The sequence below is a fragment of the Collinsella sp. i06-0019-1H4 genome (assembly GCF_042849575.1).
Classification (GTDB): Bacteria; Actinomycetota; Coriobacteriia; order Coriobacteriales; family Coriobacteriaceae; genus Collinsella.
Genome location: NZ_BAABYB010000001.1, coordinates 1 through 230,686 on the forward strand (window position 1 = coordinate 1; position 230,686 = coordinate 230,686).

Genomic DNA, 230,686 nt, shown 5'->3' on the forward strand with positions numbered 1-230,686 from the left:
GGCGCAGGCCGGCTTGGTCATCAAGCATGGCCAGAAATACCATCTGACCGAACTCGGCGCCGCTCGCGTGCGAGCTCAGAGCTAAAGAACGGGAGAGACAGTGGACGAGGAAGCAAGCATCATCCTGGGGGATGCCATCGCCTTTTGCCAGCGCGACGGCCAAGATGCACGCCTCATCAACATGCTGGGGCAATCGCGCGCCATAAGCCTGACCGAAGATACGCTCACGATCGAGGCCCCCTCGCGCTTTGCCATCGCGCAGCTCAAAAAGCATCAGCCGACTATTGAGGCTTATCTGGAAGAAATCGCCTTTGCACCGATTGCGCTCGACATCGTGGCACCGCAAGGCGCCGCGACGGAATCCACTGCCGCGACGGCGCCCGCCACGGCTCCCGCCGCTTCCCCGTCGGTGCCGGCCTCCGCAGACGACGTGCCGACAATCGAGCACCAGCACAGCGATGTTTCCCGTGAAACCATGGCACCGTTGCCGACCGCGGCGGCGACGTCAACGAGCGCACCCGTCACGCACATGCCCATCGCACACGACGCAGCGGCGGGCGCGGATTCGGGCATTGCAATCAAGAACACGCTCTCGGCCGACGATTTTCGTCGCATGATGAACCAGATGAAGGGCGGAGCGCCGACCAAATCCACGCAAGCTGCGACCCCCGCTTCACCCATGCCAGCACCAACCGTGCCGGCCGAGCAGAATACGGATGGAGCCCCGCTCGCCGCGAACTCAAAATTTACCTTTGAGAACTTTGTCTACGGCCCCGAGAACAGCCATGCCTATCGCTCGGCGCTCAAGTTTGCCGCCCTCGCGGACGAGCGCGGCACATGCACATCACTGTTCATCTACGGCAAATCGGGCCTGGGCAAGACGCACCTGCTGCTTGCCATCAAAAACGAGCTCGCCGAGAAGTCGCCCGAGATCAAGGTCAAGTATGCCAACTCCCAGGCATATCTGGACGACCTGATGACCGAGTTCGACCGCCAAAAGAAGAGCAACGCCCCCATCATGCAGGCGTACCACGGTGTGGACGTGCTCATCATCGATGACATCCAAAACATCATCGGCAAGCGCGCGAGCGTGGACTACTTTTTCCAGCTCATGGACGAGTTCATCCGCAACAACAAGAAAGTCGTCATCGCGGCAGACCGCGCCCCCAAGGACCTGAGCATGGACGAGCGTCTGACCAGCCGCTTCAACGCCGGCATGCTCTGCCTAGTCGCAGAGCCCAGCTACGAGATGAAATACAAGATCTTGCAGCGCTATTACGAGAACACCATCGTCGCCGCTCCCGAGGCAGGCGACGACTCGCTGCTGGCGGCCTATGGGGGCGACGGCGGGCACCTGACCGATGAGCACTTTAAGCACATGGCAGAGGTGTCGGGCACCAACATCCGCGAACTCGAGAGCTTTTGCGAGCGCTGCGCCGGCGAGGCGGGCGACCGCGAGCGCGAGGGCGGAGAGCTCACCTTTGACGATATCGACGCCATCGCCAGCCAGTACTTCGACACATCGGCCAAAAAGATCAACGTCCAGACGGTTCAGTCCGTCATCGAAGAGCAGTACGGCGTGACACACGAGGAGCTCATCGGCCCGCGTCGCAACGCCAATATCGCCAAAGCACGCCATATCGCCATCTATCTGGCCATCGAGATGTGCGAGATGACGACCACGGCGGTGGGCGCCGAATTTGGCAACCGCAACCACTCGACCGTCAGCACGAGCTACAAAAAGGTCCAGAAGATGATCCAGGAAGACCGCACCGTCACCGAAGACCTCAAGTCGCTGCGAGATAAAATTACACTGCGCTCGTAGGGAAATAGAGACACCTGTTGAAAACTTGTCGAAACGCCGGGCATAACATGTCTAAAACTCGCCACAAGGCGATGAAAAGTTTTCCGCAGGTTTTGAACGTGGAAAACACGGTCGGTTACGCACAGGGCGCTGTCGATTCTCTTTTTGGGGTTGACCAGCGCTTTTGGGAGTAATCAACAGTTTCGTCAGTGCTATTACTATTATTAAGATATTTATATCTATAGAAAGGTATTAAAAGATGAAGTTCACCGTCAGCCAAAGCTCGCTCACGCAAGCCATCGGCGTCGTTATGAAAGGCGTCGCTTCGGCATCTACCCTTCCCATCCTGTCGGGCGTGCTCGTTAAGGCGCAGGACGGCATCTTGGAATTCCAAACCTCTAACTACACCATCTCGATTCGTCATCGCATTGCCGCGCATGTCGAAGAAGAGGGCGAGATGGTGATTCCCTGCAAGATGCTCTCGAACATTACGAAGACCCTTCCCGACGCCCCGGTTACCTTTGAGCTCTCGGAGCGTCAGGTGCTGATCGGATGCGAGAAGAGCTCCTTCCGCCTCAACACGCTCGACGCCAACGATTTCCCCGAGTTCCCCGCCTATGCCATCGAAAGTGCGGTGGAGCTCCCGACCGATATCCTGTCCGAGATGGTCGGCCGCGTGTGGCGCGTCACTTCGACCGATAAGGCCCGCCCCATCCTGGGAGGCGTGCACATGAAGGTCGAGAACAACACCGTGCGCCTGGTGGCAACCGACTCCTTCCGTCTGGCTGTATGCGACACCCAGGTCGAGACCTCGACGCTCGAGGGGTCCTTTGAGCTCAACGTTCCGGCCGACGCCTTCAACGACGCCCTGAGCATCATGGCCAGCCAGGCGACCATCATGATCGGCGCCACCGACACCCAGGTTGTCTTTGAGGCCGGCAACACCACCTACGTGTCGCGCCGTATCGAGGGCGTGTACCCCAACTACAAGCGGCTCATCCCCGATTCGTGCGTAACGAGCGTCAAGATCGACGTGGCGGCTTTTAATGCCGCCCTCAAGCGCGTGGCGGTCATCGCGAGCGCGAACCCCGCCGTCAAGTTCGAGATCGATGTCGAGAACGGTCAGATGGGCCTGTCCTCCATCTCCAATGACCAGGATCTGGCGCAGGAGACGATCGATGTCGAGGCCGAGGGCGAGTCGGGCACCATCGCCTTTAACTACCACTACATCTTTGGCTGCCTCAATGCCCTGTCCAAGGAGAAGGAGATCACGCTTGAGCTCAAGAGCTACTCGCAGGCGGGTATCTTTAAGTCCTACGACAAGATCAACTACCTGTACCTGGTCATGCCGGTTCGCATCTAGCGCTGCGCCATGACCATGTTTGCCCGCAACCTTTCCGTCGCGCGCTACCGCAGTTTCGATAGCTACCGTCTTGACCTGGACGAGGGCGTGACGGTGCTTGCGGGGCCCAACGCGGCGGGAAAGACCAACCTTATAGAGGCGCTGCAGCTTTTGACGAGCGGCGTCTCGTTTAGGCATCCCACCGCTACCGAGCTCGTGCACGACGGCACGGGCTCGTGCAGGCTCGAGTTGAGACTCGAGGGCGATGGCCGCGTGCTCGATATGGGGCTGGGCGTTGAGGACGGCAAGCGCTCGTTTAGCCGTAACGGCAAGAGATGTTCGGCCCCCGGCGTGCGCGGGGTTTTGCCGAGCGTGCTGTTTTGCCCCGATCATCTGGATATGGTCAAACGCGGTGCCAGTGTGCGCCGCGCCGCCCTCGATGACTTTGGCGTGCAACTGAGCGCCCGTTACGCCGACCTGGCGAGCACCTACGGGCGTTGCGTGACGCAGCGCAACGCCCTGCTCAAGGAGTCCTGGTGCTGCCGCGAGATGCTCGGCGCATGGAATGACTCCATCGCCCGCGCCGGGTCAGCCCTGCTCGTACATCGTTTGGCCCTGCTCGACCGACTGGCAGGCCATGTGCGCGCCGCGTATGGGCAGGTGGCGTCCGGTGAGGACGCAGGCGTGTCCTATGTGTCCACGCTGGGGGATTTGCCTCAAACCGAGGGGCGCGAGGAACTTAAGGACTGGGCATACGAGCATATGCTCGCGGCCCTTGATGAGCGTGCCGATGAGGAGATGCGCCGCGGCGTGACGCTTGTGGGTCCGCATCGCGACGAGATTGAGTTTTCCGTCGCGGGCCGATTGGCCCGTTCATTTGCCAGCCAGGGCCAGCAGCGAACGCTGGTGCTTGCCTGGAAGGTGGCAGAAGTGGCCGTGGCGCGCGATATCCTGGGCACCGCGCCACTGCTGCTTTTGGACGACGTGATGAGCGAGCTCGATGCCGGGCGGCGAGGCGCTTTTCTGCAGCTGATCGGTGATGACATCCAGACGGTCATAACCACCACCAATCTGGGGTATTTTACCGATGACCTGCTTGATCGAGCCAAGGTGGTGAGCATGGGTGAGACGTGCTAATTACGAGCGCGAGGACGGAACGGTTGCCTTTGGCGGCTTTTTGGATGCCGAGCGTCAGCGCATCCTGGCGGCCGCAACACCTGAGCGCCGCGCGCAAATGGAGGCTGCAGAGGAATCTCGTGCGGTCTATCGCGCCTGGAATGCGGTGTGCTCGGGCACGCGCGAGGGACGCCACGTGACGGGCCTGCGCTACCTGCCCGAGTCCAATGAGCTGCTGGTGTATCTCGATTCGCCCTCGTGGACGCAGGAGATGACGCTGCTGCGCGAGATCATCCGGGCACGCATGGAGCGGGCCGGGGCGCATGTGGACGGCCTGGTGTTCAAAACGACCGCGCCCGGTCACACGCCGCCGGCTGCCAAGGAGCGCCTGCGCCCAGCCGTGACCGAGCGCCCGCCGGCTCCGCACGCCGATCTCAGCGAGGCCGAACGCGGCGAGATTGAGCGCCAAGTGGCGCCCATCGAAGATCAAAAACTGCGCGAGGCCCTCGAGAATGCCATGAGAGCTAGTGCCGAGTGGGCCAAGGGCGTGCAAAGCAAAAAAGAGCCTTAAATCGCATCTGGTGGCCTTGTAGAGCCAAATACCCTCGTTCCCGAGGGTATTTTTTTACGATAAACTAGTAAGGCTGTACACATTTTCTTAGCTGAAGGAGGACGTGTGGCAAACGAAAACGATTACGATGGCGGCGAGATTAAGATTCTCGAAGGTCTCGAGGCCGTTCGTAAGCGCCCGGGCATGTACATCGGCTCGACGAGCGCCAGCGGCCTGCATCACCTGGTGTGGGAGATCGTTGACAACTCCGTTGACGAGGCCATGGCCGGTTTCTGCACCGAGATTCAGGTGACGGTCCACGCCGACAACTCCATCACGGTCGTCGACAACGGGCGCGGCATCCCCGTCGACGAGCATCCTATCAAAAAGATCCCGACGCTCGAGGTCGTCATGACGATCCTGCACGCCGGCGGTAAGTTCGATAACTCGGCCTACAAGGTCTCGGGCGGACTGCACGGCGTGGGCATCTCCGTCGTCAACGCGCTGTCCAAGCGCGTGGTCGTGCAGGTGCGCCGTGATGGCAACGTCTACGAGATGGAGTTCTCGCGCGGCAAGACCGTCAAGAAGATGAAGGTCGTGGGCACCTCGGATTCGACGGGTACCACCGTCAACTTCTGGCCCGACGACGAGATCTTCGAGACCTGTGTCTACGATTTCGATACGCTGCACAACCGTCTGCAGGAGACGGCGTTCCTCAATAAGAATCTCAAGATTGTGCTGACCGACGAGCGCGAGGCGACTCCCCACGTGGAGGAGTTCTGCTACGAGGGCGGCATCATCGACTTCGTTAAGTTCCTCAACGACGGCAAAGACGTCCCCGAGGCCTTTAAGGAGCCCATCTATATCGAGGGTAAATCGGATCCGGATGCGCCCGTGACCAAGATGGGCGAGGTCGAGGTGTCCCTGCAGTGGAATGCCGGCTATGGCGAGAACGTCATGTCGTTTGCCAACGACATCTACACCCCCGAGGGCGGCATGCATCTCGAGGGCTTCCGCACCGCCCTCACCCGCGTGATTAACGATTACGCCCGCAAGCAGAACCTGCTCAAGGAGAAGGACGCCAACCTGAGCGGTGACGACGTGCGCGAGGGTCTTTCGGCCGTTATATCGGTCAAACTGCCCGATCCACAGTTTGAGGGCCAGACCAAGGCGAAGCTCGGCAGTTCCTACATGCGCGCGCTCACGCTCAAGATCGTGACCGATGGACTGACCGATTATCTGGAGGAGCACCCCAAGCCCGCCCGCGAGATCGTCAAGAAGGCCCAGCAGGCCTGCAAGGCCCGCAACGCCGCCCGCAAGGCGCGCGAGGCGACCCGTCGCAAAAGTCTGCTCGAGACGGCGTCGCTGCCCGGCAAGCTCGCCGACTGCTCGGTGCGCGATGCCGAGCTGACCGAGCTCTTTATCGTAGAGGGCGACTCGGCAGGCGGTTCGGCCAAGGACGGCCGTCGCCGAGACATCCAGGCGATTCTGCCCCTGCGCGGCAAGATTTTGAACGTCGAGCGCGTGGGTGACCACCGCGCGTTCTCGAGCGACACCATCCAGTCGCTCATCACCGCGATCGGCTGCGGCGTCACGACGAGCGCCGGCGACGGTGGCGACTTCGATATCAGCAAGGCGCGCTACCACAAAATCATCATCATGACCGATGCAGACGTTGACGGTGCGCATATCCGCATCCTGCTGCTGACGTTCTTCTACAAGTACATGCGCCCGCTGATCGATGCCGGCTATGTCTATGTTGCCTGCCCGCCCATCTTTGGCATTAAGGTACGCAACAAGATCCATTACGTGTATCCCAACGGCCGCCAGCCCGAAGACGAGATTCTGCGCGACACCATTCAGAGCCTGGGCCTGAACCCCGACGACAACGACGAGGACGGCAAGGCCAAGGACGGCAAGATCACCAAGAAGCGCAAGGGCTATACCGTTCAGCGCTACAAGGGCCTGGGCGAGATGGACCCCAAGCAGCTTGCCTCGACGACGATGGACCCCAAGACTCGTATCCTGCAGCGCGTGTCGATCGAGGACGCCGTGGTGGCGGACCGCGCCGTGCGCGAGCTCATGGGTTCCGAGGTCGGCTATCGCCGCGAGTACATTGAAAAGCATGCGCATGATGCTCGGTTCCTTGACGCTTAAGAGGAGGTAACGTGGCAGACGATATCAACAACAACGAGGGTGTGGACGAGGCCGGCGACGCCGGCATGCCCGATGATCTGAAGCGCCTGCTCGCCCGCGCTGAGCAGGGCGAGGACGGCGATCCGGATTCCTATAACCCCGACGCCGAGGATGAAGAGGACGAGGATGACGACGCCGAGCTCGAGGAGAGCTTCGGTGCGGTCGATCGCGGCGCCTCGGCCGGCGAGGATATCAACGGCGGCCAGCTCCAGATTTCGGAGTTCGGCCGCGAGATGAAGCAGTCGTTCATCGAGTACTCGATGTCGGTCATCACAGCGCGCGCCCTGCCGGACGTGCGCGACGGCCTAAAGCCGGTGCACCGCCGCATCCTGTACGCCATGAACGAGAGCGGCATCTACCCCAACCGCCCGCATAAGAAGTCGGCCTGGACGGTCGGCGAAGTTATCGGCAAGTACCATCCGCACGGCGACTTCGCGGTCTATGAGGCCATGGTTCGTCTGGCGCAGTGGTTCTCCATGCGCACGCCGCTCATCGACGGCCACGGTAACTTCGGCAACATTGACGGCGACGGCGCGGCGGCTATGCGTTATACCGAGAGCCGCCTGGCAAAGCCCGCCATGGAGCTGCTGCGCGACCTGCAAAAGGATACCGTCGACTGGCAGCCCAACTACGACGAGTCGCTCGCCGAGCCCGTGGCGCTGCCCGCGCGCTTCCCCAACCTGCTGGTCAACGGCAGCCAGGGCATCGCCGTCGGCATGGCCACCAATATCGCCCCGCATAACCTCACCGAGGCGATCGAGGCCACCTGCTACCTGATCGACAATCCCGACGCCACCGTCGACGAGCTTATGCAGATCATGCCTGGTCCGGACTTCCCCACCGGCGCCATCATCATGGGCAGCGCCGGCATTAGGCAGAGCTACGAGACCGGTCGCGGCTCCATTACCGTGCGTGCCAAGGCCCACGTGGAATCCACCAAGACCGGTCGCAGCCGCCTGGTCTTTACCGAGATTCCCTACATGGTCAACAAGGGCACCTTGCAGGAGAAGATCGCCCAGCTCGTAAACGACAAGCGCATCGAGGGCATCTCGGACATGCGCGACGAGTCCAACCAAAAGGGCATCCGTCTGGTCATCGAGCTCAAGAAGGGCGTCATTCCGCAGGTCGTGCTCAACAACCTGTATAAGTACACCTCGCTGCAGACGACCTTTGGCGCCAACAACCTGGCACTCGTCAACGGCGTTCCCAAATGCCTGAGCTTGCGCGAGATGCTGCAGCACTACATCGACCACCAGGTCGACGTCGTCACCCGCCGCACTCGCTTTGACCTTAAGAAGGCCCAGGCACGTGCCCATATCCTCGAGGGCTACTTGATGGCTCTCGACCATATCGACGAGGTCATCAGCATTATCCGTTCCTCGCAGACCGACTCCGAGGCAAGCGGCCGCCTGATCGAGCGCTTTGGCTTTACGCCCGAGCAGACCACGGCCATCCTCGAGATGAAGCTGCGCCGCCTGACTGGCCTGGAGCGCGACAAGATCCAGGAAGAACTGGACGGTCTGCGCCGCGCCATCGCCTACTACGAGGACCTGCTGGCGCATGAGGAGAAGATCCTGGGCGTCATCAAGGAGGAGATGCGCGAGATTTCGAAAAAGTTCGGCGACAAACGCCGCACCGAGATCAGCCATGTCGAAAAGGATCTGGATGTCGAGGACCTCATCGCCGACGAGGACATGGTCGTGACCATCACCCACACCGGCTACGTGAAGCGCATCCCGGTGGCTGCCTACCGCGCCCAGAAGCGCGGCGGCAAGGGCGTGTCGGGCGTCAACCTTAAAGAGGACGACGTCATCGACGAGATGTTTATCGCATCCACGCACGAGTATGTGCTGTTCTTCTCGAGCAAGGGCAAGGTCTACCGCCTGAAGGTGCACGAGCTGCCGGTGGGTACGCGCCAGGCGCGCGGCACGGCGATCGTCAACCTGCTGCCCTTTGAGGAAGGCGAGAAGATTGCGAGCGTCATCAGCTGCCGCGAGTTCCCCGCCGACGAGTACCTGATGTTTGCCACCAAGAGCGGCATGGTCAAGAAGACCGTGATGAGCTCCTACGACCGCAGCCGCCGTGATGGCCTGATTGCCATTAACCTGAGGGACGACGACGCGCTGCTCGCCGTGCGCCGTGTGCGCGAGGGCGACAAGATTATCCTGGCCACCACTGCGGGCAAGGCGATTATGTTCCCCGAGGACCAGGTTCGCGCCACGGGACGCGATACCAGCGGCGTTCGCGGTATTAGCATGAAGGACGGCGTGAGCGTTTTGGGTATGGAGGTTACCAACGGCAACGGCGACCTGTTTGTCATCACCGAGCGCGGCTACGGCAAGCGCACGCCGGTCGCGGACTATCCGGAGCAGAACCGCGGCGGTCAGGGCGTCTACACCATCCAGATGACCGAGCGTAAGGGAAACCTCGCGGCCATGAAGACGGTGGGTCCGCAGCACGAGCTGTTCATCGTGACGGAAGGCGCGACGGTCATTCGCGTCAAGACCGATGAGATTAGCCAGACCGGCCGAGCCACCCAGGGCGTCAAGATGATGACCGTCGACGACAACGACCGTGTGTGCGCTGTCGCCCGCATGACGGCAGCTAAGGAAAAGCCCGAAGGCGAAGGCGCCGAGGCCGAGGCAACGGTCGATGCCGAAAAGACCCCAGTCGATCTAGGCGACGGCAACGACATGCCAGAGGATCTCCTAGACGAGTAAGAGGCCCTAGCTGGTAGAAAATATCAGACCCCATATATCGGCGGTCGGCGCACTGCGCGCCGACCGCTTTTTTGACAATCCTGGACCCCGTGCCCGCCGAGTGGGCGAGATGGGTTAGGTTTGTCGCGAGTTCCGCACGCAAAGAAGGCCACTTAATGTGGCCTTCGTCTTGCGCAGGACTGCCCGAGCGACAAACCTAACCCATCTCGCCCACTCGGCGGGCACACTCCAAAGATTTTCAAAAAAGTTGTTGACGCGCGCGTAACGACTCGTCTAATATATCCCTTGCGCGATGGACCTGTAGCTCAGTTGGTTAGAGCGTCCGGCTGATAACCGGGAGGTCACAAGTTCGAATCTTGTCAGGTCCACCACTTTCTTTCGCAATAAACACCCCAGCGAGAGCCGAGTCGCCGCTGGGGTGTTTATTACTGTCTCCGTGGGGGTTTAGCTCAGCTGGGAGAGCGCGGGCTTTGCAAGCCTGAGGTCAGGGGTTCGATCCCCCTAACCTCCACCATGATGGACCTGTAGCTCAGTTGGTTAGAGCGTCCGGCTGATAACCGGGAGGTCACAAGTTCGAATCTTGTCAGGTCCACCATCAAAACTGTGAAGAGCCTCGAGGCATGGCCTCGGGGCTTTTTTCTTGTGTGTGATAAAACTCATTTTGGTTTTGTGTGCTGTACGAAAGATTGGGTAGTATAGCTATTCAATGCGGCGAAGGCGCCGCGTGTTAACCGCTACGTACCGGAGGTGTTCCATGGTTCGTGTCGACATAGAGACCATCGTCATGGCCGCCGGTCCCGTGCCATCGCTTATCGTACTTCGCGAGCGCTGCAGCAAATCGGACTCCCCTGCGCCGCTGCGCTCCCTTTCTATCCAAACTGGTTCGTTTGAGGCTGCGGCTATTAGCCGCGGTATCGACAGCGGTCGTGCCGAGCGCCCGATCGCCCATGACCTGCTGCTCGACACGCTTGATGCCCTGGATGCAAAACTCGAGCGCATCGAGATTGTCCGTGCCGAGCCTCCCGTGTTCTATGCGACGGTCGTTGTTTTGGCCGACAGCAACGAGCATAGGATCGATGCGCGTCCGAGCGATGCCATCGCCCTCGCCGTGCGCAGCAATGCTCCCATGTTTGTTGAGGACGACATCATGAACCGCCTGGGGACCGTCTCTCCGGTTGCCGAGGAAGTCGATGACGAGCAGGAATTTGAGAAGTTCGACGAGTTCGTCCATACGCTCTCGCCCGATGATTTTTAAATGACGAGTAGCCATGAGACGGAGTGTGCACTGATGGGTCGCGGCGTTTCAGCCGAAGCCGCCGCCATTGCCCGCGAGGCCCAGATGCGCTCGGAGGCATCCGAGGCCGCACGCATCGCCTATGTGACGCAGGCCCGCACGCTTCGCGAGCGCCGTGCCTCCTTTATCAAGATGGTTGCCGTCTCCGCACTTGTCGTGGCAATCTCATCGCGGCTTCGTGGTACAGTTGGTGCGCTTGGGTTTTCGATTTCGACGGGCTTGGTCATCTGGGGCGTGGTCGATGCCGTGATGCTGACCAACCAGATCAAGGTACTCGATAAGCGCGCGGCCGATATGATGCGCGCCCGCGACGCCGCCGCCAAGATCGCTGCCGAGGCACAAGAGATGTAACGACGCCGGACTCGATGGGAAGGTCTAAAAATGGCACAGGATATGCAGGACGCCGGAAACGTCTCCGCCGAGCTCGACGCCATGGTGTGCGACCTCATCGGGGCATTTTTAGACGACCTGGCCGCTGGTGAGAACCCCGGTGTTGTCGTTGCGATCGAAGACGCCGCGTCCAACCGCTATCTGGCGGCACTCGACGAGGACGGCGAGGAGGCATGCCTCGAGGCTGCCACCAACTTTATCTCCGAGCACAAGATGGGCCTTAAGGACGAGGGCCTGGGTCGCATCGCCCGTTACGCCATCGGCTACACCGGTTGTGTCGAAATTGATGGCGGCTACCATGACGCCCTGCTTGTGAGTTTCTTTGAGACGACGCTCGAGAGCGGCTTTTCGGCATATGTACTGTACGAAGGTGTGGGCGCCGGCGATGGTTTTATGTGGAGCGACCCTGAACCTGCAGGCGAGGAAACCCCTCTTATCTAAAATCGCTAAAATAAACGAGTTTTCGGTAAAAGGCTCAAAATTCCCGCCGAGCGTTGTGTTACTGGGCGGGTCGCATACGCGTGCCGGTTGTATATAGATAGAAGATAGGGGAACTACATGCGCGTAGACAATCTGAGGAACATCGCCATCATCGCTCACGTCGACCACGGCAAGACGACGATGGTCGACAAGCTCCTGCGTGCCACGGACGCCTTCCGTGCCAACCAGCAGGTCGAGGACCGCGTCCTGGATTCTAACGACCAGGAGCGCGAGCGCGGCATTACGATTCTCGCCAAGAACATCTCTATCGAGTACAAGGACGTTAAGATCAACGTCATCGACACCCCGGGCCACGCTGACTTTGGCGGCGAGGTCGAGCGCGTGCTGCGTATGGCCGACGGCGCCCTGCTGCTGGTCGATGCCTTTGAGGGCCCCATGCCCCAGACCCGCTTCGTGCTGCGTCACGCCATCGACACCGGCCTCAAGATCATGATCGTCATCAACAAGATCGACCGTCCGGGCGCCAACCCCGAGAAGGCCTACAACGACTGCCTGGACCTGATGGCCGACCTGGGCGCCACCGACGACCAGCTTGAGTTTGCCATGGAGCACGTGGTCTACGCCAGCGCCATGAATGGCTTTGCCCGCCTTGACCCCAACGACGGCAACATGGACATGTATCCGCTGCTCGATATGATCATCGATGACATGCCCACGCCCGAGGTTGACGAGAACGCCCCGCTGGCCATGCAGTGCGTGACCATCGACCACTCCAACTTCGTCGGCCGTATCGGCATCGGTCGCGTGTACTCCGGTACCATCCACCAGGGCGATCAGATCCTGGTCGTCAAGAACGACGGCTCCAGCGCCACCGCTACCGTCAAGCAGCTCTTTACCTTCGACTACCTGGGCCGCACCGAGTGCCAGGAAGTCGGCGCCGGTGACATCGCCGCTGTCGTGGGCATCGACCGCACCGACATCGGCGATGTCTACACCGATCCCGAGAACCCCGTCGAGCTCGAGCCCATCGAGATCGACCCGCCGACCCTGTCCATCGTCTTTGAGGCCTCGACCTCCCCGCTCGTCGGTCGTGACGGCGACATCGTGGGCGCCCGTCAGCTCAAGGAGCGCCTGTTCAACGAGGCCGAGAACAACGTGACCATGAAGATCGAGGAGCTCGAGGACAAGAGCGGCGTCGAGGTCTCGGGCCGCGGCATCCTGCACCTGTCCGTTCTGATGGAGTCCATGCGCCGCGAGGGCTTTGAGTTCCAGGTCGGTCGTCCCCGCGTTCTGTTTAAGAAGGATGAGAACGGCAACAAGATGGAGCCCGTCGAGCAGGCCGTCGTCGAGTGCCCGGACGAGTACTCGGGCAAGGTCGTTGAGGTCTTCGGCACCTCCGGCGGCATCATGACGAGCATGGATACCTCGGGCATCGTGACGCACCTTGAGTTTAAGATCCCGACCCGCGGCATCATGGGTCTTAAGAACCGCATCATGAACGTCACTCACGGCGAGGGCGTGTTCTACCACACCTTCCTGGAGTACGGCCCCTATGCCGGCGAGATCGGCAACCGCCAGAACGGCGCCATGATCTCCATGACCACCGAGAAGGCCGTTGCCTACGCTCTGGGCACGCTGCAGGAGCGCGGCCAGCTGTTTGTTGAGCCGGGTACCGAATGCTACGAGGGCATGATCGTGGGCGAGCGCAGCAAGGCCGGCGACATGGTCGTCAACATCGCCCGTACCAAGAACCTGGGCAACCAGCGTTCCTCGACCTCCGATATCTCCGTCCAGCTGGTGCCGCCCCGCACCTTCTCGCTGGAGGAGGCGCTGGAGTACATCGCCGACGACGAGCTGGTGGAGATCACTCCCAAGAACATCCGCCTGCGCAAGCGTCTGCTCAATGCCACCGACCGCAAGAAGGCCGCCGTCCGCGCCGGTCAGGTCAACAAATAAGCGCCGAGCTTTATAGCGACTAACAAGAAAGGGCGCCGACCATCGCGGTCGGTGCCCTTTTTTGTGTACAGGGATTGAGTTGGTCTGCACCCCCACAAAGGTGCCTGTCCCCTTTGTGGGGCTGACGGCTAGGCGGTGGGGAGTCCTGGCGTGTTGGAGGCTTGTTGCGGCTTGAGGCGGGCGTTGCGCCAGATGATCTGGATGACGTAGCCGAGCGTAAAGACGAAGGCTACGCCGCTGACAAAGCTGCCCATAAGGGGAAGTGCCGTGAGTACGCCCGCGGCGATACCGCCCACGACGGCCATGGCGTAGCGGTTCTGGTTGTGTCCGACCATGCGTGCGATCGCGGTGCCCGTAAATGCCGCCGAGACCAGAGCGATGCCGATCACGGCGCACATGAGAGCTCCGGCGAGCGACAGACCTGCAATCGAGATGGTGAGCAGCAGGACGGCGGGAACGGCGGCCACCGTGCCCAAAAGACCGCTCACCCACAGAGGGGTAGGTCGTTGACGAAGCATGCCGGCGGCGCTGGCGGTCGCGCGCGGAAGGACGAGCTCGAGGAGGATTGCGACAAAGCAGGTAGAAAGCGCCGCGGCGACGATGCCGCCGATGGTGTCGTTAATCGTTGAGGTGTCCTCGTTCTCGGTGCGGTCGATCTTGAGGGCTCCGACCTGAGCGCCCTCGGCCCGCTCGGGATCCTCGGAGATGTGGGCGTTCACCGTGCCGGTGATGCGGGCATTTTTGCCCAAGACGAGCTTATCGGCCCAGACCTCGATATCGCCATCGACGGTGCCGTCGATGGTTACCGTACTGCCCGCGAGCGCTGCCGACTTGGCGGAGCCACGCAGGGCAACCGTCTCGCCCATCGCGTAAAAACAGCTGGCGGTGCTACCGGTGTTGAGCACGACGTGCTGACCGGCTACCGTCACGCTGCCATCGATTGCGGTTTTGGAGATATCGATGGTGCGTGCCGCCAGACGAACGGCTCCGCCTACGGTGCAGTCGCGAATCGATAGGCTGTCGCCTGCCGCGATAATATCGCGGCCGATGGAGGCATCGTCCAGGTTAAGGCTTTGGCCAGCCCAGTACAGGTCGCCCTCGGCGCTAGACGGATTTGAGTCAGCTTCGGTTGCGAGTACGTTGCCCGCGGTGTCTGTGCCGGCGAACGACGTAGTGGGAAGCGCGGTCAGCGCAAGCGCAATCAGTACGAATAGGAGGGCGATGCGGCCCTGCGCTTTGTGGCGCTTGGTCGACGGTTCTAGGTTGCAAGGCATAGTGAATCCTTCGTTAGATACTCGGCATATATCTAACAGGATACCCAACGTGCGAGCGCTCTAAAAGAACCTCTCGGTTGCATTTCGAAGGGTCGTGCCTTGCTATCTACTTTTTGCGATGTAAAAAGTGCGCGATGTCTTCTTCGGTGGGGCTTTTGATGTCAAAGCGCAGCGAGAGCCAGCGCAGACCCATGGTCACGATAACGCATACGACCAGCGCGGCGACATTGCTGACCAAGCCACTCATGACGAGGCTTACATAGCTTGCCGATCCGGCGATGGCCGCGATGGCATAAAAGTTGGTGCGTTGGAAAATGCCCGGAACCACGCCCATAAAGCCGTCGCGCAGCATGCCGCCGCCCACCGCGGTGAAAAAGCCCATCATGATGCAAACGACGGGTGCAAATCCGTAGACCAGTGCCTTGTCTGCGCCGGTTGCCGCATAGATGCCGACCGAGATGATGTCGAGCAGGGGGATGAGTTTGTCGGGCTTATCGACGATTGCCGGGAAGATGTAAATGATGGCCGCCGTGGCGATGGAGAGCGGCAGCGCCATTGGCTGGTTGAGGATGTAGACGTTGCCGACCTGGAGTGTCATGTCGCGCAAAAGACCGCCGCCCAGACCGCAGACTACCGCGAGTGCGACCGCGCCCACCAGGTCGAGCTTGTGTTCGCGCGCAACCAGCACACCCGAGATCGATGCAGCGACAACGGCGAACATCTCGAGCCAAAATGGGATAGCGACCATGGCATCCGAGGCATGTGAGGTAACGGTTATGGCGGCGACGACGGGCAAGATGGGGTCCTTTGAGTTACGGGATTGGACAATGCCCGTACATAGTACATGTTCGGCGACGATCGCGACCCTATTGCTCGGCAAACGGTCGGGACTGGGTGCGGTCATAGGTTTCAAGTATGTACATCAGCCTCCAAAGATGTCGAACAATGCCGTTTTTGGAGGGTGATGTACATGTTTGGGGATCTGGGTTGATGCTGAACGCGATGGGGGCTTGGCTGAATAGGAGGGATGTCTAAATTTTGAGCAGAGCTCAAAATTTATCCGGTCGGCTTGCGCCGACCGCGCTGCGCTAAAAACGCGCCACTGGCGCGTTTTCTTTACGCTTTGCGCCCTGGCGGGTTCGAATCCCTCCTCCTCCGCCGTATTTGCTTGTTAGGGACTCAAAACAAAAAAGCCCCCATTCCTTGGAGCTTCCTCAATCTAAATGGCGGAGGAGGAGGGATTCGAACCCTCGTGACCTTATACAGGCCAAACGGTTTTCGAGACCGCCGCATTCAACCACTCTGCCACCCCTCCGCGTGGGGTAAAAACAAAGCAGGCACTAAGGCCTGCTTTGGAATTAACTGGCGGAGAGTCAGGGATTTGAACCCTGGAGACGCTTTTGACGCCTACACGATTTCCAATCGTGCTCCTTCGGCCACTCGGACAACTCTCCGTTAAATGCGAAAGTCAGTATACACGAGGAATCGCAAAGTGCAAACAGAAAAGTTGGCATTTTTTGAATCGCTTGGCTTCGTGACGGGATCGAGAAGGTCAAAAACGGGCTCTGACCAGCATGGCTGCATACAACAAATTGTTCAAAATAGGTATTTATAGACGACGTGGCAGCAATTTTAAAAATATTTGAACGGTGTTGTGAGCCACTGGTATGCATTTTGCGACCACAGCCTTGCAATGGCTGACCTGCAGTTTGATTTGGTTTGTCCCCGCAGCGCCGTATCTTGTCCACAGTTCCGTCAAGCATTTGGTCAGCATTTGGTTGGAAGACGCATGAAATGCCGTGTGAGTATGGGCATATGTGGAGGTCATGAGGTTGTAGCTGCATATTCTTGCGGCCTGGGAGGTTGAAAGATATTATTACAAAGTCTTTTCCTGCTTCAGGCGCACCTTCACGACCTGAAGCCACATTTGCCCAGAGGAGGTGACAATATGAAGGCTTATGAACTGCTGTTCTTTGTTGACCCGTCGCTCGACCCCGAGACTCGTCTCGCTGTTATGAAGCGTATCGATACCACGATCGCTGAGGGCGCTGGCAAGGTCGACTCCGTTGACGAGTGGGGCAAGCGCAAGCTCGCCTACGAGATCAACGACCTCACCGATGGTGACTACACCCTCATCAACTTCCACGCAGATCCTACCCAGATCGCCGAGCTTGATCGCGTCCTGCGCATCACCGACGCTGTGGTCCGCCACATGATCGTCCGTCGCGACGACCAGGAGTAAGACTGTCGTTTTGGACTGGGCTTGTTCCCCAAGAGGAAGTAGTGAGTTATGAGCATCAATCGAGTGAACATCACCGGTAACCTCACCCGCGATCCCGAGCTGCGCGCCACCGCCGGCGGAACCCAGGTTCTGTCCTTTGGCGTCGCCGTGAACGATCGTCGCCGCAACCCGCAGACTGGCGAGTGGGAGGACTATCCCAACTTTGTCGACTGCACTATGTTCGGCACGCGCGCCGAGGCCGTGAGCCGTTTCCTGGCAAAGGGAAACAAGGTCGCGATCGAGGGCAAGCTGCGCTACAGCTCTTGGGAGCGCGATGGCCAGCGCCGGAGCAAGCTTGAGGTCATCGTCGATGAGATCGAGTTTATGAGCTCCCGTGGTGGCCAGGGTGGCTACGATCAGGGCGGTTACGCCCCCGCAGCTCCCGCGCCCGCAGCACGTCCTGCCGCACCGGTGGCTACGCCGCCCGCGGTCGACGTCTACGATGAGGACATCCCGTTCTAAGGGTTGTTCACCTATTTTTGAGTGAGAGGCGGCTTCGGTTCGCCGAAGTTGCCAAATGAAAGGTATTTTGACATGGCTAATGATTTTTCTGCACGTCAGCCGCGTCGTAAGTACTGCCAGTTCTGCAAGGAGAACACTGAGTTCATCGACTATAAGGACACTCAACTTCTCCGTAAGTACATGACCGACCGTGGCAAGATCAAGCCCCGTCGCGTCACTGGCGCTTGCACGCAGCATCAGCATGACATCGCCAACGCCATCAAGCGCGCCCGCGAGATGGCTCTCCTGCCGTACACCGTCCCCGTGGTTTCCTCTCGTGGCAACCGCGACCGCGGCTAAGAAGGGAGACGCATCATGAAGGTTATTCTTCTCGATGAGATCAAGGGCAAGGGCGGCGAGGGTGACGTCGTAGAGGTCGCTCAGGGTTACGCTGAGAACTTCCTGTTCCCCAAGAAGCTCGCTGTTGCCGCCACCAAGGGCAACCTCAAGCAGCTTGACGAGCGGCGCAACAACATCGCCAAGCGCGAGGCCGTCCGCCTGGCTACCGCCAACGAGACCAAGGCTGCCTTCGAGGGCAAGACGGTCACCGTTGACGTCAAGGTCGGCGACGAGGGCATCCTCTTTGGCTCCGTTACCGCCGCTATGATCGCTGACGCCATCAAGGCTCAGCTCGGTATGGACATCGACCGCAAGCGCGTCGAGCTCGGTAAGCCCATCAAGGTTGCCGGTGCCCACACCGTTGCCATCTCGCTGTACCGCGAGATCAAGGCCGAGGTTGTCGTTCTCGTCGGCGTTACCGCCGAGGAGCTCGCTGCCGAAGCTGAGGTCGAGGAGGCCGCTGAGGTCGCCGAGGCCGAGACCGCCGAGGTCGAGACTGAGGCTGCTGCCGAGTAGCATTTGCTGCAACGCAACAATCTTGTTCTAAGAAGGGCGCTCTGGGAAACCGGGGCGCCCTTTTGTTTTTTGCGCCGGGTGAGTTCATAGCAGTCATTGAGATGCGGTCCCGTGTATAGGACCGTTCATCCGTTTGGTTCGGTGATGATTGCCAAGGCGCGGCTCGATTTATAGCCGTGGCTGATACTATGGATGCTCGCAAGCGATATGAATGAGGATGCTCATGGCATATGACGATAGGGAGACGGGACTGACGGTCGAGGACCGCGGTTCCAAGTTGGGTCTCCCCCAAAACCAAGATGCAGAGGCCAACGTACTGGCCGCTATGCTGCTATCGCCCGAGGTGGTCGAAGAGGCCCAGGTCGAGCTGCAGCCCGATGACTTCTACCGGCCCATTCATAAGACCATCTATACCGCGATGGTCGATATGTACAACAGTCGCATCCCCATCGACTCCATCTCGCTGATCGATTACCTGCGAAGCATCAACAAGCTCGATGCCGTGGGCGGCGAGGCGTACATTTTGGAGCTGATGGGACAGACCCTGTCGCTCGTCAACTGGCAGCACCATGCCGCCATCGTTCGTCGCGACTCGATGCTGCGTGAGCTGATTGGCGCCACCAACGAGATCAACGCGCTGGCCTACAACGCCCCCACCGACACCAAAGAGGTCGTGGAGCTGGCCGAGAGCAAGCTGCTCAAGGTCACGGCGCGTGAGGTTAAGTCGAGCTACAAGACGCTGACCGAGTTTATGGTCGAGGCCTATAACGAGGCCGAGGAAGTGTGCAAGGCTGGCGGTCAGGCTGCAGGCGTGCCCACGGGCTTCCCGTCGCTCGACCGTATGCTCATGGGTTTCCGCGAAGGTCAGCTCATCATCATCGGCGCCCGCCCCGCCGTGGGTAAGACGTCGTTCGCCCTGAACTTGGCGCTCAACGCCGCCGCCGCGGGCTATACCGTCGGCTTCTTCTCGCTGGAGATGTCGGGCAAGGAAATTGCCCAGCGTCTGATTTGCGCCTATGCCATGATCTCGATCAGCGATTTCCGTACGGGCCGCATTAGTCCCGAGCAGTGGGCCAACATCAATGAGGCCACGCAGACGCTGTCCAAGCTCGATATTCTGATTGACGATACGCCCGGCACCACGGTGACCGAGATTCGCGCCAAGAGCCGCCGCATGCTCCATAACAAGGAGAAGGCCATCATCATCCTGGACTATTTGCAGCTGGTGAGTCCTCCGCCGGGACGTCGTTCCGAGAGCCGTACCGTCGAGGTCTCCGAGATGTCGCGTGGTCTGAAGATTATGGCCAAGGAGCTCAAGATTCCGCTGATCGCGCTGTCGCAGCTGTCGCGTCAGGTTGAATCCCGTACCGGCAAGCGCCCGCAGCTGTCCGACCTGCGTGAATCGGGCTCCATCGAGCAGGACGCCGATATCGTCATGTTCTTGGACCGATCCGCCGACGAGGCCGAGGCCTCGCGCGACGACCGACCCGACGAGGGCGTTACGCGTATCGTCGTGGCCAAGAACCGTTCGGGCCCGATTGGCGACGTCGACCTGATGTTCCTGCCGGCATCCACCAAGTTCTATGAGCTTGATGGGGCGCATACCGAGGAGTAGGACAGGCGCCCGTTGCACGGGTATACTGGGAATGTTTTGTGCTTCTGCGCACTTGCGGTGTGCGGACAGTCCATGAATGTGAGGAGTAAACATGCCGTCAACCGTTTTGGTCGGTGCCCAGTGGGGCGATGAGGGCAAGGGTAAGATCTGCGACCTGGTCGCCGGCGACTTTGATGCCGTCGTGCGCTATTCGGGCGGCAACAACGCCGGCCACACCATCGTCGTCAACGGCAAGAAGTACGGCCTGCACCAGGTGCCCTCCGGCATCATGTATTCCGACCACGTGTCGGTGATCGGTAACGGCTGCGTCGTCAACCCCAAGGTCGTCCTTGAGGAGATCGACATGTTCGAGGCCGACGGCATCACCACCAAGAATCTCAAGATCAGCGGCAACGCGCATGTCATCATGCCGTACCACATCGATCTGGATGGCGCCTTTGAGCAGAAGCTCGGCAAGAAGAACATCGGTACCACCAAGCGCGGCATCGGTCCGTGCTACCAGGACAAGATGGCCCGTATTGGCCTGCGTATGCAGGACATGCTGGATGAGGCGCTGTTCCGCGATAAGCTGGAGACCGCTCTTGCCCGCGTGAACCCCGAGCTAGAGCTCATCTACAACCTGCCCACCTACACCGTGGACCAGATTTGCGACGAGTACCTGCCCATGGCCGAGCGCCTGCGCCCCTACATCACCGAGACGAGCCTGCTGCTCAACAACATGATCGACGAGGGCAAGGATTTGCTGTTTGAGGGCGCCCAGGCGACGCTGCTCGACATCGACCACGGCACCTATCCGTACGTGACGTCTTCCAACTGCACCGCCGGCGGCGCCATTACCGGTTCCGGCGTCGGCATGAAGAACGTCGACCGCGTGCTGGGCGTCATGAAGGCCTATATCACCCGCGTCGGTTCGGGCCCCATGCCCACCGAGCTTTCCTACGAGTCCGAGGCCGGCCACACGCTGACCGAGGAGGGCTACGAGTACGGCGTGACCACCGGCCGCCGTCGTCGCTGCGGCTGGTTTGACGGCCCTATCGCCAACTATGCCTCACGCGTCAACGGCCTCACCGACATCGCCGTGACCAAGCTCGACGTGCTTTCGGCCTTCGACACCATTAAGGTGTGCGTTGCCTATGACGTCGACGGCGAACGTTACACGAGCGTACCCGAGCACCAGGTGCGCTTTGAGCATGCCAAGCCCATCTACGAGGAGCTCCCTGGCTGGAAGTGCGACATCACCGGCTGCCGCAGCTTTGACGAGCTGCCGCAGGAGGCTCAGGACTACGTGGCATTTATCGAGGATCTGGCACACACCCGCGTGACGTTTATCGGCGTCGGCGCCGGTCGCGAGCAGATCATCAACCGATTCTGGAAGTAATCGGCGTTATTTGGTTATTGCGATATACCCCTTTGCAGTCCAGATGGGCGGCCGAGGGGTATATTTGCTTGTAATGGGCCCGCGCGGAGCGGGCCGGTAATCCATAGAGGAGGCACCCTTGAAGGCGGACACTCAAACCATCGACATCCTGTTGTTGGGCAGCGGCGGCCGCGAGCATGCTCTGGCAGCCAAGCTCGCAGCATCACCGCGCGCCGGCAAGCTCTACATCGCGCCGGGTAACGGCGGCACCGCGAGCTGCGGCGAGAATGTGGTTCTCGACGATTGCGATCCTGCGGCCGTGGCGGCGTTTGCCCAGAGCCATGGATGCGGACTCGTGGTGATTGGCCCCGAGGCTCCGCTCGTGGCGGGCGTTGCAGACGCCGTCCGCGCGGCGGGCATCCCGTGCTTTGGCCCGGGTGCCGAGGGCGCCCAGATGGAGGGCTCTAAGCTGTTCTCCAAGCAGCTCATGGAGCGCGCTGGTATCCCGACGGCAGCCTATGGCTCATTTATCGACGAGGCTTCGGCTCTTGCCTATGTGCGCGAGCAGGGTGCTCCGCTGGTCGTCAAGGCCGACGGCCTTGCCGCGGGCAAGGGCGTTATCGTGGCAACCGAGCTTTCGCAGGCCGAGGAGGCTGTGCGTGAGTGTTTTGGCGGAGCCTTTGGCGATGCCGGTAATACGGTGGTTATCGAGGAGATGCTGACCGGCCCCGAGTGCTCGCTGCTGGCCTTTACCGACGGCAAGACCGTTCGTCCCATGGCCACCTCGCAGGACCACAAGCGCGCGCTCGAGGGCGACAAGGGCCCCAACACGGGCGGCATGGGCGTCTACAGCCCGGTGCCTATCGTGACCGACGAGGAGCATGCCACCATGGTGAAGGTCATGGAACAGACCGTGGCAGAGCTTGCCGCCGAGGGCATCGACTACCGCGGCTGCCTGTACGGCGGCTTTATGCTTACCCCCGCCGGCCCCAAGGTGCTGGAGTTCAATGCCCGCTTTGGCGATCCCGAGACGCAGGTCGTGCTGCCGCGCCTTAAGAACGACCTGGTCGAGGTCATGCTTGCCTGCGCCAACTGCGAGCTCGATCAGGTTGAACTCGATTGGCGTGACGAGTGGGCCGTTGCCGTTGTTCTGACGAGCGCGGGCTATCCCGGCAGCTACGAGAAGGGCAAGCTCATTACCGGTATCGAGGACGCCGAGGCCATGGAGAACGTGACGGTGTACCACGCCGGCACCGCTGTGGTGGACGGCAAGCTCGTGACCAACGGCGGTCGTGTACTCGCCGTGACCGCACTGGGCGATACGTTCGAGAACGCTCGCGACCTTGCCTACGAGGCCTGCGAGAAGATCAACTTTGAGGGCAAGACCCTGCGTCACGACATTGGCCTGCGCGCACTGCGCGGCCGCGATGCCTGGGATGCCTAAAATCCGAGAGGAATGAGACGGATGGACGAGAAGAACGAAGAGCTCGTGGACGCGCAGATCGTCGAAGAGGACGGCCGCATGTATGGGCACGCCGAGGGCGAGCCTGGTGGCGAGGTCACTGACGAGCCGGCGCTGGTGCTGGGGGACGAAGACCCGCATGACGCCCTGCTGCACGAGAAGATTCTTTCGGAGGAGTGCGCCTGGAAGGGCAAGATCCTCGACGTCCACCGTCTTGAGGTTGAGCTGCCCAACGGTCACCGCAGCGCCCGCGATATCGTTCGCCATCCGGGTGCGGCGGCCGTTGTGGCACTGACCGAGAACGGCAAGATCGTGCTGGTACGTCAGTATCGCACTGCCATCGACCGCGTGACGGTCGAGATTCCCGCCGGCAAGCTCGATCCGGGTGAGGACCCGCTCGATTGCGCCAAGCGCGAGCTGCATGAGGAGACGGGCTTTAAGGCCGGCCGTATTCGCTTTTTGACGTCGATTGTCACGACCTGCGGTTTTTGCGACGAGATCATTCACATCTACCTGGCTACCAAGCTCGAGTTTGATGCACCCGACCCCGACGATGACGAGTTTGTCAACGTCGACCTGGTACCACTGCATGAGCTGATCGACGCCGTACTCGACGGCAAGATCGAAGACGCCAAGACCGTTGTGGGTGCCTTGGCTTGCGACAGCATTGCTCATCGTTTGGGTGGAGCGGAGCTCTAGGTTACGCGGTTTTACCAAACCGCGTAACGAGTCGACGCTGCAAACGCCCCTAAGCGGCAATCTGCCTTTCAATCGTCGCTCGCGTACCGAAGTACGCGTCGCTCCTCTTTCAAGGCACCTTGCTCGCTTAGGGACGTTTTCGCTGACGCTGCCAGAACATTGGCGTTATATCTGTCGTGGGTTTTTCTTTCGGTTCGCTTGGTCAACCGATTTTTCCGTTCTTCCTATTTCTAGAGGACCACATGCTGAAGCGTTTTCTGTCTTATTACAAGCCCCAGATGGGGCTTTTTGTTGCTGATACTGTTTGCGCCCTGGTACTTGCTGCCATTGACCTGGCGTTCCCCATTATCTTGCGTAATCTGACCGGAGGGTTGTTTACCCAGGGTCAGGCTGCCATTATGCGGGCACTCGGTATGATTGCGGTGGGGCTGGTGCTGATGTATGCCATCCGCTGCGCCTGCCGCTACTTTGTGAGCTATTGGGGCCACGTGATGGGCGCGCGCATGGAGTCCAAGATGCGTGAGGACCTGTTCGATCAGTACGAACGGTTTAGCTTTGCATACTTCGATCGCAACAGCTCGGGCGATATGATGAGCCGCGTGGTCAATGACCTGTTCGATATCTGCGAGGCGGCGCACCACGTGCCCGAATGGATCATTATTTGCGGCATCGAGATTATCGGCTCGTTTGTGATTCTGTTTACCATCGCGCCGGTGCTCGCACTCGCCATGGCTGTGGTGACGGTGGTGTTCGCGGTCATTATGTTTTGGCAGAATATGCGTATGCGCGAGGTCTTTAGCGATAACCGCAAAAAGATTAGCGGCATCAACGCGCAACTGCAGGATTCGCTGGCGGGCATGCGTGTGGTCAAGAGCTTTGCCAATGAGCAGACCGAGCGCTCTAAGTTTCGTGCCTCGAACAATCGCTACCTTTCGTCCAAGGAGAACATGTATCACGCCATGGGCGTCTATACCGCGACGTATGGCCTGCTCTCGGGCGTGCTCTATGTGATCGTGGTGCTCCTCGGCGGTTGGCTCGTTGCCCAGGGTCAGCTGCAGGCGGTCGATATGGCAACCTTCGCGCTCTACATTTCGCTGTTCTGCACGCCGCTCGAGACGCTCGTCAATTCGGCTGAGACGTATCAGAAAGCCATCGCCGGCTTTAAGCGCATGGATGAGGTGCTCTCGACTGTCCCCGATATTCAGGATAAGCCGGGTGCTGCGGATCTGCAGGTGACGGCTGGTGCTGTGGAGTACCGCGACGTGTGCTTTAGCTACGAGGATGTTGAATTGGGCGAGCGCGGCGCCGACGGACGCCCTGTTATCGACCACATGGACCTGTCCATCAAGCCCGGTCAGACCATCGCTTTGGTTGGTCCCTCGGGCGGCGGCAAATCGACGACTTGTTCGCTGTTGCCGCGCTTTTACGACGTTGCCGCCGGCTCCATTAGCATCGACGGCCAGGATGTGCGCGACGTGACGCAGCATAGTCTGCGCCGTGCCATCGGCTTGGTGCAGCAAGATGTGTACCTGTTTGATGGAACGATCGGCGAGAACATCGCCTACGGCAAGCCGGGCGCCACGGCAGAAGAGATCGCCGAAGCGGCCCGCCGCGCCAATATCGATACCTTTATCGAATCGCTTCCGCAGGGCTACGACACCGTGGTGGGCGAGCGCGGCAGCCGTCTTTCGGGTGGTCAAAAGCAGCGCGTCGCCATCGCGCGCGTGTTTCTCAAGAATCCCAAGATCCTTATTTTGGATGAGGCGACGAGTGCCCTGGATAACGAGAGCGAGGAAGCGGTGCAGGAGTCGCTCGAAGAGCTGGCACGCGGCCGTACCACGATCATCATCGCCCACCGTCTCTCGACTATTAAGCATGCTGACGAGATTGCGACCGTTGAGCATGGTCGCGTTGTGGAACGTGGCACGCACGAAGAGCTTCTCGCCCGTGGCGGCACCTATGCCCGTTACTATCGAATGCAGTTCGAAGGTGCGCGTGCGCACGAGCTCGACTGATTGATATGACAGGAAGATCATGGCTGATAAGAACCCTTTGACTCCGGAAGAAGTGACGGAGTTATTCTCCGAAATCGATGCATCCGGCGTCTTGGATCCTACGCTCGCCAAAAAGCGCACCGAGCGCATGCGCGAGAAAGAGGCCGCCGTCAAGCGCGGCGACAAGGCGACGCTGGCGCGGCTGCGCAGCGAGGATCGCGCGAGCCAGGCAAAACATATCGACCCGCTGTCCGAGGACGACCCTTCGGGCTCGCAGGTGAGCCATACCATTACGAAGACCGCCATGGCCGTGGTTATCGGCATTTTGGTGCTGATTGTTGGCATGCAGATTGGCTACGGCGTGATGCGACGTCTGAATACCGCGAACCTTTCCGAAAGTGTTTCGGTGGATACCGTTTCGACCGCGCTCAAGGGTGGACTTGAATGGGGCAATGGCTTTACGCAGTTCCCGCTCGATTTTACCGTCGACGAGGCAGATGAGCGCACGGGCACGGTTGAGGTGACGGTGCTGGACACGTCTTCTGCCAATGAGCTCGAGCTGCTGTCCAACGGTCAGATTCAGGCGGCGGCGCTCGCAACCAACGCCCTGCTCAACGACAAGATCGACCGTGTGGTGTATAACGTTCACGCCTATATCGACGAGGACAGCAGGATCCAGCATGATTCCTTCTTTGGCATGTTTCCTGCTCAGGGGCACCAAAGCGCCATCCTGACGTTCGTTTGGACCAAGAGCTCGTCCAACGCCACGAGTATCGACTGGAAGATGCGCATCGTAAGCATGGACGACACCATTGCCGAGCGCATTCAAAAACAGGTCAACTCGGTTTCATCGCTGATCGAGGACCCGGTGGTGAGCCAGACCAAGATCACGGAGGAGCAGGCCGAGCGCGATCTTGAGCATCGTCTGCACGGTCGAGAGATCTTCCGCGGCGGAAAGCCCGATCGCACGCCGTCCGAGCTGCTGGAGCAGGACAAGCAAAAGTAGTCCGCAGCCACATAGAACGATGCCATCCCGCGTGAGCCGCAAGCCCACGCGGGATGATTTTTCTGGGACGGGGATTAAAAAATCATTCTGTCATGTATGCAGTTGGCGACAAAGCCCTGCTCTCAGAATAATTTTTTAATCCCCGTCCCAGAAAAATCATTATGCACAGGAAGTCATAATTATCATTTTGTAAACAATTCTATGTAATTAATGCCATGGGCGATGCTTGCGGTTAGAATACCGCGAGGCCTAACTACACACCTTTAAGCCGGTCCTGTGAGACCGGGAAGGAGAACTATGGCGAACAACCATATTGCGGGCGCTGCCGCCCGCACCGTCGCGCCCAGCGAGCTGTGCCAGCGTATGCTGGCTAAAACCAGCAAGGGCACCTGCGGTCCCTGCATCCTGTATCTTGAGGATGGGACCATTTTTTATGGCCGTGCATGCGGTGCCGAGGGTACCGCAACCGGCGAGGTCTGCTTTAACACGTCGCTCGAGGGCTACTTTGAGGTCATGACCGACCCGAGCTATGCCGGCCAAATCGTAACCATGACCTATCCGCAGATCGGCAACTACGGCATTGACGAGACCGATGTCCAGTCGGCCTTCCCCGGCGATACCGCTCGCCCCGCGAGCGCTCCCGCCATGCGCGGCATGGTCGTCCACGACATGTGCGCCACGCCTTCTAACTGGCGCTCGACCGTCAGCGTGCCGGAGTACCTGCGTGCACACGGCATCGTCGCTATCGAGGGCGTCGACACCCGCGCTCTCGTGCGCCACCTGCGCGACAACGGTTCCAAGATGGGCATAATCTCGACGGAGATCTTCGACGTCGACGAGCTTGCCGAGCGCCTGTCCGCCGCGCCTACGCTGGTCGGCGAGAACCTGGTCAAGACCGTGAGCTGCCCTGAGCCCCATGCCTTTGCTGCGAACGACCTGCCCACTACGCATGACTTTGCGCTTGCCCCTGCCGCTCCTGCCCGCCACAAAGTGGTCGCCTACGACTGCGGTGTCAAGCGCGGCATCCTGGAGGGCCTGGTCCGTGCTGGCTGCAACCTCACCGTCGTGCCGTGGGATACACCCGCGCGTCAGGTGCTCGACATGAATCCCGATGGCGTCTTTTTGTCCAATGGCCCCGGCGACCCCGATGCCGTGGTGGAGACCTACGAGCAGGTGCAGCAGCTGATCGGCAAGGTGCCGGTCTTTGGCATCTGCCTCGGTCACCAGATGATCAGCCTGGCGTGCGGCGCCCAGATGGAAAAACTCAAATTCGGTCATCGTGGTGGCAACCAGCCGGTTATGAATTTGGTCAGCCGCCGTGTGGAGATCACCGCGCAAAACCACGGCTTTGGCCTGTTGTTCCCCAGCTTGGGCAAGCTTGTCCCCAAGCTTTCGGGCGGCGAGACCGAGCACGCGGCCGATGGCGATCTGCGCGTCTGGGTACGCCGCGGTATCGCGCCGGTCGTGATGAACGAGCGCTTCGGCCGCATTCGCCTGACGCATGTGAATCTCAATGACGGCACCGCCGAGGGTATTCAGCTGCTCGATGCGCCGTGCTTCTCGGTCCAGTACCATCCCGAGGCCTCGCCCGGCCCCACCGATGCCCACTATCTCTTTACCGCCTTTACGCGACTCATGGACGGCGAGGAGAACTATCTGGACATCGATACCGCCAAGGACCGCCTTGCCGGCTGGAATTTCGCCGATAGTGGTTCCGCCGTTCTACCGAACGGCGGACCTGTCGACGCTGCGGCTGCATCTGGCACATCATCTTGCCGTTCTGCTTCGGACGCGCGGGCATAAGCCCAGCGCGCCCTCGCATCACGGCAACCTGATGCACCAGCTGCACCCTCGCTGACTTTTCCAAAACATTGAGTCAGCCTCTCTAGGAGGTTTTAAACATGCCTAAACGTACCGACATCAAGCGTATCCTCGTCATTGGCTCGGGCCCCATTGTCATTGGCCAGGCCTGCGAGTTCGATTACTCCGGCGCCCAGGCCTGCAAGGTGCTCAAGGAGGATGGCTTTGAGGTCATCCTGGTCAACTCCAACCCGGCGACCATCATGACCGACCCGGGCTTGGCCGACCGTACCTATGTCGAGCCCATCACCGCCGAATTTATCGAGCGCGTGATCAAGAAGGAGCGCCCGGATGCGCTGCTGCCCACGCTGGGCGGCCAGACCGGTCTGAATGCCGCCGTCGAGCTGGCAAAGGACGGCACACTCGACAAGTACGGCGTCGAGATGATCGGCTGTGACCTTGCCGCCATCGAGCGCGGTGAGGATCGCAAGCTCTTTAACGAGGCCATGGCCGAGATCGGCCTGGAGGTCGCGCGCTCGGGCTATGCCTACAGCGTGGCTGACGCCGAGGCCATCGCCGAGCGTGTGGGCTATCCCTGTGTGCTGCGTCCGAGCTTTACCTTGGGCGGCGCCGGTGGCGGCATCGCACATACTCACGAGGAGCTCGTCTCCATCGTGAGCCAGGGCCTTGAACTCTCGCCTGCCCACGAGGTACTGGTCGAGGAGTCTATCGAGGGCTGGAAAGAGTATGAGATGGAGGTCATGCGTGATCACGCCGGCAACGGCATCATCGTGTGCTCCATCGAGAATCTCGACCCCATGGGCGTACATACCGGTGACTCCATCACCGTGGCGCCGGCGCAGACCCTCTCCGACCTTGAGTATCAGCGCATGCGTGTCGCCTCGCTCGCTATCTTGGAGAAGATCGGCGTCGAGACCGGTGGCTCTAACGTGCAGTTTGCCGTGAACCCCCAGACCGGCCGCCTGATTGTCATCGAGATGAACCCGCGCGTGAGCCGTTCGTCCGCGCTGGCCTCCAAGGCCACGGGCTTCCCCATCGCCAAGGCCGCCGCTCGCCTGGCCGTGGGCTATACGCTCGACGAGATCGTCAACGACATCACCAAGGCCACGCCCGCCTGCTTTGAGCCCACGATCGACTACTGCGTGGTCAAGGTGCCGCGCTTTGCCTTTGAGAAATTCAAGGGCACCGACCCCACGCTCACCACGCGCATGAAGGCCGTGGGCGAGATCATGGCGATCGGCCGCACCTTTGAGGAAGCCTTTGGCAAGGCCATGCGCTCGCTGGAGGACGGGCACCAGGGTATTTGCGCCGGTGGCAAGGAGGGCGCCGATAAGCTGAGCGACGATGAACTCGCCCAGGCCGTGGGCACCCCGACTGAGCACCGCATCTTCTTTGTGGTCGAGGCCCTGCGCCGCGGCTGGGATGTTGCGCGCATCCACGCCATCTGCGGTATCGATCCGTGGTATCTCAACCGCATCAACGATATGGTGCAGGTCCAGGAGAGCGTTCGCGGCCTGCGCGTGGAGGACATTGACGCCGACGCGATGCGCCTGCTCAAGCAGTATGGCACGAGCGATGCCGAGATTGCCGCGCTGACCGGCTCGGATGAGCGTTTTGTTCGCGCTTACCGTAAGGGTCTGGGCGTGGTTCCCAGCATGAAGACGGTCGACACCTGCGCCGCCGAGTTCTCGAGTGCCACGGAATACCACTATAAGACCTACGAGAACATTTACCGCACGAGCCCGATCGCCAAGAAGTGCGTTGCCCCCGACGAGACCACGCCGGCAAGCAAGCCCAAGGCGATGATTCTGGGTGCCGGTCCCAACCGTATCGGCCAGGGTATTGAGTTCGACTACTGCTGCGTGCATGCGAGCTATGCGCTGGCGGCCCGCGGCTTTGAGACCATCATGGTCAACTGCAACCCAGAGACCGTCTCGACCGACTACGACACGTCCGACCGCCTGTACTTTGAGCCGCTCACCTACGAGGACGTCATGGACGTTATCGACGTTGAGCGTCCCGACGGCGTCGTAGTGACGCTCGGCGGCCAGACCCCGCTTAAGCTGGCACGCATGCTCGAGGAGAGCGGCGTGAACATCATGGGTACCAAGACCGACGCCATCGATTTTGCCGAGGACCGCGAGCGTTTTGCCGCCCTGCTCGACAAGCTGGGCATTATGTACCCGCCGGCGGGCCAGGCCACCTCGTTTGAGGAGGCCGAAGCCGTTGCCGCGCACATTGGCTACCCGCTGCTGGTGCGTCCGAGCTATGTGCTGGGCGGTCGCGGCATGATGATCGCCTACGATGCCGAGCATCTGCGCGATTACATGGCCGAGGCTGCGCGCATTAGCCCCGACTACCCGGTGTATCTGGACCGCTTCCTGGAGGGCGCGATCGAGTCCGATGTCGACGCCCTGTGCGATGGCGAAGAGGTCTACATCGGCGGCATTCTGGAGCATATCGAGGAGGCCGGTATTCACTCCGGTGACTCTGCGACCTGCATTCCGCCGTTCAGCTTTAGCGAGAGCCTGCAGGCGAAGCTCCGCGAGACCACGCGTCGCATCGCAATGGCGCTGGGAGTTCGCGGCTTGGTCAACGTGCAGTATGCCATCAAGGGCGAGACCGTCTACGTGATCGAGGCCAACCCGCGCGCCAGCCGTACCGTGCCGTTCATCTCCAAAGCCACTGGCGTGCCGCTGGCCAAGTGCGCGGCGCGTATCATGGCGGGCGATTCTATCGCCAGTCTTGGCCTGCCGAGCGACGAGCGTCAGCTGGATTGGTTCTGCATGAAGGAAGCCGTTATGCCCTGGGGCCGTTTCCCGGGAGCCGACGTTATTCTGGGGCCCGAGATGAAGTCGACGGGCGAGGTCATGGGTATCGCCAAGAGCTATCCTGAGGCATACGCCAAGACGCAGCTGGCGATTGACTACAAGCTGCCCGACCCGAGTTGCGGCAAGGTGTTCATCAGCGTGTGCGACCGTGATAAGCGCCATATCCTTTCGGTCGCCCGCATCCTGCGCTACTTGGGCTTTGACATCTGCTCTACCGAGGGTACGGCGCGCGTGCTGCGCGGAGGCAACGTGACGTGTGAGGTCGTGGAAAAGATCAGCGGCCCGCACGACGGCGAGCGTCCCAACATCGGTGACCTCATCGCCGATGGCAAGATCGCGGTGATCATCAACACACCGTACGGCCCGGGCTCGCGTGGCGACGGTTATCTGTTGCGCACCGAGGCCGTGCGCCGCGGCGTGACTTGCGTGACCGCGATGTCTGCCGCCAACACGTACGTGAGTGCCATCGAGGCGGTGCGTGAGGACCAGCAGGGTCACGGCAGCGCCAACGACATGGGCATGGACGTCATCGCCCTGCAGGACCTGCCGCAGCACACGGTGTAGTTGACCTGGCCGGCCGGGGCGGCAGCCGGACACTTTCTCTCGGAAACTGGGCTTCGCGAAGTTTTCCGAGAGAAAGGACCGCCTCCCGCCCCGGCCTGCGGTGACTTGGCTGCACCGTGTGCTGCCGAAGGGGCTTTGTGCGATGACTAGGGCTGAATAAAAAGTGAGTGTGGGCTCCGCCGTTCGTTCGAACGGCGGAGCCCACGTTAATATTTCAGCCAACGTACGTCATGGCAATCCCCGGTAGGTCGCAGGGCGCTTCGCGGGCGGGCCAGGCTTTATCTGAACGACTTTGCGAAGCAACCGGAGTGAAGATAAAGCCTGGCCCGCCCGCGAAGCGCCACAAAGACCGCAGGGACGGGAGCAGCTATACTACTCTCAGTAGTTAAGGGTCGCGGATCCGCCGCGTCGCCGCTCTCAACAGGAGGTCTTTGTTTATGGCAGATCAAAAGCCGGTTGTCGGGATCATCATGGGCTCTAAGTCCGATCTGGGCGTTATGGAAGGCTGCACCGCCGAGCTCGAGGCGCTTGGTGTGCCCTATGAGCTCGTCATTGCGAGCGCACACCGCACGCCGGCGAAGGTCCACGAGTGGGCCTCGACTGCTGCCGATCGCGGTATCAAAGTAATTATCGCTGCCGCCGGCAAGGCCGCTCACCTGGGTGGTGTCGTGGCTGCCTTTACGCCGCTGCCGGTTATCGGCGTGCCTATGAAGACAAGTGACCTGGGCGGTATGGACTCGCTGCTGTCGATGGTGCAGATGCCTTCGGGCGTGCCCGTGGCCTGCGTTGCCATCAACGGCGCCAAGAACGCCGCCATCTATGCTACGCAGATTCTGGGTGCTTGCGACCCCGAGTACCGCAAGGTTATCGAGAAAATGAAACAGGAGATGGCCGACGCCTAAGCGGCTTGCCATTCCGCTGCAATCATAGGGAGAGTCATGTCCGACTATCAGGGAAAACGTTTCTCGGCTTCTCAGATCCCCGATCCATCCAAGGCGGGATCGGCCCGCTCCATGCAGCAGGGTCGGGCATCCTCTCCTCAACAGGCTCGTGCGCCGCGCCCCGTAACGCCGACGTCCCATCGCCGTCAGGATACGCCGGCTGCGTATCGCCCCTCGTCATATGGCACGGCAAAGAAGCGGACCCGGACGACGAGGCAACTGAGCGGCGCTCCGTCCAGCTACACCGAGCCGCCGCGCAAGAAACGCCGCTCCATCATCCCCATTCTGCTCATCATCATCGGCATCGGCCTGATTGTTGCCGCCGCTGCCATCTTTATCAATGCTCAGATTGGCTATAAGCAGGCAAGCGATTCGTACCAGAAAATCGAGAAGCAATATGTAAGCGATAAGGACGCCAGCGGCGTGCCGATTATCGACTTCGATGCACTTGCCCAGACAAATCCCGAGGTTGTGGGTTGGATTTACGCGCCGGGAACCAACATCAACTATCCCGTGGTGCAGACCAATAACAACTCCAAATACCTCAACACGCTGTTCGACGGTACGGCCAATGCGTCCGGGGCCATTTTCCTGGATAGCGATGACACCGCGCCGGGAATGGTTGACCAGCAGACCACGATCTACGGCCACCACATGAATGACGGGTCGATGTTCAACGTGATTTCGGACACCACCGACCAAGCGACATTCGATAGCATCGAGTACGTATATTACATCACGCGCGATGCAACGTATAAGCTGCGACCGCTGGCGACCAAGGTCGTCGAGGATACGTATGCCAAGGCGCGCACGCCTAATTTTGAGGGTGACGACGGGCTCAAGAACTACCTGTCCGAGATGCTCGACGGCGCTTCGGCAGTGGCGAGTGATGCAGGCGATCGCGCTGCTTCGGCAACCAAGGTCGTGACGCTCGTGACCTGTCGCTCACTGTCATTTAGCAATACGCGCGCCGTCATGGTGCTCACGCCGGTCGAGGAATAGATTGTTAAGAGTAGCTAAAAGAGCCCCGTCCCAAATGAGCTGCTCGATGACGGTAAAAGGAGGAAATGATGCTCGAGAATGGCAAAACGATGCCTTCGATTGATGCTTGGCTGCGCGAGGCCAAAGCCGATTCGTCGGCGCCTGCGTGCGGTATGTATCTGACGCATAACGGTGTGGTGCGTGCGACGCCCAAGGCCGAGGTGCGCGGAGTTGAGACCGGTGGCGTGGCGCCGGGCCACAAGGTGGGCGGCATGGTCTTTGACTACGACGCCGAAAAGGTGCGGTCTGCCATCGAAGCCACGCGCGCGATGCCCGGCATCGGCTATGTGCGCGTGTGGCTGGCGAGCGGCGAGCTTTCCGTGGGCGACGATATCATGCTCGTGCTCATTGGCGGAGACATTCGTCCGCACGTGGTCGATGCCCTGCAGTCGCTTGTCGGCACCATCAAGAATGAATGCGTGAACGAGGTAGAGCGCGAGGCATAGGGCTTTGCGATCGATTCGAGCCCATCTGTAGCAAGAGCCCGCTGGCAGTTAGATTGAACTGCCAGCGGGCTTACTTGTCCGTTGGAACCGACTTGCAGCAGCGCCAGCGCTATACGCGTGTGGCGTCCTTGGGGCTCATGGTCATGCTCTGGAAGCGATTTTCCATGTATTCATTATCGAAATACTTGCCGTAGAACTGCGCGACGGGAATATCCGGCTCCGTGCCGTTGACGCGCTGGTACCAGTAGTCGAGCGACTGCAGCGTCATGACGCCGTCGACCAGCATAATGACGGTAAAGATGACGGTAGCCGAGTAGCGGCTCTTCCACGGAATCATGTTGATGAGCTTGAGCAGCCTCGGCAGCAGCAGCTTGATCCAGATGAGGCCACCCAGGCCCCACAGACAGGCGAAGCCCGTGCAGGTGCGTCCGCCCGTGAGGACCACGAGCGGGTCGGGCATACCGAACAGCGTTATGTGCGAGTAGCTCCACGAGACCACGCCAAACGCGGTCTGCATAAACCAGCCCACGAACACCTCAAAGCTGGCGCCGAGCAGGGCGCTCACCAGGAAAATGATGATGGGGTTCTTTTTATAGAAGCGGTTGAGCACCATGGTCATGAGCACGGCACCAAAGCCGTAGATGGGGCTGAAGGGGCCAAACAGCATACCGGCGCGGTCCTGGTAGACACCCGGATCATTGACGGTCATATGCCAGATATCCTCCAGGACCAGGCCGAGCACGCAGCAGACAAAGAATACCCAGAACAGGTTGAAGTAGTTGAGCTTGATGTAGCCCTCGCCGGTTTCATCGCGCCCGAGCATGCCCTCGGCGGCGGCGTCGCGGTCGAGCATCTCCTGCAGGCGGCGCTGCAGCTCGCGCTCCTGGCGCAGTGTGGGGTCGACGGTGGCCGAAAGCGCGACGAGGATGCCGAGCTGGATGGCAGGGCGCAGCAAGAAGGGCCCGATGCCCTGGAGCATCACGTCAACCAAAAGCTCGACGACGGTAAACGCGATTAGGATATAGGACAGACGGGCGGCATTGCGGCGCTGGTTCTTGATGAGGTCCAGGCCAAAGATGATCAAGATGACGGCACTGGCAGCCGAGAGCATGATGCCGGCGACAATTAGTCCGACCGCGACGAGCGTGTTGTCGCCGAGCTTGGCGGCGGCGTTGCCGTTGATGAGTGCGGTGATGACCTGCCACATAAAGGCGCCGACCGACGGGAGCGTGCCCACGCCGGACAGGATGCACAGGACGGCGTATACCTTAATGATGAGGGGGATCTTCTTGACCTCCGTGGCGCTGGGGACGCTGGGGTCGAGTTCGTTTCGATCCATACATAACCTTTCTCGTTTTGCTGTAGGCACAAGGATACGCCGCCGACCTGCCAAAAGACAGGACGAACGTCCCAATTGCAACAATGTAAGTCCTAACGGCGGGCGAAGCGTGGCGTAGTGAGGGTCGGCGTGGCACTGCCACCCACGTCGTGAAGCCAAATAAATGTTTGGCAACAAAACTGATTATTAGCTCGGTGGGCTTTTAAAAAGCGCTGCTCATGCGCTGGGGAGCGCGTCGCGCCGTGCGTATAATAAGGCGGGTAACGCCAAAATACGAGGCTCTGAGGGGATGCCATGTCTCAAGAAACCATCCGCGCGGCCGAGCGCGCCGCGGGACAGGTGAAGACCATGTCGACGTATGATCCGGACTCCGACCAGCTGCATGAGGAATGTGGCATTTTCGGCGTATGGGCGCCCGATCGCGATGTGGCTCGACTGACGTACTTTGGCCTGCGTGCGCTGCAGCACCGTGGCCAGGAATCGGCGGGAATCGCCGTGGGTGACGGCGGCACGGTTATGGTCCGCAAGGATCTGGGGCTGCTCGACCGTGTGTTCTCCAACGCCGACCTGTCGACGCTCTCCGGCCAGCTGGCCGTGGGCCACGTGCGCTATGGCACCGCCGGCGCCAAGAGCTGGGAAGCCTCGCAGCCGCATCTTTCCACCATCAACAGCGTCATTATCGCGCTTGCTCACAACGGTACCCTCGTCAACACCGACGAGCTGCGCCGCCAGCTGATCGAGCTGGGCGTGCCGTTCCTCTCCAATTCGGATTCCGAGGTCGCGACCAAGCTTATCGGCTACTTTACCCAGCGCACGGGTCATCTGCGCGAGGGCATTCGCAAGACCATGGAGCTCGTGCGCGGCGGCTACGCCATGACGCTCATCAACGAGCAGGCGCTCTACGCATTCCGCGATCCGCACGGCATTCGCCCGCTCGTGCTGGGCAAGCTGGTGGACGAAGGTCTGGACCAGGCCGATGCCGCTTCTGTTTCGCAGCTGCCCTCGCAAGACGGTGCCTCGACGGTCGACTCCGCCGTCCATGTCACGCGCGCCGGCGGCTGGGTCGTTGCCTCCGAGACGTGCGCGCTCGACATCGTGGGCGCCGAGTACGTCCGTGACGTCCGTCCCGGCGAGATTTTGCGCATCAGCGCCGAGGGTCTGGTATCCGAGCAGGGCGTGCCTGCAGCCGAAGAGCCCGCAAACTGCATCTTTGAGCAGGTCTACTTTGCCCGCCCCGACTCCATCATGAACGGCAAGAGCGTCTATGCCTGCCGTTACGACATGGGTCGTCAGCTGGCACACGAAGAGCCCGTCGAGGCCGACCTGGTCATCGGCGTGCCCGACTCCGGCCTGCCGCCTGCGGAGGGCTATTCGCACGAGAGCGGCATTCCCTTTGGCGAGGGCCTTATCAAGAACCGTTACGTGGGCCGTACGTTTATCGAGCCTACGCAGGAGTTGCGCGCCATGGGCGTGCGCATGAAGCTTAACCCGCTGCGCGACAACATCGAGGGCAAGCGCCTGGTCGTCATCGACGACTCCATCGTGCGCGGCACCACCATGGTGCAGCTCGTCAAGATGCTGCGCAACGCTGGCGCCAAGGAGATTCATATCCGCATCAACTCGCCCGAGGTCATCTGGCCATGCTTCTACGGTATCGATACCGACGTGCAGTCGCAGCTTATCAGCGCCAACAAGACGGTCGACGAGATTTGCGAGTATATCGGCGCCGATTCGCTGGCCTTCCTTTCGGTCGAGGGCCTGCTTAAGGTCATGCCCAAAGGCGGTTACTGCGATGCGTGCTTTACCGGCCGCTACCCCGTGGCGATTCCCGAGAGCTTTGGCCGCGACAAGTTCATGGAGGGCTTTAAGCCCCGCAACCTGGACAAGCCGCTGCATGTTGATGACGACGCCGTGGTCGAGAAATACGACGACCGCAGTTGGGAAGAGGAGCACGGCGAGGCCTAAAACCTGCCATGTAGGGACAGGTTTATTTTGGTAGGTTTTACCTGCTGTTTTGTTGATATGGCGGCGCGTGCTGTTATGGCGCGCGCCGAAATGAACGCAACTATGAGCACCGTTTGGCGCACGCGCGGCGCCACGGTAGTGGGAGAGGAAGGCTCAGATGAGCGACAGCAAGCATGTGACGTATGAGGATGCCGGCGTCGATACCGCTGAGGGCGGCCGCGCCGTCGACGCTATTAAGCAAATGGTTAAGGACACCAACCGTCCCGAGGTCATCGGCGGCATCGGTGGCTTCGGTGGCTTATTCTCGGCCGCCGCGCTTAAGGATATGGAAGACCCGATTCTGATTAGCGGTACCGACGGCGTGGGCACCAAGCTCGTGCTCGCCCAGATCATGGACCGTCACGAGACGGTGGGCCAGGACCTGGTCGCCATGTGCGTCAACGACATTTTGGCTTCGGGCGCCGAGCCGCTGTTCTTCCTGGACTACGTTGCCATCGGCCACATCGAGGCCGAGCACATGGCAAAGATCATCAAGGGCGTGGCCGACGGCTGCAAGCTCGCGGGCTGCGCGCTCGTGGGCGGCGAGATGGCCGAGCACCCGGGCGTCATGGCTCCGGCCGACTACGACCTTGCCGGCTTTACCGTGGGCGTCGTCGACCGTCCCAAGATGCTCGACCCCGCAAACGTCCGCCCGGGCGATGTGATCCTGGGCCTGCCTTCCACCGGCGTGCACTCCAACGGCTACTCGCTCGTGCGCAAGGTCATCGGCGTCGACGGCATTAAGCCGGGTACGCCCGAGGCCGCCGCTAAGGCCGAGGAGCTGAGCCGTCCGCTCGAGGAGCTCGGTGGCGCTTCGCTGGCTGACGCCCTGCTGGCCCCCACGCGCATCTACGTCAAGCCGGTTCTTGAGCTGCTCCGCGGCGGCGCTCCAGTGCACGCCATCGCCCACATTACTGGCGGCGGTATTACCGAGAACCTCAACCGCGCGCTTGCCGACGACGTTGACGCCGTGGCCACCCGTAACGGTGCCGAGATGGGCTGGGATGTTCCGCCCGTCATCACCTACGTGTCGCGCCAGGCCGAGCTCGCGCCCAACGAGGCATGCAGGACCTTCAACATGGGCGTCGGCCTGTGCCTGATCGTCGCTCCCGAGGACGAGGCCGCGGTGACCGAGGCCCTGGTCGCGCTGGGCGAGAAGCCGTTCCGCGTGGGCGAGTGCGTCGAGGGTTCCGGTAAGGTCGTGTACTCCGATGAGCGCTAACGAGCAGATGGCTGCCGCCAAGGGCCTGGACTTTGTGTCCTATACCCGTCCGACCGGCACCGATACGGCCGAGCCGCTCAAAATCGGCGTGCTCATCAGCGGTTCGGGTACCAACCTGCAGGCGTTGATCGACCTGATCGCCGCCGGCAAGCTCAACGCTTCGATTGAGCTTGTGGTGTCGAGCCGTCCTTCGGCTAAGGGTTTGCAGCGCGCTGAGCGCGCGGGCATCCAGACGCTCACGCTGTCCAAGGATGTCTACGCCGACCCTATTGCCGCCGACGAGATCATCGCGCACGAGCTGCTCGAACGCGGCTGCGAGTATGTGGTCATGGCCGGCTACATGCGCATGGTGCACACGCCGCTGCTGGCGGCGTTTCCCAACCGCGTGGTCAACTTGCATCCGGCGCTGCTGCCGAGCTTTACCGGCGCGCATGCGATCGACGATGCCTTTGCGCGCGGCGTCAAGGTAACTGGCGTGACCGTGCATTTTGCCAACGAGATCTACGACAACGGCCCCATCATCGCCCAGCGCGCGCTGGCTGTCGAGGAAGATTGGGATGTCGATACGCTCGAGGAGCATATCCACGCGATTGAGCACGTGCTGTATCCCGAGGTAGTTCAGATGCTCGCCGACGGCCGCGTCCACGTGCTGGAGAGCGGCAAGGTGGCAATTGACGCGCCTCGCGGCTAGCGGCGCACAGTACAATTTAGCTGAGTGGTCAGGGTGGTCATTGGCGCCAAGGCGTGCGTGGCCACCTTTTGTTTTGGGTAGTCATCGGGGACGTTCTTGAATGACTGGTCGTTTAAGAACGTCGCAGGTGACTAGGTGAGAGAGGTGAGCGCATGGCGGATAACGAAGCGCTGTTTACGCCCGAGCTGGTGTTTTTTGATTGGGAGTGCGCGACGCCGGATGAGGTGTTTGCTCGGCTCGAGGACGAGCTTGCACCTCGCGGTTACATTGCGCCCGATTGGCTCGATGCCGTCCGCACGCGCGAGGATGCCTATCCCACGGGTCTTGCCATGCCGGCGGCCAACATCGCCATCCCGCACACCGATCCCGGATTTGTGGCTAAGCCCTATATCGCGGTGGTAAAGCCCGCGGCGCCCGTGGTGTTCAGTGCAATGGCGGGCATGGGTGCCCCCGTGCCGGCGCAGATCATCATCAATCTGGGCATCGCCGAGCCGAGCGGCCAGGTCGAGGCCCTGCAATCGCTTATGAATATCTTTATGGATGCCGCCGCCGCAGCCGATGTGCTCGGCCAGACCACATGCCAGGGCATGGTCGACGCCATCCGTCGCCACTTTTAGGGCCGGCACTTGGGGACTGTCCCCAACTGCCGGCAGAGACGATATGAGCAGGACATAAAAACATTGGGAGCCCCCGGCATGAAAGACCGCGGATTAGGCCGACAATGGTGAGTGTCTAATCCAGCCGTGGCGGCCACGCCGCATTCATGGAAGGGGCTCCCATGCTCGATACTACCACCTTCGTCGGCCTCGACGTCCACGCCCGCTCGATAAAGGCCGTCTCCCTCGACGTCATGACCGGGGAGGTGCGCTGCGCGACCTTCGGCTACGACGCCGCGGCCGTCGCGGAGTGGGTCCGGTCCGTGGACCCCAAGGCCAGGTGCGTGTACGAGTCCGGGGTCACGGGGTTCGACCTCCAGAAGAGGCTCTCCGGCCTGGGTGTCGACTGCGTGGTCGGCGCCGTCTCGAAGATGATCAAGCCCAGCGCGGACAGGCGCAGGAAGAACGACCGCAACGACGCCGAGTTCCTCGCCCGCATGCTGTCGGTCGGCAGCGTGGTCGAGGTGTGGGTCCCCGACGACGAGTGCGAGGCCGCCCGCGACCTGACCAGGGCGCTCGAGGACGCGAGGGACGACCTCTCGCGCTCGAAGCAGCGGCTCTCCAAGTTCCTGCTCAGGCACGGGCTCGTCTTCGACGAGAGGACGCCCACCGGCCGCAGGAAGGGGAACTGGACCCGGGCGCACTGGTCCTGGATCGAGTCGATTAGGTTCGCGGAGGGGGCCGACAACGACGTGCTCGCCTACTACGTCGACGCGGTCAGGCGGGCGGCGGAGGAGAAGTCGAGGCTCGAGGGGCTCGTCGAGGCCGAGGCCCGCAAGCCCAGGTGGAGGAGGAGGGTCGACTCCCTGCGCTGCCTCAAGGGCGTCGACACCGCGTCTGCCGCCGACCTCGTGTTCGAGGCCGGCGAGTTCTCGAGGTTCAGGAACGCCCGCTCGTTCGCGGCGTGGGTCGGCCTGACGCCCTCCGAGCACTCCAGCGGGGAGAGCGACCGAAGGGGCGCGATCACCAAGGCCGGCAACAAGCACCTGAGGAAGACGCTGGTCGAGGCCGCGTGGCACTACCTGACGTGCTCGGGGCGGCCGAAGGACCTCGCCAAGGGCCAGGCCCCGGACCGGGGCGCCCGGAGGCATGCCGCCAAGGGCGTGCGGAGGCTGGTCGAGAGGCGCGGGGCCCTGCTCGCGCGCGGGGTCCACAACAACAAAGCGAACGTCGCCACGGCGCGCGAGCTCGCCTGCTGGGTGTGGGCGGTCGGCCTCATGGCCGAGGAGGCGTAGGGGGCGGCCCCCCGCACATAAGCCAGTCACCCCGGAAGCGGTTCGATCCGAAGCCGTTGAGGCGAACCTCAGGTCCCTTTTCTGCGAGCGCCCAGGGCGCCACACGCGTGCACAGACTGTCGGTTCGACGTAGAAGCCTCAGCCGTAGCAACGGATTGCCCAGCGAGAGATCGCCACGGGCGGATATTAAACTGCAAAGACGAGCGTCGGTAAGACACGCCGAGGTCGCCGCGGACGGGTTGATATAGGGAGAGGGCCTGACCCCATATCGTTGGGGCCAGGCCCGATTTTGCCTCTTGACAATGTCCTGCTCATATTAAAAGGAATGTCCCTAACTGCCGACAGCCAGAAGAGCCCCCTTTGCACCAAAATGGTGCAGATTGACCTGTCCCCCATGCACCAGGTGTGTCGCGGGGTCCGCGTTGTGACACAATGGCGTTTGTTCGATTCGTGATGCGAAAGGCCAACTATGGCAAACAAGAAAAAGAACTCCGAGGCCGCGCCGACGCCCGAGCAGCAGGCTCGCGCTGCCTCCAGCTCTCGTAAGAAGCAGCGCAAGACGTACGTGTCTAAGACCGTCAAGATCGTCCTGGTGGTTATCGGCGTGCTGGCAATGCTGCTTTCCGTCTCGGCCATGGCATGCTCCGGTCTCATGTCGCAGGCAGAGGATACCTCGAGCTACAAGCTTACCGGCGGTGTCGCCGCCACCATCAACGGCACCAACCTCACCGAGGACACCGTGACCAAGCAGATCATGAGCATGCGCACGTCCTACGGTTACACCAAGGACAAGGACTGGGCGCAGTATCTGGTCGACAACGACCTGACGCCCAAAAAGTACCGCAAGCAGCTCATCGATTCCTACACGCAGCAGATTCTGCTCCAGCAGGCGCAGAAGGAAAACGGCGTGACGGTGTCGGACGAGGAGGTCGAGAAGGCATGGAAGGACGCGTGCAAGAGCGCGGGCGGTGCCAAGGCCTTTAAGAAGACCCTTAAGACCTACGGCTATACCGAGGACACCTACAAGGACTCGCTCAAGGAGAACCTGGCACAGCAAAAGCTTAAGGACGCCGTGGCGCCCACCAGTAAGCCCAAGGACAGTGAGATCGTCGATTACATCAACGAGAACCTGTCTAACTACAACGATGCCCGCCGCTCGTCGAACATCCTGATCAAGGTTGATTCCGACGCATCTGACGAGGACAAGGCCGCCGCCAAGGCCAAGGCGCAGGAGTGCCTGGACAAAATCAACTCCGGCGAACTGAGCTTTGAGGACGCCGTGAAGCAGTATTCCGATGACACCGGCTCCAAGGAGAAGAAGGGCGATGTGGGCTGGGACAAGCTCACCACCTTCGTCGACAGCTACCAGGCGGCGCTCGAGGGACTAAACAAGGGCGATGTGAGCGACGTCGTCGAGTCGACCTATGGTTATCACATCATCAAGTGCACCGACTACTTCCATGTCGATAATCAGGTCGATGACATTAAGCAGGTGCCCAAGGACATCAAGAAGTACATCTCCAACGTGGTGAAGACGCAGGCGGCCAGCACTGCATACAGCGAGTGGCTGGAGCAGTACAAGAAGGACGCCGACATTACCGTCAACCCCATGCCCAAGGACGTACCCTATAACGTGAGTCTAAAGGGCGTCACCAAGAGTTCGACCGACGATTCGTCGACGACTAAGTAATCATGGGGCGGCGCTCGTGCGAGTGCCGACCGCACTATTGAGGAGGATTTGCAGATGACCAACGAAGAACTGCAGAAGGAAATGATTGCGGCCATGAAGGCCAAGGACAAGGTTCGCCTGTCTATCATTCGCCAGGTCAAGGCCGAGGTGAAGAATATCGAGGTTAACGAGCGCCGCGACGTGACCGAGGAAGACGTCAACAGCATGATCAAGCGTCTGATTAAGCAGACGAGCGAGACGCTGGAGATGTCCATTAAGGCCGGTACCGACCAGGAGCGTACCGACAACCTGACCGAGCAGGTCAAGATCCTGGAGAGCCTGCTGCCCGCGCAGGTTTCGGGCGAGGAGCTCGAGGCTCTGATCGAGCAGGTCATCGCTGAGCTGGGCGCCACGTCCAAGAAGCAGATGGGCCAGGTCATGGGAGCACTCGGCATGGCCACCGGTGGCAATTTCGATAAGCCTGCCGCGGCAAAGATCGTCGGCGCCAAACTTGCGTAATTTGTTACGCGGTTTTACCAAACCGCGTAACGGCTCGACGCTGCAAACCCGTACACGCGGCAATCTGACGTTCAATTTCAAGGGCGCGACCATAAGGTCTGTGCCCTTTCATTTCACGTCACCTTGCTCGCGTGTACGGGTTTTCGCTGACTTATGCTCAACAAGGGCGGTTGTATTATTTTAGCGCTCATTGGGGACAGACTTAAATGAGTGCCCAATGAGCGGGTACTCATTTAAGTCTGTCCCCAATGAGTGGGTGGAAGGTTGCGGGTTCTTTACGGGAATGTAGCGTGGGCTGCGGAAACGTGGTTCTTTCCGTACAATAGTTCAACTCGTGTAAACGCAGGGAAGGGACATTCATGGCAGACATGATCGAGATCAAGCATCTCAACAAGTACTTTGGCGACCTGCATGTGCTCAAAGATATCAATCTCACCGTCAAGCGCGGCGAGAAGCTCGTAATGATCGGGCCTTCCGGTTCGGGTAAGTCGACGCTCATCCGTTGCGTCGATTATCTGGAGGAGCCCACATCGGGCGAGGTCGTCATCGACGGTACGCCGCTCACCAAAAAGAATCACCTGGAGATGGCTCGCAAGTATAGTTCCATGGTGTTCCAGCAGTTCAACCTGTATCCCAACATGACGGTGCTGGGCAACCTGACGCTCGCGCCCATCAAGCTGCAAAAGAAGAGCAAGGAGGAGGCGACCGAGATCGCCATCGCCGCGCTCAAGCGCGTCGGCATGGCGCATAAGGCCGGCGAGTATCCGCAGAATCTCTCGGGCGGTCAGCAGCAGCGCATCGCCATCGCCCGTGCCCTGTGCACCAAGCAGCCCATCATCCTGTTTGACGAGCCGACCTCGGCGCTCGACCCCGAGATGGTCCAGGAGGTTCTGGACGTTATGATTGAGCTCGCGCAGGAGGACATCACCATGATCTGCGTGACGCACGAGATGGGCTTTGCGCGCCAGGTGGCCGACCGCGTCATCTTTATGGAGGACGGCCGCATCCTGGAGGAGGGCACGCCCGAGCACTTCTTCGATAACCCCGAGAACCCGCGCTGCCGTGAGTTCCTGTCCAAGATTCTGCACTAGGCGCGGTGATGGACATGACGGATATGACGAGGGCGGCCGTGTCGCGCCGTCACTTTTTGCAGCTGGCTGGCGCCAGCATGCTTGCGCTGACGGGGACCGCGCTTACCGGTTGCGGCAACTCCACCAGCGGCGAGGGCTCCGACAAGGGCTCTAAGCTTGTGGCCATCAAGTCGCGTGGCCATCTGAATGCCGGCGTTAAGAAGGACGTTCCCGGCTATGGCTATTACGACACCGCCAAGGGTCGCTTTGAGGGCATGGAAGTCGATTTGTGCTACCAGATCGCCGCTGCCGTCTTTGGCGTGAGCTATAAGGAGGCCCGCGCCCAGGAGCTTGTCGAGTTTACCGACGTAACGCCCAAGACACGCGGTCCGCTGATCGATAACGGCCAACTCGACGTGGTCGCTGCGACCTACACCATCACCGACGAGCGCAAGAAGAGCTGGGATTTCTCGACGCCGTACCGCACCGACTACGTGGGACTCATGGTCAAGAAGCGTTCGGGCTTTACCTCGATTGAGGACCTGGACGGCAAGATCATCGGCGTGAGCCAGGGTGCTACCACGCAGGGTCTGATCGAGCAGATGATCAAGGACAACGGCTTTAGCTGCAAGCCCGAGTTTAGGGCCTTTAGCGGCTACCCCATCATCAAGAGTTCGCTCGACGCCGGCAATATCGACGTCTTTGCCATGGACCGCTCTACGCTGGCCGGTTACATGAACGAGACCGTTGAGCTGTTGCAGCCCGAGGTCAAGTTTGGCGAGCAAGGCTACGGCGTGGCGACCAAGAAGGGCTGCGACCTTTCGGCCGTGGTCGATCAGGTGATTTGCGATCGCCTGGCCGATGGCTGGCTCGACCAAGAGGTCAAGACCTGGGGTCTTGTATAGGCGCATCGTCCAAGGAAGGAATCAAATGCTCGAAGGATTATTTGACGCCGACCGTTGGTCGACGACATTTCAAAACATGGGGCCCTTCTGGGAGGGCTTTGGCGTGACGCTGCAAGTGGTCGTTGCCGGTCTGCTGCTGTCGCTGGTGCTGGGCACGCTGCTGGGCGTGTTCTCTACCACTCGCTCGCGCGTGCTGCGCGCCATAAGCCGCGTGTACGTGGAGTTTTACCAGAACACCCCGTTGCCCGTGCAGGTGCTCTTTATGTACATGGCCGGTCCGCAGTTTTTGCAGGCCATAACCGGTGCCGACCAGCCGGTGCGCATCGCGCCGTTCGTGCTGGGCTTCTTGGGTGTGGGCCTGTATCACGCGGCCTACATTTCGGAGGTCATCCGCACTGGTATCGAGGCGGTTCCGCGCGGTCAGATGGAGGCGGCCCAGAGCCAGGGCTTTACCCGTGCGCAGGCGTACTGGTACATCGTGCTGCCCCAGACGTTCAAGATCATTCTGCCGCCGCTGTGTAACCAGGCGCTCAACCTGGTCAAGAACACGTCGGTGCTGGCGCTCGTGGCCGGCGGCGACCTTATGTACCGTTCCGACAACTTTGTGAGTCTGTACGGTTACCTGCAGGGATACATCGTCTGCTGCCTTATGTACTTCATCATCTGCTTTCCGCTCGCCATGCTGGTGCAGTGGCTCGAGCGTCGCTCCAAGGAGCGTCCGCGCGGTGTGAGCTTGGCCGAGCTGGGGCTCGACAACGTAGAGGAGGCCTAGCGCATGGAAATCTTCAACGCGACCAACCTGCTCTACATTTGGGGCGGCTTTGTTAAGACCATCGAGATCTCGGCGCTGTCGATCTTTTTCTCGCTCATCTTTGGCACGGTGCTGGCGCTTGTTAAAAGCTATGCGCCCCGCCCGTTCCGTATTTTGGTGAGCGCCTATATCGAGCTGTTCCGTTGCACGCCGAACCTGCTGTGGATTCTGTTTATCTACTTTACGGTGCAGGGTTTGGACATTGTGATCTCGACCATCGCCTTTACGCTGTTTACCAGCGCTGTTATGGCCGAGATTGTGCGCGGCGGCCTCAACTCGATTCCGCGCGGCCAGTTTGAGGCAGCGCAGAGCCAGGGCTTCGGCTTCTTTGCCACCATGCGCTACATCATTCTGCCGCAGACGTTTAAGACGATCATTCCGGCGCTGTTTAGCCAGTGCACGACCGTCATTAAGGACAGCTCGTATCTTTCGGGCATTAACGTGGCCGAGCTCATGTACACGGCAAACGTCGTGATGGCCCACGCGATCGACCTGTCGCAGGTGCTTATGCTCTACGGCCTGGTGTTTGCGATGTACTTTGTGCTCAACTTTGGTATTTCGCTGCTGGTTCGCGCATACCAACGCCGCATCGTAGCCGCATAGCCTGGCTTTTCCTGGCACCCAACCTTGGCCTTCAAACCGTCGCTCGCGTACCAAAGTACGCGTCGCTCCTCTTTCAGGCCAATCTTGGGCACCAGGAAAACCCAGGTACGGTATCGTGGGAATAAGAGATAAACAGTCCTTTTCCCATTTGTTAGAAAGGAATCGCGATGAGCGATCTGGAGAACAAGAAGAGTCCTGTGGTCATTACCATCGCGCGCGATTTTGGTGCCGAGGGTCACGAGATCGGACGCATACTTGCCGACGAGTTGGGGATTCCGCTGTATGACAACGAGCTGCTGGTGCGTGCGTCGCTGCGCGCGGGCGAGTCGCTCGACAAGATGGCTGCCTACGACGAGCGCCTGGCCGTGGAGAATATGGCGTTTCTGCCCGACCGCTACGATGCACGTTCGTACTCGGACAAGTTGTTCCAAAAGATGAGCCAGGTGATTTTGGATCTGGGCGAGACCGAGAGCTGCATTATCGAAGGCCGTCTGTCCGATTACCTGCTGCGTAACAATCCCAACCACATTGCCGTGTTGGTGACCGCACCCTTTGAGGACCGCGTCGAGATCGTGCGCAAGAAGCGCGGCCTTAACAAAAAGAAGGGCGCCAAGCTGGTCAAGCAGCAGCAGAAGGCGCGCGAGGCGTTCTATAAGCGCTACAGCGCCGGAAAGTGGAAGATGACGAGTGGCAAGGACATCGTCGTCAACCGCGCCAAGCTGGGCCGCGAGGGCTGCAAAGATGTCATCGCCGCTGCCTACCGCTACAAGGTAGCGCAGCTCGAAGGCTAGCCGATCAATAACCACCACAAAGGGGACAGGCACCTTTGTGATGGTTTTTGTTTTAGGCCGAGGGGAAGGCTTTGGTGAGACCGGCGCGCGTTTGCGTGTCGGTCTTTTGGTAGATAGAGCTCAGGTGGCGCTGCACCATGCGCATCGAGATACCGAGTTCCTCGGCAACCTGCTTGAGCGGGCGTTCATCCTGGGTCACGGCTATGAGCACGTCGACTTCGCGCGGGGTGAGAGCGTGGTTGGCGATGAAGGCCTGGCGTTGCTCCTCGATGGTGGGGGCGGCGAGTGCTTCTTCTGCCAGCTGCTCGCGCTCGCGCTCCTGCTCGGTTTGGGGCAGGCGGAACAGGCCCGCGGCTACAAACGCCACACTCGCCGCCACAAGCAGCATGAGCGCGCCGATCATGATGAGGGCGACATTGCCCGAGGTCACAAGTGCCAGCGAGATGCCCGACGTAGTGAACGCACACACGTTGTTGGCTGCGCGGCCCATGCCAGCCCACAGTGCGGGCGTATGCATGCGCGGCGCCAGCTGCGTAAACGTGGCGGTAAAGAACGTGACAAAAAAGCCCGAACTCAGATAAAAGACGACAAGGCCCAGGTTGGGATCGGCGCCGGCCTCCACGGCCAGGATGGAAATGGTCGAGAGCGCGGCGATGCCGAGCATGACAAGTCCCATGTAGCGACGCTCGGCAAGATCAAAGACGATACCGGCGACGAGACCGCTCGCCGCCAAAAAGAGGCGCGGCCAGGTCTGTACGGCGATGGTGCCGTGGGCGTTGGAGAGCGTGACCACGTTGTCGAGGGTCGAGAACAGGCAGGCGAGAATCATGACGAGCGCGATACTCCAGCACGCCTGCTTGGCGAGGGCGTGCGAGGGCTCGGCAAAGGGATTGATGGTGGGGCTGGAGTTCTCGGCGGCCTTTTGGGGAACGACGCTGAGGACGGAGATGGCGATAGTCGCTGTGCCAAGGACGATGAGCTCTGCGATGCCGCCGCAATCGAGCAGGTTGATGGCGAACTGCATCAGGATGCCCGCAGCATAGGCCGCTCCTGCGCCGGTGGCGAGCTTGGGGTCATCCTGGAATGTCAACGAAAAGGCGTGGTGGGTGGCGGCGCCCAGCAGGCCGAGCCCGAGGAATGCGAGGCATCCCAGAATCTCGAGCGCAAGCGGGCTCGTGGGGGACTGAATCTGAGTCAACCCCAAGATGGCGATGGGGACGGCGGCACTGACAACTGCCTGAGGCTGGCCTTTGTGCTGCGCGTGCTCAAGCAACGGAGCGTACCCGATAAAGCCGAGCACGCTCGCGCCCAGAATAAAGCCCTGTGCGAGCACAACGCGCTCGGCGCCGGCGAGTAGCCCGATATTGATATCGAAGCGAAACTCGGCGGCAAGGAAGGCGAAGGTGAAGAGCGCGAGCGCCAGAAGCGCGTTGATTTTAGACCTGCTCAGGTTCAAGGACGGTCCTTTGGGTGGACGAATAATCGTGTCCTCGATTGTAGCGTTCCCGGGACGAGTGTGGCGATGGCGAAATCATATTGAATTAAACCGCAGGTAGAGGCCTAGGTTCACATCTACGAACCTAGGCATACGGAGTCATTTGGCACATCTTGGTGGTACAGAACCACCGCAAAGGGGACAGGCACCTTTGTGGCGGTATGCCCCTACGACCAAGGAGGCCGTTATGAACGGAAGTCACTTCGATAAGCAAACTCAGCGTGAGCGCACCTGCTCGCTGGTTCACGGTACTTGGCGTTGTGTGGGTGCCAAAATCGCTTGCGCCGGCGCGTGTGCGCTTATGGTCGGTCAGTTGCTGCTGCCGAGCGTGGCGCTGGCGACGGAATGCGCCGATCCCGCCGCTGGGACGGATGAGGTTGCCGCGGCTCCGGTGACGCCGACGGTTGCGGAGGATACGGCTGCAACGACCGCACCAGCTGCTTCGACCGCGCCTGCAACCGATGCCGCTCCGGCGGCGCAAGCCACCGTTGAGCCTCAGCAGACAATCCCAGCCGATGCCGCCAATGAGTCTAGCGGTGCTGCGCTCGCTGGGCAAAACGCTTCTGGCGACGACAACGCCGCCATGCCGGCGAGCAACGCCATCATGCCCTGCGGTGTGACCGATGTTGTTGGCGGCAGCGACGTTAGGGTCAATACGACCGTGGTTCCCCGCTACACGGACTGCGCGCTTCCGAGCAATGTCACACTCGAAAAGGGCCAGTCGTATACCTATGATTTTCCCGATGTTGAGGGTGGCATTCCAGAAGCGCTTGCGAGCGAAGTCGTCGAGGTTAAGTACTACAGGGCCGATGCCGCTTCGGGCACTCTGGTCGAAGTTCAGGATGCGTCCATGTCCGACGTGACGGCTCACTTTGAGCCTGTTGGCGATCACATGAGGCTGACGCTGACCTTTACGGGTGGCGCGGCAGGCGGTTCGTATCGACTCACGCGCAATGAGGCTCTCTATATTGGCGCGGCACTGGAGTATACCGGAACTGACTATGAAGGCAGCTCGACTATCCTCAACGAAACCAGGTACGATTATTACCTCCGCTACGCCATCAATCGCAAGATTACGCTTGTTGCGTCAGAAAACGAAGCCCTCCATAACCTGGACGTCAACGATGTGAAAACCGACTATGCGCCCGGCGAGGCGCCGCGTGCGACCGCGACGATTCCTGCCGCCGATGCCGACAAGTACGAGATCGCCTATGAGTGCTGGGAAGAGATGGAGCTCGATATGGAATCCGGGGAGTCGGTACCCGTTGCCTTCTGGTATTCCGATCCCGCAAAGTACACGCCGGGCATGAAGAAGATTGACCACTTCGAAGAGGGCAAGTTCTACATGTACTCCGTTGAGCTGAGGCTCAAGGGCGACAATACCGTGGCCGATGACTGCAATATGAACGTCAACGGTCATTGGGTGCACCACATTAAGACCGTCAACGGCGTCTTCGCGCCAAACGCTGACAATATGCTGTGCGAGCAGCCGATCGACGAATGGCGTGCCATCGACGTTATAGAGATCAACGGCGCCACGACCACCTTCAAGGCGGGCGATAAGCCGGTCTTTACGGCGAATGTTCCGACGGGCTCCAACTCCCTTCCTCAGTGTGAGTACTGGACGGGTAGCGACGGCAGCGAAGTGAACTCTCAGAAGTTCTGGGATCAGAACATCACGAACCACATCGACGCCTTTAAGCCTGGCGTGACCTATCGCTACGGTATCTACCTCAAGCCCGCGCGCGGATTCTACTTTACGCCCAACACCAAGCTGGTGATCAACGGCCAGGAGTGCGGCTACCAGATGGGCGAAGCGAGTGTAGTTGATCCCGAGAGCGGCTGTATCTTCACTCTGTGGCTCAACACCGATCTGACGTTTACGCCCGAGGCCACGCCGGCTCCGGTCGACCCCGAAAAGCCCGCGCCGCAGCCTGAGGTCAAGCCTGAGCCCAAGCCCGAGGTGAAGCCCGAGACCAAGCCCGCGGCTAAACCGGTCACGACAACCACCACGGCCAAGACGGTTGAGAAAACCACGCAGGCCAAGAAGGGCGATGCTGTCCTGGCTACCACGGGGGATACCACCGCGATGACGGTCGCCGCCCTAGGCGTCGCCGGCGCAACCGTAGCCGCCGCCGGCCTCGCCGCGACCAAGCGCCGCAAGCATTAGAGCTGGGTGACGGCTCTCGTTCTCGGCCTCAGCAAAATCTCAATCTGTAACACCAAGCCAGTCAAAACGGCTCTAGATGTTACAGATTGAGATGAACCGAATGGCCGCCAATCTAATGTCTCGATCTGTAACACCAGGCGGGGAATTTGACCTCTAACTGTTACAAATCGAGACAAACTGGCCGGCCGAGTCCAGAACCACCGCAAAGGTGCCTGTCCCCTTTGCGGTGGTTTGCGCAGGTAGAACGGTAGGTTCGTATATATGAACCTACCGTTCGCTTTGTTTTTGAACAACGATTACGCTGGATGACTTTTGGTTTGCAGGAAAGGAACGACCATGAGGTGGACTACTGCTCGAGCGCTTTGCCGACGGCTGACGGTTGCCACGGTGACCCTCGCGATGGTGACGGGTTCGTTTCCCGCGGGCGCGTTTGCTGAGGCCCTCAACACCGACGGCACTTTTGTGCAGACGGATAACGGCCAAGCAGCCGACGCCGCTCCCGCCGATTCGGCTGACGCCCAAACGTCAGACTCTGCTTCCGCCGACCCCGCGCCCGATGCCGGCGCTGCCGACCCCACGGTGCTCGATAACGGTGACACCCCTACGCCCCCGGCCTCCGAGATTGCATCGGCGGCGGGCCTAACGGGCGCCGGGCAGACCGAGAGCACACCTGCGGGTACGCTTGCCACCGATCTTGTCGAGGGCAAGGAGCTCGCCGAACAGCAGAAGCAGGAGGAGACCGCCGAAGCCGAAGCAACCTGGAATGAGGATCTTGGGCTCTGGATGACCTCGAAGGGCGCCACGGGCGTAAAGGACGAATACGACGATGGCTACGTGGCCGGCGAGCAGACCCCCGCGCAGTACTACTTCTCGATTGATAGCCTCACCAACGAAATTTCTATCGAGTATGGCGACGCGGGCATTACCACGTTGGAGGTGCCCTCGACCATCGACGACAAAAATGTCGTAAGCCTTACGGGTATGGGAAGCGCTGCGCTCACATCGATCACCTTCGCCCCTAATTCGCATGTCCGCTCGGTTGGAGGCTTGGGCGGCAGCAGCATCAAAGAGATCGCACTGCCCGATTCGGTCGAGGAGCTCAAGAGCTATGCATTCTACAAAAGCAAGACGCTCCAAACGGTAACCTGGCCCAACAACGCGGCCTTTACCACGATTCCCGAGCAGGCCTTTAAGGAATGTGAACAACTTGACGACAAGGTGGTGGCAACGCTGCCGACTTCGGTCAAAACTATCGACTATCTTGCATTCGCCTATTGCGGCGTGCCACAGTTCTATGTCTCGGACACAACAGTGCTCACCTTTACGCAGATCAATGTGCCGGGCACGGTGGAGCGGATTGAGCGCAATGCCTTTGACGGGTGCTCGCATGTGTCGTCGGTGACGATCGGCGACGGCGTTAAATATATCGGGGCGCTCGCGTTCGCCTCTCTTGATCCTGCGATTGCCGGCAAAGAGATTGTGCTACCCAAAAGCGTGGAAATGATAGAGTGGGGAGCTTTTGAGAACACGAGATACGGAAACGAGACGAACCATAATGCCGTTGCCCTGCGCGTGATGAACCCCGATCTTCAGTTTGGTGAGGCGGGCTATCCGGGCGACTATAATGAGCGCGTGACAATCGATGGCGTAACGTATGCGATTCCCTTTAGTGAAGGCCAGACCATCTATGCCTATGCGACCGATTCGGCTGGCAACCCCTCGATGGTCAAAAAGCTTGCCGATGCCGTGGCCGATCGCATGGACTCGGCCGACCCAACGCGTCCCGCCTATACCTTTGTGTGGATGGGCGAGGCCGCCCAGATCGCGGGCAAACTTCCCCAGAGCGCGACGGCTACACTCGTGCAGGCGGGGCAGTCCACGCCGCTGGTGGTTGGCGATGACGGCAGCTTTACAGCGGACGCTCTCTCCAAGACAGCAGCCACCCTGCGCATTTCGCTCAGCGGTTACTATGACATGGTGCTGGCGCGCCCGGGCGACCAGATGACGGGCACATGGAATATCGGAGAGATAAAGGCGGAGGACTTTACCAAGATTCCGGCCTCGCGCGCGATTGAGCTCAACGTGGCCTATCTCGAACCGGTCGCAGGCCAGGATAAGACCGAACGCATTGAGCTCGATAGTCTCAATAACATCGATCTGACGGTGAAGAGCGGCGGCAAGACGCTTAAGCCTGCCAAGGGTGACAAGGAAAACGACTTCCGTATCCAGGGCACAGCACTCGTGGTGTCGCAGGCCATTGCCGACGCGGACCAGGATCTGGAGATAACGCTCGAGCCCAAAGACAGCCTCAAGCTGGGTGGGGCGACGGCGACGGTGAAGCCTTCGGCCGGCAAGGTCGATATCGACTTGAAGCCTTGGGGCACGGCGACGGTCACGACCAAGGGCGACTACCAGGGAGCCAACCGCGTGCTGGTGTTCCGTACGTCCGACGGCAAGCTGGTCGCCGACGGCGTCACCTATTTGATGGGTTACGAAGACGATGGCACCACGCCTATCATGAAGGCCGAGACGCCGCGCCTTAAGGCCGGTTCGTACACTATCGTCGCCTTTAACAAGACGAGCTACGACATCCAGGCGACGAGCTATTCCACGTTTAGCCGCCTAGGGCTGACTGTGGGTAAGCATATCGCGCAAAAACAGGTGAAGATTGAGGACGGCAAGCAGCTCGACGTGACGCTCGACGTCCCCACGTTTGACGTGGAGACGTATCGTGCCGAGCGCGGGCTGACGGCGGGCTCGGTTATCGCTGATTCGTCCGCGGTCGTTGGCGCGGAGACCGAGCTGCGCATTCATTACGAGCTCAAGGACAGCCAGGCTGCCAAGATTGAGATTCCTCTGGCCAAGGATGCCGTCGAGGATGTGTCCGCAGGCGCTCGCGAAGCCGGCGCCAGCTCCGATGCCATGTGGGCTGCCACAACTTGGGAGGGCGACAACCTCGTTCTCGATATGAAGAAGAGTGCGGGCGCCGATGTGTTTGTGCGCTTTAAGCCTAAGGCCGCGGGCATCTATGCCGTCTCGCCGCTTATTACGCTGGGCGAGGTGACATTGCCGCTGGGAAGCACCACGCTTGAGGTTAGCGGATCGCGCATCGAGGTCGACAACACCGACGTTCACAGCCTGCTGGGCAATGTGGCCTACGTTTATGCAGCGCCGGGCAAGAGCGTGCAGCTCACCGTGGGGACGGGCTCGTCGGCTGCAAAGTACACCGGCAAGACCAATAAACTCGGCCGTGCCAAGATTGAATACGAACTGCCGCAGGATACGCTTGCCGCCGAGCGTGTGACGCTCGAAGCGCGCGTGGGCTCGACCGATGTCGCCGCCGCTGCCGCAGAGGTGACGGCTCGCAATTATGTGCGCTATGTTCCGGGTGCTTCGGTCTGGAACTTTGATGTGACGTATCGTGGCGGTACGCAAAACCTGGTCAAGGACGGCAAGGACACCGGCAAGGGCCTGTGGACCTTCCATCATCTGCCACAAAAGAAGAATGCCTACTGGACCTTTGACATCACGCTCGAGGTGGGAAACGAAGAGGCCGCCGACACGCTCGACCTGTACGTGGACTGCGTGGGTGGCAAGACGGTGACGATTCCTCTGACTCAAAAGTCGCGCGAGGGCACCCGCGTGCGCTATGCGGCGGAGTATGTGGACGAGGGTTACCTTAAGCTGCTTAATGAGTTTAACAAGGCGAATGACTCGACCTATGTGAACTGCGGCAACTTTGAGCAAATCTTTATGCCGCAGACCTACCGCATCTCCAATGCCCAGCTTATGACCATGCTGAGTTTTGACGCCAAAGCTTCGGCCAAAAAGCATTCCGCCGCGGCCGAGGAGCGCCAGCAGGAGTTCTCGAATGCCGTGCAGCAGTGGCACGAGTATATGATGGATAACTCGTTTAATGATGTCGACGAGGCCTTTAACGACGCGATTGACCAGATGGTCGCCGATGCGTTTGCCGAAGAGGACAAGGACGGTAAAGAGGATGAAGCCCAAGGTGGAGCTGCGCGTAAGGCTCGTCGCGCCCCTGCCGCCAGCGACGGCGAGGGTGATGGTGCTGGCAACGACGAGGCCGCGCAGTTTGCGGCTGAGCTCAAGGCCGCGGTCGGCGGGTCGTCGGCGCTGCTGACCCAGCAGGGCGACAGCTATGGCGTCAATGTGGACAAGATGATCTTTGAGGATGCTTACGGCACCAGCGAGGATTGGTATCAGGAACTCGCGGCGGCCCAGGGCGCGAACGCTGCGGATGCGGCCGCCATCAAGGAGCTCGTCGACCATGCATCGCGAGCGGAGTTTATTGCCCAGCAGGCCGAGGATCTGGTGGGCCAGTCGATGGGTATCGGCCAGCTCAACCAATACGGAAGCTGGAATGACGCAACCGCTGCGGCGCTCAACAAGTGTGCGGGCATTAAGGCCAGCGAGTACAACGGCCAGTCGACGAGCGGGTTTAACGATTTGGGCCAGGTGCTCGGCAGCTCGCTGAGCTACAAGGCGGCTGACGACGATACCGTCAAGGGCTTTAAGGTCGCCGCGCCCGATGGCGAGCAGACGGCCTATATCGAGTCGGAGTTTATCGAGAACTCCAATAACAACAAGAACCAGGCGCTTCTGTTTAACTCGATCGCCATGCAGTGCGACATTCTGGACAACCTGTACGACAACTGGAATGTGGTCCATAGCCTCAACAACTCCAAGGTGCGCGGATGGCTCATGGCCTGGAAGCTCAACGGCGACGTGAGCGCCCATATGAAGCTCATCCGCACGATCCGTTCGCTCAAGAGCTATAAGATCGAGTGCGAGATGTTCGGACAGGTCTTTAAGACCGACGCGTGGAAGGCGGCCGGTCAGGCGTTTCCCGCGGCGACCCAGGGCATCGGCATCTTTACCGGCATTTACGGCGTGAACGATGCCAGCAAGAACTGGGAGAACGTGAACGTCCGCATGCAGAAGGTGAAGGGCGAGCGCGAGGGCTATGAGCTTCAGCATACGCGCTTGCTTGCCAAGCCCGAGAAGACCGAGGACGACTGGAAGTGCATTTACGCGCTGCGTGACGCCATGGAGAAGGCGCGTGCGTTTGAGGATCTGCTGTATCGCCAGCTCTGCCACGATAGCACCGATGTGGCAGTGGGCTCCATTATGACAATCGCCGGCGTGCTGACGGCCGGTTCGGCGGGTACCGTGGTGGGCGCTGCCTATGATGCGGCTTCGACCAGCGTAGGTTCGGAGCGCGCGATTAAGCTGACCAATGCCGAATGCGCCTACGATGTTGCCTGCGAGCAGGTGGAGCGCGCGTGCCAGAATCGCATTACGGTCAACTGGGGCGAGCTGACCGATGCCGAGGTCTACAAAGCCAACAAGGACGGCTTGATCTCGGACGAGAAGATGCAGTCGATCTTCGAGGCGCGTTACCGCAATGTGGCTGCCAAGGCTGCACCCGACCCTGCGGGCGTGGTGTACGAGGGCCTGCTGTCCAATACGGTTGAAGGCGCGACGGTTGAGCTGTGGAGCGCCGACAATGCGGCCGGTACCAATGCGGTGCGTTGGGATGCCGAGGAGTATGAGCAGGACAATCCGCTTGCAACGGGTGCGGACGGCGCGTACAACTGGAATACGCCGACCGGCTGGTATCAGGTGCGCGTGACCAAGGACGGGTATGAGGAGGCGCGTTCGGCTTGGCTGCGCGTGCCGCCGATTCAGACTGAGGTGAACATTGGCTTGGTGTCGACGGCGGCGCCCGAGGTGGCCTCGGCCCATGCCTATACCGATTGCATCGAGGTTGAGTTTGCGCAGTATATGGATGCGAGCGACGATGCCCTGGTCGCATTGCGCGCGCAGGGCTTGGGCGACGTGACGTATACGTGGCTCGACAAACAGGACGATCCCAATGGCAAGCCGCTATCGCGCGTGCTGCGTATTCGCTATGCCGATGCGCGTGAGGCGGGCTCGACGGTGGCGTTTGAGCTCGACGGTGCTCGCAACTACGCCGGCACGGCCATGGCGCGCTGGGCAAGTGGCGAGCTTGTCGTGGGCGTTCGTGCCGACAAGCTCAAACTCAACGTGGAGCAGGCCGTGACCATGCTTGATGGCAGTGACTTTGAGCTGGTGGCGCACGTGACCGATAAGGCGGGCAAGCCGTTTGCGGGCGCCAAGGTTAGTGTTGGGCTGGAGTCCTCGGCTATCTGCTCTGTCGATGCCACCCAGGCCGTGACGGGCGAGGACGGTGCGGCGACGTTTGTGCTGCATGGTGCTCTGCCCGGTTTGACGACGTTGACGGCGGCGGTGGGCGGCACGGCGCTGTCCAAGCAGGTCGACGTTCGCGTGTCTGCCGAGGCAGTGCGACCGGCGCGACCGGTGGCGACGATTGGTGCGACGACGTTTGGTGCATGGTCGCCCAAGGAGAACTACATTACGGTGCCCAAGGGCACGAAGCTGGAGCTTTCTGCCGAGGATGGCACGACGATTTGGTACACCACCAACGACACCTGTCCCTGCCGTGACGAAGACCGCGTAAAGTACACCGAGCCCATTGCGCTCGATAGCAACATGTATGTGCGCATTGCGGCGCAGCGCCCTGGCATGTCGTACAGTGAGTATTCCGAGCGTCTGAACATTACGATTACGGTGACCGATGAGGCGGTGCCTGAGCCGACGCCCGATCCCGGTCTGAAGCCAGAGCCCGAGCCGACGCCTGGCGACGGCGAGCAGGGCGGCGGTGCGGATGGCTCTGGCGGCACCGGGGTACCTGCGGGCGGTTCGACTTCGACGACGACCACGGTGACGACGAACAAGTCCAAGGGTAAGGGCGAGAACGGCAAGAAGTCCGGCGGCACGGAGCTCGCCAGCACGGGTGACTCCACCGCGATGACGGTCGCCGCCTTGGGCATCGCCGGCGCAACCGTTGCCGCGGCCGGCATCGCCGCGACCAAGCGTCGCAAGCGTTAGGTTTTGGCGACAACGCCCATTCTCGGCTTTTGCAAGATCTCAATCTGTAACACCAAGCTGCCCAAAACGGCTCTAGATGTTACAGATTGAGATGAACTGCTCGGCCGCCAACCTAACGTCTCGATCTGTAACACGTAGCGAGGAATTTGGTCTCTAACTGTTACAGATTGAGACAAACAGGCGGATGTTCGCACAATATCTTGATCTGTAACAACTACAAGGCTCAACAGGGTCTAACTGTTACAGATTGAGACAAACGCTGGAATTGGTTTGCCGACCAGGCCCCCAACCACCACAAAGGTGCCTGTCCCCATCGTGGTGGTCGGGCGGCTGGCATAGAAAAAAGTCCCCGCCGGGCGTGTGCTCGACGGGGACTTTGCCGTTTGGTGGCTAGCGCTGTAGGTGATTACTCGCCCAGCAGGCTCTTGGTGATCGAAGCGGCGGCCTTCTTGCCGGCGCCCATCGCCAGAATGACCGTAGCGGCACCGGTGACGATGTCGCCGCCGGCCCAGATGCGGGGATCGGTGGTCTGGCCGGTCTCCTCGTCGGCAACGATGTAGCCCCACTTGTTGAGCTCCATCTTGCCGCCGATCTTCTTTGCGAAGGGGTTGGCGTTGGTGCCGATAGCCGAGATCGCGACGTCGCAGGGGATCTCCTCGATGGCGCCCTCGATGGGCACCGGACGACGGCGGCCGGACTCGTCGGGCTCGCCGAGCTCCATCTTCTGGACCTTGACGGCGCACACGGAGCCGTCCTCGCCAGCGACAAACTCGAGCGGGGAGACGAGCGGCAGAACCTCGACGCCCTCGGCCTTGGCATGGTGCAGCTCGGCGCGACGGCAGGGCATCTCGTCCTCGGTACGACGGTAGGCGATGATGGCGTGCTCGGCGCCCAGGCGCTTGGCGGTACGGACGGCGTCCATAGCCACGTTGCCGCCACCAAAGACGACGACGTTCTTGCCATGCTTGGTGGGGGTGTCGTACTCGGGGAACTTGTTGGCCTTCATCAGGTTCACGCGGGTGAGGTACTCGTTAGCGAAGAAGACGTTGGGCAGGTTCTCGCCGGGGACGTTGAGGAACTTGGGCAGGCCAGCGCCGGTCGCCACGTAGATGGCGTCGAAGCCCTGCTCGAACAGCTCCTCGGCCGTGGCCATGTTGCCCACGACGGAGTTGTACTCAAACTTGACGCCCATGTCCTCCAGGCCGTCGATCTCGCGCTTGACGACTGCCTTGGGCAGACGGAACTCGGGGATGCCGTAGACCAGCACGCCGCCGCCGGTGAAGAATGCCTCAAAGACGGTGACGTCAAAACCGTTACGGGCGAGCTCGCCGGCGCAGGTGATGCCGGACGGGCCGGAGCCGACGACGGCAACCTTCTTGCCGTTCTTGGGGGCCATCTTGGGCGTGGAGGCGAGCTCGGGGCGGTCACCCAGGAAGCGCTCGAGCTGGCCGATGGCCACGGGCTCGGACTTCTTGCCACGGATGCACTTGCCCTCGCACTGGTTCTCCTGCGGGCAGACGCGGCCGCAGATGGCGGGAAGCATGGAGTCCTCGCGGATGGTATCGAGAGCGCCGCCGAAGTCCTTCTCGCGGATCTGCTCGATAAAGCGGGGGATGTTGATGTTGACGGGGCAGCCCTCAACACAGAACGGCTTCTTGCAGTTGAGGCAGCGCTCGGCCTCGGCCAGCGCCATCTCCTCGGTGAAGCCCTTGTCGACGGGGCGGAAGTCGCAAGCGCGCTCGGCAGCCGGCTCCTCGTTATCGGGGGTGCGGGGCGACTTCATATCGGCAACGAAACGACCGTTAACTAGTGGCATGCGCAGCTCTTTTCCTCATAGGCCTTGAGGGACTCGCCCTCTTCGGAACGGTAAGCGGCCTGGCGGGCACGAAGGTCATCCCAGTCGACCAGGGTGGCATCGAAGTCGGGGCCGTCGACGCAAGCGAACTTGGTCACGCCGCCCACCTCGACGCGGCAGCAGCCGCACATACCGGTGCCGTCAACCATGATGGGGTTGAGCGACGCGGTGATGGGGGTGTCGTACTTCTGGGCGGTGAGGGTCGAGAACTTCATCATCGGAACGGGGCCGACGCAGAAGACCTGGCTCACGGCCTTGTCCTGCAGCAGGCGCTCCAGCGGAGCGGTGACAACGCCCTGCTCGCCGTAGGAACCGTCGTCAGTGGTGATGTGGATGTGGTCCTCGTCGAGGAGCTCACGGAACTGGTCCTCCATGAGCAGGAGGTCCTTGGTGCGGGCGCCCATGATGGCGTGGACCTCGTGGCCGGTCTCGACCAGGTGCTTGGCGACCGGGAAGGCAATTGCCAGGCCGACGCCGCCGCCAATGACGGCACAGGGGCCCTCAGCCATCTCGGTGGGAACGCCCAGCGGGCCCACGACGTCGCGCAGCGACTCGCCGGCCTCGTAGGTGGAAAGCATTTCGGTGGTCTTGCCGATCACCATGAAGATGAACTCGACCCAGCCCTCGTCACCGTTCCAGCCGGCTAGGGTAAACGGGACGCGCTCGCCCGTCTCGTTGGCGCGAACCATGAGGAACTGTCCAGCGTGCGCATGCTTGGCGATTGCGGGCGCCTCGATGCGGAACTTGAACACCTTCTCCGAGAACTGCGTCTTCTCCAGGATCTTATACATAGAACCCCTCTCTTGTTAGGGCTGCCGAACCGTGCCTCCACGGAAATGGGCGGTAGCCCGAATAAAACCGTACGTGCACAGGCGTTGTGCAGACATACGGTGCAAATTATACCCTCATGGACATGTCACTTACGTGTGTCTTCGGCGGTTGGGAGCAGGGTTTATCCACTTTGGCCTACCAAATAGGGGCAGGTTTATTTTGGTCAGTTTTATCGGGTAAAACGGCAAAGGGGGCCGGCCTCGCGCTTCGTTGAGGCCGGCCCCTTTGGGGTGTTATGCATGTATGGTGGCAGCGCGTTTATTGCGATGTGTCGACTGCGGCGTTTCCGCAGGTAAAACCTGTCAAAATAAACCTATCCCTAAATGATAGGTTTTAGTGCTTGCCGTTGGCGGAGGCGGCGCCGTTGACATGGTCGCGGGCATAGACCACGCCGTGCACGATCGCCAGGCCGGCGGCGTCGGCCGCGCGGGCGCAGGTGTCCTGGAAGTCCTCGGCCTCGCGGGCGCGTAGCTGCTTAAGCACGTAGTCAGCGACGGCCATCTTGCCGGGAGGGTTGCCGATGCCGGTGCGGATGCGGCTGAAGTCGCGGCTGCCCATCTTGTCGATGATGGAACGCAGGCCGTTGTGGCCAGCATGGCCGCCGCCCACCTTAACGCGCACGTCGCCGGCGGGAATGTCGAGCTCGTCGTGGATTACGAGCAGCTCCTCGGCCTTGATCTTGTACTCGCGGCAGAGCTTGGAGATGGGACCGCCCGAGGTATTCATGTACGACTGTGGCTTGACCAGCACAATCTGGCGCTTGCCGCCCTCTTCCTCGGGGTCGTTGATGTTGATGAGCGCGACCTCGGCACCGGCCTGGTTTTTCCAGTACGTGACGCCGGCCTGACGGGCCAGCTCGTCGATTGCCTTAAAGCCGGCGTTGTGGCGGGTCTCGGCATACTCATCGCCAGGGTTGCCAAGTCCGGCAACCATGCGAATCTTGAGCGGCTGTGCAGCTGCCATGTGCTTCCTTTCGTCGATTTGTCGCCTGCTATGGTGAGCGACCCCGTTGCTGCTGTCAAATGGAGGGTGAATGAGGCTGCATGAGGGCGTTGGACAGTCGTCAGAAGCCGGGGTGGACAGTTAGTTCAGATTTGTATAAACCAAGAGGTCTTCGACTGCCAAAATTGGGACCGCGGAACTGCCACGGCGCTTTGGAGAGCACATTTTGCGCTATTTCAGATCTTTCGAGTCTTCAAATGAGGTGATTGGCGCCGGAATGGCGGCAAACTACCTCGATATTAGCCGTCTGTTTATACAAATCTGAACTAACTGTCCAGCCATGCTAGGTAACACTGGGTAAAAGTCTTTTAGACCGGCGCGAGGCCGATTCCGGCCCGCAGGGCGTTGAGCCAGGCGGCCTGACGCTTTCGATAGCCCTTGATGCGATATCGGAATCGGACTCCCGCGAGTCGATGCATCGTTTGTGCGAAGGCTTCGAGTGCAACAAGGTCCTTCATTTGGTCACGATTGATAACCAGGACGTGGATACCCATGGCTTTAAGGCCATTGTTACGATTGCCATCGTGGATGCGGGCGTTTTGAAGCTCATGTCCAATTCCGTTGTATTCGTTGTCGACTCCAGCGGCCGGGCAATATAAGTCGCAGATGGCGTAGGGGATGCCCGAGGACATGTTGACCGCAAGGGTGTCGAAATCGACACGATAGTTGAGCAGTAAGCCTCCCATGGGCAAGCTGCAGCACCCGAATCCGCCAAAGCGCATGGGTGCGCCCAGGACGGCGAACATCAATGATTCCGCTGGGGATGCGGATCCGGCCCGGGCGAGTTTGACAGCCGTACGAAATGAGGCGTAGGAACTGCTTTTGGCAAATCGTGCGACTGCCTCGAGCTCTTCGATGGTTGTGGCGGGTTCGCATTTGTAGTGTGCCTGTTCGTAGCGGGTTTCGGCTTGCTTTTCGGGTGTCGGTTGGTCGCCCTGGCAATCGAGGCCGTCCATCGCTTCGAAGCCGTTGGCCTTGGGCCATGTGTCGTCGTAGGCGATGGGGTAAGTTGCCTCGGGCGGAAGTGAGTAGGTTCCGAGCAGCTCCATGAGAAGCATCAAGGTTTTGGCAACTGATTCATTTTTGGAACAAAGCATGGCCGTCATGGCGGGGGACGTTACGTAGATGTCGGCTTCGATGTGCATGATCGCACCTTGGGGAAGAGGGGCGGTGATGGTGTGCTGGAGGAGCCGTCCGTCGGGCCGTCTGTTGTTGCCGCCCGCAACAAAGAGATCTAGACACTCGGAGTCATCTTCGCTCCAGGCGTCAAGTATTGCAAGGGCCGCAAAGTCTATGGCGTCCTTGTTGGGAACGCAACCTTCGAGGGATTGTGTCTGTTGCTCGTCATCGATGACGTCCCAGGGAAGGGCGGAGTACGCCCGTCGAGCGCGGCGAATTGCGCGGAGGGCGGAAAGATGTGAAATCACGGTCGTCATAGCTATAAGGTACTAATCCGTTGGCGAAGTGATACTGCCGTATCGGTCTTTTCGCTCAAAGGGGTGTCGCGCGCCGCGGGCGGTAGCGTGATCATGTGGAATGCCTTGAAAAAGTGGAGAATGGAGCGATGGGCTGGCCTTGGAGGCATCAGCTGAGGTGGGTGTTGGACAGTTATTTCAGATTTGTATAAGGCGACCGGGGCGTATTGCCGTTGTTGAAGGAATCGGTGGGCAAAATGGGGCCAACGGCATGGTGAAGAGATCCATAGGCGGAGGGATCGAACGGAATTATGCCGGCAAGAGCGCTTTCGACGTATTAAATGGCCCAAACGAATGCCTAAATTAATACAAATCTGAACTAACTGTCCATGGCGGGTTGTCGAGGGGTAGAAAAAGGGTCGGAAGCGAGCCTCCGACCCTTTAAAAACACCAAAGATGATGCGATGCACGCTGGATTACAGCGCGAAGTCGCCGCCGACGAGCGTGGAGACGGGCTCCTCGTGGTAAACGGCGGAGATGGCCTGAGCGAACTCCTCGGCGACCGAGATGGTCTTGATCTTGCCGCCGACCTCGACGGGGATGGCGTCGGTGACGACGCACTCGACGATCGGGGCGTCGTTCAGGCGCTCGATGGCCGGACCGGAGAAGATACCGTGGGTGGCGCAGACGTAGATGTCGCCGGCGCCCATGGCCTTGAGCTCCTTGACGTTGGCGCACAGGGTGCCAGCGGTGTCGATCATGTCGTCGTTGATGATGCAGGTCTTGCCCTTGATGTCACCGATGATGCCCATGACCTCGGCGGCGTTGTGGCGCGGACGGCCCTTGTGGGCGATGGCCAAGTCGCAGCCGAGCATGTCGGACAGCTTCTTGGCGGCCTTGGCACGACCCACGTCGGGGGAGACGACAACCAGGTTGTCGGTGTCGAAGTGCATGTCGTTGTAGTACTGGCCAAACAGCGGCAGTGCGGACAGGTGGTTAACCGGGATATCGAAGAAGCCCTGGATCTGACCCTGGTGCAGGTCGAGGGTGATGATGCGGTCGACGCCGGCGCGCTCGAGCAGGTTGGCGACGAGGCGGGCGGTGATGGGCTCGCGCGGGCCGGCCTTGCGGTCCTGGCGGGCATAGCCGTAGTGGGTGATAACGGCGGTGATGGAGCGGGCGGATGCGCGCTTGGCAGCGTCGGTGGCGATGAGCAGCTCCATGAGCATGTCGTTGACGTTGCCGCCGGCCACGGACTGAATCAGGAAGACGTCGGCGCCGCGGACGGTCTCGTCGTAGCGGGCGTAAATCTCACCATTGGCGAACTGCTTTAGCGTAAGGCCCGAAAGCTCGACCCCAAGGTACTCAGCGATCTTCTGAGCGAGGGGACGGTTGGAGGAACCGGAATACACGCGGATGGACTTGCGCATATTCTCCGACTTCTCGGGATCATTAATCGGCATTACCCTTCTCCTTTATACATCGAATGCCATATAGATGCCTTTTTGCATTGTAACCGTGCGGCGGGGTTATTCGGGTCTTGATAACGTCTTTACCGTCAACGGACACGAACCGACCACTCATCCGGTCGCGCAGGTCACGATAGAAAAAGGAGCCGTCCCCATGGAACAGCTCCTTAGATGCTTGGTAAAACGTTATACCTCGTCGTCCTCGTGCAGGCGGCGGCGGTAATCGGCGGCCCAGCCCTCAATATTTACCTGACGGGCGCGGCCCAGTCCGAGCGCGTCTGCCGGGACCGGCTCGGTGATGACGGAGCCGGCAGCCACGAGCGCGCCGTCGCCGATCTGGGCGGGCGCGACCATCATGGTGTCGGAACCGATGAAGGCATCCTTGCCGATGACGGTCTTGTGCTTGTGCACGCCGTCGTAGTTGCAGGTGATGGAGCCCGCGCCCACGTTGACGCCGGAGCCCATGGTGGTGTCGCCGATGTAGGACAGGTGCGGAACCTTGGAGCCCTCGCCGATCGTGGACTTCTTGATCTCCACGTGCGTGCCGGCCTTGGAACCGTCGAGCATGTGGGTGCCCGGGCGCAGGTAGGCGCGCGGGCCGCAGTCGACGCCGTTCTCGATGACGGCCTCGATGGCGATGGTCTCATCGATGGTGCAGCCGCTGCCGACGGTGGTGTCGGTGAGGCGGCTGTTGGGGCCGAGCTGGCACTCCTCGCCCACGGTGACGTGGCCGATCAGGTGCGTCTGCGGCCACACGACGGTGTCGCGGCCGATGACGGCGTCGGGGCCGATCCAGGCCTGCGTGGGGTCGATGAAGGTAACGCCCTCGGCCATCCAGTGCTCGTTGATGCGGTCGCGCGCGATGGCGGTGAGCTGCGCGAGCTGGATGCGGCTGTTGACGCCCAGGCCGTCGCGGTAGTCGTCACAGTGGAAGATGGAGACCGCCTGGCCGTGACCCTTGAGGATTTCGAGCATGTCGGGCAGGTAGTACTCGGACTGTGCGTTGTCGTTGCCGATCTCGTTGATGTGGGCGGCAAGCTGCGCGCCGTCGAAGGCGTAGCAGCCGGCGTTGCACTCCAGCAGCGTGGCGGCCTGCTCGGGCGTGCAGTCCTTCTGCTCGATGATGCGCTCGATCTGACCATCGGCGCCCAGCTTGATGCGGCCGTAGCCAAAGGGATCGGGCGGGGTCATGGTCATGACGGTGCAGGCGAGCTCGCCGGTGGCGACGGTCTGCGCGAACTTGGCGACGGTGTCGGCGGTGATGAGCGGCAGGTCGCCGTTGAGCACGACGACGGGGCCTTGCGTGATGCCGCAGGCCTCGAGCGCGACCTTGACGGCGTGGCCGGTGCCCAGGCGCTCGGTCTGCTCGATGCACTCGACCTTGGTGGCGCTGTTGGCGTAGGCGCCATCGATGAGGGCGCGCATCTCGTCGGCATGGCTGCCGATGACGACCACGACGCGGCTGCAGCCGGCCTTGATGGTAGCGTCGACGATCCACTGAACCATGGGCTTGCCCAGGATCTTGTGCGAAACCTTGCAGTGGTTCGACTTCATGCGGGTGCCCTCGCCGGCGGCGAGGATAATTGCGGTTGCGTCCATGTGATCTCCTGTTACGTTATAGAGACGTGTGTTTGGAAACGATACACGGCGCAATATGATACCGCAGGCATATGATGAGCGCGTAACGATTGATGCGCGGCAGCTGAGGCTTGGGCCGCTGGTGTGGTGTTTGCGCTGCTTGCGGGCGGTGCCGGCAGTGCTTCGGCGTCGGTGATTTGGCGGGAGGGCGGGGATGCCTATGGACAACATACGAGAGGGTTCGGGCGCCGAGCCCGTGGGGGCATTTTCGATGTCGCATCCGGCAGTTCCGGCGCTCTACATGGTGCTGACGTTGGGGCTCACCATGTTCTCGATGCAACCGGTGTTGATCGCGCTGTCGCTTGCGGGTGGGTTGGCGTACGGGTTTGCGACGCGCGGTGCTGCGCGCACGTTGGGGGCGCTTCGCTGGCAGCTGCCAGTGATTTTGATCATCGCGGTGCTCAATCCGCTGTTTAGCGCCTCGGGCTCGACGGAGCTGTTTCGTATTGGCATGCGCGCGGTGTATCTGGAGAGCATGGTTTACGGCCTGTGCATGGGCGGGCTGTTTGTGGCGAGCGTGCTGTGGTTTGAGGCGGCGGCGTCGATGCTCGAATACGACAAGGTGCTCGCACTGTTGGGCAACGCCGCGCCGGTGCTCGCGCTCATGATCTCGATGTGTATGCGGCTTATCCCGCAGTTTTTGCGCCGCGGCCGTACGGTGCTGGCGGTGCAGGACGCGATCGATGTGCCGGGGCGTGCGCCCGCCGATCCCGTGCGATCGCGCCTGCGGGCGTCGAGCGTGCTGATGGGCTGGGGCATGGAAGATTCGCTTGAGCGCGCGGATGCCATGCGCTCGCGCGGGTGGGGTGCTGCGTCGCGCCGTACGACGTACGCGCGGTATCGACTGGGACGCAGCGACGTTGCCGCGCTGGTCGAGCTCGCGCTGTTTGGTGCCGCCGCGGTGGCAGTGGCATGGACCGCGACAACGCAGTATTCGTTTTACCCGCAGCTTTCGGTGCCCGCGCCGTGGCTGGGCTATGTTGTATACGCGGCCTGGATGGCGCTGCCCTGTGTGCTGCACGCGATTGACGAGAAGAGGTTTGGCTGATGACCCGGTTGGACGGAAGCATGATGGCGGGCATGGTGTGCGGCTCGGATACGCCGGCGATTGAAGCGCGGGGTCTGCGCTTTGCCTACCCCGGGGCCGAGGCGCCGGTGCTCGACGGGCTCGACTGGTCTGTTCCCCAAGGGGCGTTTGCGCTGCTGGTAGGTGGTACGGGGTCGGGTAAGTCAACGTTGCTCTCGCTGCTCAAACCCGAGATTTCGCCGACGGGCGAATGCGCTGGCGAGCTGCGCGTGCTGGGCGAGAGCGTTGCCGACATGGATGTTCGGGCGTCCGCGGAGCGCGTGGGCTATGTGTTTCAGGACCCCGAGAACCAGATCGTGTGCGAAGCCGTGTGGCACGAGATGGCGTTTGGTCTGGAAAACTTAGGCATGTCGCGCGACGAGATGCGCCGTCGCGTGGCCGAGACCAGCTATTTCTTTGGGTTGGAGGATTGGCTCCACCGCGATACCGATACGCTTTCGGGTGGACGCAAACAGCTGCTGTCGCTGGCGGCTGTGCTGGCGTTGCGCCCACGCGTGCTGCTGCTCGACGAGCCCACGTCCCAACTGGATCCCGTTGCCGAGAAGAGTTTTCTGCATGCGCTGTTCCGCGTGAATCGCGAGCTGGGCTGCACGGTTGTCGTGGCAACGCATCAGCCACGTCCGATGCTCGAATACGCGACGTGCGCGTATCGGATTGAAGACGGACGCGTGTGCGAGGTGGCCGATATTGCCTCCCTGGGGCATCGTGAAGAGCTGTTTTCTGGCGAGGCGTCAGGGTGGGGTGCCTCGCGGCGTGCAAAAAACGGAGTTTTCAGCAGCGCCAGTGGCCAGCTGGGCTCTTTGGACCCGCGCGCGGGCGCTCCGGGTGCAGAAAAATGGCTGAAATCGGACAAATCGGGTGAATTTGAGGCGCAAATACTGCCGCAGGGTGACTCGGGGGCGCCATCGCGCGCCGGTGGATGCCGAATTCTCCCAAAAATGCACGCTGGGTCGGCTACCACCCTGGCAGGGAGCTGGTTTCGCTACGATCGGGCGTCCGGCTGGGTGCTGCGCGGACTCGATGCGTCGTTTTCGGCAGGCGCGGTGCATGCGGTTGTGGGCGGCAACGGTTGCGGCAAGTCGACAATGCTTTCGGTGCTGGCCAAGACGGTCAAGTTGCAGCGTGGGCATATGGAGCGCGGGGCTGCCTCGACGGCACTGCTGCCTCAGAATCCCAAGGCGTTGCTGGTTGCCGAGACAGTGCGCGATGAGCTGATGGAATGGGCTTCGACCTGCGGGTATGACGAGGGCGCGGCCCAGGAGCGCGCGGCGCAGCTGGGATTGGACGGCCTGGATGGGCGCCACCCGTACGATCTTTCGGGCGGGCAGCGTCAACTGCTTGCGTTGGCAAAACTGCTTCTGATTGGCCCCGAGCTGCTGTTGCTCGATGAGCCCACCAAGGGTTTGGACCTGACCAGCCGCCGCATCATTGCCCGCGCTCTGCGTGACCATGCAGAGGCTGGCGGCACCGTCATCATGGCCACGCACGACCTGGATTTTGCCGAGCAGGTTGCCGATGACATTGCCATGATATTCGACGGTGAGATTGCCTGCATGGAGCCGCCGACCGACTTTTTTGCCGACAACGTGTTCTACAGGGCGTGATGGGATGACGGATTATCGCGTCTCGCGCCTACTAGCAAAACTGGAGATCCCACTGCTGCTGGCGGTGCCGGCGGTAATGGCCGCGGCGTTGCTGGCGGGCGTTGAGCAGGCGGCGCTTGCCATGCTTGTCGTGGTGGCGCTGGTGCTTGCGTTGTTCTTTGCGGGCTACGAGGCGTCGCGACCGGGCCTGCGCCAGATTATGCCAACGCTGGTTTTGGCGGCGTTGGCCGCGGCGGGGCGCATCTTGTTTGGCCCCATTCCCGACTTTAAACCTGTGAGTGCCATCGCCATTATCGCCGGGGCGACGCTCGGTCGTCGTAACGGCTTTATGGTCGGTGCGCTGGCGGCGCTGACCAGCAACTTCTTTTTTGGACAGGGCATGTGGACGCCATGGCAGATGTATGCCTGGGGCCTGGTTGGCTATGTTGGCGGCGCGCTGGCGCATGCGGGCGCGTTCGACCGTGCGGATGGAACCGCGCGCATGCCGGCGCTGATGGCGTACGGCTTTGCATCGGGCCTGCTCTACGGCGTGGTAATCAACGCCTACGACATCATCGGTTTTGTGCAGCCGCTCACGTGGGCGGGCGCCGTGGCGCGTCTTGCCACGGCAGTGCCGTTCGATATCACACACGGCCTCGCGACCTGCGTGTTCTTAGCCGCCCTGTACAGGCCCTGGTGTCGACGGATCAACCGCGTCGTCGTGAAGTACGGACTGTAGGGCTGGCTGCGTTCCCTTACGAACTTGCGGTGGAATAGTTCTCGTTTGGCTGTTTGGGGCCGAAGCAGGAACTATTTCACCGCAACTTATAGGGGGACGAGGTCAGATGATCCCTTTTCCTCCGTCCCCAGGGGGTCAGTTGGGGCTAGAACTCTAGGGTGAGGGTGACGGGACAGTGGTCGCTGCCGAAGATGTCGCCACGGATACCGGTGTCGCGAACGTCGGCGGCGATTGAATCACTTACCAGGAAGTAATCGATGCGCCAGCCGGCGTTGTTCTTACGGGCATTAAAGCGGTAGCTCCACCAGCTGTAGACGCCCTCGACGTCGGGGTTTGCCGCGCGCCAGGTATCGGTGAAGCCGGCGTCGAGCAGCTCGGTAAACTTGCCGCGCTCCTCGTCCGAAAAGCCGGCGTTGCCGCGGTTGGACTTGGGGTTCTTAAGGTCGATCTCCTCGTGCGCCACGTTAAAGTCGCCGCAGGTTACGACGGGCTTGCCGGTCTCGCGCTCGAGCGCGTTCAAAAAGCCGCGGTAGGCATCGTCCCAGGCCATACGCACATCGATGCGCGCGAGCTCATTTTGGGCGTTGGGCGTGTAGACATCCACGAACCAAAACTTGTCGAACTCGAGCGCACAGACGCGGCCCTCGGTTGCGGCTTGGGCGACGAGCTCGGCCGCCTCGCCCTCGCCGGCGTAGGGCAGCAGTGCGTCGGCGCGTAGCACGCGCAGCGGTTCCTGGCGGCTAAAGACTGCGGTGCCCGAATAGCCTTTACGCTCGGCGTAGCTCCAGGTTTGGTGATAGCCGGGCAGGTCAATATCGACCTGGCCCTCCTGCAGCTTGGTCTCCTGCAGCGCCAAGATATCGACATCGAGTTCTTGCGCGATTTGGATAAAGCTCGGGTCCTTTTTGAGCACGGCGCGCAGGCCGTTGACGTTCCACGAGGCGAAAGTGTAAGTCTGAGGCATGGTGTCCTTTCGACGGGGTTGGCAGGCTTAAGATTAGCGCAACAGGGGCGGTGGTGGGCTCCGCGCGTGTCGATCCAAAGGCTGCGCGCCGGGCAAGCGCCCGCCGCCATCCGACCAACAAGGACGGAGGACTCATATGACGCAGGCGATAACGGATCCCAAGCAGGCCTCCGCCGCGCTGGCGGAGCTGTTCGGCACCCACAAGCGCGTGGTCTTCTTTGGCGGCGCGGGCGTTTCCACGGCGAGTGGCATCCCCGATTTCCGCAGCGTGGACGGCCTATACCACCAGCAGTTTGCCTATCCGCCCGAGACCATGCTCTCGCATAGCTTTTACGAGGCGCACCCGGCCGAGTTTTTCGACTTCTACCGCACCAAGATGATCGCGCTTGGCGCTAAGCCCAACCGCTGCCACACCAAGCTGGCCGAGCTGGAGCGCGCCGGCAAGCTAAATGCCGTGGTGACGCAAAATATCGACGGCCTGCATCAGATGGCAGGCTCGCAGCGCGTGTTCGAGCTGCACGGATCGGTCCATCGCAACATTTGCCAGTCGTGCGGCGCGGTCTATAGCGCCGAGTGGATTTGCTCGCGCGAGCACGAGGACGCCGCGGGTGTGCCCGTGTGTCCTGCGTGCGGCGGGCGTATTAAGCCCGATGTGGTGCTCTACGAGGAGCCGCTCGATGAGCGTGTGCTGACCGGCGCCGTCGCCGCCATTGCCGCGGCCGATGCCCTCATTGTGGGCGGGACCTCGCTCGTGGTGTATCCGGCGGCGGGCCTTACGCGCTACTTTACCGGCGATACGCTGGCCATTTGCAATCTTGCTCCCACCGATCAGGATGCAAATGCCGACCTGCTGATTTCTTGCGACATCGCGGCCGCGTTTGCGTTCTAGCCCGTGTGCGCGGATACAATAGAAAGACTGATTGCAAAGCAACCCCGCCGCCTGCGCCCGAGCGCGGCGGCGCGGGCATTTTAGGAGGATGTTCATGGCGAACGATAGCAAGACATGGCGGTGCGGAAAGTACGAGCTCAGCTTTGACCGCCCGCGCATCATGGGCGTCCTCAACGTGACGCCCGATTCGTTTAGCGACGGCGGGGAGCACTTCGACCCGGATGCCGCTATCGAGTACGGCCTGGCGATGCTCGACGCTGGCGCCGACATCATCGACGTGGGCGGCGAGTCCACGCGCCCCGGATTTACCCCGGTCAACCCCGACGAGGAGGCTCGCCGCGTGCTGCCCGTGGTGCGCGCGCTGGCCAAAGAGGGCGCCATCGTCTCGATCGACACGCGCCACGTGGCGGTTGCCAAGGCGGCCGTGCGCTGCGGCGCCTCGATCGTCAACGACGTGACGGGCTTCACCGACCCCAAGATGGTCGAGTTTGTCGCGACGAGCACCTGCGGCGTCATCGTGATGCATGCCGGTGAGGTCGCGGCGCCTACGCGCGCGCATGCAACGGTGCAGCTCGATACCTCGGCCGCGGCGTTTGTTGCCGAAAAGGCGCGCGAGGCGGCCGCCGAGGCTGCGCGCGAGGCCGAGAAGCCTGCCCGCCGTCGCCGTGGCAAGTTGCTGGGCGAGCCCAAGACGGAGGCAAAGCTCCCGGGTGGCGTGGTGCAGCCCTCGCTGCCGTTCGGCGATCCGGAGCCTGCACCCGAGCCTACGGACGAGCAGAAGCAGGAGGCACCGGCCGCCGAGCAGGCTATCCCTGTCGCCGAGGCCGTCGCGACCCCTGAGCCCGCGCCGGAGCCCAATGACCACCTGGCAGCCATGATGCGCCGCAGTGCCCGCCGCGAGGAAGCCTACGTGCCCACCTCGCAGCTCCGCCGCTTTACCCTGCCTGATTCGGCGCCCATCATGCGCCGTGTCATGGGCTTTCTGTCCGACCAGGCCCGCACGCTCATCCATGCCGGCGTGTCGCGCGACCGCATCTGCATCGATCCCGGCCCGGGCTTTGGCAAGACGGCCAACGAGGATATCGTCATCCAGCGTGAGACCGCCAAGATGGCGTCGCTGGGCTATCCGCTCATGTGCGCCGTGTCGCGCAAGCGTTTTGTGGGCGCCGTCTCGGGCGTGACCGAGGCCGCCGCGCGCGATGCCGCCACGTTTGGCGTATGCCTGGGCGCTATCCAGGCCGGTGCCAACATCGTGCGCGTGCACGACGTCACTGGCTTTGCGCACTTCCTGAACGGCTACTGGGCTGTCGCCAAGCCGCAGCCGCGCCGTGCGTTTGTGGCCGTGGGCTCCAACCTGGGGCATCGTTGCGACAACATCCGCGCCGCACGCGACATGATCGCCGAGATTCCGCTCACCTGCGTGTCCAACTGCTCGCGCATCTACGAGAGCGAGCCGGCCTACGAGACGCGCCAAGATGCGTTTGCCAACGCCGTCATCGAGATCAAGACCGAGCTGGCGCCGCTGGTGCTGCTCGACGAGCTTATGAAGATCGAGGCTGAGCTGGGGCGCGACCGCTCCAAGAAGGCCAAGGTCAACGGTCCGCGCACCATCGACCTGGACCTGCTGTGGATGGACGGCGAGATCCATGGCGGCAAAAAGCTGCGCCTGCCGCATCCACTCATTGGCGAGCGCGACTTTGTACTGGTGCCGCTCGAGGATCTGATGCACGACCCGGCGCGGTTCTTCCGCTACAACGGTGTCGAGGTCAAGGAGCCCGAGGACCGCGTGGGCCATATCGTGGGCGAATTGGGGCGTATGTAGATGATTGAGATGAATGTTGTAGCCGCCGGCACCGAGCTTGACGCCGCGCGCGACGCGGGTCGCGAGGGTGTGTCCGCGGGCTGGTGCGCTTGGAGCGCGGGCGAGGCGTCGTTGACGTTTTCGCTGGTCGTGCGCCCGGACGTGAATATGCATGCCTTCCACGGCCTGCCGTTTGTGGCGGCGATGGGCATGATGGACGCGCTCGCGGGCACGGCGTCGACGCCGGGCCTGGGCCTTGCCGGCAAGGTGGGCATCCAGTGGCCGAGTGACATCGTGTGCGGTGCGCCTGTGTTTGAGACGTCGTTCGCGCGCGTCACCGTCAACGGCGGCGCCGGTGCTGCGGGCATGTTCGGTGCCGTGACGGTGGATATTGAGCGTTCGGCATTGAGCGAGCTCGGTGTGGATGCGGCCGACGAAGCGCTGGTCGAGGAGTTGTCTGCCGCCGTGCTGACCCGTGTGGACGCCTGGGCGGCTGTTGCCAATACGCCGCAGGGCGCCGCAGGTCCGCTGGCCCCCGTGTTGGGCGAGTACTTCGACATGGTGCCGCTGCTGGGTCGCCAAGTTGCGGCGGTGTCGCCCAGCGGCTTGCCGCTTGCTGTTGGTGTATTTGCGGGCCTGGACATCTGGGGTCGTGCGACCATCAAGACCGATGCCGGCGAGCAGGAGTTTCCGCCCGAGGCCGTACGCATTCGCGGGCTGTAGCGCGAGGCGTCCGCGTCCATAGATAACAATGACAACGAAGCCCTCCTCGGCCTGCACCGGGGAGGGCTTTTGCGTGACTGTGGAGCGGCATCTCGGTCCTATTCCTCAAAATTGAAAAAATTTCGTTTTTGAGGAATAGGAAACATGCACGATATCGCTGTGCTGGGCGTATTCGAGGAGTCTCTATTCCTCAAAATTGAAAATTTTTCAGTTTTGAGGAATAGGCTTGGCGAACGTTTGCGGGGGCTGGGGCATTGGACGTGCTCGACTTATGCCCCTGTCTTACCCCAGCTCCTGCATGCGGCGGTAGATTTCGCAGATGCCCTTGATGGTGAGCTGCCCGTCGACCACGTCGAAGGCATCGGTCGAATCGGCGACGATGCCGGCGAGACCGCCCGTGGCGATAACGGTGGCATCCTCGCGGCCCAGCTCGCGCTTCATGCGCGCGACCAGGCCCTCGGCCATGGCGGCAGCGCCCACCACGGCGCCGACCTTGATGCACTCCTCGGTATCGCGGCCGATGGCGTGCTCGGGCGCCTCGAGCGGCACGCTAGCGAGCTTGGCGGCACGTGCGGCAAGCGCGTCCATGGAGATGCGGATACCCGGCGCGATCGCTCCGCCAATGTAATAACCGTCCTCATCGATGACGTCGATATTGGTCGCGGTGCCAAAGTCCACCACGATCGCCGGCGCGCCGTAGAAAGTTTCGGCCGCAACGGCGTTGGCGACGCGATCGGCGCCTACGGCCTGGGGACGCGCCGCGCGCAGCTTGGTCACCGCGGCCGTCTGCGGCCCAATAACGATGGCGTCTGCGGTAATGCGGTCGGCCACGGCGTGCCATTCGCGCGAGAGCTGCGGCACCACGCCGGCAAAGGCGATCGCGTCGACCGCGTCGAGCGAAAGGCCGTACATCTTAAAGAAACCCATCAGGCGCACATGGATCTCGTCGGCGGTATAGGAGCGGTCGGTGGGCATGCGCCACGACTGCACCAGCTCGTTTCCGTCAAACAGACCCATGGCCGTCTGCGTGTTTCCCATATCGATAGCGAGCAGCATGTCTACTCCAGGTGTCGGCGTAAAAGGACGCGCACCATTGTATACGCGCCGCCGACGGCGCTAGGCTGCGATTTGTTCACGGTGATATGGGCTGAGGGGTTTAAATATGAAGGAATTATGCTCTACGAGATTTTCCTTGCCGTTTACCGAACTCCCACGTAATATTCTTTCTTGCGCACATGAGGCGCCCAGACATTGCGGGGTGGAGCAGTCTGGTAGCTCGCCGGGCTCATAACCCGGAGGTCGTAGGTTCAAATCCTGCCCCCGCGACCAAGAACTTGCAGCTCGGAAGCAAAATTGCTTCCGAGCTTTTTCTTTATCGGTTTACCTTGCGGGTGAATTGCGGGTGAATCCTGAGTCAATTTATTATGTGAAGCAGATAAACCATTGATAATCGCGGACCGGTCGGCTTGACTTATCGACCGATAAACTCCAATTGGGAGGAGTCCCGGCGGTCCTTAGCTAAAATAGTGACGTCTGAATAACAACAAGGGAGTCGCTATATGAAGACCGTCTACGATGCCCTTGACCCTATCGTCAACGGGTCGGCAACGACCAAGGAGAAGGACGACAAGTACGAGGCGGCCTGCGTTTACTATCTCAAGAACGACCCCTTCTACGCGCTGTTCCTTTCCCGTGTCGGGACGATAACCCAGGCACCCGAATGGGATAACAGTTTGTTTTAAGGGAAAGGAAGCCGTATGGCGAAAAAGGGATATATCTTCTGGGACAGCGAGACGGCGAATCCCCAGCAGAGGATATGCCAGGTCGCTTATATCCTCACGGATCTTGAGGGAAACTGCCTGGGCGACCCGGTTTGCCGGGTGATCAATCCTGAGAGCGAGATTGGTTGGTGGAGTAGGTCTCATCTGGAAATCGATTGGGACTCACTGGACGACATGCCGACCTTTGTCCGCTTCTGGGAGGATGCCGGTCTGGCGGATTTGCTGCGAGACTACATCCTGGTCGCGCATAACGCCAACGGCGCCGACATCCACCACATCAAGAAGAGTCTGGCTGCCTACGACATCGAAATGCCCGAGATCGAAGTAATCGATACGATGCTGGTGGCGAAGCAGAAGGGTCTGCCCGGAGCGCTTGTCGACCTCTGCGAGCATTACGGCGTGCATCTTGATAGCCACCACGATGCCATGAGCGACGCCGAGGCGTGCCTTGGGGTTTTCCGTGGGCTGGCCGGCGAGTTCGGTGCGCTCGAGCCCGCCGTTTGGGCTCCGAATGCCTCCTCCCATCATGGCCGCAAGCGTGTTTTCACGGGCTTGGGGCTGGTGAACGGGTCGCAGGAAACCATCGAAGAGATTTTGGCGAAAGCCGAGGAGGCGGGCCACAGGGGCGATCCGGGCGAAATCACTGATCCGGTCGGACTCAAGGTGAAGGTATCCGGCGTTACTCCGGGCTACAATCGCGATGAGATCCTTGCCGCACTTAAGGAATGCGGGATGAAAGCGACCGATGGCAAGCCCGCGCAGAGCACGAAGTACCTCGCAATAGGCGACAACGTGGGACGAAGCAAGCTCGACGCAGTTTTCAGCGGCAACTCGCAGGCAAAAATCGTCACGACGGGCGAGTTGCTTGAGGTCATGAACCGATTTGGCAAGGCGGAATAGAAGGGAAGGCTCGATATGGCCGTCAATTTGAAAACCGTAAAAGACACGGTGAATCTTGCAGCGGGGGTTTTAGCCGCCGCCGCCGGGGTTGTCGATGGGGCAAAGCAGCTCGGTTTCGATGTCGATGGAGCCGTGAAAAGCGCTGCCGACGGGGCAACCAACGGCGCGCGTGCTGTTGCCGACGGCATCGGCAAGGGATTTGGTGCGGCGGCGGAAGGCGTCGGCGCGGCAGCCGGCGCGTTGGGGGATGCCACGAAGGCGTTCCAGGACTCAAGGGCCGCCGCGGAGGCTCGCAAGAAGATCGATGCCGCCAGGCAATCAATATTTGAAGGCGCGTCGACGGTGATGCCCCTGCACGAGTTCATCTGCCAGCAGGTCAAAGCCTCCGAAGCTGCGTTCAACGGCTACGATATGCCCGGCTGCTATCTCATCGCGACATACCGCAGGCATGACCACGATAAGAACTTCAGCGACTATCTCGGAATATACGTGGGGTCAAGTGAGCGTATGGCGGACGATATCGCGTCCATACCTACGCGATTGGGCGATCCGGATGTCTACGCTGACTACAAGTACCGACAAAACATTTTGCTATTCGTGTATCCGTGCGAGCTGAAGGACGTCGACGAACGTCGTGGGCTCCTGCTGCGTTCGTTTGACGGCGAGAGGCTCTACAACGGCACTGGATTATCGGTCGAGAGGGCGGCGGATGAAGACCTATAACCTGGACACCATCCATAAGGTCCCCCTGCGCGAGGTGTGGCCGCATGAGGCCCACGACTTCACCAAGTGGCTGGCCGAGGAGCAGAACCTCGCAACCCTCGGGACGGCGGTCGGAATCGAGCTCGAGCTCATAGAGACGGAGTCCTCGGTCGGATCGTTCAACGTGGACATCTACGCGCAGGAGTCCGGTACGGGCCGCAAGGTGATCATCGAGAACCAGCTCGAGGACACCAACCACGACCATCTCGGCAAGGTGATCACGTACGCCGCCGGCAAGGGCGCCGAGGTCGTCATCTGGGTCGTGGCGCGCGCCCGCGACGAGCACCGCCAGGCCATCGAGTGGCTCAACCAGCACACCGACAGCGACTTCGGGTTCTTCCTGGTCGAGGTCGAGCTCTGGAAGATCGGGGACTCCCTGCCCGCCCCGCGCTTCGGCGTGGTCGAGCAGCCGAACGAGTGGACCAAGACCGTGAAGCTCTCCGAGGGGCTCAGCGAGACCGAAAAGGTCAAGCTGGCGTACTGGACGGCCTACCGCGATGTGGCGGGCGGCCATCCGGAGTTCCTCAAGGAGTTCAGCCCGCAGAAGCCCAGCAAGGACCATTGGTCGACGCTTCGCCTGGGGGTCTCGGCATACCATCTCGCCCTGCTCATCGATACGCAAAGGGGCCGCACGGGCATCGAGCTGTACGTGGACGACGACAAGGAGATCGGGCACCGCGCCATCGCCAACAGCGGGGTCTTCGAGGAGCACCTCGGGCTGACGGCGGCACCCTTCGATGCGAAAAAGGCATCGGGGCTGCGCTTCTACAAGGCGGGCCACCCCATCAAGGGCCACCAGGACGCATGGCCGGGGTACATCGAGGAGCAGCTCGGATGGGCCCTCGAGATGAAAAAAATAATCGCGGAGATCGAGCTCTAAAAAACGCCCCGGCAGTAAATTGCCGGGGCGTTTCTTATTGACGTGATTTAGCACTGGCCGTTTCGGTCCGAATGCGCCGCTCGGTTTCTTCGAGGTCCCTGACGATCCTCCCCAGCGCCATGCAGTAATGCGCGAAGACCGGGTCCTCCTTACCGAATCGGTCCTCGCAGCAGAAAAGCATCGACTCATGAAGGCAAGTGAGCTCGTAAATGATGTCTTCGAGTTCCATGCGACTCCTTTCAAAAAGTAAATAGGGCATTAAATGGTATCGATGTTGGACGCGGGCTGCCGGCGTCCGCCGTGAATCGGCCACGGCTCCGCGGCCGGGTGGCACCTCCGCTACGCCGCGTCAAGGGGGCCCATGAGACCCCGCACAAACCTCCGCTCCGCTCCGGTTGGTGGAGGTCGTCATGGACCTCCCTTGACCCGTCTTCACTCCGGTGCGGCTTTGCAGGGAGCAAAGCCGACGACGACGCGCGGCGTCGCCATTCGGCTTTGCCCGCAGGGGCGAGATGTTGAGGGTCACGTGCCCGGAACGGAGGAAGACATGCAGCAGCTGATGACCGTGGAAATCGCCAAGACGGTGCCGGGGCTCTATGGGCAGGACGGGGCGGAGGACCCCACGGTCTACGCCCACTACTTCTCGTGCGTGAACGGATGGGACTGGTGGCTGCTCGAGTTCGACGGCACGGACGAGGCGTTCGGCCTCGTCGAGGGCTACGACGACGAGCTCGGCTACTTCAGCATCAAGGAGATGGCCGAGCTGAACCGCCAGATGGGGTTCGCCGCCGTCGAGCGCGACGAGCACTTCTCCCCGAAGCCGCTCAGCGCCGTCAGGAGGAGGTAGCCGCATGGTCACGGTCGTTTTCGACTCCATGGGCGAGGCGGTCCGCCTCGCCCTCGTGGCCGATGAGTACGTGGGCGGCGGCCTGGCCGTCCTCCTCCTCGACGCCACGGACCAGCGCTCCGAGGGCTACATGGCCGAGTGGGGCGTGCTCACGGCGAGCGTGCCGGCGGCGGCCGAGTGGTGCCGCGGGCGGGGCAACATCGCCATCGACGCCGACGTGCCCGCGGCGCTCCTCGAGGCGCTCGAGGCCGCCGGCTTGCTTCGCATGGCCGTCCGCTCGGTGGCGTCCGGGATGGCCCGCTACCCGCTGGCCACGGTCGCCGGGCACGCCCTCGACGGCATGGGCGGCCTGAGCGAGACCCTCGAGGAGGCCCTCGGCTCGACGGTCGTCGTCGAGTACGAGTCGGGAGGCGACGGCGGGGCGTTCGAGGTGGGGACCGCGCCGGCGGGCTCGGCCGAGCTCGAGCGCCTCATCGCCGCCGCGAGGTCCGAGGCCGACGCGTTGGCAGCCGCCGGCGGATGGGCGGCCGTCCGGGTCGGTTTCGGGGATGCCGGGACCATCGACTGCGAGACGGGCCGAACGGTCTACGTCGCGGGGTGAAATGGGAGGAGGGCGCGGGCGCGGTCCGGATGGGCCGCGCTTTTCCTTTCCCGGGGATGCGGAGCTCCCACCGTCCAAGTGCCTTGGACGGTGGGAGCTGGATACGACGATATACTGCGCGTGCAACGGGGACACGCGCCTCCTTTTCGGTTGACTCCACCAGTTCGTACAGAGACTTTTCGATTTCCCGCTTTGATTTGGAGGTCTGTAATTCCATATTTCTGGAATACGGCACGAGGCTGAGCTTCGAAATCGCGTCTTGCGTCGGTAGATTGTTCCGCGTCCGCGACCAGTTTTTCAAGGGTGCTAAGCTGGGACTGTATTGAGAGTTCGTTTAGGTGGTTCACATTGTCCATAGCGGTGACCACCAATGTTGAATAGCTGTCTTGAAAGACTGTGTATTTATACTTGATTTAAGGCGGAGTGGAATGTGAGCGCGCAAGGAGATGCGGAATCGATGAGAGCCTCAAAAAAAATTACCGCAGTGTTATCATCCTTCATCCTCTCTATTCTTCCATTTCTGATTCTATGGGCGGCTTGGTCAGTCCTCCCTGATACAATTCCCGCTCATTGGAGTGGGGGCGTGGCTGATCGATGGGGTAATAAGCTTGAATTGCTGGTTGTTCCGCTGTTTTCTCTGATTGGCTCTATTGCAATTTCTGTGTACCTTATTGTTTCCACGCGGCGAAGAGAGTTCGCGGATTTCTCTGTTCGAATGCGACGGGACTTTGTTGCGTGCTATATTTCTAGCCTTCTTTTATCGACAACCTGCTCAGTGATAATTGCCGTTTGGGTTCAGTTGATTCTTACGCAAAACACTGCGGTTGATGGGGGGCTTGGACTATCGATCCTGTATTCCCTTCCCGGGCTATATGTGATCTTGTGCGCCTTGCCGCCTTTTTATGCGAGCGGCGGGAGCAAAAAGGCAGAGCGCCTGATAACAGTTCTTATTGGCGGCGCGGAGATTGTTCTTTGTGGAATAGTGCTTGAAGGTTCGGCTGCCTCTTATGCGATGATTGGACTGATGATTCTGTTCTGTGCGTTTGAGATTGTGTCACAGGTAAGGGATAGCCGGTCCTTATGAGCAGGATAAGGGCGCACTACGGGCGCCCGGGATTTTGCGGCGCAACTCGGCGTGCCGAGTTCGTTTCCGCTGGTAGCGTGGAAAGATAAACCGAAAGACCGCCACGGCCCGCCGTCATACGCGCCTCGCGCGCCGTATGACGGCGGGCCGTTTTCGCAGGCAGGGCCGTATGACGCATCAGAACCCGTCGGGCGCGGCGGATACCTTGCGCTTCCTGCCGCCGGACGGCGACCCCTTGGGCTTTTTCGGCTTCTCCGGGATGCGCCACACCGGTGCCGGGGAGGTGTTCCGGACCTCCCCCTCGAGCGCCCGCGCGAGCAGCGCGCCCTCGGCCTCCGGCGACGTCATGCCGAGCAGCGGTCCCAGGAACGTCTCGGTGATGTCGCGGCTGGCGAGTGCCATCGGGCCCTCCGCGTCGATCACGAGCGCGCCGTTCTCGCGCGCGCTCCAGGCCATGAGCTCTGACGGGGTGATCAGCGGCCGGCGCGCCACGGAGAACGACTTGCCGGACGAGGAGCTCTGCGTCCCCTTGGTGGAGCTCTGCCCGGTCGTCTTGACGCTGTAGTCGCCGAGACGCTTGCTGATCTCCTCCGCCTCGCCGACGGACTCCACCGAGAGGACGACCTGGGTGCCGAGCAGCGCCAGCAGCGCGTCCGACTCCGCCCTGGAGTAACCGCATCGCGCCTCGAGCAGATGGGTGTTCTGGAGCACGAAGACGACGTGCAGCCCGATGCTGCGGACCTCCGCGAGGTCGCCGAGGAGGCGGGGGATCTTGGGGATCCCGGACCCCTCGTCGATGGCGAGCAGGGTCTCCGCTGGCAGCCTGCCGCCGGACAGGCGCGCGATCTCGCGCAGTGCCGACAGCGCCTGGGAGAAGATGCACGAGACGAGCGCGCCGCGGTCGCCGCGGTCCGTCGCGCTGGCGATGTAGAGGATGGTGGGCTTGCGCCCGACCGATGCGAGGTCGACCTCGCCGTCCCAGAGCATGCGGCTGACGTCGTCGTCGCAGAAGGACATGAGGTAGTTGCGCGCGGTGGAGACGAGGGCCTCGCCCCCGCCGCCGTTCGACGAGGCGACGAGGAGGAACTGGCGCGCCGGGTTTCCCGCCGGCAGGTCCGCGGCGAGCTCCTCCAGCGACTTTACCGCGCTCTTCCCGTCGCGGGGCTCCAGGAGCGCGAGCACGGTCGATAGGTTCCGGGCGCTGTCAGGGATCCGCCCGTCCGTTATCGCGAGCAGGCAGAGGCCGGTTAGCAGGTTGCGGCTGGCGTCCGTGAAGAACCTCTGGCCGGAGGAGAAGGCGTCGGGCACGATGGCCGCCGACAGCTCGCGGAGCTCGGCCACGGCACCTGCGACGCCTTCGGTCCCGAGTGCCGCGATGGCGCGGTCGAGGGGGTTGAACCTCGCCGACTTGACGGGCTCGTCGAGCCGGATGGCGACGACCTCCATCCCGGCCCTCCTGGCGAGCGGCTCGGTCCATGCGCGAATCTCGGACTTCGGGTCGTGGACGATGACGGACGTCGGGATCCCGTGGGCGTTGCGGTCGATCGCCGCGACGATCGAGGGTGCCGTCGCGCGTCTGCTTTTGCCAGCGCCACTGCCCGCCCTTATGAGGCAGTGGACGGCGGGGACCATCGCGATCCCGCCGCCGATGCAGCCGGCCGCCACGAGCCCCTCCGCGGCGGCCTTCCCGTCCCAGGGAGGGCAGCGCCTCGCGACCCTGGAGGGCCTCGACTCGAGCCAGGCGTCCCCGTGCGTGCGCGTGGGCGCGCGGTCGCCGGCGAACGTCCCGTCGTGGAGCCTCGCCCATGAACGGCCCCACGAGACGAGGCCGAGGATGAGGACGGAGGCCGCGACGAGGGCGAGCGCCGCGAGCAGCTCGCCCGCCTGGCCCGACGCCGCCGTGTCGGCGGCCGCCTCGAGGGGGCCGCGGAAGACGTAGGCGGGCTCGGGTCCCGGGTCGGCCGTGGGCAGCCGCAGCAGGACGGAGAGGCCTGAGATGAGGGATAGAGTCCACCACCTGGCGTAGTCCCAGGCGCTGGCGGTCGCGGCACAGGCTATGACGGCGGCGACGCCGTGGGCCGCGAGCGTGCCGGCGAGTTCCTTTTTCATGTCGCGGTTGAAGGATTTTGGTTTCATCTCGTGATCGTCCTCTCTATCCTGTTTGCTATCTTCAGCGCGGGGACGCTCGACGGCCCGGTGCCGCCGGAGGCGAGGACCCTCAGGGTCGCGGCGATGAGTCTCAGTGCCCTCTCGCCGGCCTCGTCTCCCATGTCGCATCCTCTGTCGTCCCGTGTGGCTTCCCTGGCGACCAGGGTCGCCATCGCGGCGGCGCGCCCTAGGGCGGTGCCTGCCGACGGGGCGCGCCTGAATGCCCGGTCCGCCGTGGGACACCCCCTGAGGTCTGCCGGCTCGAGGGTCCGGCCGCGTGCGGCCTTTCGCGCGATCCTTTCGAGGTGCGTCTTCGGGATGCAGGCCCGGGCCTCGGTGGCGAGTCCGGCTTCCCGCCGCCTCTCCGTCGCGGGGCCGGTTTGGGGCGCGGCACGTCGTGTCGGCACCTCCTCGCGAGCCGGCGTTCTGTCTGGGACTATGACCCGCAGCGCCGCGTTCTCGCACCGGAGGCCGAGGTCGGCGGCCGCCTTGTGGACGTAGGTGTCCCGCGCCTCACCGGTCAGGCACTTGAGGTCGGCGCACCTTTCGACCGCCTTCCTGTGGCGCTCCAGTGCGCCGGCGAGTGCGGGGGAGTCGGACGCCGCCCGGCCGAGGGCCTCCCTCAACGCGGCGGAGGCCTCCGGGTGGAAACGCCTGAGGTGGGCGGCCTCGATCCTTCCGTCCGGCGGCAGCTCGATATCGAAACGGTTCCGGTCGATGCGGGCGACGGCGTCCAGCGCGGTCTCCCTCGCGAGGTCGCGCTCGATGTAGGCCTCCCGCAGCAGCGGCGCCATGGCCTTTGAGGAGATTTCGAGCCGCGCCGTCTCCATCTTCCCCCTGGGCAGCAGGAAGTCCCAGTCGCCCTCGCGGTCGACCGTGAGGATGTGGACGTGGTGGCTCGTGCCGTTGATGTGCATCGCCGCGTAGAACTCCACGCGGCTCTCGGGCACGCCGGTCATCTCGGAGAAGAGCCTCGGCCACTCGGAGCGCACCAGGGCCTGCCAGGCGTCCAGGCGGTCGAGGCCGGCTCCGGGGGCGATGTCGTTCGGGACCGTGACGACGGTGGTGAGCACCGCGCCGCCGTTTTGGGCGATGGCGCGCCTGACCTTCGTCACGGGGACCGGGCCGTCCGCGCCCCAGAGGCCGCCGGTCGAGCCGGTCCTGTTCGCGGCGTAGGCGGCCAGGCCGTCCACGCCGAGCCTCCTGCCGTCCGCCTCGCTGACCTCGATGACGACGCCGCGGCGGGTGCCGGCGTATGCCGCCAGACCCGCGGCGGCCGCCCTTGCTGACGCCCCCGCGCGGACGACGGAGTGGTTGACGATGACGGGCGGGCTAGCCATCGGCGCGCTCGCGCGCGTGGAGCTTCACCTCGTCGATGCGGCCGAGGCCGGCACGGCTGAGCTCGCCGGCCTGCGCGAGGTAGTTCTTCCAGATGTCCGCGACGGGGACGTCGTCGAGCGAGGCGTAGGAGGCCTTGAGGACGTCGGCCGACATGAGGCCCGCCATGATGGCGGCGGTCATGGGGCGCGAGAGGACCGCGGCGATGCGGTCCTCGGTGGCGTCGAGCTTGCGCTCGATGTCGAGTGCGGCGACGTCCATCCGCGCGTCGACGACGCCGCGGATGAAGCTTGCGACCTCGTTGCCGTAGAGGTCGAGCTCCTCCGCGGCGAGTGCCGAGCGCAGGAGCGAGCGGATCTCGTCGCTGACGCTGGAGTTGTCGAGCTCCGCCCGCGTCTTGAGGGCGGTGTAGAGCTTGTGGTCGATTTTTACGCTGACATTTCTCGTTGTCATTTTTCCTTCTCCGTTAAAGAAAAGGCCGCCGCCTGTGTAGGCGGCGGCGCGTGGCGGATTAGTCGTCAATGTTTTCGATAGTCTGGTAGGTGAAGGTGTTGTTTGGGATAATTTTGAGGAAGCGGGCCGGGATTGCGGCGAAGATCCCGAGTTCCTGCCCCATGTCTTCAAGGCGACGCATATAACGATCGCAGAAGGTGTCATGCGCCTCACCGTAGCCGTCGACGATATAGGAACGTGCCGCGACCTTGATGAGTTCATCGTCGGGGATGCCGTAGAGCTCGTCAATGTCAGCGAGATACTCGATGGGGTCAAGCGGGCGTTCGGTCTGGCTAAAGACGATATAGGCCTGCGGAAGCCCATCGATTTTGTTCTTGAAGCGCAGAACCCAAGCGCTCTTTGCGGTCGCGATAGAGTCGAGGTTGAGGAAACGGGGGTCGTCGGCGGCACGGTAGGTGTAACGGCGGTCAGCGATATCGAAAACAAGAGGAAGGCCGTAGCCCTTCTGGACGATCTTGTTGCTGCTCTTGATGGTGCTCATGTGATACTCCTTGGGGTTGAGCGGGGCGCATTTGCGCCCCGCAGATTGCTATTCGGTGGCGGCGAAATGGTGGTACGCAGGCCAGTACGTCAGGTCGACGCGGCCGCCCGCGGCGCCGTTGCGGTTCTTTTTGATGTCGACATGGAGATCGCGGCTGCCGTTCTCGGCATCCTCGCGGTCGGTCATGATCGAGAGGATGATGTCCGCGTCGAACTCGAGCTTGGCGGTGCCACGGAAGCTGCCGTCTTTGCCGGTGATGGCGACGGCGATGACGGGGGTGCGCTCGTGATGCGCCATCTGTGCGAGGCCGAAGGACACGCGGTCGAGGATATCCGTCGTCGAGAATGCCGGTGTGGACACGGTAACGAGCTGGGCGTAGTCGACAATCACCGCCGGCGGGATGCCATCGCGGATGGCGATGGCGTGCACTGCCTCGGTGAGGCACTCGATGCTGTGGCCGCGCACGTCGTCCATCGTGAGATCGTCAACGATGATGAGGTTGTCTGAGATGGCGCGGACGGCCGCGACAGTGTCATCGACGACCTCACGCTTGCTCTCGTCGGCGAAGTCGGCCTCGGTGAGCGGTGTGCCACCGGGGATGAGACATGACGCGGCAGGAAGGATGCGACGGACGCAGGCCGCGCGGGCGATCTCGTAGCTGGCGATCACCACGTGACGGTGACGCGCCATGGAGAGGCCCATGTTCAAGATCAGGTCCGTCTTGCCGCCGCCGGCGACGCCGGTGAGGAGCACGAGCTCCTCACCGAGTCCGTTGAGCTCGGCGCTGAGCGGAGCGGGCTCGAAGGTAACGCGGCCGTCGGTACCAATGAAGACGGCATCGAGGCAGTCGAGCAGGGGACGGATGCCGCCGCGGAAGGCCGGGGGCACGGCGGGGGGATGGTTGGGGCTAGGCATCGTGGCTCTCCTTGTCGTTAATCGAGTTGACGTAAGCGATGAAGCTGGGCGCGTACACGCGGATATGGCGCATGGCCTTGATGCACGCGCCGGAGGCGTGCATCAACTTGTAAGCCGTAGGGCGGCTGACGCCCAGCTCCGCCATGACGCGATCGGTCGACCAATAAAGCGGGCCGTCACGATGGGCGACTTGATTGACCATGGCAGCTCCCTTCTATTCGTGGGTATAAGTGCTGTGCTCGAGCTGACTGTAGTTTCCCGTGATTGCTTCAGCGAAAAGAGGGGGTAACTCCGCGGACAACGTGATTGGATTATCTTTATGCAGCTAGATGGGACGACTGGACAATTTAAGGGTGACTTTGATGTCCGCGTCGAAGGCAGTCTTGCTGACGGATGCCTTGTGTTCGGCTTCCGTTCGACCGATTTGGATGCGCCGATATGGGCGAAGGGGGCGAGGCCGCTTAAAGATGCGGACGATTGGGATAAGTCGACAGGGATGTCTCAGCATAAGATTGCCGAAAGGGGAAGGCTTACTGTCGACGATGCGGATTGTTTCGTCGCCCTCGCGGACCTAGTCGACAACAAGCATAAAGAGAGGTATCCCGAGAGTGCCGATTGGCCGCCATATCTCTTGGCGGGGCCCGACGACGGCATGCGGATGATTCGCCATAAAGACGGGCAGTACTGTTTGCGCGCCGACGGAAGCCTGCTACGGCTCGCGAAGCGCGTGGGGCCGCTCTTTGGGCTATATGGCGATCAAGTCGGTTATGTCGATGGAGATGTGGTCAGGGAGCCCATCGCGGAATGGGTTGCCGCTGCCGGCTTTGCTCTGTTCGCGAGCAGGCTTGTCGCGTTCCTCAAGGATGGGCGCGATGCGGTTCCTCTTCTTGACGATCTTCATTTCTCCGAAGCGATTGCATCCAAAGCCGACGGAAGCCAGTTTTCGATGTGGACGTGTTCTCATTTAATCGATGACGGGCTCACCCCTGCATATGCTGAACTCCTGGAACGCGCCTCGCAGGAATCCTTCTGGCTCGAGTCTGGCCATATCGCTACCACAGACATGGGGGCGCAAGTTGCCGTTCACGGGAGTGCCGTCATCGACCAAACCGATGGCGTTTCGCGTCTGATCGGGCTTAATGGGGCGGGCTCGTATATTACCTGCGAGTTGAAAACAGGGGACGGCATCACCAGGCTTAAAACCCAGATGGCAGCTGACTTTATTGACCCGAGGTTCGAAGCTGCGCCGTTCACGGATATCACGCCGCGTTTCATGATGGAAGACGAAAGGCTGGCCGAGATCGCAACGGCGCTGCTTCGCGGGAGTCTCGATAGCACTATCGGCTGTCATGGCACTCATGCCGTGATGACGAGGTTGGTCGACAGGTGTGCTGCCGTGACCTATAACTCTACTCTGGAAAGGTTGTGGGCGGGGTTTGCCTCCCACCTTTCCCATGGAACAATCCGCATCTGTCCTTATTGCGGGCGTGCCTTCATTCCGGAGCCTAGCAATATGAAGTACTGCAAGCTCGATCCCGTGAAGGAGTGCAAGGTACGCAAAGACGAGGACGACAAGAACAGGAAGCGGAAGGCTCGCTCTCTGGTGGCTGAGGCGGTTAAGACCAACTGCAACGTTGGCGATATCGTTCGGGCGCGCGATTTAATTTACAAACAGCCCCTCGAGGGTATGTTTGAAATATCGGAGATCGATCGTGCGCTTGCATATCTCGCAGAAAGCAAGCGGAGTAATAACCTAAAAGCGATCAAGGGCGACGGATATCTCGTATGCTAATGCATGCTTACCCGTTCAGCAGGCGGCCGATGGTGTTACCGGCCTCGCGGGAACGCTCCTCGAAGGCATGGGCGTAGATGTTGAGCGTGGTCGAGGCAGACTTGTGGCCAAGCTGGGTCTGAACGGTCTTGACGTCCAGGCCCTCGGCAACGAGAAGGCTAGCGACGGTGTGCCGAAGCTCATGGACCGTTAGGCCCTGATAACCCTTCCCCGCGTGAAGGTTCTCCCACCATAGGTTTTGGTGACGACGTCCTTCGTATATTCGCCCCATCCGTTGTCGACGCAGAAGTTGCGGAAGAACTTGTCAAAACCGTCGGGGTCAATCCTCTGCCCGTATTTTCCGTTAACGACCGGCATGAGGCTGTCCAGAGCCAAAGGCTCCATGGAATGCTTCAGGCGAAGGCCGTTGATATGCTCCAGGTTGAGGCGTTGGCTGTTTTTCCAGACAGCAAGAATTCGTGCCAGGGTATCGTCCATGCAGACGCGTCGGCCCGCTGAGCTCATTTTGGGATTACGAAGGACTTTGTCCTTTGCGTACTGGTTATAAAACGTAATGGTATTGCTGGCGAAATCAATATCACCCCAGCTTAGCCCCAGCATCTCTCCGCGACGGCAGCCCGTTCCGAGGATGATGAGGATCCCGACGTATTTTGCGTCCCCCTCTGTCTCAATTTTGCGTAGGATGGCCTTTCTGAACCGTCGGGCCTCAGAGAGGGTGAGGCTATTTCTTTTGTTCTCCTGAGGCGGTTTTGGAAAATCGACCATATCGGCGGGATTGCTGGGGATTTCCCCATCTCGGTATGCCTGTTTAAGCACCTGTCTTAGTTTGACATGGACCTTGTAGAGGCCGTTTTCTGAAAGGGGCCTTTCGTCTCCGCACCCTTCCGTCCATACTGCACGCCTTGCACGTTCTGCCGAATATGCATTGCGGATCCTCGAAGGAGTTAGGGATGTGAGTGCTACGCCACGGAATAGCCTTTCGATCTTTTTGATTTCCAAGGCCTCCCGGTCGTAGGCGAGGGGTGAGTTCAACTTATGTTGGGCGTGGAACTTGCTCGAATAGCTTGCGACTGTATTTTTCGACCCAGCTGCCTGCCCGCTTTCGTATTCGACCCGGTAACGGGCAAGTTCCTTTTTGGCATCCGATTTAAGCCCGTGTATGGTTCGCTTGGGTGCACGCTTATATTTTCCACTGGCATCCTTTTCCGGAAGGTTAAAGGTGATGAGCCAGGTGTTGGGTTTGCGACCCTTTTCGATGGCCATAGGGCGTCTCCTGCTGACGGGGTTGATACGATACTCCCTGCCCGTGCCTTTAAAGGCACGGGCAGGGAGTATCGTATCCCGAATTGTGAAAGAAATTCACCCACAAGTGAAATTCTGCGGGTGAATTGCGGGTGAAACTTTTTGTAAATCAAAATAAAGCACAAGCAAAAATAACTAGCTACCTGCTATTTTCTTTTCTATAATTAGAATTCATTTACTATGATTAACAATAATTACTCCGGGCTCATAACCCGGAGGTCGTAGGTTCAAATCCTGCCCCCGCGACCAAGAACTTGCAGCTCGTCGGTCAAGCCGGCGAGCTTTTTTGTTATCCCGGGATCGTTTCTTCGGTTCAATTCTCCGCCTCTCAATCAAAGATCTCGATCTGTAACACCAAGACCCGATTTGGGCGGCTAGGTGTTACAGATCGAGATATACCGGCGGTTTGGGCCGCGTTTGTCTAAATCTGTAACACGAGGGACGGATTTTGCCGGGCAGCTGTTACAGATTGAGATTTTCTAGCAGGCGGGTTTGGTTTGTCTTGATCTGTAACACCTGGGGTCGTTTTTGGCCGATGGATGTTACAGATCGAGACATTTTGTTGGGACGGTTCCCGTTGTCCCGATCTGTAACAGGTAGGGGCCAAAAGTGGGCCTAGATGTTACAGATTGAGATGTTTGGTCGGACCGAATTTGTTCGTCTCGATTTGTAACATCTAGGGTCGTTTTTGGTCTGTAAGTGTTACAGATCGAGATTTTCCGACGGACCGCTCCCGTTTGTCTTGATCTGTAACAGTAAGACCCGGTTTTTGCCGAGTAACTGTTACAGATTGAGACGAACCGACGGGCCGTCCCGCCCCATCCACCTGCCGTCACCTGATATTCGCCGATTTTCGTTGTGCCGCCGTGCTCTCATGCCATATCCTCTAGACAACTACGCGGCATCATCGCCGCCGCGCCTACAAGAGAGGAATATCCATGACCGCACCTGCATCCAAGCTGCTCCAGCCCATTACGGTTGGCCCCCTTGAGCTCAAAAACCGCATTATGTTCCCGCCGCTGACCACCGGCTACGAGGAGCGCGACGGTTCCATTGGCGAGCGCAGCCTGGCCTTTTACGAGCGCCTGGCCCGTGGCGGCGTGAGCTACATCGTCATCGGTGACGTCGCTCCCGTCATGACCGCAAGCCCCACGCCCAAGCTGGCGACCGACGCCCAGATCCCCACGTTTAAGGCGCTGGCCGATACCGTCCACAAGCACGGTGCCAAGGTCGCGCTGCAGCTGTTCCACCCCGAGTACGACGTGCCCGGTGTTGGCCGCATGGTCATGGGCTCCATGGTCGCTGCCAAGGCCGCGCAGGAGGCCAAGGCCGCCGGCGACGAGGAGACCTTTGCCGCCAAAATGGCCGAGTCCAACGAGATCCGCAAGCAGGCATACGCCAAGCTGCACCACGACATGCAGCACTTTGTGAACGAGGCCAGCGTAGAGCAGCTCACCCAGATCAAGGAAGCCATCGCTGCCTCGGCCGCCCGCGCGCAGCAGGCCGGCATCGACGCCATCGAGGTCCACGGCGACCGCCTGGTGGGTTCGCTGTGCTCGGCCATCCTCAACCAGCGTACCGACGAGTACGGTGGCTCGTTCGAGAACCGCGTCCGCTACGCGCTCGAGGTCGTCGCTGCCATTAAGGAGGCCGCGCCGCAACTGATGGTGGAGTACAAGCTCCCCGTGATCATGGAGAACCCCGACGGCACGCCGCGCGGCAAGGGCGGCCTGCAGCCCGACGAGGCCTGCGAATTCGCCAAGCTGCTCGAGGGCGCGGGCATCGACATGATTCAGGTCGCGCAGGCCAACCACACCGGCAACATGGGCGACACCATTCCGCCCATGGGCGCCATGCCCTACAACTGGACGCTGCCGGTGGCCGAGCGCGTCAAGGCCCTGGTCTCCGTGCCGGTGGCAACCGTGGGCCGTGTTGTCTCGGTCGAGGCCGGCGAGAAGATTCTGGAAGACGGCGCGGCCGACATCATCGCCTACGGCCGCTCGCTCATGTGCGACCCCGACATTGCGCTGAAGGCTGCCACGGGTGAGCCCATTCGCGAGTGCCTCAACTGCAACAAGGGCTGCGTCGACGCGATTCAAAACCGCAAGTACATCTCGTGCGTGCTCAATGCCGAGAACGGCGACGAGGCGACCATCGCCATTAAGCCGGGCGAGGGCGACAAGAAGATCGCCGTGGTGGGCGGCGGTATCGCCGGTCTGGAGGCCGCGCGCGTGGCGGCCAAGCGCGGCTACGATGTGACCGTCTACGAGGCGAGCGATCATCTGGGCGGCCAGATTGTGCTGGCGGCTGCGCCTCCGCGCAAGGACGAGATCATGCGCTCGGTCGAGTACTACGAGAAGATTCTGCCCGGCCTGGGCGTGAAGGTTGAGCTCAACCATGCCGCTACCGCTGAGGACCTCAACGCCGCCGATGCCGCGATTGTGGCCGTGGGCGCGCACGACGTGGTCATCCCCGTTCCGGGTGCCGATTCGGACAAGGTCGTCTCGAGCTGGGACGTGCTGGCCGGCAAGGTGGAGCTTACGGGCCGCGTCGCCGTCATTGGCGGTGGCCTGGTGGGCACCGAGACTGCCGAGTACCTGCTGCAGCACGGCTGCGAGGTGGCGATCGTGGAGATGCTCGACAAGATTGCCGCGGGCGAGTCCGAGACCATTCTGCCGCTGATCATGAGCGACTTTGCCGAGCACAACGTGGAGCAGCACGTGAAGACCCGCCTGACCGCCATTACCGACGAGGGCGTGGAGGCCATTCGCACCACCGAGGACGGCGCCGAGGAGCCGGTGAAGATTGCCTGCGATTACGTGGTGATGGCCGTGGGTTCCAAGGCCAACGCGTTTGACCTGGACGGCGTGACGGTGCCCGTGACCTGCGTGGGCGACTGCTCGGGCGAGCGCACCGCCGACATTGCCAGCGCCATCCGCACGGCATATCACGCGGCCAACGAGCTGTAGTCGAGAAAGCTATCGCGTATTGAGTGGGCGGGGAGTGCCGTATCGGTGCTCCCCGCCTTTTTGTCGATAAGAGGTACTCCTGACCAGCGGATTCAGAAAATCCGAATCTCACTCACCCGAAAATCCGAATCCTTAGAACAGGAAAATCCGAATTATATGAACATGAAAATCCGAATCGCAACCACCCGAAAATCCGAATTTGCTACAGTGGAATAGAAGAATCAGAAAGCAGGAACTGGAAATCTGCGGGGGTGGCTCATGGCAGGCGAGAGGCTACATCGGGACGGATACATCCCACGTATCGTGGATGCGCAAATCGAGCGCTACCTTCGTGTCTTTGGCGCGGTCGAGATTGCGGGCACCAAGTGGTGCGGCAAGACGTGGGCCGCGCTCGAGCACGGGGCGTCCGCCTCGTATGTCGACGAGAATCTCGACCTCGCGCGTGCCGACCCGGCGATGATGTTGCTGGGAGACCGTCCGCATATTATCGATGAGTGGCAGCGCGTTCCCCAGATTTGGGACTACGTTAGACACGAGGTCGACCGCACCCGGGGTACGCGCGGCGCCTATATCCTCACGGGTTCCGCCACGCCTGCGTTTGGCTCAAAGGCGGAGGCGCCCGCGCATAGTGGAGCCGGCCGCATCGGCCGCGTCCGCATGCACCCCATGACGCTTGCCGAGACAGGTGAGTCCAACGGCAAGGTGAGCCTGGCGGGCTTGTTTGAGCATCGTTTTGAGCCCTGCCGGTGCAATGGCGATACGCCGGGGCTTGTCGAAGCCGCTTGCCGTGGCGGCTGGCCCGAGGCGATCGATATGGTTTCGGCTGACGCCCAGCTCATCGCCCGCGAATATCTCAACACCACGTTTTCGAGCAGCTTCCCGGCGGTCGGTCTCGACCCCGATATTGCTCGTCGAGTCTCCGCATCGATCGCGCGCAATCTGGGACAGGCAGCCACGTATAAAACGATTCTCATGGATATGTTCGCTGCCGAGGAGGAACCCGCAGCGTTTGCCGATGAGACCAAGGTGCGCAGGTACCTAGATGCCCTCAAAGGCATGTTCATTCTCGAGGAGGTCCCCGGTTGGGTTCCCGCCGCGCGCGACAAACGGCGCTTTACCGTCAAGCCCAAGCGCTATCTGGCAGATCCGAGCCTTGCTTGCGCCTTGCTAGGTATGTCCTCGCGGGCGCTGCTTGCCGACTGGCAGACATTTGGTCTGGTGTTTGAGAATTTGGTCATACGCGACCTTTTGGTCTACGCACGTTCGCTCGACCTGCTGGATAGCACGCCCGTGCGCTATTATCGCGACGATTCGGGCCTTGAGTGCGATGCTATCGTGCAGCTAGCCGACGGACGGTGGGCCGCCTTTGAGATTAAGGTGAGTGAAGATAAAGCGAACGCCGGCGTCGAGAGCCTCAAGCGCGTTCGCAAGAAGGTCTGTGGAAATCCTCGTTCACGCACACGCGAACCGGAGTTTATGGCCGTGATTGTGGGGGTGGGTGAGTACGCCCGCGAGGTCGAGGACGGTATCTACGTGATACCCGTTCGCGCGTTGGGGTGTTAAGGGGCGGCACGCCGTGTGTCCGCTGCCCGGTGCCACAGATTGGTGCAAGTGGTCATGTTTGTTTGCGCCATGTTGGTGCGAAGTGACCTGACCCCTTGCGCCAAGGGTTTGACTTTTAAGACATCGTTAAGGTTTGCGTTGTGGAGCAAGCCGCAGGTCAATGCTATTCTTTTACCTTATCGTATGGTGTTGTATTCTGCCTGAATTCTCTACCTGCGAACAACAGATAAACGCGACCAAGCAGAAAAGGATGGCACGCCCGCAAGCAGGGCAAACGTAAGCGATGAGTGGCATGGACCGACATAGCGAGCTCCAGCAGCACAAGACAGCGGCCGAGTACCGCCAAGCTGTCGACGAGCACGTGCGGACCCTCAAGGATTTCTGGAAGGATTTCCTGGTGAGCGGCCTGTTTGTGCTGGCTGCCATCGTTGCTATCTTTGCGTGCCTGGCCTGGTTTGCCGCGAACAATCGAGTGAGCGCCACGGGGAGCACGATCGGGGCGAAGGCCGCGCGCTATAGCCTTACCGCCACCGGCGAAGGCGAGCCCGACGCCCACACGGGATATTACGAGCGCACGGACGCCGAAAAGCAAAACATCACGAGGCTCGATACGACGGACGCCATGACGGTGACGCTCGGCTCCAACCTCAACAACGAGTCCGCCGGCTCTCTGTATCCGGGTGCCCGAGGCAAGATTACGTTTACGGTGAAGCCGCTGGTGGATGACCTGAACGGGGTCACGATCAACTTGTCACGCGTGCTTAAAGTCACGGGCAATGTCGTTGTTGAGGACGGAAAAACGCTGACGTCTGATGCGCAAACGCTCCTTGGCTTGGTTAAGGGCCATTTACTGTTCTTTACGAAATGCGACAACGGGTATTACTCGGATCGTGTAATAAACAACCAAATCACGATTCCAAAGAGCAAATTTTGCGAAGACGGCAAAACGACCAACCCCACAAAGAAGTCCGTCCCCGTCACCCTGTACTGGGTATGGCCGGAGTACTTCCAGAACTTTGTCCTTACCGGCAACACGAATTACTACAAGAATCTGTTTGCGGCGGCGGGCGACGCAAAGTCTGACTACGGCGCTCTGCAGGCAGATATGAACGCGCATAAAACGAACTACTTCTATGGCGCGGTAAACGGCACGAGTGCTGCCAACGCCCCCGCGGTTTCGTCTAGCATGTCCTTCGGCGACACCGCCATCTGCTCGGCGCTGTACAACAATGCTGACGAGCAGATCGGCAATAAGGTCGAATACATCCAACTTAGAATTAGCGCTCAGGAGGGCGTGAGCTCATGAGCACCATGCAAACGCGCCTCGGCGATGCCCGCAATTGGATAGAAAACCACCGTGCACAGGCCCTTGCGGTCTTGGTGCTCTTGGCGGCAATCGTTCTTATCATCGGCTTGTCGCTCTCGTGGTTTGTGGGCAGCAAAAGTCTGTCCACGGTGGGCAAGATCCAAACGCCCGCGCAGCTCAAGATCATGGGCCCCAACCAGACAAGCATTGAGCCCATCGAGATTTCGTATGACGAGTCACGGGGCGGTGAGAAGAAAGACGACGGCACCGTGACCGTTCGTCGCGCGTTTTGTGTGCAGAGCGACAATGGCGATCCCGCTGCCGGCGGTCAAGCGTTTGAGCTGCAGATTGCCAACACAACGAATATCACGGGGCTGACAATCAACGTGTATCACGTGACGGTCAATAATCCGAACGATAAAAACGGCACCGTGGTCGGCCTCGACGGGCTCAACCGCACCTACTCATGGAGCAAGAAGAGCAGCACCCCGATTGAGTTTGCTTTTATCAACTCCGCGGACGGGACAAGTGCGTTGGCTAAAGAGCTTGAGGCAAACGACCCGACGTACGGCTCGTACGCGAAAGTCCAGAAAAACGCCCGTCCGCTGTATCGGTACCACAAGTTCGCAGGGAGTGGGCTCGATGGCTGGAATGGCAAAACAGCCAACGCCGCCACGAACTTCATCATCGAATGTACGTGGAATCCAGGCGTTGTGACCAACACGGACGGTACTAAGGTCTCCAACGTCAAAGAGACCGACATGGTTTATCTAATCGCTCGCGTCACGAGCGGCAACTAATAAGTAGGAGGGGAGGGGCACCAGATGCGAAAAGACAAGAACGAGCAAAATGAAATCGCGAGGCCTGTTGGCAAACACTTTGCACAGGTTGATGATTCTAAGGCAGAGCCTTGCTGCGCGGAGTCGGCGGCCCCTGCTTTCAAAGTGCGTAAACGCCTATGGGCAGTTGCGGTGCTGCTGTGTGCCGTCGCGATTGCAACGGGAACCTACCTTACCTACACGGCCTTTTTGGCGGGTGACTTTCTTAAGTCGGTCGCTGTCTCGGGCACGTCACAGGCGCTGTTTGCCTCGGACATGCTTACGGGCTACACGAATGAGACGCTGAATGACGGGGATATTGCCGTCCGAAGCGTCATTGCCGACACGAGTGGGGAAAACTGCTCTTTTACCTTTCGCATTTACAACCATCTGCTGGGCGACAAGAACAAGGTCAACGACAAGGACGTTAACACGACGCTGAGCGTGACGGCGACGGGTACGACGGGCACTTGGAGTGTTGACGGTAAGCCCGCGCTGACGGAGGGCAGCAGCGTTGCCCTATCTTTCCCTGCCAACAAGGCGACCATGTATACCTATAAGGTTGCGTTTTCCAAGGCGGACCTCAACAAAGCATCCTTCACCGTTAAGGCCCAGGTCGGCTCCAATAGCCCCGGCACCAACCTTAAATGGCTCGCCGCCAAGATTGCGCCTTCCGAGCGTGCAGAGGTAACGGCTTCGGGCGTTTCTGGCGAGTGGGTCGACGAGAACTCGGATACCGGCGCTTTTGACGCCTACAACTATCGTGTGACGGTTACGGGCGTTACGACTAAGGTAAAGCTCACGTGGGGAAGCGGGGTCGAGCTCGATCCGTTCTTTAAGCAGAACCACGAGAACGTTGACGTGCAGAAAACCGTCAACGGCGGCTCGGTCGAATATGATGCATCTCCCGGCTCGGAAATTATTACCTTTTACCGAGCGGGCACCGGTAAGCCGACCGGCTGGGATGCCGACGACATCAAAGTTACGTGTTCGGCCGCACAGAACTAGCCGAAGCGATCCGCAAGCATAGATTTTGAGACCCCACGCGGGGCATGAGATAGAACGAGGTAGGATCAGATGAGAACGGCAAAGCGCATAACAACCGCATGCCTGACTGCGATCATGATTTTCCAGGCGCTCGCGCCTTCCACAGAGGTGTTCGCGCAAGAGCTCGACGCCGTTATGGAGGCGTCCGTCTCCGCCGCGCGCGCCGCGGGCAATACTGCCCGCTCCGTACAGGATGCCGTGGCCACCTCGCTGCAAGATGCTGACCAGGCTGCATCTGATGATGCCGCGACGACTCCGGGCGCCGATGCGGGCGCCACCGAGGGCGGCGACGGTTCTACCAACGCTGGCGAATCGCAGGACTCCACGACCGATGGAACCACTAACGGCGATACCCCAACGGAGGGCGACGCATCCCAAGACGATGCGGCTGCCGATGAGGGCGCCGCCGACGAAGATCAGGCGGATGACGCGGACACAGATGCGGCTGCGCAGGCTAGCACCGACCCCGCCATCAAGACTGCTGGTGAGCTTGATGGCGCGCTGGTCGACGGCAAGGTCACCGTGAACGACGCTGGCGAGGTCACGGCCATCACCTTCGGATCCAACGCCGACCTTATCGCCATCTCCAACACCGACCCCGCCATCTACCAGAACGCGAGCATCTCCAAGACCGGCTTGAGCGGCGTCGACTTCGACGTGTGCAGCGCGCAGGCCGTGGGCGACCTGGGCAATCTCGCGTTCCAGGGGTTCGGCAGCGATGCCCACCCCTTCAAGGGTACGCTCGACCTGGGCGGCAGGTTCCTTACCGCCAACAAGACGCTCTTCAACAACATCGAGCTCAACGATAACAACGGCACCGTAAAGCTCACCTGGAAGGGCACCGATGCTCAGCCCATCGTGGCCGCAAAGGTCACGGGCGCGGGCAAGACGCTCAGCGCTGCCATTACCGTAGACAAGCCCGAGAGCGGCGATACGAGCGTCGTCAAGCTCACTTCGCCGCTCGTGGGTGAGGTTACGGGCGAGCTCACGCTTGACGCCACGTATTCGACAAGCGCGAATAGCCCCCTGGCGATTGGCATGCAATCGTCCACGGGCAATCTGGGCCTACTCGCGAACACCCTTACTGCAGGCGCATCTCTTACGATTGCGGGGCTGAATGGCCTGCCGAAGAGCTTCAACGGCACCCCCACCATCGATGCTACGGGCGCTGGTGCCAATGCCGGCGGCCTTATTGGCGAGGCAGGCGAGGGGGCTGCCGTCACCCTTGCTTCGAATGTCGATGTTTCGGCACTGAGCGTCGCGGGTAATAATGCGGCGGGCGGCCTTATCGGTAAGGCGACCAGGCTTACGCTTGCCGTAGATACGGACAACAGCGGAAAAGATGCCTCGGGCAAGGATATCAGTATCAAGCCAGCGCACTCGGTTGGGTCGTCATCAGCCGGTACGTATGCCGGCGGCCTTATCGGTGACGCCTCGTTTGCCAGCGATTTCACTATCGAGAATGGCACCTTCGATTTTGGCGAGGGCGTGGCGCTCAGTGTGGCCAACACGACCGCCGCCCCCTCTGTCGGTGGCCTGTTCGGCGTGCTCGACATCTCGAACGGCGATGTGACCGTAAACGGCGGATTGTATAAAAGCACGCTGCAAAACGGCGCGGACAACAGCAACAACAACGGCGTGCGCGGGAACTACGGCGGCTTGGTGGGCAAGCTGTGGGGCCAGAAATACGGCGACGCACTGCACGCGTTCACGGTGAAGGGTGGCGCTGAGGTGTCGTTTGGCGTGGGCTCTAACGGCAAGCTCGCGTATGCGGGCGGCCTGGTAGGCTACCTTGGTGAAGGCGGCGGGAGCGACAATGTGTCCGCCGTGGTCATCAGTGGCGCAGCGGTGACGTGTGCAACCTCGGGCTACGCCAGCAACAACGGCAAATACGGCGGCGCCGTGGGCGTCGTGGACACCAAAAACGTGCTGGAAGTGCGCGGCCTAACGGTCAAAACCGCCAGCGGCGCTACCATCGGCGGCACAAACGGCGGCTTTGCCGGAGTCGTTGGGTCGTCGTGGCTCGGCATCGTCAAGTTCAGCGGTATCACCGACCTGTCGGATGCCGCCTTCGTGGAAAATGATCACACCGCGCAGCTGATTTATGAGAACTTCAATTCACTGATTTTTGCTGCCGGTAGCGGAAGCGACAGAGGTGCCACCGTAGGCGGTACCACGGAATGGCAATACAAGCGTCCCTCTAAGCCGGTCAAGATCGATGACATCTACAGCTACGGCCAGGTTATTCGCCTGGGTGATAGTTTTATTACGCTGAACCCGACGACACACGAGCTGACTCTACCGGCACCGTTGGAACTGACTAACGGCGTCTATGCTCTAGCCTCGCTTGAGGATTTCGCCAAACTTGCAATCACCTGGCAAACCAACGGCTGCTACTCCATGGTCGAGGGCGTTTCTGAAAACAACCCGAACATCTTGCAGTCCGCGACCATTACGGTGAACGGCACTATTAATCTCAAGGGCACGGGCCTGACGGGTTTCACGCAGGATCGTGCAGACGGCTCGCAAGTTTTCTTGGGAACGTTGAATGGCAACGGCACAAATGGCAACAGCACAATCAACCTTGCCGTCGGCGAGTCGTACGGCATGCGCGGCGGGGCCGTGCTCGACGGCAATGACACGACCAATGGCAACGGCAAAATCTACCGCCACGGCCGCTTGGGCTTGTTCGCGGCCGTCAACGGTGCAACCATTTCCAACGTCACAATCGCTGGCTCCATGAAGTTCGATAACGGTTCGGCTATCGATGCCGGGTCGCTTGCGGGTGCCATCGTCGGCAACCTGTCATTGTCTGGCGTAACGTGCAAAACGAATATCGCGTGCGATGATACGTTTGCAAATGACGTGAACATTGGTGGTATTGCGGGAAGCGTGTTGGCGGCTTCTACGGTTGCGTTTAAGGATAACAGCAGGGCTCAAGCGACCATCGCTGCAACTAAAACGCTTAACGGCAATAGTCGCATTGGCGGCGCCATTGGTTATGTGGGCGATTATGGCTCGTCATTCAATGTTGCGGGCCTCGAAGTCGCCGGATCAATCGAAACCGGCAATTGCACCAGCGGCAAGATTGCCCAGGTCGGCGGTCTTATCGGCTGCATCGCACAGAGCACCTATGGGGCTGATGGGGCAATAGCCAACTCGGCCAAAAAGGACGTTAACATTACGGGCCTTTCGTTCAACTCGTTCAAGATGGGAGTCGGAAAGAACGGCGATAAGCTCAATGGCGTGGGCGGTCTCTTGGGTTATAGCTGGGGCAACGCGGTCGTAACTATCGGAGATGACAACATTAACAAGAGTGAAAACTCCTATGCTTTGAAAACGACCAACGCTTCTATAATCGCGACTGTGGATGATTCCAAGGAGCTTGGCGGCCTTGTATACGCAGCCAGCGGTCACTGGATTATCAACAACTACGCCATCGATCTCTCGGGCACAAAGATTAATGCAGGCGCCGCTCAGACGCTCGGCGTTCTAGTTTGCCGCGGCTGCAAGGTGGATGATAAGACGACATATGGCGTCGAGAGCTACCTAGGCCTGTACTTGGAGGACAGGGCTTATTGGGATACCGCCTATAGGGTGCCCACCGGCGAGGGGGCCATCGTTGCGTCGGGCGTAACGTCCTTCGATGAATGGGTTGGCAGCGGTGTAAAACCAAACAACGGCAGCAAGCTCATGGACGCCGACTGGAACACGGTCGTTTCGCTACACACACAGAAAAACAAGCTGGACATGGACGGCGATTCCACAAAAGACAACAGCTACCATAATCGCTCGTCTTTCGGTCGAAGCCAGAATACGAACGGCAATACCCGCTACTTCTACAACCTCGACATAGCCTCTAAGAATTGTGAAGGCGGCTTTAGTGGCAGTCAAATCGATACAGCGGACAAGCTGCTCTTATGGTCTGCTTTCTGCTATGCTCCCGCCGGTATTCGTTCGACAATCGTTCCCGATGGTACGACAGGGCTCGATGATTCCATAACCATAACGGGCACAATCGATTTGGCCGGCTACAGCTACTATCCCACTCAACCGATCGGAGAGGTGACGGTTAATAATGCGGCCATCACCTTCTACTACTCCAAGATCAAGGCCGAGCAGAATGGCAACAAGCTAAACTCCGATGCCACCCAGCACGAGAACATGCACTGCGGTCTTTTTCAAACGGTGGCAGACGGCGATCTCACAGTAAGCAACGTCACTTTGGGTGGTACCGTTGGGCCCGTTATCAATGACGGAAAGAGCTCTACTGACGCTATTGGCGCGGGCGGAAGCTCATCGGGCGCGCTCGTGTGCCGCTACGTGTATGGGTCCAGCGACGGCAATGGCACCAAGATTAGAAAGATCTCAATTGATGATCTTACACTCAACAATCTGATTGTCGACGGCGCCAACAGCGCCACGGACGCTAACGCCTATATGCCTCTGCTCATCAACGAGATGCAGAAGTACGTGAGCCTGAACGCGAAGAATATCAAGACTACTGGGTACACGAGTGGCACCAAGGCGGCTACGTCGCTGTTCGGAAAGCTTGGTGTAGGCAGTGAGGCCGATCAGGTGACGGCGAAGTTTGAGCAAATCAGCTTGCCCAGCCAAGAGAACAATACGATCTTCACCCATGCGAGCCTGCTGGAGAGTTTTGGCTACGGAAGCACGGGCACGGGCTCTGCGGACTACACCTTTACTAGGGCTGATGCCGATGCGGGCAAGGTGACCTACGGATCCGAGATTGATGGGAGTACGGAGTACCCGGGCAAGCAGCTTTGGTATTACGACGAAGCGACGTATGGTGCCGTGAGCGGCTATGTGACGGTTGATGGTAAGAAGGACGGTGACGTCAGGCCTTGGTTCGGTGACTACCTTCCTTATGTTTACAAGGGAAAAGCCGCCGAGGATGGCGTCCAGTATCACGAAATTAAAGTCAACCAGCGCATTCCAAAGCTGGTAATGGGATGTGGTACCTACGGCGATCCTTATTCCGTCACAAACGCGGCGGAGATGAATGCCATTGCCAACTACATTAATAACATGACGGCGCTTGACGGCTGGGAGGTCACCATTGTCGCCGACCAGGGTAGGCTCTGCACTCGCCGCAGCAGCGATCACTCGACCGACAATGAGGTTACGTACGTCTACAAGCAGGCGAACGGCACCGATAATAAATGGGAGAAGAAGACCGGAGACGCGTCGACCAATTCCCCGCAGACGCTGAGCGACGAAACCATGCACCGCTATATGCAGAGCGCGTATTACAGCATCGAGCCTACTGAGGGCAATACGATTACTCTCGACGGCGCATCGTTTGGCGGTTTTGGAAATAGGGCCAACCCGTTTAGGGGCGTCATCGTTGGCAACTTTGGCAGTGATAATAAAAACGCAACCATCAAGATAGAGAATAACGAGGGTTCGCTTCGCGGCCTTATTCCCTATAGTTACGGCAGCGTGGTGCGCGATCTGAATATTCGCTATGTGAACGCGTCGGCGACTATTACTTATTCTGCCAAGGATGCCGACGGCGTTCCGACGGCGTTTTTCGGTGGCGTTGTCGGCTGCATCCTTGGTGGCGATAACATTATCGATGGCGTGGTCGTTAATGGGACGACGGCCGAAAACCCTACAACGGGATTTACCGTCACGGGCGGTGGCGACAAGCCGCATCTTGTTCCCATTGGTGGCTACGTCGGTGCCATTGCGGGTGGCGGCGTGATTTTCCGCAATATGGACAAAAGCGGAAAATCTTCCTGGCGTGCTGGAACTGGTGACAAATCTCGTGGTCTGGGAAAGGGCAACTTTGATCTCTACAACAATCCCTACGTCGGTCGCGTGATTGATGGCTATGCCTTTAGCGAGGGCTGTAAGGTTGAAAACGGTAACGCTAACTACCAGATTAACGAGCTCACAAAAAAAGGAACCCCCTGTGTCACCACCACGGGCACCGACAACAAGTACCTCGGCACTAACGCCGAGGCTCCTGTGACCATGGTGAAAAACGCCCAGGGCCTTTTGGTGCTCTCGGCCATCATCAGCTCGGGTGCGGGTGCTGGCGCGGCACATACCAACTACTCCAATAATGGCGTGTTCCGCGGTTCCAAGGCTTACTGGGGCAGCGATTCGCAAGACCCGGCGATATGCGGCTACCTGTTTGGCAACAAGGAATATGGCAAGGTACGGAATGCTAACTACGCAAATGTGGGCAAGCCTGAGAGTGCTGCCGGCGATTTCGAAATCGCCAAAAACGACGACCAGAAGGCCCCCGGCAAGCAGGGGTGGCACGGCCCGCTCGACCATGATGACGATGTAAATTCGCCCTACCTGGTGGCGTCCTACGCTGCCGACTACCAAACGGGCTATGTGTGCGCGTCGAAATCGATCGGCATGAGCTTGGAGTTCAAGCAGGGTGACACCTACGATATGACCGACTACGGCACGGGGTACGTGGGCCTAAACGGCCGCTACTATTCCAATGCCTGCAATTCGAACCAGCCGGGCACCGACCGCGACCGTATTACGCCGCACGTAGCCACGATCGACGGTAACGGCGCCACCATCACGGTGGGTACCGAAGGCACCGCCTACGGCGTCGTCGAATACGCCGACGACGACTATAAGGTCTCGGGCGTGGGTGGTCTATTCAGCACCGTGATGTTCACCTCCACCAATGTGGGGCAGAGCGTCACCGCGAACGACGGCGCGCAGGTCAAAGACCTCACCTTTAGCAACTGCAACGTAGCGCTCACCTATATCGACACCAACGGCGAAGCCAAACCAGGAGAGGCGCCGAACGACCTTACCGGTGCCGGCCTTTTGGCGGGTGCAACGGCCAACTACGACGACGGCACGTGCGGCATCTACCGCAACGTGCAGATGAAGAACTGCACCGTGTCGGGCGCAAAGAGCGTAGGAGGGCTTCTTGGCAGCTCGGGCCGCGCCAGACGAACTACGAGCGAAGACAGAACCTATATGGTCGAGTTCGGGGACGGGTGGGGCCCCGCGTATCTCTATGACTGCTCATACACTGGCCTTAACGTCACGGGCGAGAAGAATGTCGGTGGCTATGTGGGTACGGTCGCCTCGGCGTGCGGTGTGTGGACAACCGCAGGCACAGGGGTGAGCGAAAGGACCGTTGGCAAAAACTCGACCATAACTGCCACAGGGACAGTGCCCTACGTGGGCGGCGTGCTCGGCTATGTCGAAAGAAGCGATATCTCGGTCAACACCAACATCGGCACCACCACAGCGGCCCAGTCGTCGTGCACGGCGGTCATCTCTGGGGTAAACGTGCTAGCCACCGGGTCGAACTCCGATGACCATATGGGCGCCGGCGGCGTGGTCGGACGCGCCCGTGGCGGCGTTATTTCTATGAGCAACGTGCGCATTGATGGCGGAAACGGCACCGAGAACGCCGTCATCGGCGATAAGGCCGGAACGAACAATAGCATCTACAATGCGGGCGGCCTGATTGGTGAGGTTACGAGTAGCGGTAGCCCCAACAAGTACTGGTTCGACGACTGCAGTGTCAAGAATGTCAGCATCGCCGGCACCGGCAAATGCTCGGGCGGGCTTATCGGCTACTTCTTCAGCAATGTGAATATAGCCTGCAACAACATCGCGATCGAGAACGCTACGATTAAGGGTAACTGGAGCGGCGGTCTGCTGGGCGCGAATAACGCGAGTAACAGCGGATCCGTCGTCATCGACGTTACCAACACAAAGGTATCCAACACCACGTTTAGCGAAAGGTCCAACGGCGGCATTATGGGCGACGGGCGCGGCCGGTTCCATCTGTTAAACGTGCTCATGGACAGTAATAGCTACAATGCGGGCAAAACCCAGGGCGTACTCTTGGGCGAGGTTGACACGGGGGATGGTAAGTACAGCCTTTCCGCAGCGGGCGTGGAAGTAAAGCCCGGTAGTGGCAAGACCACGAGCGACCTGCCGCCGATGGTTTACACGACCAATACGAATACGGCTGCTGTTAACGAGAAAACTTATATTGCCTTCGGCGACTACAACGGCACGGCTGCCGCGCCCAACGAGAACAAAACGCTTTACGGCGCAGGCGATACTGCTACCACGGCAACGAGTCCGTACGTGACCACGAGGCCCGTGAGCGCGCTGGCGGTGCGTGCCTCCGACGGCGATACCACCGACCGCTACCTGTTTGGCGACGGCGCCGCCATTGACACCGCGACGACCATCCAAAGCCAAGCGGGTGCCCGCGTTCCCGGCCGCTACACCTACACCAACATCGCCGGCATCAATGATGCCGGCGCATACCAAAACACGAGCACCTATAGCGCGGACAGCTCGCGTAGCACCTATAACGCTAACAACATTACTTCGGGCAAGAAGGCCAAAACTGACTTCCCCGTGCTCGTGATTCCGGGCAACGATACCACGACGGTGGAGAGCTACCTGAACATCGTGACCAATGGCGGCTTCTCCGATGCCCGCCGCCTCAACGGCAGCACCGCGCATGTGACCGCCACCGCCGAGGTCTTCTCGCTCGCCGATAACGGCACCTTCGTCAAGGACGTAGCCGCCTCGCGAGCGCCCACGCTCAAGGTGCTCAACAATGGCACGAGCTCTATGGCATTCCGCGCGAGCACCGACTGGGACAATGAGCAGGGGCGCTTCACGCTGCTTACGGTCACCTTTAGCGAGGCCGGCCAGAGCTACCGTGTACAGGTACCCATCATCGTCAAGCGCATGCTCGAGATCGACTTTACCGCCACCTACTCCGAAGGTGCGAACTTCAAGGCTGCCGACTATGCGACAAAATACGACAAGCACGTACTTGTGAGCAGCGGCGACACCATGACCGGCTACCTTACCTGGACCTATGGCAGCGCTCGGGGCAAGCCGGTCGATTACGGCTGGAACACGCTGCTCGAAGCCGGCGGCTCTATGGGTCCGCTCAACAAGAGCATTACCTTCGGTGCCACGCTGCCCGAGGGTACACAGCTCACACTCGTGGACACGGCCAACAACAGCCGCGAATATCACTACACGGTGGGCACGGGTGGCGCGACGTCAGTCAAGCTCACCGAGTTTGTGGACGCTGGCAACAAGGCTTACTACACCGAACCGTGGCTGAGCGAAATCGTGGGCGTGAAGGCCGATGAGGCCAAGGAGGACAAGGACGGCGCTTGGGTCAAGCTCGCCGATGACGAGGTCAAGGACAAGAGCCAGGCCGAACTCGCGAAGATGGCTGGCGCCAAGGTCGATGGCGCGTACTACCGCGCGCGCACTTCTTCCGACGCGACGGGCACGTTCTATACCCTCTCCGTTGATAAGGAAGAGCCCAAGAGCGAAAACTTCTACTTGGTGGTGCGCACGCCGGCGGGGTCCGCGGGCGTCAACGGCTACACCGCCACCACGGTGGACACGAGCCTCAACGAGCACATCAACTACCTGCTGCGAGGCAAGAAAGCAGCCGACGGCAAGGCTGCCGAGGATGGGCACCAGAATACGCCCTCGACCTACAGCGTGGCATCAAACTACACGCACAGCCTCGTTGACAACAAGCGTAACCTCGTCGACAACAGGGACAGCATCAACCGGATGGAGCTCAAGGAAGCCACCTATTCGCTTTCCATGAACGTGAGCGACACCGTGACGTTTGACTCGAGCCAGCAATACACGAGCTCTGACGCGCTGTATTATCAGCTCGATTCGTCGCTTGTCACCTATCACGATGGCGTCATCGCGGGCTCGGTAGGATACCCCACGGGCACGCAGGGCACGTATGAGTTCTACGTTAAGGTGGGTGATAACTACTACACCTGGGGCGGGTCGGGTTGGAATCTGGCCGGCACGAAGGAGACCCCAGTGGTGTCGGGTCTTAGTTGGACTGCGAACGGTGGCGACATGTCACTGGTGCTTACCGATGCTGAGGGTAATCCCATCGATATGTCGGGCCTGCGCGAGATCGCCAAGAACCATGTCAACGCCTTCACCGTTACCATGAGGGCCGCGCTCACCATGACGGAGCCTGCCTGCCAGGCGGGTATCGTGGCCTCGCAGAACAGCGGCACCGACCGCTACACCAAACCCAACTACCGCGCGTACCTTTCCACGCATGCCGACACGCTCAGCACCAGTAGCAACTCGGCATACAACGATGGCGGCGCCGGCTACTACCGTATGGATGTGGGCTCATCGACCATCGCGCTCGAGGCGTCTAAGAAATCCCAGTTGGGCATCAACATCGATGACCTCAAGTCCGCTGACGGCGAGATCGCTCTGGTGGGTACCTACGACCTGAGCAAGCTCACGGTCGCCGAGGCTAAGATCGACGCCGCAAGCACGGTGACCTACACGCTGAGCCTGGAGCAGCGGCAAGATAATGGCGGCTATGCTCCGGTCGGCGATATCTCGAACTACATTACGGTGCTCGGCAGCGATTACCTAGGCACGGGTGCGGCATCCGCCGACGGCAACAGCTATGTGTTCACCGACACCAAGACCAACGGCGCGTTCCTCACGCGCGACGGCAACAGCCTTGCCTTTAAGCATGCCTTCCGCGTTAAAGTGAATACGAATGTTGAGGGTGAGAACCAAACTTACGCAAACTACCGCTTGGTGCTTACGGCCAATATTATGACCGGCAACGTTGTCGACGACACACCGGTCAACGTTAGCAACCTTGATGGCTATTCGCACTCCGACTACGTGACGTACACGCTAGCGCGCATCAACACCGAGGGCATTCGGCACGAGACGAAAACCAACTAGCTACGCGAGGGGCGGCAACCACCCGGTTGCCGCCCTTTTTCTTGTTCGCTTGGCCTACTGCTGCCCCAGCTCTCCACCAACTTTCCAGCTTTCCACTTAACTTACCGCTCAAGGTGGAAAGCTGGAAAGTTAAGTGGAAAGCTGGTAAGTTAGGTGGAAAGTTGGAAAGTTGGGAGGTTCGGCATGAATGAGGAGTGGTTGGCGCAGGTTATCCATCATCTGCGGGCAATAGGAAACGACACCCAGCAGTACGAAGTAAAAGAAGCCAAGGGCGCGCTCCCCAAAAGCATCGTCGAGACGCTTTCGGCATTTTCCAACGCGCAGGGCGGCTTTATCATCCTCGGCATTTCCGAAAAGAACGGGTTTATGCCCGTCGAGGGTTTTGATGCCCGCAAGATGCAAGACGCCCTCTCTTCTGCATGTGAAAAGCTGACGCCCGTTGTGAGGCCGGATATCCAAGTGCTCCCCTTCGAGGGTAAGCTGGTGCTTTGCGCGCGCATCAAAGAAATGCATCCACGCGATAAACCCTGCTATATTGCGGCACGCGGAATGTACGATTCGTCCTTTATCCGTACGGGCGACGGCGACCGGCGCATGACTCCCTACGAAATCGATCGCTTTATGGAGGAGCATGTTCAGCCTACATACGACGACGAGCCGGTCGAAGGTGCCACGCTCGATGACCTTGACGCCGATCTTTTGCAAGGGTTTATAAAACGCCAGCGCGAGCTACACCCTAGGCTTTTGGGCACCAGAAGCGACGATGAGATTCTCCTTGACCTGCATGTGACCAAAAGGGTGGACGACGCAATCGTGCCGACGCTTGCTGCAATTGTCGCGCTGGGACGGTTTCCGCAAAAGTTCTTCCCACGTCTCAATGTGACCTTTACGGCGTACCCCGGGACCACAAAAACGCAGCGAGTAAGTGATAACAAGCGTTTTGTGGATTCTCAGACCATTTTGGGTCCGATCCCTTTCATGATTGAGGACGTGCTTGCCGCCGTTGCGAGAAACACTCGAAACGCCGCGGTTATCGAGGGTGCGTTCCGGAAAGATGTGCCCGATTATCCGCCCGTGGCGCTGCGCGAAGCGGTAGCGAACGCGCTCATGCACCGCGACTACTCTTCCGCCGCGCGCGGCTCACAAGTGCAGGTCAACCTGTATATCGACCGCGTCGAGATTCTCAATCCTGGCGGGCTGTACGGCGATGTAACGATCGATTCGCTGGGAGTTTCTGGAGTTTCGTCATCCAGAAACCAGTTTCTTTCAAATATCCTCGAGACCACGCCGTTCCCAGGTGGTGGCTACGTGGTCGAAAATCGCGGCACTGGTTATCAGGAGATAGGTGAGCAGCTCGAGCGGGCAAACATGCTGCCGCCCGAACCAAAGAACTCGACGGTTTCTTTTTCGCTGACGTTCGATAAGCGAAAGATAATGCGGGCGGAACAGGTGACGTCTGTGGGGCATGTGGACGAGGCAATCTTGGATTACCTGGCAACACATTCTTCGGCCTCGACCAAGGAGCTCACCGACGCTTCGGGTTTGAGCAGGAGCGCCGTTTCCAACCACATAAAAGGCTTGATTGGTGCGGGCAAGATTGAGGCGATGGAGCCTCCGCGCAGCCCGCGACAACGGTATCGACTCGCGAAGTAGGGCTGTCCGTCGCCCATGCTTCGGTCTCCCAACTTCTTTCCAGCTTTCCACTTAACTTACCACTTAAGGTGGAAAGCTGGAAAGTTAAGTGGAAAGTTGGGAAGCAAGTGGAAAGCTGACATGTTAGGTGCGGACTGACGAGGGGTTAATAATTGCACAAACCATACCAGCTAAACAAAAAGATACCAATCTGGTTGGTAAAACACCGTCAATGAGCCGCGAGCCAACTAGCTGCGTAAATAAAACCTAAAGAACTGTTGCAAATGAATGGCAAATACCCAGATGCCGCCGTTGCGATTTTCAATTAACTGTTACGCGGGAACAGCAAAATGCTACTATCTAACAAGCACGTAAGAAAGCAAATTAACGGTTAAGGCTAAGAAGTGGCAGGTATGTCGGAAGCAACTAGGACTCGCACGCATGCGCCCGAGGTTAGGCAGCGCGCCGTCGAGATCCTCCGAGAGGGGGTCGGTCACCGCGCCCTCGCCGCAAAGCTTGGCATTCCCCAGGCCACGGCTCGTCAGTGGGCCCGCGCATATGCCGTGGGCGGTGCCGACGCCGTGCTCAACGCGGGCGCTCGTCATCACACCTATTCGTACGACGTAAAGCTCGCCGTGGTTAAGGACCGTTTGGAAAACGGCCTGACGGTTCGCGAGGCTATGATCAAGCACAAGATTCCCAGCGAGTCTTCAGTCAAGGCTTGGTGCCGCCAGTATCGCGAGAGCGGTGAGTCCGCGCTGGTCGATAAGCCGCGCGGTCGCAAGCCGCGCGTTAAAAAGGCGGAATAGCGAACGGGATGGTGCGCCCACAGGGGCGCATTTTTCTTGCCGCCCCTCTGCTCCAATGCGGACAGACTCCTTGCCCCGTACGCCTAAAACTCCCCAGTTGACCGAAAACCCGCCGCCGCTACTCCTCAATTGAGCTATAACGTTAAACAATTGCAGCGTTTTTGCATGGGGGAGTGATGGTATGACGCTACTGTATTTCCTTACCCTGTTTCCGCTGGTACCGGCGCTGGGCATGCTGCTCGCGCACGGTGACCGCGCCCGCGATGCGGTGGGGCTCATAGGTTCCGGCATCATTATGGCGGTGACAGTTGTAGTCGCCGTCATGTTTTTTGGCGCGGGCCCGCAGAGCTTTGAGGTTGCCTCCGACACCTCGCATGTGCTCTCGATCATCAGCTCCGCCATCGATGTCATTCTGTGCGCCGTCATCCTGTACAACGCGTACAAATATAGGAACGTGCTCACCACGGTGCTCGGCATAGTCCAGCTGGTGGGCTCGCTCGCCTTTGCAGCCATGACGCTGCCCGCGGCCGAAGCCGTCACGGCGACGCCGCTCTACCTGGATTACATGAGCGTGATCATGGTCCTCGCCGTCGGCATTGTCGGCAGCCTAATCTGCGTGTATGCCCTGGGCTACATGAAGGACTTCCAGGCCCACGACGAGCACGAGGCCGCGCTGCGCGGGCAGACCGCGCCCGACCGACGCCCTCAGTTCCTGGCGCTTATGTTCCTGTTCCTCTCGGCTATGTTCGTCATCGTGACGAGCGACAACCTTGAGTGGCTGTTCTGCGGCTGGGAAATCACCACCGTGTGCTCGTTCCTTATGATTGGCTATACGCGCACGCCCGAGGCCATCAAGAACGCCTTCACCCAGATCATCCTCAACATGCTGGGCGGCATCGCGTTTTTGGCCGGCCTCATGTACCTGCACGTTAACGGCATGCCGCTGACCATCTCGGGCATGATCGAGCTTTCCGGCGCCGGAACCGCGCAATCCGCGCTGCTGGTGATGCCGGTCATCCTGTTGTCGCTCGCCGCACTCACCAAGGCCGCACAGATGCCGTTCCACACTTGGCTGCTCGGTGCCATGGTTGCCCCCACCCCCACGAGCGCCCTGCTGCACTCGTCCACCATGGTCAAAGCTGGCGTGTTCCTGATGGTCAAGCTGAGCCCGCTCTATGCCATCTATCCTGTGACCGGCTTTATGGTCACGAGTGTGGGTGCCATCACGTTTTTGCTCGCTGCCCTCATGGCCATCTCGCAGAGCAACGCCAAACGCGTGCTCGCGTACTCCACCATTTCCAACTTGGGACTCATCAGTGCCTGCTTGGGTGTCGGCGCGCCCGAGGCCGTGTGGGCGGCCATCTTCCTGATCCTGTTCCACACGGTGGCCAAGTCGCTGCTGTTCCTGTGCGTGGGCACGGCCGAGCATCATATCGGCAGCCGCAATATCGAGGACATGGACGGTATGTTCAGCCGCATGCCGCACCTGACGCGTCTGATGATGCTGGGCATCATGGGCATGTTTGTGGCGCCGTTTGGCATGCTCGTGTCCAAGTGGGGCGCCCTGGTGGCGTTTGCCCAGACCGGCAACGTGCTCATGATCATGGTGTTGGCCTTTGGCTCGGCTGCGACGTTTTACTTCTGGGGCAAGTGGCTTGCCAAGCTTTCGGGCGTCGACCCCACGGCTCAAAACGTTGAGGTCAATGTCCATAAGACAGAATGGATGGCGCTCAACACCATCGCCGCGCTGCTGATTCTGTGCTGCGTGGCGTTCCCGGTTATCTCGAGCGGTCTGGTGTCGCCTTACTTGGCCATGGTGTTTGGCCGCGTGCCGTACGTTATCGGCAAGGACGCCATGTATCTGATGGTGGTTATCGTGGCGTTTATCGCCGTGGTGCTGCTGACTTCATTCCGCGTGAGCAACAAACCGCACGTAAACGTATATCTTTCGGGTGTGGGAACCGACAAATATCGCCATTTCCGCGGCTCGATGGGCCACGAGGTAAAGGCCGAAAAGCGCAATTGGTACTCGGAGGACGCCCTTGGCGAGAAGCGTATTGGCCCCGCGGGTAGCGTCGTGTGCTGCAGCATTATCTTGTTTGCGCTGCTGTGCTGCGCGTGGATTGGGCCCGAGCGGCTTGCCATGAGTGCGCCCTCGGTGCTGCGCGGTAAGTATTTTGAAGGTTCGGGTGTCGTGGGCATCTTTATTGGCACCGTGGCGTTTGCCCTGCTGGCGCCGCTTGTGGGCGGCCTGATCGACGGCGTTGACCGTAAGCTTTCGGCTCGCATGCAGGGCCGTGTGGGCCCGCGCCTGCTGCAACCGTTCTACGACGTTGCCAAGCTGCTGCGCAAGGCCCCTGCCAGCGTAAACACCATGGACGATACCTATATGGCGTGCGCGCTCATCTTTACCGTCGTGGGCGGCGGCATCTTTGTGTCGGGCTCCAACACGCTGCTGTGCGCTTTTATGGTTACGCTCGCCGCGATCTTTGTGGTGCTGGCGTCCGCCTCGACGCAAAGCCCGTTTGCCCAGGTCGGTGCCGACCGCGAGTTGCTGCAGGTCATGAGCTACGAGCCCGCCGTTCTGCTGATGAGCGTGGGCCTGTACCTTGCCACCGATAGCTTTGATTCCATCGCCGTGACCGGACAGTCGGCGCCCATCATCGTGTACAGCGCGCCCATTTTCTTGGCGCTGCTTGCGGTGCTCACCATCAAGCTACGCAAGTCGCCGTTCGACCTTTCGTACTCGCATCACGCGCATCAGGAGATTGTCCAGGGCGTCGCCACCGAGATGAGCGGCGGCACGCTGGCCAAGATGACCCTTATGCACTGGTGCGAGACCGTGCTGTTTTTGATGTGGGTGGGCATGTTCTTTGTCTGGGACAACCCGGTGAGCTGGGTCGTGGCCCTGGTCGTGATGGCCGCGACGTATTTTGTCGAGGTACTGATCGACAACACCTTTGCCCGCAGCACCTGGCGCAGCTGCTTTAAGCTCGGATGGGGCGTGGCGCTGGTGTTTGGCCTGCTCAATCTTATGCCCATCCTCGTCGACGTGTTTATTTAGGAGGCGGCATCCATGGATCATAAAATGTCGCGCTCGCCGTGGGTTATTCATTACGACGGCTCGAGCTGCAACGGATGCGATATCGAGGTGCTGGCCTCGCTCACGCCGCAGTTCGATGCGGAGCGCTTTGGCGTGGTCAACACCGGCAACCCCAAGCATGCGGACATCTTTTTGGTGACGGGGTCGGTCAATGCCCAGAACCTGCCCGTCGTGCGCCAGATCTACAACCAGATGCTCGAGCCCAAGTGCGTGGTGGCCTGCGGTATCTGTGCGTGTTCGGGCGGCGTGTTCCGCGATGCCTATAACGTGATCGGCGGCGTGGACCGCGCGATTCCCGTGGACGTGTACGCGCCCGGGTGCGCCATTCGCCCCGAGACCGTGATCGATGCCATCGTGGAGGCGTGCGGCATCCTGGACCAGAAGGAGGCCGTGATGCGCGCCGGCGGCGATCCGCTTACCGTGGGCGGCGCCGCGACCTGGGACGGTGGCGTTGAGCTGGGCGAGGACGGGTTTGTGGCTGCGGGGGCCGGGACTGATGGTGCCGGTGACGCGCCTGCCGGGAAGCCTGCTGCGCCCGCCGCTGGCGACGCACCTGCTGAGACGCCCGCCGCTGCAAAGGAGGCCGAGTAATGCAAAAGGCTATCTATACCACCGTCGGGATCGACAAGCTCCTGTCGCATGTCCAGGCGCTCAAGGGCGTCGGCGCGCGCTTTGTGCAAATGCATGCCGAGCGCAACGTCGACGACGGCTCGTATCGCTTGGTCTATACGTTTATCAACGTCCGTGCTGCTCAGGAGCATATTGCGCAGGACGGCAGCTATGCGATCGAGAACCTGGTGGTCGAGGGCATCGACCAGTACCAGGAGATTCCGTCCATCAGCTCGTATTACCCCGCGGTGTTCCCGTTTGAAAATGAGGCCCACGACCTGTTTGGTCTTGCCATCACCGACATGCAGATCGACTTTAAGGGCTTTTTCTACCAGGTCTCGACTGCCGAACCCATGAGCGTCATCACGCCCGAGGTGAAGGCTGCGCGCGAGAAGGCCATGAAAGTCCGCGCGGCCGCCGAGGCCAAGGCGCGCAAGGCCGCGGCCGAGAAGGCCGCCGCGGCTGCGGCTGCTGCGGGGGAGGGTGCCGCGGGTGCCGGCGATGCTGCGGGCACTGCCGCTGCTCAGCCCGCTGCTGCTGCCGGCTCCGATGCCCAGCATGACGATGCCGCTGCGAAGGCCGCGCTCAAGGCCGCCGAGATGGAGGCAAAGCTCGCCGCCATGGATCCCGAGAAAGCGGCCAAGGTCCGTGCGGCGCTTGCCGCCAAGGCCGCCCGCGACAAGCAGAAAAAGGAGGCGTAAGGTCCATGGCTCATCGCTCCGTAATTCCGTTTGGCCCGCAGCACCCGGTGCTGCCCGAGCCGCTTCATCTGGACCTGGTGATCGAGGACGACCGCGTCATCGAGGCAATTCCGCAGATCGGCTTTGTGCACCGCGGACTCGAGAAGCTCACCGAAAAGCGCGACATGCACCAGTTTGGCTACATCGCCGAGCGCATCTGCGGCATTTGCGCCGTGGGCCACAGCTACGGCTATGCCAGCGCCTGCGAGCGCATGCTCGACATCGAGGTGCCCGGCCGCGTGCAGTATATCCGCACTATTTTGCACGAGCTTTCGCGCATCCACTCGCACCTGCTGTGGCTGGGCCTGCTCGCCGATGCCTTTGGCTTCGAGGCGCTGTTCTATCGGTCGTGGACCCTGCGCGAGCAGATTCTCAAGATCTTCGAGAGCACGTGCGGTGGCCGCGTGATCCTTTCGATTAACGAGATCGGCGGCCTAAAGCACGACATTGAGGACTCCGAGCTGGCTGGCATTGTCCAGACGCTCGATGCCATGCGTCCCGACTACGAGGCCCTGGTGCATACGTTTTTGGACGACGTCAGCTGTGGCGAGCGCCTGCATGGCGTGGGCGTGATCAGCAAGAAGGACGCGCTGGATCTGTCGATGGTCGGCCCGTTTGGGCGCGCCTCGGGCGTGGACTACGACGTGCGCATGTTTAGCGACGGTGCCTATGCGGACCTGGCTGCGTTTGAGCCGGTTGTCGCCACCGATGGCGATTGCTATGCCCGCTGCCAGGTGCGCTGTGCCGAGGTCACGCAGGCCATGGACATCATTAAGGAGCTTGTGGGCAAGATTCCGCACGACGGGATCGGCGGGCGCACCAAGCTTACGCCGGCCGACGGCGCACGCGGCGAGGTTGTGATTGAGCAGCCGCGCGGCGAGGCGTATTACTATGTGCGCGGTAACGGCACCAAGAACCTGGACCGCTTCCGCGTGCGCACGCCGACGTCGCAGAACCTGGCGGGTCTGACACATGCGCTGCAGGGCGTGCTCCTTGCCAACGTGCCCATGATTATCCTGACCATCGACCCCTGCATTAGCTGCACGGAAAGGTAGGCGCGGCATGAGTTTGCTGACATTTGCCAAGACGGCCTTGGGCTCTATGGTCAAGCAGCCGGTAACGGTGTGCTATCCGCAGGAGAAGCTCGCGGCACCCGAGCGCTTGCGCGGGCATATCGTCAACGACATGGACGCGTGCATCTGCTGCGGCATGTGTGCGCGTCGCTGTCCGGCGGGCGCGCTCGCAGTCGATCGCAAGGGTGGAACGTGGTCGATCGACCCGTATGCCTGCGTGGTGTGCGGTGAGTGCATCGAGAGCTGCCCCAAGCACTGCCTGACTATGGACACCGCCCGCACCCCAGTCGCAGCGGACAAGACTCCCACAGTAGAAACCAAGCCTGAGTAGCGCAGGGGTAGAACTGGAATAGGGGCCGGCGGGGCAAAAATGCCCCGCCGGCCCCGCGCGTGAGCGCGCGGTTGTGCCGCTGCGAACAAAACTATGTCGGTTTACTACGAAGAATTCGACATTCCCGACCATGACTGCATTTTTCTAAATACTGCAAGCGTTCTACCTGCGGTTTTGCAAACGCGCAATTTACCGTGGTCGAAGGCGGGCGATTCGTCGTAGTAAACCGACATAGTTTTGAAATGGCATTAAATCGGTAGCAGCCATTTTGCTATGCCGGGGCGGTCGGCCGTTGGGAAATTACCCTCGCAGGTAGGCGATGGCGATCTGTGTGCGGTTGCGCAGGCCCATTTTGGCAAGGATTGAGCTGATGTGGTTGCGTACGGTGCCTTCGCCCATATAGGCGGTGGCAGCAATCTCCTTGTTGTCGAGGCCGCGGGCGATGAGCTAGGCGACTTCGAACTCGCGGTCAGTCAGGCTGACAAAGGCCGCGGGCCGGCGGGTTGCGCCGGCCTCGACGTCCACCCCATCAAAGTCGACATCCTCGATTGCCTTGCCCTCGAGTACGCGTTTGCCGTCCATGACTTGCGTCAATGCCGGAGGAATGGCGGCGACATCGGTCTTGATCAGGTAGCCGCGGGCGCCCAGTTTGAGCGCCGACACAATGTACTCGTCATCCGAGAATGTCGTCAGAAACACCACGCTCGCCGAAGGGTCGCGCTCAAGGATCTCGCGTGCCGCCGAAAGTCCGTCACGCCCCGGCATCTGAATGTCGAGCAGTGCGATATCGGGCGCGTGTTCGGCATAGAGCGAAACCGCATCGTTGCCGTTGGCACCGGTGCCCACCACTTCGATCTGCGGCTGGGCGCCCAGGATAATCTTGAGCGAATCGACCACCAAGCGGTCGTCGTCGACAACGATGAGCCTCATCGGCTCTCATCTCCTTGCTGTTTGGGAACGGTGGCAAACACGCGCCAGCCGCCGGCGCTGGCACGCGGGCCGGCGGTGAAGGTGCCGCCAAGCGCCTCGATGCGCTCGCGCATGGAGGCGAGCCCCATGCCCTCCGCGGCGCCGCGGCTGCTTGCTTGGACCCCGCCCGTGCCATCGTCGGTAACGATGAGCTGGTAAAACGACGGATGCTCCATGCATCGTACAGTGACAGCATGGGCGCAAGCGTGGCGCATGGTGTTGGAGAGCGCCTCGCGTAGGACCGCCGCAAAGCAGTTGGCGACGTTTGCGGGTGCATGCTCGGCCATAACTTCAAGCTCAATCTGCGGACCGCCGTCCGAGCGCGCGCCTTCGACAATGCGTTCGAGCTGCACGGAAAGGTCGACGGCGTTGTCGTTGAGCGCATGGACGCTGGTGCGCACAAGCTGGAGCGCCTCGTCAACCGTGCGTTTGACGTCGGCGAAATCGGCGGCAACCCTGGGCTCGTCGGCGTGCACGACGCGCAGGGCCTCGGTCTGCAGCGAGGCGCGCGTGAGCTGGTGGCCGACGTTATCGTGGATCTCGCGCGCGATACGGGCGCGTTCGGCGAGTGTCGCGAGCTCGACTTCGTAGTCCTGGCGATCGGCAAGGTCGCGGTTGCGCGCTTCGAGCGCGAGAGCTCGTTCCTGCAGCTCCTCGCGGATGCGGCGCATGCGCTGCTGCTCGCGCTCCAACTGGGCGGTACGTAGCGATAACAAGGTGGCGGCAACTGAAAGGATGGCGGTCAGTAGAAGCGTTCGGGCGGTGAGCGCGTCGGCGCGTAGGTCCGCGACGAGTGCGAAGACAAAGGCGACGCCAATGCCCAACGCGACCCAAACGTGTTCACGGCGCACGCGCCGCGCAATGTCATAGAGGGCGAGAGGCGCAAACGGCACAAACGGCGGCGCAAAGACGGCCGCGATGATGTAAGCGTAACTCGCGGCCTTGCTTACACGGCGTGTGCGTTCCCCCTTTGCGACCTCGGCCAGCGAGGTGGCGATAACGCCAAGGCAAAACGCCGCGACCAGGCGAGCGTCCACAGCAAGGCCCGTGGCGGCCGCAATGCAGCACGCCAGAACGATCGATTTGTCGAAAAGCCTGTTCATACGGGTATTGTACGCGAAGCCGCGCGTGGTGGAGGGGCCGCCTGCGCAACCGTGACATTCCTCCCGCGCGGCAAAGCGGGGGCGTCGGCGGGCTGCACGGTCAAGCCCCGCACTCGTGACAAAGCTCACTGGCGCGCGCCGGCGACTCCTGCGATGATGCAATCGTACCGGGCCACAATCAACAGGAGGGCCGCCTCATGACAGACATCGTCCACGTCGAAAACCTCGTCAAGCGCTACGACGATCTTATCGCGCTCGACCACTTTAACCTGAGCATCGCCCCTGGCGAGATCTTTGGCCTGCTGGGCCCCAACGGCTCGGGCAAGACCACATCCATCAACTGCATTCTGCAGCTGCTCGCCTACGACAAAGGCACCATCGAGCTGTTCGGCGAACCCATGACGCCCGCCCGCTACGACCTCAAGCGCCGCATCGGCGTGGTGCCGCAGCAGGTGGCGGTGTTCGACGAGCTCACGGTGCGCGAGAACATCGACTATTTCTGCAGCCTCTACGTTAACGATCGCAAGCGTCGCCGTGCGCTGGTGGACGAGGCGATTGACTTTGTCGGGCTGGGTGACTTTACCAAGTTCCGCCCCGGCAAGCTCTCGGGTGGACTGGCGCGCCGCCTCAACATCGCCTGCGGCATCGCGCACAAGCCCGAGCTCATCTTCTTTGATGAGCCCACGGTGACAGTCGACCCACAGAGCCGCAACGCCATCTTGGAGGGCATCTGCCGCCTGCGCGACGAGGGCGCCACGGTGGTGTATACCAGCCATTACATGGAGGAAGTCGAGCAGATTTGCAGCCGCATCATGATCATGGACGGCGGGCGCGTGCTGGCGCAGGGCACCAACGACGAGCTCAAGCGCATGATTCAGATGGGCGAGCGCGTGACCGTCGAGGTCGGCGCTGTCGAGCCCGCTACGGTCGAGCGACTGCGCGCCCTCGAGCACGTGCTTTCGGTCGAGCTGTCCGGCGGCGAGCTCGTCTGCACCTGCGAAGCGAGTCCGCACAATCTGGTCGACATCCTTGACACGCTGCGCGCTGCTGACGTGGCACTCGGCCGCGTGTGGAGCGAGCCGCCGACCCTCAACGACGTGTTCCTCGAGATCACCGGCCGCGAGCTGCGCGACTAGGGGGCAGCCATGTTCAACACCATCATCACCACGGTCAAGACCCTGCTGCGCCGGCCGAGCACGTGGGTCTGGGGCGCTCTCTTTCCCATCGCGCTTTCCACGATGTTCATGTTTATGTTTGCGAATCTGAGCTCCGACGGCACGGTCGACCCGGTGCCGGTGGCCGTCGTAGCGGATGAGGCCTGGGACGCCTCGACCTTTAAGGACGTGGCGACGTCGCTCGACGAGGAAAGCGACGACCAACTGCTCGAGATCCACGAGTACGAAGACTTGGCCGCCGCCCGCAAGGCGCTTAAGGCCGGCGAGGTCGCGGGCATCTACACGGTCGATGCCGCGGGCACGCCCAAACTCACGCTGCTATCGAGCTACGACAGCTCGCGTGCCTCATCGGTGCTCACCGACCGCAGCATCCTGGAGACGGTGGCAAGCTCGTATACGCAAAATGCCGAGCTCATGTCCCAGATTGCCCAGGACAACCCGGCGGCACTCGCCGACCCGGAGGCGGTTGCGCGCGCCCTATCGCTCGAGGGCGGCACCCGCCGCGTAAGCCTGACGCGCACCACGCCCGACGGCACAGTCATCTACTACTACGCGCTTTTTGGTCTGGTCGCGATGATGTCTGCCGAGTTTGCCGCCTTGAGCGTCGTCGATCTGCAGCCCAATCTGTCCGGCCTTGGCGCACGTCGCTGCGTGGGCGGTCTTTCCAAGACAGCGTCGCTGGCTGGCATCTTTGTCGGCTCGTGGCTGGTCTCCTTTGCTTCGATGGCGATTGCGATTGGCTACGTGCGCCTGGTCGTGGGCATCGACTTTGGCGGGCGCGAGGGACTGTGTTTGGTGGGCGGCGCCGCTTCCGCGCTTGCCGCCACGGGCTTGGGACTCTTTGTGGGCACGCTTCCCGTTAAAGGCGGCAAGGCGTCCAAGTCGGGCATCCTCACGGGCTTTGCCACCACGTGCGCCCTGTTCGCCGGCCTCTACGGCGAGCCGGCGATGGCGCTTGCCGACGACGTCGCCCGCGCCTGCCCGGCTGAGTGCTGGCTCAATCCCGTCAAGCTCATCTGCGACATGTTCAACCGCCTGTATTTCTTTGAGGACCTGGGCCCCTTTGCCGTTCGCGCCGGCGCACTGGTCCTTATGGCGCTGCTGTTCGTTGCCGCCGCCACGCTGATCTTTGGAAGGAGCCGCTATGAGCACCTTTAAGACCGCGCTTCGCATGGCGCTCGCGCACCCGCTCTATCTGCTCATCTACACGGTGTTCATTTCGCTCATGGGCGTATTCATTGCGGCCTCGGTGAGCTGGAACTCGTCGCAGCTCACCGCGTACAAGCCCTACGATGCCAACGTGATCGTGGTCGACCGCGACGACAGCGACCCTTCGCGTGCGCTTACCAAGCATCTGGGTTCGCGCTTTGAGCTGGTCACGGGCATCGGCGACGGCACCTACGACCTCGCGGATGCGCTTTCCAAGGGCAACAGCGCCAAGGGTAGCGCCGACTGCGTGTTCTTTATCCCGGAGGGGTTTGAGGGCGATCTCGTTGCAGCCGCTCGCGCGGGGGAGTCCCTGCCCAAGCTCGATGTGACCTACGGTGCCGGCACCATGGCGGCGGCGCTTTCGTCTGCCGAGGCCTCGCGCTGGATCTCGCTCGCGGGCGCTGCGGCCGCACTTGAGCCCGCCGCCTCCAACGGTGACGTCGCCAAGGCTGCCGATCATGCGGCCGCGAAGCGTGCCAAGGTCGAGATCGAGCAGGTCAAGGTTGACTCGACCGCCGCCGCCACGCTCGAGTCGTACTTCAACTTTGGCGCGTACGCGATTATCTCGTCGGTCATCGTGTCGGTGGGGCTGGTGTTCTCGGGCATGAACGAGCCCGAGCGCGTGCGTCGTATGGATGCCGGCCCAATCTCCGAGCGCCGGCGTTCGCTTGCCGTGTTTGCGGCCGCCGCCGTGCTCACCGTCTGCATCTGGTTTGTGTCGAGCATGATGGGCGTCGTGGGCTTTGCCGGCGCGGTCGCCGAGGTCGGCGTGGGCCGTGTGTGCCTGGCGCTGGCGGCGACGTTTGCCCTTGCGTGCACGCCTCTGGCCGTTGGCTTTGCCCTTTCGAGCCTGGGTGCGCGCGAGGAGCTGCTCAACGGCGTGGGCAACCTGCTCGGCATGCTCATGACGTTTTTGGGCGGCGCCTGGATGCCGCTGTCGCTCATGGGCTCGGCCGTGCAGACCGTTGCGCATTTTGTGCCGACGTTTTGGGTGAACGACGCGATCAGCAAGGCGCTCGCCGCGGACCTGACGTCCGCCGTGCTGGGCGACATCGCCTGCGACCTGGGCGTAACGGCACTCTTTGCCGTGGCCATTGCCGCCGCAGGCCTGGCCCTCGCACGCGCTAAATCCCGCGCCTAGCCACCTAGTCATTTAAGAGCGTCCCCAATGACCAGTCTGAAATAAATCCCAAGCCTCGCTCCAAAATAGTTCGCCAAGGTTTACTATTACGCTCATAAAGTAGTATGAGGCTAACAATGGGGGATACCATGGCAACGCAGAAAGCCTACGTCCAGGTTAAGGATCTCAAAAAGCACTATGGCGACGGTGATGCATGCCTGACGGTGCTCGACGGCATCGACACGTCCATCAACCGCGGAGAGATCTGCGTCATGCTGGGACCTTCGGGTTCGGGCAAGTCGACGTTTCTTAACCTAATCGGCGGCCTGGAGGATGCCGACGCCGGCTCTATTCTGGTGGACGGCTGCGACCTCACGGTGCTCAAGCCTACCGACCTGGGCGAGTATCGCCGCCGTGAGCTGGGCTTTGTCTTCCAGTTTTACAACCTGGTGTCCGATCTCACCATCAAGGAAAACATCGAGGTCACGGCACACCTGTCCAAAAAGCCGCTCAATGTCGACGACCTGCTGCGTTCACTGGGCCTCTACGAGCACCGCAACAAGTTCCCGCGCCAGGTCTCGGGCGGCCAACAGCAGCGCTGTGCCATCGGCCGCGCGCTCGTCAAAAACCCGGGCCTGCTGCTGTGCGACGAGCCCACGGGCGCGCTCGACTACAAGACGTCCAAGGAAATCTTGCAGCTCATGGAGGATGTCAACCGCACCTACGGCTGCACCATCATCATTGTCACCCACAATGCCGCCATCGCGCGCATGGCCAATCGCGTGCTGCGCCTGCGCGACGGGCGCATCGTCGAGGATGAGCTCAACGAGTCGCCCGTCGCGGCCGCCGAGCTCGATTGGTAGGCGGCGCCATGACACCTCTCACAAAACGTCTCCCGCGCGAGCTGCGCCGCAATATCGGCAAGTACCTGGGCATCTTTTTGCTTATGTGCGGAAGCATCGCCCTTACCTCGGGCTTTTTGCTCGCAGCGTATTCCATCGGTTGCCTTATCGACGACATGCGCGATGCGTACACGATTGAGGACGGCCGCGTGACCACCTCTTTCGAGGCCACCAAAGACCAGCTCAAGGCAGCCGAGGGTGCAGCCGGCGACGTCGGCGGCGTCACGCTCTACAAGAATTTCTCCATCGACGCCATCATCAAAAAGACCGCCGGCGACGATGGCACCAAGCGCACGCTGCGCACCTACGCACACCGCACCAAGGTCGATATCGCGTCCTACTGTGAGGGCAAGGAGCCCAAGACGGACGATGAGGTGGCCATCGACCGTGTCTTCGCCACCAATAACAACCTGTCCGTGGGCGATAAAGTCGAGCTCGAGGGTCGCACCTACACCATCTGCGGCATCATAACTCAGCCCGATAGCCAGGCGCTGTTCCTCAACAACTCCGACTTTACGGTGAACACCATCACCTATGGCGTGGCCGAGGTCACCGACGCTGGCTTTGCCGCGCTCGAGGACGTCGGCGGCGCGCCCGCCTACACCTACTCCTTTACCTTTACCGATCGCGACCTCTCCACTGCGGACCGCATCGATGCGGAGCAGGATATGGTCGAGGCGCTGACCGATGCCGATGCGCGCGTGGACGATCTGATCGACGCCGATTCGAATCAGGGCATTGGCTATGCGCGCGACGACGTAGACGGCGACTCTATGATGTGGATGACGCTGCTCGACATCATCATCGTGATCATGGCGTTCGTCTTTGTGGTCCTTACCGACGCCACCATCGAGGAGGAGAGCGCCATCATCGGCACGCTGCTCGCCAGCGGCTATCGCCGCCGCGAGATCGTGCTGCACTACCTTGCACTTCCCGCCATCTTGGGCGTGGTCGCGGCGCTTTTGGGCACTGCGCTCGGCGTTGTGTTCTTTACCGAGCCCATGCGCAGCCTCTATTACGGTTCGTACAGCCTGCCGCCCTTCCAGGTGTACTGGAGCTGGGAGATCTTTGTGAAGTGCGCCGTGGTTCCCGCCGCCGCGCTCATCCTCATCACGCTGGTGGGCTTGCTTCGCAAAATGGGCAAGACGCCGTTGCAATTCCTTCGTCACGAGGCGAGCGGCAAATCGGGCACCAAGCGCGGCCTGCAGCTGCCGGAGCGCATGGGCTTTGTCTCGCGCTTCCGCCTGCGCATCTTCCTGCGCAACCTGGGCAACTTCGCCACGCTCTTCGTGGGCATTGCGTTTGCCTCGCTGCTGCTGCTCTTTGGCCTGGCGATTCTGCCCACGATGACGCACTACGCGGACAACCTCGAGACGAGCTTGGTCGCCGAGCACCAGTACACGCTCAAGGCGCCGCTGGAGCTCGAGGGCACCGCCGAGGAGCGCGAGCAGTGGTCGGCACTCGAACGCTTGCAGTCGGTTGACGGCGCGCTGCTAACCGCTGCCCAGGATGCCGATGACGAGCTTGACGACGCGGCCGATGCGGCGCAGACGGCAGCCGATGCCGCGACCGCATCTCCGTCTGCCGAGAGCCTGACTGCGGCGCAGGATGCGCTTGCCAAGGTCCAGGACAAGAAGGATGCGCTTTATGCGCGCCTCGATGATCTTGCCGATGCCCTCGGCTGCAACCGTGATGAGGCTATCGACCTGATCGACAAAGCCTCCAAGATTGACACTGACAACGACGATATTCACCCGGTCAATACGACCGACAACGGCGCGGGCGCAATCGCACAGGCTGAGAAATACACCGTTTACCAGCTGCAATACGACCGCGGCGATGGAAATGGCGAGGAGACGATTTCCGTCTACGGCATTTCAACCGATTCGCGCTATTGGAAAGACCTCAACGTCGGCGATGGGCGCATCGTCTTTGGCGGCGGTCTGCTCGATAAGTTTGGCTGGAGCGAGGGTCAGAAGGTCACGCTCGGCGACAAGTACGAGGGCGAGCATTATTCCCTTGAGTACGCGGGCAAGGACTGTGCCTGGGGCTCCAAGTCGGACATGAATATCTATATGAGTATCGACGACTTTAACGAGCTGTTCGACAACGACGCCGCCTACTTTAACGGCTATGTGAGCGACGAGAAGCTCGATCTCGATGCGCGTTACTTTGCCGGCGACACCACGCCCGACGACATGCGCGCCGTGGGCGACCAGTTTATCGGCATGATGAGCAAAATGATCGGAATGATGGTTGGGCTCGCGGTGTTTATCTTTCTGCTGTTTATGTACCTGCTGACCAAGGCTGTGATCGACCACAGCGCCCGGTCGATCAGCTACATGAAGGTCTTTGGCTATCGCGATAGCGAGATCTCGCATCTGTACATCCGCTCGATCACGCTGTGCGTGGTGGCGTCGCTTGTGCTGAGCCTGCCGGTCATTATTGGCTCGCTTACGGCCATCTTCCGCTCGATGCTGCTCGCCTACAACGGCAATATCGAGATCTACGTGCCCGCTTGGTCCATGACGGCGTGCGTGGGCATTGGCTTTGCGACCTACCTGGTCGTGGCGCTGCTACACACGCGTTCTATCAAGCGCGTCAGCCTGGCCGAAGCCCTCAAAGTCCAAGAGTAGTCATCGGGGACGTTCTTAAACGACTAGTCATCGGGGACGGTCTTTGCCGATTCGCCGGCTCGCTGGCCGGGCCGGCAAGGACTGTCCCTGGCGGCACTCATTTAAGTCTGTCCCCAATGAGTGGTTTCAGTCATTTGAACTGCGTCCCGAATCTTGGCCTTCTTTATTAGAAGCGAACACTAGGACGCTTTCAATAGCCGTTTCCGAAACTCCACCGGGGTGAGGCCGCCGAGCGCCACCTGGCGACGCCTCGTGTTCCAATGCACGACATAGGCGTCGAGGTCCCTCTTGAAGGACTCGAAGTCGGCCCACTCGACGCCCCTGAAGAACTCGTCCTTGAGATGCCCGAACACCTGCTCCGTCGCCCCGTTGTCTAGGCAGTTGCCCTTTCTCGACATGCTCTGCCTGGCGCCGTGCCTCCTGAGCTCGCCGGTCCACCTAGGGTGCTGGTACTGCCATCCCATGTCGCTGTGGACGATCGGCGAGGCCCCGGCCGGCATCCTCGCGAACAGGCGCCTGAGCACCTCCTCCTGCTGGGCCATGTCCGGGCTCGTCGACACCGACCAGGAGACGATCTCCTTCGTGCAGAAGTCGTAGACCGGGGCGAAGTACGCCTTGCCCCAGGGCTGCCTGAATTCCGTGACGTCGGTCCCGAGCTTCTCCCACGGGGCGCCCGCGCGAAAGTCACGCGCTATCAGGTTGTCGAATCTCTCGCCGACCGGACCGCGGTAGGAGTTGTAGCGATGGTAGTCGGTCTCCCGGCGGATGCCGCAGCGGATGCCGAGCTCCCGCATCATCTTGAGGACCGTCTTGTCCGCTATCCTCGCGCCCAGCTCGGCCCTCAGGCACATCGCTATCTGGCGGTGGCCGCACCCGTTCGCCGTCCTCGAGAAGATCTCGCGCACGGCCTCCCGGAGCTCTGGCCGGGTCGCTCTCGGCGGGTGCGCTACGGCATAGTGGTAGCTCGACGGCGCGAGCCGCGCGGCCGCGAGCAGGTCGCATAGGCGGTGGTGCCCTGAAAGGGAGGCTACGACCTGGGCTTTCTCCCAGTTTGAGAGCTCTTCTCCGCTTTCAGGGCTATCGATTTTTTTAGATACGCCACCTGGGCCTCGAGTTTGCGCACGCGCTCCTCGAGCTCCCGCTCGCGCGTCCGCCCCCCGGGGCCCTCCGGCCTGCCGCGGCGTCCCGGCTCGAGCGCCTCCGGCCCGCCGTCGCGGTACAGCCTGCACCAGCGGTCGAGCGATGTGGCGGCGGCGATGCCGAAGCGGGCCATCGCCTCCGACCGCGGCATCCCCTCGTCCACGACGGCCCTCGCGACGGCGAGCTTGGTCTCCATGTCGTAGGTCCTGCGGCTCTCGCCCATCCCGATCAGCCCCTTCCTCCCGGTTGCCCGGTACGCGTAGAGCCATTTTCTCACCGCCGGGGCGGGAACGTCGAGCTTCTTGGCCGCGAGTTCGAAGCCGAGGCCGGCCTCGAACAGGTCGGCGGCGCGTGCCCTCATCTCGCGACCGTATCTTGCCTTCTTCCTGCGGGGCATTTCCGATGCCTCCCTTTTCTCGAACCTTAATTTCAAAGTCCAAGAAATGGGATGCAGTTCAATTTAAGTCTGTCCCCAATGACTACCCAATGACTGGGCGCCGTGCTTGACATTAACCCTGCTTCAACGGGTACCATCCTCTTATGTCTGTAACGCCATATAGACCGAGGGGATAGATCTATGACCGCAACCGCACCCGCAGCACCGGCAAAGGTGTACTTTACCAACCTGCGCACGCATGCTCGCGAGAGCCAGCTCGACAAGCTCAAGCGCCTCATCCGTCACGCCGGTATCGAGCAGATCGACTTTGAGAACAAGTTCGTCGCCATCAAGATTCATTTTGGCGAGCTGGGCAATCTGAGCTTTTTGCGCCCCAACTACGCTCGCGCCGTCGCGGATGTCGTGAAGGAGCTGGGAGGCAAGCCCTTCCTCACCGACTGCAATACGCTCTATGTGGGTAGCCGCAAAAACGCGCTCGAGCACATCGATACCGCCTACCAGAACGGTTTTACCCCGTATGCCACGGGCTGCCAGATCATCATCGCCGACGGCCTCAAGGGCACCGACGAGGCACTCGTCCCGGTCGAGGGCGGCGAGTACGTGCGCGAGGCCAAGATCGGTCAGGCTCTCATGGACGCCGATATCGTGATCAGCCTCACCCACTTTAAGGGCCATGAGCAGGCCGGCTTTGGCGGCGCCATGAAGAACCTGGGCATGGGAGGCGGCAGCCGTGCCGGCAAGATGGAGCAGCATGCCGCCGGCAAGCCGAACGTCGCGACCGAGCACTGTGTTGGCTGCCGTGCCTGCGAAAAGGTCTGTGCGCACAACGCTATCTCGTTTGACGACACCCGCGAGCGCGAGCTTGCCAACGGTAACACCCGCACGGTCCACGTGGCCGCCATCGACCACGATCGCTGCGTGGGTTGCGGCCGCTGCATCGGCGTGTGCAACCAGGACGCCATCAAGCCCGGCTATGACGCCGCGGCCGACGTGCTCAACTGTAAGATCGCCGAGTACACCAAGGCCGTCGTCGACGGCCGCCCGAGCTTCCACATTTCGCTCGCCATGGACATTAGCCCCAACTGCGACTGCCATCCCGAAAACGACACGCCCATCGTCAACGATATCGGCATGTTCGCGAGCTTCGACCCGGTCGCCATCGACCAGGCCTGCGCCGACGCCGTCATGGCATCCGAGCTGCTGCCCAACACCGAGCTCACCGATAGCGCGGCCAAGATGGAGCACAACCACGAGCATCTGGAGGGCGATCAGGCCAAGGACCCCTTCTGCATCACGCATCCCGACACCGACTGGCGCACCTGCATCGCGCACGCCGAGAAGATCGGCCTGGGCACGAGCAAGTACGAGCTCATCGAGGTCAAATAGCGCCTATCTATTGGACAAAACAAGCGCCTTTGTAGCGTTAGTTGAGCAAAAGCCGCCCGTGAGCACAGCGCTCGCGGGCGGCTTTCCGGAAGTATGCGGCAAATTTCGAGACCGCCGAACACACGACATTTTTTGGCAACAAAACCCCTGATAAATTGTTGGTAAAACTGTGGTCTGGTCGGCAGTTCCAGATTTTGCCGCATACTTCCGAAAATAGGGGGTCAGATAAAGCCTCAGACGTTGCTATTCGCCTAAAAATACTCGTCGAGGAAGTTGTTGACTGTGTTCCAGTAGAGCTCGGGGTCAACTTGCGCACTCTTGGCGTGGGTGGCGCCATGGATGGTGAGCTTTTGCTTGACCTTGCTGGCGCACGCGTCGTAGTTTTGGTCGAGCATGCTGTACGGCACAAAGGTGTCCTGGTCGCCGTGGATAAACAGCATGGGAACCGTCGCGTGTTTGAGTTGCTCCACACTGCTCGCCTTATGAAAGTCGTAGCCCGCGCGCACGTTGCACACCAAGTTTGCTACATCGAGCAAGGGAAAGCTGGGCAGGCCGAACACGTCCTTGAGTTGCAGGGAAAACTCGTCCCAAACACTCGTATAACCACAGTCCTCGATAATGCATTTTACGTTTGCGGGTAGAGATTCCCCCGCGACGTTCATGGCAGTTGCTGCACCCATCGACTCGCCAAAGACCAGGATGCGCGCCTCGGGGTCGGCCGCAACGATCCGCCCAATCCATGCAACGATATCGAGCCGCTCGGGCCAGCCCATGCCGATATAGTCGCCGCCGGAGCGCTCGTGGGCGCGGGCGGCAGGCGCGAGCACGTTCATGCCGCGGTCGTGGAATCGCTTGACGTATCGGGCCATGCCGATGGGCTCGTTGGTATATCCATGCAGGCAGACGGCGTAATCGTGGGTGTTCTCCGAGGCGGCAAAAAACCAAGCGGCGAGCTCGGTTCCGTCATCTGCGGTGAGGCTGCTGCTCTTGCGGTTTTCTTTAAACCATGCCCGCGCCTCGGTGTCCTCGGCATCCGGCTGCTCGCCTTCTTTGTCGTTCTTGCTATTCTGCATCATCTTCATGGTGTACGGCGCTTGGGGATTCAGCGCGAAGTCAAACAGAAAGTTGCCGGCAAATCCGAGCAGCACAACGACAACCACCAGTGCAACGATGCCGGCCATCTTGAGCTTTCGATGGGAACGTGCGTTTTGAGCCATGCGGTATTCTCCTATAAGATGTTAATACGTCAACATTTAATGCAAGCGCATTATGGACGTTCGCCGTTGATGCGTCAACAGGCAAAGAATGGGTAAACAAAGGGTCACGTATGGTGCAAATTTCGCACGTACCTAGACGCTTTGATATAGTGTTGAGAACTCTTTACGTTGGAGGATGTAACCGGCATGTCCGATTCGAGCGACAGTTCTAAGCCGCGACCCAAGACCGCGGCCGTTCCACACTACACGGTGGGCGAGGAGATCATGAACTCCGTCACCCATGGTGTCGGCTGCCTGCTGGGTATCGCGGGCCTGGTACTCCTGATCGTATTTGCTGCCCTGCGCGGCGGAGGCCCGGCCCACATGGCCGCGGCGATTGTCTATGGTGTCAGCATTATCCTCGAATACCTTGCCTCCACGCTCTACCATGCGATTCAGCCCGCTCGCGCCAAGCGCGTGTTTCGCATTATCGACCACAGCTGCATCTACCTGCTCATAGCCGGCAGCTATACGCCGTTTTGTCTCATCACGCTCGCAAACGACGGCGGTCCTATGCTGTTCTTTGCCGTATGGGCCATCGCCATTATCGGCATCGCCCTCGAGTGCTTTATGCGCGAGCGTCAACCGCACTGGGTAAGTGGCCTGGTCTACCTGCTGATGGGCTGGCTCGTTGTCTTTAAGCTGCCCGAACTTGTGGCACTGCTCAACCCCGTGGCGCTTGCCCTGCTCGCCGTCGGCGGCGTGTGCTACACCGCGGGCGTGCCGTTCTATATCGCCAAAAACGTGCGCTATCTGCACAGCGTGTTTCACCTGTGGGTGCTCGCCGGCAGCATCTTCCAGTTCATGGCGGTGATCCTCTTCGTAATCTAGCGACCACGCCAGCGCCCGTGCCCCCGCTCGGTCGCCAGCGCAATTGCCCTATCCGCCATCAACGTTTTACCCTAACGTCCCGAATCTTGGAGGTTCGAGAAACTCCCGATGGACATAACCATCTCCCTTATCACCACCCTCGTTTTGACCCTCATCAACGGCTACTTCTCCATGTCCGAGATGGCGCTCACCACGGCTAAGCGCGCCGTGTTGGAGCACGATGCCGAGGAAGGCGACAAGCGCGCCGAGCGCGCCATTAAGCTGGCCGCCGACTCCGACCAGCTGCTCGCCACCATCCAGGTCGCCATCACGCTCGTGGGCTTCGCCTCGTCCGCCGTCGCCTCGACGAGCCTGTCCGACCCGCTTGCCACGTGGCTCATGAGCTTTGGCATCGCGCCGCTCTCTGCCATCGCGCGCGGCCTGGCACCGGTCATCATCACCGTCGCCGTCGCCTTCGTGTCCATCGTGGTTGGCGAGCTTGTGCCCAAGCGCATCGGCCTGGCTAATGCCGAAGGCGTATCCAAGCAGGTCGTGGGACCGCTCTCCGTGTTCCAAAAGATCGCCCGCCCGCTCGTGTGGCTGACCGGTGCCTGCTCCGACGGCCTGGCCCGCATCCTGCGCATCAAGAGCGCCGACGACCGCCAAAACGTCTCGGAGGAAGAGATCAAATACATGGTCTCGGAGCAGGACGATCTGCTCGACGAGGAAAAGCGCATGATCCACGAGATCTTCGACCTGGGAGACACCGTTGCCCGCGAGGTCATGGTGCCGCGCGTGGACACCACCATGTGCGAGGACGACGAAACGGTCGCCGACGTGCTGTCCGCCATGCGCCAGACCGGCTTTAGCCGCATCCCCGTCTATCACGAGGATCCCGACAACGTCGCCGGCATCGCGCACATCAAGGACCTGATCCAGCCTTCGCTCGACGGCAAGGGCGACCAGCCCATCGCCGACTTTTTGCGCGACGCCACCTTTGTGCCCGACACCAAGGACATCCTGCCGCTGCTGTCCGAGATGCAGACCTCGCACGACCAGATCGTAGTGGTCGTGGACGAGTACGGTGGCACGGCCGGCATCATCACCATCGAGGACATCGTCGAGGAGATCGTGGGTGAGATCGAGGACGAGTTCGACCCCGACAACAAGTACCTCACGCGCCTTTCGCGCCGCGAGTGGCTCGTCGATGGGCGTTTTTCGTGCGATGACGCGATTGAGCTTGGTTGGCCGCTCGAGGAAAGCGATGATTATGAGACCATCGCCGGCTGGATTTTGGAGCTTTGCGACTCGGTGCCCGACATCGGAGAGGTGTTTGAGGTTGCGGGGTACAAGTTTAAGGTGCAGTCGATGCGTGGCCAGCGCATCTCGCTCATTCGCGTGATCGCTCCGGCCGAAACCGATAAGAAGGATTCCGAGCCCTCGGCAGACGAGCCGACGGCGTCTGGTGCGGGCTCTGCGGACCCGCACGACGGCGACGAGTAGGGTAAGGAAGAGTAGGGGAGAGTTATGGCAGGCCTGTTCAACATCCTTAAGGTCACCGTCAGCGAGGACAAGATCTGCGCGCACGTGCTGGTGAACCCCGGCATGCCGCTCATGACCTCGGAGGACATCGAGGCCACGGCGCGCGTGTATTACCTGGTGCCCGCGATTGCCAAGCACCTGTGCCTGGGCGATTCCGGTCGCGAATTCCAGGACTGCATGGGCCAGACCGAGCTTTGCCATCTGCTGGAGCACGTGACGGTCGAGCTCATGAACGAGACCGGTCTCGCTGGCAGCATTTCGTGCGGCCGCACTCGCGTGAGTGAGCACGATGAGCGTGTCTTTGAGGTCGAGCTTTCGTGTCCCGACGACGCGCTGGCCATCGGCGCGCTGTCTTCGGCGACCTTTATGATGGATTGGGCCTATCTGCATGCCGACCAGCCCGCTCCCGATGTGGACGGTACGGTCGCGGGCCTGCGTAACCTGGTACTGGGCATGCGTGCCGAGGCCGAGGGCAAGGACCCGCACGAGGCCGTCGCCGCCGCGAACGCCGAAGGCGAGGCCGGGGACACGACCGAGGGCGAGGCGCCTGCCGAGGTTGCCGCCGAGTCTGTCAACGATGCCCCTGCCGAGGAGGCCGTCGAGGTCGAGCCCGCGGAGCCCCAGGGCGTCCCGAGCTTTGACGACGAGCCGCAGGAGGTAATCGATACCGAGGGCGCGACCGCTGAGAGCCATGAGGCCCCCGCTGCCGTCTACGGTGGTGCGGCGACGGCTCCGGTGGCCCCCGCGCGCGAGGGAGCGCTGCCGCTCGTTGACGGCGCCGGCGAGGACCCGGGCGCTACAGTGGCCATGCCTGCCATGCCGCAGGAGTAGGCTCACCCGCTTATCACCATCATGTACCTGCGCCTTTACCGTACGCAGATGAGCAAGACGGCAAGCGCTGTGCTGCGGGTATAATGGACAGCATTCAAACGGTGGGCGCCGAGGTGCCCGCAGGAGAGGAATGAACATGGGTAAGACTTTCAACTTTATCTCGGGTGCGCTCTTCGGTGCCGCCGCCGGCGCCATCATCGGCGTTGCCCTGGCTCCGCGCTCGGGCGCCGAGACCCGCGCCATGGCTGCCGATATCGCCAACGACGCCTGGGATAACATGCGCGACACCTACGAGCACGGTGCCGAGGAGGCCCGCGCTGCGGTCAACGATTTTGGCCCGATGGTCGACGCCAAGACCGATGACCTGCGTGCCAAGGTTGACCTTGCCCGCGAGCGCATGGACCAGCTGCGCGAGCAGCTCAACGACGCCATATCGGGCGGTAACGTGACGCCCGCCGCCGATGTCGTGGTCGAGAACGCCGTCGAGGCCGACGCCGAGGCCGCGGAGCCTTCGACCGAGGCATAATGCGCGCCGGGGATTTTGTCGGCGCCAAGATCTATCGCAAGCCTACCGAGGATAAGCGCACCAAAAAAGACGGCACGCCGCGCAGCCCTAAAAAGCTCGGCAAGATTCACTTTCCGGTCTTTACCCCGGGCGGTACGCGCGTGGTGGGCTTTATGGTGCGCCAGTCCGATATCGCGGGCATGATCGAGCGCCCCGACCGATTTGTGGCGCTCGATGCCATTGGCGTCTACGAGGGCGCCATCGCGGTTGACGACGTCAAGGGCACCTACGATGCCGCTGCGGCCAAGCGCCTCGACATCAACCTGGACGATTGCATTATCTGGGTTGGCATGGACGTGCGCACGGAGTCGGGCGATGTCGTGGGCTATTGCTCGGATGTGGAGTTCAAGCCGCGTTCGGGCATCGTGCAGACGTTCTACGTGACCGCCGGCACTGCCTCGAGTGTGCTGGTGGGCGACACGCAGATGCCGCCGACGATGCTGCGCGGCTATGCGGACGGCGCGATGATCGTTTCGGACGAGGTCAAGTCGCTCGGGTATTCGGGCGGCGCCGCCGCAAAGGCTGCCGAGGCAAGCGTCGTGGTGGGCGATAAGGTCAAGAAGGGCGCTAAGGTGCTCGATGACAAGGGTTCGGTCGCCGTGGACAAGGGCAGTCGCGCGCTGGGCAAGCAGCTCGGCAAGACGCGCGGTATGTTCAAGGCCTTTAAGGACGAATATCAAAAGGCGAGCGGGGGCTCGTCAAAAGCTAGCAAATAGCGACGTACCAATTGATGGGAGGCAAGCCGGAGACCTGTTGCTCCGGCTTGCTGCGTTTATGGGGGAGGGCACATGCGCCAAAACGGATCTAACTTAAACGGGCGCTCGGGTGCGCGTCCGACGGCGCGCCGCGACCTGGGGCAGCTGCCCAGCGGTCAGCGCAAGCGTCACCGTAAGCCCGGCGCGATGTATCTCAACCATAGCCGCGGCTTTAGCGACCGCAGCGCTCGCATCGGAAACAGCCGCACGCCCCGTCGTCCGTCTCGCCTGCCCTATGCGCTCATCGCCGTGGGCTGCGCACTCGTGCTGTTCATCGCTGCCGTCGTGGGCTACGTCAACCGCAGCGTGGATGTCGTCCTCAACGGCCAGGAGACTGCGGTGCGCGTCGGCTCTACGCTGCAAAATCTCATCGACGACCAGGAGCTGACCGATACCTACGACGCCGGGGACTTGCTGGCCGTTGACGACAGCGTGCTTACTCGCCATGGCGGCGAAAAGCTGTCGGTTAAGGTGGACGGCAAGCGCATAAAACAGGGCAAGTGGAAAAGCCGCGAGCTTACGGGCGGCGAGAAGGTGACGGTCAAAGACGGCCGCGACACGTATGAGAAGCATGAGGTCCAGGCGACGGTTATCGAGCCCAAGCTCAAGGTCGAGGGCACGGGTGCTATCGAGTACGTCAAGACGTGGGGCATCCAAGGTCGCTCCGAGGTGTGGGTCGGCGAGCAGTCGGGTAAGACGCAGGACCGCGGCGAGGTCGTGCCCGCCACCGATTGCGTGGTCGAGTGCGCGAGCGTGGCGCCCAAGGGCAACGAAAAGTACGTGGCGCTGACGTTTGATGAGGGCCCGAGCGGAGCGACCAAGCAGATCTTGCAGGTGCTCAAGGAAGAGGGCGTCACCGCGACGTTCTTCCTGTCGGGCGATGCGGCCGAGGCCTCGCCCGCCACGGCCAAGGCGATTGTCGATGCCGGCTGCGAGGTCGGCTCCAACAGTTACAGCGACGAATCGCTCAAGGGCAAGGATCGCGATGCGGTGCGCGAACAGGTTTCGAAGGGCACCGAGGCGATCAAGTCCGCGACCGGAACGTCGACGATGCTTTTGCGTGCTCCCTACGCAGCCTTTGACGAGCAAAACTGGATTGATGCGATGGACCTTGTGTCTGCCGTGGTCTCGTGGAATATCGATTCGGGCGACTGGCTGCTCAACGGTGCCGACGAGCAGGTCTCGACGGTGCTCGATTCGGTGACGCCGGGCAACATTGTGTTGCTGACCGATAACGATGAATGCGCCGAGCAGACGCTCGAGGCGCTGCCGCAGATTATCGACGGGCTTATTGCCGACGGCTACAAAATCGTGACATTGAGCGATCTGGTCAAGACGGATACATCGCTGAGCAAAAAGCTCACCTCGCTGACGAAGGCCGCCATGCCCAAAAACGCCGTGTTCCCCCAGCTCGCCGAAGATGACGACACCACAGACTAGTCATGTAAGAACGTCCCCAATGACTATGTCACGGTTGCGTCAGCGTTTGGTATGCCTGCGATGTTTGGAGCATAAATTTGGCGCCACGGCGCGATGCTGATGCTATAGTTACTGCGGATAACAAGGGTCAAGAGAAAGGTTGCAGGTGAAATCCAAACCTCGACCATACAGTCGATGACCCCATGCAGGTGCTTCTTGCGCATGTACGGGGTGTGAGCGCCGAGCGGCGTGCCGCCCGCGCATGCGTATACATATCTAATAGTCCACGGACGGCGTGCCGGCATGGCCGCAGTTCGAAGGGATAATGATGGGGAGCACCAGTGAATTATCTGAGTGAGATGCTCAAACTGCCGGTCTTGGACGTCGATGGCGAAAAGCTCGGCGTTGTGAATGATTTTGGCATTGCTACCGGCGAAGTTTTTCCGCACGTGACGTCGCTCGCGTTCCGCGGACCCGGCAAGACGCCGTTTATGATCAGCTGGCGCAAATGGGTCGACCGTATCGACGAGACGGGCGTACACCTTAAGTCGCCGGCCACCGAAATCCGTTTTTCGTACCTGCAGCCGACCGAACTCTTGCTCGCGCGCGACGTGCTCAACAAGCAGATTGTCGACACGCAGGGCATGAAGGTCGTGCGCGTAAACGACATCAAGTTTTCCATGTCGGGCGAAAATCAGCTGCGTCTGCTGGGTGCCGAAGTTGGCGCCCGTGGTCTGCTGCGCGCGATCAGCCCCGCCCTCGAGCATGTCGTCGAGAGCTTTATGAAGCACCTGGGCAAACCGCTCGGCGAGGACATCATCGCCTGGTCCTACATGGACCTGCTCGACCGTTCGACTAAGAACATCCAGCTTTCGGTGTCGCACAAGACGCTCGGCGAGCTGCACCCTGCTGACATCGCCGACATTATCGAGCAGCTCGACCCGCGCCTGCGTGCGCAGGTGTTCGCGCAGCTCGACACCGCCCAGGCCGCCGAGGCCATCTCGGAGTTCGATGACGACGAACTTATGACCGAGATGCTCGAGGGCCTGTCCGACACCGATGCATCGTCGATGCTGGCCATGATGGATCCGGACGACGCCGCTGACCTGATCGACGAACTCGATTACGAGAAGGCCGAGAAGCTTCTGCGCCTGATGGGCGTTCAGGAGGAGAAGGCGATTCGTAACCTGTTGGGCTATGAGGACAACACTGCCGGTCGCATCATGACCTCGGAGTTTGTCTCCCTGCCCGCCACGGCGACGGTCGGTGACGCCATCGAGGCGATCCGCAAGCTCGACGAGGACTTCGAGAGCGTCTACTACGTCTATACCGAGGACCCGAGCGGTATGCTCACCGGCGTGCTCTCGCTGCGCACGCTCATCGTGGCCGACCGCGACGCCACGCTGGGCCAGCTGGCCTATCGCGACCTGGTTTATGTGTCGCCCGACGATGACCAGGAAGACGTAACGGACGAGATGACCAAGTACGACCTGGTCGCCATCCCCGTTTGCGACGAGAACCGTCACATCTTGGGTATCGTGACCTTTGACGACGCCATGGACGTTATCGCCGAGGAACACCAGGAGGACCTGCAGATCGCAGGTGTCGGCTCGGGCGACAGCGCGTCCGACGACTCGACGAATGTGCTCAGCTGGTTTGTGCATCGCCAGTACTGGGTTGTCGTGTGGGGCATTGCCTCGTGCATCATGGCAACAGCGCTGGGGACGGCGCTGGGCTCCGCGCATCTGGTGGTGTTCCCCATGTGCGCCATGCCGCTCGTGCTGCTGGCTGCCTCGCGTATGGTGTCGTTCGTCAAGAACTACTTCCTGGAGTACGACGGCCATGACGATGAGCCCAAGCCGTATCTGGGATTTTTCTTCCAGAGTACGGGCATGGGCTTGATTCTGTCGCTCGTGACCTACCTGTGCGCCCAGCTGGTGCGCACCGCCGCATTCCCCGACGCGCCCATGTTTGAGGAGCAGCTCTTTACCGGCTGCTTTAACATCGCGGCCATCGTCTGTCTGGTCGGCAACATGAGCGCCGTGATTTACCTGATGGTGCTGTTCTGGCGTGACGAGCACGACCTCAATACGTCGGGTACCGCCATGAACGTTATTGCCGTCATGATCTCGTGCGTAGCGTACTGTGCCGCTGCGGTGCTGCTCACCATGTCGGTCATGGGTTAGGTGGTCGCGTGCAAAATACCAAGCAAAAGTCGGGCACCAAGCAAAAGTTGACCATCGCGGCCATCTTTGGCGCTATGGGTCCCGGTCTGCTGGCGGCGCTTTCGGGCAATGACGCCGGCGGCATTGCAACGTATTCCAGCGCGGGCGCCAGCTATGGCTACAAGATGCTGTGGATGCTTCCCGTCATGACCGTACTGCTCATCGTGACGCAGGAGACCGCGGCGCGCTGCGGCTGCGTCACGGGCAAGGGCCTGGCATCGCTCATTCGCGAGCGCTTTGGCGTGCGCAAGAGTGTACTTGCTATGGCGGCGCTGTTGATCGCCAACACGGCTGTGACCATTTCGGAGTTTGCGGGTATCGCCAGTGGCCTTGCTCTCTTTGGCGTGCCGGCGAGCATCTCGGTGCCGTTGGTGGCGCTGCTGGTGTGGATGCTTACCATGTCGGGTAGTTTCCAGCGCATCGAGAAGATTCTGCTGTTGGTAAGCTGCGTCTTCGTGACCTATATTGTCGCCGCGTTTATGGCTGGCCCCAACTGGGGTGAGGTCGCGGTCGACCTGGTCGTGCCTAACATTCAAAATGACCCCAGCTACGTGTCGCTCGTGGTCGCAACGATCGGTACCACCATCGCGCCGTGGATGATTTTCTTGGCGCAGAATAACGTGGTCGATAAGAATGCGGGCGAGGACGACATCGTGCTGCAGCGTATTGATACCGTGAGCGGCTCGATCGCTGCTGATATCATTGCGGGCTTTATTATCATCACGACCGGTACGGTGCTGTTCCCGGCGGGTATTCAGATTAGCGATGCTGCCGATGCTGCCCGCGCGCTGGAGCCTATTGCGGGTCAGTGGTCCACGGTGCTGTTTGCCTCGGGCCTGGTCGCGGCGAGCTTCTTGGCTGCTTGCGTGCTACCGGGCGTTACGTCGAGCGCTATCTGCGAGGCATTTGGCTGGGAGCGCGGTGCCGACCGCAGCTGGGACGAGGCCCCGGTCTATCGCGGCATCATTACGGCCATCATCGGTATCTCTGCCGTGCTGGTGCTTATGCCCGGCGTCGATCTGTTCCAGATTATGATGACCTCGCAGGTCATCAATGGCGTGCTTTTGCCTGTGGTCCTGGTGTTCCAGGTGCTTATTGCCGCCGATCGACACATTATGGGCGCCAACCGCAACGGCCGCGTGTGGAATGTGCTCACCTGGGCGACTATCGGTGTGATTACGGTGCTGACGGTCGTCATGTTTGTTCTGCAGGCGATGGGCTACAGCGCATAGCGTCTCTTTTGGGTTTCGAGCGGGCCGTGGCCATGGGCTGCGGCCTGTTTTTTGCCTGATGTAGGGGGTTGGTTATATATGTGTGGGCAAAAAATGCCAAATATGAGTACTGTTGCTAATCCAGTGGCAATTAAGACAAAGAAGATAATGAACATAACTAAAGTATCTGCTCATTAATATCGATACAGCCAGGCTTTAAACCGATCATTCTGTTCGGTCCAAAGGGGTATGGCGACCGAAAGAACGCCATTTTGGGCAATTTTGCCTGTTACTAAAATGGTATCAGTACTCATATTTGGAATTTTTTGCCCGCGGCCCCTTGGGGCCGGCTCGAAAAGAGCAATCTGGGGGCGTTTGCTGCGGGTGCGGGGCTTGCAGACGACACTCGGGGTGGCGAGGAACTCAGAATTCGGCCGCGGGAGGGCATTCATCGGCCGCGTCAGGAGTGTCCCTAAGTGTCGGCACATAAGGAACGTCCCTAACTGCCGGAGGGGGCGTCGGTTGTGGCCGACGGCCCCCTCCGGGTGCAAGCTGATTTGACAGTGTGTTACTTGTCGGTGCCTAGCTTGTGCGGTTTGTAGGCGAGGGCGTTGACGAGCGCATCGGTGGCGGATTTGACAGCCGCCGGCTGCGGATCGTTAACGTGATCCTCGGGATGCACGGGCAGGTCCTTCTTGACGGCATCGTGGATGAGCTTAAGGTACTCGGTCACACCCGCGTTCGAGAGGTGCGTGCCATCGCCATCGAACAGATCATTGCGGTTGGCACTATATCCGTACCAGTCGATAACGCGTACATTCTTGTAGCGCGTGGCGGCGTTGGCGATGGCCTGGTTCGTGGACCCGACCCACGGCTGCGGGCTACGCGTGTTTACAAACACGACAATACGCTGCTCGCCGGCATCGGCCATGATGGCGTCAATCTGGGCATCGGTCACTAGGCCGTTGGTACCCAGGGCAAAGACCACGATCTTGCCGGCAAGGTTCTGCTGGATATAGCCCTCAAATGTCGCGCGGCCCGCATCAAACTGACGGCCCTTTTCGGCATCGATGTGACTGTGGGGGAACACGCCGTCAAAGGAATCGACGGCGCGCAGCGACACGGAGTCGCCGATCATCAGCAGGTCGTATGATCCGTCGGGGAAGCCGTCGTTGTCCTTGTCGGTGTCATCGGCCGCCTGCTGGTCCTGGGGTTTTGCATTTTTGGCTTCCTTGTTTAGGATTTCGGCGCCCTCGCCGCTCAGCGCGGATGTGTCGGGCACAAAGACCAGGCCACCCAGCGCCACGACAAACACGACGCCGCAAACGGCGCACACGGGAATATGCGCGCGCACCCAGCTTGCGGGCGTGGTGGTGCCTTCGCGGAGCTCGGAAACGGTGCGGCCGAAGGCGCCCTTCCTAAACGGCGTTTCGATAAAGCGATAGGAGCACTCGGCTACGGCGACCACCACAAGTACCTGCAAGATGTACTGCCACCAGGGCGTATCGCTGATGTTGGCGACCGGGTTCATAAGCAGCAGCAGCGGATAGTGCCACAGGTAGATACTGTACGAGCGCTTGCCAACCCACACGAGCGGATCGGCGGACAGCGCGCGGGCAACCATTCCCTGGGGCTGCACGCAGGCCGCGATGACCATGAGCGTGAGGATGGAGCATAGCAGTGTGCCGCCGCGATACTGGAACGCGGTGTAGCCGTTGGTGAGCGCGACCATGGCGGCAAGGCCAACCAGACCCACGACGCCCTACACATCGATGGATGCGGGCGAGGACCAAAAGCGCACGAGGGCACTCGGCTGTGCCGGGGCGGTATCGGCTGATTCGTCGACCTTCTCGCCAGGCTTGCCCTCGGCGTTCTTGCCGTGCTTGGCGGCGCCAGCCAGGCGATTGAGGCCCAAACGATGAGCGAGACGCGCCGGCGCCAGGTCGCGATCGGGGATAAAGGCCATCCAGGCACCCAGCAGCAGCGAGAACACGCGGGTGTCGGTGCCGTAGTACACGCGGCTGGGGTCGGCGGCAGGGTTGTAAAGCACCATCATGGCGAGGGCAGATACCGCGGCAAGGCCCAGAACCACGCGGCGCGTGTTGGGCTTGCTCACATGCATGGATACCATGGCAAACAGCAGTGGCGGCCAAATCAGGTAGAACTGTTCCTCGATGGCAAGCGACCAAAAATGCGTGAGCGGCGAGGGATCGCCCAGGGCATTGAAGTACGAGACGTTTTGGACAATCTGCCACCAGTTGTTGAAGAACAGCAGCGACGGCAGGATGTCGGGGCGCATCTTGGTGAGCATCACGTGGTTAAAGATGGTGCACAGCGCGCAGGTCACGAACACTACCGTTACCACGGCGGGGACCAGGCGACGGATGCGGCGAATCCAGAAGCTCTTAAGGTCGATGCGGCCGGTCTTAGCGACTTCGTTGAGCAGCAGGCGCGTGATCAGATAGCCCGAAAGCACAAAGAAGATCGTGACGCCGAGCAGGCCGCCCTGAGCCCATGTGAGGTTGAGGTGATAGAGCACCACTGCGACGACGGCAAGCGTGCGCAGGCCGTCGAGGGCGGGGATATAGCGAGATTTGGGGCGCGTGGGTGCTTGTTCTTTTGCGGCGCCGTTGGTGCGGGCGCCCTTGTTGGCGGGCACGCGATGAGAGCCTGCGGCACGGCTCGGCTCGGTGGCTTGTCGGCTAGCGCGCGAACGTTCGTGCGGCGCTCGTTGATCGCTCGCGTGGCGTGAGCTGCGCGAGCTCGATCGCGGGAATTGTTCCATAAAACATCATCCAATGACGAGAATAATCAGCACGTTTTCATTGTAACCGCCTGCTCCTGTGAATGCTTGCTGCCGGCGCAAGCTCAAGTGCGCGTCCACATCAAAGTGAACTAAAGTTATAGAGGCGCGAGAGCGCACGATTGACGGCCAACAGCGGGCGCAGAGCCCGCGGACGAGGAGGTTTCCATGGCAGATTGCGGCATCGTTGCGGTGTTCGGTAGCATGAACATGGACCTTTCGGTGGCGTGCGAGCGCATGCCGCGTGCGGGCGAGACCGTCGGCGGCAGCGGATTTATCAGCAATGCCGGCGGCAAGGGCGCCAATCAGGCCGTAGCTGCCGCGCGTATGGGCGCGTGCACGCACATGATCGGCGCGGTCGGCTGCGACGCATTTGGCACGTCGCTCGTGGCGGGGCTCCAAGATGCTGGCGTGGACTGTGACTTTGTAGCGCATCGCGATGACGTAGAGACGGGAACGGCGACCATCATTCGCTGCGAGGGCGACAACCGCATCGTGCTGTCACCGGGCGCCAACCATGCGCTTGCGGGCGAGGACGTTGCCCGCACGCTAAGGCGTTTGGTGGCCGATGAACTCGACGGCGATGCCAGCAAGATTGCCCCGGCTGCCGGAAGCGTCTTTATCGCCCAGGGCGAATGTGACCTTGCGGCGACGGCCGAGGCGCTTGTTTGCGCTCACGAGCTGGGGTTCTATACGGTCTTTAATCCGGCACCTGCCTGCGAGTTGCCTGCGGAGGCCTGGCCTGCGGTCGACCTGGTCTGCCCCAACGAGACTGAGTGCCAGGTGCTGACGGGCATCTTGCCCACGGATGATGCGAGCTGCGTCGCGGCGCTCGATGCCCTGCTCGCCAAGGGTGCCGGAGCTGCGGTCATCACGTTGGGCGGCGCCGGGTCGGTTACGCTTGGCGATGACGGCGAGCCGCTGCGCATGCCGGCGCTGTCGAGTGCGGTGGTCGATACGACGGCCGCGGGCGATACGTTTATCGGTGCGCTTGCTGCAGCTCGTCTGGAGGGCCTGCCGCTCTTTGAGTGCATGGCGGCGGGCGCACGCGCCTCGGCGGTGACGGTGTCGCGCTTGGGCGCGCAGCAGTCGATTCCCACGCGCGCCGAAGTTGATCGCGTGTTTGGTTTAGACGATTTGGTACAAGACGGAGAAGCGGAGTAGAACAATGGCAATCAAGAAGCTGATCCTTGATCTGGATATGGGTGTGGACGATGCGATGGCACTTGCCTATGCCATCGCGAGCCCCGAGGTGGAGCTCGTGGGCATTACCACGTGTTTTGGCAACGTGCGCGTCGACCAGTCGGCGCATAACTGCCTGGCGGTGCTCGACCTGTTGGGTCGTCCCGAGGTGCCGGTGTACCTGGGTGCCGACCGTCCTCTGCAGGCGACTGAGCCTTATACGCCGCCGGCGTCCACCGCGCTCATTCACGGCAAGAACGGCATCGGCGGCGCGAGCGTGCCCGCGTCACCCTACGAGCCGGTGGGGGCGACGTCTGCCGATGGCAACGCTGCGGTCGATTATCTGATCGATGCCGCGCGCACCTATGGTCCCGATCTGGTCTACGTAGCGACCGGCCCGCTCTCCAACCTGGCGCTTGCCCTGGAGCGCGATGCGGCGGCGGTGATGTCTATCGGCCGCGTGGTGGTAATGGGCGGCGCCCTGACCGTGCCCGGTAACGTGAGTGCGGGTGCCGAGGCCAACATGGCAAGCGATCCCGAGGCGGCCGATGCCGTGCTGCGTTCGGGCCGCAAGCTCACCATGGTGGGCCTGGACGTGACGCACCGCGTGGTGCTTACGCGCCGCGACATTGCCGGCTGGACGGGCTCGGGCACCATGGCGGGCTGCGCATTTGCGAGCATGGTCGAACACTACATTGGCTCGTACGAGATGAACGCACCCTACCTGGGTGGTTGTGCGCTGCACGATCCGCTGGCCGTTGCCGTGGCGATCGACCCCACGCTCGTGGGTGCGCTCGGCTGTAACCTGCGCGTCGACCTGCTCGGCGAGTATCGCGGCCGCACCATTTGCGATGAGCACCGCCTGTCCGATCCGGACAAGAGCGCGCTGGTGGCGCTGACTGTTGACGCTCCGCGCTTCCTGTCCGAGTTCAAGACGCGCATGGCCCGCATCCTAGGCTAGGCTCGGGATCGAAGCACGCCCATCTGCTCGATGTGGCCGCTGGCGGGCCGACATCTACCGTTCGCCAGCCCGATGGTCCCCGGGGCGGGGAGAGCGCTATAATGCATTCTGCATCTTGGATTGTTACTCCTGTGTGGAGGCATGCCCAAGAGCAATACAACACGGATTGTTACGTAAGGCATGACCGCAATAGCACTGCTATTGGCTATCATGCCTTTTTCTGTGAGTGTTCTTGAAAGGAGGTTCACCATGCTTGCAATTAAAAAGCTTAACAACAACGCGGTTCTTTGCCGTGACGGACAGGGGCGAGATGTCATCGCCATGGGCAGGGGCGTCGGTTTCGGCGGAGATTTTCCTCGAGAGCTCCCTCTTTCTAAAATCGAGCATACGTTTTACGACATTGATCCTAAAGGACAAGATGTCATGAGGGATCTTCCCTCGGATATCGTGATGTTTGCGGCGAAAGTTATGGACATCGTTGCCAACGAACTGCCCTACGACCTCTCGACCAATGCGACGCTGTTCATGGCTGATCACCTGTCGTTTGCCGTTGCGCGAGCCCAAAAGGGGGTCCGCATCGCGATGCCTCTTGCCTATGAAGTGCGGGAGACGTATCCGAAGGAATACAAGGCTGCCCAGTTTATCGTCATGCGACTCGAGAAGGAGCTCGGAGAGCGGCTTCCCAAGGATGAGATTGCCAGTATTGCGATGAATCTCGTGAACGCACGGGTTGTTGAAGCCGTCAAAGCCACGGCCGAGCCCGCAAAGCAGTTCGACGATATGCTCGAGGACGTTATCGAGATTCTCGAAAGCGATTTCCGCATTATTGTCGACCGCGATTCCTTTGATTTCACCCGCTTCGCCACGCATCTGCGGTACCTGTTCAAGCGCATTCAAGCCGGCGAGTCGCTGAACAGCGCCAACATGCAGATGTACAAGAACTTTCGTGAGGAGTTTCCGCAGTTGGCAGAGTGCGTGAAGCATATCGGTTCCTATTGTCGTGAAACGTGGGACGCCACGCTCTCCGAGGAGGAGGAACTCTATCTGATGATCCATCTCAACCGGATCATCTCCAAAAAAGGATTGTAACCCGTAGCCATTCGGGGCATGACCTTTGCCGATTCGAACAGTAAGCCAAGATTGTGCAAAGGAGCCAATGATGGCAAATTACAAAAAGGTGGCAGAGCAGATTCTCTCCACTGTGGGCGGGGCGGAAAACGTGGCTTCGGTTACGCATTGCATGACGCGCCTGCGCTTCAACCTCAAGGATGAAAGCCTCTCGAATGATGAGAAGCTTGAGGACATCTCGTCTATCATCAGCGTCGTGCACGCCGGAGGGCAGGTGCAGCTGGTGGTCGGGCCCACGGTCGACAAGGTCTACGACGAGGTTTGTAAGCAGGGCGGATTCGAGGTCACGGTATCGATTGACGAGGAACTCGATGGCCCTCAGCTTAGCTGGAAGGAGCGCTTGGCGCCCAAGCACCTCTTCAATCAGCTGCTCGATGCCGTGAGCGGCGCTATCACCCCGATCCTTCCGATCTTTTGTGTCGCCGGTATCTTCAAGATGCTCGTTATTCTGTTTGGGCCCGAAGGCGCCGGTTTTATGTCCGAAACGAGCGACCTGTATCGGATCCTTTCCCTGGTGGGCGATGCGGCGTATTACTACTTCCCGGTGTTTGCCGCCTATAGCTCGGCTAAGAAGTTCAAAACGAGTCCTGTGCTGGCACTGCTCATCGCTGTTGTGATGATTTATCCCGACATGCTCGTTATTGTTGAGGACGGAAAGCCTTTCAGCGTCTTCGGCATCCCCATGCAGCTCGTCAACTACACCCAGGCTGTTCTTCCGGTCATCTTGATCACCTGGGCCCAGTCCTATGTTGAGCGCTTCTTTAAGAAGATCTCGCCTGATATGTTGCGCATTCTGATCGTACCCGTGGGTACGGTGCTCGTGATGTTGCCGGTCGCGCTGTGCCTCTGCGGCCCTGCCGTCCAATTTGTCATGGGCCTTGTGGCCGATTTCATCATTTGGCTCGCCTCTGTTGCCGGTCCCGCTGCGACCGCGGTTATCGGCGCATTCTGGAATCTGATCATCGCCACCGGCATGCACGTGCCGATCTATACCGCCATATTGCCCGCCGCGCTCCAGAACGGTTACGACGCCATCTTATACCCCGGCACCGCGGTTGTAGCCTACACCACGCTTGCCATCGCGCTCGCCTATGGCCTGCGCACTAAGGACAAGGAGAGTCGAGCCACGGGCTGGAACTTGTTCATCACCTATGCCTTCGGTCGCGTGAGTGAGCCCATCATCTACGGCATCCTGTTTCGCGACAAGAAGGCTCTTGCCTGGAACATGATTGGTGGTGCTGTCGGTGGTCTGCTGGTAAGCCTTCTTCATGCCAACGTCTATATCTTCACTGGCGTTGGTTTCCCATGGATGAACGTGCTCATGTTTGCTCAGGATATCATCCCTGGCACCATCGGGTGTCTTGCTGGCGGTGCCGTGACGTTTGCGTTGGCGATGATTTTTGGATTTGAAGGACAGGAGAAGATGCCGTTGAAGTCCAAGAGCGGCGATTCTGAGGCCGTTGAATCCGTCGAGGCATAAGAGGCTACTACACAAATATGCTCCCCAGCCGTTGCGCGGTCCGACCCCTTGGCCGCGCAACGGTACTGTGCTGTTGCGCGGCACTTGCCGAGTCCGTTGCGTTCGACAGTGTGGGCCGGGAATTTGATAGAAAGGACGACACCATAATGTTTAGAGAAGATTTTTTATGGGGCGGGGCTCTGGCTGCAAACCAGTGCGAGGGAGGATGGAACGAAGGCGGTCGCGGTTTAGCCAATTCCGACATGCTGCCGTTTGGCGATCAACGCATGGACGTCATGCGGGGAGACCTTGATCCGCGTGCGTTGGCACCCGACAGCTTCTATCCCGCTCGCAAGGGCATTGATTTTTACCATAGGTACAAGCAGGATATTGAACTGTTTGCCCAGATGGGTTTTAAATGCCTGCGCTTATCAATCGCCTGGAGCCGCATTTTTCCCAAAGGAGACGAAGCCGAGCCCAATGAAGAAGGCCTTGCCTTTTACGAGGATGTTTTTAGGACGTGTCGCGCGCATGACATTGAGCCTTTGGTGACGCTCAACCACTATGATGTCCCCATGCATCTCGTCGATGCGTATGGCGGATGGCGCGATCGCAGGTTGGTCGACCTGTTCGAGCGATATTCGCGTACCGTGTTCGAGCGCTATCGGGGATTGGTCAATTATTGGCTGACCTTTAACGAGATCAACATCATGACGCAGGCGTGCTTTATGGCGGCGGGGATCATCTTCGAGCAAGGGGAGAATCGCTATGCAACGGTTCACACGGCCGTGCACCATGTATTGGTTGCGAGCGCCCGTGCGGTCGGGGCGTGTCATGAACTGTGCCCTGGGGCGAAGATCGGTTGCATGCTCAACGCAGGTGTCTTCTATCCGGCTACATGTGATCCGGACGATGTGCTGGCTGCGCAGGCTGAGAATCGCAGCCATTACATGTTTACCGACGTCCAGGTGCGCGGTGCGTACCCGAGCTATGTTCTCAAGGAATACGCCCGCCATGGTTTTGAGGTGCCCTATCGGGATGATGACCGCGAAGTACTGGCTGCAAACCTGGTCGATTTCGTCTCGTTTTCGTATTACTCGACGCGCGTCGCAAAAGCGCATGCGGAAGGTCAGTTCGATTCGAACCTTCTTCGCTCGGCGCCTAATCCGTATCTAAAACAGGAGCCTTGGGGGAGGTTTATCGACCCCAAAGGGCTGCGCGTCACCATGAATGAAATCTGGGATCGCTATCAAAAGCCGCTGTTCATCGTCGAAAACGGTTTGGGTGCTCCTGATGTGCCGGAAGATTCGGGTGAAATAGAAGACGACTATCGAGTTGAATACCTGCGGGCCCACATCGAGGCGATGAGGGAGACCGTCGAGCTCGACGGGGTGGAACTCATGGGATATACCTGTTGGGGCCCGATCGATTTGGTTTCGGTCGCCACAGGACAGATGCGTAAGCGCTACGGGTTTATCTATGTCGATCGAGACGATAGCGGTGCGGGCTCGTTTGAGAGACGTAAAAAGAAAAGCTTCGAATGGTACCGACGCGTAATAGCAAGCAATGGCGAAGACCTTGCGTAATAACGTTAAGATGGACAAATACGCCCGTTGGGGGAATAGTCGCGCCGCTTCGCTTGACAACAGGCTAAACTAGCTATTAAACATTTACTATTCTGTTTAGATTGAATTTGCGGTCGTTTAGTTGTCGAGTCACGGGGCGGTCAGGCCACGATGCTCGACCGCGACCGTTACTAGGGGGAACAATGGCCAAAGCAAGTGTCCGCGAGATCAGCCGCATCACCGGTTTTTCGCCCGCAACCGTGTCCAACGCGCTCAACCGCAAGCGCAGCGTGAGCGAGGAAACCGCCAAGGTCATCCTGGAGTGCGCGCAATCGCTCGGTTATCAGCAGTCGACGCAGCTCGAGAGCATTCAGTTTGTGCTCGCGCGCAAGACAGGCGCCATCCTGGACGAGAGCACCTTTCATCCCGCAGTCATCGAGGGCGTGGAGCGCCAGGCGCGTCGCCACGGCATGAGCACGAGCTTTGTCTCGCTCGACTTTAGCGACCTGGACGCCGTGCGCCCGCAGGTCGAGGGCCTGATCGCCGACCCGTCCGCCGCCATCGTGCTGATGGGTACCGAACTGGGCGAGGAAGACTACGCCCTGTTCGCTAACGCCGCCGCCCACCTGATTGTGCTCGATGGCTGGAGCGACCGCCAGTACTTCGATGCCGTGGTCATTGCCAATACCGATTCGGTGCTGCGTGCCGTGGACTACCTTATCGAGAAAGGTCACAAGCAAATCGGCTATCTGGCGGGCGACCTTCGTATCCGCAACTTTAAGGACCGCGAGCGCGGCTATCGCCAAGCGCTTGAGGATGCGGACCTCGAGGCAAACCCGGCATGGCGCGTCACGCTGGGCACCACGCTCGAGGGCGCTTATCGCGACATGGGCGCGTGGCTCGACAATACCTCGCACGACGACCTGCCGACGGCTTTCTTTGCCGAGAACGACGTGCTCGCCGTGGGTGCCATGCGCGCGTTCAACGAGCACGGCATTCGCGTGCCCGAGGATGTCTCGATCATCGGCTTTGACGACCTATCTCTGGGCGCCTTCTCCAACCCGCCGCTCACCACGGTGCATGTTCCCAAGCACGAGGTGGGTGAGATCGCGGTGCGCCGCCTGGTGGGCAACATCCGCAACCCCAAGAGCTACACCTGCAAGACCGCCGTGTCGACCTATTTTGTCGAGCGCCAGAGCGTGCGCGAAATCTAGGCGAAGGCGGCATCGTCTGCGGCGTGCCAAAGCACACTAGGGCAGTAAACATAGCGTCATTCAGAAGAGGATCCTTCGGGGTCCTCTTTTTGTTTCCCTTGTATGTTCAGTTCGTTTACATACCGTTTAGGCTGATTTCTCTACCGCCTACGGGTATTTCGCGCTAAACTTCTAAACAGAAGAGTAAAACATTTAGTAAACAGAACAAAACGAAACATGCGTCTGTTTACTGAACATGTGACTAGGGGAGGACGTACATGGATAAGATCAAGCTTGGCTTTGTGCCCACGCGCCGCAGTATCTTTAGCGCGCCGGACGCGATCAAGTATCGCGGCCTTACGGCTGATCGCCTGCGCGAGATCGGCGTCGAGATCGTGGATATCGACGACATCAACGACGAGGGCCTGCTGTTCGACGACAGCCATATCGCGCCTATCGTCGAGAAGTTCCGCGCCGAGGGCGTCGACGGCATCATGCTCTGCCACGCCAACTTTGGTACCGAGTATGTCTGCGCCCGCCTTGCCCGCGAGCTCGGCTTGCCCGTGCTGCTGTGGGGCCCGCGCGACGAGCGCCCCGAGCCCGACGGCACCCGTCTGCGCGACAGCCAGTGCGGTCTGTTCGCGACCGGCAAGGTCCTGCGCCGCTTTCAGGTTCCCTTCACCTACATGACCAACTGCCGCCTGACCGATCCCGAGTTCGAGCGTGGCGTTTGGGACTTCTTGGCCGTGTGCAACGTGGTCAAGACCTTCAAGCACACCCGCATCCTGCAGATGGCCACCCGCCCGTTCGACTTCTGGTCGACCATGTGCAACGAGGGCGAGCTGCTCGAGAAGTTCAACATCCAGCTTTCGCCCATCCCCATGACCGAGCTTGTCCAGGCCGTGCGCGACGCCCAGGCAGACGAGCAAGCCATGGCAGCTATGCTCGCCCACATTGCCGACAGCTTTGAGATCTGCATCCCCGAGGACAAGGTCCCCGCGGTCGCCGGTCTTGCCATCGCCATGAAGCGCCTGGTAAAGAAGTACGGCTGCAACGCCGGCGCCATTCAGTGCTGGAACGCTCTGCAGGACGAGTTGGGCATTATGCCCTGCGCCGCCAATGCCATCCTCAACGAGATGGGTATCCCCATCGTATGCGAGACCGACATCCATGGTGCCATCACCGCGCTGATGGTCGAGGCCGCCGACCTGGGCCGTCACCGCGGCATGTTCGCCGACTGGACCGTGCGCCATCCCGATAACGAGAACGGCGAGCTGTTGCAGCACTGCGGCCCCTGGCCCTGCAGCTGCGCGGCCGTCAAGCCCAAGCTCACCTACCCGCTGGCCTTCGATCACCCCGGCGCGCTGACGGCCGAGGCCAAGCACGGCGACCTCACCCTTGCCCGCTTTGACGGCGACAACGGCGAGTACTCGCTGCTGCTGGGCAACGCCCGCGGCATCGACGGCCCGGCCGGCATGGGCACCTACCTGTGGGTCGAGGTCGAAAACCTCAAGCGCCTCGAGGCCAAGATCGTTGAGGGTCCCTACATCCACCACTGCGTCGCCATTCACGCCAACGTGGTGCCGGTGCTCTACGAGGCGTGCAAGTACATCGGCATTGTCCCCGACCTGTACGACCCCATCGAAGAAGACGTCAAAGCTTACCTGCGAGGAGAGTAGAAATGGCAACTATCGAAGAGCTTGAATCCCTGCGTTGGGACCTTCGCCGCGATTGCGTCGATATCATCATGGCCGGCGCCGGCGGCCACATCGGCGGCGACATGTCGGTGATCGACGCCCTCATGACGCTCTACGCCAACCACCTCAACATTTCGCCCGAGACCGTCGACGATCCCAACCGCGATCGCTTCGTGCTCTCCAAGGGCCATGCCATGGAGGCCTACTACGCGGTACTCTGCCACGAGGGCTATCTGGACCTCGACGACGTCAAGGCCCGTTTCTCCAAGTTCGGCAGCCCCTACATCGGCCACCCCAACAACAAGCTCAAGGGCATCGAGATGAACTCCGGTTCGCTGGGCCATGGTCTGCCCGTGGCCGTCGGCATGGCGCTTGCCGGCAAGATGGACGGCCGCGACTACCGCGTCTACACCATCATGGGCGACGGCGAGCTTGCCGAGGGCTCGGTTTGGGAGGGCGCCATGAGCGGCGGCAACTACCAGCTCGATAACCTGTGCGCGCTCGTGGACCGCAACCGCCTGCAGATCAGCGGCAGCACCGAGGACGTCATGAAGCAGGACTCGCAGGAGGAGCGCTGGGCCGCCTTCGGTTGGAACGTGCTCTCCATTCCGGGCAACGACATTCAGGCCATCGACGCCGCGCTGACGCTGGCCGCCGAGACCAAGGGTAAGCCCACGGTCATCATCCTCAACACGGTGAAGGGCTATGGCTCGCCCGTTATGGAGGACAAGGCCGCCTGGCATCATCACCTGCCCAACGATGAGGAATATGCCCAGATCATCGCCGATTTCGCGGCCCATAAGGAGGCTATCAATGGCTAACAAGATCGCCAACCGCAAGGCTATCTGCGACGCGCTGCTCGAGGCCGCCGCAACCGATAAAGACATCGTCGTCCTGTGCTCCGACTCCCGCGGCTCCGCATCGCTCACGCCGTTCTTCGATCAGTATCCCCAGCAGTCTATTGAGGTCGGCATCGCCGAGCAGGACCTGGTGAGTATCGCCGCCGGTATGGCCTCGTGCGGCAAGAAGGCCTGGGCCGCCTCGCCGGCGTCCTTTGTGACCACGCGCTCGTATGAGCAGTGCAAGGTCGACGTTTCGTACTCCAACACCAACGTCAAGCTCATCGGCATCTCGGGTGGCGTGTCCTACGGCGCTCTTGGCATGAGCCATCACTCCGTGCAGGATATCGCCGCCATGAGCGCGATTCCCAACATGCGCGTGTATCTGCCGAGCGATCGCTTCCAGACCGCCGAGCTCGTGCGTGCCCTGGTCGCCGACAACAAGCCGGCCTACATCCGCGTGGGCCGCAACCCGGTGGAGGACGTGTACACTGAGGACGAGTGCCCGTTCCAGATGGATCGCGCCACCTGGGTGCGCCGCGGCACCGATGTGACGATCGTCGCTACCGGTGAGATGGTCCGCCACGCCGTGGACGCCGCCGATCTGCTGGCCGAGCAGGGCATCTCGGCGACGGTGCTCGATATGTACTGCGTCAAACCGCTCGATGCCGAGGCCGTGATCGAGGCCGCCGGTGCCACGCGCGCCGTCGTGACCGTCGAGGAGCACAGTCCCTTCGGCGGCCTGGGTTCCATGGTCGCGCAGGTCGTGGGTGAGCACTGCCCGCGTCCGGTCAAGTGCCTCTCCCTGCCCGATGCGCCGGTCATCACCGGCACGAGCCCCGAGGTCTTCGCGCACTACGGCCTGACGGGCGAGGGAATCGCCAAGACGGTCGCCGAGGTCCTTCCCGCAGAGTAATTGGTGCATCGGGGACAGGTTTGCGCCAATCCTTTTTGGTTGAATTTTGAGCAGGCCGGCTGCGCTCTCATGAGCCGGTCGGCCGCTCGCTCCTTGTCCGTCGGGTTGTAGTTTTTGAATCGACGGGGGAGACAGGAGAGTACATGAGCAAATACATCATCGGAATCGATCAATCCACGCAGGGCACCAAGGCGCTGCTGGTGGACGAGGGCGGCCATTTGATTCATCGTGCCGATCGCCCGCATCGCCAGATTGTCAACGAGGCTGGCTGGGTGAGCCACAACCCGGCCGAGATTGCCGCCAACGTGCTGGCCGCGGCGCGCGCCGTGGTGGAGGAGACCGGGGTCGATCCGGCCGACGTCGCCGGCATCGGCATCTCCAACCAGCGCGAGACCACCGTTGCCTGGAGGCGCACGACGGGCGAGCCGCTGTGCGACGCCGTGGTGTGGCAGTGCGCCCGCGCCCGTGAGCTGTGCGACGAGCTGGCCGCGCGCGAGGGTGTGGCCGAGCTGGTGCGCGACACGACGGGTCTGGTACTCTCGCCCTACTATCCGGCGGGCAAGATGGCTTGGATTCTCGCGAACGTTCCCACGGCTGCCGAGGCCGCGGCGGCAGGCGAACTGTGCCTGGGCACCATCGATGCCTGGGTGGTCTGGACGCTCACGGGCGGCGCGGAGTTTCGCTGCGACTGGTCCAATGCCAGCCGCACGCAGCTCTTCGACCTACGCCGTGGCTGCTGGAGCGAGCCGGTGTGCGAGGCCTTTGGCGTCGATGCAGCCTGCCTGCCGCAGGTGACCGATTCCGATGGCCTGTTCGGCATGACGGACCTGGGCGGCTTTTTGCCGGCGCCCGTGCCCATTCACGGCGTACTCGGCGACAGCCATGCCGCCTTGTTTGCCCAGGGCTGCCATAGCCGCGGCATGGCCAAGGCGACCTATGGCACCGGCAGCTCGGTCATGATGAACGTCGGCGACGAGTTCGTTGCCAGCTCGCACGGGCTTTCGAGCTCGCTTGCGTGGCGTATGGACGGTGTGACCGAGTATGTTCTCGAGGGCAACGTGAGCTACGCCGGCGCCGTCAAGACGTGGCTGCGCGACGATCTTGAGCTCATCAACAATCCCGAGGAAGTCACCGACCTGTGCTACGCCGCCAATCCGGCGAGCCGCGTCTACTTTGTGCCGGCGTTCACTGGCCTGGGCGCGCCGCACTGGGTGAGCGATGCCGAGGGGTGCGTCTTTGGCATGACGCGCACCACGGGCCGCGCGGAGTTCGTGAAGGCTGCCGATGAGTCGATCGCCTATCAGATCTTCGACGTGATCAATGCGATGGTCGAGGATTCAGGCGCGGCGCTGGCCGAGCTTCGTGTTGACGGCGGTCCCACGCGCGACGCGTACCTGATGCAGTTTGAGAGCGACCTGGTCGGCTCGCCCATCCGCATTGCGAGCAACGACGAGATGAGCGGTCTGGGCGCGGGCTGGGCCTGCGGCATTGCGCTGGGCATGTACACGCGCGACGTCGTCGACGTCTACGGCGCCCGCGGCATCGTGGAGCCCGCCATGTCCGCCGACGAGCGCGCCAAAAAGATCGCCGGCTGGCGCCATGCTGTCGACGCCACAATTGCATACACTGCCTAGGCGGCTGCGCGGCGCCCAAGGATTTTTCTGGGACAGGGATAAAAAACTCATTGATCCCCGTCCTAGGCAGCTCATTTGGGGCGGGGCTTTTTTGACTGGTATGATTGGTGCGACCATTCGAACCAGCTAAAAGAGCCCCGTCCCAATTTAACTACCGAGAGGAACTGCCATGGAGCGTATCGCGAGTTTTTCCGTTGACCATCTGCTGCTCGAGCCCGGCGTGTATGTGAGCCGCATCGACCGCGATCCGGCGACCGGCGCCGCCGTCACCACCTTTGACCTGCGCCTGACCACGCCCAATAAGGAGCCGGTCATGAACACGGCCGAGTGCCACACCATCGAGCACCTGGGTGCCACGTTCCTTCGCAATCATGCCGAGTGGTCGAGCCGCATTGTCTACTTTGGTCCCATGGGCTGCCGCACGGGCTTTTACCTCGTCGTGTTTGGCGAGGTGACGAGCGAGGAGATCCTGCCGCTCGTGCGTGAGCTGTTCGAGTTTGTCGCCGGCTTTGAGGGCGATGTCCCCGGTGCCGCTCCCGAGGAGTGCGGTAACTATCTGGACCAGAACCTCCCCATGGCAAACTGGCTCGCGCGTCGCTATCTCGACCGCGACCTGGCCGATATCGATGAGAAGCACCTGCATTATCAGCAGGCGTAAGGGCTTTATCGCCCAAAGCGCGCGCATTGGGCGCCTTCGCTTATGCGGGGGCGCCTTTTTGTTGAGTGGTCGGGACGAGCGTTCAAAATCGCTCATGTTTGTTCTAGAATGTTCATATAGTCACATTTACGAACAGGAGCGAACATGCACATCTATTCTGTCAACGATCCCGAGTTCAAATCCTATGGCAACGTTTGGGATGACGTTCCGTCCGAGCTCACGTTGCTCGTGCTCGAGGCGCTCTCTGCCACGCCCATCCCCGAAGGCAGCAAGTACGTAGCAAGCGCGCCGGAGCTCGAGAGCGTCAAGGGTGCCGATAAACTGGGCTTTCTCATGTTTGGCGGCCGCTCCTTCCAGCTCGGCTGGTGCAACGGGCACAACACACGCCTCAACTGCCTGGAGTATCACCGCGCCAGCGAGTTTAACCTGGGCGCCCGCGACTTTATCCTGCTCGTGGCGCATCGCTGGGAGATTGAGGGCGGCAAGCTCGACACCGCGTGCGTCAAGGCGTTCCGCGTGCCGGCGGGTACGGTCGTCGAAGTCTTCAACACCACGCTCCACTACACGCCCTGCATGGTCGACGACGGCGGCTTCCAGGTGATGGTGGCGCTGCCGGCGGGCACCAATGGCCCGCGCCCCGAGGCCGCAGCCGACATGCCCGCTGCCGGCGACAGCTACTGCTACTGGAAGGCCGACAAATGGGTTCTCTGCCACGCCGATAGCCCCAAGGCTGCCGAGGGCGGCTACGTGGGCCTCGTCGGCAAGAACCTCGACATCGCCGTGGACTAGAATCTTCCGTCTCGATCTGTAGCATCTAGCGGGCTAAATCGCCTCTTCCTGTTACAGATTGAGATAAACCGGGCCCAATCCACCTCAAAGGTGCCTGTCCCCTTTGTGGTGGTTGCCTAGAGCTGGCCGCGTAGATAGTCAGCCATATATGGAACAGCGAAGCGCACGTAACCGCGGCGCGCCTGTTCGATTACGCCGGCGTCGATGAGGCGCCGGCGATACTTTTGCGCGTAGTCGGGCGTGACTGACATGCGCTCGGCCACATCGGAAATGCGCGACGTGCCGTCTTCGTCGTCGGTCATTGCGGCGAGAAACGCAACATCTTGGTCCGAGAGCGCGGCGAGCGTCGTTTCGCACACATCGTTTTCGAAATCGGCCTTTGACGCTTCGATTGCTCCGTCAACTTGCTTTGGCGTTACGTGTTCTCCCGCCTGGCAACGATTGGCGATGTTGTAGCCGATGAGCTGCAGCATGTAGGGCGAGCCCTGAGTTGCGCGAGCGGCGTCCAGCCGAAGACCGCTTGGGATATCAAGGCCGAGTTCTTCGAAAGCTCGCTGATAGCAGGCATCCACATCTCCGACTGAAAGCGGTTCGAGCGTGACCTTGCGTGCGCGGTTGAGAAATGTCAGTACGCGGTCGTTGAGTGTCGCGGAGACTGCTCCCGGGAGCCCTGCCATAACAAGCGCGACGTTGAGTCCCTCGCCGACGAGCTCTTGATAGGCGGTGACGAGTTGCCTGATTTCGGCTGAATTGGCCTGGAGCTCATCGATGAGGATGAGGATGCCATGTCCTTGCTCGGTCAGTTTGCGCGCCAGCTGCGTGAGCTTGAACTGGAAGCTTTTGGTTTCCTGCACATCGCGCGTGAACTCAAGGCCGGCTGAGAAGCCGAAGACGCTCAGGCTGCCACTCGTGAGTTTAGGAAGATGGCGTTTGTTAGCATAGGGCTCGCCTGCCTCTTGGATTTTTTCAACAATACGCTCGAGCATGTCCTCGGAGGCTACGGTGGGTGTGGCAACAACGAAGCCGAGCTTGCGGGCGCGATCGGCAAGTTCCCACAGGAGAACCGTTTTGCCGCTGCCTCGCTGGCCAAGCATGAGCATGGCACGGTCTCGATTGCCCGGCTCCTGCTCAAGGCCGGAGATGAATGTCGAAATCACGCTCCCACGCCCCACCAGATAGGACGGGCGATTTCCAAATGAGGGGGAGAAGATGGTTTCTGTCATAAGTCTCCTTTCCTTTTTTTCCTATTTTTTCCTTTTTTTCCTATTCGGTCAAATGACCTGCTGCCGGGGGCGGCTGCGTAGGCCTCACCGGCAAGAACTTCGACATCACCGTGGACTAGGGTCCTTGTCTCAAACCACCACAAAGGTGCCTGTCCCCTTTGTGGTGCGCCTTTGGTTGCCTTCGCCTTGGGGGGGGGTCAAGGGATGAACGGTAGAAAAACAGGGGCGAACGGTAACTTCTATAAAATCACTTTAATAACCCAGCAAAACCTCTATACTGGCAACTGCACCGCGTTACTCCTCGGGAGGCGCCACGAGCACATGTCATAGCAACCGCCGACTCGAGAGCCGGTGTGGCGAGATGTCCAAGTGGAGCCCAGGGGAGTTTTTTCATGCTGATAACCAAGGCAATAAACAACAACGTTGTCCTTGCGGAGGACGATGCCGGGCGCGAGCTCGTGTTGTTTGGCAAGGGCCTTGGCTTTCGCGGCGCCCCTTCCTATATTGAGGACGAAAGCTCCAGCCAACGGAGCTTCCGCGATATCAGCCCTGAGATGTACGATGCTGTCGCATCGCTTTCGGACGATGTCATCATTATCGCGTCGGGTATCGTGGATATCGCACGCAACGAGCTCAACTGCACGCTCAATCCCAATCTAGTCTTTACGCTCGCCGACCACCTTCAGTTTGCCATCGACCGCGCCCGCAAGGGAGCTTCGATCAAGAACCCGCTCTACGAGGAAGTCCGCCTCGTCTATCCGCGCGAGGCCGAGGTCGGTCGCCGCGGCGTCAAGCTCGTTATGGCTGTGGCCGAGGACGTTGATTTTCCTGAGACCGAGGCCGCTTCGATTGCGCTGCATATCGTCAACGCCGAGATGGTCGATGACGAGAACGCGGGCGCAAAGGGCAACATGGACTTGGTCGTAAAGAGTACCGAGGTCATCGATGCGGTCACCGGGATTATCGAGCGTACGCTTGGCGAGACCATCGACCGCTACTCATATAGCTATGCGCGCTTTGTGACCCATATGCGCTTTCTTATCAGCCGCCTTATCAAGGGTGAGGACGAGGAGACGCGCAATAGCGATCTTTTCAAACGAGCGACCAGCGAGTTTTCAGACGCGTACGCCTGTGCACGCGCAATCGACGAATACATGAGGGCAACCTGCGGCTGGCACTGCACGGACGAAGAGCTGCTCTATCTGATGATGCATATCAACCGGCTCTGCCCGGGACATTGATACGGCGGCCGGGCACCCGTCTAACTGCCCAACTGGCCGGCTTTGCGTCGGCAGACATCGCGGCATCGCCGCGCAACCTGCTGTTAAGCTCCAAGGCGCCGGGGCTGCAGATATCTTTGTAACGAGTGAAACAAGGAGGTTTCACATGGCACGCGATTACGAGGCTCTCGCCCGTACCATCGTTGAACTCGTCGGTGGCGAGGACAACGTCAAGTCCGTCACCCACTGCATTACCCGTTTGCGCTTTACCCTCAACGACGAGAAGAAGGCCCAGACCGAGAAGCTCAACCAGACCGAGGGCGTTATCTCCGTTCTAGTGGCCGCCGGTCAGTACCAGATTGTTATCGGCAATCACGTTACCGACGTGTATGACGCCCTGCCCAAGGTTTCCAACATCCAGCTTGGCGGCGAGGTCGAGGACGAGGCCGGTGGCAGCATCGTCAACCGCGCCATCCAGCTCATCAGCGGCATCTTTATGCCGATGCTTCCCGCCATGTCCGCCGCCGGCCTTCTCAAGGCCTTTGTGATCATGGCCAACTCTTTTGGTTGGCTCGCGGCCGAGTCCACCACCTACCAGCTGCTTTACGCCATCGGCGACGGCGTGTTCTACTTCATGCCGGTCTTCCTTGCCCGCACTGCGGCCAAGAAGTTCAAGTGCAACGACTGGACGGCCATGGCCATCGCCGTTGCGCTGTGCTACCCCACGCTCTCCACGCTCTTTAGCGCCGGCGACCCGGTTGACCTCTTTGGCATCCCGGTAACGCTCATCAGCTACACGAGCTCGGTTATCCCCATCATCTTTGCCGTGTACGCGCAGTCCTGGATCGAGAAGGGCCTCAATAAGGTCGTCCCCGATATCCTCAAGGGCTTGATCGTTCCCGTCGTGACCCTCGTCGTGGCCACTGCGCTCACCCTCTACATCATCGGCCCCGTCACCGACTTCATCGGTGGTCTCATCGCTAACGGCCTGGTTTCCCTGCTTGAGGTTGCCCCGCTGCCCGCAGGCTTCCTCATCGGTCTGCTTTGGCCCTGCCTCATCATCTTTGGTATGCACTGGGCCTTTATCCCCATCATCCAGATGAACATCGGTATGCTCGGCTATGACGTCATCCTGCCCATTACCGTCGGCACCAACTTTGCCATGGGTTTCGCGGTCCTTGCCATCTTCCTCAAGACCAAGAACACCGAGCTCAAGGAGCTCGCCGGCGCTGCCGCCATCTCTGCGCTCCTCGCCGGCATCACCGAGCCCGCCATCTACGGCGCCGTCCTCAAGTACAAGCGCCCGTTTGTGATCGCAATCGTCTCTTGCGGCATCTGCGGTGCCATTGCTGCCACTTTTGGCCTGCACCAGCCCGCGCTCATGACCACCTCGCTCATCACCATCCCGGCCATCATCGGCTCGGTGGGTATGGAGGACGTCATCGCGCTCGCCGTCGCCTCCGTCCTCACCTTTGTGGGCACGCTGACCTTCGGCTTCAACGACGACATGATCCTCGAGAACAACTAGTTCTGGGAAACCGGCGTCTTTGGACGCCAGCACACGGGGCGCGGCGCCAGATGCGCCCCGTGTGCCCTTATGGGAGGGCGCTGACCCCTACACGAATCCGGCGTCCTCCCATAAGGGCACACAACAGAAACGAGGTAGCCATGAAGCAATCCGAGCTCGTTGACCTTTTGGGGCGTATGACCCTGCGCGAGAAGATCGGGCAGTTGGTGCAGCTTGACGGTGGGTGCTTTGGCACCGATGCCGTAGCGGTTGGTCCGCGTGCCAAGCTGGGCGTGACGCAAGAAGATGTTGACGTATGCGGCAGCGTGCTCAACGTGTTGGGCGCCGAGGAAGTGCATCGTATCCAAGATGCATATCTTGAGCGCAGCCGTCTTAAGATCCCGCTCGTCTTTATGGCCGATGTGATCTATGGCTATCAAACCTGCTATCCAATCCCCCTGGGCCTGGGAGCCACGTGGGACCCAGAGCTTATCCGCGAGGATTACAACCTTATTGCCGAAGAGGCCGTGGCCGATGGCTGCATGGTGACCTTTAGCCCGCCGGTGGACGTGGTGCGCGATGCCCGTTGGGGTCGCTGCCTGGAGATGCCGGGCGAGGATCCGTACCTAAGCAGCCGCTTCGCTCGCGCGATGGTCGAGGGCTTTAAGGGTGACGGTACGCCGCAGAAGAGCTTGGCCAGCTGCGTCAAACACTTTGCGGGCTATGGTGCGCCCGAGGCGGGTCGCGAGTACAACACAGTGGATATGAGCGAGTGGCGCCTGCGCAACGAGTACCTGCCTCCGTACCGTGCGGCGGTCGAGGCTGGTTGCGATTTGGTGATGACGAGCTTCAACACCATCGATGGCATCCCCGCCACGGCAAACCGCTGGCTCATGCACGACGTGTTGCGCGACGAGTGGGGCTTTGACGGTCCCATCATCACCGATTACGCGGCGATCGACGAGCTCAGGGCACACGGTGTGGCGGCAAACCGTCGCGAGGCGGCCAAGCTCGCCATGAATGCCACCGTGGACATCGACATGAAGACGCCCTGCTACGCACATGAGCTTGAGGCCCTCATCGAAACGGGTGAGGTTTCGCTCGAGCAGATCGATACCGCCTGCATGCGCGTGCTCGAGCTCAAGAACAGACTCGGCCTGTTTGAGGACCCGTATCGTACGTGCTCGCCCGAGCGCCGTACGGAGGTCACGTGCACGCCGGAGCGTCTTGAGAGCGCGCGTAAAACGTGCGACGAGGCCCTCGTGCTCCTTAAAAACGAAGGCGGGCTGCTACCGCTTACGACCGGGGGCAACGCTCCGCGCGTGGCGCTCATCGGTCCCTATGCCAACAGCCGAGACATCATCGGCATGTGGGCGATTCATGCCGATAAAACTCATTCCGTAACGCTTGCCGAGGCATTTGCCGAGGTATTGGGCGACGACGGCTTTGCGTGGGCCCAAGGCTGTCCCACGCTCGACGACTACAGCGAGCTTGGGGAGTTTGGCAAGATTCCCGCGTTCGGTGCGCCGACGGGTGAGGGCGCGGATCTAGAGACGATGGCTGCCGAGTCGCTTGAGCTGGCCGCATCGAGCGACGTGGTGGTCATGGCGCTCGGAGAACACATGCTGCAGAGCGGTGAGGGCGGAGCGCGTACGGACATTACCATACCGGCTCCGCAGAAGCGCCTGCTCAAGCGCGTGCGCGCGCTCGGCAAGCCTGTGGTGCTCGTGCTCTTTAACGGGCGTCCTCTTTCCCTCACTGACGTGATCGATGATTGCGATGCAATCGTAGAGGCGTGGTTCCCCGGTACGGCTGGTGGGCGTTCGGTAGCCGACGTGCTCTTTGGAACGGTCAATCCGAGCGGCAGGCTCACGGTGAGCTTCCCACATAACGTGGGCCAGGAGCCGCTCTACTATGCGCAGTTCTCCACCGGACGTCCCGCTAAGACATCAACGCATAGCGGTCGCTTTGTGAGCCGCTATATGGACTGCCCTAACGATGCGATGTTCCCCTTTGGCTACGGCCTCTCGTATCATACGGCGCGCTACGATAACCTGCGCCTGAGTGCGGACGAGCTTACGGCGGACGGTGTCATCGAGGTCTCAATCGACGTGACCAATGAGGGCGATATTACTGGTACTGAGGTCGTGCAGCTCTATATCCACGACAAGGTGGCAACGCGCGTGCGCCCCATGCTCGAACTGCGTGACTTTGCGCGTGTTGAGCTTGCGCCGCGTGAGCGCCGCACGGTGACGTTTATCCTGCGCGAGGAGGCTCTGCGTTTTTGGACGCCCGAGCGCGGCTGGGCAAGCGAGCCCGGCGCGTTTGAGGTCATGGCGGGGCCTAACAGCCGCGACCTGTTGGTGGGGGAGTTCGAGCTCGTCTAGTTGCATTTGCTTAACGAATGGTGCATGCGGTGCGCGGCAGGCGTTCGGTCTTGTCGCCGGCGCCCGTCCGGTACCGCGCCCGATATCGATAGGAGGGGTCTGACATGGCTCATATCGCAACCAATCCGTATCTGCCGGGATGGGAGTATATCCCCGATGGCGAACCGCATGTCTTTGGTGACCGAGTCTACGTGTATGGAAGCCATGACGCACCCGAGGGCACCGCATACTGCCCGGGTGACTACGTGTGCTGGTCAGCCCCGGTGGACGATCTGGGCTCCTGGACGTTTGAGGGGACCATCTGGCGCAAAGAGGATGACCCGGCCAATGTCGATCGAACCGGGTACGGCGCGCCCGATGTGTGCCAGGGTGCCGACGGGCGGTTCTATCTGTATTACTTCACGCTAAGCATGACGAGCGGTTGCATCATGTCGGTCGCCGTGTGCGATGAGCCAGCGGGACGCTACCGCTATCTGGGCCCTATTGCCAAGCCCGACGGCTCGCCGTTTGCGGGCGAGGAGGGCTGGGGCATGCCCTTTGACCCGGCAGTCCTTCCCTGCGGGGACGGGGGCTGCTGGCTCTACTATGGGTTTGGCGCCAAGAAGCCGAGCTCGCGCATGCCCGCATGTTCCATGGAGGGCGGCTACGTGGTACGGCTCGGCGCCGATATGCGCACGATGGCCGCGGCACCCAAGCATCTGGCTCCGGCAGTGACGCAGGCGGCGGACACGGGTTTTGAAGGGCATGCCTTCTTTGAGGCCTCGAGCATCCGCGTGCTCGACGGGCGCTACTACTTTGTCTACTCGAGCGAAAACGGACATGAGCTCTGCTGGGCCACGATGCCAACGCCGGAAGGTCCGGTAACCTACGGCGGCGTGCTCGTTTCCAACGGCGATGTGGGCCTGCCCGGGCACGAGGCCGAGGATGCCGCTGTGATGGACCTGGGCAACAACCATGGCGGCATGGCGCGCATTGCCGGGCGCGACTACATCTTCTATCACCGTCATACGCACGGTGCGCAGCACGCGCGCCAGGGGTGCGCTGAGCCCATCGAGATTGCTTCCGATGGACATATCGAACAAGTAGAGATAACGAGCTGTGGGCTCAATGGCGGAGCGCTTCCTTGCGGGCGCGCGTACCCGGCGAGTATTTGCTGCTACTTGGTGGGGCCGGCCGGCGCGGTTCACTATTCCGGCAATCTGGAAATCGCCGATAACCATCCGGTGATTACCCAGGAAGTCGATGCGGGCTGTGTGACTTCGGCACGTACCTATGTGGCCAACCTCTGCGATGGAGCGGGCGTGGGCTACAAATACCTGGCGTTTTCCGGTGCGGAGCGCACGGTGGAGCTCGAGGTGCGCGGGGATCTTGCCGGTGTGGTGAGTGTGCGCTTGGACGCGCCGGATGGCGCTGAGCTGACGCGCGTCGAGCTCGTGCCAGGCGAGGGCTGGTGCACGGTGGTCGCATCCCTGACGAAGACCGTTGCCGGTGACCATGCACTCTACCTGGCTATCGAGGGCGTCGGTTCGGTCGATCTCGCCTCGTTTGCCGTCCTTTAACCCATCTCCCATCGGAGGGGCGGCTCGCATGGACGACAGGTAGGCCCTGGTCGCGCGTCCGGTGCTCTCAACACGGCTCGGCCCTCAGGGGGTTGAAACAAAACGGAAGAATGGAGTTGCCATGGCGGAGATTCCGCAGTTGTACACCTGTGCTGGCGGCGGGAAACGCCTGATGGTGGACGGCCGGCCCTATACGCTGTTTGCGGGCGAGTGCCATAACTCCGCCTCGGGTGGGCGCCGCGCTTTTGCGGATGCTCTCGATCGCGCGCGGGCGCTCGGTATGAATACCGTGCTCGCCCCGGTTACCTGGGAGCTTTTGGAGCCCGCAGAGGGCGAGTTTGACTTTGGCCAAGTGGACATGATGCTCGAGCTTGCCCGCGAGCGCGGGCTGCGCCTGGGCGTGCTGTGGTTTGGCGCGTACAAAAATGCGCAGTGCTACTATGCGCCCGCGTGGGTCAAACGCGATATCGAGCGTTTTCGCCGTGCGCAGATGGTGCCCGGGCAGAACAAGGTTCGCTATGCCGAGTTCCATAACTTTGAGATCACGGCGCTTTCGCTCTATTGCGAGGAGACGCGCGCGGCGGATGCCGGCGCCTACGCGGCTTTGATGGCGCACCTGCGCGAGGTGGATGCGCAAGATCATACGGTGATACTCGTGCAGGTAGAAAATGAGTGCGGCCAGATGGTCGCGGCACGTGAGCACTCGCCTTGGGCGGATGCTGCCTTTGCGGAGAGCGTGCCTACGGAGCTGATCGAGGCGCTTGCGGTCGATCCTACCTCCCTGGCGTCTGAGCTTGCGGAAGCCCTTGAAGCGGGCGCCGGCTCTGGTTCGTGGGAACAGGTTTTTGGCGAGCATGCCGAGGAGATGTTTACCACCTACCACATGGCTCGCTACGTGGAGGCGGTCGCCGCAGCGGGCCGCGCCGAGCATCCGCTGTCCACGGCCTGCAATTGCTGGCTCGACAAGGGTCACAAGCCTGGGCGCTTTCCCACGGGCGGTCCCAACCTGCGCGTGATGGGCGTGTGGAAGCATGCCGCCCCGAGCATCGACATGCTGGGCCCCGATATCTACATCCCGGCGTTTTGCAAGGTCTGCGACGGATATGCGCGCGAGGACAACCCGCTCTTTATCCCCGAGACCGCGACGCACGCCTACGCCGCCGCGCGCCAGGTCTGGGCGGTGGCCCATCACCATGCCCTGTGCTTCGCTCCTTTTGGTTACGAGGAGATGGGCGAGCCCTTTGGCGATTCGGCGGGTATTCTCTTTGGCATGGATACGAGCGACCCCGCTTTGCTCACGCCTCAGGACCGGGAGGAATATGCGGAGGTCACGCGTGGGCTGGCTCAGTTATTTGAACTTGCCGAGGACGATGCCGCGTACGCGACGCTCGATGCCGTGACGAGTGAGGTGGCAGCCGAGGGCCTGCTCGATATGGGTTCCATAGCAATTAAGGTGAGCTTTGATGAGGGTGCCCTGCCCGGTGCGTGTGCGGCCCTTCGCGCCGCCGACGGCGCCGTGTACCTGCTTGCGCTTCGTTGCGGCTTGGCGCTCGAGTCGCACGCGGCGGGTGAGCCGCATGTGGATGTGGCGTCGCTCGAGACGGGGACCGTTGAGAACGGCGCGTGGGTGCGCGACTGCCGTCTCAACGGCGACGAGGTCGCCATTATGCGCTATAGCTCTCCCGTGCTTCTTCGTTTGGAGGCCATCACGTACGCTTAGCCGCAGTCATTGCCGCTCGGCCCCTCACTTCCTTTCCTCCCCGGGGACGGGTTCCTGTGGAGGAAAAACCTCGAGAGGCGAACCTGTTGCCAGGGGACGAAGCGAGGTGTCAGGAAGTGTCAGTCGCTGCGGGCGGATGAGGCCGTTGGGGCGAAAAGAAGTTTCGAGCTGTGCCGTTGCCGTTGAGCGACGCGCTGTTTGTAGAGATACTGAACCTATGACAATTATCGTGTGAAAGGATCGATGTATGGCTTTCCGTAAAGACTTCCTGTGGGGCGGCGCGACGGCTGCCAACCAGTGCGAGGGTGCCTACGACGTGGACGGACGTGGCCTGGCCAACGTGGACGTGGCCCCGCACGGCCCCGAGCGCTATGCGGTGGTCTCCGGCCAGCGCAAAATGCTCGACTTCGAGGACGGCTATTACTACCCCGCGCAGACCGGCATCGATTTCTATCACCACTACAAGGAGGACATCGCCCTCTTTGCCGAGATGGGCTTTAAGACCTTCCGCATGAGCCTGGCCTGGACCCGCATCTTCCCCAACGGTGACGAGACCGAGCCCAACGAGGCCGGCTTGGCCTTCTACGAGGACGTGTTCCGCGAGTGTCAGGTGCACGGCATTGAGCCGCTCGTGACCATCACGCACTTCGACTGCCCGATTCACCTCATCAAGGAGTACGGCGGCTGGCGCAACCGCAAGCTCATCGACTTCTACAAGAACCTCGCGACCACGATCTTCACCCGCTACAAGGGTCTGGTGAAGTACTGGCTTACCTTCAACGAGATCAATATGATCTTGCACCTGCCGTTTATGGGTGCCGGTCTGGTCTTTGAGGAGGGCGAGAACAAGGAGGCCGTCGAGTACCTTGCCGCCCACAACGAGCTCGTCGCCAGTGCTTGGGCAACCAAGATCGCTCACGAGATCGACCCTGAGGTCAAGATCGGTTGCATGCTTGCCGCAGGTAGCTACTACCCCTACAGCTGCCGTCCGGGCGATGTGCGCCAGGCGCAGCTCGACAACCAGGACAACTACTTCTTTGTCGACGTCCAGAGCCGCGGCTACTATCCGGCTTATGCCGTCAAGAAGCTCGAGCGCCTGGGCATCGATGTAGGCATGACTGACGAGGATCGCGAGGTCCTGGCTGCCAACACTGTCGACTTCATCAGCTTTAGCTACTACAGCACCCGCTGCTCTGCCGGTGCCGACAACCCCGATGTCGAGAGAACCCAGGGCAACGCCTTCGCCGGCGCCAAGAACCCCTACCTGCAGCAGAGCCAGTGGGGCTGGGCCATCGATCCGCTGGGCTTCCGTATCACCCTCAACGACCTGTACGACCGTTATCAGAAGCCGCTGTTTGTGGTCGAGAACGGTCTGGGCGCCAAGGATGTCGTCGAGGAGGACGGCTCCATCAACGACGACTACCGTATCGACTACCTGCGCCAGCATATCGCCGCGATGCGCGATGCGGTGACTGAGGACGGCGTCGACCTGCTGGGCTACACCACCTGGGGCCCGATCGACTTGGTATCTGCCGGTACGGGCGAGATGTCCAAGCGCTACGGCTTTATCTACGTCGACCGCGATGATGCGGGCAACGGCACCCTCAAGCGCTCCAAGAAGAAGAGCTTTGACTGGTACAAGCACGTCATCGAGACGAACGGCGAAGATCTGGCCTAGGGATTCCCAACAGTAATAGCTTCCTAACCAAAGCGCCCGACGAGCAGCTATGCCCGCCGGGCGCTTTGGTTAGGTAGTCATTGGGGACATTCTTAAACGACTGATCGCTGGGGACACTCCTTGGGGATTGTCCCAAGGCGGGAGGCGGGGGCGAGCTCGTTCGCGGCTTTCTATAGCGTGGCGATGAAGCGCTCGACCATCTGCAGGGCTGCTCCAAAGGCAACGCCGTGGAAGGGGTGGAGCGAGGTCATGACGGGCTGCTGTCCCGCGCTTGCAAAGGGGTCGAGGTCGCGCACGAGCGCATCGAGCCTGCCGATATAGGGTTGCAGGTAATACGACGTGATGCCGCCGATGACCACGGGGCAGTCGAGCACCATACGGATGGCATGGATGCCGCGTGCCAGGTGCCCGAGGTAGCTGTCGAGAGCCTCGAGCGCGCGCCTATCGCGTTCGGCCGCGCGGTTAAAGAAGTCCTCGAGGGTGCAACCCTGTTCTTCTGCGAGCGCTGCTGTCGAGCAGTATGCCTCGAGGCAGCCATGCTGCCCGCATGTGCAGGCGCGGCCGCCCGTCTCAACGCAGATATGGCCAAACTCTCCGCTCAGGTTGCGCACGCCATGCAACGGCGTGCCGTTGATGAGGATGGATCCGCCCACGCCGCGCTCGAGGGAGAGGTAGGCCATGGTGCGGGCGGATCCGACAAACCCGCAACCGTCCGCGTGGTAGCCCTCGCCCCCGGCAGGGCAGAACTGCGCAAAGGCACCGCAATCGGCGTCGTTGAAGACGCCCACGGCCCCCGGGATGCCCGCGGTGATGTCGCGCGCAAGGACTGTGCTGTCGGTGAGACGCAGGACTTTGGTGTTGATGAGCCTGCCGGTCGCGGGCTCGATGGCGCTCGGCAGGCCGATACCCGTGCCTACGATCTCGATGCCGCGTCTCTCCGCTTTGGCAAAAAGCTCATCCACGAGCTTGCGCAGGGCCGTGTTGAGCGCGGCGGCGCTTGAGGACGCGGCGAGCTCCGTATCGATGACGAGTCCCGTGTATCGCTCTCCGTAGAGGTTGCAGACGACGGCGCGCATCTCGGATCCGGTGACCGAGATGCCGATGGCTCCCGTGCCGTCATGTGGGATCCGAAACGTTGCCGCGCGCCGGCCTCCGGTGCTGCCGCGCTCCTCGCCTGGGGCCAGAAGGCCGCGATCATCGAGTGCGTTGAATGCCTGGTAGACGGTGGGCAGGCTCACGCCCACGGCGGCTGCAACCTCTTGTTTGGTCATGGGGTGGGTCGCATTGAACAGCTGAGTGAAAACGGCTGAAGCGCATGAGGGCGCAACGGCGCCGCATTGCTCTGGTGCTGCCATGGTTCTCCTTTGCGCGAACGCGGTCGCAGCTTCGTTCATCTAGTGCAAGCGACCGTTTACCGATATTTTTCCAATGTCTTAATTCTATCAACAACTTTTATAAAAACATTTATAAAATAGCCTTACAGAAGTTAGGGCCGCAAAGAAGACAGTTGGGGCGCGCCGGGGCGGATGGGCCCCTGCGGTTTTGCAGAGCCACATGGCGCCGGATTCGCACGGCCGGCAGTAAGGAGCATGCGATGTATTACATCGGAATCGATTTGGGAACCTCGGCGGTCAAGCTCTTGCTCGTGGACGAGGAAGGCTCGATCACGAGCACCGTTTCCAAAAGCTATGCGGTCGAGTACCCGCGTCCGGGTTGGAGCCAGCAGAATCCTGCCGACTGGTGGGAGGCCGTAACGGCGGGCGCTCGCGAACTCATGGCCGGCGTCGACACCGCGCAGGTCCGCGCCATCGGTACGGGTGGGCAGATGCACGGGCTCGTGGCGCTCGATGTGGCAGGCGAGGTCATCCGCCCCTGCATCCTTTGGAACGATGGGCGCACCGACGAAGAGGTCTGCTTTCTCAACGAGACGATCGGCCGCGAGCGCTTGAGCGAGCTCGCGGGCAATATCGCCTTCGCGGGTTTCACGGCGCCCAAGCTTTTGTGGATGCGCAAGCACGAGCCCGATAACTTTGCGCGCATAGCCCACATCATGCTCCCCAAGGACTATCTGACCTTTCGTTTGACGGGGGAGTTCGCAACCGACTATTCGGATGCCTCGGGCACGCTTCTGCTCGACGTGGAGCATCGCTGCTGGAGTGCTGAGATGCTCGAGATCTGCGGTGTTTCCGAGGCGCAGATGCCGCGGCTCATGGACGGCGCGGAGGCCGTGGGCACGCTTAGCGCCGCAGCGGCTCAGGAGCTGGGCCTGCCGGCGGGCACCGTGGTCGCTGCGGGTGCGGGCGACAACGCTGCCGCGGCGGTGGGGTGCGGTGCCGTCGCCGCCGGGAGCTGCAATATCAGCCTGGGCACCTCGGGCACTATCTTTATCCCGAGCGACGGCTTTAGGGTAGACGCCCACAACGCGCTCCATTCCTTCGATTACGTCGAGGGGCGCTATCACCTTATGGGCTGCATCCTCTCGGCCGCGAGCTGCTCGGGCTGGTTCGTGGGTGACGTGCTCAAGGCCGAGGGCTTTGATGCCGAGGAGGCGGCCTCCGACCCTGCCGTGGCAACCGTCGACCTCCCATACTTCTTGCCGTATCTGATGGGCGAGCGCTCGCCCCATAACGACACCGCCGCCCGCGGGGCATTTGTCGGCATGCGCGCCGATACCTCGCGTGCCCAAATGGTGCGCGCCGTGCGCGAGGGCGTTGCCTTTGCCATCCGCGACTGCGTCGAGGTGGCGCGCAGCGAGGATATCCGCATCGAGCGGAGCACGCTTTGCGGTGGCGGCTCCAAGAGCGCCCTCATGCGCCAGACCCTTGCAAACGTTTTAAATATCGAGCTCGACCTCCCCGAGACCGAGCAGGGGCCGGGTTACGGTGCGGCCATGCTCGCTATGGTCGCCGCGGGTGATGCTCCGAGTGTCGAGGCCTGCGTCGGGCGCATCGTCCGCACGCGCGGCAGTGTTGTCCCCGACCCCCAGGCGGTGGCCGCCTACGAGGAGCGCTACCAGATCTGGCGCCAGATGTATCCCGCGCTCAAGCCCATCTATCGGCAGATGGCGCGCTAAATGCGCCTTGTATAGCTAAGCCGGCATCCCGGTCGCGGGGTGCCGGCTTAGCACGGGGCCGTCTTGCACGACAAGGCCGACCCATGCGTTTGCAGGCCATGTGATCTAAGGAGGAACTTTGAAGATCTATTCGGTTTTGGACCCGGAGTTTGCGGCATACGGTCGTGTCTGGGCCGACGCGCCCGCCGCGTACACGGATGCCGTCGCGACGGCACTCGATGCTTCGACGCCTCTGCCCGAGGCAACGGACTACGTGGCGAGTGAGCCCGCGCTCGAGGAGCTCGACATTGCGGACGGGCTCAAGATGCTGCTGTTTGGCGGCCGCACGGCTCAGCTTGGGTGGTGCAATGGGCACAACACGCGCCTCAACTGCTTGGAGTACCACCGCGCGAGTGAGTTCAACCTGGGTACGCGCGACTTTATCCTGCTCCTCGCCAAGCTCGACGAGGTTGAGGGAGGCGTGCTCGACACCGCGTGCGTCAAGGCCTTTCGCGCGCCGGCGGGGGTGCTTGTGGAGGTATTTGCCACAACGCTTCACTATGCGCCCTGCATGGTAGATGCGGAGGGCTTTCGCGTGCTGGTGGCCCTGCCCGCGGGTACCAACGGGCCGTTGCCCCAGCTGCCTCCGAAGGCCGCGACGGCAGGTGACGCCCCCTATCTTTGGGCGGCCGACAAGTGGCTGCTCGCACACGCCGATTCCGTCGAGGCCGCCCAGGGCGCCCGCGTGGGCCTTGCGGGCGAGAACATCGACATCGCGCCCTACCTGTAGGTGCTGACGCTGCGCGTCGCTTCCGCTGTCGTACCGCCTTTATGTACTCAAAAGGATAACCAGGGCACAACGCCGGTGCCCGCAATAAGAGAGGATCAAACCATGCTGCAATCGTCCAACCTGCCTACCGTCAAGCTCGGCATCGTCGCCGTCTCGCGCGACTGCTTCCCCGTCCAGCTCGCAGAGCGTCGCCGCGCCGCTATCGTCGCCGCCTGTGCCGAGCGCGGCCTTGTGGTCGTCGAGGTCAAGCGCGCCGTCGAGTCCGAGGCCGATATGCTCGCGGCTCTGGAGGAGGCTCGCGCCGCGGGTGTCAACGCGCTTACGGTCTTTCTGGGCAACTTTGGCCCCGAGACGCCCGAGACGCAGCTCGCCCAGCGCTTTGACGGCCCCGTGATGTACGTTGCCGCCGCCGAGGGTGACGGAGATATGGTCAACGGTCGTGGCGACGCCTTCTGCGGCATGCTCAACTGCAGCTACAACCTGGGGATGCGCCATCTCAAGGCACATATCCCGAGCTATCCGGTGGGCACGGCTGTCGATATCGCCCAGATGATGCTCGACTTTATCCCCGTGGCACGTGCGTATATGGGCGTGCGCGACCTCAAGATCATCACCTTTGGCCCGCGCCCGCAGGATTTCTTTGCCTGCAACGCTCCCATCAAGGGGCTCTACGAGCTGGGCGTCGAAGTCGAGGAGAACTCCGAGCTCGATCTGCTCGTAAGCTATAGGGCCCATAAGGGCGACCCGCGCATCGCCGACGTGTGCGCCGACATGGCGGCCGAGATGGGGGAGGGCAAGTACTATCCCGACCTGCTCGAGCGCATGGCGCAGTTTGAGCTCACGCTTCTTGACTGGGCGCGCGATCACAAGGGCAGCCGCAAGTACGTGGCGTTTGCCGACAAGTGCTGGCCGGCGTTTCCCGAGACCTTTGGCTTTGAGCCCTGCTACGTCAACAGCCGCCTGGTGAGCCGCGGTATCCCCGTAGCCTGCGAGGTAGATATCTACGGCGCGCTTTCCGAATACATCGGCATGTGCGTGAGTGATGACACGGTGACGCTGCTCGATATCAACAACTCCGTGCCGCGCTACATTTACGACGATGACATCGCGGGCAAGTACGACTTTCGCCTGACCGACACCTTTATGGGCTTCCACTGCGGCAACACCCCCAGCTGCAAGATGTGCGCCAGCCGCGCGGTCAAGTATCAGCTCATCCAGAACCGCCTGCTCGAGGACGGCGGCGAGCCCGACTTCACCCGCGGTACGCTCGAGGGCGACATCGCTGCGAGCGACGTGACGTTCTTCCGCCTTCAGTGCGATAGCGAGGGATGCCTGCGCAGTTATATCGCCCAGGGCGAGATCCTCGACGTGCCCACGCGCTCCTTCGGCGGCATCGGCATCTTCGCGATTCCCGAGATGGGCCGCTTCTACCGCCACGTGCTCATCGAGAAGCGCTACCCGCACCATGGCGCGGTAACCTTTGGCCACAACGGCCGTGCCCTCTTTGATGTCTTCCGTTATCTGGGGATCGAAGACATCGCCTACAACCAACCGGCCGGGTTGCCGTATCCGACTGAGAATCCCTTTGCGTAATTTGTTGATGCTGCGGGTCGATGCGCTGTGCGGGTCGGCCCGCGCCGCTTCATGTCTGCTGACTCAAAGGGGCGACGCTTCGTTGCGTTTGGCAAGGGAATGCGCCCATCGCCCGTTGTCGGAGTTGGCACTTAGGGACGTTCCTTTTCCGCCGGCGCTTGGGGACACTCTTAGTAGTCATCGGGGACGTTCTTAAACGACTAGTCACAGGGGACGCTCTTTGTTGAATATTGGCGCTGTCCTTGCTATGCCACGGTCAGGGCGACCTGGGCGTAGCGGGTACAGGGGCGCTCGGCGTGCGTCTGCACGGTGAGGGTGAGCACAAAGCGGTCGCCGGGTCGTGCGTCGGCGGGCACGATGAAAGCGGTGTCCTCCGTGCATTCTTGCCACAGCGACAGATCCTGGACGCCTGCATAGCTCGACGGGTCTACGGCGACATCCCAATGTACATCGAAGCCCTTGTCGTCGGGGTCGACGATGGTCGCTGTAAGGTCGACGCGCTCGCCGGCTGCGACGCTGCGGTCGGCCGTGACCTCGACAACATGTGCCGGATGCGAGCAGGCTGCCGGCGCATGGGCGCACCATTGCGCGCGGGCGGCAAAGTCTTCCTGATAGGCGCGCAGGTAGGGATTGAGATTGTCGTCTTCGGGCGTGCCGAGGGCGGCAAAACCGGCGGGCGCGCTCGCATCGGGGTGTCCATCAAGAAACATGCGGCCGAGCAGCGTATCGAAGCCGCGGTCGTCGATACCGCGCAGACCAAACGGCAGCAGCGGAATATAGGTCATGCTGTCGCCTTCGGCCATAAAATCGCCGCGCTCAAACTGCACCGCGGGCATGCCTTCCAGGCCCCAATCCAGACGGGCATGCTTGCCAAACTGAAAGCGCTCAGGCTCGTTTTCGTAGACCTTGCCATCGCCATAGAGCATGTAGCGCGCCATGAGGGGGCCGTTGTCCTGCGTGAGATTCTGCTCGGGCCAAGGAGCCTTAAACAGCGGCAGCGCATCGGGCTGAGCCGTCTTGGCGTCGAAATAGTTTCCATACATATAGGGCGTACGCCAAAAGATGAGCTCGGGAAAGAGCTCGCACCCATGGTCGAGCCACGAGTTGTCCTGTCCCACGCCATCGGCAACGCCCATCACGCGCACCTTCTGATAGACCCGCTGCTGTACGGCGGGCCACTCGGGTGTGTCGTGATAACGCTCGGCAATACTCATGAGGGCACGAACGATAGTATTCATACCACCCCAGCTGAGCAGCCACAGCGTGCGGGGGTCGTCGTCCATGATGGCATCGGCGATGACGCGCGAACCGGGCGTCTCCTCAGTCACATCACCCTCAAAAGCAGCATTTCCCACAAACGTACGCTCAATCATCTGTGCGGGCGTGGGGAAGGACGGCTCGCCGGCGGCAACGGCATTGGCCTGCAGTGCGGCCAATGCCTGGGCGTATTCGTTGCTCCAAAGACTTTCGATCCAATGCTCGGGAAACGGCCGATACTCACGAAGCTCCCCGGCCAGCGGATCGGGCTCATGAGGCACAGCATCCCACTCATAAGAGCGACGCCCTTTGGTCCGCCAATGCGGATTCACCTCGCCCAGCGTATGGACGCCATCCCCAAGAAAGTGATACTGCGAAGCCGTATACACCACAGCCTGAACATCAAGCAAGTTAAGATACAGAGCCAAATGAACAAGAGAGTTCATATCATCGACTTCCATATCGGTAGTAACAATCACCCGAGTCAAATTCTGAGACATAGGAACAGCTCCAACCAAAATAATTCAGCCAGTTACGCGCAAGGCAAGACGGGGCCCACACCCCTCATCGCCACCGACCCGGCGTGCTGCCGGAAGCGCCCGGCCAGGGCCAACGACAATGGCAACGCAGCGGGGACCGGGGCTTAGTTTTGCAAACATTCCGCAGGGGGCATGGGCCGGCGCAGCGCGAAGCGCAAAGCGCCGACCCATGCATGCCCGAGGACGTTTGCAAAACTAAGCCCCGGTCCCCGCGCTGGGACGGATTACCGTTTGACCCTGGCCGACCACTCCCAGCAGCCCACCGGCTCGCCGTCGATGAGTACGTTGCCCCCGTCGAAGTCTTGATAACACAGGTCGTTGAATTGGTGAATCCACACGCCATGGTTGAACGTCTTCTTGGCCGAGCCGTCGGCCTCGCGATACACGCCGGTCAGGTCCTCGACATGGCTAAAGTAGGTGAGATGCACGTTGGCGCCGGCATCGCGCAGGCGCGCGAACAGCGGCAGCACGGTCTGTTGCGGCGGCACGAGCTCGTCGCCCTTGGAGTGCGTAAACCACAGCGGCGTCTTGGCGAGCGCGGCTACGTCTTCGTCCGTGGCGTTGTACCACGGGGCGCAGCAGGGAAGGCCGGCGGCGAAGAAATCGGGGTAGTCGGCGCACAGGCGCAGGGTCATAAAGCCGCCGTTGGAAAGGCCGGCGACCACGATGCGGTCGGTGTCGATGCGGTCGGCATGCTCGGCGACAAACTCATCGATAAGTGCCTTGAGCACGGGGGAGTAGATGCTCTGGTTGGAGTGACCAAGCTGCTCGACGCCGTTGTCCATCCAAAACGTGGGCGACTGCGGCACGAGCACCCAGGCAAAGCCGCCAAAGTAGCGCTGGATCTGCGCCTGGCTAATGGCCGTCACGCGGTTGCCGATATAGGCACGCGTGGCGCCTTCGCCCTGCGTGGCGCCCTTTCCCTCGCCGGCGCCGTGCAGATACACCACGAGCGGTGCCTTTTGGGGTACGACCGTTGCCTCGGGCACAAAGGGGTTGAAGCATGCCGAGTCCTCGGCCTTAAAGCTGGGCTCAAAGAAGCCGTATTCGAGCGCGATGCCGTCGACGGCGGTCTTTTGCGTGGCGTTGCTCCAGCCTTTGAGCGCGGGGCAGATATCGCCACGGCAGGTGTCGAAGACCAGGCCGCAGGTGGGATCGTCGCCGTCGTTGCCGGGAAGAGCTGTGAGCTGCGTGATGCGCAGCTGGTCATCGAGCATGCGCGAGCCCATGACGCCGCCTTCGATGGTCTTGGTCAGGCGCTGCTCGGCGACCTCGAGCGCCACATGGGTGCCCACGGCGAGCTTACGTCCGTTCTCGTCGCACGGATATGCGGCGAGAATGTCGATGTAACCCACGGAGGGCGCGGCATGGTCGGCGCCGCGCTCCTTGCGCATCAGAACCTCGCCCGAGCGCTCGTGACGCTCTACATATATATGGAAGGTGTTCGCGTCGATGTCGTTGGCGCGCACGGTGCAGGGCAGGTCGAGTACGACCTTGCTGATCCAGGGGCCAAAGTCGCCCAAGGTGGTGACGGTTGCGTAGGTACACAATTTGAGCTCCATGAGCTGCCTCCCTTGCGCCGCGAATGCCTGGCATCTGCGGCAATACAAACTAAACATGTTTAGTGTAATCTAGAATTGAAGAATAACCAGATGAACTCGGTAAACGGCAAAATTGAACACGTCGTGAGCTACTAAACATATGTTTACTAGCTTCTAGCAGGGATTCTGTTGATGAGTTAACAGATCAGTGAGGTGTTCATCAAAATAAAATCCCACGTAAATGGCTATATATCAATAGAGGGTCAAAGAGACCATTTCCCGCCATTCAAATACGTTCACCCCCGATTTTCTACCGTTCACCGGACTGTAGACGGCAAAATTGCCATAAATTCGGCGCTCCGTGTAAACTAAAGCCCGTAAACGTTCAGTAAACACCTTGTTTACAAAAGCGTATCCAAGGGCCCGGCAACCGTAAGGGGTTATAGTCGCCGGGCCAAAGGCGTGCCTAAGCCCAAGGGGGCTGGCACACGAAGATATGTGGAGGGGTCCCATGGCAGTAGATAACAAGCAGATTGCCACCGATGTCCTCGAGCTCGTGGGCGGTGCGGAGAATGTCACCGTCGCCACCAACTGCATGACGCGCCTGCGTCTGATGCTCAAGGATAACAACAAGGCCGACGTGGAGAAGATTAAGAAGGTCAAGGGCGTTCTGGGTTGCCAGTTCGTCGGCAGCCAGCTCCAGGTCATCATCGGCCAGAACGTGCCCAAGGTGCTCGCCGAGTTCGTCGCCATCTCCGGCGTCAAGCAGGGCGAGGTCGTCGAGGAGAACCTCGACAAGGAGCCGTTCAACATCAAGCAGCTCCCCAACATCATCCTCGACTATCTGTCCGGCTCCATGACCCAGCTCATCCCGCTGCTCATGGCCGGCGGTCTGTTCCGTACCATCGCGGCCGTCCTCGGCCCCACCATGCTCGGTGTGCTCTCGGCCGACGACCCGACCTATACGTTCCTCTACACCACGCTGTACGAGGCAACCTTTACGTTTATCCCCATCTACCTGGGCTATGCTGCGGCTAAGAAGCTCGGCGCCTCTCCGGTTCTGGGCATGCTCCTCGGCGGCGCTCTCATGGCCCCGTCCGTCGTGAGTGTCGCGACTCAGGAGGGTGGCGGAATCATCTCCGTCTACGGCATCCAGATCGCCGCTGCCAACTACCAGCAGTCCGTCCTGCCGATCATTCTCTCGGTGCCCGTCCTGTACTTTGTTGAGAAGTTCTTTAAGAAGGTCATGCCCGACGTGCTTTCCACGGTCTTCACGCCGTTCTGCACCATGATCGTTACCATCCCCATCGCCTTCATCGTCCTCGCCCCCATCGGCAACGAGATCGGTACGCTGATCGCTAACGCGCTCTTCGGCCTTGCTGACCTTGGCGGCATCGGTATCCTGATCGTCATGGCCGTCCTCGGCGCCTTCTGGCAGCTCTTCGTGGTCTGCGGCATGCACATGCCCGTCATCCTGCTCGCTCAGGTTCAGATCATCGCTGCCGGCTACGATCCCTTCGTCTTCGTTTCCACCAACTGCGCTATGGCCGCTGTCTGGGGCTGCGCCTTCGGTGCCTTCCTCAAGATGAAGAACCCCGACGAGAAGTCTCTCGCCATCGGTTACGTCATCTCCGCCATCGCCGGCGGCGTCACCGAGCCCGCACTCTTCGGTATCCTCATGCGCTTCCGTCGCACCATGTTCGGCATGTTCATCGGCGGTGCTATCGGCGCTGTGTTCTCCGGCCTCATGGGCGTCACCTATTACCTCGCAGGCGGTGCCTCCAACTTCCTGGTCTTCACCAACTACCTGCAGGGTGGCCAGATGAACACCGTCTGGGCTATCGTCGGTATGGCAATCTCCTTTGTCATCGCCGCTGCCGTCGTCTTTGTCTCCGGATTCTCCAAGGAGGAGCTCGCCGAGATGGAGGCCTAAGGCCAAACCATTCGGTCACATATGACCTTACCTACACGACAGGGCCCCGTCAGGCGTAAGCCCGGCGGGGCCCTTCTTGCAAGGTAGACTGATGGGGCGGGTGAGCTTCGCCCGCGAGGGTTTGCCAAGCGGCGGAGGCTTTCGCGCGGGGTTACCGCGAAAGCCCCCGGCGGTTCGCAATTCTTTTATCAAGCGAAAGGACATGCAGATGAGCTTGGGAAAACTGACCGTCAACGGTCGCCAGGATGGTTTTTTGTGTGAGGGCAAACCGTTCTTCTGGTTTGCCGATACGTGCTGGAGTGCATTTACGAGCATTGCCGAGGACGACTGGGACTACTACCTGACCCGCCGTGCCGAGCAGGGCATGAACGTGCTGCAGATCAACACGCTGCCGCAGTGGGATCGCTGCTGCCCCGACCTGGGCATTTGGCCCTATGCCAGCGAGGACGGCGTGCACTTTGACTGGTCCCACCCCAACCAGGCGTACTGGGATCGCGCCGCCGCCATGTGCCGTGCTGCCGTCGAGCACGGCATTCGTCCGGCGCTCGTGCTTATGTGGTGCAACTACGTGCCCGGTACCTGGGGTGCCAAGATCGTCGAGCGTTGCGGCGCCGAGGTTATGCCGTGTGAGGAGGTCCGCGCCCACGTTGCCCGCGTCGTCGAGAACCTGGGCGAGTTCGACCCCGTCTACGTGGTGACGGGCGATACCGACTTTGCCGGCGACGAGGCGATCGCCTATTATGAGGACGCCCTCGACGAGGTCGTCAAGCGCGCGCCCGAGGCACTGCGCACCATGCATATCAACCGCGCCAATCGCACCATTCCAGCGCAGTATCTGGACCGTCTGGACTTTTACATGTTCCAGCCCGGCCACAACTACGAGGGCCAGCCCGAGGCATGGCGCTTGCCGCAGGACTTTATCGCCAACTATCCCAAAAAGCCGATGGTCAATTCCGAGCCCTGCTACGAGCAGATGGGTGCGTCGCGCAACGTGTACTGGCGTTTTACCGCGCAGGATTGCCGCGCGAGCGTATGGTCGAGCATTCTGGCTGGTGCTTCGGCGGGCATCACCTACGGTGCGCACGGCGTTTGGAACTGGCAGACCTCTCAGAGCCGTGGCAGCGTCCTAGGCGAGGGCTTTGACATGCCGTTCCGCTGGCAGGAGTGCCTGCAGTTTGCGGGCGTGTGGGACTTTGGCCTGATCGAGCACGTGCTGCGCGGCCTGGGTGCCACGGCTGGCGACGACGCACTTGCCGTGGTTCCGGCGCAGGAGCTGCTCGACGACGCGCGCGAGGCCATCCGCGTGGCCCGCGTGGGCGAGCGCGTGGTGGTCTATCTGCCGAGGACCACGGCCGTCAAGCTCAAGCTCGAGGGCGGCGTCACCGCCTGGAATGCTGTGGCGTTTGACCTGGAGACCAAGCGCGTTGCCAACCTGCCGGTTGCGTCCGTCGACGGGGACGGCGAGATCCGCGTGGCCCAACACCCCTTTGAGCACGACGCGCTCCTGGTGGTCTCACCTGCAAAGTAGCGCGCAGCCCCAACATAACCAATGGCAAAAAGGCCCGAGCGCTGTCTCGGGCCTTTTTTATATCGACATAGTCGTTACGGTCGGTGATGGCAATCACGTACTGCCGCTCTTAACGGTAGCCCTCCCAGAGGGGAAGGGGAAAGAGGATGTCCTCAAACTTGGACCACTCGGCGGGATAGTCGATCTCGTCGGGTCGCGCCACCCAACGGCCTTCCAATCCATACATCGCCGCCAGCGCGCACGAGATGGCTTCGGTGGCGTCGATTCCCTCGGGAACGCTCCAGTTAACATTGGGCTCGGGCTCGATAACACCGCGCGAGCTGTCGTTGAAATACTCGTGCAGGGGGCTCTCCGTGCTCATGGCCTCGGTATTGAGCATCTGGAAGAGCATGACGAGCTCGGGCTGGTTGTTGTTCTCCGCCACGAGCAGACGGCAGTATTCGGGAATCTTGGGGCTCTGGCCCTCAGATGCCCTGCCAGGATGAAAGAGGGAGAGATAGTCGTCTAAGGTTGAGCTGCGATCGTAATAGCGACGGATTACCTCGACCAAAAGCCCGTGCTTGCTGCCCACGTAGTGCAGCACGCCCGCCTGGGTGATACCCACCTCATCGGCTACCGCCTGGAGTGACATGCCGTTAAAGCCGCGCGCGTTGATAAGCCGCACGGCCGCCGAGACAATCTGGTCAAGGCGTTCCTGCGCCGCAGCGCTGCGTTTCTTTGCCGCGGGTGTGGGAGTTTTCTGAGTGTCCATATAAATCGCGCTGCCTTATTTAGGGCGGCTCGAGTATTGCCGCCAAATGCCTTTTGTATACCCCCATAGCTTACCTCAGCCGTTCAGCGGCTCAAAACAACCGTTTACCGCTCTTATAGCTTACTAAGTACTTAGTAAGCGTACTATACAGGTCGTGGAAGTTACTTACTAGTTAGTAAGTAACAACCCAACAGACGCTCGCGAGCGGCCGTACCCCATTCCACGGCCGCCGCATCCAGCGGGTTTGACCCCTTGACCCTTGGTGCACGGGCGCCCTCGCGCATTCCATCAGAGAGAGGATCTATCCCATGGCAAATCAAACCGCCGCGGCGATTGACGAAAACGCCATCGCCCCCGACACCGGAAAGCCCATGACCAAAACCGAGACATGGCGCTTTATGATCGGTTTTATTATCTTTGGCGTTATGTGGATGATGTCGGGCACGATCGGCTCCAACGTCTTGTTCCCCGAGCGTTTTAACGGCCTTAATATTGGTCAGCCCGAGGCAATTCTCGCGGCGATGAACTCGGTCGGTTCAATCTTCGCCCTGTTCTCAAATCTCGTTTTCGGCGCGCTTTCCGACCATTGCCACAGCCGCTTTGGCAAGCGCACACCGTTTATCGTTCTCGGCGGTTTTATCTGCGGCTGTGCTTTCTGGAGCACTTCGGTCGCGACCACACTTCCCATGATCGTCGCCTCCTGGTGCGTGCTGCAGATTGGCCTCAACTGCATGCTTGCCCCTGCTGTTGCCGTGCTTTCCGACCGCATTCCGCTTAACAAGCGCGGCACGCTCTCCGCATTCTATGGCGGCGGTGCAACGGCTGGCCAGTCGATTGGCACCATCATCGGTACGCAGTTCCTCTCCAACCCAGTTCCTGGCTTTATCATCGGCACGGTCTCTTGGCTGCTGACCGGCATCCTCGCCGTCATCATTTGGCCGCGCGAGAAGTCTGCCGCTCTTGACGAGGGCGAGCAGTCTGAGAAGCTCAATCTCAAGTCGCTGCTGCTCATGTTCGTTCCGCCCACCAAGAACTGCCGCGACTTTTATCTGGCGCTCTTTGGCCGCCTGCTCCTCATCTTCGGTTACTTCTGCATCAACGGATATCAGCTCTACATCCTCGAGAAGTACATCGGTCTTCCCGTGGCAGAAGCCGGCGCCGTCCTCTCCTCCATGTCCGTTGTGATCATGGTCGTGTCGCTTGTCGCCTCGCTTACCTCGGGCGCTATCTCCGACAAGATCGGCCGCCGCAAGCCCATCATCCTCGTCGCAACGATCATGATGTGCATCGGCATCGCTCTGCCCTGGCTGCTTAAGTCCGTTATCGGCATGTACGGATTCGCGCTGCTGGCCGGACTTGGTTATGGTATTTACTCTTCCGTCGACCAGGCGCTCAATGTCGATGTTCTGCCCGATAAGGAGAACGCCGGCAAGGACCTGGGCATCCTCAACATCGCCAACACCATCGGCCAGATCCTTGGCCCCATCGTGACCTCGGCAATCGTTGTCGCCACCGGCTCCTATTTCATGGCGTTCCCGATCTCCATCGTGCTCATCGCCGTGGGCTATGTGTTCATCATGCTCATCAAGAACGCCAAGTAATCCGTCGCTCTCTTTCCTTCCGTCGGGCAGCGTTCGCGTTGCCCGGCGGACTCCGACTATTCAATCGCTTAACTTGGAGGCTTATTATGACCACCGTCGAGCAGTACAAGGTGTTTAAGCTCGAGCTCACGGGCACCGCGGCCGGCAATCCCTATGTCGAGGTCGAGCTGTCGGCACGGTTCGCCCGCGCAGATGGCCAGGACAGCTTTGAGGTCCATGGCTTCTACAAGGGCAATGGCTGCTACCGAATTAACTTTATGCCCGAGAGCGCCGGCGTCTGGAACTACGCGGTGAGTTCCAACGACCCCGAGCTCGATGGTACCGCCGGCTCTTTTGAGGCCGTGCCTGCCACGGGCGACAACCATGGTCGTGTGCTGCTGGCAAAAGACGTGCTTGCCCACGACGCTCCGTTCATTACCGACGAGGATTCCAACTTTGCCTACGAGGATGGAACGCGCTACCTGCCCTTTGGCACCACTTGCTATGCCTGGACCAACCAGGATACGGCCTTGCAGGAGCAGACGCTCGAGACGCTCGCCACCTCTCCGTTCAACAAGATCCGCATGTGTGTCTTTCCCAAGTTCTACGACTATAACGTTGAGGACCCGGCGATGTATGCCTACGAGGGCGAGAAGGGCGATTTCGACCATTACCGCTTCTATGAGCCGTTTTGGGAGAACCTTGAGCACCGCATCGAGCAGCTCGACGAGCTGGGCATCCAGGCGGACCTCATCGTTTTGCATCCGTACGACAAGCCCGAGGACTGGGGCTTCTCTCGTATGACGCGCGAGGAGGATGTTTTCTACCTGACGTATGTCGCCCGCCGCTTCTCGGCATACAAGAACATCTGGTGGAGCCTTGCCAACGAGTGGGATCTTATGCCGTGGAAGCCGGCCGAGGACTGGGATCGCTATGCCCGCATCATCATGGCGAACGACCCGTATGGTCATCTGCGCAGCATCCACAATTGCCGTGAGATCTTTGACCACAGCCATCCGTGGATTACGCATGTGAGCTACCAGAGGTGCGACCTTAAGAACACGGCCGAGGACGTTACCACGCTGCGCGCGCAGTATAACAAGCCGGTTTTGATCGACGAGGTCGGCTATGAGGGCAACATCAACTGGGGTTGGGGCAACCTGACCGCTCAGGAGCTCGTGCGTCGTTTCTGGGAGGGCAGTTTACGTGGCGGTTATGTGACCCACGGTGAGACCTACGTCGACCGCGGACCCAAGCTGTGGTGGGCGCACGGCGGCAAGCTCTACGGCGACTCGCCCGAGCGCATTGGCTTTTGCCGTCGCTACATGGAGGCGCTGCCGGCCGATTTTGACTGGGTGCCCGATGAAGTCGGCATCCTTGACGGTACGTTTACCTGGGATGTCACCTGCATGTCCAACGACCATGGCCGCGGGACTGCCGATGTCCTTATGTACTTTGGATTCAACCGTCCGGCGTATCGTGAGTTTGAGGGCGAGTCGGGCGCTCGATACAAGGTGAGTGTCGTGGACACATGGGGCATGACGGAGGAGGAGCTTCCCGGAACTTTTGAGGGCAAGTTCCGCATCGATCTCCCAAGTAAGCAGTATATGATGCTTCGCCTGACCAAATTAGAGGCATAAAACAGAGATAATCGGCTCCGGGCGTGACTTGCTGCACGACCATCGCAGGGGGGTAACCCCTGTGATGGTCGCGGCGATGCGCGTCCGGGGCTACGCTTGTAAGGAGTGAGCATGCAGGAGTTTTTTGGAATCGATGTGGGCGGTACGGCCGTTAAATGGGCTGTGCTGGGCGAGGATTTTTCCATCCGCGAGCGCGGAAGCCTGCCGACGGGCTTTACCACGGCTGATGAGACGGTCGCGGCGCTGATCTCGCTCGTCGAGCCGTATCGCGAGCGCGTGAGCGCCGTGGGCGTGAGTGCGCCCGGCGGCATCTACGAGGGAGATGTCACAGGAACGATCCATCGCGGTGGTGCGCTCACGTTTATGGATGGCTGTCCGCTCGGAAAGCTTATGCGCGAGGCTCTGGGGGTGCCGATTGCCGTCAATAACGACGGTAAGTGCTGTGCGCTCGGTGAGTATGCGGCTGGCGCTCTGCGCGGGGCGCGTTTTGGCGTGGTGCTCGCTATCGGCACGGGCATCGGCGGCGGTATCGTCATCGACGGCAAGGTCCTGCGCGGCGCGCACTGCTTTGCAGGCGAGTTTAGCTTCTTGCGCAACGATGTCACGACTGCTGCGAGCATGGAAAACTCCTTTGCGGGTTCGGGCGGTTGGCGTGCGCTCCGCGATGCCGCTGTTGCCGAGAAGGGCCTGCCTGCGGATTCTCCGGTGGACGGCCGCCGCGTCTTTGAGTGGATCGCGGATGGCGACATGTCGGCGCAGCGCGCGCTCGACCGCTACGCTCGCGCCTTTGACGGACAACTCATCAACCTGCAGGCCGTGCTCGACCCCGAGGTCTTTGTGATCGCAGGCGGCATCTCGTGCCATCCCGAGCTCGTCGATGCCCTGCGTGCGCAGATGCCGCTGGCCCTTGCGAGTTACGAAGGGACCCTTGCCGGCATTCCTGTGCCGCAGATAAAGGCGGCCGAGCTCGGCAACGACGCCAACCTTTACGGTGCTGTCCAGGAGGCTATGCGACTGGTGTAGCGCATTGGACATAATCGTTGGGGACGTTCTTGTTTGACTAGTCGTTTAAGAACGTCCCCAATGACTACCCACAGAATGAGAGTGGATAATCTCCCGTTTTTGGCCTGCATACAGGCTAAAAGTGGGAGATTATCCACTCTCGTCATTTGATTGGCACTTGCGGCACTTGTACTCATTGGGGACGTACTTAAATGAGTGGCAGTTGGGGGATACTCCTTGCCGAGTTGGAGCTTGCGCGCGCCCCTTCTGGGTCATGCGGCTCAAAATCGCGGCGTCATGCGGACGGCTGGGGTCGAATTTACAGTATTTCGAGCTCGGCTTCGATATTGAGATTGGTTCTTTATTAAAATGGTGTTCCGGACAACAAAGCGGGTGGGGGTTACCATGAGGGACCTGGGAGACACAACCGCATATTTGCGCTGGGCATGCGGGAGATTCTGTGCCTAGCGCTGTTCTTCTTCACGTTTTTGGCGTGCGAGTATCTCTTTGATGCGCGCATGGTCGAGTTCGTGCCATCGAGTGAGGTCGTCATCTACGAGAGTATCGTTGTCGGCGCGAGCGTGATTGGCTTTTTCGTGCGCCCATTTCTGTACTATCGCTGTCCCCAGACGATCGATGCGACGAGCGATATTACGGGCGTGCTGTTGGTATCGGCGTTGCTGCTGATGATTATGGCAGTGCGGTTTGAGGTAGTAATTGCCGGCGGCCTGGTGGCGTGCTGCGCCCTGGGCTATTGCGGATCGACCGCCCATGCCAATCTTGCGCGGCGTTTTGCGCAGACGCCCTGCCTGGCGCGCGCCGTGGCGGTTTCCTATGCTGTGGGCATTTTGGTGCAGGTGCTCAACCATATGGTGATGCCTGCGGGCATTCCCCAGCAGTCTGTTCTCATTGCCTGTGCGATTGCGCTGGTGGGGCTGCTTCACGGTGTCCGCCGCGCTAAATTGCGTGATGAGCCTGCGCCCGAGTTCGAGGTCGAGATTGCCGAGCTATCGGTCGATGCGTCGGAGCGTGGCGCCAGGTGGCACGATGACCCCGAGGCAAAGGCGGCCTTTCAGGGTGCCGTGGTGCGTCTGACGGTGGCGACCGCTTGCCTCACCGGCGTGTTCGCGGCCCTCAATGCCGGCCTTACGACCTCGCATGCCGCTGGCGCTATCGACCTGGGCGACTGGCCGCGCTTGCTGCTGGTTGTGAGCGCCCTTGCCGCCGGCGTCCTGTATGACCTGCGTGGGCGTTCGTATATGAATATCATCATGACGTGCGCCGCCATGCTGTCCACGCTCTCGTTCTTTGTGCTTATCACCGATGGCAACGGTGGCAACACGCTTGCCGCCACGATTATCTTTTACCTTGGCACGGGCTTTTTCGTGGTGTTCTTCACCACGAAGTTCGCCGCGATTTCGATGTATGCCCGCTGGGCGTATCTGTGGCCGTGCATGGGCCGTGTTATCAACAACGTTTGCTCGATGCTCGTGACGGCTCCGGCGGTGGCGATTATCTCGAGTCAAAACGTGCTGGCGGCAGTGAGCGTCGTGTTCGTGCTGTTTGTCGGCATCGCGATTTCGCTGTTGGGACAGTTTGGACAAGACGGCGAGGGCGAGGCGACGCACGGCGGGCTGGCGCTTGCCACCGACGATCTTGGCGTGAGCTGTGAGCCCGGCCAGGCCGACACGATGCCCCTGGAGGCGCCGGAGCTTTCGTTTGACGATCGGCTCGATGGCTTCGTTGCCGCCTTTGGGCTCACCAAGCGCGAGCGCGATGTTCTGGAGGCGCTGGTCGTTTCGGACGACAGCGTGCAGGACGTGGCGGCGGCACTCTTCCTTTCGCGCTCCACACTCTATCGCCACATCGCTTCGATCAACAAAAAGACCGGTGCCTCCTCGCGCGTAGCCCTCATCAACTTCTTCTGGTCCTGGACACCCCAAGACTAGCTAACCACCACAAAGGTGACAGGCACCATTGTGGTGGTTTTTTACCTGCAAAAATATGAATATGAGACATTTGTCACCTGCCGTTTTGGTGCTCAAAGGCATATGAATGTGATGCTGAGCAGAGCAGAACGGAGGGGGTGCACCTATGGCGTCTCGGGATTGCGCGTCTAATAAAATTGCGGGCGCGCTTATCGCCGTGGTGGTCTTTGCCGCGGCGGTGACACTCTTGCGAGTTTACGTTGCCGGCGACCATGGCGCTCAGGGAAAGACTGCCGCGCAAGTGTCGCTCAACGATTGCGCCGCCGTTCCGGTGGCGGTCAAGCTTATCGAGGACGGGGAGGCGCGGACGGTCTATGAGACCGACGATGCCGAACTGGTCGCATCGACTTTTGCTGCGCTCGATGGCTGCACCGTGGGGGATGCGGTGGATGAGCGGACGAGCGATGCCGGCCGAACGCTCGTCTTTGTCTATACGGATGGCTCGGAGCAATCGGTGGAACTTGAGGGCAAAAACATCGTGCTCGATAAGACGGCGTACCGACTTAACGGTGCCGATGAGTTATGGCGGCAGCTTGCCGCGATCAAAAACAGCTAACGAAATTAGGGGTGTACGGGATGAGTGAGTTGAGATTCTGCCCAGCGTGTGGGGCGCAGCTGCCTCGGGTCGCCGGCGTGCCGGTACGATTTTGCCCGGGATGCGGCGTCCGACTTGAGGGCGTTGTGGGCTACTCGGGCGCCGTGGGGCCTACAGATGGGGCGACTGCCGATGACGATGCGGACGAAGGCGCCGACTCGAGCGTGGACGCGCCGGCCGATGCGCTGGTAGAGGCTGTCGGCGTCGCGTCGTCGTCTCGTGACGCGGCCACGACGGATGCGCCTCACATCGGTGACCTTGAGCTTCATACCGCATGCGATACCTCTGGCGGCCAGGCACTCGCGCAGGTGGTGCTGCCGCGGGGCTGGCATATCGAAGAGGCGCATCTTGAGCGCAGCGGCAGTTTCGACTGCCCGATTTCGGTTGGCGTGACGGCGGCGGGTCCGATGGGTGAGCGGATTATGTACCGCTCCGAGCTCTGCTACGTGGATGCGGGCGCCGTTGCCAAGCGTATCCCCACGCAAACCGAACGCAAGGTGTTTGTGCACGTGGAGGCAGCTTGCGACGAGCTGGCTCAGGCCTGTGCGGCACGGCTGGGTGCGCGGGCAGAGGTTGTTGCCGAGCAACCGTACCCATCAAGCGCGGAGGTCGATATCGAGCGCGAGCGTGCCCGCGTAAAGCGCGAGGCGGCAAACGACTTTGCGATCCAGGGCTTTTCGATGGAGCCGAGTGATGTGGTCTATGAGTGCCGCATGCGTCGATATCGGCTCACGGGCGCTCCGGTGCCCACCGAGCTCGCGGTGGCGGCCAAAGTCGAGGGCTATATGTTTTCAATCGGCGGTGTCGCGGGTTCTATGGGCAAAGGTGTTGCCGCTGGGGCCGAGGCGCTGCTGGGCGCGGGCCTTTCGAGTGGACTGATCGGCGGTGTTTTGGGCAAGCGCCTGCGCGAGCGCCAGGCGGCGGCAGCGGCGGGACAGGGCGTCGCGCAAGAACAGCCCACGGGTCGAGGCGGTTGCCCGGACGGAGCGTCGTTCGAGCTGGGCGCGGCCGACCTGCTGCAGTGGCGTATCAGGGACAGCTTCTGTTTGGCTGCGCCAGAAGGTCGCCTGGACGAGGCGGCCTCCACGGCGCTTGCATCAATGGCGTCGACTCTGCGGCTCAATCCGGCGATTGCACGCGAAGCGTCAGCTCAAAAGCAACAGATGGTGCTTGAGCAGCGCCAACGCACGCAGATGAACATTGCCCAGCAGCAACAGCAGTTTGCGGCCTGGCAACAGATGCATGCCTCGCAACAGGCGGCGTTCGACAGCTACCAGCAGGCGTGGTTCGATCGCAGCGACCGTCAGCACGCCGCGAATATGGCTGCCAGCGCCGCCAATTTTTCCAGCGCGGGCGTGGGGACGGGCGCCGCCTCGTATTCCGATGCCATTCGCGGGGTCAACCATTACACCAGACCCGACGGCACCGATGTCGAGGTCTCGGTGATGGCCGACCAGGCCTGGGTCAACGGTTCGGGCGACGTGATCGGTACACGCGATGGTTTTGAACCCGGTTTTGGCTGGACGGAACTGCCTCGTCAATAGCGTGGGGTGGCTTATGTGTGAATCGATGCCGGGTGTGTTTCTCGGCATTGTGCTAAAGAACGGGAAAGGAACAATGATGAGGGAGACGGTACTTTCGCGCACGGCATTTGTCGCGGCGGCGGGAACGGCGCTGCTGACGCTTGTGGGGTGCGGCGGACAGCGGACGCAGGATGCGACGGGTTTTAACGACGACCGCCCGGTAAAGGACAGGATGGACGCGGGTGCGACGTCGGGCGATTCCGGCGACGCGGACAGCGGCTCGGCGGATGCGTTCGATACGTGGTCGGATGATTGCTGGGATGCGCACCGCAACATCAGCATCGCGGCGCTCCTCGAGCTTAAGGGCTGGCAGTTGCAGGAGTTTGCCTCGCAGCAGGGCTATACCTGGCAAGACGCGCTCGAGATGTACGAGGACGAGGCGGGACACGTGCTCAGCGTCTGCAATATCAGCAAGGACGGCGCGACCGAATGGCTCGGCGAGGACGAAATCGGAAAGCTCGACAAGGGCGGCACCGGAAGCACCGTGATGTTCACGCTGCAACTTTCGGGCTATTCGAGCTGCGAGGATGTTATCGCGGGCTTTTCCGTGCCGGTCGAGGACCGGGCGCAGATTACTTCGGGCTCATGGATCGCGTGCGTATACGGTTCCAACATGGCGCGGCACGTTGCCATGGCGAGTCCGATGGAAAACGGTGACTACCGCTTGGATCTCATTACCGAGGAGGCTATCAAGACCGGTAGGTTTACCCAGGGCGGCGGTGCTCCGACGATAGACGAATTTTGGCAGGAAAAGACTGGACGCGCGCTCGGCTAGGTGCGACGTGGCCAATACCATAGCGAGGAACGAACACGATGAATGAAGTGACGATGAACCGTGCGGCCTTTGTGGCAGGCGCGGGTGCGTTGGCTTGTGCGCTGGCTGGCTGCTCGGGCGGATTGGGCGGCGCGGGCGGTGCCAAGAAGGTGACCACGGCGGACGCCGCCTGTGTAGACGACAATGCCAACGTGACGGTCTATGCTGCGATCAACTTGGATGGCGCCGACCTGGTGCGCCTGCTCAAGCATCAAAACTATGAGTGGCAAGGCGAGAGCGTGGGCTACGGTGCCGCCGATGATGCGGGACTTTTCGCTTTTACCTTTTCTAAGATTTCGGATGACGTGGACGAACTTGCGAACAGTGCGATACCGCTTCCGGAGTCCGAGTACGAGGAACTTGAGCCGGGCGGCGGAGACGATAGCGTGGCGATTTTGCTCTCGGTGGGCGGCTATACGACGGGCGATCGTGCGCTCACCGGCGCAATCGGCGATGCGGCGATAGTGCAGGAGAAGTGCACAATCGACGATTCCGTGTATTGGCTGGTCAAGGCGCTCGACGGCAGCCGTTACGTGATTTCGGCCTACGACACCGAAGATGATGGCGACAGCGCGCATGACATCTATATCTATAGTGAGTCTTTTATTCACACCGGTTATCTGAGCGGCGGCGACCAAATCGATATTGACGAACTCTGGAGCCGCCTGACCAATGCCTCGTAGCGCACCAAAACCACCATAAAGGGGACAGTGAGGCGGGACTTTTTGACCGCCTGATGGGTCGAGCGTCACAACTCGTGCGTTACAGCAACTCGCCGTGGCGGGCGATGTAGCGGCGCTTGGCCAGTTGGGTGAGCGCGATGTAGGCGGCGACAATGCCGATGAGCAGCGCGAAGAAGATTGGCGGCAGCGGCATGAGACCCAGCGCATCGGCGATGGGGCTTGCCGGCAGCCAGGTGACGAGCACCAGGCCCAGCACGGTGAGGAGGCACAGCGCGGGCGCGGCGTGGTCGCGCGGGCGTGGCAGGCGCGGGGAGCGCAGCATGTGGACCACGAGCGTCTGCGACCACATGGACTCGACAAACCAACCGCTCTGGAAGAGCGCCGTAAAGGCCGCCATGCCTGCGACGTCGCCTATAGCGGCAAGCTCTGCCCAGCTTGCGCCCACGGCGGCGGGGCACACCACAAAGAAGAGCGCGGCGAAAGTCACGATATCAAACAGTGAGCTCACGGGACCCAACTCGAGCATAAAGCCCTTAATGGACGCGGCATCCCAGGCGCGCGGACGGGCAGTCCAGGCGTCATCGACGGTGTCCCACGGCAGCGCGATGCACACGATCTCGTAGACCAGCGACAGCAGCACCAACTGCAGAGCGCTCATGGGCAAGAATGGCAAGAACAGGCTCGCGACGGTCACGGATAGCACGTTGCCAAAGTTGGAGCTCACCGTGGTCTTGAGGTACTTGAGCAGGTTGCCGTAGGTGCGGCGGCCTTCGATGATGCCGCGCTCGAGCACGCCTAGGTCCTTCTGAAGCAAGATGATATCGGCAGATTCCTTGGCGATGTCGACGGCCGAATCGACCGAGATGCCGCAGTCGCTCGCACGCATGGCGGCGGCGTCGTTGATGCCGTCGCCCATAAAGCCCACAGTGTGGTCGAGCAGCTCGCGCATGACGCGCACCAGGCGCGCCTTCTGCAGTGGCGAGAGCTTGGCGAAGAGGGGGGTGTGCTCGGCGCGCTCGGCAAGCTCGGCATCGTCGAGCGCATCGATCTCGGAGCCCAGCAAGACGTTGCTCGCGTCGATACCGATCTGCTCGCAGATGGTGGCGGCGACACGGTCGTTATCGCCGGTCAGGACCTTAACGGCGACGCCCTTGGCCTCGAGGGTGGCGACGGCGCCCGTGGCACTTGCTTTGGGCGGATCGAGGAAGGCCAAAAAGCCCATCAGCACCATGTCGCACTCGTCGGCGATGCCAAATTCGCCCACGCAGCGCGGATTGGTCTTCTGCGCCACGGCAATCACGCGCAGGCCCTCGGCGTTGAGCCCGGCGACCTGCTTGCGAATCTGGGCGAGCTTATCTTCGGTGAACGGCTGGGCGGCGCCGTCGACCTCGACAAAGGAGCAGATCTCGAGCATTTCCTCGGCAGCTCCCTTGGTGACCATCTGGGTTTTGCCCTGGGCGTCGGCGACAACTACGCTCAGGCGACGGCGCGAGAAATCGAAGGGCACTTCGTCGACCTTGATATAGCGGTCGCGCAGGCTCTGGCCCAGCATGGAATCGGGCGCCACGCTCGAGGGCGTCACGTCGGCACGGTCGATGACGGCCAGGTCGATAAGGTTTTTGAGGCCGGTCTGGAAGAAGCTGTTCAAAAACGCATGGCGCAGCACGCGCGCATCCTCGTTGCCGTCGGTGTTGAGGTAGCGCTCGAGCACGATGCGGTCTTCGGTGAGGGTGCCGGTCTTGTCGCAGCACAGGACATCCATCGCGCCGAGGTTTTGGATCGCCGGCAGTTCCTTGACGATAACCTGGCGACGGGCGAGGTCCTTGGCGCCCTGCGACAGGCTTGTGGTCACGATGACGGGAAGCATCTGCGGCGTGATGCCCACGGCCACGCTCGCGGCGAACAACAGCGCGTCGATAACGTTGCCCTTGGTGGCGGCGTTGATGGCAAAGACGGCCGGCGTCATAACGAGCATGAGACGTACGAGCAACATGGAGACGCTCGAGACGCCGCGGTCAAACGCGCTCTTCTCGCCGCGTCCGTTGAGCATCTTGGCGATGCCGCCCAGGTAGGTGTCCGAGCCGGTGGCAACGACAAGTGCCAGGGCGGTGCCGTTTTGCACAGAGGTGCCGGTAAAGACGATGTTCTTGCAGGCAGACAGCGGCAACGCGGAGCCATCGGCGCCCTCGACGACCGTGGCGGCAGAGGTCTTCTCGACGGCCTCGCTCTCGCCGGTGAGTGCGGACTCGATCACAAACAGGTCGCGCGCGGTGATGATGCGGGCATCTGCCGGCACCATGTCGCCGGCAGAGAGACGGATCACATCGCCGGGGACGAGCTCGTCGAAGGGGATTTCGAGGCGCTCGTCGTCGCGCAGGGCGCAGCAGGTGTTAGAGACCAGGTCCTTGAGGGCCTCGGCCGCATTGCCGCTGCGGGCTTCCTGGATAAACTTCATGCCGCCCGATACCAGCAACATGATGCCGATGACGATGACCGTGGAGGGGTCGCGCTGCGGCTCGGGCACGGCGAGCACGTCGATGTAGAGCGAGACCAGCGCGAGCGCGGCGAGGATGCCGGCGAAGGGGTCAACGAATGCGTCGGCGATGCGGCGCACAAGCGTCTTGGTCGGCGCCTCGATGGTGTTGGGGCCGACGGCGTTCAGGCGCTCGGCGGCATGCTCGGCAGTGAGTCCGTCGGCCGTGGCGTCGAGCAGCACGAGGGCGTCCTCGGCGCTATGGGTGGCGGCGAATATGATGTTCTTGGACATGCCGGCGCGAGCGGCGGGGCGCGCCGTGCGGCGGCGCTTGGAGATGGCTTCGAGTACCGTGGCGGTTTTGAGCATCAGCATAGGGTCCTCCTTGTTGAAGGGAGTTAGCGTACGTGTCGTATTTGCTTCAAAAAACCTAGATGTCGCTCACGTCATGCTTTCAAACCACCACAAAGGGACAGGCACCTTTGTGGTGGTTTTGACGATCGGTTAGTGGCGCTTATGCGTGCGCGGAATCCTCGCGGCGTGCCGAGGGCGACATGCAGGTTTTTCGACTATGGCTGCCTTCCATGGCACACCCCCTTAAGGCCGGGCGCGGCGCGCTTTGGGTATCTCGTACCCGTTTTAATCCGCCCGTATTTTTGATGAGGGGGTTTGCCGTGTCAACCCCTTTGTTTGGAAAACCATTGCCCCTGACAAAGCCTTTACAGAATGCTGAGGCCCCAAAGCGCGCCCGCAACGCGCCTTGCCTGCGCTAAACTGGAAGACACGTACGCGATTACGAGAGGAGCCCGCATGGAGGCTTACAAGCAAGAGTTCATCAAGTTTATGGTCGAGTCCGATGTTCTTAAGTTCGGCAGCTTTACGCTCAAGAGCGGCCGTCAGTCCCCGTTCTTTATGAACGCCGGCGCTTACGTGACGGGCTATCAGCTCAAGAAGCTGGGCGAGTATTACGCCCAGGCCATTCACGATAACTTTGGCGACGACTTCGACGTGCTGTTTGGACCGGCCTACAAGGGCATTCCGCTGGCCGTCGTGACCGCCATTGCCTACCACGAGCTGTACGGCAAGGAGGTCAAGTACTGCTGTGACCGCAAGGAGGCCAAGGACCACGGTGCCGACAAGGGCAACCTTTTGGGCTATGAGCCCCAGGACGGCGACCGCGTGATTATGGTCGAGGATGTCACCACCTCCGGCAAGTCCATCGACGAGACCTACCCCAAGGTCAAGGCTGCTGCCGATGTCGAGATCAAGGGCCTTATCGTTTCCCTCAACCGCATGGAGGTCGGCAAGGGTGGCGTGACCACCGCGCAGAAGGAGATCGAGGCCAAGTACGGTTTCCCCGTCGCGAGCATCGTCTCCATGGCCGAGGTCGTCGAGACCCTCTACAACCACGAGATCGACGGCAAGGTCGTCATCGATGACGAGCTCAAGGCCGCTATCGACGCCTACTACGAGCAGTACGGAGTTAAGTAGGTTACGGCGTTTTACCAAACGCCGTAACCGGCCGACGCTGCGCGGGCCGCATTTGGACAATCTGACGTTCAACTTCAAGGGCGCGACCAGAAGGTCAGCGCCCTTTCGTTTCACGTCACCTTGTCTCAAATGCGGCCCGCTCGCTGTCGTTGCCAAGACATCGGCACTCCCGTTGCTGGCGATGCGGCATCTGGGGACACTCCTGATGTAGTCATTGGGGACGTTCTTAAATGACTACTTAGGATGAGCGTCCAAAATCCGCGCTCGTTCGATTGGCGCATGTCTACGCAGCGTAGGTTGTCGAGCCTGGCCTTCAAATGGATACTGACTGTCGAACCGGTTCACTCCATTTCTTCAATTTGATTGGACAGCCCATGAACCAGACACGGCAAACCAATGCCTCCCATACTTTTTTGGCAGCGCATGCCATCAAGCAGCTGCGCGAAGAGCGCGGCCTCACCCAGCGCGCCCTGGCGGAAAGCCTTGGCGTGACCGATAAAGCCGTCAGCAAGTGGGAATCCGGCCGCGGCCTTCCCGACATTTCCCTCGTTGAGCCTTTGGCCCAGAGACTCGGCATAAGCGTGGCTGAGCTTTTGGCTGGTGACATTCGGGCCAACGCCAACCGTGCAGGCAATATGCTCAAAGGCGTCTTTTACGTTTGCCCTATCTGCGGAAACGTTGTGCACGCGCTCGGAGAAGGCAGCTTTAGCTGCTGTGGCTCCACGATGTTTCCCCAGGAGGCCGAAGAGCCGGACGCGGACCACGCCTTTTCCATCGAGCGCATCGAGGACGATTGGTACGTCACGCTCGATCATCCCATGACCAAGGATCACTACATTAGCTTTGTGGCATATGCGACTATGGACGGCATCTGCTTTAAGAAGCTCTATCCAGAGCAATCGGTGCAGCCGCGCTTCCATATTACCGGGCGCGGCAGGATATATCTTTACTGCAACCAACACGGACTCTTTACGTCGCTGACGCCTCGCAAATAACGGCTGTCTATCCGCCCTCCTCATGCGTTCCCGGGGGACCCAAAATGAGCGTGGATAATCTCCCGGTTTTGGCCTGTGTGCGGGCTCAAAGTGGGAGATTATCCACGCTCGTTATCTGAGTGTCCAAAAATCCACGCTCGTCGCTACTTGAGTCCGGGCAGGCGGGTGTAGGGGAACGAGCGCTCTAAGAACTCGGAGCAGCGGGCGTAATCTTTGGCAAAGTAGCTGCTATAGAGCGAATCGAGTACGTATTGCACGGCGATATGGCTGGCGAACTGCGTGATGCGGTGCGTCATGCTCTCGTGGTCGCTTACCGTGAGATAGGCGGCAAAGCCGGGGTGAATGCGGGCGCAGTACGGCGTGCCGATGACGATGACCGGGACATGTCGACTGCTAAGGATCGGCAAGATCTCCTTGAGGTTGGGGGCAAGGCCGCTGTAGGAGATGATGATTGCCACATGGTCGGGACCCGAGGCGAGTGCCGTGCGCACCTGCGCCTCGACGCTGTCGTGGCACGTCGCGCTTTTGCCGGCGGAAAGCAGGCGATCGCGGAACATTCCCGCTGGATACAGGTTATGCGAGCCCGTGTAGATGTCCACGGTGCCGGCGCGCATGATGAGCTTGGCGGCGTGGTCGAGCTGTGCAGGGTCGAGCAGCTCCTGCGTTTCGGCCAAGGTGGTCTGGTAGAGCCCCTCCATGCGCTCCATCACCTGCGCAGGGGTGGAGGTGGCATCGAAGGGAAAGTTGATGTCCACGTCGCGCCGGTTGCCCGCCTCGGTCGCCTGGCGGATGAGCTCGACCTTGAGGTCTTTGAAGCCCTCGAGGCCGAGCTTTTTGCAAAAGCGGTGAACGCTCGCGACCGAAACGTTGGCGCGCGCGGCAAATTCCTTAATGGAAAGCCCGCGCACATCCTCGCCCATGGCGAGGGCCGTTCGCCCAAGTTGTTGCTCGGTGGGGGTGAGGCTTTTGCCCTGCGTGATCTTCCGCCTGATATCCATATGGCTCCTATGCGTTTGCGTCGCGATAAACCAATCATAGCGATAAATAAAACGTTCGGCTTGGCTGGGAGTTTTGGTCCGCCGGTCTATGAACGACGGACCGCTCGACGCTGTGCGGGCTCAACATAGGGGCGCTGTCCTTGTTGGGCCGTTTGCGCCCGGGGCGTTACCCGAGCACGCGTACGGGCCCCAAGAGACCGCTGGGCTCGGAGGGCTCGGTCATGCCGAACACGTCGGGGACGGCGTGGTCGAGGGTGTTGATGATGTCAATCGTGAGCGCGTGCTCACCGGCTAAAAGTGCGGCGGCCTCAAAGCGGTAAGGCGGACAGATGCGGGTGCCGAGGGATTTGCCGTCGAGGGTGACGGTTGCGGTCTCAAAGACCTCCCCAAGGTCGATGACAGCGCGGCTGGCCGCTTCGCCCAGGACAAAGGAAGCCTGGTAGCGGAATGTGCCGGCCTTGCCGGGGAACTCGGCCGAGGAAAGGTCGTGCAGGTCTGCAAGCTCAACAGACTCGCCAAAGGCATCGGTGCCAGGGGCAGAGAAGGCAACCGCCCAGGGCCCGTCGACGCATGTGGCTTCGTCTTCGGCGGTTGCCACAGCAACGGAACCTGTAGCCCCAAGGACCACGATGCAGCTCTCGTAGGGAGCCAGCTCGAGCGTGCCGTCAAAGGCGGCGGGCTCGGTGCCGTTGAGCAGATCGAGGCGCGCGCCTGCAACGGGTGTGCCGTCGGCAAGCGCAATCTGAGTGGAGATACCCTGCTTGGGATGCTCGTTGACGAGCATCAGATAGGTCTCGCCCGCCCGCTCGTAGCGCAGTGCGCGCAGCCAGGGCTGGGGCTCGGCGCAAACCACGGTCTGCATGCCGGTGTTGGCAAGTGTGTCTGCGAGCTCGGTGGTCGCCAGGAGCTTGATGCCGGCGACCGCGGCTGCATCCAGGGAGGCAAAGCCCTCGCGACCTGCAGTGTCACCGTCGTAGCGCTTGTTCGGCAACTCATCCAGCGCGTACACGGCAACACCTGCGGCTGCGGCACGCGCGGCAAAGTCGAGCACGGCTTCGCCGACAAACTCGGCTCCGGGCATCACCAGGCAGCGGTATGCCTGGCCGTTCACGCTAAAGCCGCTACCGTCTGCGGCAATTTCAACGGCATAGCGCCCTGCGTCCTCAAATGCCTCTGCCGGCACGATGTCAAAGTCGACCTGCGCGCGCATAAGCTCGGAGCCGGCTTGCTGCATAAAGTTCGCCTCGCCTGCCCACTCGGCGTCCGCATGGTAGAGAAGCGCCACCGGGGTCGTTGCGCGCCCGCCGCTCAGCAGGCTCGCCGTACGGTTCATGTAGCTCATAAGCTGCCCAAAGTGTGCAAACTGGGGGTTTTGGCCATGCGCATAGAAATGCGGCGGGCAGTCCCAGTCGGGGAAGGCGGCCATGCTAAAGGCATGCGGCACAAACCAATTGACGCCGCGCACCAAAAAATGATCGGCGATCCACTTCATCTCGCGTAGGCCTTCGTGCCATCCAAATGCGCCAAAGACCTCGGCCATGCAGCGCCCCTGCTTTTTGGGGTCGAGGTGTGCTGCCGAGGAGCCCAGCTTGGGCAGCACGTAGTTATAGAACTCGAGGTCCCACACGCCGCGTCCGTAGCTGTGAAGGCCGCGGTCCATGCCGGGTACCAGCTGGTTGATCACGATGTCGACGCCCGCCATGTCCTGACCGCCCACGGCGCGGAAGTAGTGCCCGGCGCCCACGCCCAGGCGCGCGTGGCAGTCCTTGTCCTCGATAACGTGGCCGATGTACTGCACGCCGCGCGCGCGGCACCAGTCTCCGAGCTGGTCGCAGAAGCACTCCTTATAGAGGGTGCTCGCGATGTCCATATAGACGTGGCGTACGTGCGCGCCGGCCGGCTCGCGGTCCCACAGGTGCGGGAGCTCGGCCAGGTAGCGCTCGCCCAGTGCCGCGCGCAGGCGACGCTCAAGCTCGGCCGACCAGGGTAGGGGCGCGGTGGCCTTGCCGATGAGCGTGTCCGAGATGCCATCGGGGCCCGTGGTGCCCTTCTCGTTGGCAAATCCGGGCTCATCGGAGAAAAAGCCCAAGATGGTCTTGCCAAACTCATCGCCCAGATGCTCAAAATGCGGCTCGTAGACAGCATCGATGAGCTGCGCCACCGAGGCGCGGTCGACCATATTGATGTAGTCCTCGTTGTAGGAGGTCTTGCCGCTCGTGAACATCACGCATGCCTGCGTGAGGCCCGCAGGTGCATCGAAGACCAGGCGGCTGGGGTTGCCGTCTGCATCGTCGATTACTCGGTAAGCGACGTCGACGGGGCTGCCGTCCTGCATAAATGTCACGCCGTAGAAGCGCTCCGTTTTGTCGAGCATGTTGGCGAGCGCGATGCTCGCGGCGGACGTGGGGCCCACGATGTCGAACGTGCGGTGCGTGAGCACGATCTTGCGGAGCTCGGGCACGGCCTCCTTGACGGCGCCGTTGGCAAAGCCCGTGGGGAAGTGCGCGTCGTCCAAGATCCAGAGCTTAAGGCCCAGCTGCTTGCACTCGTCAATGACAAAGCGCAAGTCGCGCCACCAGCCTTCGCCGCAAAAATCGGGGTGTGGGCGGCTTTCGAGACAGACCTCGTGGATGTCGGCGCCGGCGATCTTTTCCAGATACTCGGCAATGGTCTTATGGCTCTCGCCCTTCATCCACAAAAACGGAAGCACGTGGTTGTCGTATGTGCCCTCGAGCACCTGCTGATAGTACGCGGTCATGGATCCTCCTTGGCTCGATCGATCTGCTGCATAGCACAGATTATGGACGCGTCGGCGCGTTCTGCTAATATCTGAATCACGACGAACTATGACCAAATCAACGATTGGCAAGCCATGGAGATCGACGAGCTCGAGCGTGGGCTCAGCGAACTGAGCACCAGTGAGATCGCTTATAAAGACGGCATGGCATTTGATTGGTCGATTATGACCGAGCATGTCGAAATCGACGGATGCCCAGTGCGCAAGATTGGGCAGCCAGGGTTTGCCTATGCCCAGCCCGGCATGCCGCGTGGCCTGACGATAAGGAAAAACTCGCGCTTTAATGCAGTTCCCGAGCACGTGCATGATTACGTGGAGCTGAGCTATGTGTATCGCGGACGCTGCCCGCAGACGGTGGCGGGGGAGAGGCTCGAGCTGGGCCGCAACGAGGTGCTTTTGCTCGACGCCCTCTGCCCGCATGCCGTGGCGGCGCTTGGTGAGGACGACATCATGCTAAGCATGACCGTTTCACGCTCTTTTTTGCGCCGGAGTCTCGAGTCGAGCCTCTCGCGCGAGAGCGCGGTCTCGCGGTTTTTGTTCAACGCGCTCAACAGCGAGACGGACCATCGGGGCCATGTCCGTTTTCATTGCGGCGAGAGCCGTCGGATTCGGCGCTACATGCAGGAGATGCTCTGCGAGCTGTACGACCCGAGCCCCAACGGTCCCGAGATCGTCTTGCGTCTGTTTCAGCTGTTTTTGGCCGAGCTCATGGATTGCTACGAGCGCGAGCTGGTGCGCGGCGCGGCGGACGGCGCGGCGGGGCCCACTGCCCTGGTGACGGGAATGCTCGGCTATATCGATCGCGAATTCGCCGCGTGCTCCCTCGAGGGGATGGCGGCGGAGTTTGGCTTGAGCCCTAATTATGCGACGGCGCTCCTCAAGCGGCATGTGAGCAAGACCTTTAGGCAGCTTGTGCAGGAGCGACGCCTGGTACGTGCGGCCGAGCTTCTGTGCGGCGGCGCCACGGCCGGGGCGGCTGCGCATGCGGTGGGCTATGAAAACATGAGCTTCTTCTACCGTAAGTTTCACGACAAGTATGGCTGCACCCCCGCGGCATACCGCCGGTAAGCGCGGAGCGGATCGTCTTCGCTCCTTCGGTGTCAAAAAGTTTCAGCTGCAGCGCTGTTGCAGCGCGCGTCTGCGAAAAGAAGTGTCGGGTTTGGCACCCCTGCCCCTGCCTGTCGCGTGCGTGGGCGATACTCGGCTTATCGACCCGCAATGCAAAGGAGATGCTCATGGCAAACATCAAGTTCCCCGAGGGTTTCTATTGGGGCGGCGCCACGGCCGCCAATCAGTTTGAGGGCGCTTGGAACGTGGACGGCCGCGGTCCTTCCGTCGACGACCATTTCTTGGGCGGCAGCTACAAGGAGCCGCGCCAGATTACGATCGACATCGACCCCAACCGCTTCTACCCCAATCATGACGGCATCGATTTCTACCATCACTACGAGGAGGATATCGCGCTGTTCGCCGAGATGGGCTTTACCATGTTCCGCATGTCCATCTCTTGGAGCCGCATCTTCCCCAACGGCGACGACGCCGAGCCCAACGAGGCCGGCCTCGCCTTCTACGACCGCGTCTTCGACTGCCTGCGCGCTCACAATATCGAGCCGCTCGTGACCCTGTCGCACTACGAGATGCCCTATCACCTGGTCGAGAAATACAACGGCTGGGCGAGCCGCGAGCTCATCGGCTTCTTTGAGAAGTACTGCCAGACCGTCTTCGACCGCTATCAGGACAAGGTCAAGTTCTGGCTCACCTTCAACGAGATCAACTGCGGCACTCAGGACATGGGCAACCTCTTTGAGACCAGCATGATTCAGGGCTTTGAGGGCCCGGCTTCGGCGGTCCATGCTACGCCGCAGGCTCGTATGCAGGCGCTGCATCACCAGTTTGTCGCCAGCGGCCGCGTCGTGCGCTATGCCCACGAGCATTACCCGCAGTTTAAGATGGGCAACATGGACTGCTTCATCCTTTCCTATGCCGCCACGTGCGATCCGGCCGACGTGTTCGCCACGCAGCAGGAGATGAATACCATGAACTGGTACTGCTCCGACGTGCAGGTGCGCGGCAAGTATCCGTTCTATGCCAAGCGCTTCTGGGCCGAGAACGATGTCGAGCTTGTGATGGAGGACGGTGACCTGCAGGATATCGCCGACGGCAAGGTCGATTTCTACACCTTTAGCTACTACATGTCCGGCACCGTGGGCACCCACAAGGATCACGAGATGACCGAGGGCAACATGACCTTTGGCGGCAAGAATCCCTATCTGGAGTCCACCGACTGGGGCTGGCAGATCGATCCGCTGGGTCTGCGCATCGCCCTCAACGAGATTTACGCCCGCTACGAGATTCCGCTGATGGTGGTCGAGAATGGCATGGGCGCCTACGATGAGGTCGAGGAGGACGGCTCCATCCACGACCCGTATCGTATCGCCTACTTGCAGAGCCACGTCAAGGCCATGGGCGAGGCCATTGCCGACGGCGTCGACCTGATCGCCTACACCTGGTGGGGCCCCATCGACCTGGTTTCCGCCGGCACCGGCGAGATGCGCAAGCGCTACGGCTTTATCCACGTCGATAAGTACGACGACGGCACCGGTACCTACGAGCGACGCCGCAAGGACAGCTTCTACGCCTACCAGAAGATCATCAAGTCCAACGGTGCCGAGGGCCTAGAGTAATTAGGTTCCGGCGTTCTACCGAACGCCGGACCTGCCGATGCTGCGCCGGCCCAAGCACCCCATCTCGCCGCTCAAACCGTCGCTCGCGTACAGAAGTACGCGTCGCTCCTCTTTCGCGGCGACCTGGGGCACTTGGAGCCGGCTCGCTGACGTGGGCTCAACCTGAGGGTTTATCACTGCTGTCGCGTCCTGTTTCCATGTAAGAAGTTTTTTCTCGAAGGGAGTTGCCATGTCCGCCGCCAAGGTCATCTTTCTTGATGTTGATGGCACCATCACCAATTACAGCAACGAGGTGCCCCAAAGCGCCATGGCTGCTATCCGTGCCGCGCGCGCAAACGGACACCACGTGTACATGTGCACCGGCCGCAGCAAGGCCGAAAACCCGCCCGAGATCACCAACATCGGCTTCGATGGCATGATCGGCGGCAACGGCAGCTATGTGGAGAGCGACGGCGAGGTGGTGATGCACCAGCTCATCACGGCTGACCAGTGCCGCCATATCGTCGACTGGCTGCACGGTCGTGGCCTCGAGTTTTATCTCGAGAGCAACAACGGCCTGTTTGCAAGTGAGAACTTCCGCGAGGCCGCGCGTCCGGTGCTTAGGACCTATGCCGGTCGCAAGGGCGTGGAGGGCGCCGACGAGCTCGAGACCGACGACGTCATGCACGGGATGGTCTACGGCGCGCCGCTCTACCGCGATGACCTCAATAAGGTGAGCTTTATCCTGTCGAGCTATCAGGACCATCTGGATAGCATCGAGGAGTTCCCGATCTTGAGTGTCACACCTGGGGCGGTGCGGGCGAGACGGCGCTCTTTGGTGACATGGGTGTGCGCGGCATCACCAAGGCGCACGCCGTCAACACGCTGCTCGAGCACCTGGGCGCCGACCGTGCCGATACCGTGGCCTTCGGTGACGCCAAGATCGATATCCCGATGTTCGAAGCGTGCGCGACGAGCGTGGCCATGGGATCGGGCGGCGACGAGTGCAAGGCGGCGGCCGATTACGTGACCACCGACGTCGATGATGACGGCATCTGGAACGCTTTTGTACATCTGGGGCTTATCGAGGATTAATCGACAATATGAGTGCCACCGGGGAAAGCGTTGGGATGGGCTCGCGATTCGAGTCCCCACCTTAGCATTTGAACCATTTGGCACTATAATCACCATAGGCATGCGCACAACGTTGCGCTTAATCAAGAGGAGAAAACGTATGGGTCTGTTTGACATGTTCAAGAAGAAGGCTGAGCCCGCGGCTGCCGCTGCTCCGTCCTCCATCTCTGCTTCTGCCGGCGCCGACGTGCTGTGCTCGCCCGTCAAGGGCAAGGTCATCAAGATGGCCGACGTGCCCGATCCCGTCTTTGGCGGCGAGGTCCTGGGCAAGGGCTGCGCCGTGTGGCCCGAGGACGATCTGGTCTACGCTCCCTGCGACGGCAAGGTGACCGTCACCATGGGTCACGCCGTGGGCCTGCAGTCCGATAGCGGCATCGAGGTTCTGGTGCACGTTGGCGTCGATACCGTCAACATGAACGGCGACGGCTTCGAGGGCTTCGTCAAGGCCGACGACGTCGTGAAGGCCGGCCAGCCCATGCTCAAGATCGACCGTGCCAAGATCGCTGCCGCCGGTTACAAGGACTGCGTCGTCGTGGCCGTGTCCAACACCGCCGAGTTTGCCGATGTCGAACTCGCCGTCGAGGCCGACTCCGCTGTCGCCGCCGGCGATGTCATCGTCAAGGTCGTCCGCAAGTAAGCTGCGGCAACATAAGGATGTGCCAGGGTGGTCGGGTTATCCGACCACCCTTTTTTAATGGCCCGAGCAGGCGCATTTTATTGCAGGGGGCTTGCTTTATGGGCCGTTCGTTCGCCAAATTGAGCCGCTTGCGCTTTTGTGGACTTATGGTCTTGATTTGTTTTCGCCTGTAATCGTTCAACTGTCTATGCGATTAGGGCATTTTTTGTATTGGATGAAAACACTTGCCATGCAAATTCTACCGTTCGCATTTGTTGCTCAATAATTTACCAGTTCCTCCCTGTAGTCTAAGTATGAAATTGCCGCACGCATAGGGGGAGGAATTGATGAATGGCATCTCGAGAAGAAGCTTTCTAGCCGGAATTGCAACATTAGGCCTTGCTGGATGTTCGAGCGAACGCGATAAGATAAGCGGCTCTACGCTAAAACCGAAAAAGGGCACGCTTGAGATTGAAAGTAGTCCACAGAGGTCCGATATCGTAGTAACCATGGACCCTATTTACAACTATCAGGTTGGCCAAAATGGTTGTGACTTTATTACAAAAATCAAAAACACTAGCGACCAAGTTGCTGTCGGCTGGGAAGTTGATGGCATCGCAAAGAAGGCCGACGGTGCGCTATGTGGCACCGTGGCTACTAGAATAGGTAACTGCTGCACTCTTCTTCCGGGGCAAGAAATATGGTATGTCGGTGGAATCAGTAACATAGATGAATTGCCAGCGTCACTTGAGCTCACGATCAGGGTTAATTCCTTTGAGAAAATCACCGAAAAAGACACCTACGAGTTCACGGTGTTAAATGAGCGATTGGAACAGATCGCTACTAATATGTACAGTTTTGATGTCGAAATACAAAATGATTCACCGTATGACTTTGGTCCGGGCACGACACTCATGGGTGTATTGAAGGATGATATGGGAAACGCTGTAAACGGATTTACGGGTGGCTCTGATGTCATTGAAGCGGGCTGTCACACGATAATCTCGGCCAATAGCGGTCTCGATTTGACTGGATCCCCCTATGCGTCGTACGAGTACGGCATTTTGAAGAGCGGTTTTGAATCCTACTAAGCAGATAAAAAACAACAGCGTTTATCAGCTTGCAGCAGCCAACTATGGTTCTTACCCGTAGTTCCATCACAACGGAAAGAATCTCACATGTTTCATGATCGGCGTGAACAGGCGCGTATCGAATATCGCAACATCTGAGCGCTTGGACATTATCCTAGTCAATTGGGATATCATCGCTATTTTGATTTTGTTCCAAACTTGGGGGTCAAGGAATCGCTGGTTCGAATCCAGTCGTTCCGACCAGAAGCTCGCTTTTGCGACGCAGGGGTTTGGGTCGAGCCGCTAATATGGACTCACTGTCACAACGTACGCTGCGCAGGGAACGCAGCGCCGCTTGTTTGGAGGAATGTCATGAAAAAGAAGCTGCTGCTTGTGCCCCTTATGGCTGTAGTGGTTGCATGTGTGTTTGCCCTTTCCGGTTGCGGTAGTCCCACGGTTGAGCAACTTATTAGCGAAGATCTGACTACTCAGCTTGATGAGATTAAAAATAACGACGAATCATTTCTGGACGGCCTGAATAAGGTTGCAGGAAAAGAGTTTAAAAGGGTCGACATCAAAACCGAGGAATATGCCAAGAGCTATCTCGAGGGTTTCGACTATAAAATCGGCAGTATTGTGGTCGATAAGGATAAGGGTACCGCTGCTGCCGAAGTGACTATTACTTGCAAGTCGATGAGTCAAATCCAAGAGAATTTTGCTACCAAATATCAAGAGAAGGTTGCTGCTCTTGATGGATCGCCTTCCGAAGATGAGTTGTACAAGCTTGCCGGCCAGGTGATGGTCGATGTGACCAAGGCTGCCAAGCCCAAGGACACCAAGGTCACCTTTAAGTACTCTGTCAACGATGACAACGAATGGTCAGGGGACGACTCTAATATCTCCGAGATGATGAGCGCTCTGCAAGGGTAGCGCCTTATATGTAGATTATTGCGCGACAAGCAGACCGTTATGCAATAAAGGGAGGGTCGTTGGAACGACCCTCCCTTTATGCTAACTAAAGCCAAGTGTGTCTGCGATATCGGCAAAAGTTATTCTGATGGCAGATGGGACGTTCCTATTCTGCCGGCAGCTGGGGGACATTCCTTGGGTGTGGTTGGTGCATCGAGTGCTTGGGAAAATACGACCCAGTTTTTGGCCGAATAGCGGGTCGCGGTTTCCGGATGGGGCGGGTTGCGGACCATGTGCGTTCGCGCCTTTGTCGAAAACCGCCTTCCAACGCGCTCATCAATGAGGATTGATTGCGAAGCTTGGACATTTATTGGCTTATCTGCCTGCTAATTCATCTCTGTGATAGACTAAATTGCATAAAATTAGTCTATCCACTAGTCTATGGAGAGCGATTTGATTCGACAGCCGTCAGAAATGCCATCTCTTATTCGTGCCCTGCTTGCTGACGTGGAGACCGAGGTGGTTGAGTACAAGGAGGCCAAACAGAGCTTCGACTTTGAGAAACTCGGCAGGTACTTCTCCGCGCTTAGCAACGAAGCGAATCTCCGAAACGCGGAGTGCGGCTGGCTTCTGTTCGGCGTGACCGACAAAAGAGAAATATGTGGCACGGCCTACCGTAAGGAGAAGCGCAGGCCGAGTATCGGTTTGAGAAGCCTCAAGCATAAAATCACTGAGGGTCTCAACAATGGGCTCACATTCGAGGAAATCTACGAGTTTGACCTTGATGGAGAACGCGTTGTCGCGTTCCAGATACCTCCCTGCGAGTTTGCCTCGCCCACGACATGGCGCGGTATTCCGTGGTCGCGGGAAGACTCATCGCTCAAGGAGATGCCGCGCTTCAAGCTTGAAGCCATCTGGGGACAATCCCGTCCCGACTGGTCAAAAGGGGCTTCATTCGAAGCCAATCTCGATGACCTCGATACTGATGCTGTCAAGTTCGCATGCGAGCGCTACATTGACAAGTACGCCGCTAAACAACCTGCCATAACGTCGCTCAGCGAGGAGGAAATGCTCCGAAAGATGGGGTTTCTCGTCCACGGGCACGTCACGAACGCTGCGCTGGTACTCCTTGGTCGGCCCGAGTCAGCCGCCTTCCTCGGCGGGGCGGCGCCAAGGATCACGTGGACGCTTTACTCCTCCGAGGGTCGGGTGGAGGCCTACGAGCACTTCGATCCCCCGTTCATCCTTCAGGTCGATAGGGTACTGGAGAAGATTAGGAACGAGCGTTACCGTTACTTCGACAGCCAGTTGACGCTGTTCCCCACGCTTGCCAACAAGTACGACCCCGAGGTCATTCGCGAGCTGCTGCACAACGCGATCGCTCACCAGGACTACCGGAACTCCGGTAAAATTAACGTGTTGGAATATGAGGATCGCCTCGTGTTCAAGAACGAGGGCTCTTTCATCCCGGGATCTATCGAGAAGGCGATCGAGCCTGGCTACAAGCCTCCGTACTACCGGAATCGCCTGCTCGCGGACGCGATGGTCAAGACGGAGATGATTGACCAGAATGCTATAGGGATCAGGAACGTCTATGAGATTCAGCGCGGCAGGATGCTGCCGCTGCCCACTTACGACCTTTCGGAGCCAAGCCGCGTTTCGGTCACCGTCTATGGCAAGGTCCTCGACGAGGCGTACACGCGACTGCTTGCCTCGGAGCCGGATATGGATCTCGAGACGGTCTTCATGCTCGACCTCGTCCAGAAGGGAAACCCCATCACTCGAGAGCAGGCTAAGACCCTTCGGGGCAGGGGGCTCGTCGAGGGCCGCTACCCGAAGCTCACGCTCTCCTCGAGGGTCGCGGGCATTATTGGCACCCATGAGGAATACGTGAGACAGAAGGGCTTGGACGCGAGCATCTGCAAGGAACTCATCGTGAAGCTTCTGCGTACCCGCTCCTGCACGCGCGCCGAGATAGTGTCAGCCATATCGCATGCGCTACCTGAGGACATGAGTGGCGAACAGCGCAAGAAGCACGTGAGCTATCTTCTCCAAGAACTGCGTAAAGAGCGACGCATTCGGCCTGACGGCGCCCGAGGGGGTGCGAAATGGGTGATAGACGAGTAGACTAGAAGATAGACTAATAGTTTGTATCTCTAGTCTAATTCACGAATGCGTCTGGCCCTATGTGCGTCCCCTGATCGCGTCAGCGTAGTGCAGCAAGGGGCCAGTAGATTCCCTGCACCGGGTGCTCGGGAAAATGCGACCCGGTTTTTTGGCCGAATAGTGGGTCGCCGTTTCCGCATGGGGTAGGTTGCGGAAAGTGCGACCCGGAATATCGCTCCGAAACGGGATGCCGTTTCCCCGACAGGGTTCAACCGGAAAGCGCATCCCGGAATCCGGCGGCAAAACGGGATGCGCTTTCCGCATGAAAGAATCACTACAACCGCGTTGAGCGGCGGCTTCGTTACTCGCCTAGAATCAGCGCCGCGAGCTCTGCCTGGCTGTCCACCACGTAGTCGGCGCCGGCGGCTTCCAGCTCTGCGCGGCCGCGGAAGCCCCAGGTGACACCGGCGCTCTTGAGGCCGGCATTGTGACCGGTCAGGATATCGACATTGGAATCGCCTACATAGAGTGTGGTTGCCGGATCGGCGCCTAGCTCTTTCATCACATGCAGCGTAACAGGCGCCTCGGGCTTGGGAGGAAACGCATCGACTCGGCCCTGCACCAGCGCAATGCGCTCGGAACCAAAGTATTTCTCGATAAGTGGAACCGCCGAGACGTGGTCCTTGTTGGTGAGCACGGCAAGCTGAACGCCCGCGGCGCGTAGGCGGTCGAGCATCTCGATCGTACCGGCGTACGGTGCGGTGTGGTCCTCCTTGTGCTCGCCGTAGTAAGCCCTAAACTCGGCAAGCGTCTGCTCAAACATACGGCCGTCGCCCGCATACTCGGCGGGCATAAAGCGCTCGACCAGCTTGAGCATGCCGTTTCCCACCTTGTAGCGGTACTCGTCTACGGCAAACGTGGGCCAGCCGTGCGTCTCGCAGGTATGGTTGCCGGCGGCCGCCAGGTCCTCGAGCGTGTTGAGGATGGTGCCATCCAGATCAAAGATCACATGGGAAAAAGCTGCTGCCATGGGTGCTCCTGCCGCTTGAGTTGTAAAACGCACCCCATGATACTTGGCATGCGTGCCGGGCATGTTTGGAATCTGAATATCTTTAATAGCCCTGAGCCTTTGTCGTTAGCAAATCCTCGGCAGCTGCTCTCCTACGAGCATGTCGAGGATACGGGTCGAGCCCCAGCCGGTGCGTACGCGCACGGCGGGACGGGCGCCCTCGGCAAGTGGCAGCACGCGACCGACGATGGCGGCATTCTCGCCGTAGCGGGCGGCGCGCATGGCGCTCAGCGCGGCATCGGCTTGCTCGGTCGGCACGACGGCAACCATCTTGCCCTCGTTTGCCACCTGCAGCACATCGTAGCCGAGCATCTCGCAGGCGGCCTGCACGTCGGGGCGCACGGGCACGGCATCCTCGTCGACCTCCATGGCAACGCCGCTGGCCTGCGCAAACTCGTTAAGCGTGGACGCCAGGCCACCGCGCGTGGGGTCGCGGAAGCAGCGTGTGTCGGGTGCTGCGGCAAGCACATCGGCAATCAGGTGGTTGAGCGGCGCGGCATCGCTTTCGATGGTGCTCGAAAACGCCAGGCCCTCGCGTTGGCTCATGATGGCGATGCCGTGGTCGCCGAGTGTACCCGACACCAGGATGATATCGCCAGGCTGGCAGTTGGCGCCGCTGAGCGTCACGCCCGCGGGCACCTCGCCCATGCCGGCGGTATTGATGTAGACGCCGTCGGCCCCGCCGCGCTCGACCACCTTGGTGTCGCCGGTGATAATCTTCACACCCGCCTCGCGCGCCGTCTCGGCCATCGTCTGCACAATTTGGCGGAGCTTATCCATGGGATAGCCCTCTTCGAGGATAAAGCCGCACGACAGGTAGCGCACGTGGGCACCCGAGGTCGCGACGTCGTTGACGGTTCCGCACACGGCGAGGCGGCCGATATTGCCGCCGGGGAAGAACTGCGGCGAGACCACAAAGCTATCGGTCGACATGGCGATACGCCCGCTTGTGGGCAGCGCGGCGACGCCGGCATCGTTGCCCTCGAGCAGCTCGGGCGACCCAAAGGCATCCAAAAAGACCTCATCGATGATGCGTTTCATCATCTGGCCGCCAGAGCCGTGGCCCAACAGGACAGTGCTATCGGTGATGCTATGGGACATATCCAAAACTCCAATCGTGGGTGGAATTATATGGGTGAGGCGCAGCGTCGACCGGCCCGCCGTTCGTTAGAGCGGCGAAACCCATTAGCCTCGGTAGCGGAAATATGCTGCACAGCTGCCCTCGGAGCTCACCATGCAGGGGCCGACGGGATGCTCGGGTGTACAAGCTTGGCCGAACAGAGGGCAGTCGCTCGGCGTAATGGCCCCGCGCAGCACGTCGCCGCAGCGGCACCCACGCGGCTCGACCGTCGTCTCAACGGGCACGTCAAAGCGAGTGCGGGCATCAAAGCGCGAGAACTCGGGGCGGATGGAAAGGCCCGAGTTGGCAATCGGCCCCAGCCCGCGCCACGTGGTGTCGCATGGCTCAAACACCTGCTCGACCAGCTGGCGCGCCACGGGGTTGCCGTCTGCGTTGACGCCACGGCGGTAGGCGTTGTCGATCGCCGGCCTGTTCTCGACAACCATCTGGACCAGCATGCAGATGCCCTGCAGGATATCGACCGGTTCAAATCCCGTGACCACACCCGGGGTATTGAACTCGTCGACCAAAAAGCTAAAGGGCGCCAGGCCCGTGATGGTGGCGACGTGGCCCGGCAGGATAAAGCCGTCGATAGTGGTCTCGGGATCGTTGGCGATGGCGCACAGCGCCGGCGGCGTGGTCTTATGGGCACAGTAGACCGAGAAGTTCTGCAGCCCGCGCGCGTCTGCCTCCAGGATGGCGGCGGCGATGGTAGGCGTCGTGGTCTCAAAGCCGACGCCCATAAAGATGACCGGGCGATCGGGGTTGTGTTCGGCGATATCGAGTGCATCGAGCGGGGAGTACACAATGCGAATATCGCGCCCCGCCGCCTTTTGCGCGGCGAGCGAGGTAGACGACCCGGGCACGCGCATCATGTCGCCAAAGGTGGTGATGATGGCGCCGTCCATCTTGGCGAGCGCGATTGCATGGTCGATATCGCGGTTGGCGGTAACACAGACGGGGCAACCCGGACCGCTCAGCAGTTTGAGCTCGGCAGGCATAATAGAGCGAAAGCCATAGCGACCGATGCTCACGGTGTGCGTGCCGCAGACTTCCATAAGGTTGATGGTGCGGTCGCCGACGAGTCCATGGATGCGTTCGATGAGCTCGCGGGCCAGCTTGGAATCGCGAAATGCCGAAAAGTCGATACCGGAGCGAGCCGGCTGCGCCGCCGCCACTAGTATGCCTCGGCCGGGTTGGTGGCGAGCTGGTCCTCTTCGGCCAGCTCGGTCATGGTGTTGACCAGGTCGAGCGTCTCCTGCGCCTCCTGCTCGTCGACAATCTGAATGCCAAAGCCGGCGTGCACGAGAATATAGTCGCCTACCTGTGCCGTCGGCACGAGGCGCAGCGAAACGGGGCGCTCGATGCCCATCATGTCGACGGTCGCCTTAAGGTCGTCGTCGCGTTTGACCACTTTACCGGGAACGGCAAGGCACATAATGTTCCCCTTTTATACGTTTTGCGCTGGATAGGCGCCTAATTACCCATCAGTTGATGGTAGCGCTCGCGGGAGTCACGAGCAAACGCGTTACACCTGTGAGACGGCGGCGCGCAGGCTGGCAAAACAGCCTATCGCGATGTTGTCTGCGCGAGGCGAGCGCGAGCGATGGCGGCCTGACCGTAGGCGATGCAGCCGTCATTGACGGGTGCGGTGTGGGGGACAAGGACAGTAAGGCCTGCGCTTTTGAGCTCGCGGGTGAGGAACTGAAGCAGGAGTCGGTTCATGAACACGCCGCCCGAGAGCACGACGGTGTCGAGGTCTTCACGGACGCAGATCTCGCTTGCGATGCGGGCCGACGCGCGTGCGATGGTGACATGGAAGTCGAGCGCGAGCTTGCCGGCGGGCACGCCGGTCCTGATTCCCTCCAAAAGCGCCTCAAAAAGCGGCCTGGAGTTCAGAACATGGCAGTCGTCCGGACGGGATGATTCGGTTACGGAAAAGCTGGCCATATTGCCGGTGGGGCAGGCACTTTCACTGCTGAACGCGCGCCAGGCGGCGGCTTCGAGTTCTATGGCGGGTTCGCCCTCGTAGGTTGCCTTGTCGCAGATGCCCAGAATCGCTGCCGCGGCATCAAAGAGACGCCCCATGCTGCTGGTACGCGGGCTGTTGATGCCGCGCTCGATCATGGTGGCTGTCACGCTGCGTGTTTGCTCGTCGAGGGTGCCCAATAGCCCCGCGGCACCCGGATGCTCGAGCAGGCCGAGCTCGCTCAGCAGGGCAAAGGCATTGCGCCGGGCATCGCGCACGGATGCGGCTCCGCCTGGCAGCGCCCAGGTGCGCAGGTGCGCGGCGCGTTCAAAATCGGCAAGGCCGGCGATAAGAAACTCACCGCCCCATATGGTGCCGTCGGTGCCGGCACCCGTACCATCAAAGGCAATACCGAGGACGCGCGCATCGGGCGCAAGCCGGCCAGCGACAATCGCCTCTGCCATTACGCTCGCGATGTGCGCATGATGATGCTGGATTTCGATTAGCGGCAGACTGTGCTCCCGTGCCCGCTCACGCGCCCACTGGCTCGATAGATAGTTGGGATGCATGTCGCATGCCAGGGCGGCAGGCGTCAGGTCAAAGAGGTTTTCTAGACGTGCGCGGGCGGCGCTCCAGGCATCGAAGGTCGCGCCGTTTTCGACATCGCCGATATGCTGCGACACAAAACAGGCCACATGGCCGTCGGCGTCCTCGCGCGTGAGCGCGATCGTGGCTTTTTGCTGCGGCCCGCAGGCGAGCACGCAGGGTGCAGTGCCGTCGAGCGCCGGCAGCGACAACGGTTGCGGCGCATATCCGCGTGCACGACGCACAGGCATGACGGTGCCGTCGACCACACGTACCACGGAGTCGTCGTAGCGTGAGAGAATCGCACGGTCGTTGCCAAGTAGCGCGTCGGCGATGCCGGCGGCAACAAGATGTTCCCATGCAAGGGCATCGTCGGTCTCGATAGGTTCCTCGCTCAGGTTTCCGCTGGTCATGACCAGCGCGTGCATGCCATGCGACGAGGCAGCTGCAAGCAGCAGATGCTGAAGCGGTGTATAGGGGAGCATGGCGCCGAGCTCGGGTAGATCGTGCGCGACGGATGGCGCGAGCGTAAGGCCGTCGGGGGAATCTCCCTCGCCAACAACACGGCGGCGCAGCGGCACAATGGGGCGGATGCTGCCGGCCAGCAAGTCGCGCTCGGCATCATCGACATGGCACAGGCGTTCAGTATCGGCAAGGCTGCGCACCATAACGGCAAGCGGCTTGTTGCTGCGGCGCTTGCGACGGCGCAGCTCGACCACCGCCTGCTCATTGGCGGCGTTGCAGGCCAGATGGAATCCGCCCAGCCCCTTGATGGCGACAATACCGCCGCTGGCCAGCAGCTCGACACAGCGGTCAATAATGGCATCGCTGGTTTCGCGCGTGCTGCCGACGGCCGGCATCGCCCCCAGACCCTCGAGCTCCATGTCGCCCGCCGCCTCGCGCCAGGTAATATGTGGCCCGCAGTCAAAGCAGGCATCGGGCTGCGCATGAAAGCGCCGGTCAAGCGGGTCGCCATACTCTGCGGCGCACTCGGGGCACATAGGAAAGCAATCCATCGACGTGGCCGCTCGGTCATAAGGCAGCGATCGGATGATGGTAAAGCGCGGCCCGCAGTTGGTGCAGTTGATAAAGGGGTAGTGATAGCGTCGGTCGGTGGGGTCGAACAGTTCGCGCAGGCAGTCGTCACAGGTGGCGATATCGGGGGAGATGAGCGTCGTGTGCACGGTCTGATCCTGCGACGCTACAATACGAAAGGCCTGCTCATCGTCGGCATCCCAAGCGTCGGGCTCCAGGTCCTCAACAGCGACATGCTCAACGCGGGCCGCGGCAGGCGCGTGCTCCGACAGCGCGGTGACAAATTCGTCGAGTGCCTCGACTGAAGCATGCGCCTCGATGTGCACGCCATCGCCCGCGTTGAGCACCCAGCCGCAAATGCCATGCGCCATAGCCTCGCGATACACAAATGGCCGCATGCCAACGCCCTGCACAATGCCCGTTACATGGATATGCACATGTCGCATGCGACCTTCCTTCGTTGAAACCTGTCCCTTTTTGGCAGGTGCGCTGTGGGAAATCCCGCTACAGCCCCAGGCTTTGCTTGGTGGCGGCGCAGGTGAGCTCGCCGTGCTTAACGCCGCGCAGCCCCAGCAACCGGTCCACTAGCTCATAGACGCGTTTGCCGCGACCCTTGAGCGCCAGAATCTCCAGGCAGTTGTGGTGGTCCAGATGCACGTGCATGGTCGAGACGATCTCGTCGGTGTAGTCGTGCTGCACCTCGTCCAGACGGCGCGTCAGATCGCCGGTATGGTGGTCATAGATCATGGTGAGCGAACCGATGACCTGCTCGTCGGGCGTGCGCATCTGTTCCTTGGCGATCGAGGCGCGAATCAGATCGCGTACGGCCTCGGATCGGTTAGCCACGTCACCACGGCGCGCGATCTGCTCGTCAAAGCGGCGCAGCAGGTCGTCGGGCGCGGTGACCGAAAAGCGGACCAGCTCGGAGCTGGAGCCGCTGCAGCGGCAGCTCGCATCGTCGTCCACACCGTGATCGTGCGCGTGCTCGTGCTCGGCCACGTTACACCAGTTTCACAGAGCCGACGGAGTTGTGATCTGCCTCGATGGCCTCCTCGTAGCCCTCGAGCGCATCGTGCGCCTCGTGCAGCGCAGACATGGCGGCCTCGAGCTTGGCGCCAATGCGCTCCATATCAAAGTTCTCGGTCGCATGCAGCAGCTGATGGCTCCACTCGTGAGCGAGCTCAATGGTGTCGTCGACCTGCTTGACGCTCATGGCAAGCTGGCTCATGTTCATTCCGACGTCATGCATAGGAATCTCCTTTTGTACGGGGCGATATGGTGGTTCAGATTCTACTACGCCCGCCTTGGGCGCCGCCGCATAAGAAAACGGGCGCGAGTCCGTCTGACCCGCGCCCGTTCACTGGGGGCTGTTTGTGTCTACCATACTATCCGTGGTCGCATGCCTTGCGTTTGGCACTCCGGTGAGCGGTGCGAAACCGCTCATGGACGGCAGACAAGTAACAAGCGTATTACAGATGTTTCTCCAGCAGTGCCTGAAGTCTTGCCTTGGGCAAGGCGCCGACCGAGCGGTCGACCTCCTCGCCGTTCTTAAAGACGATCAGCGTGGGGATGCTCATGACGCCAAACTTCATGGCCAGGTCCTGGTTGTCGTCGACGTTGCACTTGGCCACAGCCAGCTTGCCGGCCAGCTCGTCGGCAACCTCGTCTACGATGGGCGAGAGTGAGCGGCAGGGGCCGCACCACGGGGCCCAAAAATCAACCAGTACGGGCAGACTATCGTTGACGACAGCGCCGAAGTTCTCGGGGGTAATCTGCTTAATGTCAGCCATGGTGACCTCCATAATACGACGCGGCTCGGCCGCGTAAAACTCAGTACGACCGTGCTTATACCCAGCGGCCCGCAAAGCAACCACTCGCGGGCGGCTCTTTTATATAATGGTGGGCACGCAAACGATTGGAGAGCGCATGCCCACGTCACAAAGCCAGAAAAAAGAAGCCATCGCTCAGGCGACCGAGCAGGAGCTCGCGTCGCTTGCAGGTCGCGGTGTGCGTATCGCGGGCAACGCGTGCTCGCCGATTGTGCTGGTCAAAGGCGATTTGGATGAAGCCGAGTGCTCGGGCGGCGAGCTGGCTGCCGGCGCGGATGGCGCCGCGTTGCGCAAGGCGCTCGGCGCCATCGGATATGCCCCCGAGGACTTTTGCGTGCTGGCAAGCGTCGCCGGCGCGGGCGACGGAACGGTCGCGGCGGGCGAGGACCTGACGTGCGACCTGTTCCGCGAAGCGCTGGAGACCTTGGACCCCGAGGCGGTACTGCTGCTGGACAACAGTGCGGCCGATGTCATGCGCGAGACCTATGCCGATATGCTTGTGGCAATTGATGACTTTGACACCGCCATGCTCAAGCCCGGCCTGGTCGCCCATGTGCAGGGGCGCCGCGTGCTGGCGCTCGACGGTTTTGAGGCGGCGCTCACCGACAAGGCCGCCAAGCAGCGCATGTGGGCCTACATTAAGCAGCTGACCCCGGCGGCTGCACCGCTGTAGCGAGGTTGGCGGCAGCCCCTACATCACGGCGCGCAGCTCAAACCGGTCGCCGTTAATGCGGAACTGGCAGTTGCCGTTCATGCGCTCGACGGCAAGCATAATGCTCTTGGTGCCAAAGCCGTGCCCAGTGTGCTGAGCCACGGGCATGCCGTCGACCATGTGCGGCGCACGGCCAAACGTGTTGGAAACCAGCAATAGAAGCTGACCGTCTTCGTAGCGAAGGTCCAGGTCGACAAACCGCTTGCCTTCGGGGGCGGCGCTCGCCGCGGCGATGGCATTGTCCAGGGCGTTCGATACCACACTGAATAGATCGACATCGCCCACGTGGACGGTTTCGGGCACGGCGGCGCGCAGATCGGCGGTGATGCCGCGCGCGTTGATGTCCGCGGAAAGCGACGAGAGCGCAATGTTGACCGTTTCGTTGGCGCAGTAGCGGCGCACGGCGGTGCGGTCGTTGGTCTCGCAGAGCGCGTCGATGCGCCCGAGTGCCTCATCGGTGTGACCCTCTTCGATCAGGGCCGCAAGACCGCGCAGGTAGTGGCGCATGTCGTATCACATTGAGACCAAGTCAAGAAGAATCGCTTCGGTCGAATCGCGTCTTTTGGGTGAGTTCTCAACGTCCGCTGCCGCTGGTTTCCACCGTATGCCGAAAACACCCGGACGATGCCGTGCAGATCGCTTCGCTCTGCTATAGTCTCCCAAATTCACGTTTTCTATTGGGATGGTGGTTAATATGGGCGACATACTCGAATCGTTCCTGCGCGTGGCGATGGTGGTGTTCATCGTCGGTCCGCTCACTGCATGGGTCGCCCGTCGCGGCGCGCGCGAGCGCAGTGAGGCGACGGACAGCCTCGATCGCTTCACGGTGCGCATGCCCGCTGCCATTCGCACGATCATCGCCTGCTGCGCCGTCGCGTTCGAACTGCTCATGCTGGGTGTCTACGTCTGGCAGGGCGTCTCGTTGGGCGAGTGGGACCACGAACTTGTGTGGTTCGGTCACGCCATGGCGCTCGCGGGCATGGCCATCTGGGCCCTGCTGAGCATCCCGCGCATCGACGTGGACGGTGAGCGAATTCTCTCGCGTAACGCCTTCGGCATCCGCAAGGAGACGACGTTTGGCAACATCACCCGTGCAACGCTTCACACGCAGATGATGAGGATCGACCTGTTCGAGGGCGACCGGAAGTTCTGCTCGATAAGCCTCGAGGGGGTGTGCTCGCTCAACCTCCTCGCCCGTCTGGAGGAAGAGGGCATCGAAGTCTCGGACGCCGTCGACGGTCCCATGACCAAGGCGGGCCTGTGTTGGTCTGCCATCAGGCCGTTGACGATTGTTTTCAACGGCATGGCGCTCGTCTTCTCGCTCGTGATCGCCTTCATGGCTGTTTTCACCGATGCCGGTGCTCGTCTGCTCTTGCTCGTCCCGTTCCTCTTCCTGTTCATAGGGGGACTCCTGCCCCTGCTCATGCTCAGCATGCCCGCCCGCGGCATCCTCGAGATCGGCAGGCAGGAGCGCGAACTCGGCTTCTCCTTCGCCGAGGAGATGGCAAGTCGAGGTACCACGGGCACTTCGCTTGTCGACGATGATTGGTTCATCGAGATCAGCAATGCCCGCGTCGTGGCGTTCCGTCGCGATTACCTCAAGAAGGTCACGGCGCACGAGAACAGCGAGAGCGGCGACCGTTGCACGGTGACCACGAAAGGCGGTCGCAAAATCAAGGTGTATGCAGCGGGCAGCACGCTCGAGGACCTGCGCTCGTGGTTCAAACAGGGTGCCAAGGCCAGAAGCACGCTCGACCGTGCAGAGGACGCGCTCGAGACGACGTCTGATTGGGTTGTCTGACCTGTATCGTCTTTTCGGACACGCATGCTAGAGGCCCAATCCTTTAGAATGCATTCATCGACGACCGAGAGGACGGTATGCTATGTCCAACCCAGCCGCCAAGTACACCGACGAGTTCAGGCGCGAGACCGCCGACTACATCATCTCGACGGGCAGGCCGATAACGGAATGCTGCGCAGAACTGGGCCTGAATTCCAAGACCGTGAACAAGTGGGTGCAGAATCGCCGGCGCGAGCTTGCCGGCGGGCCCGACCCCAAGGCCGAGGACCGCGAGCTTCGCGAGGCGAAAAGGCGCATACGCGAGCTCGAGATGGAGAACGCCTTCTTGAAAAAAGCCGCGGCCTTCTTCGCCAAAAGCCAGGCGTAGCCGCGTGCTACCGGATGATGTTGGCGGAGAAGGCCGAATTCCCGGTGAAAATGATGGCCCGCGTGCTCGGCGTGAGCCGATCGGGCTTCTACTCGTGGCTCTCCAACGGCTGCCCGCGAGAAGACTGGTCGGCCGAGCGCGAGGCGGTCCGGCGCGTGTGGCTGGAGTCGGACCGCAGGTTCGGCTTCCGGTTCGTGAAATGCTTCCTGCCCGGCGAGTTCTCCGGATTGACCCTGTACAGGGTGCGCAAGCTGATGCGCGAGCTGGGAATACGCGGCTGCACGCCCAACGCCAGGAAGCGCACCACCATCCCCGACCCGAAGGCCAGGCCCCGGCCCGACCTGGTGCGCCGCGACTTCACCAGTCCCGTTCCAACCTACAAGCTCGTGGGCGACATCACCTACCTGCGCACCGGCGAGGGATGGCTGTACCTGTCGACGGTCATCGACCTCAACACCCGCATGGTGGTGGGCTGGTCGCTCTCCGAGCGCATGACCGCCGACATCGTGGTTTCGGCGCTGGCGTCGGCCAAATCGCGCGGCTACGTGGCCGGCAACGCGATATTCCACGCCGACCGCGGCGCCCAGTACACCAGCAGGCTTCTGGCCGAATGGGCGCGCGACAACGACGTGCGGCTGTCCTGCAGCCGCACCGGCAACTGCCACGACAACGCGGTGGCCGAGTCGTTCCTCGCCACGCTGAAGAACGAGATGTACTACAGGCGCAGCTTCCCGACCAGGGATTCCGCCAAGCACGCGGTGGTCGAGTTCATCGAGGCGTACTACAACCGCCGAAGGCCCCGCTCGACGATCGGCTACAAGGTGCCGGCCGAGGCCATGGCGGCCTTCTTCGAGAGAACCGAGCCCAAGCCCGAGGCCATGCCTATGGCCGCTTGATTCCTCGAGCTTGCGTGTCCGAAATCTTGACACAGGTCAGAAGGCCTCGATGCCAGCGCTGCGCCGATATGGGGCAGCGGCCCCCCGTTGGCCGCCATGGCCCTGACTTCCGAGCGTATGCTGGCGCCGCTCGTCTTAAGACGTCGACCTCCATCCGGAGCCTGCGGTTCTCGCGCTCGAGCTCCAGGATCCGGTTCTGCTCGGGCGTGCGGTTGTCCGCGGCGCGCGGCGAGCCGGTCTCGTTTATCGACTTGACCCGCCTCTCCACGGTGCTCTTGTCGAGGTCGCACTCGTCCATGGCCTCGCGCCTGGGCTTTCCGGCGTTGTGGAGATCGACTATCTTCCTCTTGAACTCGTCGGTGAAATGCCTCGGTCTGGGGCCGGTCGAGGCCGAGCCCCCGGTCCGGCTGGGGTAGCATGTCGCTGCGGACCATTGTCTTTCCTCTCGTTGAATATCTAGGCGCTGACGATTCTAGGCGATGGCCCTCTCTTGCTTCTTACACCTCGATTGTGCTCGCTACCCCCAGCGGGCCCGGATCGAGCGATTCGGGCCCGCTTTTGGGGCCTGCCGGAAACCCGGTGGTCAAAAAGGGCCAAATATGAGTACTGTTACCAGTTTGGTGGCAGCCAAATGGCCTCAAAAATCGGTGCCAGAGGCCAAAAGTGCATCGATTTTCGTTCTTCAGAGTCGTGATCGGGCTCCAAACAAGGCGATTTTGCTGCTCTGGACCGGAAAATCGCTGCTACTAATTTGGTGACAGTACTCATATTTGGCCTTTTTTGACCACCGCTCCTTGGTCCAGGACAATGCGGGCCGCTCGAATCTTGGGGCGGGTCCATTTTCGACTATCCTCAGCTTGCCAGTTCGAAAATGGACCCGCCCCAAGATTGAATCTTTATTCCAACTTTACACCTGGCTTTACAGCTGTCTTGTCAGCTGTAAAGCCAGGTGTCATACTAAAGCCCCAAGATTCGCCAAAAGAGAGGGGCCTTGATGGCACAGAGCGCGAACATGGATGCATCGGAGCTTGCACGCGATATCGCGGCCGGCCTAGCATCGGCAACGACGGCAACGGAGCGCGCGGCACTGGTGCCCGCAGAGCTCGTCGAGGCCATTCAGCAACTAAAAACCCAACGTGACGCGGTGATCTTGGCGCACTACTATGTGGCGCCCGAGGTCCAAGCCGTTGCCGATTACGTCGGCGACAGCTTCTACCTGGCAAAGCTCGCCAAGAGCCTGCCGCAGCAGACCATCGTGCTGTGCGGCGTGGAGTTTATGGGCGAGAGCGCCAAGCTGCTCAACCCCACCAAGACCGTGCTGCTGCCCGAGCCGGGCGCGGACTGCCCCATGGCGCACATGGTCAAGCGCGAGACGGTCGATGCGGCGCGCGCCGAGTACGGCGACGACCTTGCCGTGGTCTGCTACGTCAACTCGACGGTCGAGATCAAGAGCTGGAGCGACGTGTGCGTCACCAGCTCCAACGCCGTCAAGATCGTGTCCGAGCTGCCGCAGCAGCACGTCCTGTTCATCCCCGATCAAAACCTGGGCCGCTTCGTAGCCGAGCAGGTGCCGCAAAAGCACGTCATCCTCAACAATGGCTATTGCCCGCGCCATCACATCATCACCGTCGAGCAGATCGTCGATGCGCAGGAGGCGCATCCCGACGCGCTCGTGCTGGCGCACCCCGAATGCAAGGCCGACGTCCTTGCCGAGGCCGACTACATCGGCTCCACCGCCGGCATCATCAAGTACGCCGAGGATTCGGACGCGAGTGAGTTCATCATCGTGACGGTCCGCGGCGTGCTCTACGAGCTCGAGCGCCGCTGCGAGGGCACCGGCAAAAAGTTCTATTTTCCCGCGGTGCAGCCCACCTGCGTCAACATGGATCTCATCACACTCGAAAAGCTCGTGCGATGCCTGGAGACGGGCGAGGGCGAGGTACAGATCGGCGTGTCGGACGAGGCTGCCGACCAAGCCAAACTCACGCTCGACCGCATGCTCGAGTACGCGGCGCGCTAGAACGATGTGACATGAGGGACAGTCCCTTATGCCACAGTACAAGGGAGAGGATTCCTGTGGAAACCAAACAATACCCCGATATGGAGTGCGACGTTGTCATTGCCGGTTGCGGCGTGGCGGGCCTGTACGCGGCCCTCAATCTGCCGACGAGCACGCGCGTGATCATGCTCTCCAAGGGCACTGTCGACGAGTGCGACTCGATGCTTGCGCAGGGCGGTATCTGCGTGCTGCCCGAAGGCTCGGATTACGATGCCTTCTTTGAGGACACCATGCACGCCGGCCACTACGAGAACCGCCGCGAGAGCGTCGACATCATGATCCGCTCGAGCCGCTCGGTCATCAACGACCTGCTGGCCATGGGCGTGGATTTTGAGCGCAAGACCGACGGCAGCCTCGACTTTACCCGCGAGGGCGCACACAGCCGTCCGCGCATTGCCTTCCATGCCGACATTACGGGCAAGGAGATCACGACTAAGCTGCTCCAGGCCGTTCGCAAGCTTGATAACGTGCAGATTTTGGAGCACGTGGCCATGACCGACATCCTGACGGGCGAGCGTGACGGCGCCACGGTGTGCACCGGTGTCGTCGCCGTTTCCGTGGACGAGGACAACTCGGTTCGTCCCGCCGACGAGCTGGCAAACGCCGCCGAGGACGTGCATGTCGGCGAGCCGTTTAAGATCCATGCCCGCCATACGCTGTGGGCGACGGGCGGTATCGGCGGCGTGTACGACCATTCGACCAACTACCCGCAGCTCACGGGCGATGCCTGCTACATTGCTCAGGAGCATGGCATTAAGATGGAGCACCTGGACTACGTGCAGATTCACCCCACGGGTCTGTTCTCGCCGCAGCCGGGCCGCACCTTCCTGATCAGCGAGAGCTGCCGCGGCGAGGGAGCGATTTTGCTCAATGCCGCCGGTGAGCGCTTTACCGACGAGCTTCAGCCGCGCGATGTGGTCGCCGCCGCTATTCGCGAGCAGATGAAGCAGGACGGCACCGAGCACGAGTGGCTAAGCTTTGCCCCCGTCGAGCGCGACGTAGTGACCGGGCACTTCGCCAACATCCGCGCACGCTGCCTGGAGGACGGCCGCGACATCTTGGACGAGCCCATCCCCGTTACGCCCACGCAGCACTACTTTATGGGCGGCGTGTGGGTTGACAAGGACGGTCGCACCTCGATGCTCGAGCTCTACGCCGCGGGCGAGACGGCTTGCAACGGCGTTCACGGCAAGAACCGCCTTGCATCAAACAGCCTGCTCGAGTCTCTGGTTTGGGGCCGCCGCGCCGCGTGGTACATGCGTACCGGCGAGTCGCTGGCCGTGGAGCAGGCGGGCGATCCCGCGCTCGATGGCCGTCATCGTACCCTGAGCGCCGACACCCTGGCAATCGATGATTTGGCCCGTGCCGCCGGCACGCAGGCCGTGGAGGAGTAGACCATGAATCCCATTACCATGAAGCTCGTCGTCGATGATCTGATTCTGCAGGCTCTGCGCGAGGACATTACCTTTGAGGACGTGAGCACGGCGAGCGTGTGCCCCACGGCGCGTCCCGCTACGGTGGAGCTTATCGCCAAGGCCGATGGCATCATCGCGGGCTTGGATGTGTTCGCTCGCACCTTTGAGCTGCTGGATTCGCAGAGCTCGGTGCTGTTTGATGTTGCCGACGGCGACGAGGTGCACGCCGGCGACCACGTGGGCCAGGTGCGCGGCGATGCACGCGTACTGCTTTCGGGCGAGCGCGTGGCGCTCAACTACCTGCAGCGTATGAGCGGTATCGCTACCTATACACACCAGATGGCCGCGGCGCTCGAGGGCACCAAAACCGTGCTCGTCGATACGCGCAAGACCACGCCGGGCATGCGCGTCTTCGAGAAGGCCGCGGTCGAGATCGGCGGCGGCAGCAACCACCGTTACAACCTGTCGACGGCCGTCATGCTCAAGGACAACCACATCGATGCCGCCGGTGGCGTGACGCGCGCGATCGAGATGGCGCGCGCCCATGCATCGTTTACCACGACGGTCGAGATCGAGTGCGAGAACCTGGACATGGTGCGCGAGGCCGTGGAGGCCGGCGCCGACATCATCATGTTCGACAACATGACCCATGACGACATGGCCGCCGCTATTGAACTTATCGCCGGCCGCGCCAAGACCGAGTGCTCGGGCAACGTGGATGCCAGCAATATCCGCGCGCTTGCCGACCTGGGCGTTGACTTTATTAGCTCGGGCGCCCTGACGCACTCCGCGCCGATCCTCGACCTCTCGCTTAAGCACCTGCGTCTGCTGGACGGTAAATAATGAACGCCCGCGAGCGTCGCCGTGCCATCATGGCCGTGCTCGAGGGGGCCAAGGGGCCCGTATCGGGCAGCGCGCTTGCCCGCGAGGTGGGTGTGAGCCGCCAGATCGTGGTGCAGGACATCGCCCTGCTGCGCGCCGATGGGCACGATATCGTGGCGACCAACCGCGGCTACGTGCTGCAGGAGGCCCCCAGCAGCCCCGCCGTGCCTACGCGCTTGGTCAAGGTTCGCCACAGCGTGGAGCAGGCAGGCGATGAGCTCACGAGTATCGTCGACGCCGGCGGCGCCGTGCTCAACGTGATTGTCAATCACCGCGTGTACGGTAAGATTACGGCCGACCTGGACATCCGCAATCGTCGCGATGTCGAGCGCTATCTGCGCGATATCGAGAGCGGCAAGAGCTTTCCGCTGCTGACGGTGACCAGCGGCTACCACTTCCATCGCATTGCGGCGGAGGACGAACAGACCCTCGACGAGATCGAGGCGATGCTCAAGGAGAAGGGCTACCTAGCAGACCTGATGCCCTACGAAGACGATTTCTCTTAGCCGACGCTGCAAACGCCCCATTTGGACAATCTGGCCTTCAATCGTCGGTCGCGTACCAAAGTACGCTTCCCTCCTCTTTCAGGCCACCTTGCCTCAAATGGGGCGTTTTCGCTGGCGCGAGTTCAACCAACGGCGGTGCCAAATTAGCTGCCCACGAATGCAAAAAAAGGAGGCCTCCGCGGCGATGCGGAGGCCTCCTTTTTGTGCACGGTGTACTTGTGAGTGCGCAAGTGGGGGAGTTGTTACTCCTCGACGATCTCGGTGATCGCGCCAGCGGGGCAAGCGTCCTGGCAAGCGCCACAGGCGACGCAGGAGTCCTCGTCGGCGACGGTAGCGACGTCCTGGAGCTCCAGAACGCCAGCGGGGCAGGAGTCGACGCAAACGCCACAAGCGATGCACTCGTCGGCATCAATTACGGGATGAGCCATGGTAGTTTCCTCTCTGTTGACCGACGCTACAGGCGATGCGCGCCGGTTTGATTCGGGCAAAAACATACCACGGGAGCGACCGTTTGCAATACCCTCTGGCCGGCATCTTCATACCGTTCGCCGAGTATGCCAAGGTTTACTAAAAAACGCGCAGGTGGGGCCGTTGAGCTGCGCAAATGTTAGCTATAGGTGACTTGTAATATTGACCTATTGAGCGCGCCTGCGGAAAGGGCATCCCGTTATTTGGCCGAAAACCGGGTCGCAGTTTCCGGTTGGGCCCGCTAGCGGAAACTGCGACCCGGTATCAGCTCTCAAAACGGGATACGGTTTCCGGTTGAGCCTTCAGACGGAAACTGCGACCCGGAATCTACGCTCAAACCGGGATGCGCTTGCCGCAAGACGGCCCCCAGGCACCCCCGGACGCAAACCTCAGCCATCTCTACATAGATCTCAATAGATCTGCCGAGAACTCATTCAGCGCATCTACCTGCGCATTTAAGAACCTAAACTCTCAACAATAAGAAATCTTATATGAATTGACTTAGATTTTGTATATTCCGGCCCATAAGGGGATACACTACATCCTGAAAGACAAGCCGAAGCGCCGCGCGACAGATCGTCGAGGCGGCGCGAACGCAAAAGAGAGAGGGAATTTCTAATGAGTAAGATTCTTGGTATCGACCTTGGTACTACTAACTCCGCAATGGCCGTTCTCGAGGGCGGTTCTCCGACCATTATCGTGAACGCCGAGGGCGACCGCACCACCCCGTCCGTCGTGGGCTTCCGTGCCGACGGCGACCGCGTCGTGGGTAAGGCCGCTAAGAACCAGGCTGTCACCAACCCCAAGAACACCGTGTTCTCCATCAAGCGCTTCATGGGCCGCAAGTACTCCGAGTGCACCTCCGAGATCAAGACCGTGCCGTATGAGGTCAAGGAGGGCCAGGGTGGCCGCGCCGTCGTCGACATCGAGGGCAAGGATTACACCGCCGAGCAGGTGAGCGCCATGACGCTCGCAAAGATGAAGGCCGACGCCGAGAAGTATCTGGGCGAGACCGTCACCGACGCCGTCATCACCGTCCCGGCCTACTTCAACGACGCCCAGCGTCAGGCCACCAAGGACGCCGGTAAGATCGCCGGCCTCAACGTCAAGCGTATCGTGAACGAGCCGACCGCTGCTGCTTTGGCCTATGGCCTGGACAAGCAGGGCACCGACCAGCGCATCCTGGTCTTCGACCTGGGCGGCGGCACCTTCGATGTCTCCATCCTCGACCTCGCCGACGGCGTGTTTGAGGTTCTGTCCACCTCGGGCGACAACCACCTGGGCGGCGACGACTGGGATCAGCGCGTCATCGACTGGATGGCCGATAAGTTCCAGCAGGAGAACGGTGTCGACCTGCGCCAGGACCCCATGGCCCTGCAGCGTCTGAAGGAGGCCGCCGAGAACGCCAAGAAGGAGCTCTCCGCCGCCCAGCAGACCACCATTAACCTGCCGTTCATCACCATGAACCAGTCCGGCCCGCTGCACCTCAACTACACGCTGACCCGCGCCGAGTTCGAGAAGATCACCCGCGACCTGCTCGAGCGTTGCAAGCAGCCTGTCACCAACGCCCTGCGCGACGCCAAGCTCAAGCTCTCCGATCTGACCGAGGTCATCCTCGTCGGCGGCTCCACCCGTATGCCCGCTGTCCAGGAGCTCGTCAAGACCATGACCGGCAAGCAGCCCAACATGTCCGTGAACCCCGATGAGGTCGTTGCCGACGGCGCTGCCGTCCAGGGCGGCGTGCTCACCGGCGACGTCGAGGGCATCCTGCTGCTCGACGTTACCCCGCTGTCGCTGGGCGTCGAGACCATGGGCGGCATCATGACCAAGATGATCGACCGCAACACCACGATCCCGACCTCCAAGACCGAGGTCTACTCCACCGCTGCCGACAACCAGACCAGCGTCGAGATCAACGTGCTCCAGGGCGAGCGCGAGCTTGCCCGCGACAACAAATCGCTCGGTAAGTTCCAGCTGACCGGTATCCCGGCTGCCCGCCGCGGCGTGCCGCAGATCGAGGTCACCTTCGACATCGACGCCAACGGCATCGTCAAGGTCTCCGCTAAGGACAAGGGCACCGGCAAGGAGCAGCAGATCACCATTTCCGGCTCTACCGCTCTGTCCGACGACGAAGTCGATCGTATGGTCAAGGACGCCGAGGCTCATGCCGAGGAGGACAAGAAGCAGAAGGAAGAGGTCGAGGTCCGCAACCAGACCGACAGCCTGTGCTACTCCACCGAGCAGACCCTCAACGAGCTGGGCGACAAGGTTTCCGCTGACGTGAAGTCCAAGGCCGAGGCCGCTATCGCCGACGCCAAGAAGGCGCTCGAGGGCTCTGACGTCGAGGCCATCAAGGCCGCCGGCGAGTCCCTGCAGTCCGTGGCCTACGAGCTGGCCCAGGTTGTCTACGCCGACGCTCAGCAGCAGACCGACGGTGCCGCTGGTGCCCAGCCTGCCGACGATGACGTAGTCGACGCCGACTACGAGGTTGTGGACGACGAGGACAAGTAATCATGTCCGCCCGTAAAGCTCGCACGGAGGCGGCTGCCGCCGGCGCCGCCCCCGTTGACTCTGAGGAGAAGGACGTGAAGATTCCCGTAGAGGCCGCAGACGATACCGAGGTCAATGAGGCCGAGGCCGCCGAGGCTGCCGAGAACCAGGTAGAGGATTCCAACAAGGAGGCGACGATGACCGAGGACGAGATGGTGGAAGCCGCTATCCGCGCCGGTGAGGAAGCCGCCGACAACGACTTTAAGCTCAAGTTCGAGCAGGCCCAAAAGGAGCTTGCCGACGTGCGCAATGAGCTCGATGCTGCGGCAGAGGCTCAGAAGGCCGCCGAGGACAAGGCGAAGGACGCTACCGAGCGAACCGCTCGTCTGCAGGCCGACTGGGAGAACTTCCGTCGCCGCACCGCCAACGAGCGCATCGCCGAGCGCGAGCGCGCGACCGAGAAGCTCGTCACCGCGCTGTTGCCGGTGATCGACGATATCGAGCGCGCGATCGACCATGCCCGCAGCCAAGAGCTTTCCGACGACTTTAAGCAGTTCGTCGATGGCGTTGACGCGGTACATGCCAAGCTGCTCGATGTGTTTGCGCACGAGGGCGTTGAGCCCATCGATCCCAAGGGTGAGGCGTTCGATCCGCTCGAGCACCAGGCTGTGGGTCGCGTCGAGGACGCATCGCAGTACGACGAGACCGTCAACGACGTGTACCAGAAGGGCTACCGCATGGCGGATCGCATTCTGCGTTCCGCGATGGTGACGGTGACCTACGGTGGCGAGAAGCGCCCCGCACCGGAGCCCGAAGCGGCGCCCGAGGATGCTACGGCCGATACGGCCGAGAGCACCGAGGAGTAATTGAGAAGGGCCCCGGGGCAACACCCGGGGCCCTTTCTGGCCTAGTGCCATATGACAGTATGAGCCGCCGTCCGCAGGGGCGGCGGATATAACAGGAGAGGAGCTACGATGGCTGCAGGCAAAACCTTCTATGACATCCTGGGCGTATCCAAGAGCGCCTCCGACAAAGAGATTAAGAGTGCGTTTCGCAAGCTCGCGCAAAAATATCACCCCGATGCCGGCGGCGACGAGGCCAAGTTTAAGGAGATCAGCGAGGCCTACGAGACGCTTTCGGACGAGAAGAAGCGCAAAGAGTACGACCAGATGCTCATGTTTGGCGGCATGCCGGGCGCGGGCGGCGCGTATGGCGGCGGCTACGGTGCCGGTGCGGGCGCCAGCGGCTGGGGCGACATCTTCGACAGCATCTTTAGCGGCAACGGCGCCTGGGGCAGCGATTGGGGCTCGGGTTTCGCCGGGGCTGCGGGCGCTGCCGGTGCGGGTGCGGGTCGCAGCCGCGCTCGCAAGGGCGGCGACCTGTCGCTGACCGTCGATGTGACGGCCGAGGACGCGTTTCGCGGCGTGACGCACAAGGTCACCTACCGCATTCCCTCGACAGGCGAGCAACAGACCATTACGGTCTCGGTGCCCGCGGGTGCGGTCGACGGCGGCAAACTGCGCTACAAGCGTCGCGGCGAGTACGGCGTTGCCGGCGGCGAGCGCGGCGACCTGGTCGTGACCACGCACGTGGAGGAGCATCCGCTGTTTAAGCGTAAAGGTGCCGACGTGACCATGGAGGTACCGGTCTCGGTCTATGAGGCGGCGCTCGGCTGCACGGTGGACGTGCCGACGCCCGGCGGTGCGACGGTTCGTCTGAAGGTGCCCGCGGGTACCCAGACGGGCAAGAAGTTCCGCTTTAAGGAGATGGGCGCGCCCGACGTTAAGCACCGTGGCCGTACGGGCGCGCTGCTCGTCGAGATCAAGGTGCAGGTTCCCACGAACCTGTCTGATGACGAGCGCGATGCCATGACCAAGCTGCGCGAGGCCGACACGCGCGACTATCGCGAGAAGGTCAATCGTTACAAGGCGACGTACTAGGGCGGTCGCGGCGCACGACCACGCCCGCGGGCTTATGATGGACGATAACGAGACGGAAAGGGGTCAGGTAGCATGGCCGAGGACAATAGGAACAAACCGCTGTACATGATCAGCGTGGCGGCCGAGCTGACCGGCATGCATCCGCAGACTCTGCGCGTCTACGAGTCCAAGGGCCTGGTGAACCCCCAGCGCTCGGGCGGCAACACGCGCCTGTATTCGCGTGCCGATATCGAGCGCCTGGAGCTCATCAACCAGCTGACCGACGAGGGTATCAACCTTGCCGGCGTGGTGCGCATCCTCGATATGAAGGAGCGTGCCGAGGAGCGAGAGCGCGAGAACGAGAAGCTCCGCGCTCGCGTGCGCCAGCTCGAGGACGAGCTGCACGAGTACAAGATGCAGAAGAAGATTACCGCTCTGGCCCCGCGCGACGGCTCAGTCAACCCCGAGCAGGTCATGCGCAAGCTGCTAGGTACGGGTAGCGACCTATAGCTCCGCCGACGCTGCCGGGCACTCATTGGGGACAGACTTAAATGAGTGCCCACAGAATGAGAGTGGATAATCTCCCGTTTTTGGCCTATGTGCAGGCTCGAAGTGGGAGATTATCCACTCTCGTCATTTGAGCGTCTAAGTCTGCCTCCTCGGCACTTAACTCGTCCTATGCTTTACCGAGATAAAGTGAACGCGCAGATTCGTAGCCCACTCGCAACTGTTCTATGGCACGATATTGAACGAATGTATGCTATGCGCCCAAATCTTTTGGGCAGAGTGGGAGACAGTATGGTCAAGCTGTACGAGGACGGCATCTACCTGCGCGGCGGCAGCGAGGTTGTGCCTGCGGCCGAGGCTGCCGAGCGCGGTATTACGCAGACGCCCGAGGATGCCAAGCGCGGCACCATCGCGTATTCGATCCTCCAGGCACACAATACGTCCGGCGACCCCGAGGCGCTCAAGATTCGCTTCGACGCCATGGCGAGCCACGACATCACCTTTGTCGGCATCATCCAGACGGCGCGCGCCTCGGGCATGGAGCAGTTCCCGCTGCCCTACGTGCTCACCAACTGCCATAACTCGCTGTGCGCCGTGGGCGGCACCATCAACGAGGACGACCATGTCTTTGGCCTCTCCGCGGCCAAGAAGTACGGCGGCATCTTCGTTCCGCCGCACATCGCCGTCATCCACTCCTTTATGCGTGAGAACTTCGCCGGCTGCGGCAAGATGATCCTGGGTTCCGACTCGCACACCCGCTATGGCGCCCTGGGCACCATGGCCGTGGGCGAGGGCGGCGGCGAGCTGGCAAAGCAGCTGCTGCGCGACACCTACGACGTTGCCTATCCCGGCGTCGTCGCCATCTACCTCACGGGCACCCCGCGCCCCGGCGTCGGCCCGCACGATGTGGCGCTCGCTATCATCAAGGCGGTCTTTGCCAAGGGCTACGTCAAGAACAAGGTCATGGAGTTTGTGGGCCCGGGCATCGCGAGCATGACGACCGATTACCGCAATGGCGTCGATGTCATGACCACCGAGACCACCTGCCTGTCGAGCATCTGGGCCACCGACGAGGACACACGCGCGTTTTTGACCATGCATGGCCGCGGCGACGACTACCGCGAGCTCAAGCCCGCCGATGTCGCCTACTATGACGGCTGCGTCGAGGTCGATCTGTCCAGCATCAAGCCCATGATCGCGCTGCCGTTCCATCCTTCCAACGGCTTTGAGATCGACGAGCTCAACGAGAACCTCGAGGATATCCTGCATGAGGTGGAGCTCGAGGCTGCCAAGATCGGCGAGGGCAAGACGCACTTTAGCCTGCTCGACAAGATCGTCGACGGCAAGCTGCACGTGCAGCAGGGCGTTATCGCCGGCTGCTCGGGCGGTAACTACGACTCCGTGGTCCAGGCTGCCCGCGTGCTTAAGGGCGCCA

The 230,686-nt window shown here is 61.0% G+C and carries 179 protein-coding genes, 6 tRNA genes and 2 pseudogenes (1 of these 187 cut by a window edge); 138 read left to right on the forward strand and 49 right to left on the reverse strand.

From position 1 onward, the window contains the following. Nucleotides 1-100: 100 nt before the first annotated feature. From ACGHEN_RS00005 to typA, 13 genes are all read left to right on the forward strand, one after another. Entirely contained in the window at nt 101-1,825 is a 1,725-nt protein-coding gene (locus ACGHEN_RS00005; RefSeq protein ID WP_390396239.1) for a DnaA ATPase domain-containing protein, read from the forward strand. 238 nt (nt 1,826-2,063) lie between these two features. Beyond that, a complete protein-coding gene (gene dnaN, locus ACGHEN_RS00010) occupies nt 2,064-3,167 on the forward strand; it encodes a DNA polymerase III subunit beta (protein WP_390396242.1) in 1,104 nt (367 codons plus the stop codon). Between the two features lie 9 nt (nt 3,168-3,176). Beyond that, on the forward strand, nt 3,177-4,283 hold the full coding sequence (recF, locus tag ACGHEN_RS00015; protein ID WP_390396245.1) for a DNA replication/repair protein RecF: 1,107 nt from the start codon (nt 3,177-3,179) through the stop codon (nt 4,281-4,283). Beyond that, nucleotides 4,270-4,833, forward strand: coding sequence for a DciA family protein (locus ACGHEN_RS00020; protein ID WP_390396248.1), 564 nt, complete (start codon nt 4,270-4,272; stop codon nt 4,831-4,833). The genes recF and ACGHEN_RS00020 overlap by 14 nt, the downstream gene beginning before the upstream one ends. 105 nt (nt 4,834-4,938) lie before the next feature. After that, nucleotides 4,939-6,969, forward strand: a complete 2,031-nt coding sequence (gene gyrB, locus ACGHEN_RS00025) for a DNA topoisomerase (ATP-hydrolyzing) subunit B (RefSeq protein ID WP_390396250.1) — start codon at nt 4,939-4,941, stop codon at nt 6,967-6,969. Nucleotides 6,970-7,034: 65 nt separating this feature from the next. Then, nucleotides 7,035-9,728, forward strand: coding sequence for a DNA gyrase subunit A (gene gyrA / locus ACGHEN_RS00030; RefSeq protein ID WP_390399341.1), 2,694 nt, complete (start codon nt 7,035-7,037; stop codon nt 9,726-9,728). Between the two features lie 294 nt (nt 9,729-10,022). Then, nucleotides 10,023-10,099 (forward strand) — tRNA-Ile (locus ACGHEN_RS00035). A gap of 67 nt (nt 10,100-10,166) precedes the next feature. After that, nucleotides 10,167-10,242: transfer RNA gene (locus ACGHEN_RS00040), tRNA-Ala, on the forward strand. A gap of 4 nt (nt 10,243-10,246) precedes the next feature. Continuing rightward, nucleotides 10,247-10,323, forward strand: a tRNA-Ile gene (locus ACGHEN_RS00045). Between the two features lie 159 nt (nt 10,324-10,482). Further along, complete coding sequence (locus ACGHEN_RS00050; protein ID WP_368141474.1) at nt 10,483-10,983, forward strand: bifunctional nuclease family protein; 501 nt, start codon at nt 10,483-10,485, stop codon at nt 10,981-10,983. Next, complete coding sequence (locus ACGHEN_RS00055; protein WP_390396253.1) at nt 10,984-11,373, forward strand: hypothetical protein; 390 nt, start codon at nt 10,984-10,986, stop codon at nt 11,371-11,373. Between the two features lie 30 nt (nt 11,374-11,403). Then, nucleotides 11,404-11,853 (forward strand): hypothetical protein, encoded by a 450-nt coding sequence (locus ACGHEN_RS00060; RefSeq protein WP_035136509.1) that lies wholly within the window; start codon nt 11,404-11,406, stop codon nt 11,851-11,853. Nucleotides 11,854-11,970: 117 nt separating this feature from the next. Beyond that, nucleotides 11,971-13,809, forward strand: a complete 1,839-nt coding sequence (gene typA, locus ACGHEN_RS00065) for a translational GTPase TypA (protein WP_390396256.1) — start codon at nt 11,971-11,973, stop codon at nt 13,807-13,809. A 128-nt stretch (nt 13,810-13,937) separates the two neighbouring features. Here typA and ACGHEN_RS00070 read toward each other — a convergent pair whose 3' ends face one another. From ACGHEN_RS00070 to ACGHEN_RS00085, 4 genes are all read right to left on the reverse strand, one after another. Further along, on the reverse strand, nt 13,938-15,083 hold the full coding sequence (locus ACGHEN_RS00070; protein ID WP_390396258.1) for a hypothetical protein: 1,146 nt from the start codon (nt 15,081-15,083) through the stop codon (nt 13,938-13,940). A 106-nt stretch (nt 15,084-15,189) separates the two neighbouring features. Then, on the reverse strand, nt 15,190-15,879 hold the full coding sequence (locus tag ACGHEN_RS00075; RefSeq protein WP_390396261.1) for a trimeric intracellular cation channel family protein: 690 nt from the start codon (nt 15,877-15,879) through the stop codon (nt 15,190-15,192). A gap of 428 nt (nt 15,880-16,307) precedes the next feature. Continuing rightward, nucleotides 16,308-16,398, reverse strand: a tRNA-Ser gene (locus ACGHEN_RS00080). A 48-nt stretch (nt 16,399-16,446) separates the two neighbouring features. Beyond that, a tRNA-Ser gene (locus ACGHEN_RS00085) sits at nt 16,447-16,537 on the reverse strand. A 494-nt stretch (nt 16,538-17,031) separates the two neighbouring features. On the opposite strand from ACGHEN_RS00085, the gene rpsF reads away from it, so the two are divergent. From rpsF to ACGHEN_RS00160, 15 genes are all read left to right on the forward strand, one after another. Next, a complete protein-coding gene (gene rpsF, locus ACGHEN_RS00090) occupies nt 17,032-17,325 on the forward strand; it encodes a 30S ribosomal protein S6 (protein ID WP_006235831.1) in 294 nt (97 codons plus the stop codon). A gap of 48 nt (nt 17,326-17,373) precedes the next feature. Then, on the forward strand, nt 17,374-17,826 hold the full coding sequence (locus tag ACGHEN_RS00095; RefSeq protein WP_055310294.1) for a single-stranded DNA-binding protein: 453 nt from the start codon (nt 17,374-17,376) through the stop codon (nt 17,824-17,826). Nucleotides 17,827-17,898: 72 nt separating this feature from the next. Then, complete coding sequence (gene rpsR, locus ACGHEN_RS00100; protein ID WP_006235829.1) at nt 17,899-18,165, forward strand: 30S ribosomal protein S18; 267 nt, start codon at nt 17,899-17,901, stop codon at nt 18,163-18,165. A 15-nt stretch (nt 18,166-18,180) separates the two neighbouring features. Beyond that, complete coding sequence (gene rplI / locus ACGHEN_RS00105; RefSeq protein WP_022094073.1) at nt 18,181-18,720, forward strand: 50S ribosomal protein L9; 540 nt, start codon at nt 18,181-18,183, stop codon at nt 18,718-18,720. Between the two features lie 217 nt (nt 18,721-18,937). Then, nucleotides 18,938-20,335, forward strand: coding sequence for a replicative DNA helicase (gene dnaB, locus ACGHEN_RS00110; protein WP_117778659.1), 1,398 nt, complete (start codon nt 18,938-18,940; stop codon nt 20,333-20,335). A 91-nt stretch (nt 20,336-20,426) separates the two neighbouring features. Further along, the gene (locus ACGHEN_RS00115) at nt 20,427-21,713 is read left to right on the forward strand and encodes an adenylosuccinate synthase (protein ID WP_022094075.1); all 1,287 of its coding nucleotides are present in this window, start codon (nt 20,427-20,429) and stop codon (nt 21,711-21,713) included. A 118-nt stretch (nt 21,714-21,831) separates the two neighbouring features. Next, nucleotides 21,832-23,136 (forward strand): phosphoribosylamine--glycine ligase, encoded by a 1,305-nt coding sequence (gene purD / locus ACGHEN_RS00120; protein WP_390396268.1) that lies wholly within the window; start codon nt 21,832-21,834, stop codon nt 23,134-23,136. A 21-nt stretch (nt 23,137-23,157) separates the two neighbouring features. Next, nucleotides 23,158-23,853 carry an NUDIX domain-containing protein gene (locus tag ACGHEN_RS00125; protein ID WP_390396271.1) on the forward strand — a complete coding sequence of 232 codons (696 nt, stop codon included), beginning with the start codon at nt 23,158-23,160 and terminating at the stop codon, nt 23,851-23,853. A 242-nt stretch (nt 23,854-24,095) separates the two neighbouring features. Next, nucleotides 24,096-25,868 (forward strand): ABC transporter ATP-binding protein, encoded by a 1,773-nt coding sequence (locus tag ACGHEN_RS00130; protein WP_390396273.1) that lies wholly within the window; start codon nt 24,096-24,098, stop codon nt 25,866-25,868. A gap of 19 nt (nt 25,869-25,887) precedes the next feature. Next, the gene (locus ACGHEN_RS00135) at nt 25,888-26,853 is read left to right on the forward strand and encodes a hypothetical protein (RefSeq protein ID WP_118080038.1); all 966 of its coding nucleotides are present in this window, start codon (nt 25,888-25,890) and stop codon (nt 26,851-26,853) included. 297 nt (nt 26,854-27,150) lie between these two features. Then, complete coding sequence (carA, locus tag ACGHEN_RS00140; RefSeq protein ID WP_390396278.1) at nt 27,151-28,656, forward strand: glutamine-hydrolyzing carbamoyl-phosphate synthase small subunit; 1,506 nt, start codon at nt 27,151-27,153, stop codon at nt 28,654-28,656. A 98-nt stretch (nt 28,657-28,754) separates the two neighbouring features. After that, nucleotides 28,755-32,069, forward strand: coding sequence for a carbamoyl-phosphate synthase large subunit (gene carB, locus ACGHEN_RS00145; RefSeq protein ID WP_390396280.1), 3,315 nt, complete (start codon nt 28,755-28,757; stop codon nt 32,067-32,069). Nucleotides 32,070-32,506: 437 nt separating this feature from the next. Then, nucleotides 32,507-32,971 (forward strand): 5-(carboxyamino)imidazole ribonucleotide mutase, encoded by a 465-nt coding sequence (gene purE, locus ACGHEN_RS00150; protein WP_006235810.1) that lies wholly within the window; start codon nt 32,507-32,509, stop codon nt 32,969-32,971. 36 nt (nt 32,972-33,007) lie between these two features. Next, nucleotides 33,008-34,012, forward strand: coding sequence for a class B sortase (locus ACGHEN_RS00155; RefSeq protein ID WP_390396284.1), 1,005 nt, complete (start codon nt 33,008-33,010; stop codon nt 34,010-34,012). Nucleotides 34,013-34,077: 65 nt separating this feature from the next. Further along, entirely contained in the window at nt 34,078-34,497 is a 420-nt protein-coding gene (locus ACGHEN_RS00160; protein WP_373205041.1) for a molybdenum cofactor biosynthesis protein MoaE, read from the forward strand. A 109-nt stretch (nt 34,498-34,606) separates the two neighbouring features. Here ACGHEN_RS00160 and ACGHEN_RS00165 read toward each other — a convergent pair whose 3' ends face one another. Then, nucleotides 34,607-35,836 (reverse strand): putative ABC transporter permease, encoded by a 1,230-nt coding sequence (locus ACGHEN_RS00165; RefSeq protein ID WP_390396287.1) that lies wholly within the window; start codon nt 35,834-35,836, stop codon nt 34,607-34,609. 294 nt (nt 35,837-36,130) lie between these two features. Between ACGHEN_RS00165 and purF the strand changes: the two genes are divergently transcribed. The 12 genes from purF (at nt 36,131) to ACGHEN_RS00225 (ending at nt 48,012) form a co-directional block, all read left to right on the forward strand. Next, nucleotides 36,131-37,801 (forward strand): amidophosphoribosyltransferase, encoded by a 1,671-nt coding sequence (gene purF / locus ACGHEN_RS00170; protein WP_390396290.1) that lies wholly within the window; start codon nt 36,131-36,133, stop codon nt 37,799-37,801. A gap of 157 nt (nt 37,802-37,958) precedes the next feature. Beyond that, the gene (gene purM / locus ACGHEN_RS00175) at nt 37,959-39,062 is read left to right on the forward strand and encodes a phosphoribosylformylglycinamidine cyclo-ligase (protein ID WP_390396292.1); all 1,104 of its coding nucleotides are present in this window, start codon (nt 37,959-37,961) and stop codon (nt 39,060-39,062) included. Beyond that, nucleotides 39,052-39,753: a phosphoribosylglycinamide formyltransferase gene (gene purN / locus ACGHEN_RS00180; RefSeq protein WP_390396294.1), complete on the forward strand. Its 702-nt coding sequence runs from the start codon at nt 39,052-39,054 to the stop codon at nt 39,751-39,753. The genes purM and purN overlap by 11 nt, the downstream gene beginning before the upstream one ends. Before the next feature lie 152 nt (nt 39,754-39,905). After that, nucleotides 39,906-40,370, forward strand: coding sequence for a PTS sugar transporter subunit IIA (locus ACGHEN_RS00185; protein WP_390396297.1), 465 nt, complete (start codon nt 39,906-39,908; stop codon nt 40,368-40,370). A 161-nt stretch (nt 40,371-40,531) separates the two neighbouring features. Further along, nucleotides 40,532-41,644, forward strand: coding sequence for an IS110 family transposase (locus tag ACGHEN_RS00190; RefSeq protein WP_390396300.1), 1,113 nt, complete (start codon nt 40,532-40,534; stop codon nt 41,642-41,644). Nucleotides 41,645-42,113: 469 nt separating this feature from the next. Further along, nucleotides 42,114-43,334, forward strand: coding sequence for a peptidylprolyl isomerase (locus ACGHEN_RS00195; protein ID WP_390396303.1), 1,221 nt, complete (start codon nt 42,114-42,116; stop codon nt 43,332-43,334). 54 nt (nt 43,335-43,388) lie between these two features. Then, nucleotides 43,389-43,832, forward strand: coding sequence for a GatB/YqeY domain-containing protein (locus tag ACGHEN_RS00200; RefSeq protein ID WP_390396306.1), 444 nt, complete (start codon nt 43,389-43,391; stop codon nt 43,830-43,832). A gap of 359 nt (nt 43,833-44,191) precedes the next feature. Then, nucleotides 44,192-44,923: an amino acid ABC transporter ATP-binding protein gene (locus tag ACGHEN_RS00205; RefSeq protein ID WP_022094215.1), complete on the forward strand. Its 732-nt coding sequence runs from the start codon at nt 44,192-44,194 to the stop codon at nt 44,921-44,923. Nucleotides 44,924-44,931: 8 nt separating this feature from the next. Next, nucleotides 44,932-45,807 (forward strand): transporter substrate-binding domain-containing protein, encoded by an 876-nt coding sequence (locus ACGHEN_RS00210; RefSeq protein ID WP_390396310.1) that lies wholly within the window; start codon nt 44,932-44,934, stop codon nt 45,805-45,807. Between the two features lie 25 nt (nt 45,808-45,832). Next, a complete protein-coding gene (locus tag ACGHEN_RS00215; RefSeq protein WP_035136546.1) occupies nt 45,833-46,579 on the forward strand; it encodes an amino acid ABC transporter permease in 747 nt (248 codons plus the stop codon). A 3-nt stretch (nt 46,580-46,582) separates the two neighbouring features. Continuing rightward, complete coding sequence (locus ACGHEN_RS00220) at nt 46,583-47,221, forward strand: amino acid ABC transporter permease (protein WP_055285379.1); 639 nt, start codon at nt 46,583-46,585, stop codon at nt 47,219-47,221. 167 nt (nt 47,222-47,388) lie between these two features. Next, nucleotides 47,389-48,012, forward strand: coding sequence for an AAA family ATPase (locus ACGHEN_RS00225; RefSeq protein WP_148331746.1), 624 nt, complete (start codon nt 47,389-47,391; stop codon nt 48,010-48,012). A 52-nt stretch (nt 48,013-48,064) separates the two neighbouring features. Here the strand turns inward: ACGHEN_RS00225 and ACGHEN_RS00230 are convergent, their stop codons facing one another. Further along, nucleotides 48,065-49,468 carry a helix-turn-helix transcriptional regulator gene (locus tag ACGHEN_RS00230; protein WP_390396314.1) on the reverse strand — a complete coding sequence of 468 codons (1,404 nt, stop codon included), beginning with the start codon at nt 49,466-49,468 and terminating at the stop codon, nt 48,065-48,067. 226 nt (nt 49,469-49,694) lie between these two features. Between ACGHEN_RS00230 and ACGHEN_RS00235 the strand changes: the two genes are divergently transcribed. Together ACGHEN_RS00235 and ACGHEN_RS00240 are read left to right on the forward strand one after the other, a co-directional pair. Continuing rightward, the gene (locus ACGHEN_RS00235) at nt 49,695-51,677 is read left to right on the forward strand and encodes an LPXTG cell wall anchor domain-containing protein (protein WP_390396317.1); all 1,983 of its coding nucleotides are present in this window, start codon (nt 49,695-49,697) and stop codon (nt 51,675-51,677) included. A 336-nt stretch (nt 51,678-52,013) separates the two neighbouring features. Continuing rightward, the gene (locus ACGHEN_RS00240; protein WP_390396320.1) at nt 52,014-58,634 is read left to right on the forward strand and encodes a leucine-rich repeat protein; all 6,621 of its coding nucleotides are present in this window, start codon (nt 52,014-52,016) and stop codon (nt 58,632-58,634) included. Between the two features lie 406 nt (nt 58,635-59,040). Here ACGHEN_RS00240 and gltA read toward each other — a convergent pair whose 3' ends face one another. The 6 genes from gltA to glmU all read right to left on the reverse strand — a co-directional run bounded on the left by gltA (nt 59,041) and on the right by glmU (nt 66,805). Next, entirely contained in the window at nt 59,041-60,450 is a 1,410-nt protein-coding gene (gene gltA, locus ACGHEN_RS00245) for an NADPH-dependent glutamate synthase (RefSeq protein ID WP_006235794.1), read from the reverse strand. Then, on the reverse strand, nt 60,441-61,280 hold the full coding sequence (locus ACGHEN_RS00250; protein WP_006235793.1) for a sulfide/dihydroorotate dehydrogenase-like FAD/NAD-binding protein: 840 nt from the start codon (nt 61,278-61,280) through the stop codon (nt 60,441-60,443). Before ACGHEN_RS00250 ends, gltA begins: the two co-directional genes overlap by 10 nt. A gap of 373 nt (nt 61,281-61,653) precedes the next feature. Next, entirely contained in the window at nt 61,654-62,283 is a 630-nt protein-coding gene (pth, locus tag ACGHEN_RS00255; RefSeq protein WP_329738821.1) for an aminoacyl-tRNA hydrolase, read from the reverse strand. Between the two features lie 347 nt (nt 62,284-62,630). Beyond that, nucleotides 62,631-63,758: a hypothetical protein gene (locus ACGHEN_RS00260; protein ID WP_390396325.1), complete on the reverse strand. Its 1,128-nt coding sequence runs from the start codon at nt 63,756-63,758 to the stop codon at nt 62,631-62,633. 455 nt (nt 63,759-64,213) lie between these two features. Further along, on the reverse strand, nt 64,214-65,200 hold the full coding sequence (locus tag ACGHEN_RS00265; protein ID WP_117800059.1) for a ribose-phosphate pyrophosphokinase: 987 nt from the start codon (nt 65,198-65,200) through the stop codon (nt 64,214-64,216). Between the two features lie 192 nt (nt 65,201-65,392). Next, complete coding sequence (gene glmU / locus ACGHEN_RS00270; RefSeq protein WP_390396328.1) at nt 65,393-66,805, reverse strand: bifunctional UDP-N-acetylglucosamine diphosphorylase/glucosamine-1-phosphate N-acetyltransferase GlmU; 1,413 nt, start codon at nt 66,803-66,805, stop codon at nt 65,393-65,395. Between the two features lie 199 nt (nt 66,806-67,004). Here glmU and ACGHEN_RS00275 point away from each other — a divergent pair, with 199 nt between their 5' ends. Genes ACGHEN_RS00275 through ACGHEN_RS00285 form a run of 3 tightly spaced genes read left to right on the forward strand, consistent with a single transcriptional unit; the run spans nt 67,005 to nt 70,253 of the window. Beyond that, nucleotides 67,005-67,892 carry an energy-coupling factor transporter transmembrane component T gene (locus ACGHEN_RS00275; RefSeq protein ID WP_390396330.1) on the forward strand — a complete coding sequence of 296 codons (888 nt, stop codon included), beginning with the start codon at nt 67,005-67,007 and terminating at the stop codon, nt 67,890-67,892. After that, the gene (locus ACGHEN_RS00280) at nt 67,892-69,535 is read left to right on the forward strand and encodes an ABC transporter ATP-binding protein (protein ID WP_390396332.1); all 1,644 of its coding nucleotides are present in this window, start codon (nt 67,892-67,894) and stop codon (nt 69,533-69,535) included. Before ACGHEN_RS00275 ends, ACGHEN_RS00280 begins: the two co-directional genes overlap by 1 nt. Before the next feature lie 4 nt (nt 69,536-69,539). Then, on the forward strand, nt 69,540-70,253 hold the full coding sequence (locus ACGHEN_RS00285; RefSeq protein ID WP_390396334.1) for a DUF6580 family putative transport protein: 714 nt from the start codon (nt 69,540-69,542) through the stop codon (nt 70,251-70,253). Between the two features lie 145 nt (nt 70,254-70,398). Here the strand turns inward: ACGHEN_RS00285 and ACGHEN_RS00290 are convergent, their stop codons facing one another. Further along, the gene (locus tag ACGHEN_RS00290; protein WP_390396337.1) at nt 70,399-71,217 is read right to left on the reverse strand and encodes an exodeoxyribonuclease III; all 819 of its coding nucleotides are present in this window, start codon (nt 71,215-71,217) and stop codon (nt 70,399-70,401) included. 136 nt (nt 71,218-71,353) lie between these two features. Here ACGHEN_RS00290 and ACGHEN_RS00295 point away from each other — a divergent pair, with 136 nt between their 5' ends. The 3 genes from ACGHEN_RS00295 (at nt 71,354) to ACGHEN_RS00305 (ending at nt 74,630) form a co-directional block, all read left to right on the forward strand. Further along, on the forward strand, nt 71,354-72,106 hold the full coding sequence (locus ACGHEN_RS00295; protein ID WP_390396340.1) for an NAD-dependent protein deacylase: 753 nt from the start codon (nt 71,354-71,356) through the stop codon (nt 72,104-72,106). Between the two features lie 94 nt (nt 72,107-72,200). After that, nucleotides 72,201-73,928, forward strand: a complete 1,728-nt coding sequence (gene folP / locus ACGHEN_RS00300; protein WP_390396343.1) for a dihydropteroate synthase — start codon at nt 72,201-72,203, stop codon at nt 73,926-73,928. Beyond that, nucleotides 73,929-74,630, forward strand: coding sequence for a hypothetical protein (locus ACGHEN_RS00305; protein ID WP_250787345.1), 702 nt, complete (start codon nt 73,929-73,931; stop codon nt 74,628-74,630). Nucleotides 74,631-74,912: 282 nt separating this feature from the next. Here ACGHEN_RS00305 and ACGHEN_RS00310 read toward each other — a convergent pair whose 3' ends face one another. Continuing rightward, nucleotides 74,913-75,686 carry a type III pantothenate kinase gene (locus ACGHEN_RS00310; protein ID WP_390396346.1) on the reverse strand — a complete coding sequence of 258 codons (774 nt, stop codon included), beginning with the start codon at nt 75,684-75,686 and terminating at the stop codon, nt 74,913-74,915. A gap of 196 nt (nt 75,687-75,882) precedes the next feature. Here ACGHEN_RS00310 and ACGHEN_RS00315 point away from each other — a divergent pair. From ACGHEN_RS00315 to ACGHEN_RS00335, 5 genes are all read left to right on the forward strand, one after another. Beyond that, a tRNA-Met gene (locus ACGHEN_RS00315) sits at nt 75,883-75,959 on the forward strand. Nucleotides 75,960-76,189: 230 nt separating this feature from the next. Beyond that, nucleotides 76,190-76,372, forward strand: a complete 183-nt coding sequence (locus ACGHEN_RS00320; protein ID WP_390396348.1) for a hypothetical protein — start codon at nt 76,190-76,192, stop codon at nt 76,370-76,372. 15 nt (nt 76,373-76,387) lie between these two features. Beyond that, a complete protein-coding gene (locus ACGHEN_RS00325) occupies nt 76,388-77,311 on the forward strand; it encodes an exonuclease domain-containing protein (RefSeq protein WP_390396351.1) in 924 nt (307 codons plus the stop codon). A 15-nt stretch (nt 77,312-77,326) separates the two neighbouring features. Then, a complete protein-coding gene (locus ACGHEN_RS00330; RefSeq protein WP_117776607.1) occupies nt 77,327-78,034 on the forward strand; it encodes a hypothetical protein in 708 nt (235 codons plus the stop codon). Beyond that, nucleotides 78,021-78,953: a DUF4268 domain-containing protein gene (locus tag ACGHEN_RS00335; RefSeq protein ID WP_117641068.1), complete on the forward strand. Its 933-nt coding sequence runs from the start codon at nt 78,021-78,023 to the stop codon at nt 78,951-78,953. The genes ACGHEN_RS00330 and ACGHEN_RS00335 overlap by 14 nt, the downstream gene beginning before the upstream one ends. Nucleotides 78,954-78,987: 34 nt before the next feature. Here the strand turns inward: ACGHEN_RS00335 and ACGHEN_RS00340 are convergent, their stop codons facing one another. After that, the gene (locus tag ACGHEN_RS00340; protein WP_117640482.1) at nt 78,988-79,182 is read right to left on the reverse strand and encodes a hypothetical protein; all 195 of its coding nucleotides are present in this window, start codon (nt 79,180-79,182) and stop codon (nt 78,988-78,990) included. A gap of 318 nt (nt 79,183-79,500) precedes the next feature. Here ACGHEN_RS00340 and ACGHEN_RS00345 point away from each other — a divergent pair, with 318 nt between their 5' ends. The 3 genes from ACGHEN_RS00345 to ACGHEN_RS00355 all read left to right on the forward strand — a co-directional run bounded on the left by ACGHEN_RS00345 (nt 79,501) and on the right by ACGHEN_RS00355 (nt 81,485). After that, nucleotides 79,501-79,800, forward strand: coding sequence for a DUF2958 domain-containing protein (locus ACGHEN_RS00345; protein WP_158549349.1), 300 nt, complete (start codon nt 79,501-79,503; stop codon nt 79,798-79,800). Between the two features lie 4 nt (nt 79,801-79,804). Continuing rightward, nucleotides 79,805-80,401, forward strand: coding sequence for a hypothetical protein (locus ACGHEN_RS00350; protein WP_390396356.1), 597 nt, complete (start codon nt 79,805-79,807; stop codon nt 80,399-80,401). A gap of 430 nt (nt 80,402-80,831) precedes the next feature. Further along, nucleotides 80,832-81,485: a DUF1648 domain-containing protein gene (locus ACGHEN_RS00355; protein ID WP_390396359.1), complete on the forward strand. Its 654-nt coding sequence runs from the start codon at nt 80,832-80,834 to the stop codon at nt 81,483-81,485. A 177-nt stretch (nt 81,486-81,662) separates the two neighbouring features. On the opposite strand, the gene ACGHEN_RS00360 is transcribed toward ACGHEN_RS00355, so the two are convergent. From ACGHEN_RS00360 to ACGHEN_RS00385, 6 genes are read right to left on the reverse strand one after another with little or no spacing between them, the layout of a single operon-like run. Next, nucleotides 81,663-83,621: a type IV secretory system conjugative DNA transfer family protein gene (locus tag ACGHEN_RS00360; protein WP_390396362.1), complete on the reverse strand. Its 1,959-nt coding sequence runs from the start codon at nt 83,619-83,621 to the stop codon at nt 81,663-81,665. Further along, complete coding sequence (locus ACGHEN_RS00365) at nt 83,618-84,973, reverse strand: hypothetical protein (protein WP_390396365.1); 1,356 nt, start codon at nt 84,971-84,973, stop codon at nt 83,618-83,620. The genes ACGHEN_RS00360 and ACGHEN_RS00365 overlap by 4 nt, the downstream gene beginning before the upstream one ends. Beyond that, nucleotides 84,966-85,424 (reverse strand): hypothetical protein, encoded by a 459-nt coding sequence (locus tag ACGHEN_RS00370; RefSeq protein ID WP_390396367.1) that lies wholly within the window; start codon nt 85,422-85,424, stop codon nt 84,966-84,968. The genes ACGHEN_RS00365 and ACGHEN_RS00370 overlap by 8 nt, the downstream gene beginning before the upstream one ends. 58 nt (nt 85,425-85,482) lie before the next feature. Beyond that, on the reverse strand, nt 85,483-85,965 hold the full coding sequence (locus ACGHEN_RS00375; RefSeq protein WP_390396369.1) for a hypothetical protein: 483 nt from the start codon (nt 85,963-85,965) through the stop codon (nt 85,483-85,485). Between the two features lie 48 nt (nt 85,966-86,013). Continuing rightward, nucleotides 86,014-86,880: a DnaB-like helicase C-terminal domain-containing protein gene (locus tag ACGHEN_RS00380; RefSeq protein WP_117646179.1), complete on the reverse strand. Its 867-nt coding sequence runs from the start codon at nt 86,878-86,880 to the stop codon at nt 86,014-86,016. Next, nucleotides 86,873-87,082: a hypothetical protein gene (locus ACGHEN_RS00385; RefSeq protein WP_117646180.1), complete on the reverse strand. Its 210-nt coding sequence runs from the start codon at nt 87,080-87,082 to the stop codon at nt 86,873-86,875. The genes ACGHEN_RS00380 and ACGHEN_RS00385 overlap by 8 nt, the downstream gene beginning before the upstream one ends. 117 nt (nt 87,083-87,199) lie before the next feature. Between ACGHEN_RS00385 and ACGHEN_RS00390 the strand changes: the two genes are divergently transcribed. Beyond that, nucleotides 87,200-88,672 (forward strand): hypothetical protein, encoded by a 1,473-nt coding sequence (locus tag ACGHEN_RS00390; protein ID WP_390396373.1) that lies wholly within the window; start codon nt 87,200-87,202, stop codon nt 88,670-88,672. Nucleotides 88,673-88,679: 7 nt separating this feature from the next. On the opposite strand, the gene ACGHEN_RS00395 is transcribed toward ACGHEN_RS00390, so the two are convergent. Together ACGHEN_RS00395 and ACGHEN_RS00400 are read right to left on the reverse strand one after the other, a co-directional pair. Continuing rightward, nucleotides 88,680-88,943, reverse strand: a complete 264-nt coding sequence (locus tag ACGHEN_RS00395) for a tyrosine-type recombinase/integrase (RefSeq protein WP_390396376.1) — start codon at nt 88,941-88,943, stop codon at nt 88,680-88,682. Next, nucleotides 88,862-89,935: a tyrosine-type recombinase/integrase gene (locus ACGHEN_RS00400; RefSeq protein WP_390396379.1), complete on the reverse strand. Its 1,074-nt coding sequence runs from the start codon at nt 89,933-89,935 to the stop codon at nt 88,862-88,864. Before ACGHEN_RS00400 ends, ACGHEN_RS00395 begins: the two co-directional genes overlap by 82 nt. A gap of 977 nt (nt 89,936-90,912) precedes the next feature. Here ACGHEN_RS00400 and bilR point away from each other — a divergent pair. The 13 genes from bilR (at nt 90,913) to ACGHEN_RS00465 (ending at nt 116,732) form a co-directional block, all read left to right on the forward strand. Next, nucleotides 90,913-92,943 (forward strand): bilirubin reductase, long form, encoded by a 2,031-nt coding sequence (bilR, locus tag ACGHEN_RS00405; RefSeq protein ID WP_390396382.1) that lies wholly within the window; start codon nt 90,913-90,915, stop codon nt 92,941-92,943. A gap of 258 nt (nt 92,944-93,201) precedes the next feature. Then, nucleotides 93,202-94,506 carry an ATP-binding protein gene (locus ACGHEN_RS00410; protein ID WP_390396385.1) on the forward strand — a complete coding sequence of 435 codons (1,305 nt, stop codon included), beginning with the start codon at nt 93,202-93,204 and terminating at the stop codon, nt 94,504-94,506. A 292-nt stretch (nt 94,507-94,798) separates the two neighbouring features. Next, nucleotides 94,799-95,812 (forward strand): hypothetical protein, encoded by a 1,014-nt coding sequence (locus tag ACGHEN_RS00415; protein ID WP_390396388.1) that lies wholly within the window; start codon nt 94,799-94,801, stop codon nt 95,810-95,812. Next, a complete protein-coding gene (locus ACGHEN_RS00420; RefSeq protein WP_390396390.1) occupies nt 95,809-96,612 on the forward strand; it encodes a hypothetical protein in 804 nt (267 codons plus the stop codon). Before ACGHEN_RS00415 ends, ACGHEN_RS00420 begins: the two co-directional genes overlap by 4 nt. A gap of 24 nt (nt 96,613-96,636) precedes the next feature. After that, a complete protein-coding gene (locus ACGHEN_RS00425) occupies nt 96,637-97,638 on the forward strand; it encodes a hypothetical protein (protein ID WP_390396393.1) in 1,002 nt (333 codons plus the stop codon). A 69-nt stretch (nt 97,639-97,707) separates the two neighbouring features. Next, nucleotides 97,708-108,435: a hypothetical protein gene (locus ACGHEN_RS00430; RefSeq protein WP_390396396.1), complete on the forward strand. Its 10,728-nt coding sequence runs from the start codon at nt 97,708-97,710 to the stop codon at nt 108,433-108,435. 183 nt (nt 108,436-108,618) lie between these two features. Further along, entirely contained in the window at nt 108,619-110,088 is a 1,470-nt protein-coding gene (locus ACGHEN_RS00435) for an ATP-binding protein (RefSeq protein WP_390396399.1), read from the forward strand. A 392-nt stretch (nt 110,089-110,480) separates the two neighbouring features. Next, the gene (locus ACGHEN_RS00440) at nt 110,481-110,876 is read left to right on the forward strand and encodes a helix-turn-helix domain-containing protein (RefSeq protein WP_390396402.1); all 396 of its coding nucleotides are present in this window, start codon (nt 110,481-110,483) and stop codon (nt 110,874-110,876) included. Between the two features lie 181 nt (nt 110,877-111,057). Beyond that, a complete protein-coding gene (locus ACGHEN_RS00445) occupies nt 111,058-113,940 on the forward strand; it encodes a proton-conducting transporter membrane subunit (protein ID WP_390396405.1) in 2,883 nt (960 codons plus the stop codon). Nucleotides 113,941-113,952: 12 nt separating this feature from the next. After that, nucleotides 113,953-114,570, forward strand: a complete 618-nt coding sequence (locus ACGHEN_RS00450) for an NADH-quinone oxidoreductase subunit B family protein (RefSeq protein WP_390396408.1) — start codon at nt 113,953-113,955, stop codon at nt 114,568-114,570. Further along, nucleotides 114,570-115,289, forward strand: a complete 720-nt coding sequence (locus tag ACGHEN_RS00455) for an NADH-quinone oxidoreductase subunit C (protein ID WP_158565184.1) — start codon at nt 114,570-114,572, stop codon at nt 115,287-115,289. The genes ACGHEN_RS00450 and ACGHEN_RS00455 overlap by 1 nt, the downstream gene beginning before the upstream one ends. 5 nt (nt 115,290-115,294) lie before the next feature. After that, the gene (locus ACGHEN_RS00460) at nt 115,295-116,383 is read left to right on the forward strand and encodes a nickel-dependent hydrogenase large subunit (RefSeq protein ID WP_117630031.1); all 1,089 of its coding nucleotides are present in this window, start codon (nt 115,295-115,297) and stop codon (nt 116,381-116,383) included. Between the two features lie 7 nt (nt 116,384-116,390). Then, nucleotides 116,391-116,732: a 4Fe-4S dicluster domain-containing protein gene (locus tag ACGHEN_RS00465; RefSeq protein ID WP_117630030.1), complete on the forward strand. Its 342-nt coding sequence runs from the start codon at nt 116,391-116,393 to the stop codon at nt 116,730-116,732. A gap of 300 nt (nt 116,733-117,032) precedes the next feature. Here ACGHEN_RS00465 and ACGHEN_RS00470 read toward each other — a convergent pair whose 3' ends face one another. Genes ACGHEN_RS00470 through ACGHEN_RS00480 form a run of 3 tightly spaced genes read right to left on the reverse strand, consistent with a single transcriptional unit; the run spans nt 117,033 to nt 118,804 of the window. Next, nucleotides 117,033-117,176 carry a response regulator transcription factor gene (locus tag ACGHEN_RS00470; protein ID WP_390399343.1) on the reverse strand — a complete coding sequence of 48 codons (144 nt, stop codon included), beginning with the start codon at nt 117,174-117,176 and terminating at the stop codon, nt 117,033-117,035. Between the two features lie 3 nt (nt 117,177-117,179). Further along, nucleotides 117,180-117,662, reverse strand: a complete 483-nt coding sequence (locus tag ACGHEN_RS00475; RefSeq protein ID WP_390396412.1) for a response regulator transcription factor — start codon at nt 117,660-117,662, stop codon at nt 117,180-117,182. Beyond that, nucleotides 117,659-118,804, reverse strand: a complete 1,146-nt coding sequence (locus ACGHEN_RS00480; protein ID WP_390396414.1) for a sensor histidine kinase — start codon at nt 118,802-118,804, stop codon at nt 117,659-117,661. Before ACGHEN_RS00480 ends, ACGHEN_RS00475 begins: the two co-directional genes overlap by 4 nt. 197 nt (nt 118,805-119,001) lie before the next feature. Here ACGHEN_RS00480 and ACGHEN_RS00485 point away from each other — a divergent pair, with 197 nt between their 5' ends. From ACGHEN_RS00485 to ACGHEN_RS00505, 5 genes are all read left to right on the forward strand, one after another. Next, nucleotides 119,002-119,940 carry an ATP-binding cassette domain-containing protein gene (locus tag ACGHEN_RS00485; protein WP_390396416.1) on the forward strand — a complete coding sequence of 313 codons (939 nt, stop codon included), beginning with the start codon at nt 119,002-119,004 and terminating at the stop codon, nt 119,938-119,940. 9 nt (nt 119,941-119,949) lie between these two features. After that, nucleotides 119,950-121,137, forward strand: a complete 1,188-nt coding sequence (locus ACGHEN_RS00490) for an ABC transporter permease (protein ID WP_390396419.1) — start codon at nt 119,950-119,952, stop codon at nt 121,135-121,137. Further along, nucleotides 121,124-122,329, forward strand: a complete 1,206-nt coding sequence (locus ACGHEN_RS00495; RefSeq protein ID WP_390396422.1) for an ABC transporter permease — start codon at nt 121,124-121,126, stop codon at nt 122,327-122,329. The genes ACGHEN_RS00490 and ACGHEN_RS00495 overlap by 14 nt, the downstream gene beginning before the upstream one ends. Before the next feature lie 128 nt (nt 122,330-122,457). Next, complete coding sequence (locus ACGHEN_RS00500) at nt 122,458-123,171, forward strand: ABC transporter ATP-binding protein (RefSeq protein WP_390396425.1); 714 nt, start codon at nt 122,458-122,460, stop codon at nt 123,169-123,171. Between the two features lie 8 nt (nt 123,172-123,179). Then, nucleotides 123,180-125,846 carry an ABC transporter permease gene (locus tag ACGHEN_RS00505; protein ID WP_390396428.1) on the forward strand — a complete coding sequence of 889 codons (2,667 nt, stop codon included), beginning with the start codon at nt 123,180-123,182 and terminating at the stop codon, nt 125,844-125,846. 179 nt (nt 125,847-126,025) lie between these two features. Here the strand turns inward: ACGHEN_RS00505 and ACGHEN_RS00510 are convergent, their stop codons facing one another. Both ACGHEN_RS00510 and ACGHEN_RS00515 read right to left on the reverse strand, forming a co-directional pair. Next, nucleotides 126,026-126,931 carry an IS3 family transposase gene (locus tag ACGHEN_RS00510; protein ID WP_082222915.1) on the reverse strand — a complete coding sequence of 302 codons (906 nt, stop codon included), beginning with the start codon at nt 126,929-126,931 and terminating at the stop codon, nt 126,026-126,028. Continuing rightward, complete coding sequence (locus ACGHEN_RS00515; RefSeq protein WP_390396430.1) at nt 126,874-127,383, reverse strand: transposase; 510 nt, start codon at nt 127,381-127,383, stop codon at nt 126,874-126,876. Before ACGHEN_RS00515 ends, ACGHEN_RS00510 begins: the two co-directional genes overlap by 58 nt. A 180-nt stretch (nt 127,384-127,563) precedes the next feature. Here ACGHEN_RS00515 and ACGHEN_RS00520 point away from each other — a divergent pair, with 180 nt between their 5' ends. After that, complete coding sequence (locus ACGHEN_RS00520; protein ID WP_390396433.1) at nt 127,564-128,769, forward strand: DUF362 domain-containing protein; 1,206 nt, start codon at nt 127,564-127,566, stop codon at nt 128,767-128,769. Between the two features lie 251 nt (nt 128,770-129,020). Here the strand turns inward: ACGHEN_RS00520 and ACGHEN_RS00525 are convergent, their stop codons facing one another. Next, on the reverse strand, nt 129,021-129,986 hold the full coding sequence (locus ACGHEN_RS00525; RefSeq protein ID WP_390396436.1) for an alpha/beta hydrolase: 966 nt from the start codon (nt 129,984-129,986) through the stop codon (nt 129,021-129,023). 186 nt (nt 129,987-130,172) lie between these two features. Here ACGHEN_RS00525 and ACGHEN_RS00530 point away from each other — a divergent pair, with 186 nt between their 5' ends. The 8 genes from ACGHEN_RS00530 (at nt 130,173) to ACGHEN_RS00565 (ending at nt 139,404) form a co-directional block, all read left to right on the forward strand. Then, the gene (locus ACGHEN_RS00530) at nt 130,173-130,856 is read left to right on the forward strand and encodes a hemolysin III family protein (RefSeq protein WP_195239889.1); all 684 of its coding nucleotides are present in this window, start codon (nt 130,173-130,175) and stop codon (nt 130,854-130,856) included. Between the two features lie 108 nt (nt 130,857-130,964). Continuing rightward, complete coding sequence (locus tag ACGHEN_RS00535) at nt 130,965-132,338, forward strand: hemolysin family protein (protein ID WP_390396438.1); 1,374 nt, start codon at nt 130,965-130,967, stop codon at nt 132,336-132,338. Between the two features lie 24 nt (nt 132,339-132,362). Then, on the forward strand, nt 132,363-133,208 hold the full coding sequence (locus tag ACGHEN_RS00540) for a hypothetical protein (protein WP_390396441.1): 846 nt from the start codon (nt 132,363-132,365) through the stop codon (nt 133,206-133,208). Between the two features lie 136 nt (nt 133,209-133,344). Beyond that, on the forward strand, nt 133,345-133,734 hold the full coding sequence (locus ACGHEN_RS00545) for a YtxH domain-containing protein (RefSeq protein ID WP_118080297.1): 390 nt from the start codon (nt 133,345-133,347) through the stop codon (nt 133,732-133,734). Beyond that, entirely contained in the window at nt 133,734-134,489 is a 756-nt protein-coding gene (locus tag ACGHEN_RS00550; RefSeq protein WP_390396444.1) for a PRC-barrel domain containing protein, read from the forward strand. The genes ACGHEN_RS00545 and ACGHEN_RS00550 overlap by 1 nt, the downstream gene beginning before the upstream one ends. 72 nt (nt 134,490-134,561) lie before the next feature. Further along, the gene (locus tag ACGHEN_RS00555) at nt 134,562-135,968 is read left to right on the forward strand and encodes a polysaccharide deacetylase family protein (protein WP_390396447.1); all 1,407 of its coding nucleotides are present in this window, start codon (nt 134,562-134,564) and stop codon (nt 135,966-135,968) included. Nucleotides 135,969-136,288: 320 nt separating this feature from the next. Then, nucleotides 136,289-138,133, forward strand: a complete 1,845-nt coding sequence (locus tag ACGHEN_RS00560; RefSeq protein WP_390396449.1) for a magnesium transporter — start codon at nt 136,289-136,291, stop codon at nt 138,131-138,133. A 74-nt stretch (nt 138,134-138,207) separates the two neighbouring features. After that, complete coding sequence (locus ACGHEN_RS00565) at nt 138,208-139,404, forward strand: Nramp family divalent metal transporter (RefSeq protein ID WP_390399345.1); 1,197 nt, start codon at nt 138,208-138,210, stop codon at nt 139,402-139,404. Between the two features lie 547 nt (nt 139,405-139,951). On the opposite strand, the gene ACGHEN_RS00570 is transcribed toward ACGHEN_RS00565, so the two are convergent. Further along, nucleotides 139,952-141,139 (reverse strand): acyltransferase family protein, encoded by a 1,188-nt coding sequence (locus ACGHEN_RS00570; RefSeq protein ID WP_390396452.1) that lies wholly within the window; start codon nt 141,137-141,139, stop codon nt 139,952-139,954. 6 nt (nt 141,140-141,145) lie between these two features. Next, entirely contained in the window at nt 141,146-142,042 is an 897-nt protein-coding gene (locus ACGHEN_RS00575) for an acyltransferase family protein (RefSeq protein ID WP_390396454.1), read from the reverse strand. A 312-nt stretch (nt 142,043-142,354) separates the two neighbouring features. Between ACGHEN_RS00575 and ACGHEN_RS00580 the strand changes: the two genes are divergently transcribed. The 12 genes from ACGHEN_RS00580 (at nt 142,355) to ACGHEN_RS00635 (ending at nt 156,207) form a co-directional block, all read left to right on the forward strand. After that, the gene (locus tag ACGHEN_RS00580) at nt 142,355-143,350 is read left to right on the forward strand and encodes a ribokinase (RefSeq protein WP_390396457.1); all 996 of its coding nucleotides are present in this window, start codon (nt 142,355-142,357) and stop codon (nt 143,348-143,350) included. Nucleotides 143,351-143,354: 4 nt separating this feature from the next. Beyond that, the gene (locus tag ACGHEN_RS00585) at nt 143,355-144,329 is read left to right on the forward strand and encodes a nucleoside hydrolase (protein WP_390396460.1); all 975 of its coding nucleotides are present in this window, start codon (nt 143,355-143,357) and stop codon (nt 144,327-144,329) included. 249 nt (nt 144,330-144,578) lie between these two features. After that, entirely contained in the window at nt 144,579-145,418 is an 840-nt protein-coding gene (locus ACGHEN_RS00590; protein ID WP_229030469.1) for a PRD domain-containing protein, read from the forward strand. 70 nt (nt 145,419-145,488) lie between these two features. Further along, entirely contained in the window at nt 145,489-146,937 is a 1,449-nt protein-coding gene (locus ACGHEN_RS00595) for a PTS transporter subunit EIIC (RefSeq protein ID WP_164473266.1), read from the forward strand. A 146-nt stretch (nt 146,938-147,083) separates the two neighbouring features. Beyond that, on the forward strand, nt 147,084-148,502 hold the full coding sequence (locus tag ACGHEN_RS00600; RefSeq protein WP_164473267.1) for a 6-phospho-beta-glucosidase: 1,419 nt from the start codon (nt 147,084-147,086) through the stop codon (nt 148,500-148,502). Between the two features lie 182 nt (nt 148,503-148,684). Beyond that, nucleotides 148,685-149,695, forward strand: a complete 1,011-nt coding sequence (locus ACGHEN_RS00605) for a LacI family DNA-binding transcriptional regulator (protein ID WP_390396465.1) — start codon at nt 148,685-148,687, stop codon at nt 149,693-149,695. A 257-nt stretch (nt 149,696-149,952) separates the two neighbouring features. Next, a complete protein-coding gene (locus ACGHEN_RS00610) occupies nt 149,953-151,353 on the forward strand; it encodes an L-fucose/L-arabinose isomerase family protein (RefSeq protein WP_117839925.1) in 1,401 nt (466 codons plus the stop codon). A 2-nt stretch (nt 151,354-151,355) separates the two neighbouring features. Further along, entirely contained in the window at nt 151,356-152,192 is an 837-nt protein-coding gene (locus ACGHEN_RS00615; RefSeq protein WP_192934535.1) for a transketolase, read from the forward strand. Beyond that, nucleotides 152,185-153,126, forward strand: a complete 942-nt coding sequence (locus ACGHEN_RS00620; protein WP_117839926.1) for a transketolase family protein — start codon at nt 152,185-152,187, stop codon at nt 153,124-153,126. The genes ACGHEN_RS00615 and ACGHEN_RS00620 overlap by 8 nt, the downstream gene beginning before the upstream one ends. 143 nt (nt 153,127-153,269) lie before the next feature. Then, nucleotides 153,270-154,760 (forward strand): FGGY family carbohydrate kinase, encoded by a 1,491-nt coding sequence (locus ACGHEN_RS00625; protein ID WP_390396470.1) that lies wholly within the window; start codon nt 153,270-153,272, stop codon nt 154,758-154,760. 169 nt (nt 154,761-154,929) lie between these two features. Continuing rightward, the gene (locus tag ACGHEN_RS00630; RefSeq protein WP_117770240.1) at nt 154,930-155,418 is read left to right on the forward strand and encodes an S-ribosylhomocysteine lyase; all 489 of its coding nucleotides are present in this window, start codon (nt 154,930-154,932) and stop codon (nt 155,416-155,418) included. A gap of 144 nt (nt 155,419-155,562) precedes the next feature. After that, the gene (locus ACGHEN_RS00635; RefSeq protein ID WP_390396473.1) at nt 155,563-156,207 is read left to right on the forward strand and encodes a DUF4867 family protein; all 645 of its coding nucleotides are present in this window, start codon (nt 155,563-155,565) and stop codon (nt 156,205-156,207) included. Nucleotides 156,208-156,323: 116 nt separating this feature from the next. Here ACGHEN_RS00635 and ACGHEN_RS00640 read toward each other — a convergent pair whose 3' ends face one another. Next, a complete protein-coding gene (locus ACGHEN_RS00640; protein ID WP_390396476.1) occupies nt 156,324-157,430 on the reverse strand; it encodes an ATP-binding protein in 1,107 nt (368 codons plus the stop codon). A 392-nt stretch (nt 157,431-157,822) separates the two neighbouring features. Between ACGHEN_RS00640 and ACGHEN_RS00645 the strand changes: the two genes are divergently transcribed. The 6 genes from ACGHEN_RS00645 (at nt 157,823) to ACGHEN_RS00670 (ending at nt 167,501) form a co-directional block, all read left to right on the forward strand. Then, nucleotides 157,823-158,671: a PRD domain-containing protein gene (locus ACGHEN_RS00645; protein ID WP_390396479.1), complete on the forward strand. Its 849-nt coding sequence runs from the start codon at nt 157,823-157,825 to the stop codon at nt 158,669-158,671. Nucleotides 158,672-158,816: 145 nt separating this feature from the next. After that, nucleotides 158,817-160,178: a PTS transporter subunit EIIC gene (locus tag ACGHEN_RS00650; protein WP_117806567.1), complete on the forward strand. Its 1,362-nt coding sequence runs from the start codon at nt 158,817-158,819 to the stop codon at nt 160,176-160,178. Nucleotides 160,179-160,318: 140 nt separating this feature from the next. Continuing rightward, a complete protein-coding gene (gene bglX, locus ACGHEN_RS00655; RefSeq protein ID WP_390396483.1) occupies nt 160,319-162,544 on the forward strand; it encodes a beta-glucosidase BglX in 2,226 nt (741 codons plus the stop codon). Between the two features lie 104 nt (nt 162,545-162,648). Beyond that, nucleotides 162,649-164,103: a family 43 glycosylhydrolase gene (locus tag ACGHEN_RS00660; RefSeq protein ID WP_390396485.1), complete on the forward strand. Its 1,455-nt coding sequence runs from the start codon at nt 162,649-162,651 to the stop codon at nt 164,101-164,103. A 121-nt stretch (nt 164,104-164,224) separates the two neighbouring features. Then, entirely contained in the window at nt 164,225-165,823 is a 1,599-nt protein-coding gene (locus ACGHEN_RS00665) for a beta-galactosidase (RefSeq protein ID WP_390396488.1), read from the forward strand. A 247-nt stretch (nt 165,824-166,070) separates the two neighbouring features. After that, on the forward strand, nt 166,071-167,501 hold the full coding sequence (locus tag ACGHEN_RS00670) for a 6-phospho-beta-glucosidase (protein WP_390396490.1): 1,431 nt from the start codon (nt 166,071-166,073) through the stop codon (nt 167,499-167,501). A gap of 170 nt (nt 167,502-167,671) precedes the next feature. Here the strand turns inward: ACGHEN_RS00670 and ACGHEN_RS00675 are convergent, their stop codons facing one another. After that, nucleotides 167,672-168,856, reverse strand: a complete 1,185-nt coding sequence (locus ACGHEN_RS00675) for an ROK family protein (protein ID WP_390396493.1) — start codon at nt 168,854-168,856, stop codon at nt 167,672-167,674. A 239-nt stretch (nt 168,857-169,095) separates the two neighbouring features. Here ACGHEN_RS00675 and xylB point away from each other — a divergent pair, with 239 nt between their 5' ends. From xylB to ACGHEN_RS00690, 3 genes are all read left to right on the forward strand, one after another. After that, nucleotides 169,096-170,574 carry a xylulokinase gene (gene xylB, locus ACGHEN_RS00680; protein ID WP_390396496.1) on the forward strand — a complete coding sequence of 493 codons (1,479 nt, stop codon included), beginning with the start codon at nt 169,096-169,098 and terminating at the stop codon, nt 170,572-170,574. A gap of 118 nt (nt 170,575-170,692) precedes the next feature. Continuing rightward, nucleotides 170,693-171,343 carry a DUF4867 family protein gene (locus tag ACGHEN_RS00685; RefSeq protein WP_390396499.1) on the forward strand — a complete coding sequence of 217 codons (651 nt, stop codon included), beginning with the start codon at nt 170,693-170,695 and terminating at the stop codon, nt 171,341-171,343. A 102-nt stretch (nt 171,344-171,445) separates the two neighbouring features. Beyond that, nucleotides 171,446-172,936: an L-fucose/L-arabinose isomerase family protein gene (locus ACGHEN_RS00690; RefSeq protein ID WP_390396502.1), complete on the forward strand. Its 1,491-nt coding sequence runs from the start codon at nt 171,446-171,448 to the stop codon at nt 172,934-172,936. A 245-nt stretch (nt 172,937-173,181) separates the two neighbouring features. Here ACGHEN_RS00690 and ACGHEN_RS00695 read toward each other — a convergent pair whose 3' ends face one another. Both ACGHEN_RS00695 and ACGHEN_RS00700 read right to left on the reverse strand, forming a co-directional pair. Then, nucleotides 173,182-174,693 carry a nucleoside hydrolase-like domain-containing protein gene (locus tag ACGHEN_RS00695; protein ID WP_390396505.1) on the reverse strand — a complete coding sequence of 504 codons (1,512 nt, stop codon included), beginning with the start codon at nt 174,691-174,693 and terminating at the stop codon, nt 173,182-173,184. 263 nt (nt 174,694-174,956) lie between these two features. After that, on the reverse strand, nt 174,957-176,294 hold the full coding sequence (locus ACGHEN_RS00700) for a prolyl oligopeptidase family serine peptidase (protein ID WP_390396508.1): 1,338 nt from the start codon (nt 176,292-176,294) through the stop codon (nt 174,957-174,959). 490 nt (nt 176,295-176,784) lie between these two features. Between ACGHEN_RS00700 and ACGHEN_RS00705 the strand changes: the two genes are divergently transcribed. Together ACGHEN_RS00705 and ACGHEN_RS00710 are read left to right on the forward strand one after the other, a co-directional pair. After that, complete coding sequence (locus tag ACGHEN_RS00705) at nt 176,785-178,206, forward strand: PTS transporter subunit EIIC (RefSeq protein ID WP_390396510.1); 1,422 nt, start codon at nt 176,785-176,787, stop codon at nt 178,204-178,206. Nucleotides 178,207-178,414: 208 nt separating this feature from the next. Beyond that, nucleotides 178,415-179,734 (forward strand): DUF4038 domain-containing protein, encoded by a 1,320-nt coding sequence (locus ACGHEN_RS00710; RefSeq protein WP_390396513.1) that lies wholly within the window; start codon nt 178,415-178,417, stop codon nt 179,732-179,734. Between the two features lie 109 nt (nt 179,735-179,843). On the opposite strand, the gene ACGHEN_RS00715 is transcribed toward ACGHEN_RS00710, so the two are convergent. Then, nucleotides 179,844-180,485: a TetR/AcrR family transcriptional regulator gene (locus ACGHEN_RS00715; protein WP_390396516.1), complete on the reverse strand. Its 642-nt coding sequence runs from the start codon at nt 180,483-180,485 to the stop codon at nt 179,844-179,846. A gap of 308 nt (nt 180,486-180,793) precedes the next feature. On the opposite strand from ACGHEN_RS00715, the gene ACGHEN_RS00720 reads away from it, so the two are divergent. The 8 genes from ACGHEN_RS00720 to ACGHEN_RS00755 all read left to right on the forward strand — a co-directional run bounded on the left by ACGHEN_RS00720 (nt 180,794) and on the right by ACGHEN_RS00755 (nt 190,370). Then, nucleotides 180,794-182,086, forward strand: coding sequence for an MFS transporter (locus tag ACGHEN_RS00720; protein WP_117763334.1), 1,293 nt, complete (start codon nt 180,794-180,796; stop codon nt 182,084-182,086). A gap of 86 nt (nt 182,087-182,172) precedes the next feature. Further along, nucleotides 182,173-183,705, forward strand: a complete 1,533-nt coding sequence (locus ACGHEN_RS00725; RefSeq protein ID WP_390396519.1) for a DUF5605 domain-containing protein — start codon at nt 182,173-182,175, stop codon at nt 183,703-183,705. 111 nt (nt 183,706-183,816) lie between these two features. Further along, nucleotides 183,817-184,728 (forward strand): ROK family protein, encoded by a 912-nt coding sequence (locus ACGHEN_RS00730; protein ID WP_390396522.1) that lies wholly within the window; start codon nt 183,817-183,819, stop codon nt 184,726-184,728. A 425-nt stretch (nt 184,729-185,153) separates the two neighbouring features. Continuing rightward, on the forward strand, nt 185,154-186,656 hold the full coding sequence (locus ACGHEN_RS00735) for a LuxR C-terminal-related transcriptional regulator (protein WP_390396525.1): 1,503 nt from the start codon (nt 185,154-185,156) through the stop codon (nt 186,654-186,656). Nucleotides 186,657-186,801: 145 nt separating this feature from the next. After that, nucleotides 186,802-187,251: a hypothetical protein gene (locus ACGHEN_RS00740; protein ID WP_117773702.1), complete on the forward strand. Its 450-nt coding sequence runs from the start codon at nt 186,802-186,804 to the stop codon at nt 187,249-187,251. 20 nt (nt 187,252-187,271) lie between these two features. Continuing rightward, complete coding sequence (locus tag ACGHEN_RS00745; protein WP_390396528.1) at nt 187,272-188,834, forward strand: hypothetical protein; 1,563 nt, start codon at nt 187,272-187,274, stop codon at nt 188,832-188,834. A gap of 76 nt (nt 188,835-188,910) precedes the next feature. Next, nucleotides 188,911-189,648, forward strand: coding sequence for a hypothetical protein (locus ACGHEN_RS00750; protein WP_117773704.1), 738 nt, complete (start codon nt 188,911-188,913; stop codon nt 189,646-189,648). Between the two features lie 38 nt (nt 189,649-189,686). Beyond that, the gene (locus ACGHEN_RS00755) at nt 189,687-190,370 is read left to right on the forward strand and encodes a hypothetical protein (protein WP_390396531.1); all 684 of its coding nucleotides are present in this window, start codon (nt 189,687-189,689) and stop codon (nt 190,368-190,370) included. A gap of 79 nt (nt 190,371-190,449) precedes the next feature. Here the strand turns inward: ACGHEN_RS00755 and mgtA are convergent, their stop codons facing one another. Further along, nucleotides 190,450-193,218 carry a magnesium-translocating P-type ATPase gene (gene mgtA / locus ACGHEN_RS00760; RefSeq protein WP_390396534.1) on the reverse strand — a complete coding sequence of 923 codons (2,769 nt, stop codon included), beginning with the start codon at nt 193,216-193,218 and terminating at the stop codon, nt 190,450-190,452. Nucleotides 193,219-193,653: 435 nt separating this feature from the next. Between mgtA and pyrE the strand changes: the two genes are divergently transcribed. Both pyrE and ACGHEN_RS00770 read left to right on the forward strand, forming a co-directional pair. Further along, on the forward strand, nt 193,654-194,334 hold the full coding sequence (pyrE, locus tag ACGHEN_RS00765; RefSeq protein WP_117839940.1) for an orotate phosphoribosyltransferase: 681 nt from the start codon (nt 193,654-193,656) through the stop codon (nt 194,332-194,334). A 374-nt stretch (nt 194,335-194,708) separates the two neighbouring features. Then, a complete protein-coding gene (locus ACGHEN_RS00770) occupies nt 194,709-195,329 on the forward strand; it encodes a helix-turn-helix domain-containing protein (RefSeq protein WP_055250846.1) in 621 nt (206 codons plus the stop codon). Between the two features lie 143 nt (nt 195,330-195,472). Here ACGHEN_RS00770 and ACGHEN_RS00775 read toward each other — a convergent pair whose 3' ends face one another. Both ACGHEN_RS00775 and ACGHEN_RS00780 read right to left on the reverse strand, forming a co-directional pair. Then, a complete protein-coding gene (locus ACGHEN_RS00775) occupies nt 195,473-196,327 on the reverse strand; it encodes a MurR/RpiR family transcriptional regulator (RefSeq protein WP_117773707.1) in 855 nt (284 codons plus the stop codon). Between the two features lie 166 nt (nt 196,328-196,493). Beyond that, the gene (locus tag ACGHEN_RS00780; protein ID WP_390396538.1) at nt 196,494-199,085 is read right to left on the reverse strand and encodes a hypothetical protein; all 2,592 of its coding nucleotides are present in this window, start codon (nt 199,083-199,085) and stop codon (nt 196,494-196,496) included. Nucleotides 199,086-199,199: 114 nt separating this feature from the next. Here ACGHEN_RS00780 and ACGHEN_RS00785 point away from each other — a divergent pair, with 114 nt between their 5' ends. The 8 genes and pseudogenes from ACGHEN_RS00785 to ACGHEN_RS00820 all read left to right on the forward strand — a co-directional run bounded on the left by ACGHEN_RS00785 (nt 199,200) and on the right by ACGHEN_RS00820 (nt 207,643). After that, nucleotides 199,200-200,192 carry a helix-turn-helix domain-containing protein gene (locus tag ACGHEN_RS00785; RefSeq protein ID WP_390396540.1) on the forward strand — a complete coding sequence of 331 codons (993 nt, stop codon included), beginning with the start codon at nt 199,200-199,202 and terminating at the stop codon, nt 200,190-200,192. 167 nt (nt 200,193-200,359) lie between these two features. Beyond that, nucleotides 200,360-201,808 carry a glycoside hydrolase family 1 protein gene (locus tag ACGHEN_RS00790; protein WP_390396542.1) on the forward strand — a complete coding sequence of 483 codons (1,449 nt, stop codon included), beginning with the start codon at nt 200,360-200,362 and terminating at the stop codon, nt 201,806-201,808. A 307-nt stretch (nt 201,809-202,115) separates the two neighbouring features. Further along, nucleotides 202,116-202,334: pseudogene (locus ACGHEN_RS00795) on the forward strand (HAD hydrolase family protein); the annotation flags it as partial. Between the two features lie 296 nt (nt 202,335-202,630). Then, a complete protein-coding gene (locus ACGHEN_RS00800; RefSeq protein ID WP_390396545.1) occupies nt 202,631-202,882 on the forward strand; it encodes an HAD hydrolase family protein in 252 nt (83 codons plus the stop codon). 139 nt (nt 202,883-203,021) lie between these two features. After that, nucleotides 203,022-203,558 carry a PTS glucose transporter subunit IIA gene (locus ACGHEN_RS00805; protein ID WP_390396548.1) on the forward strand — a complete coding sequence of 179 codons (537 nt, stop codon included), beginning with the start codon at nt 203,022-203,024 and terminating at the stop codon, nt 203,556-203,558. 326 nt (nt 203,559-203,884) lie between these two features. Then, nucleotides 203,885-204,628, forward strand: coding sequence for a hypothetical protein (locus ACGHEN_RS00810; protein ID WP_390396551.1), 744 nt, complete (start codon nt 203,885-203,887; stop codon nt 204,626-204,628). 351 nt (nt 204,629-204,979) lie between these two features. Beyond that, nucleotides 204,980-205,537: a hypothetical protein gene (locus tag ACGHEN_RS00815; protein WP_390396554.1), complete on the forward strand. Its 558-nt coding sequence runs from the start codon at nt 204,980-204,982 to the stop codon at nt 205,535-205,537. Nucleotides 205,538-205,969: 432 nt separating this feature from the next. Then, entirely contained in the window at nt 205,970-207,643 is a 1,674-nt protein-coding gene (locus ACGHEN_RS00820; protein WP_390396557.1) for an RNA-binding domain-containing protein, read from the forward strand. 340 nt (nt 207,644-207,983) lie between these two features. Here ACGHEN_RS00820 and ACGHEN_RS00825 read toward each other — a convergent pair whose 3' ends face one another. The 8 genes from ACGHEN_RS00825 to trxA all read right to left on the reverse strand — a co-directional run bounded on the left by ACGHEN_RS00825 (nt 207,984) and on the right by trxA (nt 215,190). After that, nucleotides 207,984-208,652 (reverse strand): HAD family hydrolase, encoded by a 669-nt coding sequence (locus ACGHEN_RS00825; RefSeq protein ID WP_390396560.1) that lies wholly within the window; start codon nt 208,650-208,652, stop codon nt 207,984-207,986. Between the two features lie 105 nt (nt 208,653-208,757). Next, entirely contained in the window at nt 208,758-209,792 is a 1,035-nt protein-coding gene (hypE, locus tag ACGHEN_RS00830; protein WP_390396563.1) for a hydrogenase expression/formation protein HypE, read from the reverse strand. Between the two features lie 84 nt (nt 209,793-209,876). Then, nucleotides 209,877-210,989: a hydrogenase formation protein HypD gene (gene hypD, locus ACGHEN_RS00835; RefSeq protein ID WP_390396566.1), complete on the reverse strand. Its 1,113-nt coding sequence runs from the start codon at nt 210,987-210,989 to the stop codon at nt 209,877-209,879. After that, complete coding sequence (locus ACGHEN_RS00840; RefSeq protein ID WP_390396568.1) at nt 210,989-211,249, reverse strand: HypC/HybG/HupF family hydrogenase formation chaperone; 261 nt, start codon at nt 211,247-211,249, stop codon at nt 210,989-210,991. Before ACGHEN_RS00840 ends, hypD begins: the two co-directional genes overlap by 1 nt. A 131-nt stretch (nt 211,250-211,380) precedes the next feature. Continuing rightward, nucleotides 211,381-213,846: a carbamoyltransferase HypF gene (gene hypF / locus ACGHEN_RS00845; RefSeq protein ID WP_390396571.1), complete on the reverse strand. Its 2,466-nt coding sequence runs from the start codon at nt 213,844-213,846 to the stop codon at nt 211,381-211,383. Nucleotides 213,847-213,904: 58 nt separating this feature from the next. Continuing rightward, entirely contained in the window at nt 213,905-214,399 is a 495-nt protein-coding gene (nikR, locus tag ACGHEN_RS00850) for a nickel-responsive transcriptional regulator NikR (RefSeq protein ID WP_390396573.1), read from the reverse strand. A 1-nt stretch (nt 214,400) separates the two neighbouring features. Beyond that, nucleotides 214,401-214,649 (reverse strand): hypothetical protein, encoded by a 249-nt coding sequence (locus tag ACGHEN_RS00855; protein ID WP_117564540.1) that lies wholly within the window; start codon nt 214,647-214,649, stop codon nt 214,401-214,403. Nucleotides 214,650-214,869: 220 nt separating this feature from the next. Continuing rightward, complete coding sequence (trxA, locus tag ACGHEN_RS00860; RefSeq protein WP_117629728.1) at nt 214,870-215,190, reverse strand: thioredoxin; 321 nt, start codon at nt 215,188-215,190, stop codon at nt 214,870-214,872. A 136-nt stretch (nt 215,191-215,326) separates the two neighbouring features. Here trxA and ACGHEN_RS00865 point away from each other — a divergent pair, with 136 nt between their 5' ends. Further along, a complete protein-coding gene (locus ACGHEN_RS00865; protein WP_390396578.1) occupies nt 215,327-215,902 on the forward strand; it encodes a hypothetical protein in 576 nt (191 codons plus the stop codon). Between the two features lie 18 nt (nt 215,903-215,920). On the opposite strand, the gene ACGHEN_RS00870 is transcribed toward ACGHEN_RS00865, so the two are convergent. Next, a complete protein-coding gene (locus ACGHEN_RS00870) occupies nt 215,921-216,448 on the reverse strand; it encodes a GHKL domain-containing protein (RefSeq protein ID WP_390396581.1) in 528 nt (175 codons plus the stop codon). 187 nt (nt 216,449-216,635) lie between these two features. On the opposite strand from ACGHEN_RS00870, the gene ACGHEN_RS00875 reads away from it, so the two are divergent. From ACGHEN_RS00875 to ACGHEN_RS00905, 7 genes and pseudogenes are all read left to right on the forward strand, one after another. Next, nucleotides 216,636-217,742: a hypothetical protein gene (locus tag ACGHEN_RS00875; RefSeq protein WP_390396583.1), complete on the forward strand. Its 1,107-nt coding sequence runs from the start codon at nt 216,636-216,638 to the stop codon at nt 217,740-217,742. 82 nt (nt 217,743-217,824) lie between these two features. Then, nucleotides 217,825-218,052: pseudogene (locus ACGHEN_RS00880) on the forward strand (transposase); the annotation flags it as partial. Next, on the forward strand, nt 217,953-219,005 hold the full coding sequence (locus tag ACGHEN_RS00885) for an IS3 family transposase (protein WP_390396586.1): 1,053 nt from the start codon (nt 217,953-217,955) through the stop codon (nt 219,003-219,005). The pseudogene ACGHEN_RS00880 and the gene ACGHEN_RS00885, both read left to right, overlap by 100 nt. A 994-nt stretch (nt 219,006-219,999) precedes the next feature. Continuing rightward, nucleotides 220,000-221,025, forward strand: a complete 1,026-nt coding sequence (nadA, locus tag ACGHEN_RS00890; protein WP_390396589.1) for a quinolinate synthase NadA — start codon at nt 220,000-220,002, stop codon at nt 221,023-221,025. A gap of 56 nt (nt 221,026-221,081) precedes the next feature. After that, complete coding sequence (locus ACGHEN_RS00895) at nt 221,082-222,458, forward strand: L-aspartate oxidase (protein WP_390396591.1); 1,377 nt, start codon at nt 221,082-221,084, stop codon at nt 222,456-222,458. Between the two features lie 3 nt (nt 222,459-222,461). Then, nucleotides 222,462-223,322, forward strand: coding sequence for a carboxylating nicotinate-nucleotide diphosphorylase (nadC, locus tag ACGHEN_RS00900; RefSeq protein ID WP_138113797.1), 861 nt, complete (start codon nt 222,462-222,464; stop codon nt 223,320-223,322). Beyond that, nucleotides 223,322-223,867, forward strand: a complete 546-nt coding sequence (locus tag ACGHEN_RS00905; protein ID WP_390396594.1) for a transcription repressor NadR — start codon at nt 223,322-223,324, stop codon at nt 223,865-223,867. The genes nadC and ACGHEN_RS00905 overlap by 1 nt, the downstream gene beginning before the upstream one ends. Before the next feature lie 242 nt (nt 223,868-224,109). Here the strand turns inward: ACGHEN_RS00905 and ACGHEN_RS00910 are convergent, their stop codons facing one another. Next, a complete protein-coding gene (locus ACGHEN_RS00910; protein ID WP_158564522.1) occupies nt 224,110-224,361 on the reverse strand; it encodes a 4Fe-4S binding protein in 252 nt (83 codons plus the stop codon). 592 nt (nt 224,362-224,953) lie between these two features. Here ACGHEN_RS00910 and dnaK point away from each other — a divergent pair. The 5 genes from dnaK to ACGHEN_RS00935 form a co-directional block, all read left to right on the forward strand. Continuing rightward, complete coding sequence (gene dnaK, locus ACGHEN_RS00915) at nt 224,954-226,846, forward strand: molecular chaperone DnaK (RefSeq protein WP_055310046.1); 1,893 nt, start codon at nt 224,954-224,956, stop codon at nt 226,844-226,846. A gap of 2 nt (nt 226,847-226,848) precedes the next feature. Then, nucleotides 226,849-227,691 carry a nucleotide exchange factor GrpE gene (locus ACGHEN_RS00920; RefSeq protein WP_390396598.1) on the forward strand — a complete coding sequence of 281 codons (843 nt, stop codon included), beginning with the start codon at nt 226,849-226,851 and terminating at the stop codon, nt 227,689-227,691. A gap of 108 nt (nt 227,692-227,799) precedes the next feature. Further along, nucleotides 227,800-228,765 (forward strand): DnaJ C-terminal domain-containing protein, encoded by a 966-nt coding sequence (locus ACGHEN_RS00925; RefSeq protein WP_055285310.1) that lies wholly within the window; start codon nt 227,800-227,802, stop codon nt 228,763-228,765. Nucleotides 228,766-228,837: 72 nt separating this feature from the next. After that, nucleotides 228,838-229,254 (forward strand): heat shock protein transcriptional repressor HspR, encoded by a 417-nt coding sequence (locus tag ACGHEN_RS00930; protein WP_089573643.1) that lies wholly within the window; start codon nt 228,838-228,840, stop codon nt 229,252-229,254. A gap of 288 nt (nt 229,255-229,542) precedes the next feature. Beyond that, nucleotides 229,543-230,686: the 5' portion of a hydratase gene (locus tag ACGHEN_RS00935; protein WP_390396603.1), read on the forward strand. 1,157 nt of this gene lie beyond the right edge of the window; the window shows 1,144 of its 2,301 coding nt (coding positions 1-1,144); it begins with the start codon at nt 229,543-229,545; its stop codon lies beyond the right edge, outside the window.

Coding starts and splice junctions, on each gene's coding strand:
- ACGHEN_RS00690 (WP_390396502.1), top strand. CDS start 171,446: ATGCTGCAATCGTCCAACCTGCCTACCGTCAAGCTCGGCATCGTCGCC.
- ACGHEN_RS00490 (WP_390396419.1), top strand. CDS start 119,950: ATGTTCAACACCATCATCACCACGGTCAAGACCCTGCTGCGCCGGCCG.
- ACGHEN_RS00415 (WP_390396388.1), top strand. CDS start 94,799: ATGGACCGACATAGCGAGCTCCAGCAGCACAAGACAGCGGCCGAGTAC.
- ACGHEN_RS00130 (WP_390396273.1), top strand. CDS start 24,096: ATGCTGAAGCGTTTTCTGTCTTATTACAAGCCCCAGATGGGGCTTTTT.
- ACGHEN_RS00070 (WP_390396258.1), bottom strand. CDS start 15,083: ATGCCTTGCAACCTAGAACCGTCGACCAAGCGCCACAAAGCGCAGGGC.
- ACGHEN_RS00430 (WP_390396396.1), top strand. CDS start 97,708: ATGAGAACGGCAAAGCGCATAACAACCGCATGCCTGACTGCGATCATG.
- ACGHEN_RS00630 (WP_117770240.1), top strand. CDS start 154,930: ATGGAGCGTATCGCGAGTTTTTCCGTTGACCATCTGCTGCTCGAGCCC.
- ACGHEN_RS00640 (WP_390396476.1), bottom strand. CDS start 157,430: ATGACAGAAACCATCTTCTCCCCCTCATTTGGAAATCGCCCGTCCTAT.
- ACGHEN_RS00855 (WP_117564540.1), bottom strand. CDS start 214,649: ATGCATGACGTCGGAATGAACATGAGCCAGCTTGCCATGAGCGTCAAG.
- ACGHEN_RS00445 (WP_390396405.1), top strand. CDS start 111,058: ATGACGCTACTGTATTTCCTTACCCTGTTTCCGCTGGTACCGGCGCTG.
- ACGHEN_RS00705 (WP_390396510.1), top strand. CDS start 176,785: ATGGCAGTAGATAACAAGCAGATTGCCACCGATGTCCTCGAGCTCGTG.
- ACGHEN_RS00195 (WP_390396303.1), top strand. CDS start 42,114: ATGGCAAACAAGAAAAAGAACTCCGAGGCCGCGCCGACGCCCGAGCAG.
- ACGHEN_RS00280 (WP_390396332.1), top strand. CDS start 67,892: ATGACCCGGTTGGACGGAAGCATGATGGCGGGCATGGTGTGCGGCTCG.
- dnaN (WP_390396242.1), top strand. CDS start 2,064: ATGAAGTTCACCGTCAGCCAAAGCTCGCTCACGCAAGCCATCGGCGTC.
- ACGHEN_RS00930 (WP_089573643.1), top strand. CDS start 228,838: ATGGCCGAGGACAATAGGAACAAACCGCTGTACATGATCAGCGTGGCG.
- ACGHEN_RS00695 (WP_390396505.1), bottom strand. CDS start 174,693: ATGTCTCAGAATTTGACTCGGGTGATTGTTACTACCGATATGGAAGTC.
- ACGHEN_RS00790 (WP_390396542.1), top strand. CDS start 200,360: ATGGCAAACATCAAGTTCCCCGAGGGTTTCTATTGGGGCGGCGCCACG.
- ACGHEN_RS00740 (WP_117773702.1), top strand. CDS start 186,802: ATGGCGTCTCGGGATTGCGCGTCTAATAAAATTGCGGGCGCGCTTATC.
- ACGHEN_RS00515 (WP_390396430.1), bottom strand. CDS start 127,383: ATGCCCCGCAGGAAGAAGGCAAGATACGGTCGCGAGATGAGGGCACGC.
- ACGHEN_RS00250 (WP_006235793.1), bottom strand. CDS start 61,280: ATGTATAAGATCCTGGAGAAGACGCAGTTCTCGGAGAAGGTGTTCAAG.
- ACGHEN_RS00715 (WP_390396516.1), bottom strand. CDS start 180,485: ATGGACACTCAGAAAACTCCCACACCCGCGGCAAAGAAACGCAGCGCT.
- ACGHEN_RS00550 (WP_390396444.1), top strand. CDS start 133,734: ATGCGCGCCGGGGATTTTGTCGGCGCCAAGATCTATCGCAAGCCTACC.
- ACGHEN_RS00050 (WP_368141474.1), top strand. CDS start 10,483: ATGGTTCGTGTCGACATAGAGACCATCGTCATGGCCGCCGGTCCCGTG.
- ACGHEN_RS00750 (WP_117773704.1), top strand. CDS start 188,911: ATGAGGGAGACGGTACTTTCGCGCACGGCATTTGTCGCGGCGGCGGGA.
- gyrA (WP_390399341.1), top strand. CDS start 7,035: ATGCCCGATGATCTGAAGCGCCTGCTCGCCCGCGCTGAGCAGGGCGAG.
- ACGHEN_RS00735 (WP_390396525.1), top strand. CDS start 185,154: ATGCGGGAGATTCTGTGCCTAGCGCTGTTCTTCTTCACGTTTTTGGCG.
- ACGHEN_RS00205 (WP_022094215.1), top strand. CDS start 44,192: ATGGCAGACATGATCGAGATCAAGCATCTCAACAAGTACTTTGGCGAC.
- ACGHEN_RS00590 (WP_229030469.1), top strand. CDS start 144,579: ATGCTTGCAATTAAAAAGCTTAACAACAACGCGGTTCTTTGCCGTGAC.
- ACGHEN_RS00530 (WP_195239889.1), top strand. CDS start 130,173: ATGTCCGATTCGAGCGACAGTTCTAAGCCGCGACCCAAGACCGCGGCC.
- ACGHEN_RS00370 (WP_390396367.1), bottom strand. CDS start 85,424: ATGACAACGAGAAATGTCAGCGTAAAAATCGACCACAAGCTCTACACC.
- glmU (WP_390396328.1), bottom strand. CDS start 66,805: ATGGACGCAACCGCAATTATCCTCGCCGCCGGCGAGGGCACCCGCATG.
- ACGHEN_RS00720 (WP_117763334.1), top strand. CDS start 180,794: ATGGCAAATCAAACCGCCGCGGCGATTGACGAAAACGCCATCGCCCCC.
- ACGHEN_RS00540 (WP_390396441.1), top strand. CDS start 132,363: ATGGCAGGCCTGTTCAACATCCTTAAGGTCACCGTCAGCGAGGACAAG.
- ACGHEN_RS00770 (WP_055250846.1), top strand. CDS start 194,709: ATGAACCAGACACGGCAAACCAATGCCTCCCATACTTTTTTGGCAGCG.
- dnaK (WP_055310046.1), top strand. CDS start 224,954: ATGAGTAAGATTCTTGGTATCGACCTTGGTACTACTAACTCCGCAATG.
- ACGHEN_RS00310 (WP_390396346.1), bottom strand. CDS start 75,686: ATGCTGCTCGCTATCGATATGGGAAACACGCAGACGGCCATGGGTCTG.
- ACGHEN_RS00390 (WP_390396373.1), top strand. CDS start 87,200: ATGCAGCTAGATGGGACGACTGGACAATTTAAGGGTGACTTTGATGTC.
- ACGHEN_RS00605 (WP_390396465.1), top strand. CDS start 148,685: ATGGCCAAAGCAAGTGTCCGCGAGATCAGCCGCATCACCGGTTTTTCG.
- pth (WP_329738821.1), bottom strand. CDS start 62,283: ATGGCAGCTGCACAGCCGCTCAAGATTCGCATGGTTGCCGGACTTGGC.
- purF (WP_390396290.1), top strand. CDS start 36,131: ATGTCTCAAGAAACCATCCGCGCGGCCGAGCGCGCCGCGGGACAGGTG.
- carA (WP_390396278.1), top strand. CDS start 27,151: ATGGCGAACAACCATATTGCGGGCGCTGCCGCCCGCACCGTCGCGCCC.
- ACGHEN_RS00060 (WP_035136509.1), top strand. CDS start 11,404: ATGGCACAGGATATGCAGGACGCCGGAAACGTCTCCGCCGAGCTCGAC.
- ACGHEN_RS00480 (WP_390396414.1), bottom strand. CDS start 118,804: ATGAACAGGCTTTTCGACAAATCGATCGTTCTGGCGTGCTGCATTGCG.
- ACGHEN_RS00485 (WP_390396416.1), top strand. CDS start 119,002: ATGACAGACATCGTCCACGTCGAAAACCTCGTCAAGCGCTACGACGAT.
- carB (WP_390396280.1), top strand. CDS start 28,755: ATGCCTAAACGTACCGACATCAAGCGTATCCTCGTCATTGGCTCGGGC.
- ACGHEN_RS00165 (WP_390396287.1), bottom strand. CDS start 35,836: ATGGATCGAAACGAACTCGACCCCAGCGTCCCCAGCGCCACGGAGGTC.
- ACGHEN_RS00055 (WP_390396253.1), top strand. CDS start 10,984: ATGACGAGTAGCCATGAGACGGAGTGTGCACTGATGGGTCGCGGCGTT.
- hypF (WP_390396571.1), bottom strand. CDS start 213,846: ATGCGACATGTGCATATCCATGTAACGGGCATTGTGCAGGGCGTTGGC.
- ACGHEN_RS00595 (WP_164473266.1), top strand. CDS start 145,489: ATGGCAAATTACAAAAAGGTGGCAGAGCAGATTCTCTCCACTGTGGGC.
- rpsF (WP_006235831.1), top strand. CDS start 17,032: ATGAAGGCTTATGAACTGCTGTTCTTTGTTGACCCGTCGCTCGACCCC.
- ACGHEN_RS00330 (WP_117776607.1), top strand. CDS start 77,327: ATGGCCGTCAATTTGAAAACCGTAAAAGACACGGTGAATCTTGCAGCG.
- rpsR (WP_006235829.1), top strand. CDS start 17,899: ATGGCTAATGATTTTTCTGCACGTCAGCCGCGTCGTAAGTACTGCCAG.
- ACGHEN_RS00660 (WP_390396485.1), top strand. CDS start 162,649: ATGGCTCATATCGCAACCAATCCGTATCTGCCGGGATGGGAGTATATC.
- ACGHEN_RS00620 (WP_117839926.1), top strand. CDS start 152,185: ATGGCTAACAAGATCGCCAACCGCAAGGCTATCTGCGACGCGCTGCTC.
- ACGHEN_RS00725 (WP_390396519.1), top strand. CDS start 182,173: ATGACCACCGTCGAGCAGTACAAGGTGTTTAAGCTCGAGCTCACGGGC.
- ACGHEN_RS00350 (WP_390396356.1), top strand. CDS start 79,805: ATGGTCACGGTCGTTTTCGACTCCATGGGCGAGGCGGTCCGCCTCGCC.
- ACGHEN_RS00555 (WP_390396447.1), top strand. CDS start 134,562: ATGCGCCAAAACGGATCTAACTTAAACGGGCGCTCGGGTGCGCGTCCG.
- ACGHEN_RS00420 (WP_390396390.1), top strand. CDS start 95,809: ATGAGCACCATGCAAACGCGCCTCGGCGATGCCCGCAATTGGATAGAA.
- ACGHEN_RS00805 (WP_390396548.1), top strand. CDS start 203,022: ATGGGTCTGTTTGACATGTTCAAGAAGAAGGCTGAGCCCGCGGCTGCC.
- ACGHEN_RS00815 (WP_390396554.1), top strand. CDS start 204,980: ATGAAAAAGAAGCTGCTGCTTGTGCCCCTTATGGCTGTAGTGGTTGCA.
- purN (WP_390396294.1), top strand. CDS start 39,052: ATGAGCGCTAACGAGCAGATGGCTGCCGCCAAGGGCCTGGACTTTGTG.
- ACGHEN_RS00235 (WP_390396317.1), top strand. CDS start 49,695: ATGAACGGAAGTCACTTCGATAAGCAAACTCAGCGTGAGCGCACCTGC.
- ACGHEN_RS00210 (WP_390396310.1), top strand. CDS start 44,932: ATGGACATGACGGATATGACGAGGGCGGCCGTGTCGCGCCGTCACTTT.
- rplI (WP_022094073.1), top strand. CDS start 18,181: ATGAAGGTTATTCTTCTCGATGAGATCAAGGGCAAGGGCGGCGAGGGT.
- ACGHEN_RS00925 (WP_055285310.1), top strand. CDS start 227,800: ATGGCTGCAGGCAAAACCTTCTATGACATCCTGGGCGTATCCAAGAGC.
- ACGHEN_RS00495 (WP_390396422.1), top strand. CDS start 121,124: ATGAGCACCTTTAAGACCGCGCTTCGCATGGCGCTCGCGCACCCGCTC.
- ACGHEN_RS00475 (WP_390396412.1), bottom strand. CDS start 117,662: ATGAGGCTCATCGTTGTCGACGACGACCGCTTGGTGGTCGATTCGCTC.
- purE (WP_006235810.1), top strand. CDS start 32,507: ATGGCAGATCAAAAGCCGGTTGTCGGGATCATCATGGGCTCTAAGTCC.
- ACGHEN_RS00265 (WP_117800059.1), bottom strand. CDS start 65,200: ATGCCGATTAATGATCCCGAGAAGTCGGAGAATATGCGCAAGTCCATC.
- ACGHEN_RS00505 (WP_390396428.1), top strand. CDS start 123,180: ATGACACCTCTCACAAAACGTCTCCCGCGCGAGCTGCGCCGCAATATC.
- dnaB (WP_117778659.1), top strand. CDS start 18,938: ATGCTCATGGCATATGACGATAGGGAGACGGGACTGACGGTCGAGGAC.
- ACGHEN_RS00260 (WP_390396325.1), bottom strand. CDS start 63,758: ATGACGACCGTGATTTCACATCTTTCCGCCCTCCGCGCAATTCGCCGC.
- ACGHEN_RS00665 (WP_390396488.1), top strand. CDS start 164,225: ATGGCGGAGATTCCGCAGTTGTACACCTGTGCTGGCGGCGGGAAACGC.
- nadC (WP_138113797.1), top strand. CDS start 222,462: ATGAATCCCATTACCATGAAGCTCGTCGTCGATGATCTGATTCTGCAG.
- ACGHEN_RS00670 (WP_390396490.1), top strand. CDS start 166,071: ATGGCTTTCCGTAAAGACTTCCTGTGGGGCGGCGCGACGGCTGCCAAC.
- ACGHEN_RS00600 (WP_164473267.1), top strand. CDS start 147,084: ATGTTTAGAGAAGATTTTTTATGGGGCGGGGCTCTGGCTGCAAACCAG.
- ACGHEN_RS00650 (WP_117806567.1), top strand. CDS start 158,817: ATGGCACGCGATTACGAGGCTCTCGCCCGTACCATCGTTGAACTCGTC.
- ACGHEN_RS00465 (WP_117630030.1), top strand. CDS start 116,391: ATGAGTTTGCTGACATTTGCCAAGACGGCCTTGGGCTCTATGGTCAAG.
- ACGHEN_RS00200 (WP_390396306.1), top strand. CDS start 43,389: ATGACCAACGAAGAACTGCAGAAGGAAATGATTGCGGCCATGAAGGCC.
- ACGHEN_RS00610 (WP_117839925.1), top strand. CDS start 149,953: ATGGATAAGATCAAGCTTGGCTTTGTGCCCACGCGCCGCAGTATCTTT.
- ACGHEN_RS00340 (WP_117640482.1), bottom strand. CDS start 79,182: ATGGAACTCGAAGACATCATTTACGAGCTCACTTGCCTTCATGAGTCG.
- ACGHEN_RS00615 (WP_192934535.1), top strand. CDS start 151,356: ATGGCAACTATCGAAGAGCTTGAATCCCTGCGTTGGGACCTTCGCCGC.
- ACGHEN_RS00435 (WP_390396399.1), top strand. CDS start 108,619: ATGAATGAGGAGTGGTTGGCGCAGGTTATCCATCATCTGCGGGCAATA.
- folP (WP_390396343.1), top strand. CDS start 72,201: ATGGCGAACGATAGCAAGACATGGCGGTGCGGAAAGTACGAGCTCAGC.
- ACGHEN_RS00745 (WP_390396528.1), top strand. CDS start 187,272: ATGAGTGAGTTGAGATTCTGCCCAGCGTGTGGGGCGCAGCTGCCTCGG.
- recF (WP_390396245.1), top strand. CDS start 3,177: ATGACCATGTTTGCCCGCAACCTTTCCGTCGCGCGCTACCGCAGTTTC.
- ACGHEN_RS00320 (WP_390396348.1), top strand. CDS start 76,190: ATGAAGACCGTCTACGATGCCCTTGACCCTATCGTCAACGGGTCGGCA.
- ACGHEN_RS00380 (WP_117646179.1), bottom strand. CDS start 86,880: ATGCCTAGCCCCAACCATCCCCCCGCCGTGCCCCCGGCCTTCCGCGGC.
- ACGHEN_RS00285 (WP_390396334.1), top strand. CDS start 69,540: ATGACGGATTATCGCGTCTCGCGCCTACTAGCAAAACTGGAGATCCCA.
- ACGHEN_RS00385 (WP_117646180.1), bottom strand. CDS start 87,082: ATGGTCAATCAAGTCGCCCATCGTGACGGCCCGCTTTATTGGTCGACC.
- nadA (WP_390396589.1), top strand. CDS start 220,000: ATGGCACAGAGCGCGAACATGGATGCATCGGAGCTTGCACGCGATATC.
- ACGHEN_RS00675 (WP_390396493.1), bottom strand. CDS start 168,856: ATGGCAGCACCAGAGCAATGCGGCGCCGTTGCGCCCTCATGCGCTTCA.
- hypE (WP_390396563.1), bottom strand. CDS start 209,792: ATGTCCCATAGCATCACCGATAGCACTGTCCTGTTGGGCCACGGCTCT.
- ACGHEN_RS00095 (WP_055310294.1), top strand. CDS start 17,374: ATGAGCATCAATCGAGTGAACATCACCGGTAACCTCACCCGCGATCCC.
- ACGHEN_RS00345 (WP_158549349.1), top strand. CDS start 79,501: ATGCAGCAGCTGATGACCGTGGAAATCGCCAAGACGGTGCCGGGGCTC.
- ACGHEN_RS00360 (WP_390396362.1), bottom strand. CDS start 83,621: ATGAAACCAAAATCCTTCAACCGCGACATGAAAAAGGAACTCGCCGGC.
- ACGHEN_RS00800 (WP_390396545.1), top strand. CDS start 202,631: ATGGGTGTGCGCGGCATCACCAAGGCGCACGCCGTCAACACGCTGCTC.
- pyrE (WP_117839940.1), top strand. CDS start 193,654: ATGGAGGCTTACAAGCAAGAGTTCATCAAGTTTATGGTCGAGTCCGAT.
- ACGHEN_RS00395 (WP_390396376.1), bottom strand. CDS start 88,943: ATGGGGCGAATATACGAAGGACGTCGTCACCAAAACCTATGGTGGGAG.
- ACGHEN_RS00730 (WP_390396522.1), top strand. CDS start 183,817: ATGCAGGAGTTTTTTGGAATCGATGTGGGCGGTACGGCCGTTAAATGG.
- ACGHEN_RS00440 (WP_390396402.1), top strand. CDS start 110,481: ATGTCGGAAGCAACTAGGACTCGCACGCATGCGCCCGAGGTTAGGCAG.
- bilR (WP_390396382.1), top strand. CDS start 90,913: ATGACCGCACCTGCATCCAAGCTGCTCCAGCCCATTACGGTTGGCCCC.
- ACGHEN_RS00215 (WP_035136546.1), top strand. CDS start 45,833: ATGCTCGAAGGATTATTTGACGCCGACCGTTGGTCGACGACATTTCAA.
- ACGHEN_RS00565 (WP_390399345.1), top strand. CDS start 138,208: ATGGGTCCCGGTCTGCTGGCGGCGCTTTCGGGCAATGACGCCGGCGGC.
- ACGHEN_RS00920 (WP_390396598.1), top strand. CDS start 226,849: ATGTCCGCCCGTAAAGCTCGCACGGAGGCGGCTGCCGCCGGCGCCGCC.
- ACGHEN_RS00875 (WP_390396583.1), top strand. CDS start 216,636: ATGGGCGACATACTCGAATCGTTCCTGCGCGTGGCGATGGTGGTGTTC.
- trxA (WP_117629728.1), bottom strand. CDS start 215,190: ATGGCTGACATTAAGCAGATTACCCCCGAGAACTTCGGCGCTGTCGTC.
- ACGHEN_RS00645 (WP_390396479.1), top strand. CDS start 157,823: ATGCTGATAACCAAGGCAATAAACAACAACGTTGTCCTTGCGGAGGAC.
- ACGHEN_RS00865 (WP_390396578.1), top strand. CDS start 215,327: ATGCCCACGTCACAAAGCCAGAAAAAAGAAGCCATCGCTCAGGCGACC.
- ACGHEN_RS00455 (WP_158565184.1), top strand. CDS start 114,570: ATGCAAAAGGCTATCTATACCACCGTCGGGATCGACAAGCTCCTGTCG.
- ACGHEN_RS00160 (WP_373205041.1), top strand. CDS start 34,078: ATGATGCTCGAGAATGGCAAAACGATGCCTTCGATTGATGCTTGGCTG.
- ACGHEN_RS00115 (WP_022094075.1), top strand. CDS start 20,427: ATGCCGTCAACCGTTTTGGTCGGTGCCCAGTGGGGCGATGAGGGCAAG.
- ACGHEN_RS00400 (WP_390396379.1), bottom strand. CDS start 89,935: ATGGCCATCGAAAAGGGTCGCAAACCCAACACCTGGCTCATCACCTTT.
- ACGHEN_RS00525 (WP_390396436.1), bottom strand. CDS start 129,986: ATGGCTCAAAACGCACGTTCCCATCGAAAGCTCAAGATGGCCGGCATC.
- ACGHEN_RS00275 (WP_390396330.1), top strand. CDS start 67,005: ATGGACAACATACGAGAGGGTTCGGGCGCCGAGCCCGTGGGGGCATTT.
- ACGHEN_RS00410 (WP_390396385.1), top strand. CDS start 93,202: ATGGCAGGCGAGAGGCTACATCGGGACGGATACATCCCACGTATCGTG.
- ACGHEN_RS00450 (WP_390396408.1), top strand. CDS start 113,953: ATGGATCATAAAATGTCGCGCTCGCCGTGGGTTATTCATTACGACGGC.
- ACGHEN_RS00500 (WP_390396425.1), top strand. CDS start 122,458: ATGGCAACGCAGAAAGCCTACGTCCAGGTTAAGGATCTCAAAAAGCAC.
- ACGHEN_RS00290 (WP_390396337.1), bottom strand. CDS start 71,217: ATGCCTCAGACTTACACTTTCGCCTCGTGGAACGTCAACGGCCTGCGC.
- ACGHEN_RS00905 (WP_390396594.1), top strand. CDS start 223,322: ATGAACGCCCGCGAGCGTCGCCGTGCCATCATGGCCGTGCTCGAGGGG.
- ACGHEN_RS00520 (WP_390396433.1), top strand. CDS start 127,564: ATGACCGCAACCGCACCCGCAGCACCGGCAAAGGTGTACTTTACCAAC.
- ACGHEN_RS00225 (WP_148331746.1), top strand. CDS start 47,389: ATGAGCGATCTGGAGAACAAGAAGAGTCCTGTGGTCATTACCATCGCG.
- ACGHEN_RS00190 (WP_390396300.1), top strand. CDS start 40,532: ATGCTCGATACTACCACCTTCGTCGGCCTCGACGTCCACGCCCGCTCG.
- ACGHEN_RS00375 (WP_390396369.1), bottom strand. CDS start 85,965: ATGAGCACCATCAAGAGCAGCAACAAGATCGTCCAGAAGGGCTACGGC.
- ACGHEN_RS00240 (WP_390396320.1), top strand. CDS start 52,014: ATGAGGTGGACTACTGCTCGAGCGCTTTGCCGACGGCTGACGGTTGCC.
- ACGHEN_RS00870 (WP_390396581.1), bottom strand. CDS start 216,448: ATGCGCCACTACCTGCGCGGTCTTGCGGCCCTGATCGAAGAGGGTCAC.
- ACGHEN_RS00635 (WP_390396473.1), top strand. CDS start 155,563: ATGCACATCTATTCTGTCAACGATCCCGAGTTCAAATCCTATGGCAAC.
- ACGHEN_RS00755 (WP_390396531.1), top strand. CDS start 189,687: ATGAATGAAGTGACGATGAACCGTGCGGCCTTTGTGGCAGGCGCGGGT.
- ACGHEN_RS00825 (WP_390396560.1), bottom strand. CDS start 208,652: ATGGCAGCAGCTTTTTCCCATGTGATCTTTGATCTGGATGGCACCATC.
- xylB (WP_390396496.1), top strand. CDS start 169,096: ATGTATTACATCGGAATCGATTTGGGAACCTCGGCGGTCAAGCTCTTG.
- purM (WP_390396292.1), top strand. CDS start 37,959: ATGAGCGACAGCAAGCATGTGACGTATGAGGATGCCGGCGTCGATACC.
- ACGHEN_RS00785 (WP_390396540.1), top strand. CDS start 199,200: ATGGAGATCGACGAGCTCGAGCGTGGGCTCAGCGAACTGAGCACCAGT.
- gltA (WP_006235794.1), bottom strand. CDS start 60,450: ATGCCACTAGTTAACGGTCGTTTCGTTGCCGATATGAAGTCGCCCCGC.
- ACGHEN_RS00700 (WP_390396508.1), bottom strand. CDS start 176,294: ATGGAGCTCAAATTGTGTACCTACGCAACCGTCACCACCTTGGGCGAC.
- ACGHEN_RS00780 (WP_390396538.1), bottom strand. CDS start 199,085: ATGACCGCGTACTATCAGCAGGTGCTCGAGGGCACATACGACAACCAC.
- ACGHEN_RS00365 (WP_390396365.1), bottom strand. CDS start 84,973: ATGGCTAGCCCGCCCGTCATCGTCAACCACTCCGTCGTCCGCGCGGGG.
- ACGHEN_RS00545 (WP_118080297.1), top strand. CDS start 133,345: ATGGGTAAGACTTTCAACTTTATCTCGGGTGCGCTCTTCGGTGCCGCC.
- bglX (WP_390396483.1), top strand. CDS start 160,319: ATGAAGCAATCCGAGCTCGTTGACCTTTTGGGGCGTATGACCCTGCGC.
- ACGHEN_RS00460 (WP_117630031.1), top strand. CDS start 115,295: ATGGCTCATCGCTCCGTAATTCCGTTTGGCCCGCAGCACCCGGTGCTG.
- ACGHEN_RS00580 (WP_390396457.1), top strand. CDS start 142,355: ATGGCAGATTGCGGCATCGTTGCGGTGTTCGGTAGCATGAACATGGAC.
- mgtA (WP_390396534.1), bottom strand. CDS start 193,218: ATGCTGATGCTCAAAACCGCCACGGTACTCGAAGCCATCTCCAAGCGC.
- ACGHEN_RS00155 (WP_390396284.1), top strand. CDS start 33,008: ATGTCCGACTATCAGGGAAAACGTTTCTCGGCTTCTCAGATCCCCGAT.
- ACGHEN_RS00775 (WP_117773707.1), bottom strand. CDS start 196,327: ATGGATATCAGGCGGAAGATCACGCAGGGCAAAAGCCTCACCCCCACC.
- ACGHEN_RS00425 (WP_390396393.1), top strand. CDS start 96,637: ATGCGAAAAGACAAGAACGAGCAAAATGAAATCGCGAGGCCTGTTGGC.
- ACGHEN_RS00125 (WP_390396271.1), top strand. CDS start 23,158: ATGGACGAGAAGAACGAAGAGCTCGTGGACGCGCAGATCGTCGAAGAG.
- ACGHEN_RS00585 (WP_390396460.1), top strand. CDS start 143,355: ATGGCAATCAAGAAGCTGATCCTTGATCTGGATATGGGTGTGGACGAT.
- ACGHEN_RS00295 (WP_390396340.1), top strand. CDS start 71,354: ATGACGCAGGCGATAACGGATCCCAAGCAGGCCTCCGCCGCGCTGGCG.
- ACGHEN_RS00840 (WP_390396568.1), bottom strand. CDS start 211,249: ATGTGCCTTGCCGTTCCCGGTAAAGTGGTCAAACGCGACGACGACCTT.
- typA (WP_390396256.1), top strand. CDS start 11,971: ATGCGCGTAGACAATCTGAGGAACATCGCCATCATCGCTCACGTCGAC.
- ACGHEN_RS00810 (WP_390396551.1), top strand. CDS start 203,885: ATGAATGGCATCTCGAGAAGAAGCTTTCTAGCCGGAATTGCAACATTA.
- ACGHEN_RS00335 (WP_117641068.1), top strand. CDS start 78,021: ATGAAGACCTATAACCTGGACACCATCCATAAGGTCCCCCTGCGCGAG.
- ACGHEN_RS00135 (WP_118080038.1), top strand. CDS start 25,888: ATGGCTGATAAGAACCCTTTGACTCCGGAAGAAGTGACGGAGTTATTC.
- ACGHEN_RS00220 (WP_055285379.1), top strand. CDS start 46,583: ATGGAAATCTTCAACGCGACCAACCTGCTCTACATTTGGGGCGGCTTT.
- ACGHEN_RS00325 (WP_390396351.1), top strand. CDS start 76,388: ATGGCGAAAAAGGGATATATCTTCTGGGACAGCGAGACGGCGAATCCC.
- ACGHEN_RS00625 (WP_390396470.1), top strand. CDS start 153,270: ATGAGCAAATACATCATCGGAATCGATCAATCCACGCAGGGCACCAAG.
- ACGHEN_RS00710 (WP_390396513.1), top strand. CDS start 178,415: ATGAGCTTGGGAAAACTGACCGTCAACGGTCGCCAGGATGGTTTTTTG.
- ACGHEN_RS00305 (WP_250787345.1), top strand. CDS start 73,929: ATGATTGAGATGAATGTTGTAGCCGCCGGCACCGAGCTTGACGCCGCG.
- ACGHEN_RS00185 (WP_390396297.1), top strand. CDS start 39,906: ATGGCGGATAACGAAGCGCTGTTTACGCCCGAGCTGGTGTTTTTTGAT.
- ACGHEN_RS00535 (WP_390396438.1), top strand. CDS start 130,965: ATGGACATAACCATCTCCCTTATCACCACCCTCGTTTTGACCCTCATC.
- ACGHEN_RS00910 (WP_158564522.1), bottom strand. CDS start 224,361: ATGTTTTTGCCCGAATCAAACCGGCGCGCATCGCCTGTAGCGTCGGTC.